Annotated in this window: 184 protein-coding genes, 1 tRNA gene, 1 rRNA gene, 1 pseudogene, 1 CRISPR repeat array and 3 other annotated features; of the genes and pseudogenes, 30 read left to right on the top strand and 157 right to left on the bottom strand. The window is 32.5% G+C overall.

The features are described from left to right. The 42 genes from BLV68_RS07505 to spoVG all read right to left on the bottom strand — a co-directional run. Positions 1–355, bottom strand: a 16S ribosomal RNA gene (locus tag BLV68_RS07505); the annotation flags it as partial. Positions 356–537: 182 nt separating this feature from the next. Next, on the bottom strand, positions 538–1,149 hold the full coding sequence (locus BLV68_RS07500; protein WP_093752435.1) for a uracil-DNA glycosylase: 612 nt from the start codon (positions 1,147–1,149) through the stop codon (positions 538–540). Between the two features lie 23 nt (positions 1,150–1,172). Beyond that, positions 1,173–1,724, bottom strand: coding sequence for a uracil-DNA glycosylase (locus BLV68_RS07495; RefSeq protein ID WP_093752433.1), 552 nt, complete (start codon positions 1,722–1,724; stop codon positions 1,173–1,175). A gap of 147 nt (positions 1,725–1,871) precedes the next feature. Continuing rightward, positions 1,872–3,353 carry a lysine--tRNA ligase gene (lysS, locus tag BLV68_RS07490; RefSeq protein WP_093752431.1) on the bottom strand — a complete coding sequence of 494 codons (1,482 nt, stop codon included), beginning with the start codon at positions 3,351–3,353 and terminating at the stop codon, positions 1,872–1,874. A gap of 17 nt (positions 3,354–3,370) precedes the next feature. Then, positions 3,371–3,847 carry a transcription elongation factor GreA gene (gene greA / locus BLV68_RS07485; protein ID WP_093752429.1) on the bottom strand — a complete coding sequence of 159 codons (477 nt, stop codon included), beginning with the start codon at positions 3,845–3,847 and terminating at the stop codon, positions 3,371–3,373. Positions 3,848–3,972: 125 nt separating this feature from the next. Beyond that, entirely contained in the window at positions 3,973–4,719 is a 747-nt protein-coding gene (locus BLV68_RS07480; RefSeq protein WP_093752427.1) for a hypothetical protein, read from the bottom strand. Between the two features lie 256 nt (positions 4,720–4,975). After that, positions 4,976–5,959: a tRNA dihydrouridine synthase DusB gene (gene dusB / locus BLV68_RS07475; protein ID WP_093752425.1), complete on the bottom strand. Its 984-nt coding sequence runs from the start codon at positions 5,957–5,959 to the stop codon at positions 4,976–4,978. Positions 5,960–6,005: 46 nt separating this feature from the next. Next, the gene (locus tag BLV68_RS07470; protein WP_093752423.1) at positions 6,006–6,779 is read right to left on the bottom strand and encodes a type III pantothenate kinase; all 774 of its coding nucleotides are present in this window, start codon (positions 6,777–6,779) and stop codon (positions 6,006–6,008) included. Positions 6,780–6,794: 15 nt separating this feature from the next. Next, positions 6,795–7,550: an ECF transporter S component gene (locus BLV68_RS07465; protein WP_093752421.1), complete on the bottom strand. Its 756-nt coding sequence runs from the start codon at positions 7,548–7,550 to the stop codon at positions 6,795–6,797. A gap of 186 nt (positions 7,551–7,736) precedes the next feature. Further along, entirely contained in the window at positions 7,737–8,846 is a 1,110-nt protein-coding gene (locus BLV68_RS07460; RefSeq protein ID WP_093752419.1) for a sodium ion-translocating decarboxylase subunit beta, read from the bottom strand. A gap of 99 nt (positions 8,847–8,945) precedes the next feature. Further along, positions 8,946–9,356, bottom strand: coding sequence for a DUF2118 domain-containing protein (locus tag BLV68_RS07455; protein ID WP_093752417.1), 411 nt, complete (start codon positions 9,354–9,356; stop codon positions 8,946–8,948). A gap of 16 nt (positions 9,357–9,372) precedes the next feature. Next, on the bottom strand, positions 9,373–9,741 hold the full coding sequence (locus tag BLV68_RS07450) for an OadG family protein (protein WP_093752415.1): 369 nt from the start codon (positions 9,739–9,741) through the stop codon (positions 9,373–9,375). 15 nt (positions 9,742–9,756) lie between these two features. Continuing rightward, positions 9,757–11,301 carry an acyl-CoA carboxylase subunit beta gene (locus BLV68_RS07445; protein WP_093752413.1) on the bottom strand — a complete coding sequence of 515 codons (1,545 nt, stop codon included), beginning with the start codon at positions 11,299–11,301 and terminating at the stop codon, positions 9,757–9,759. Between the two features lie 13 nt (positions 11,302–11,314). Beyond that, positions 11,315–11,722, bottom strand: a complete 408-nt coding sequence (mce, locus tag BLV68_RS07440) for a methylmalonyl-CoA epimerase (protein ID WP_093752411.1) — start codon at positions 11,720–11,722, stop codon at positions 11,315–11,317. Position 11,723: 1 nt separating this feature from the next. After that, the gene (gene meaB, locus BLV68_RS07435; protein ID WP_093752409.1) at positions 11,724–12,668 is read right to left on the bottom strand and encodes a methylmalonyl Co-A mutase-associated GTPase MeaB; all 945 of its coding nucleotides are present in this window, start codon (positions 12,666–12,668) and stop codon (positions 11,724–11,726) included. A gap of 17 nt (positions 12,669–12,685) precedes the next feature. Further along, complete coding sequence (locus tag BLV68_RS07430) at positions 12,686–13,081, bottom strand: cobalamin B12-binding domain-containing protein (protein ID WP_093752407.1); 396 nt, start codon at positions 13,079–13,081, stop codon at positions 12,686–12,688. Positions 13,082–13,200: 119 nt separating this feature from the next. Then, complete coding sequence (locus tag BLV68_RS07425; protein WP_093752405.1) at positions 13,201–14,880, bottom strand: acyl-CoA mutase large subunit family protein; 1,680 nt, start codon at positions 14,878–14,880, stop codon at positions 13,201–13,203. Positions 14,881–15,180: 300 nt separating this feature from the next. Then, positions 15,181–15,528 (bottom strand): DUF3870 domain-containing protein, encoded by a 348-nt coding sequence (locus BLV68_RS07420; protein ID WP_159428646.1) that lies wholly within the window; start codon positions 15,526–15,528, stop codon positions 15,181–15,183. A 72-nt stretch (positions 15,529–15,600) separates the two neighbouring features. Further along, positions 15,601–16,446 (bottom strand): BKACE family enzyme, encoded by an 846-nt coding sequence (locus tag BLV68_RS07415; protein WP_093752401.1) that lies wholly within the window; start codon positions 16,444–16,446, stop codon positions 15,601–15,603. Positions 16,447–16,457: 11 nt separating this feature from the next. Beyond that, entirely contained in the window at positions 16,458–17,831 is a 1,374-nt protein-coding gene (locus tag BLV68_RS07410; protein WP_159428645.1) for an aspartate aminotransferase family protein, read from the bottom strand. A gap of 33 nt (positions 17,832–17,864) precedes the next feature. Then, a complete protein-coding gene (locus tag BLV68_RS07405) occupies positions 17,865–19,148 on the bottom strand; it encodes a dicarboxylate/amino acid:cation symporter (RefSeq protein WP_200773692.1) in 1,284 nt (427 codons plus the stop codon). Positions 19,149–19,502: 354 nt separating this feature from the next. After that, the gene (ftsH, locus tag BLV68_RS07400; protein ID WP_200773691.1) at positions 19,503–21,314 is read right to left on the bottom strand and encodes an ATP-dependent zinc metalloprotease FtsH; all 1,812 of its coding nucleotides are present in this window, start codon (positions 21,312–21,314) and stop codon (positions 19,503–19,505) included. A gap of 61 nt (positions 21,315–21,375) precedes the next feature. Further along, positions 21,376–21,936, bottom strand: coding sequence for a hypoxanthine phosphoribosyltransferase (hpt, locus tag BLV68_RS07395; protein WP_093752395.1), 561 nt, complete (start codon positions 21,934–21,936; stop codon positions 21,376–21,378). A 31-nt stretch (positions 21,937–21,967) separates the two neighbouring features. Further along, the gene (tilS, locus tag BLV68_RS07390; RefSeq protein ID WP_093752393.1) at positions 21,968–23,350 is read right to left on the bottom strand and encodes a tRNA lysidine(34) synthetase TilS; all 1,383 of its coding nucleotides are present in this window, start codon (positions 23,348–23,350) and stop codon (positions 21,968–21,970) included. A 33-nt stretch (positions 23,351–23,383) separates the two neighbouring features. Next, the gene (locus tag BLV68_RS07385; RefSeq protein ID WP_093752391.1) at positions 23,384–24,235 is read right to left on the bottom strand and encodes a protein kinase domain-containing protein; all 852 of its coding nucleotides are present in this window, start codon (positions 24,233–24,235) and stop codon (positions 23,384–23,386) included. 8 nt (positions 24,236–24,243) lie between these two features. Then, positions 24,244–24,933: a vWA domain-containing protein gene (locus BLV68_RS07380; protein ID WP_093752389.1), complete on the bottom strand. Its 690-nt coding sequence runs from the start codon at positions 24,931–24,933 to the stop codon at positions 24,244–24,246. A gap of 60 nt (positions 24,934–24,993) precedes the next feature. Then, the gene (spoIIE, locus tag BLV68_RS07375; protein WP_093752387.1) at positions 24,994–27,339 is read right to left on the bottom strand and encodes a stage II sporulation protein E; all 2,346 of its coding nucleotides are present in this window, start codon (positions 27,337–27,339) and stop codon (positions 24,994–24,996) included. Positions 27,340–27,538: 199 nt separating this feature from the next. Then, positions 27,539–27,955: a S1 RNA-binding domain-containing protein gene (locus BLV68_RS07370; protein ID WP_093752385.1), complete on the bottom strand. Its 417-nt coding sequence runs from the start codon at positions 27,953–27,955 to the stop codon at positions 27,539–27,541. 75 nt (positions 27,956–28,030) lie between these two features. After that, the gene (locus BLV68_RS07365) at positions 28,031–28,357 is read right to left on the bottom strand and encodes a septum formation initiator family protein (RefSeq protein WP_093752383.1); all 327 of its coding nucleotides are present in this window, start codon (positions 28,355–28,357) and stop codon (positions 28,031–28,033) included. A gap of 51 nt (positions 28,358–28,408) precedes the next feature. Next, positions 28,409–28,885, bottom strand: coding sequence for a spore cortex biosynthesis protein YabQ (yabQ, locus tag BLV68_RS07360; protein WP_093752381.1), 477 nt, complete (start codon positions 28,883–28,885; stop codon positions 28,409–28,411). Between the two features lie 12 nt (positions 28,886–28,897). Next, positions 28,898–29,179: a sporulation protein YabP gene (gene yabP, locus BLV68_RS07355; protein ID WP_093752379.1), complete on the bottom strand. Its 282-nt coding sequence runs from the start codon at positions 29,177–29,179 to the stop codon at positions 28,898–28,900. A gap of 67 nt (positions 29,180–29,246) precedes the next feature. Beyond that, the gene (locus BLV68_RS07350; RefSeq protein WP_093752377.1) at positions 29,247–29,489 is read right to left on the bottom strand and encodes an RNA-binding S4 domain-containing protein; all 243 of its coding nucleotides are present in this window, start codon (positions 29,487–29,489) and stop codon (positions 29,247–29,249) included. A gap of 48 nt (positions 29,490–29,537) precedes the next feature. Beyond that, on the bottom strand, positions 29,538–29,816 hold the full coding sequence (locus BLV68_RS07345; protein ID WP_093752375.1) for an HU family DNA-binding protein: 279 nt from the start codon (positions 29,814–29,816) through the stop codon (positions 29,538–29,540). Positions 29,817–29,917: 101 nt separating this feature from the next. Continuing rightward, positions 29,918–31,387, bottom strand: coding sequence for a bifunctional methyltransferase/pyrophosphohydrolase YabN (yabN, locus tag BLV68_RS07340; protein WP_093752373.1), 1,470 nt, complete (start codon positions 31,385–31,387; stop codon positions 29,918–29,920). A gap of 24 nt (positions 31,388–31,411) precedes the next feature. Beyond that, a complete protein-coding gene (locus tag BLV68_RS07335; RefSeq protein ID WP_093752371.1) occupies positions 31,412–33,022 on the bottom strand; it encodes a putative polysaccharide biosynthesis protein in 1,611 nt (536 codons plus the stop codon). 132 nt (positions 33,023–33,154) lie between these two features. Beyond that, on the bottom strand, positions 33,155–33,706 hold the full coding sequence (gene spoVT / locus BLV68_RS07330) for a stage V sporulation protein T (RefSeq protein ID WP_093752369.1): 552 nt from the start codon (positions 33,704–33,706) through the stop codon (positions 33,155–33,157). Positions 33,707–33,831: 125 nt separating this feature from the next. After that, positions 33,832–34,797, bottom strand: coding sequence for a SurA N-terminal domain-containing protein (locus BLV68_RS07325; protein ID WP_093752367.1), 966 nt, complete (start codon positions 34,795–34,797; stop codon positions 33,832–33,834). A gap of 31 nt (positions 34,798–34,828) precedes the next feature. Beyond that, positions 34,829–38,341: a transcription-repair coupling factor gene (gene mfd / locus BLV68_RS07320; RefSeq protein WP_234949855.1), complete on the bottom strand. Its 3,513-nt coding sequence runs from the start codon at positions 38,339–38,341 to the stop codon at positions 34,829–34,831. Between the two features lie 44 nt (positions 38,342–38,385). Next, on the bottom strand, positions 38,386–38,967 hold the full coding sequence (gene pth, locus BLV68_RS07315; protein WP_093752365.1) for an aminoacyl-tRNA hydrolase: 582 nt from the start codon (positions 38,965–38,967) through the stop codon (positions 38,386–38,388). A 16-nt stretch (positions 38,968–38,983) separates the two neighbouring features. Continuing rightward, positions 38,984–39,931 (bottom strand): ribose-phosphate pyrophosphokinase, encoded by a 948-nt coding sequence (locus BLV68_RS07310; RefSeq protein ID WP_093752363.1) that lies wholly within the window; start codon positions 39,929–39,931, stop codon positions 38,984–38,986. A 19-nt stretch (positions 39,932–39,950) separates the two neighbouring features. Then, positions 39,951–41,333 carry a bifunctional UDP-N-acetylglucosamine diphosphorylase/glucosamine-1-phosphate N-acetyltransferase GlmU gene (glmU, locus tag BLV68_RS07305; protein WP_093752361.1) on the bottom strand — a complete coding sequence of 461 codons (1,383 nt, stop codon included), beginning with the start codon at positions 41,331–41,333 and terminating at the stop codon, positions 39,951–39,953. A 141-nt stretch (positions 41,334–41,474) separates the two neighbouring features. Beyond that, positions 41,475–41,738 (bottom strand): septation regulator SpoVG, encoded by a 264-nt coding sequence (gene spoVG / locus BLV68_RS07300; protein WP_093752359.1) that lies wholly within the window; start codon positions 41,736–41,738, stop codon positions 41,475–41,477. Positions 41,739–42,055: 317 nt separating this feature from the next. On the opposite strand from spoVG, the gene murC reads away from it, so the two are divergent. Next, positions 42,056–43,456: a UDP-N-acetylmuramate--L-alanine ligase gene (gene murC, locus BLV68_RS07295; RefSeq protein WP_093752357.1), complete on the top strand. Its 1,401-nt coding sequence runs from the start codon at positions 42,056–42,058 to the stop codon at positions 43,454–43,456. Positions 43,457–43,481: 25 nt separating this feature from the next. Here the strand turns inward: murC and BLV68_RS07290 are convergent, their stop codons facing one another. The 11 genes from BLV68_RS07290 to BLV68_RS07240 all read right to left on the bottom strand — a co-directional run bounded on the left by BLV68_RS07290 (position 43,482) and on the right by BLV68_RS07240 (position 53,610). After that, positions 43,482–44,474, bottom strand: coding sequence for an LCP family protein (locus BLV68_RS07290; RefSeq protein WP_093752355.1), 993 nt, complete (start codon positions 44,472–44,474; stop codon positions 43,482–43,484). Positions 44,475–44,573: 99 nt separating this feature from the next. Beyond that, entirely contained in the window at positions 44,574–45,428 is an 855-nt protein-coding gene (locus tag BLV68_RS07285) for a 3-hydroxybutyryl-CoA dehydrogenase (protein ID WP_093752353.1), read from the bottom strand. Positions 45,429–45,445: 17 nt separating this feature from the next. Beyond that, complete coding sequence (locus BLV68_RS07280) at positions 45,446–46,225, bottom strand: short-chain-enoyl-CoA hydratase (protein ID WP_093752351.1); 780 nt, start codon at positions 46,223–46,225, stop codon at positions 45,446–45,448. 151 nt (positions 46,226–46,376) lie between these two features. Beyond that, positions 46,377–47,180 (bottom strand): Cof-type HAD-IIB family hydrolase, encoded by an 804-nt coding sequence (locus BLV68_RS07275; RefSeq protein ID WP_093752349.1) that lies wholly within the window; start codon positions 47,178–47,180, stop codon positions 46,377–46,379. Positions 47,181–47,253: 73 nt separating this feature from the next. After that, on the bottom strand, positions 47,254–48,216 hold the full coding sequence (locus tag BLV68_RS07270) for a phosphoglycerate dehydrogenase (protein WP_093752347.1): 963 nt from the start codon (positions 48,214–48,216) through the stop codon (positions 47,254–47,256). A gap of 42 nt (positions 48,217–48,258) precedes the next feature. After that, entirely contained in the window at positions 48,259–48,747 is a 489-nt protein-coding gene (locus BLV68_RS07265; protein ID WP_093752345.1) for a PTS system mannose/fructose/N-acetylgalactosamine-transporter subunit IIB, read from the bottom strand. An 18-nt stretch (positions 48,748–48,765) separates the two neighbouring features. After that, positions 48,766–49,167, bottom strand: a complete 402-nt coding sequence (locus BLV68_RS07260) for a PTS sugar transporter subunit IIA (RefSeq protein WP_093752343.1) — start codon at positions 49,165–49,167, stop codon at positions 48,766–48,768. Between the two features lie 174 nt (positions 49,168–49,341). Next, positions 49,342–50,220 (bottom strand): PTS system mannose/fructose/sorbose family transporter subunit IID, encoded by an 879-nt coding sequence (locus tag BLV68_RS07255; RefSeq protein WP_093752341.1) that lies wholly within the window; start codon positions 50,218–50,220, stop codon positions 49,342–49,344. A gap of 17 nt (positions 50,221–50,237) precedes the next feature. Then, positions 50,238–51,014, bottom strand: a complete 777-nt coding sequence (locus tag BLV68_RS07250) for a PTS mannose/fructose/sorbose/N-acetylgalactosamine transporter subunit IIC (protein ID WP_093752339.1) — start codon at positions 51,012–51,014, stop codon at positions 50,238–50,240. A gap of 177 nt (positions 51,015–51,191) precedes the next feature. Beyond that, positions 51,192–52,592, bottom strand: coding sequence for an NADP-dependent phosphogluconate dehydrogenase (gndA, locus tag BLV68_RS07245; RefSeq protein ID WP_093752337.1), 1,401 nt, complete (start codon positions 52,590–52,592; stop codon positions 51,192–51,194). A 28-nt stretch (positions 52,593–52,620) separates the two neighbouring features. Continuing rightward, positions 52,621–53,610, bottom strand: a complete 990-nt coding sequence (locus BLV68_RS07240) for a D-isomer specific 2-hydroxyacid dehydrogenase family protein (RefSeq protein WP_093752335.1) — start codon at positions 53,608–53,610, stop codon at positions 52,621–52,623. A 257-nt stretch (positions 53,611–53,867) separates the two neighbouring features. Between BLV68_RS07240 and BLV68_RS07235 the strand changes: the two genes are divergently transcribed. Further along, positions 53,868–54,722, top strand: coding sequence for a MurR/RpiR family transcriptional regulator (locus BLV68_RS07235; protein ID WP_093752333.1), 855 nt, complete (start codon positions 53,868–53,870; stop codon positions 54,720–54,722). Between the two features lie 125 nt (positions 54,723–54,847). After that, positions 54,848–55,477, top strand: coding sequence for a bifunctional 2-keto-4-hydroxyglutarate aldolase/2-keto-3-deoxy-6-phosphogluconate aldolase (locus BLV68_RS07230; protein WP_093752331.1), 630 nt, complete (start codon positions 54,848–54,850; stop codon positions 55,475–55,477). A gap of 58 nt (positions 55,478–55,535) precedes the next feature. Here the strand turns inward: BLV68_RS07230 and BLV68_RS07225 are convergent, their stop codons facing one another. Together BLV68_RS07225 and BLV68_RS07220 are read right to left on the bottom strand one after the other, a co-directional pair. Beyond that, the gene (locus tag BLV68_RS07225) at positions 55,536–56,843 is read right to left on the bottom strand and encodes a glucose-6-phosphate isomerase (protein ID WP_093752329.1); all 1,308 of its coding nucleotides are present in this window, start codon (positions 56,841–56,843) and stop codon (positions 55,536–55,538) included. A gap of 20 nt (positions 56,844–56,863) precedes the next feature. Continuing rightward, positions 56,864–57,988 (bottom strand): PP2C family protein-serine/threonine phosphatase, encoded by a 1,125-nt coding sequence (locus BLV68_RS07220; RefSeq protein WP_093752327.1) that lies wholly within the window; start codon positions 57,986–57,988, stop codon positions 56,864–56,866. Positions 57,989–58,200: 212 nt separating this feature from the next. On the opposite strand from BLV68_RS07220, the gene BLV68_RS07215 reads away from it, so the two are divergent. After that, positions 58,201–59,493 (top strand): methyl-accepting chemotaxis protein, encoded by a 1,293-nt coding sequence (locus tag BLV68_RS07215; RefSeq protein ID WP_093752325.1) that lies wholly within the window; start codon positions 58,201–58,203, stop codon positions 59,491–59,493. Positions 59,494–59,498: 5 nt separating this feature from the next. On the opposite strand, the gene BLV68_RS07210 is transcribed toward BLV68_RS07215, so the two are convergent. Together BLV68_RS07210 and BLV68_RS07205 are read right to left on the bottom strand one after the other, a co-directional pair. Next, positions 59,499–60,029 (bottom strand): cob(I)yrinic acid a,c-diamide adenosyltransferase, encoded by a 531-nt coding sequence (locus BLV68_RS07210; RefSeq protein ID WP_093752323.1) that lies wholly within the window; start codon positions 60,027–60,029, stop codon positions 59,499–59,501. Between the two features lie 56 nt (positions 60,030–60,085). Then, entirely contained in the window at positions 60,086–61,219 is a 1,134-nt protein-coding gene (locus BLV68_RS07205; RefSeq protein ID WP_093752321.1) for a THUMP domain-containing class I SAM-dependent RNA methyltransferase, read from the bottom strand. Between the two features lie 145 nt (positions 61,220–61,364). Between BLV68_RS07205 and BLV68_RS07200 the strand changes: the two genes are divergently transcribed. Then, positions 61,365–61,742: a class II SORL domain-containing protein gene (locus BLV68_RS07200; RefSeq protein WP_093752319.1), complete on the top strand. Its 378-nt coding sequence runs from the start codon at positions 61,365–61,367 to the stop codon at positions 61,740–61,742. 67 nt (positions 61,743–61,809) lie between these two features. Then, positions 61,810–62,009 (top strand) — a binding site (T-box leader). Positions 62,010–62,056: 47 nt separating this feature from the next. Then, positions 62,057–63,283, top strand: a complete 1,227-nt coding sequence (gene tyrS / locus BLV68_RS07195; RefSeq protein ID WP_093752317.1) for a tyrosine--tRNA ligase — start codon at positions 62,057–62,059, stop codon at positions 63,281–63,283. 67 nt (positions 63,284–63,350) lie between these two features. On the opposite strand, the gene BLV68_RS07190 is transcribed toward tyrS, so the two are convergent. Together BLV68_RS07190 and BLV68_RS07185 are read right to left on the bottom strand one after the other, a co-directional pair. Next, positions 63,351–63,926, bottom strand: a complete 576-nt coding sequence (locus BLV68_RS07190) for a hypothetical protein (protein ID WP_093752315.1) — start codon at positions 63,924–63,926, stop codon at positions 63,351–63,353. Between the two features lie 48 nt (positions 63,927–63,974). Then, a complete protein-coding gene (locus BLV68_RS07185; protein ID WP_093752313.1) occupies positions 63,975–65,207 on the bottom strand; it encodes a hypothetical protein in 1,233 nt (410 codons plus the stop codon). A gap of 378 nt (positions 65,208–65,585) precedes the next feature. Here BLV68_RS07185 and BLV68_RS07180 point away from each other — a divergent pair, with 378 nt between their 5' ends. Beyond that, positions 65,586–66,350: a CAP domain-containing protein gene (locus tag BLV68_RS07180; RefSeq protein ID WP_200773689.1), complete on the top strand. Its 765-nt coding sequence runs from the start codon at positions 65,586–65,588 to the stop codon at positions 66,348–66,350. A 48-nt stretch (positions 66,351–66,398) separates the two neighbouring features. Here BLV68_RS07180 and BLV68_RS07175 read toward each other — a convergent pair whose 3' ends face one another. From BLV68_RS07175 to BLV68_RS07150, 6 genes are all read right to left on the bottom strand, one after another. Then, positions 66,399–67,010, bottom strand: coding sequence for an NUDIX hydrolase (locus BLV68_RS07175; RefSeq protein ID WP_093752311.1), 612 nt, complete (start codon positions 67,008–67,010; stop codon positions 66,399–66,401). Between the two features lie 60 nt (positions 67,011–67,070). Continuing rightward, positions 67,071–67,274: a cold-shock protein gene (locus BLV68_RS07170; RefSeq protein WP_093752309.1), complete on the bottom strand. Its 204-nt coding sequence runs from the start codon at positions 67,272–67,274 to the stop codon at positions 67,071–67,073. A gap of 225 nt (positions 67,275–67,499) precedes the next feature. Next, a complete protein-coding gene (locus tag BLV68_RS07165) occupies positions 67,500–68,543 on the bottom strand; it encodes a CapA family protein (protein ID WP_093752307.1) in 1,044 nt (347 codons plus the stop codon). A gap of 58 nt (positions 68,544–68,601) precedes the next feature. Next, positions 68,602–69,894 (bottom strand): L-cysteine desulfidase family protein, encoded by a 1,293-nt coding sequence (locus BLV68_RS07160; RefSeq protein ID WP_093752305.1) that lies wholly within the window; start codon positions 69,892–69,894, stop codon positions 68,602–68,604. 229 nt (positions 69,895–70,123) lie between these two features. Then, a complete protein-coding gene (locus tag BLV68_RS07155) occupies positions 70,124–71,887 on the bottom strand; it encodes a sigma 54-interacting transcriptional regulator (RefSeq protein ID WP_093752303.1) in 1,764 nt (587 codons plus the stop codon). Positions 71,888–71,910: 23 nt separating this feature from the next. Then, positions 71,911–72,396 (bottom strand): LURP-one-related/scramblase family protein, encoded by a 486-nt coding sequence (locus BLV68_RS07150; RefSeq protein WP_093752301.1) that lies wholly within the window; start codon positions 72,394–72,396, stop codon positions 71,911–71,913. Between the two features lie 161 nt (positions 72,397–72,557). Here BLV68_RS07150 and BLV68_RS07145 point away from each other — a divergent pair, with 161 nt between their 5' ends. Next, positions 72,558–72,983 (top strand): deoxycytidylate deaminase, encoded by a 426-nt coding sequence (locus BLV68_RS07145; protein WP_093752299.1) that lies wholly within the window; start codon positions 72,558–72,560, stop codon positions 72,981–72,983. Positions 72,984–73,007: 24 nt separating this feature from the next. Here BLV68_RS07145 and BLV68_RS07140 read toward each other — a convergent pair whose 3' ends face one another. Both BLV68_RS07140 and BLV68_RS07135 read right to left on the bottom strand, forming a co-directional pair. Continuing rightward, positions 73,008–73,613 (bottom strand): ribonuclease H1 domain-containing protein, encoded by a 606-nt coding sequence (locus tag BLV68_RS07140; protein WP_093752297.1) that lies wholly within the window; start codon positions 73,611–73,613, stop codon positions 73,008–73,010. A 20-nt stretch (positions 73,614–73,633) separates the two neighbouring features. After that, a complete protein-coding gene (locus BLV68_RS07135; RefSeq protein ID WP_093752295.1) occupies positions 73,634–74,305 on the bottom strand; it encodes an NAD(P)H-dependent oxidoreductase in 672 nt (223 codons plus the stop codon). Between the two features lie 179 nt (positions 74,306–74,484). Here BLV68_RS07135 and rocF point away from each other — a divergent pair, with 179 nt between their 5' ends. Together rocF and BLV68_RS07125 are read left to right on the top strand one after the other, a co-directional pair. Beyond that, a complete protein-coding gene (rocF, locus tag BLV68_RS07130) occupies positions 74,485–75,381 on the top strand; it encodes an arginase (RefSeq protein WP_093752293.1) in 897 nt (298 codons plus the stop codon). A gap of 86 nt (positions 75,382–75,467) precedes the next feature. After that, positions 75,468–76,409, top strand: a complete 942-nt coding sequence (locus BLV68_RS07125; RefSeq protein ID WP_093752291.1) for a phosphoglycerate dehydrogenase — start codon at positions 75,468–75,470, stop codon at positions 76,407–76,409. Between the two features lie 67 nt (positions 76,410–76,476). On the opposite strand, the gene BLV68_RS07120 is transcribed toward BLV68_RS07125, so the two are convergent. Continuing rightward, entirely contained in the window at positions 76,477–76,656 is a 180-nt protein-coding gene (locus BLV68_RS07120; protein WP_093752289.1) for a hypothetical protein, read from the bottom strand. A 35-nt stretch (positions 76,657–76,691) separates the two neighbouring features. Then, complete coding sequence (locus tag BLV68_RS07115) at positions 76,692–77,192, bottom strand: hypothetical protein (protein ID WP_093752287.1); 501 nt, start codon at positions 77,190–77,192, stop codon at positions 76,692–76,694. Positions 77,193–77,331: 139 nt separating this feature from the next. Here BLV68_RS07115 and BLV68_RS07110 point away from each other — a divergent pair. After that, positions 77,332–77,407 (top strand) — tRNA-Ala (locus BLV68_RS07110). A 345-nt stretch (positions 77,408–77,752) separates the two neighbouring features. Here BLV68_RS07110 and BLV68_RS07105 read toward each other — a convergent pair. The 3 genes from BLV68_RS07105 to BLV68_RS07095 all read right to left on the bottom strand — a co-directional run bounded on the left by BLV68_RS07105 (position 77,753) and on the right by BLV68_RS07095 (position 85,566). After that, positions 77,753–78,268, bottom strand: a complete 516-nt coding sequence (locus tag BLV68_RS07105) for a tryptophan transporter (protein WP_093752285.1) — start codon at positions 78,266–78,268, stop codon at positions 77,753–77,755. 117 nt (positions 78,269–78,385) lie between these two features. Beyond that, positions 78,386–78,643, bottom strand: a binding site (T-box leader). Positions 78,644–79,000: 357 nt separating this feature from the next. Then, positions 79,001–83,155 carry a leucine-rich repeat protein gene (locus BLV68_RS07100; RefSeq protein ID WP_093752283.1) on the bottom strand — a complete coding sequence of 1,385 codons (4,155 nt, stop codon included), beginning with the start codon at positions 83,153–83,155 and terminating at the stop codon, positions 79,001–79,003. Positions 83,156–84,258: 1,103 nt separating this feature from the next. Beyond that, a complete protein-coding gene (locus BLV68_RS07095; RefSeq protein WP_093752281.1) occupies positions 84,259–85,566 on the bottom strand; it encodes a radical SAM protein in 1,308 nt (435 codons plus the stop codon). 186 nt (positions 85,567–85,752) lie between these two features. On the opposite strand from BLV68_RS07095, the gene BLV68_RS07090 reads away from it, so the two are divergent. Continuing rightward, entirely contained in the window at positions 85,753–86,283 is a 531-nt protein-coding gene (locus BLV68_RS07090; protein ID WP_093752279.1) for a hypothetical protein, read from the top strand. 98 nt (positions 86,284–86,381) lie between these two features. Here BLV68_RS07090 and BLV68_RS07085 read toward each other — a convergent pair whose 3' ends face one another. The 5 genes from BLV68_RS07085 to BLV68_RS07065 form a co-directional block, all read right to left on the bottom strand. Beyond that, positions 86,382–86,762, bottom strand: a complete 381-nt coding sequence (locus BLV68_RS07085) for a CBS domain-containing protein (protein ID WP_093752277.1) — start codon at positions 86,760–86,762, stop codon at positions 86,382–86,384. Positions 86,763–88,717: 1,955 nt separating this feature from the next. Then, a complete protein-coding gene (locus BLV68_RS07080) occupies positions 88,718–89,083 on the bottom strand; it encodes a hypothetical protein (RefSeq protein ID WP_093752275.1) in 366 nt (121 codons plus the stop codon). A 32-nt stretch (positions 89,084–89,115) separates the two neighbouring features. After that, a complete protein-coding gene (locus BLV68_RS07075; RefSeq protein ID WP_093752273.1) occupies positions 89,116–91,737 on the bottom strand; it encodes a hypothetical protein in 2,622 nt (873 codons plus the stop codon). Positions 91,738–92,009: 272 nt separating this feature from the next. Then, the gene (locus tag BLV68_RS07070) at positions 92,010–93,071 is read right to left on the bottom strand and encodes a copper amine oxidase N-terminal domain-containing protein (RefSeq protein WP_093752272.1); all 1,062 of its coding nucleotides are present in this window, start codon (positions 93,069–93,071) and stop codon (positions 92,010–92,012) included. Positions 93,072–93,221: 150 nt separating this feature from the next. Continuing rightward, positions 93,222–93,566: a hypothetical protein gene (locus BLV68_RS07065; RefSeq protein ID WP_093752270.1), complete on the bottom strand. Its 345-nt coding sequence runs from the start codon at positions 93,564–93,566 to the stop codon at positions 93,222–93,224. Positions 93,567–93,736: 170 nt separating this feature from the next. Here BLV68_RS07065 and BLV68_RS07060 point away from each other — a divergent pair, with 170 nt between their 5' ends. Both BLV68_RS07060 and BLV68_RS07055 read left to right on the top strand, forming a co-directional pair. Continuing rightward, positions 93,737–94,018: a hypothetical protein gene (locus BLV68_RS07060; protein ID WP_093752268.1), complete on the top strand. Its 282-nt coding sequence runs from the start codon at positions 93,737–93,739 to the stop codon at positions 94,016–94,018. A 454-nt stretch (positions 94,019–94,472) separates the two neighbouring features. Further along, complete coding sequence (locus BLV68_RS07055) at positions 94,473–94,826, top strand: hypothetical protein (protein ID WP_093752266.1); 354 nt, start codon at positions 94,473–94,475, stop codon at positions 94,824–94,826. A gap of 75 nt (positions 94,827–94,901) precedes the next feature. On the opposite strand, the gene BLV68_RS07050 is transcribed toward BLV68_RS07055, so the two are convergent. The 32 genes from BLV68_RS07050 to rlmD all read right to left on the bottom strand — a co-directional run bounded on the left by BLV68_RS07050 (position 94,902) and on the right by rlmD (position 120,059). Continuing rightward, positions 94,902–95,420, bottom strand: a complete 519-nt coding sequence (locus BLV68_RS07050; RefSeq protein ID WP_093752264.1) for a hypothetical protein — start codon at positions 95,418–95,420, stop codon at positions 94,902–94,904. A 736-nt stretch (positions 95,421–96,156) separates the two neighbouring features. Continuing rightward, entirely contained in the window at positions 96,157–96,969 is an 813-nt protein-coding gene (locus tag BLV68_RS07045) for a 4Fe-4S binding protein (RefSeq protein ID WP_093752262.1), read from the bottom strand. Positions 96,970–97,094: 125 nt separating this feature from the next. After that, positions 97,095–97,547, bottom strand: a complete 453-nt coding sequence (locus BLV68_RS07040) for a GNAT family N-acetyltransferase (RefSeq protein WP_143035254.1) — start codon at positions 97,545–97,547, stop codon at positions 97,095–97,097. After that, a complete protein-coding gene (locus BLV68_RS16105; protein ID WP_268807620.1) occupies positions 97,505–97,636 on the bottom strand; it encodes a hypothetical protein in 132 nt (43 codons plus the stop codon). Before BLV68_RS16105 ends, BLV68_RS07040 begins: the two co-directional genes overlap by 43 nt. A 282-nt stretch (positions 97,637–97,918) precedes the next feature. Then, on the bottom strand, positions 97,919–98,596 hold the full coding sequence (locus tag BLV68_RS07035; protein ID WP_093752258.1) for a CPBP family intramembrane glutamic endopeptidase: 678 nt from the start codon (positions 98,594–98,596) through the stop codon (positions 97,919–97,921). Between the two features lie 189 nt (positions 98,597–98,785). After that, positions 98,786–99,289 carry a GNAT family N-acetyltransferase gene (locus tag BLV68_RS07030; protein ID WP_159428644.1) on the bottom strand — a complete coding sequence of 168 codons (504 nt, stop codon included), beginning with the start codon at positions 99,287–99,289 and terminating at the stop codon, positions 98,786–98,788. Between the two features lie 286 nt (positions 99,290–99,575). Continuing rightward, positions 99,576–100,043, bottom strand: coding sequence for a YdeI/OmpD-associated family protein (locus BLV68_RS07025; RefSeq protein ID WP_143035253.1), 468 nt, complete (start codon positions 100,041–100,043; stop codon positions 99,576–99,578). Next, entirely contained in the window at positions 100,024–100,380 is a 357-nt protein-coding gene (locus tag BLV68_RS07020) for a DUF3795 domain-containing protein (protein ID WP_093752252.1), read from the bottom strand. The genes BLV68_RS07025 and BLV68_RS07020 overlap by 20 nt, the downstream gene beginning before the upstream one ends. Positions 100,381–100,768: 388 nt before the next feature. After that, positions 100,769–101,710, bottom strand: a complete 942-nt coding sequence (locus BLV68_RS07015) for a GNAT family N-acetyltransferase (protein WP_093752250.1) — start codon at positions 101,708–101,710, stop codon at positions 100,769–100,771. A gap of 30 nt (positions 101,711–101,740) precedes the next feature. Then, positions 101,741–101,884, bottom strand: coding sequence for a hypothetical protein (locus BLV68_RS15440; protein ID WP_159428643.1), 144 nt, complete (start codon positions 101,882–101,884; stop codon positions 101,741–101,743). 299 nt (positions 101,885–102,183) lie between these two features. After that, positions 102,184–104,052, bottom strand: coding sequence for an FtsX-like permease family protein (locus BLV68_RS07010; protein ID WP_093752248.1), 1,869 nt, complete (start codon positions 104,050–104,052; stop codon positions 102,184–102,186). Next, positions 104,039–104,803, bottom strand: coding sequence for an ABC transporter ATP-binding protein (locus tag BLV68_RS07005; protein ID WP_093752246.1), 765 nt, complete (start codon positions 104,801–104,803; stop codon positions 104,039–104,041). Before BLV68_RS07005 ends, BLV68_RS07010 begins: the two co-directional genes overlap by 14 nt. 124 nt (positions 104,804–104,927) lie before the next feature. Beyond that, complete coding sequence (locus BLV68_RS07000) at positions 104,928–105,959, bottom strand: sensor histidine kinase (protein WP_093752244.1); 1,032 nt, start codon at positions 105,957–105,959, stop codon at positions 104,928–104,930. Then, positions 105,956–106,630, bottom strand: a complete 675-nt coding sequence (locus BLV68_RS06995; protein ID WP_093752242.1) for a response regulator transcription factor — start codon at positions 106,628–106,630, stop codon at positions 105,956–105,958. Before BLV68_RS06995 ends, BLV68_RS07000 begins: the two co-directional genes overlap by 4 nt. Before the next feature lie 341 nt (positions 106,631–106,971). Continuing rightward, positions 106,972–107,628, bottom strand: coding sequence for a M48 family metallopeptidase (locus BLV68_RS06990; protein WP_093752240.1), 657 nt, complete (start codon positions 107,626–107,628; stop codon positions 106,972–106,974). 307 nt (positions 107,629–107,935) lie between these two features. Then, entirely contained in the window at positions 107,936–108,418 is a 483-nt protein-coding gene (locus BLV68_RS06985) for an NUDIX hydrolase (protein WP_093752238.1), read from the bottom strand. Between the two features lie 141 nt (positions 108,419–108,559). Continuing rightward, a complete protein-coding gene (locus BLV68_RS06980; RefSeq protein WP_093752236.1) occupies positions 108,560–109,306 on the bottom strand; it encodes a hypothetical protein in 747 nt (248 codons plus the stop codon). Positions 109,307–109,488: 182 nt separating this feature from the next. After that, entirely contained in the window at positions 109,489–110,256 is a 768-nt protein-coding gene (locus tag BLV68_RS06975) for a nucleotidyltransferase domain-containing protein (protein WP_093752234.1), read from the bottom strand. Between the two features lie 54 nt (positions 110,257–110,310). After that, a complete protein-coding gene (locus BLV68_RS06970) occupies positions 110,311–110,829 on the bottom strand; it encodes a hypothetical protein (RefSeq protein WP_093752232.1) in 519 nt (172 codons plus the stop codon). A gap of 73 nt (positions 110,830–110,902) precedes the next feature. Then, positions 110,903–111,703, bottom strand: coding sequence for a hypothetical protein (locus tag BLV68_RS06965; RefSeq protein ID WP_093752230.1), 801 nt, complete (start codon positions 111,701–111,703; stop codon positions 110,903–110,905). Then, positions 111,704–112,156 carry a hypothetical protein gene (locus BLV68_RS06960; RefSeq protein WP_093752228.1) on the bottom strand — a complete coding sequence of 151 codons (453 nt, stop codon included), beginning with the start codon at positions 112,154–112,156 and terminating at the stop codon, positions 111,704–111,706. A 48-nt stretch (positions 112,157–112,204) separates the two neighbouring features. Continuing rightward, entirely contained in the window at positions 112,205–112,594 is a 390-nt protein-coding gene (locus BLV68_RS06955; RefSeq protein WP_268807622.1) for a class I SAM-dependent methyltransferase, read from the bottom strand. A gap of 11 nt (positions 112,595–112,605) precedes the next feature. Next, positions 112,606–112,728 (bottom strand): hypothetical protein, encoded by a 123-nt coding sequence (locus BLV68_RS16100; RefSeq protein WP_268807619.1) that lies wholly within the window; start codon positions 112,726–112,728, stop codon positions 112,606–112,608. Positions 112,729–113,226: 498 nt separating this feature from the next. Beyond that, positions 113,227–113,637: a DUF3795 domain-containing protein gene (locus BLV68_RS06950; RefSeq protein ID WP_093752226.1), complete on the bottom strand. Its 411-nt coding sequence runs from the start codon at positions 113,635–113,637 to the stop codon at positions 113,227–113,229. A gap of 8 nt (positions 113,638–113,645) precedes the next feature. Beyond that, positions 113,646–113,993, bottom strand: coding sequence for a DUF3788 domain-containing protein (locus BLV68_RS06945; RefSeq protein ID WP_093752224.1), 348 nt, complete (start codon positions 113,991–113,993; stop codon positions 113,646–113,648). 91 nt (positions 113,994–114,084) lie between these two features. After that, the gene (locus tag BLV68_RS06940; RefSeq protein WP_234949853.1) at positions 114,085–114,372 is read right to left on the bottom strand and encodes a DUF3795 domain-containing protein; all 288 of its coding nucleotides are present in this window, start codon (positions 114,370–114,372) and stop codon (positions 114,085–114,087) included. A gap of 219 nt (positions 114,373–114,591) precedes the next feature. Continuing rightward, complete coding sequence (locus BLV68_RS06935) at positions 114,592–115,479, bottom strand: GNAT family N-acetyltransferase (protein ID WP_093752220.1); 888 nt, start codon at positions 115,477–115,479, stop codon at positions 114,592–114,594. 414 nt (positions 115,480–115,893) lie between these two features. Next, entirely contained in the window at positions 115,894–116,160 is a 267-nt protein-coding gene (locus tag BLV68_RS06930) for a hypothetical protein (protein WP_093752218.1), read from the bottom strand. Positions 116,161–116,701: 541 nt separating this feature from the next. Further along, positions 116,702–117,055 (bottom strand): SH3 domain-containing protein, encoded by a 354-nt coding sequence (locus BLV68_RS06925; protein ID WP_093752215.1) that lies wholly within the window; start codon positions 117,053–117,055, stop codon positions 116,702–116,704. A 120-nt stretch (positions 117,056–117,175) separates the two neighbouring features. Beyond that, positions 117,176–117,829, bottom strand: coding sequence for a class I SAM-dependent methyltransferase (locus tag BLV68_RS06920; protein WP_093752213.1), 654 nt, complete (start codon positions 117,827–117,829; stop codon positions 117,176–117,178). Between the two features lie 19 nt (positions 117,830–117,848). Next, a complete protein-coding gene (locus tag BLV68_RS15960) occupies positions 117,849–118,229 on the bottom strand; it encodes a GNAT family N-acetyltransferase (RefSeq protein WP_268807621.1) in 381 nt (126 codons plus the stop codon). Between the two features lie 456 nt (positions 118,230–118,685). Further along, positions 118,686–120,059: a 23S rRNA (uracil(1939)-C(5))-methyltransferase RlmD gene (gene rlmD / locus BLV68_RS06910; protein ID WP_093752209.1), complete on the bottom strand. Its 1,374-nt coding sequence runs from the start codon at positions 120,057–120,059 to the stop codon at positions 118,686–118,688. Between the two features lie 188 nt (positions 120,060–120,247). Beyond that, positions 120,248–120,464: a binding site (T-box leader), on the top strand. Positions 120,465–120,503: 39 nt separating this feature from the next. Between rlmD and BLV68_RS06905 the strand changes: the two genes are divergently transcribed. Continuing rightward, a complete protein-coding gene (locus tag BLV68_RS06905; protein ID WP_093752207.1) occupies positions 120,504–121,544 on the top strand; it encodes an ornithine cyclodeaminase, nickel-pincer nucleotide-dependent in 1,041 nt (346 codons plus the stop codon). Positions 121,545–121,797: 253 nt separating this feature from the next. Then, positions 121,798–122,629: a CRISPR direct-repeat array (repeat unit 30 nt; unit sequence GTTTCAATCCCTTATAGGTAATCTATAATC). A 293-nt stretch (positions 122,630–122,922) separates the two neighbouring features. On the opposite strand, the gene cas2 is transcribed toward BLV68_RS06905, so the two are convergent. Genes cas2 through BLV68_RS06865 form a run of 8 tightly spaced genes read right to left on the bottom strand, consistent with a single transcriptional unit; the run spans position 122,923 to position 131,656 of the window. Beyond that, positions 122,923–123,186 (bottom strand): CRISPR-associated endonuclease Cas2, encoded by a 264-nt coding sequence (gene cas2 / locus BLV68_RS06900; RefSeq protein WP_093752445.1) that lies wholly within the window; start codon positions 123,184–123,186, stop codon positions 122,923–122,925. A 10-nt stretch (positions 123,187–123,196) separates the two neighbouring features. Further along, the gene (gene cas1b / locus BLV68_RS06895; protein ID WP_093752205.1) at positions 123,197–124,189 is read right to left on the bottom strand and encodes a type I-B CRISPR-associated endonuclease Cas1b; all 993 of its coding nucleotides are present in this window, start codon (positions 124,187–124,189) and stop codon (positions 123,197–123,199) included. Between the two features lie 11 nt (positions 124,190–124,200). Beyond that, complete coding sequence (gene cas4 / locus BLV68_RS06890; protein ID WP_093752203.1) at positions 124,201–124,701, bottom strand: CRISPR-associated protein Cas4; 501 nt, start codon at positions 124,699–124,701, stop codon at positions 124,201–124,203. A gap of 34 nt (positions 124,702–124,735) precedes the next feature. Next, entirely contained in the window at positions 124,736–125,476 is a 741-nt protein-coding gene (cas6, locus tag BLV68_RS06885) for a CRISPR-associated endoribonuclease Cas6 (RefSeq protein ID WP_093752201.1), read from the bottom strand. Positions 125,477–125,492: 16 nt separating this feature from the next. Continuing rightward, positions 125,493–127,994, bottom strand: a complete 2,502-nt coding sequence (locus tag BLV68_RS06880) for a CRISPR-associated helicase/endonuclease Cas3 (protein ID WP_093752199.1) — start codon at positions 127,992–127,994, stop codon at positions 125,493–125,495. After that, positions 127,972–128,781 (bottom strand): type I-B CRISPR-associated protein Cas5b, encoded by an 810-nt coding sequence (gene cas5b, locus BLV68_RS06875; RefSeq protein ID WP_159428642.1) that lies wholly within the window; start codon positions 128,779–128,781, stop codon positions 127,972–127,974. Before cas5b ends, BLV68_RS06880 begins: the two co-directional genes overlap by 23 nt. Before the next feature lie 12 nt (positions 128,782–128,793). Then, positions 128,794–129,735, bottom strand: a complete 942-nt coding sequence (gene cas7b, locus BLV68_RS06870; RefSeq protein WP_200773688.1) for a type I-B CRISPR-associated protein Cas7/Csh2 — start codon at positions 129,733–129,735, stop codon at positions 128,794–128,796. After that, positions 129,725–131,656 (bottom strand): TIGR02556 family CRISPR-associated protein, encoded by a 1,932-nt coding sequence (locus BLV68_RS06865; RefSeq protein ID WP_093752195.1) that lies wholly within the window; start codon positions 131,654–131,656, stop codon positions 129,725–129,727. Before BLV68_RS06865 ends, cas7b begins: the two co-directional genes overlap by 11 nt. Before the next feature lie 440 nt (positions 131,657–132,096). On the opposite strand from BLV68_RS06865, the gene BLV68_RS06860 reads away from it, so the two are divergent. Next, positions 132,097–133,332, top strand: coding sequence for an aminopeptidase (locus tag BLV68_RS06860; protein ID WP_093752193.1), 1,236 nt, complete (start codon positions 132,097–132,099; stop codon positions 133,330–133,332). Between the two features lie 29 nt (positions 133,333–133,361). Here the strand turns inward: BLV68_RS06860 and BLV68_RS06855 are convergent, their stop codons facing one another. The 4 genes from BLV68_RS06855 to BLV68_RS06840 form a co-directional block, all read right to left on the bottom strand. Next, positions 133,362–133,850: an ECF transporter S component gene (locus BLV68_RS06855; RefSeq protein ID WP_093752191.1), complete on the bottom strand. Its 489-nt coding sequence runs from the start codon at positions 133,848–133,850 to the stop codon at positions 133,362–133,364. Between the two features lie 171 nt (positions 133,851–134,021). After that, the gene (locus BLV68_RS06850; RefSeq protein ID WP_093752189.1) at positions 134,022–134,435 is read right to left on the bottom strand and encodes a bacteriohemerythrin; all 414 of its coding nucleotides are present in this window, start codon (positions 134,433–134,435) and stop codon (positions 134,022–134,024) included. A gap of 102 nt (positions 134,436–134,537) precedes the next feature. Further along, entirely contained in the window at positions 134,538–134,864 is a 327-nt protein-coding gene (locus tag BLV68_RS06845; protein WP_093752187.1) for a P-II family nitrogen regulator, read from the bottom strand. A 12-nt stretch (positions 134,865–134,876) separates the two neighbouring features. Next, on the bottom strand, positions 134,877–135,578 hold the full coding sequence (locus tag BLV68_RS06840) for a DUF1538 domain-containing protein (protein WP_093752185.1): 702 nt from the start codon (positions 135,576–135,578) through the stop codon (positions 134,877–134,879). A gap of 181 nt (positions 135,579–135,759) precedes the next feature. Here BLV68_RS06840 and BLV68_RS06835 point away from each other — a divergent pair, with 181 nt between their 5' ends. After that, positions 135,760–136,431, top strand: a complete 672-nt coding sequence (locus tag BLV68_RS06835; RefSeq protein ID WP_093752183.1) for a hydrolase — start codon at positions 135,760–135,762, stop codon at positions 136,429–136,431. 24 nt (positions 136,432–136,455) lie between these two features. Here the strand turns inward: BLV68_RS06835 and BLV68_RS06830 are convergent, their stop codons facing one another. The 4 genes from BLV68_RS06830 to BLV68_RS06815 form a co-directional block, all read right to left on the bottom strand. Further along, positions 136,456–137,841 (bottom strand): alanine/glycine:cation symporter family protein, encoded by a 1,386-nt coding sequence (locus tag BLV68_RS06830; protein ID WP_093752181.1) that lies wholly within the window; start codon positions 137,839–137,841, stop codon positions 136,456–136,458. Between the two features lie 86 nt (positions 137,842–137,927). Continuing rightward, positions 137,928–138,770 carry a response regulator gene (locus BLV68_RS06825; protein WP_093752179.1) on the bottom strand — a complete coding sequence of 281 codons (843 nt, stop codon included), beginning with the start codon at positions 138,768–138,770 and terminating at the stop codon, positions 137,928–137,930. Beyond that, on the bottom strand, positions 138,767–140,032 hold the full coding sequence (locus BLV68_RS06820) for an ATP-binding protein (RefSeq protein WP_093752177.1): 1,266 nt from the start codon (positions 140,030–140,032) through the stop codon (positions 138,767–138,769). The genes BLV68_RS06825 and BLV68_RS06820 overlap by 4 nt, the downstream gene beginning before the upstream one ends. A 35-nt stretch (positions 140,033–140,067) precedes the next feature. Next, positions 140,068–140,961 (bottom strand): DMT family transporter, encoded by an 894-nt coding sequence (locus tag BLV68_RS06815; RefSeq protein WP_093752175.1) that lies wholly within the window; start codon positions 140,959–140,961, stop codon positions 140,068–140,070. A 130-nt stretch (positions 140,962–141,091) separates the two neighbouring features. Here BLV68_RS06815 and BLV68_RS06810 point away from each other — a divergent pair, with 130 nt between their 5' ends. Both BLV68_RS06810 and BLV68_RS06805 read left to right on the top strand, forming a co-directional pair. Continuing rightward, a complete protein-coding gene (locus BLV68_RS06810) occupies positions 141,092–142,411 on the top strand; it encodes an aminotransferase class V-fold PLP-dependent enzyme (RefSeq protein WP_093752173.1) in 1,320 nt (439 codons plus the stop codon). 17 nt (positions 142,412–142,428) lie between these two features. Further along, entirely contained in the window at positions 142,429–142,905 is a 477-nt protein-coding gene (locus tag BLV68_RS06805) for a DsrE/DsrF/DrsH-like family protein (protein WP_093752171.1), read from the top strand. Positions 142,906–143,011: 106 nt separating this feature from the next. On the opposite strand, the gene BLV68_RS06800 is transcribed toward BLV68_RS06805, so the two are convergent. From BLV68_RS06800 to BLV68_RS06780, 5 genes are read right to left on the bottom strand one after another with little or no spacing between them, the layout of a single operon-like run. Then, positions 143,012–143,209 (bottom strand): hypothetical protein, encoded by a 198-nt coding sequence (locus tag BLV68_RS06800; RefSeq protein WP_093752169.1) that lies wholly within the window; start codon positions 143,207–143,209, stop codon positions 143,012–143,014. A gap of 55 nt (positions 143,210–143,264) precedes the next feature. Then, entirely contained in the window at positions 143,265–145,046 is a 1,782-nt protein-coding gene (locus BLV68_RS06795; protein ID WP_093752167.1) for an ATP-binding cassette domain-containing protein, read from the bottom strand. Between the two features lie 29 nt (positions 145,047–145,075). Further along, complete coding sequence (locus BLV68_RS06790) at positions 145,076–145,804, bottom strand: TraX family protein (protein WP_093752165.1); 729 nt, start codon at positions 145,802–145,804, stop codon at positions 145,076–145,078. Beyond that, complete coding sequence (locus BLV68_RS06785) at positions 145,804–146,820, bottom strand: hypothetical protein (RefSeq protein WP_093752163.1); 1,017 nt, start codon at positions 146,818–146,820, stop codon at positions 145,804–145,806. The genes BLV68_RS06790 and BLV68_RS06785 overlap by 1 nt, the downstream gene beginning before the upstream one ends. 24 nt (positions 146,821–146,844) lie before the next feature. Next, positions 146,845–148,332, bottom strand: coding sequence for a radical SAM protein (locus tag BLV68_RS06780; RefSeq protein ID WP_093752161.1), 1,488 nt, complete (start codon positions 148,330–148,332; stop codon positions 146,845–146,847). Positions 148,333–148,814: 482 nt separating this feature from the next. On the opposite strand from BLV68_RS06780, the pseudogene BLV68_RS16280 reads away from it, so the two are divergent. Then, positions 148,815–148,892, top strand: a pseudogene (locus BLV68_RS16280) (hypothetical protein); the annotation flags it as partial. Positions 148,893–149,064: 172 nt separating this feature from the next. Here BLV68_RS16280 and BLV68_RS06775 read toward each other — a convergent pair. Genes BLV68_RS06775 through BLV68_RS06760 form a run of 4 tightly spaced genes read right to left on the bottom strand, consistent with a single transcriptional unit; the run spans position 149,065 to position 151,605 of the window. Beyond that, on the bottom strand, positions 149,065–149,724 hold the full coding sequence (locus tag BLV68_RS06775) for an ABC-2 transporter permease (RefSeq protein ID WP_093752159.1): 660 nt from the start codon (positions 149,722–149,724) through the stop codon (positions 149,065–149,067). 12 nt (positions 149,725–149,736) lie between these two features. After that, entirely contained in the window at positions 149,737–150,369 is a 633-nt protein-coding gene (locus BLV68_RS06770; RefSeq protein ID WP_093752157.1) for an ABC-2 transporter permease, read from the bottom strand. Between the two features lie 4 nt (positions 150,370–150,373). Then, a complete protein-coding gene (gene pmtA / locus BLV68_RS06765) occupies positions 150,374–151,228 on the bottom strand; it encodes a phenol-soluble modulin export ABC transporter ATP-binding protein PmtA (protein WP_093752155.1) in 855 nt (284 codons plus the stop codon). Positions 151,229–151,230: 2 nt separating this feature from the next. Continuing rightward, complete coding sequence (locus BLV68_RS06760) at positions 151,231–151,605, bottom strand: GntR family transcriptional regulator (protein WP_093752153.1); 375 nt, start codon at positions 151,603–151,605, stop codon at positions 151,231–151,233. A 230-nt stretch (positions 151,606–151,835) separates the two neighbouring features. On the opposite strand from BLV68_RS06760, the gene BLV68_RS06755 reads away from it, so the two are divergent. Next, positions 151,836–152,390 carry a biotin transporter BioY gene (locus BLV68_RS06755; RefSeq protein ID WP_093752151.1) on the top strand — a complete coding sequence of 185 codons (555 nt, stop codon included), beginning with the start codon at positions 151,836–151,838 and terminating at the stop codon, positions 152,388–152,390. Positions 152,391–152,414: 24 nt separating this feature from the next. On the opposite strand, the gene BLV68_RS06750 is transcribed toward BLV68_RS06755, so the two are convergent. Further along, positions 152,415–153,398, bottom strand: coding sequence for a biotin--[acetyl-CoA-carboxylase] ligase (locus BLV68_RS06750; RefSeq protein ID WP_093752149.1), 984 nt, complete (start codon positions 153,396–153,398; stop codon positions 152,415–152,417). 133 nt (positions 153,399–153,531) lie between these two features. Between BLV68_RS06750 and BLV68_RS06745 the strand changes: the two genes are divergently transcribed. Further along, a complete protein-coding gene (locus BLV68_RS06745) occupies positions 153,532–155,322 on the top strand; it encodes a DUF2207 domain-containing protein (RefSeq protein WP_159428641.1) in 1,791 nt (596 codons plus the stop codon). Here the strand turns inward: BLV68_RS06745 and fni are convergent. The 10 genes from fni to BLV68_RS06695 all read right to left on the bottom strand — a co-directional run bounded on the left by fni (position 155,319) and on the right by BLV68_RS06695 (position 167,916). Next, on the bottom strand, positions 155,319–156,350 hold the full coding sequence (gene fni / locus BLV68_RS06740) for a type 2 isopentenyl-diphosphate Delta-isomerase (RefSeq protein WP_200773687.1): 1,032 nt from the start codon (positions 156,348–156,350) through the stop codon (positions 155,319–155,321). The genes BLV68_RS06745 and fni overlap by 4 nt on opposite strands. Positions 156,351–156,377: 27 nt before the next feature. Further along, entirely contained in the window at positions 156,378–157,349 is a 972-nt protein-coding gene (locus tag BLV68_RS06735) for an LCP family protein (RefSeq protein WP_093752145.1), read from the bottom strand. Positions 157,350–157,422: 73 nt separating this feature from the next. Next, the gene (locus BLV68_RS06730) at positions 157,423–158,031 is read right to left on the bottom strand and encodes a DNA-3-methyladenine glycosylase (RefSeq protein WP_093752143.1); all 609 of its coding nucleotides are present in this window, start codon (positions 158,029–158,031) and stop codon (positions 157,423–157,425) included. A 94-nt stretch (positions 158,032–158,125) separates the two neighbouring features. Continuing rightward, positions 158,126–158,701 carry a DJ-1 family glyoxalase III gene (locus tag BLV68_RS06725; RefSeq protein ID WP_093752141.1) on the bottom strand — a complete coding sequence of 192 codons (576 nt, stop codon included), beginning with the start codon at positions 158,699–158,701 and terminating at the stop codon, positions 158,126–158,128. A gap of 126 nt (positions 158,702–158,827) precedes the next feature. Then, entirely contained in the window at positions 158,828–159,832 is a 1,005-nt protein-coding gene (locus tag BLV68_RS06720) for a hypothetical protein (protein ID WP_093752139.1), read from the bottom strand. A gap of 100 nt (positions 159,833–159,932) precedes the next feature. After that, the gene (locus BLV68_RS06715) at positions 159,933–164,189 is read right to left on the bottom strand and encodes a 2-hydroxyacyl-CoA dehydratase (RefSeq protein ID WP_200773694.1); all 4,257 of its coding nucleotides are present in this window, start codon (positions 164,187–164,189) and stop codon (positions 159,933–159,935) included. A 178-nt stretch (positions 164,190–164,367) separates the two neighbouring features. Then, entirely contained in the window at positions 164,368–165,315 is a 948-nt protein-coding gene (locus BLV68_RS06710; RefSeq protein WP_093752135.1) for an SPFH domain-containing protein, read from the bottom strand. A 32-nt stretch (positions 165,316–165,347) separates the two neighbouring features. Continuing rightward, positions 165,348–166,151, bottom strand: coding sequence for a TPM domain-containing protein (locus tag BLV68_RS06705; RefSeq protein ID WP_093752133.1), 804 nt, complete (start codon positions 166,149–166,151; stop codon positions 165,348–165,350). Continuing rightward, a complete protein-coding gene (locus BLV68_RS06700; RefSeq protein WP_093752131.1) occupies positions 166,151–167,176 on the bottom strand; it encodes a TFIIB-type zinc ribbon-containing protein in 1,026 nt (341 codons plus the stop codon). Before BLV68_RS06700 ends, BLV68_RS06705 begins: the two co-directional genes overlap by 1 nt. A gap of 62 nt (positions 167,177–167,238) precedes the next feature. Continuing rightward, positions 167,239–167,916, bottom strand: a complete 678-nt coding sequence (locus BLV68_RS06695; RefSeq protein ID WP_093752129.1) for a PspA/IM30 family protein — start codon at positions 167,914–167,916, stop codon at positions 167,239–167,241. A gap of 285 nt (positions 167,917–168,201) precedes the next feature. On the opposite strand from BLV68_RS06695, the gene BLV68_RS06690 reads away from it, so the two are divergent. From BLV68_RS06690 to BLV68_RS06675, 4 genes are all read left to right on the top strand, one after another. Then, a complete protein-coding gene (locus BLV68_RS06690) occupies positions 168,202–169,083 on the top strand; it encodes a CPBP family intramembrane glutamic endopeptidase (protein ID WP_093752127.1) in 882 nt (293 codons plus the stop codon). 96 nt (positions 169,084–169,179) lie between these two features. Then, positions 169,180–170,664, top strand: a complete 1,485-nt coding sequence (locus BLV68_RS06685; protein ID WP_093752125.1) for an FAD-binding oxidoreductase — start codon at positions 169,180–169,182, stop codon at positions 170,662–170,664. A 167-nt stretch (positions 170,665–170,831) separates the two neighbouring features. Beyond that, positions 170,832–171,272, top strand: coding sequence for a MerR family transcriptional regulator (locus BLV68_RS06680; protein WP_093752123.1), 441 nt, complete (start codon positions 170,832–170,834; stop codon positions 171,270–171,272). Then, the gene (locus BLV68_RS06675; RefSeq protein WP_093752121.1) at positions 171,262–171,615 is read left to right on the top strand and encodes a DUF4260 domain-containing protein; all 354 of its coding nucleotides are present in this window, start codon (positions 171,262–171,264) and stop codon (positions 171,613–171,615) included. The genes BLV68_RS06680 and BLV68_RS06675 overlap by 11 nt, the downstream gene beginning before the upstream one ends. 131 nt (positions 171,616–171,746) lie before the next feature. Here BLV68_RS06675 and BLV68_RS06670 read toward each other — a convergent pair whose 3' ends face one another. The 10 genes from BLV68_RS06670 to BLV68_RS06625 form a co-directional block, all read right to left on the bottom strand. Beyond that, the gene (locus BLV68_RS06670) at positions 171,747–172,046 is read right to left on the bottom strand and encodes a hypothetical protein (protein ID WP_093752119.1); all 300 of its coding nucleotides are present in this window, start codon (positions 172,044–172,046) and stop codon (positions 171,747–171,749) included. A 77-nt stretch (positions 172,047–172,123) separates the two neighbouring features. Further along, complete coding sequence (locus BLV68_RS06665) at positions 172,124–172,471, bottom strand: PadR family transcriptional regulator (RefSeq protein WP_093752117.1); 348 nt, start codon at positions 172,469–172,471, stop codon at positions 172,124–172,126. A gap of 198 nt (positions 172,472–172,669) precedes the next feature. After that, on the bottom strand, positions 172,670–173,404 hold the full coding sequence (locus tag BLV68_RS06660) for a LysM peptidoglycan-binding domain-containing protein (protein WP_093752115.1): 735 nt from the start codon (positions 173,402–173,404) through the stop codon (positions 172,670–172,672). A 103-nt stretch (positions 173,405–173,507) separates the two neighbouring features. After that, positions 173,508–174,227 (bottom strand): LysM peptidoglycan-binding domain-containing protein, encoded by a 720-nt coding sequence (locus tag BLV68_RS06655; RefSeq protein WP_093752113.1) that lies wholly within the window; start codon positions 174,225–174,227, stop codon positions 173,508–173,510. A 69-nt stretch (positions 174,228–174,296) separates the two neighbouring features. Next, positions 174,297–175,211, bottom strand: a complete 915-nt coding sequence (locus BLV68_RS06650; protein ID WP_200773686.1) for a TIGR01212 family radical SAM protein — start codon at positions 175,209–175,211, stop codon at positions 174,297–174,299. Between the two features lie 15 nt (positions 175,212–175,226). After that, entirely contained in the window at positions 175,227–175,910 is a 684-nt protein-coding gene (locus tag BLV68_RS06645; protein ID WP_234949851.1) for a Crp/Fnr family transcriptional regulator, read from the bottom strand. Between the two features lie 124 nt (positions 175,911–176,034). After that, the gene (locus BLV68_RS06640) at positions 176,035–177,249 is read right to left on the bottom strand and encodes a DUF438 domain-containing protein (protein ID WP_093752109.1); all 1,215 of its coding nucleotides are present in this window, start codon (positions 177,247–177,249) and stop codon (positions 176,035–176,037) included. A 14-nt stretch (positions 177,250–177,263) separates the two neighbouring features. Beyond that, on the bottom strand, positions 177,264–177,821 hold the full coding sequence (locus tag BLV68_RS06635) for a hemerythrin domain-containing protein (protein WP_093752107.1): 558 nt from the start codon (positions 177,819–177,821) through the stop codon (positions 177,264–177,266). A gap of 175 nt (positions 177,822–177,996) precedes the next feature. After that, positions 177,997–180,234 (bottom strand): EAL domain-containing protein, encoded by a 2,238-nt coding sequence (locus BLV68_RS06630; protein WP_093752105.1) that lies wholly within the window; start codon positions 180,232–180,234, stop codon positions 177,997–177,999. Positions 180,235–180,433: 199 nt separating this feature from the next. Next, complete coding sequence (locus tag BLV68_RS06625; protein ID WP_093752103.1) at positions 180,434–182,023, bottom strand: DEAD/DEAH box helicase; 1,590 nt, start codon at positions 182,021–182,023, stop codon at positions 180,434–180,436. Positions 182,024–182,189: 166 nt separating this feature from the next. On the opposite strand from BLV68_RS06625, the gene BLV68_RS06620 reads away from it, so the two are divergent. The 4 genes from BLV68_RS06620 (at position 182,190) to BLV68_RS06605 (ending at position 185,692) form a co-directional block, all read left to right on the top strand. Continuing rightward, a complete protein-coding gene (locus BLV68_RS06620; protein ID WP_200773685.1) occupies positions 182,190–183,971 on the top strand; it encodes a M3 family oligoendopeptidase in 1,782 nt (593 codons plus the stop codon). 8 nt (positions 183,972–183,979) lie between these two features. Next, complete coding sequence (locus BLV68_RS06615) at positions 183,980–184,279, top strand: DUF1294 domain-containing protein (protein ID WP_093752101.1); 300 nt, start codon at positions 183,980–183,982, stop codon at positions 184,277–184,279. 92 nt (positions 184,280–184,371) lie between these two features. Further along, positions 184,372–185,274 carry a peptidoglycan DD-metalloendopeptidase family protein gene (locus BLV68_RS06610; protein WP_093752099.1) on the top strand — a complete coding sequence of 301 codons (903 nt, stop codon included), beginning with the start codon at positions 184,372–184,374 and terminating at the stop codon, positions 185,272–185,274. 19 nt (positions 185,275–185,293) lie between these two features. Next, the gene (locus BLV68_RS06605; protein WP_093752097.1) at positions 185,294–185,692 is read left to right on the top strand and encodes a bactofilin family protein; all 399 of its coding nucleotides are present in this window, start codon (positions 185,294–185,296) and stop codon (positions 185,690–185,692) included. A gap of 20 nt (positions 185,693–185,712) precedes the next feature. On the opposite strand, the gene BLV68_RS06600 is transcribed toward BLV68_RS06605, so the two are convergent. Both BLV68_RS06600 and BLV68_RS16275 read right to left on the bottom strand, forming a co-directional pair. After that, positions 185,713–187,095 carry an L-cystine transporter gene (locus BLV68_RS06600; RefSeq protein WP_093752095.1) on the bottom strand — a complete coding sequence of 461 codons (1,383 nt, stop codon included), beginning with the start codon at positions 187,093–187,095 and terminating at the stop codon, positions 185,713–185,715. Positions 187,096–187,259: 164 nt separating this feature from the next. Then, entirely contained in the window at positions 187,260–187,430 is a 171-nt protein-coding gene (locus BLV68_RS16275) for an IS3 family transposase (RefSeq protein ID WP_407702352.1), read from the bottom strand.

Here is a 187,430-nt window from a genome sequence, read left to right as displayed (position 1 = left end):
CTGGACCGTGTCTCAGTTCCAGTGTGGCCGTTCACCCTCTCAGGCCGGCTACCCATCGTCGCCTTGGTAAGCCGTTACCTCACCAACTAGCTAATGGGACGCGAGGCCATCTCCTACCGCTATATCGCTTTAACCTAAAGATCATGCGATCCTTAAGTGTCATAGGGTATTAATCCCAGTTTCCCGAGGCTATCCCCTTGTAGGAGGTAGGTTCCTCACGCGTTACTCACCCGTCCGCCGCTAGGTGATTTATGTCTTCATCCCGAAGGAATCCGTCATAAATCCCTCGCTCGACTTGCATGTGTTAGGCACGCCGCCAGCGTTCGTCCTGAGCCAGGATCAAACTCTCATTTAAAAGTTTCCTTGACTCTCTTTTACTCAAAGTACTCACGCTATTAAATTTAAAAGGTTCACATAGTCAGCTTTTATACTATAACAGAACTTTTATATTCTGTCAATAATTATTTATTTGCTAATAATCACCAATTAGCAATCTAAATTTTATTCTAGTAAAACTACAGCCGACAAGTATATATATTATACCCTTTTTAAAATAAAGTCAACCCTTTTTTGTAATTTTTTTAGTTCTTTTTTAAGTTTAATTAAATCTTCCATATATATATCTTTTAAATCTCTATTATATATTATGGCAGCCGGGTGATATAACGGAAATATCTTGTAATTTCTATTATTTATTTCCTTCTCCATTAACTTCCCGTGGACTTCTCCTATTTTTATATCATTCTTAAATATTAACCTTAAAGGTGTGTTGCCTAGGGTTACAATTATTTTAGGCATTATTATGCTTATTTCTTCGTATATATAATCTCTAAAGTCGTCTATCTCCTTAACTGTTGGTGTTCTATTGGATATTCTATTAGTCCTTGCGTTTATTTTAGTAGGTCTATACTTAACTGAATTAGTTATATATACATCTTCCCTTTTAATATTTAATACATCTAAAAATTCTTGAAAGTGTTTGCCAGCTTGCCCTACAAAAGGCTTTCCTATTTCTATCTCCTTCCCTCCCGGTGCTTCTCCAAGAAGCATTATGGTACTATTTAAATTCCCATCTCCTATAATTATCTTTTCATTAGGATAATTTTTCTTAATCTTTTCGTTTAAAACCTTTATTCTATCTTTCTTCATTTCCTCTCCTCTCCAACTGGAACTTATACTTCATTATACTTTTCTCTAATCTTTTTAAAATCCTCCCAGGCCTCTTTCTTTTTGTTTTCATCCCTAAGCAAGGCAGCAGGATGATAGGTAGCAATAATATGATATTTCCCCCTATTAATCCAAATACCTCTCTCCTTTGTTATCTTAAAATTTTCATCTATAATGTTTCTTGCTGCTACTGCACCTAAACAGACTATGATAGTAGGGTCTATTATTTTAACCTGCCATCTTAAAAATTCTATACAAATATCGCTTTCGCTTTCCAAAGGGTTTCTATTGTTTGGAGGCCTGCATTTTACTATATTGGCTATGTAAACCTCTTCTCTCTTTAAATCTATAGCTTCAATCATCCTATCAAGAAGCTGACCTGCTCTTCCCACAAAGGGCCTTCCCATCCTATCCTCATTAAAACCTGGACCTTCTCCTACGAACATCAACTTAGCTCTTGGATTTCCTTCTCCGAAAACCACATTTGTCCTGCTTTTAGATAAAGGGCATCTATAACAGCTTTTAACTATTCTTTGGAGTTCATCTAAGGTATACATAAGTATTCCCCCTATATGATTTATCCATACAGAATTTCAATATTTAAAATATATGTAAACTTCTTTCAAATCCAATTCTATCAAAATATTGTAAAAAAGTCTCAAAAAATATTAATGAGTCAAAGGTAGCCTTTGACTCATTAATTGCTATTCTTGGTCTATGGGTTTCATAGTTGGGAATAATATTACATCCCTAATAGTTGGTTGATTTGTCAGTAAAATAACCAATCTATCAACACCTATCCCTAATCCTCCAGTTGGTGGAAGCCCTACCTCTAAGGCATTTACAAAATCCAAATCCATCATATGGGCTTCTTGGTCTCCAGCTTCCCTCTGTCTTAATTGTTCCAAAAATCTTTCTTTCTGGTCTATGGGATCATTTAGCTCGCTAAAAGCATTTGCTATTTCCCATGTATTTATAAAGGCTTCAAATCTATTGGTTAGTCTCGGATCTTCAGGATTTCTCTTTGCTAGTGGAGATATTTCTACAGGGTGATGGGTTACAAAAGTGGGCTGAATTAAATATTGTTCACAGAATTCTTCGAAAAATTCGCTAATTATATGGCCTCTCTTCATATTGGGTTCAACTTCTAGTCCTTTTGCTTTTGCTATTTCTATTGCTTCTTCGTCTGTGTTAATTTCATTAAAATCAACCCCTACATATTCCTTTATAGCATCTATCATGGTAAGTCTTCTCCAAGGTGGAGTGAAGTCTATTTCCTTACCTTGATAATTGATTTTCATTGTGCCTAATGCCTTTTCTGCCACATAGGATATTAGCTCTTCAGTAAGCTTCATCATGTCTTCATAATCAGCATAAGCTTGATATAATTCTATGCTTGTATATTCTGGATTATGTTTATAACTCATACCCTCATTTCTAAACATTCTGCCCATCTCATATACCTTTTCAAATCCCCCAACTATAAGTCTTTTTAAATATAGCTCATTGGCAATTCTTAAATACATATCTATATCTAATGTATTATGATGAGTAATGAAAGGTCTGGCATTTGCTCCACCAGCAATAGTATTTAAAATAGGCGTTTCTACCTCAAGGAAGTCTCTCTCATCCAAATATTCTCTTATAGCTTTAATTATCTTTGACCTTAAAACAAAAGTTTCCTTTACTTCAGGATTTACTATTAAGTCTACATACCTTTGCCTATATCTTAAATCTTGGTCTTTTAAACCATGGAATTTCTCAGGTAAAATCTGTAAGGATTTAGTTAATAAAGTTAACTCTCTAGCTCTTATAGAGATCTCACCTGTTTTAGTCTTGAAAACCTCACCTTTAACGCCAATAATATCTCCTAAATCCAAAAGATTCAATTTATTATAGGCCTCTTCTCCTAATACATCCATTTTAGCAAAAATCTGAATCCTACCTTTGCTATCCTGTAAATCCATAAAACAAACCTTTCCATGGCCTCTTCGGGACATAATTCTACCTGCAACTGAAACCGTTTCCTCTTCTAGCTGATCAAAATTGTCTTTAATGGTTTTGCTATGATGGGTATAATCGTATTTCTCTATAAGAAAAGGATTTTCTCCCATCTCTACTAGTTGTTTTAATTTTTCCCTTCTAATTTTGAGCATATCATTAATGTTTTCTTCTGTTCCTGGCATGTAAAATTAACCTCCTCCTATCTGGTAATGCTTATAATTTGATACTTTATGAATCCATCAGGTACACGCACATCTACAATATCATCTTTTTTCTTCCCCAATAATGCCTTTCCAACAGGGGATTCATTCGATATCTTTCCTTCATAAGGATCTGCTTCTGCCGAACCTACTATAGTATATTCCATTTCTTCATCGTATTCTAAATCCTTAACTAAAACTTTTGAACCTACGGTTACTATATCTGTGGAAATATCCTCATCATCTATTAGTTTAGCATTTCTAAGTATCATTTCCAACTTAGCTATTCTTTCTTCCAACTGAGCCTGTTCATTCTTTACCTGGTCATATTCTGAATTTTCGCTTATATCTCCAAAAGCCAAAGCATGCTTGATCTTATCTGCAATTTCTCTTCTTTTCACAGTTTTTAATTCTTCTAATTCATTTTCAAGTTTTTTTAATCCTTCATATGTTAAAAATATATCCCTTTCAGCCATATAACTCTCTCCTTTTATTAACTATTATTAAATATTTTGGCCTACATGCCCTTTGAAACGGATTCAAAATTATTTTCCATATATATGGAGACTATTATAGTCAAGGAAAAGATTATTGTCAAGAGCTAGAACTTCCTCTTTTTCCTAATTCCATAGTCTATAAAACTATCAATGCTATATATTTTATCTCCAATGGATAACCCAACAAACTCCTGAAAGTTCAAAGAATTAAAATTAAATTGCTCATAAACATGAGAAGGTATTGGTGAATTTATAAACCTATTTCCCATTATGTTTAAATGATCTGCCTTAAACATGAAGTTGTCTATACAAAATATTGAATTTTTGCTAACCAATTGCTTTTTTATGCCCTTCTCAATGCTGAAATCAAATATTATAACACTTTTTCTTAACTTATCTACATTTAAATCATAATTATCTTTAAGGTTAATAATTATAGGATAGTTTGTCAATATCTTATTTATTTTTTTAGAATAAAAAATGGATAAACCAGTCTTTTCCAATATATAGCTAGACATATCATCTATGACATCATCATAGTCACCAGCTATAGTTATAAATCCGACAATCTTATATAATGATTCTATAATTTCTTTTGTTAAATTCTCCTCATCTCCTATTATAAGGACTTCCATCTGTTTTAAGTCCTCTTCTAATCCCTCATACATCCTTTTTAATACCGCAGGTAAAAATAATATGAGTACCTTAAATCCATTTATAACCTTTAAATGGGTGTTTTTTTCAATGAACTGGAGATCCTTTAAACTAAACAAGCTTAAATCTTCAAATATTATATTATTAGTATTATAGTCTTTTAATTTATCTATGGCTTTAATTACTTCTTCTAACAATTTATCTCCTTCCATAAAGGAACTATTAAGAATAATTCCACAGACCTTTCCAATAGCTTCGCCATTGTTATCCTTTATATATTCTAATACCTTTGCCTTTTTATGGGGAATAAATTTTTGGGGAATTAGCTTTATTAAACCTCTATTAATATAGTCATAATAAGCTTTCTCCCCTAATACATATATAAATTGTATAAAGACACCTCCTCTATATGATATTGTAATGTATTATATGAGTACTAGAGGAGAAGTATAACTAGTTGTTGGCAATGCCATCCAGCTCCCATAAGTAGTTTAACAATGTTTCTTCTAGTTTTTCTTTGTCTGTTATTGCATTTATCTCATTTTTAACTCTATTAGAGTTTTTTAGACCTTTCAAATACCATGCTATATGTTTTCTCATCTCTCTTACTCCAATTCCTTCACCTTTCATATTGCATATTACTGTCAAATGCTTAATTGCCATATGAATAATATCCTCATATGAAGGTTTATTATCTTCTTTCCCTTCTAATAATAGATTTATCCTCTTAAAAATCCAAGGATTCCCTAAAGCACCTCTGCCAACAGCGACTCCATCACATCCGGTATATTTCATCATGTTGATTGCATCTTCTGGTTCAAATATATCTCCATTACCAATAACGGGAATACTTAAACTTTCCTTCATTCTCTTTATAAAACTCCAATCGGCATCCCCAGAATAAAACATATCCCTAGTTCTAGCATGGATAATTATAGCAGATATGCCTTCTTCTTCAGCTATTTTGCCAATTTCAATTCCATTTATATTGTCTTTATCCCAACCCATCCTTATCTTCAAAGTTACGGGTTTGTTGGAAACTTTAACTACCTCCCTTAATATTTCCCTCACTAATAATGGATTTTTAAGTAGTCTTGCCCCATCTCCATTTTTTACTGTTTTGGGAGCAGGACAACCCATGTTGATATCCAGTATATCTATATCTTCCCTCATGTTAATATGTTTTTCAACCACTTCTCTCATTATATTGGGATCAGAACCAAAAATTTGTACAGCAATAGGCCTTTCCTTTGGCTCTACATCTGCCAATATTGCTGTTTTCCTATCTCCATAGTATAATCCTTTACTGCTTACCATTTCAGAGATTACTAAACCTGCCCCCATTTCTTTACATATTACCCTAAAGACCTTATCGGTAACTCCTGCCATTGGTGCTAAAATTAAATTGTTTTTCAGTTCTATATTCCCTATTTTCATCTTATCACCTTTAAGAACATGAGTATTAGAAAAAGTAGCCTAAAGGCTACTTGTTCCTTTCATATATTATACGAAGCCCTTCCAGTGTCAGCAGCTTATCAATCTTGTTTATATATCTACTTTCACTGGCAATTAAAGAGGAAAATCCTCCTGTACCTACTATGGTTCTAACCTCTCCTTCATCTTTTAGTTCTTCAATCATTCCCTCTATAATATAATCTACTAATCCAATATAGCCATAGACCAAACCCGATTGGATGCTATTTACTGTATTCTTCGCGATTACCGTCTTAGGTTTAATTAATTCGACCTTTGGTAGTTTAGCAGTTCGTAAAAATAAAGCTTCGCTAGATATTTTAATCCCTGGAGCTATTGCTCCACCTAAATATTCGCCATCCTTAGAAATTGCACAAAAGGTTATTGCTGTCCCAAAATCCACTATTATCAATGGTCCTCCATACTTTTCATAACCTGCTACCGCGTTTACAATTCTATCTGCCCCAACTTCTTTTGGATTATCATATTTTATATTCATTCCCGTTTTAACTCCAGGTCCTACAATGATAGGCTCACAATTGAAGTACTTTATACTCATAGCAGACAAAGTATGCATTAATGTAGGGACAACTGAAGAAATAATTACATCTTTTACATCCTTAAGACAAAGACCATGATATTTAAATATTTGCTCAAATAATAGCCCATATTCATCAGAGGTCTTATCTTTATAGGTGGCAATTCTCCAGTCGTATAACAACTTTTTACCCTTATACACTCCAAGTACTATATTTGTATTGCCCACATCTATAACTAATAACATGTTTCCACATCCAATCTATCTCCTTCTATTTAGTGCAGCTACAACATTGGTAACTACTATTACAGCAATAATCGTCTCTGGTATTCCATTAGCAATTCCTATGCCTAAAATGACTTTCCTAGCCATTTCAGAACTTTGGCCCAGCTTTTCAACAAATTGTTCGCCATAGAGATAGTATATAGCTGAAAGAACTCCTACTGTATTGGTTAAGGTACCTAAAGCCGCTGATAGTATTATATCAATAGCCTTATCCTTTAGATTTTTATGGGTATAAATAGCTATTATTACCGTTAATATTATAAGCAGCATATTAATTACAATTGACCATATGCTTGTAAATTCTTTAATACTAACATATAAACCATAGCTTAAGTATAATAAAAGCATTATCCAGATGATATCTAATAACCATAAAGATTTTCTCTTACCTATATCCTTTGATAATTTATAAACGTAATAGGATACTATTCCAATTAAAACTCTGGGCAGAACTGATACTACTGGATTTAAAAATACAAAGGATACGGGTGTTGGGTTGGTAATAGCTTTAAAAATGCTAAAAAACCCAAATATAAGGCCTATTAGCCCACCGACTAAAGGTCCTTCCATTATAGCCCCAATAATTACAGGTATATGCATTATTGTGGCACTTGTAGGTCCTACAGGAATAAACCCTAGACCAGGTATAGCTCCTAACACTATAGATACACTTGCTAATAGGCCTACAACCATCATCTTTCTGATGGTCAATTCTTTAACTGCCTTTTTCATATTCATCCCTCCGATCCAGTTCCCTTTGGATACCAGTCGTATTTTTATATTACCCTTATTTTGTCTGGCTCCCTTAGATGCCAGCAAGGTACACATTAATTATAATTTTAATAATTTATAATTTCAACCTTTTTTGTAATTATACCCTGTAAATATTTGTTTAAAAACAAGCTAGTCGATTTATACTTAACCTCCAAAGAAATTCAACAATAATCCTGCTGCAATTGCTGAACCTATTACTCCTGCTACATTTGGTCCCATAGCATGCATTAGTAAAAAGTTCCTTGGATTGGCTTCTTGACCTACTTTTTGGGATACTCTTGCTGCCATTGGTACTGCTGATACCCCCGCTGAACCTATTAATGGATTTACCTTTCCTCCAGTGGCTTTACACATTATCTTTCCAAATAGTATTCCTCCTGCTGTTCCTATACTAAAGGCTACTAACCCCAGAATTATTATCTTTATAGTTTCCCATTGCAAGAATATATCCGCATTGGCTGTGGCTCCTACTGTTAGCCCTAAGAATATGGTTACTATGTTCATTAGTTCATTTTGAACTGTTTTGGATAACCTTTCTACTACTCCACATTCCCTAAATAGGTTTCCTAGCATTAGCATCCCTACTAAGGGGCCTGCCGAAGGTAGTAGTAGGGTTACAAGTACGGTTATCATTATTGGGAATATTATCTTTTCTTTTTGGGACACAGGTCTAAGCTGTTCCATTACTATTTTTCTTTCTTCTTCTGTGGTTAAGGCCTTCATTATTGGCGGTTGAATTATTGGTACTAAGGCCATGTAGGAATATGCTGCTACTGCTATCGGCCCCAGTAAGTGAGGAGCTAATCTACTTGTTAGGTATAATGCTGTTGGTCCGTCTGCTCCTCCTATTATCCCAATGCTGGCTGCTTCTGGCCCTGTAAAACCCAGTAGTATTGCTCCTATAAAGGTCATGAATATTCCAATTTGAGCTGCTGCTCCTAGAAGGATACTTTTAGGGTTAGCTATTAATGGTCCAAAGTCGGTCATGGCTCCTACTCCTAAAAATATTAATGGTGGATATATGCCTAGTTTTACTCCTTGGTATAGGTAGTACAACAGTCCTCCTAATTCTTTGGTTTGGGGTCCTAGTTTTCCTGTGGTAGGATTTTCTACTATTTCTACTACAGGTTCTGCCATCATACCTGCTAAGGGAAGGTTCGCTAGTAGCATTCCAAAGGCTATCGGTACTAAAAGTAGTGGTTCGAACTCTTTTTTTATTGCTAAATATAGTAATATAAAGGATATTAATATCATTATTCCATGTTTTATGGTGAGGCTGGCAAATCCTGTGCTATGTAAAAAAATCCCCCAATATGTCTATAAGCATATATTAACCCTTCCTTTCGATTATGTTTATTTTATTATTATTAGCTTGTCTCCAGTGTTTACTGATGCTCCTTGGGTAGTAACAACTTTTATTACTTTCCCATTTCTCGGTGCTAGAATTTCGTTTTCCATCTTCATGGCTTCAAGGATTGCTAGTATTTGTCCTTCTTCTACCATATCTCCTTCTTTTACATTTATGCTAAGTATGGTTCCTGGCATTGGGGCTTCGACTACTTCTTCCCCTTCTTGTACTGTTATTTCTTTTTCTACTTTTAGTTCTTCAGATTTTAGTGGTGCTGTTGGTTGTACTGCTGGTTCTGAGGTTGGTTTTAATATCGGTTGAATATTTTTTTGTGGTGTTGAGCTGGCGTCTTCTTTTATTTCTTCTACTTCAACTTCGTATTGGTTCCCGTTTACTTTTATTAAGAATTTTCTCATTTTATTACCTCCTATTTTATAATCTATTGGTTATTTGTTCTTTTCTTCCTGCTTCTGACCATGCAGGACTTAAAGTATTGATCCTTCTTATGGTTTTAATCCTTATTTGAGGAATTGCTACTCCTAAGCTTGATGCTATTGCTGCTGCTATTACAGCTACTAGTTCTTTATCGTCTGCTTCTTTTGGTGGTGTTCCTTCAACTTCTTTTATTTGCACAATTTCTTTATTTTCTAAGCCTTGCTCTTTTTCCTTCTCTTCTTTCCCATTTAATACTATTTTCAATATGTTTATTATATAGGCTATGGCTAGTAAAGCTATGAATACCACTACCATGCTGAATAGGGTTATCATTAAGCTATCTTTTAAGCTTACTATATCTCCCAACTTTTATCACCTCTTTTATACTGGTATATTACCGTGCTTCTTTTTAGGATTAGTTTCTCTTTTACTTTCTAGCATGTCAAAGGCTGAGATTAGTCTAGGCCTTGTTGTGCTTGGTACTATTACATCGTCTACGAATCCCCTTTCTGCAGCTATGTAGGGGTTAGCTACTGTGTCTCTATATTCTTTTATCTTTTGTTGTCTAGTTTCTATTGGGTTTTCGGATTCTGCTATGTCGTGTTTGAATATTATATTTGCTGCTCCCTCTGGTCCCATCACTGCTATTTCTGCTGTTGGCCATGCTAGTACTTGATCTGCTCCTAAATCTTTACTACACATGGCTAGATAGGCTCCTCCATAGGCTTTTCTTATTATTAGGGTTACTTTAGGTACTGTGGCTTCGCTATAAGCATATAGCATTTTGGCACCGTGCCTTATTATTCCCCCGTATTCTTGGTCTGTGCCTGGTAAAAAGCCTGGTACATCTACTAGGTTTAACAAGGGGATATTGAAGGCATCACAGGTTCTTATGAATCGAGCTGCTTTGTCTGATGCATTTATATCTAAGCATCCTGCTAATATTCTTGGTTGATTTGCTACAACTCCTATAGTTTTCCCATTTAGCCTTATATATCCCGTTATTATGTTTTGGGCATAGTAGGGTTGGATTTCGAAGAATTGATTGTCGTCTGCTATCAGCTCGATTACCTCCTTCATCTCATAGGGTTTATTTGGGTTTAAGGGTACTATTTCGTCTAATCTTTCTTCTATTCTGTTTATATCGTCTTTTGTTTCATAGATTGGTGAAGTTTCCAGATTGTTTGATGGAAGATAGCTTAGTAGAATTCTTATTCTTTTTATTGCTTGTTCTTCTGTTTCGTCCATGAAATGAGCTACTCCTGAAATTCTATTGTGGGTATTGGCTCCTCCCAGTTCTTCTTGGGTTACATCTTCTCCTGTTACCGTCTTTATTACTTGAGGACCTGTTATAAACATTCTGCTTATTCCATCTACCATGAATATGAAATCGGTTAAAGCTGGGGAATATACTGCTCCTCCAGCACACGGTCCTAGTATTACGCTGATTTGGGGTATTACTCCTGAGGCCATGGTATTTCTATAGAATATCTTTCCATAGCCTGACAAGGCGTCTACTCCTTCTTGAATTCTAGCTCCCCCTGAGTCATTGAATCCTATTATAGGTGCCCCCATCTTTAGAGCCATCTCTTGTATTTTGCATATTTTATTTGCATGCATTTCTCCCAACGATCCACCTAGTACAGTAAAATCCTGAGCATAAACGAATACCAGCCTTCCATCTACAGTCCCATATCCTGTCACTACTCCATCAGATGGTGCTTCAGTCTCTTCCATTCCAAAGTTTGTGCATCTATGTTTTACAAAGGCATCTATTTCTATGAAGCTTCCTTCATCTAATAGCAGATTGATTCTTTCTCTTGCAGTTAACTTGCCGCTTTCATGTTGTTTTTGAATTCTTTTTTCTCCTCCACCAAGTTCTATTTTCTTCTTGGTTTCAAGGAGTTGTTGAATTTTTTCCTTCATTTTTGCCCTCCTTTTAGTTTTCTTCTCTTTCACATAGTTCTATTAATACTCCAAAAGTAGACTTTGGATGTAAAAAGGCAATTTTAGCTCCACCAGCACCATACCTTGGTTTTTCATCTATTAATCTAATTCCTTTTTCCTTTAATTCCCCTATGGCTTTATCAATATCATCTACTCTATAAGCAATGTGCTGAATACCTTCTCCTCTTTTTTCTATAAATTTAGCTATAGGCCCATCTTCTTCAGTAGATTCCAATAGTTCTATTTCAGTATCTCCAATAGGCAGAAAGGCTACCTTTACCTTTTGCTCTTCAACTACCTCAGTGCCTACACTTTTAATTCCCAATACCTCTTCGTAAAATTTTAGTGTTTCATCTAAATTCTTTACTGCTATACCTATATGATCTATCTTTTTCACCATATTACCCCTCCCATTCTTTAATAAGACCTAATACCTTATCCCTAGCTGAATAAGGGTCAAGACTTTTTAGTAGGACCTCTTCAGATAAATTATCTAATAAGTTCTCCTCTAAGGCTTTATCCATTATTAAATTCATTAACTCTTCTTCAACTAATTTCACTATCTCTAGCTTAGTATTTCTTTTCCTTCTCCTGAAAAGTTCCCCAGTTTTTTCTAGATAACCCCGATGCTCCATTATTTTATCTAACAATTTATCTATATTTTCATTCTTGCTAGCAGATACCTTCACTACAGGAGGTCTATAATCCCTACTTTCGTTAAGATCTAAATTCATCTCTATCTCCAATTGGGTTTTGTCAGCCCCATCTAAATCTGCCTTATTTATAGCAAATATATCCGCTATCTCCATTATCCCAGCTTTAATAGCCTGTATATCGTCTCCTAAGTTAGGCACCATTACCATTAATACAGTATCTGCAGTTTTTACTATATCTACTTCAGATTGACCTACTCCAACAGTTTCAATGAATATATAGTCTACTCCATATATATCTAAAACCTTCGCTGCACCCCAAGTAGCCTTAGACATTCCTCCTAAGGAACCTCTAGTACCCATACTCCTAATGAAGACTCCCTTATCTAAAGCTAAATCACTCATACGTATTCTATCCCCCAGGATTGCACCACCAGTAAAAGGGCTAGTTGGGTCGATGGCAATTATCCCAATTTTTTTTCCCCTTTTCCTAAGTTCTTTCGTTAGCTTGTCAGTAAGGGTTGATTTGCCGCTTCCAGGAGGGCCAGTAATCCCAATTACATACGCCCTTCCAGTAAATTTATATAATCTTTTTAAGATTTCTATAGCTTCTTGCTCATTGTTTTCCAACATAGTAATGAGTCTAGCGCAAGCTCTTTTATCTCCCTTTAATAGCCTTTCTCCTATATTCAATCAACGCACCACCTGTATCATCTTTTTAGATTATTCTTAATGTATTCTATAACGTCTTTGGTAGATGTCCCTGGTGTAAATATAGCATCTATGCCTGCTTCTATTAATGCGGGTATATCATCATCAGGTATTACTCCTCCGCCAATTATTAGAACATCATCTACTCCTTCTTCCCTCAATAAATTTACTACCTTTGGGAAAAGATGATTATGAGCTCCAGATAATATACTCATAGCTACTACGTCTACGTCTTCTTGTACTGCAGCTTGCACTATCTGCTCAGGGGTTTGTCTTAATCCTGTATATATTACCTCCATTCCTGCATCCCTTAAAGCTCTAGCTATTACCTTAGCTCCTCTATCGTGTCCATCCAGTCCAGGCTTTGCCACCAAAACCCTTATAGCTTTCTCCATTTAATTCAACCTCCCACTTTTTTCAATTGACAAATGACAGTTGGCAATTAGGGCGACCTTCGGTCGCTAGGCCAAGGAGGTCTAACCCCATGTCCTAAAAGCTAGACCCAAACACTTGTCTAAAGTATTATCGATTGTTCATATTCTCCGAATACTTCCCTTAGTACTCCACAAATTTCACCTAATGTGGCATAGGCTTTTACTGCTTCTAGTATATAGGGCATTAGGTTTTTATCAGTGTTGGCTGCATCTTTTAATTCATTTAATTTGTTTTCTACCTGTTGATTATTCCTTTCTTCCCTCAAAGCCCTCAATTTTTCTCTTTGCAATCTTTCAACCTCTGGATCCACCTTTAATATGTCTTTGTGATGTTCTTCTTCTATCTGGAATTTATTAACTCCTACAACTATTCGCTCTCCCGATTCTACCTCCATTTGGTATTTATAAGCTGCATTTTGAATTTCCTTTTGAATATATCCTTTTTCTATAGCCTTTGGTGCTCCACCTAATTCATCTATCTTCTTAATGTAGTTCATAGCTTCTTCTTCTATTCTATCAGTTAAACTTTCTATATAATAAGAACCTGCTAGAGGGTCTATGGTTTCAGTTACTCCCGATTCATATGCAACTATTTGTTGAGTTCTTAAAGCAATTCTAACTGACTCCTCTGTAGGCAAAGCTAATGCTTCATCCCTTGAGTTAGTGTGTAATGATTGAGTCCCTCCCAATACTGCTGCTAAAGTTTGAATAGTTACCCTTATTATATTATTATCCGGCTGTTGAGCAGTTAGGGTAGAACCAGCTGTCTGAGTATGGAATTTTAACATCATAGATTTTTCATTTTGGGCATTAAATCTTTCCTTCATGATCCTTGCCCATAGCCTTCTGGCAGCTCTATATTTAGCCACTTCTTCTAATAAGTCATTATGAGCATTAAAGAAGAAAGATAACCTTGGTGCAAAATCATCCACATCTAGTCCAGCTTTTATAGCTGCTTCTACGTAAGCAACCCCATTAGCCAATGTAAAAGCTACCTCTTGAACTGCAGTGGAACCTGCTTCCCTTATGTGGTATCCGCTAATGCTTATGGTATTCCATTTAGGCACCTCCTTTGAACAATACTCAAATATGTTGGTTATTAGCCTCATTGAAGGTTCGGGAGGGAATATATAAGTTCCTCTTGCTATGTATTCTTTCAATATGTCGTTTTGAATAGTCCCTCTCAACTTATCCTTGGGTACTCCTTGTTTTTCTGCAACAGCAATGTACATGGCAAGTAAAACGATGGCTGGTGCATTAATGGTCATGGAAGTGCTTACCTTATCTAAAGGAATTCCTTCGAATAGCGTTTCCATGTCCTTTAATGAGTCTATAGCTACTCCTACCTTTCCTACCTCTCCTTCAGATAACGCATGATCTGAATCATATCCAATTTGAGTTGGTAAATCAAAGGCAACTGATAAACCAGTTTGTCCTTGTTCTAGCAAATATTTATATCTTTTGTTGGACTCTTCTGCAGTAGCAAATCCTGCATATTGTCTCATAGTCCAGAACCTACCTCTGTACATAGTAGGTTGAACTCCCCTTGTAAATGGGTATTGTCCAGGAAAGCCCAATTTCTCCTTGTAATCTAAGTCTTTAATATTTACAGGTGTATATAGTCTATCCACTTCAATATTAGAGCCAGTTGTAAACTGTTCTTTCCTTTCTGGAAATTTTTCAATAACCTTCTTAACCTTATTCTCCGTCCATTCCTCTTTTGCCTTATTAATTTTATCTATCTTTTTCTCATCAAACATATTCCGACCTCCTTATGGGAAAACCTTTTATTCCACAAAACACCATTATTCATTATCTATTATATTAATAATCTTATAGATTTTGCAACATAAATTTCATTTTTGTTAAAAATGAAATAAAAATTGCAAAACCTATAAGAATTTTTGGCTATATTGACAAAATATTTGCTTTAATTTAATTTATAAACATCTTTTACATCATGTTAAAAAAAGAGTACTAATGGTGAGCACGTCATTAGTACTGGATTTTATTTGATATGCAATTTGGGTCTACCTCATTGCCTCAAATAAAACAGTATTTTATTTAATATTCTCTTCCTTCCATTTTAAATATCTTCTATAAACTCCCTTAATAGCAACAATTACTGCTTTCTGTGAATAACCAAAAAATCTAGATTCTATTTTTTCTATTATTCCATCTATTCCATCTCTATCTATATTATAACCTATTATCAGATAAGCTAAAAAATCCTTAACTAAATCAGAAATTAATGTTACCATCATATCCTCTATTATTCCCGTCTTAGTATTGATTAAAAATCCTACTCCCACTACTTTATGTACATATGTGGCTGCTGTATCTGATGGCAGCTTGGCATAGGAAACAAAATATACGGTATCCTCTCCAAAATCTCGAACTTTACGCACTACTCCACCCCCCCTTATAATATTCTACAGTGCCTATAAAAATCCTCCCAATATTCTAAAAAAGGCTGCACCTTATAATGCAGCCCTCTTCATTTTAAGGTCTAATATAGCCCTAGCTTCATCTGGAGTGGCTATTTCTCTACCAAGTTCTTTAGAAATTCTTACTACTCTTTCTACTAACAGAACATTAGTGGCTAAAATCCCCTTATCATATAGAATCGTATCCTCAATACCAGTTCTAGCATGCCCTCCTAATAATATGGACATGGTTAGCATTGATACGTGGCTAGGACCTATTCCAGAAACGGTAAAAGTTGAACCTTCTGGTAAAGACTCTATCATATGCAATAGATTTTTAGGAGTACCAGATACAGACCCTCTCACATTCATTACAAGGTTAAAATGTAAAGGAGGTTTTAATATCCCCTTCTTAACTAGGTATTTGGCATTATCAATCATACCTAGGTCAAAGGCTTCTATTTCCGGTTTAATATTGTTTACATACATTTTACTAGCCAATTCTTCAATTAATTCGAAGGAATTTGCATTTACTTGGCTGGGAAAATTGGAAGAACCTGTAGACAAACTGGCCATCTCAGCATTTAAGTCCAACATCTGTCCTCGCCACTCAGCAGTATTGCCTCCACCCCTAGCACCAGTAGAAAGTTGGGTTATAATATCACAATTCCTTTTCTCCAACTCGTCTAAAACTTCCTTATATATCTCTCTATCACAAGTAGGTTTCCCTTCCTTATCTCTTACATGGATATGAGCTATTGATGCCCCTATTTCTCTACATTTTATTATATCATCCACTATTTCCTCCACAGTAATTGGAGTATTGGGGTTCATCTCCTTCGTGGGAACATTGCCTGTAAGGGCAACGGTAATTATGAGCTTTTTCTTTCTATAATCCATAAGAAACCTCCTTAATATACTTTTTGTCCCAATACCTCTTCAGTAGTCTTCTTAATGGCTTTTTCCAATTTATCGAATAACAAATCTACTTCCTCTTTAGTTATATTAATTGGAGGTGCAAGCAATATATGGTCTCCTCTCACCCCATCAACAGACCCCCCACCAGGATATACTACTAACCCTTCTTCCAATCCATTAACAGTTATCTTTCCTTTAACATTTTCAGAAACTTGGAAAGGTTCCTTCGTTTCCTGATCCTTAACAAATTCTATTCCTATCATAAGGCCTTTACCTCTAATATCTCCAACTACTGGGTAATTATATAAGTCCTCAAGCCTTCCCACTAGATAATCCCCTTGTATTGCGCAGTTTTCAATATAATTTTCCCTTTCAATAATCTCCATTACCTTGTCTGCAATTCCACAGGATAATGGGTTCCCAGCATAAGTATGACCGTGTATGAAATGCCCTGAGCCTTCTACCATGATGGTATTAAATATTTCATCATTACATACTGCAGCCCCTATGGGAGTATAACCACTACTTAATCCCTTTGCAACGACAAGTATGTCTGGTTTTGCTTCAAAATGTTCTGAAGCCATTCTTTTGCCCGTTCTTCCTGAGCCAGACATAACCTCATCCATGATAAATATTACATCGTATTTATCGCAGATTTCCCTGACCCTTTGGAAGTAAATCTTGTCAGGATGAACACCTGGTGCTGCTGAACCCACCACTGGCTCCGATATGAATGCTGCTATATTTTCTGGACCATGTCTTAATATCTCCTTTTCCAACTCTTCTGCAGCTAATAAACTGGTCTCCTCTAGAGTTTTTGCGCCCCAAGGATTCCTATAGTGATAGAATTGATTGATCTTAGGAAAATTAGCTAAAAACGGATCATATATTTTCCTTCTTCCAATACTACCAGTCATCGACAGTGAACCCATGGTAGCACCATGGTAGGAATTCCACTTGGAAATGACCTTCCATTTACTGGTCTTATGTCCATCCCTCTCTACAAAATATTGTCTCGCCATTTTGATAGCGGTTTCTGTAGCTTCCGACCCTCCTGATACAAAATATACATGGTTTAATCCTTCAGGACACCAATTAACAATTCTCTCGGCACATTTTTCTATGGAATCTACCGTCCAACGAGATAAATGGGTGAAGGCAATCCGCTCTATATGTTGTTTTGCAAATTCTGCCACCTCTTTGTTGCCATGGCCTATATTGGCTACCGCAGAGCCGGAACAACCATCAATGTAACGTTTCCCATCCTCTCCAATGAGATATATGCCTTCTCCCCTTTCAATCCTTGGATAAATCCAATTTTGATTACGATAGAAGACATAGTTCTTAGGCGCTTTGTTTAAACTCATCATAACTCCCCCTTTTTAAACTATCCCACTAACTTATTTAGCTTCACTAGTTGCAAACATGCCTCCATATTCTAATAGCTCTCTATCCAAATCCCCTTCCATTGAAGATACAGCAACTGCTACTACTAAATCCCCCATAGAATTGGTAGAAGTATGGATCTGATCTACTATCCTATAAACTCCGGCAATTAAGGCTATTCCATCTAAGGGTATTCCTAGATTTGTAAGCAGGGCTATGGATATTATGAGTCCTGTCTGTGGTGCAGCGGCACATCCAATTGAAAGCATAGTGGCTGTCAGCACCAACATAATCTGCTGGGATATTGAAATGTCAATTCCATATAGTTGGGCTGCAAATAATACAATTACTCCAAAATAAATTCCGGTACCATTCATATTAGCTGTTGCTCCTAAAGGCAATACGAAACTTGCAGTATCCTTTGGAATCCCCATTTCATTTACACCATTTTTCATGGCTACCGGCAAAGCTGCAGCACTACTACAGGTACTAAAGGCAATTGCCCAGGATTCAAAGGCCTTTTTGAAGAATTTGATGGGGTTTACCCTTCCTATGAAATATATAATAAGCGAATAAAAAACTGCTATAGTAAATATATTAGCCCCATAATCCACCAATATGAATTTAAATACAGGTCCAAAAATCCCTACTCCAAAGGCAGTAACAGCCTTAGCCATAAGCCCAAATACCCCTATTGGCGTAAATTGGATAACGATATCCACCACTCTGTACATCATATCTGACAATCTATCCACCAAATCAACTATTGGTTTCCCTCTTTCTCCCATAAGTAATAGGGCAGCTCCAACGAATATAGCAAAGGATATGATATGGAGCATTTCACCTTCTACTAAAGACTCGAATATGTTTGCTGGGAATAGACCCAAGATGGTCTCAAATACCGTTGGCAGTTCTTGAATCTCTATTGCATCAGCGCTCAATTCAGCAATATTTAGCCCAGCTCCCGGCTTAAATATATTGGCCATTACTACTCCCGTACCTATTGATAAAAAGCCTGTTAATAAGAAGAATATCAAGGTCTTGATTCCTACAGACCTTAGCTTTTTAATCTCATTTAGATTTGCCACACCAGATGTAATGGAAAATAACACTAGTGGAACTACTACCATCCGAATTAACCTTAAGAATAAATCCCCCAATAACCCAAGCCAAGGTACAACAGTTTCTACAAAGGGCGTGTCCTTGCCTATTGCTGATAAAATTGCACCTACGATGATTCCCAAAAATAAGCCTATAAATATCTTATAAGACAATTTAAGCTTCCTTGCTTTCCTCACGCTAATACCCCCTATAACCTAACTAATGTTTATAATATTAAACCCTCTACCCTCCTTTCTTTTGAGGTAACAAAAAACCCAGTATTAATGACACTAAAAATCATTAATACTGGGTTTTATTTGCTAAACAACTTGGGATTAGCCTCGTTGTCACAAATAAAGCAGTACTAAAATCCTTTAAATTTTAAATTTGTTGGTATTATACCATATTTAGAAAAAATTATCAAGAGTTAATTTTCAAAATATTTAATTTATTTCTTCTTTTACTTATACTATATATATTATGTACTAACACTAGAAACACTCACTTATTCAAAAAACACAGAATAAAAAGGTAGCTAAAGTTTAGCTACCTTATGCTCCTTGAAATACCTCTTCAAATTCTTTACTATCAAGAGTTTCCTTTTCAAGTAAAGCTTCTGCTACTCTATGGAGTTTATTTATATTTGCTTTTAACAACTCTTCAGCTTTATTATATGCTTTATCTATTAGGCTTCTCATCTCTCTATCTATGGCCGCAGCCACTTCCTCGCTATAATTTCTTGTCCTTCCAAAGTCTCTTCCTACAAATACTTCTTCATCATCAGTTCCATAAGTCATTGGTCCTAAGTTGCTGCTCATACCATAATGGGTTACCATCTTCCTTGCTAATTTAGTTGCTCTTTCAATATCGTTTTGAGCCCCAGTACTTATATCTCCTAATACTAAAGCTTCTGCTACTCTACCACCTAATAGACTCACCAACTCATCTTCCATTTGGCTTTTAGTCATAAAGTATCTATCTTCTTCTGGTAAATAGGCTGTAAATCCGCCAGCCATACCTCTTGGAATTATGGTTACCATGTGAACTGGATCCGCATTTGGCAACAACCTCGATGTAACGGCATGCCCTGCTTCATGATAAGCTGTAAGCCTTTTTTCCTCTTCACTAATTACCTTGCTCTTCTTTTCTGGTCCGGCTACTACCTTAATAGAAGCTTCGTTTATAATTTCCATAGGGATTTTCTTTAGATTTCTTCTTGCTGTTAATAAGGCCGCTTCATTAGTTAAGTTCTCCAAATCAGCTGGAGAAAATCCTGGAGTCCTTTTAGCTACAACTTTCAAGTCCACATCATCATCTAAAGGTTTATTTCTAGTATGAATTTTCAATATTTCTTCTCTAGCTTTTACATCTGGTAAACCTACATAAATTCTCCTATCAAATCTACCAGGTCTGAGGATTGCAGGGTCTAATATATCTGGCCTATTAGTTGCAGCCATAACTATTATTCCTTCGTTAGTACCAAACCCATCCATTTCTACAAGCAATTGATTTAAGGTTTGTTCCCTTTCGTCATGGCCCCCTCCTAATCCTGCACCTCTTCTCCTTCCAACTGCATCAATCTCATCTATGAAAACAATGCAAGGGGCATTTTTTTTGGCTTGTTCAAATAAATCCCTTACTCTGCTAGCTCCAACTCCTACAAACATTTCAACAAAGTCAGAACCAGAGATGCTAAAGAAGGGTACTCCTGCCTCTCCTGCTACCGCTTTACTTAAATAGGTTTTCCCAGTTCCAGGTGGCCCTACTAATAAAACCCCTTTAGGGATTCTGGCACCTATTTCAATGTACTTTCTTGGATTTTTCAGAAAATCTACTATCTCTTGAAGTTCTTCTTTTTCCTCTTCCAAACCTGCTACATCATTAAAGGTCACCTTATTAGCATCATCATCCTTATGCAATCTAGCTCTGCTTTTCCCAAAGGACATTACCCTGTTGCCTCCGCCTTGGGATTGTTGCATAAATACAAACCAAAAGGCTAGTACGATTAATACCATAAAAATGGTAGGCAATGCAGCGATAAACCATGGCTCAGATGGTTCTGCCTCTGCTGATAAGCTTATTTGATTTGAATCGACTTTTTCCTTCAAATAATCTGTATAAAACGTATTTTTCATTTGCTCCGGTAATAATACAGAAAATTGGGTTCCATCTATAAATCTACCTTTTACGGTATCTCCAATTATTTTTATATTATCTACTTCATTATTTTCCAATCTTATTATTAACTCGGTTACATCAATTTCCTTAATTTGCTCCACATCTTTTCCAATCATACTAACTACAAAAATTATTATGATCAGTAGAAGCAAATAGAGACTTGTTCCTCTAAAAAAATTTCTCAATCCAAGTCCTCCCTTCTAACTTATGTCAAAATTACATTCCTTGATTATAACATATTTTCTTCTAAAAAACAACATTGTCAGTTTTGCTCGAATAAACTCCCTCTTTTAGCGCTGCTACATAAGGTAGATTCCTATATTGCTCAGCATAATCAAGACCATAACCTACTACAAATTCATCTGGGATTTTAAAACCTATATAATCTACTGGAACTTCAGTTTTTCTTCGTTCGGGTTTGTCTAAAAGGGTTACTATTTTTACACTTTTTGCCCTTCTCTTTTTCAAATTATCAGTTAAATACGATAGTGTAAGACCTGTATCTATGATATCTTCTACAATTAAAATGTCTTTATCCTCTACGCTGCAGTCCAAATCCTTAACTATCCTTACTATTCCAGTAGAAGTAGAGGACTTACCATAACTAGATACCGCCATAAAATCCATTAAAACTGGCATATCAATATTTTTAGCTAGTTCAGCCATAAAAATAACAGCACCTTTTAATATGCCAACCAGCATTAGATTTTTTCCCTTATAATCTTCTGTAATCATTCTTCCTAATTCTTTTATCCTAGCTGTAATCTGGTCTTCAGTCAGTAATATTTCCTTGATAATATTTTTCATTTTCTTCCTCCTTAAAAATAATCTTTTTAAATCAATGAAATATCTCTATCATTAAAATCCTTTTAGTATCAGCCGTTATTTTGAATATATTGCTAGTTCTATAACCTACTATCCACAGTATATTATTATCATCGGTTATTATGGGTATCCTATCCCTGCTTTCCTTTGGAATCTTCTCATCAATAAAAAAGTCCTTTACCTTTTTGCTCCCTAACATTCCATAAGGTACAAATCGATCCCCATCCCTTTTATTCCTAATATACAAATTTCCTTCTATTTTATCATAATCAAAGTATTTTTTGAACCTTTCATTTACATTTATTTTTACATTTTCCTTAGAAAATACTTTTGTAACCACCTTAATATCAAGTTGATCTATATAGGTAACTCCATCAAAGGGCAGTTCAACTTCAAAATCTTGCAACCGATGTCCTTTCCCCTTTTCTATAATATAATCATCATAGCTCGTCTTAGCAATAATATTGTAAAGTAAATGGATTTCCTTTCCTGTCTTCCCTTCCAAAAATAGATTTAATACATCTAAAATATGCCTATTGGTAAACCCTTGGAGACTTCCATTTACCTCATAAATACAATTCCTAATAATCCTTAACTGCATGCTTATATCTTCTTTAACGAATAAACGCCCATCCAATACTATACTTTCATTTCCCCTTTTCTTAACTACCCTCTTGTAGGCTACATCAGAATGTTTTTCTAAAAAATTACTATCTACTGTAAATAAATCGGAAGCCCTCCAAAGAGTATCTACAATATTTGGGTTAAAATGCTTTTCAATATATGGAATTAGCTCTAATCTTATCCTATTTCTATTATATACAGGCTCTAAATTGGTCTTGTCCAATCTAGCCTCAATATTTCTATCTTTTAGATACTTTTCTATTTCAACTCTATCTATACCCAAAATAGGCCTTATTATATCCCCATTTTTATATTCCATTCCCTTTAATCCATCAATACCAGTACCTCTAAAGAATCTCATCAATAGAGTCTCCGCTTGATCATTCTTATTATGGGCAACTGCAATTTTTCCTCCACCTATTTGTTTTAATATTTCACGAAAAAAACCATAGCGTAAAGTTCTTCCCGCTTCTTCAGAAGACATTCCCTTTTTCCTCGCATATTCATCCATGTTTACTCTCTTAGAATAAAAGGGTAAATTTAAGTTCTTAGCTAGATTTTCTACAAATTTCTCATCCTCTAAAGCTTCTTTTCCTCTTACACCGTGGTTTAAGTGGGCTATAAAAATGTTAAATTCAATTTCCCTGCTTATCTCCAATAAAATGTATAAGAGGGCCATAGAATCGGGCCCACCAGAAACCCCAACTACAATATTGTCCTTAGGTTCGATAAGATTGAATTTCCTTATAACTTCCAAAACTTTAGCCTTCACAAATATCACCTATATATATTATACATGATGATGTCACCAACTTAAAATAGATTTTACCCCAAAAATAGTAACAAAAACAAAACTGACTATACTAGCTATGAGCAGATAGTCAATTTTATCCAAGCCATTATCCTTTACCTCTATAAGTGAGTTTAATGAGCTTAAATACTCATTAAACTCCACATATTTCCCCTTTAGCCCATCTATTAATAACCGTTTTTCTCTTCTATTTAAAGGAAATTTCTGTACCTTATCTATAACTTCCTCTAAATTCAAAACCAAAGGATTGAATTCTTTTCCTCCTATTAAAGAAACCATAACCATGGTTATGCTAAAAAAAATACTCTTTTTAATATCGCCATTTTCCATCCCCCAAGAGCCAATATTATAAGTTGGAGTATATTCTTTGGTGGGCATATCCCTCCGAGTTAAACTGCCAAAGTCAACAAAATACAGTTTTCCTTTCCCGTCAATTATTATATTATCCAACTTAATATCTGTATATTTATATCCTAATCTATAGATTACATACATAATATCTGTTAAAACCTTCCCAATTTTAAATGCCCTTTTAGGTTCCAGTTTACTCCTGCTCACAATTTCTTTTAGATTATTGCCTTCTATATAATCCATCACTATAAAATGGTAGGCTTTCTCCTGAAGAACAAAATCATCAAAATCATAAACTTTAGGCACAAAGGAAAATACGCTTAGTCCAATCATTGAATTATATTCATTAGTTATAGATAATAGGTCTTTAGATATTTTAACAGCTTTAATATGCCCCTTATCATCTAAAACCTTAAATACTTTACCAAAACTGCCCTTCCCTATTAATTCTATAACCTTATATCTGTTTTTATTCCATTTCCCTACTATTACCATTAAACCACCTAAACTATGTATTCATTGATGACAGAGTCTTCTTCTTTATTAAACATCTTTATGGCACCCTCAAGAGCATAGCCCGTAGGGGTAGTCCCTCCAGTGTGGATTTTCACCATATTCTCTTTCAATTCATCTATATTCTGGGTGAAATCGGACAATAGCTGATAGTATCCATCTTCCCCCGGATATACGATTAATCCTATCTGATTTTCTCCTTTTCTTTCTTGAAGGAATAGCAACAATTCTAATACGCTTTTTCTGGCTATATCCATTTTATTCTTCATACTCCCACTAGCATCCAATAGTATTAAACACTTTAAAGAAATTTCATTGCTTATCTTATCTATCATATCTATGATTTTATTCCTTTCAGCAGGGTTTATATCATATATATCGGTGTTTGAAATAGATTTCAATTCCTTTTTTACGACTTCTTCAATGGTTGTATAAACAGAAGTCATAGTAACCCTGCTTAGTGCTAATGAAAGGTTTTCTAAAGTAGTTAATTCACATATTCCTCCACCCTTTTCAGCAATGTCCTCTAGTTCCCTAATAGAACTTTTATCCTTTTGGCTGTCAATAATCCCTATAGTATTTACTCTAATTCCTTTGTTTAAGGCCAATTCAGCAATGCTGGATGGCTCTGGTCCCACATTAGATTGGCCATCAGATACTACTATTATTTGATTTAACATAGGTTTACCTCCTCAATTGTTTTATATGGATTATTGACACTTTTATAAAATATATACCATTTATTCTACCGTCTTCCAAAACTTGGTCACCAATAAGGTCATATCGTCTTTAATTTTACCACCACTGGCTTCTTCTGCAGCTCTTATTATTTCTTCCGTAATCTTCTTTGGATTTAAACTGTTAATTCCAGCAATTACATCCCTCATCCATATTTCCACATCATCAACAACCTCATTAGCTTCTAATACCCCATCAGACATCATAATGATAACATCGCCATCATCTAAATAGCCTTCATATACATTAAAATCGATGTCTTTTAGAATCCCTACTGGCAATGATTTGCTGTTTATTATATCTACTCTATTCTTTCTTCTAATAAAGGTTGCAGGTGCCCCAGTCTTTATTATCTGCAGTTTACCAGTATATAAATCTATTAAGGAAATATCAAAGGTAGTAAATACTTCATCATTAGATTTCAACATTAATATGGAATTTATAGTCTTTAAGGCCAGTTCCTTATCAAATTTTGCTTCTAAAAACTTCTCTAATAGATTGATGGCTATTCTGCTTTCATTATTGGCTTTTCTCCCTGCCCCCATTCCATCGCTTAGGGCTACAAAATAGCTGTTTTTATTTTCTCCAAAGGTATAATTATCTCCGGAAATATTATTATTCTCATTAGTTCTTGAAGCCACCTCTGTAATGGCACTATATCTATTACTCTTTATCAATTTCAATCTTTGCCTATCCTTTTTATTTTGACCTATGCTATACTCCCCTTTTAAGGGAATCCCTAAAGAGTTTGAAACAATCCTTCTTATATTTTCCAAACTATTTTCCTTTTTATAGGCCTTGTCCACTTCTATATAGACTTCTATATCCTTATTCTCTAATTCTGCTACTACCACTTCCTTAACGTTTACTCCATTATCTTTTAAGCAGGTAAATATAGTATCCTCCATGTCCTCTTTAAATATTGGATTAATATAAATTTCTTTAGCCATATCCTCCATTATGTCTGCAACACCTTTCAACTGTTCTGAAACTAATAACCTGTTTTCCATTATTTTATCTTTCCATATTCTGTTTAGTTTATAATTGTTGAAATATGTGCTTATCTTATCTATTACCTCTCCTCTACTTATACAATAATCCTTAATCAACTGGGGCAAATTTTCCTCTTTTAAAGGCACTCTATCTTCCAGCAAAATTGCTATTTTAAACATGGAATTATAGGTAGTGTAAAAACCCTCTTCCCAACAAAATTTTCTCATACCACAACTTGAGCAAATTGAATTAGCCACTTGGTCTATAATCTCGTAAATTTCATTTACATTATATCCTCCTAAATTCACTGAATCCTGGAAGGTTTGCCCTAATTCTCTAAATACTTGGGAAATTTCATTTAACCTTCTTGCTGCCATTTCATCTTTTTTACTGGAATAGGTTTTTTCCTTAGCTCTTTTACCAATTAATCTCATTTCATTACCCAAATAGCCATCCAAAAAATTAAAGGATATAATGAATAGAACAACTCCTCCAACTAATTCTTTTATGTTTAGAAAACTTATTCCAAACCCATTTATATAAAAGGATATTATTCCATTGCCAAGTAGAAATCCAAGTACGGAACCTATCTTCCCCAAATCCTTAAATACTCCTGCTAATAAACCAGAAAGTCCATATATAGCAAGCAAAAATGGCATCTCTGGCTGGGATATATGGGAAACCATACCCAAAACTATTCCTACAGTTCCCCCAATCAAAGCCCCTTCTCGATATCCAGAAAAAAGTATAAATAATATACTGACAATATTCTTAATTGAAATACCAAAAACAATAATATTATGAAGCCCAGAAAGTACTAAAGCTACCATAATAAAAGTAGATATAATCCTTTCATTATTATAAATCCTACTGCTTTTATCATAAGACAAACTATACAGAAAAACATAGGTCAAAGTAAATATGGCTATTCCCTCAAAGACAATAATAAATAGGTCATAGAAAAATAATCTATCAAATATCAATTGGTAGAATAGCTTGACCAACACAGATAAACTACTAGCTAAAAATGATGACTTAAGTATTGAAAGCCCTCGAATCGATTTAAAGCGGTTAAATGATATCCATATAATCAACATTCCAACTATATAATCCATTCCTTGGAAACCATGATAAGTAAGTATCCCCAATATAGAAGATAGTAAAATGCCGATATTACTCTTTCCAATTAAAGTATTAGCTGCTATGAATGCTAAACCAAAAGGAGTAAGCTTGTCTATTATATTTGCTCTACTAATAAAAAAAGCTAATACAAAATATAAAACCCAATCCCAACTAAATGCACTGATCCTGCATCGTTTTTTCCCTTTACTTAAAACATATTCCTGCTTTAACATTCTATTCCCCCTATCCCTTTATCTTATAAATACATGTTACCAAGAAAGGGGAAAATATTTTGTCAATACTTCTTGCAGGACATAAGAAATTTTTGACATAATCAATTTATATTTCTGTTATTTCCTAATATTTCTTAGTTAACAGGCGGATACCATAGGTAAAGGAACAAAAAATATAAAAAACCGGATAAATCCGGTTTTATAAGTCCATACTTCTGCTTCTATGCCTATGACCAATGCCTCTTCTACCTTCTCTCATTTTTAGCTGGTCTTGCTTTTCGCTACTATCCTTTAAAAACTTGGATAATTTATCTTCAAATGACATATATTTTTGCTTTTCATCTGTCCTATTCCAATCGATTTCAATTGGTTTAGTAGTCTTTGGTTTTGCTTGTCTAATAGAAAGGCTTATCTTACCATCCTCTGATATGGATAAGATTTTCACTTTAACTTTTTGGTCTCTTTTTAAGTAGTTGGCTACCTTTTCAACATAGTCATCAGATATTTCTGAAATGTGGACTAACCCACTTTTCCCTTTGGGTAATTGGACAAATGCTCCAAAGTTTGTAATACCTGTGACTGTGCCCTCAACTACTTCTCCAACAGTTATGGGCATAAATAAACAATTCCTCCTTATAATAATTATTCTTTTATATAGTATATATTAGAAAAGGATTGTTGTCAATGAATTCTACTTTCTAAAAAATTTTAATATGCCTTTTTCCTTGTTCTTATCAATATACATTATTTCCCCAGGCTTTATCATCTTTAAATCTTCTCTAGCGGTTTTTTCTATAAATGATAAGGAGTCCTTGTTTTCGATTTCCTCTTTTAATTCTTCTATTTCTCCTTCTAACTGGGATATAGCTTCTTCCTCCATGACTTTCTTATTTTTTAATTCCTTAAGCATCAAGCTTTGGCTAATTAATGTTTTGCTGAGCCAAAAAATGAACAATATAGCTATAATATGTAACAATTTAAGCTTTGGCTTTTTCTTTCTTTTCCTCCTTCGTTCCATATTAATCACCTCTATCTAATATATACATTCTATACGTTTGTTAAAATTCCTCTATTTTTTACTGGATAAAATCCTTTTATATTTTTTTATATCATTAAAAGCTTCTCTAGGTACTCTCTTTATTCTATTAATCCTATTCTTTTTAAGGGCTAGTATGCCCCTTACCTTCACAATAGGGAATTTTATAATCCTTAATACATTCCTTATCAATATTATAAACCCTTTAAATAGTTTTAGCCATAAAGGAAATAGTATTTTACTCAACAATTTCAAATAAATAATTCCACCAATTATGAAACCGATGAAAATATATCCTCTTAAGCTGCTCCAACTGCTCTTATTGAGTATATAAAAGAATATAAAAGATAAAAAAACCCAAAACAACAAGTCCTCTAATACGGTAACTATTTTATTAGGATTACAATAGTATCTAATAGCCCTATAAATGTCAAAAGCTAATCCAAATATCAACCCTCCGTATACAGAAGTCAAAAATATATAAAGTTGAACTTTAATAGTACTCTCCATATGATACCCTACCTATTTGAAAATTTTCCCTACTATTTTACCCCTTTGAGATATACCTTTGTCCATATAGTTTATACCATTAATAATTCCTTCTATTCTTATATTTCCATCGTCTAAATTCAATTTACCCACGTTAAGCCCTTCTCCCTTAATTACCATACCTCCTTTTATTGTCTTTAGAATTATTGTATTATCATTAAAGCTTTCAACCTGCTCTACTCCCGTTATGGTGACTCTATTTCTGTCTTCTATTAGAATATTTTGATTCTTAATGTTCCCCCTTATTTCGTTCACTCCTATTCCCTCCTAGTCCTTTCTTATTAATATTTATGAACAAAAAAAGGCTTTTAGAACAAAGCCTTTAATCTATAGTCCTATATAATTTTTCCGCCTCATCTTTCTTTACATTATCCTTTACCTCTAAAACTTCTATTTTCATAGCCCCGGTCCCAAAATTTATTTCCACTATATCTCCGATTTTAACCTGATCACCAGGCTTAGCCATTTTGCCATTTAATAATACCCTTCCTCCCTCACAAGCTTCCTTGGCTACAGTTCGTCTTTTTATGATTCTAGCATTTTTTAAGAATTTGTCGATTCTCAAGCCTTTCCCTCCTTACCATAAAAAAATCAGGTCCAAGACCTGATTTTTTTACTTATTGACCGCTTCTTTTAGTCCTTTTCCAGCCTTAAATACTGGTGCCTTTGAAGCTGGTATTTTAATAACCTCTTCTGGATTTCTTGGATTTCTTCCTTCTCTAGCTTTCCTGTCTCTTACTTCAAAAGTACCAAATCCAACTAATTGCACCTTATCTCCTTTTGCTAATGCTTCTTCTACAACAGCCATAAAAGCATTCAATGCAGTTTCCGCATCTTTTTTAGTTAGATTCCCTTTTTCTGCCATGCTGGCAATTAATTCAGCTTTATTCATTATAAATTCCTCCTCTTTTCCTAATGTTTACTCATTTAACTTAAGTTATTCTATATAGTTTCTAAAAATCCTTCTTATTGTGCAATATTTTTGATAAGTTACTAAAATTTATGTAGCTTAGCTTTATCCCAAAGTCTATCCATTTCTTCTAGAGTCATTTCTTCTAGCTTTTTACCCATTTTTCTACTTTCATTCTCCATAATCTCAAACCGACGAATAAATTTGTTGACAGTTTTGTTTAACGCAATTTCAGGATTAACATTCAAGAATCTACAAACGTTGACAACAGCAAACAACAAATCTCCCAATTCTTCCTCTATTTCCTCGACATCACCACCTTCAATATTATTAATCAGTTCCATAACCTCTAGATACTCTTCCTTCACCTTGCTCAAAGCACCATCTACACTATCCCAATCAAATCCCATTTGTCCTGCCCGCTCTTGAACCTTATAACTTTTCATCAAGGCTGGAAGATGAGGTATATCTTTTAGTGTGTCAGTAAATGTAGATATGCCCTTCTGCCTATATTTTAACTTATTCCAATTATATACTACTTCATCAGAATTTTCTACTTTTTTTTCACCAAAAACGTGAGGATGTCTATATATTAGTTTATCGTTTAATTTAGTTGTAATATGATATAGGTTAAATCTTCCTTCCTCTGAAGCAATTTGGCAGTGGAATACTATTTGAAAAAGTAAATCCCCTAACTCTTCAATTAGCCCCTCTTCATCCTTTCTATCTATTGCATCTACGACTTCGTAGGCCTCTTCTATAATAGATTGTCTTATGGTTTCGTGAGTCTGTTTTCTATCCCAAGGGCAACCTTTCTCGCTTCTTAGCCTCTTCATTGTACCTATAATATCGGCAACATCATACAATTTTTTAATTATTTTATCCACTTTCGGGATATATATACTCGTTAAAGAGTCTATGTCATCTATCCTATCTAATTCATAGATTGGGATTTTATAAAGTTTTTCTTCTCCCTTCACTCCTGCTCTATTTACAACGTATATTTCATACTCATCCCCATATACCTCTGAAAGCACAAGCTTTACATTAGAAGCGACTCTCCTATTATACACTTGAGTTATAATATAATCAATATTTATATCTATATTATTTATATCAAAATCAGCTCCATCTACTATTTTAAGTCCATTAACCGGATCCTTTTTCACCAATTCAAGGATCGGCTCTATAAAACTCACACCAGTTAAAAGCTCTATATCTATATCTTTATCTTCACTTTTAAAAAGTAGCTCCACCGTCTTCTCAGCTACCATAGGATTCCCAGGAACTATATAATTTATCGACTTATAATTCCTAGCTTTTGTAATTAAGTCGTCAACTATATATTCATATACACGGGTGAAATCCTCTTTTATATCGTATACATAATCATAGGATTCATAAGGGATGTTATTTTCCTTAAAATACCTAATAGCAGGGTGTTTTGCTGTCCTCAAAAAATTTCTATCCCCGCTATTTATTCTATTTATTACACCTATAGTTAGGTAATCTATATCACCAGGCCCTAATCCTAGAATATGAATTTTCCCCATATCCTTTTCTCCTTTGCAATAAATTTATCTTTTAATCAATTTAAGTTTCAATAATAAATTACCTATTCTATCCCCTTTAGGTAATAGATTAAAATCTTCATATGTCAACGAACCGGTTACAAGTAATAATACCCCATAGGATATAACCCCTAAAAATATAGCAATTACCGTTGATAATCTATCCCCTATTATACCCAATAAAGCTAGATAACTTACTCTTGCAACAAGGGCCATTCCCAAGGAAGAGACCAATGGTTTTATAAACAGTTCTTTAATATTCAGCTTCAACCTAGTATATTTTTTTACACTGATTAAATCCAACCCAGCAGCAATAAAATAAGCTGTTACAGTACTTATAGCTGCACCCTTTATATTTATGCCCTCGATACCAGTTAATACAAAAGTAAGGACTACTTTCCCAACTGCTCCTATTAATAAGTTTTTCACAGATATCAAAGGCTTCCCTAGCCCCTGTAAAATTGCTGTAAGGGATTGAACTAAGGTCAAAAATATGACACTAAAAGATAATATGGAAAGTATTTCTCCCGTACTAGCTATGCTTTCTGGAGTATTTTTAAAATACAATAGATTTATAATTGGTCTAGATAAAACGAATAAGCCAAAAGCACAAGGCAGTCCTATTAATAGCGTTACCCTAATTCCCGAAATACTAATACCCCTTATTTCATCAAATCTCTTTTTCACATTTGCCTCGGATATGGCTGGTACAAGACTAATTGCCAAAGCAGTAGAAAATACCTGAGGTAGATTTATTAGAGTTTGGGCTAAACCCGTTAACTGACCATATAATTCATTGGCCTCTCCTGCACTAAATCCTATGCTTTGAAGCCTTTTAAATACTAATAGGGTGTCTATGGTATTCATTATGGGAACAATGGCTGACCCTATAGTTATTGGAATTGCAATAGATAATATATCCCTTATTATCTTCCCAGCAGACTCTTCTTCAAGAATTAATCCAGTTTCTATTTCCTTTCGAATTTCACTTTTCTTAGATAGATATATAAATATGATAACTACAGCTCCTGCCATAGCTCCCATAGAACCACCAAAAGAAGCTCCCCCTGCAGCTATATGGGTTCCCCGATCAAGTAATATATAAGTCAAAACCAAACCGGCAGTTACTCTAAAAAACTGCTCCACAATTTGAGATAAAGCTGTTGGAGTCATAACTTGTCTCCCCTGGAAAAAGCCTCTAAAAGCTGCCATAATAGGTACAAAAAACAAGGCAGGAACCAAAGCTATTAAAGAATAATAAGCCTTTTCATTTCCCAAAGTCTTTACAATGGATTTGGCATTTATAAAAACGAATAGGGATGTCACTAAGCCTGCTAAAAACAATCCAGATAAAGCAACTTTAAAAACCTTATGAGCACCCTTATAGTCCCCCAAAGCTCGTTTTTCTGAAACCAGCTTGGCAATAGCTACTGGAAACCCAGCTGTAGATAGTGTTAATAGTAATACATATAAAGGATAGGCAGTTTGATAATAACCCATTCCTTCCGTCTTGATTATATTGCTAAGGGGTATCCTGTAAAAAGCCCCTAGTATTTTTACTATAACTCCAGCAATTCCAAGAATAGCTGCTCCTTTCAAAAAGTTATTCTTACTCATTATTTCTTCCCCCTACTACCATTTAATACAAACTAAACTTATTATACCAAAAATATATTTAATATAATATAACATTATAACTACAAAGAGCAATAGATAATAAATAATTTAGCCTACCAAAAGGTAGGCTTCTTAACTTTCCATCTGTCTTGATAAAAATCCAGCTGCTGTTTCTATTAATTTTACTTCCGTTTCTCCCATTACCGCATCAGGTTCTTTTGATGCTAAAATTACAGTCCCTATAGGGTCCCCTTGTGCTATTATGGGTGCTATTGCCTGAGCAGTATACTCAGTGAAGCTTTCGTCATCATAAAATAGCCTAATGACTTTATCACTGACATTAGCTAAATGGGTAGTTCTGGACTCCATAATCCTTTCTAATTCTGGACTAATTCTTTTATCTAAAAATTCCTTTTTAGAACCACCAGCAACAGCAATTATATGATCTCTATCTGAAATAATAGCGATGTACTTAGTGGATTCATGTAGGGATTCACAGTATTCATTAGCAAATTCATTTAATTCTCCAATAGGTGAATATTTTTTTAATATTACTTCCCCATCTCTATCTGTAAATATCTCCAAAGGATCTCCCTCTCTAATTCTTAATGTCCTTCGAATTTCCTTAGGTATAACGACTCTACCTAAATCGTCAATTCGCCTTACTATACCTGTTGCTTTCATTTTTTCCCTCCTCAAATAAATTTGTTGTGTATTTATTATTTTACTAATAGGAATTTTTTATACATTTATGGTAATCTTAACTTAAAGTGTTTACATTAAAAATAGCCTTCACCGCATGGTAAAGGCTATTCCTTTTTAGCACTTTTATCCATATAAATCTTGATATCAGCTTTTCCCTTTAAATCTAAAATCTTTTCATTGTGTTTTTTATTCTTAAGTTCTTCCACTACTTCCTCTTTTAAATCCTCATAACTATCAATTCTATCCTCTAATAATATAATATGATAACCAAGCTCCGTCTTAATTAGCTCGCTAATCTCACCTATCTCTAAATTAGAAGCTGCTTCCCCTAAAGGCTCATATGCCTTTAAAATGGTATCTTTAGTGAAATAACCTAAATCTCCCCCTTGTATTGCCGATTCGGAATCTACTGATTCCATTATCACTAGGGTATGGAAATCCTCCCCATTTTTTAGTTTCTCTAAAATCCTATTGCCTTCCTCTTCTGTCTTTACTAAAATATGGCTAATCCTAAATTTTACAAATGAATCCTTATTTTCATTAAAATAATTTTTTATTTCCTCTTCTTCTAACTCCACCTCATTGAAAAAAAACTCCTTATGCTTTTCAAAGGTTAACACCCTTTTTACATCTCTCATAATAGCTTCTTCGGAAATTTCGTTATCCTCCAAGAATCTTCTAAATTGTTCTTCCCCGCCAAATTCAGTTATATAATGATTTTTTAGAGCTCCTTCTACTTCTTCATCAGTAACCTGTATATTGTTTTTCTCCAATTCCTCATTTATTACTTTATCAAGAATCAAAGTCCCTAGTAGATCTTCTTTAAGCACATCTTCATATGTCTTGTTTTCTCCTACTTCTTGAGATAATATTTCCTTACCATATCGCATTTGGCGCATCTTTTTTGCCAATTCAAAATCTTTATCAAATTCTTCTTGAGTGATTACTTCTCCATTTACTTCAGCTATTATACCCTCTTTTTTGCTCCTACTAGTACAACCTATAACAACCCAGGATATTAATCCAATTATTACTGCTAAAAATAAAAGTCTTTTATTTAGTCTTGACACTCATAACTCCTCCCCAATGAATATACTTATATTATACAGCACTTGTCGAATTATAGAAACCTGTAATTTTTTCAATTAATTCCTTTAAATCCGATAACAAATCCTTGGTACTTCTGAATCTGAAGGAAGGATTATTGGATAAATCAAAACTAATTCTTTGCCCATATTCCTTAGATAGGTAGTGAATTAAATTAGGTGAAATATGGTCTACTGAATCGAATTCTAAAATTATCGTATTTCCAATTTGATTAATATTCTTTATATGGCATGAGCTTGCATGATTCTTTATATAAGAAATATCCATTAAATTTTTAACTTCTTGAGGTACATCTCCAAATCTATCAATAAGCTCATCTAATACTTCTAAATAATCTTTTGTATCTCTAATAGCAGCTATTTTTTTGTACACTTCGATTTTCTGTTCTTCATCTTCAATATATCTATCAGATATATACCCGTCTATGGTTAAATCTATAGTAGTGTTTATACCTTCTTCCACAATTTCTCCCTTAAGCCTTTTGATGGTTTGATTCAAAAATTTTACATATAGATCATATCCTATAGCTTCGATATGTCCATGTTGTTCTACTCCTAAAAGATTTCCAGCCCCTCTTATTTCCAAATCCCTCATGGCTATTTTAAAACCAGCACCAAATTCAGTAAAATCCTTTATAGCTCTCAATCTCTTCTCAGCCACTTCAGTCAATACTTTATCTTTTTGATAGGTTAAATATGCATAAGCAACTTTATTAGTTCTTCCAACCCTCCCCCTAAGCTGATACAATTGGGACAATCCCATTTTATCTGCATCATATATGATAATAGTATTTACATTTGGAATATCCAAACCCGTCTCAATAATGGTCGTACAAACTAGTACATCATATTCGTGAGCTATAAAATCCATCATTACTTTTTCTAATTCTCTTTCGCTCATTTGTCCATGGCCTATTGCAATTCTAGCCTCTGGTACCAGTTTTTTTAATTGCACTGCCATTTTATCTATATTTTCAACCCTATTATATACAAAATACACTTGACCCTTCCGTCCCATTTCCTTTAATATGGCTTCACGAATCATCTGCTCATTAAATTCTAAAACATAGGTTTGAATAGGATATCTTTCCTCTGGTGGTTCATCTATTATGCTCATATCCCTAATACCTATTAAAGACATGTGTAGAGTCCTGGGAATGGGAGTAGCTGTTAAAGTCAGTACATCTATGCTCTCCTTCAATTTCTTTAAAGTTTCCTTATGCTTTACTCCAAAACGCTGCTCTTCATCTATTATCAAAAGCCCTAAATCTTTAAATACCACATCTTTGGATAATAACCTATGAGTGCCTACTACTATGTCCACAGTCCCCTTCCTCAACCCTTCAATTATGGCTTTCTGTTCTTTGGCCGTTTTAAACCTGCTTAACATGGCTACATTAACTGGAAAGTCCTTAAACCTTTCTATTATGGTATTATAATGCTGTTGGGCTAATATGGTAGTAGGTACTAAAAAAGCTACCTGTTTTTCATCCATAATGGACTTAAAGGCAGCCCTTAGGGCTACTTCCGTCTTGCCATAGCCTACATCCCCACACAGGAGCCTATCCATAGGCTTATCCTTTTCCATATCCTTTTTTATCTCTTCTATGCTCTTAATTTGAGCCTCTGTTTCCTCAAAGGGAAAAGAATCCTCAAATTGATTTTGCCATATGGTATCCTTTGAAAAGGAAAATCCCTTCTGACTTTCTCGTTTTGCATATAACTCCAGTAAGTCTTTAGCCATATCCTCTACGGCTTTTTTAGCCTTTTTTTTAGTTCTTACCCAATCCTGACTGCTCAGTTTATTAACCTTTGGTTTTACCGAATCTGCACCTATGTATTTTTGTATAAGATCCATCTGGTCTATGGGTACATATAGCTTGTCATTTCCCTTATATCTTATAGTAAGATAATCCTTAATAACCCCTTGAATATTTAACTGTTCAATACCTTCATATACTCCTATTCCATGGTTTTCATGGACTACATAGTCTCCCAACTTTAAATCTGAAAAGTCGATGGTATCCTTTTTAGACTTTATCTTTCTCTTCCTCGTTTCCTTAGAAGAACCAAATATTTCCTTGTCTGAAATAAAGGCTAACTTTATATCCACATATTCAAATCCTTCATTGATACTGCCGTCAGTTATAAAAATCTGACCCGACTCAATATTTCTATCATGATCCTCAACAAAGCTGCATATAAGACCTAGATCCATTAAAGTGGATTGTAATCTTTTTCCCCTTTCCTCAGTCCCAGAAAAAATTATAACCTTATAACCCTTATGCTTATAATCTTCTAGCTCCTCTTTTAAATATTCCATATCATTGTGATAAGGTTGCATAGATTTAGTTGTAAATTTTACTATGGACTCCAGCTTAAACTGAGACTCATATCTTAACAAAGGAGAATTAGCTATAATAATCTTTTCCTTTATATCTGCTACTATGTTCTTATATTTGTAGTTAATATTCTCATGTTCAGGCAGTACTTCACCAACTTCTAAACAGTCAGAATATTTAAACAGGAATTGTTCCCTTATGTTTTTTACCCTTTCTTCTATTCTAGCTGGTTCATCTATAAAGACAATACTATCCTCATTAAAATAATGCAATAGGCTAGATAAATATCCTTCTGGAATAAAGGGAATAACCATATCCATATTGGATACGTATATTTTCTCCTTAACCTCTTCAATATAAGGCAAAAATTTATCCTCTATATTTTCTTTAATTTTAGAGTTCTGTCCCAATTTAGCTGTAGCCTTTTTTACTGCTCTTTCAATAGCTTTTACTACCTGATCCCTAAAACTATCCAATAATAATACTTCCCTTACTGGGGGGATATATACGGATTCCACCATTTCTAAAGACCTTTGGGTTTCTACGTTAAAAGTCCTTATAGAGTCTATCTCATCATCAAACAACTCAATTCGATAGGGATTGTCATTGTTAGGAGGGAAAAAATCCACTATTCCACCTCTAACACTAAACTGGCCTATCCCTTCAACCATATTCTCTCTATGATAACCGCTATCTATAAGTTTTGAAATTAGCTGATCTAATTCAAGCCTAGTATCATAATCTATTTTTATGGAATTACCTTTAAACAAGGCCGGACTCATTAATCTATTCAATACTCCTTCAATGTGGGCTACAACAATTATTGGTTCTCCTTCAGCTAAGCGGGAAAGTATCTTAATCCTATTATTAATCCTCTCAGAGCTAATTGCATCTACTTTGTAAAACACCACATCCCTATTGGGATACAGCTCTACCTTTCCCTTAAAAAAGGTTTTAATGTCCTCGTATATTCTTTCAGCTCTCCTTTCATCATAGGTTAGGATTAAAATCTGCCTATTTAAATGTTGATTTAAGGCATAACAAAAATGCCCTATGTTAGCATCTATTATTCCATAGGTGGATATAGATTTCCTTTCCTCTATGTCCCTTATTAACTTCTCATAGGAACTTAAATCTTCAAATGGGTCGATAAACATATTTGGCATATTATCAGCACTCCTTATTTTAGGCATGTTCTTAAGCCCAGAAATTAATTCCTGGGCTTGTTTTCTCTTCTATTAAATTCATTCATTGCTTTATCTATATCATATTGAAGAATGGTTTCTACTGCTAAAGCAGCTTTCTCTATGGCTTGGTCTATATCCACTCTTTCATCTTTTGTAAATTGGCTTAATACAAAATCCGCCAGATCTTGTCCTTCCTTTTTATTACCTATTCCAATCTTTATTCTTGGGAAATTTTCTGTTTGGAGATGATATATTATGGATTTCAATCCATTGTGAGAACCAGCACTACCCTTTTTCTTTATCCTTATAGTACCAAATTCTATATCGATATCATCCACTACAACTATTATATTTTCTGTTGGCAATTTATAGAAATTATATAAATCCAATACTGCCATTCCACTATTATTCATATAAGTATGAGGTTTCATAAGGAGTACCTTTTTACCAGCAATTATCCCTTCTCCGCATACCGATTTAAACTTTATTTTATTAATCTTGATATTGTTTCTACTAGCTAATAAATCTATAGCATTAAAGCCTACATTATGCCTAGTATTGGCATAAGCTTTGCCAGGATTCCCTAAACCGATTATTGCAAACAATCTATCACCTCTTGAACTAATCAAACAATATGCTCACAGATTCATTTTCATGTATTCTTCTTATGGCTTCAGCAAATATTGGCGCTATGCTCACTACTTCTATCTTTTCAATTTTCTTATCCTCAGTCAAAGGTATAGTATTGGTAACAACGAATTTTTCAATAACTGAATTTTCTATTCTCTCAATAGCTGGACCAGATAGTACAGGATGAGTAGCACATGCATATACCTTTTCAGCTCCAAAATCTTTCAATACCTGCGCAGCTTTAGTTATTGTGCCACCAGTATCTATTATATCATCAACTAAAATAGCATTTTTGCCTTTAATATCTCCAATCACGTTCATCACTTCGGAAACATTAGCTTTTGGACGCCTCTTTTCAATAATGGCTATAGGTAAGTCTAATAAATTGGCAAAAGTTCTTGCCCTAGCCACACCACCTATATCTGGAGAAACGATTACAGTATCATCATGAATAAGGTCCTTGAAATATTTAGCTAAAATTGGAACTCCAGATAAGTGATCAACTGGCAAATCGAAATAACCTTGAATCTGACCTGCATGTAAATCCATACTTACAACCCTATCGATACCTGCTATTGTCAACAAATCTGCTACTAATTTAGCTGTAATAGGTTCCCTTGCTTTAGTTTTTCTATCCTGTCTAGCATAGCCATAATAAGGTATTACTGCATTAATTCTGCCTGCTGAAGCTCTTTTGAAAGCATCTATCAATATTAATACTTCCATTAAATTATCGTTCACTGGAGAACAAGTAGGTTGAATAATATATATATCATGCCCTCTAACGGTTTCATCAACATTTACGAATATTTCACCATCACTAAACTTTCCTACTTCACATTTCCCTAAAGGTATATTTAATTCCCTACAAATGCTTTCTGCCAACCCCTTATTAGCATTTCCTGAAAAAACTTTAATTTTTCCCCTCTGTAATTCCATTGATAATTCCTCCCATTAGTTATTCTCTCTTTAAACCTTTTCTTTCCACCCATCCATCTTTGTTTATCTGCCTTGCCCTTGCAATGGAAAGGCAACCTTCTCCAACTTCTTCAGTAATAGTAGAGCCTGCTGCAACATAACCCCATTTTCTCACAATTACAGGAGCTACTAAATTAGTATTACTTCCAATAAATGCATTGTCTTCAACTAAAGACCTAAATTTAGAACGGCCATTATAATTAACAAACACCACACCACAACCAATGTTTACATTTTTACCGACATCTGCATCTCCTATATAGGCCAAATGCCCTGCTTTAGAATTATCTCCAATGGTAGAATTCTTTACTTCTACAAAATTCCCAATTTTTATCTTATTTCCTAAATGGCTATTTGGCCTCAAATGAGCATAGGGTCCAATCTTACATTCATCGCCTACGGTACTTTCAGTAATTGTAGATGAATATATTTGCACGCCATTGCCAATCTTACTATCCTCAATTCTACAATTTTCACCTATAATGCAATCTTCTCCTATTATAGACTTCCCAGTAATTACGGTTCCCGGATATATTATACTATCGTTTCCAATAATAACATCGGGTTCTATATAGGTATTTTGTGGGTTTATTATGGTTACTCCCTTTTCCATATGTTCTTTATTAATTCTTTCTCTCATAATCCTCTCACTGAAGGATAATTGCACTCTTGAATTAATGCCATGGATTTCGTTAGAATCCTCTATTGCATAGGCACCAACTCTGCTCCCCTCTTCCTTTAAAATTGTTATCACATCGGTAATATAATATTCACCTTGAGCATTATCATTTGTAATATTGTTTAAGGCTCTTTTAAGCTTTTCTCCTTTAAAACAATATATACCCGAATTGATCTCTTTAATTTTTAACTCTTCTTCCGTTGCATCTTTATGCTCTACAATTTTTAATATTTGACCTTTTGAGTCCCTAACAATTCTACCATAACCAGTTGGATCTTCCAAGTGAGCAGTTAAAACTGTGCCATCGTAACCATTATTTTCATGGTAATCAATAAGCTTCTTAATAGTTTCTCCTGTTATAAGAGGGGTATCACCATAAAGAATAACCACATTGCTATGATCTTCAATATAATCAATAGCCTGCATAACTGCATAACCAGTGCCATAAGGATATTCTTCTCCAATAGGCTGGGTCTTAAAAACCACATCCCACTCATTAAACTCCTCCTTGACCTTATCTCCCATATGGCCTACTATTACATAGTTCTTCTCTATATTAGCATTTTTACTAGCCCTTAATACATATTCCAACATGGGTTTCCCACATATCTTATGTAACACCTTAGGAATTTTCGATTTCATCCTTGTACCTTCTCCTGCTGCTAATATAATTGATATATTCATGCTAACACCTCTTTTAATATTTACTTTCCAAATATATTTTAACCTATTTAATATATAATTCCATACTAAATATTTGATTTTATTAAATATAATGACTCAATGGATATTTATTAAAAGTAAAAAAGGGTCATATGACCCTTTTTACTCAGCTATCAACACCTTTTCATATTCTTCAAAAATTGCACTTTGAATTTTTTGCCTAGTTTCCGCATTGATAGGATGAGCTATATCTCTAAATTCACCATCAGGCATCTTCCTGCTTGGCATAGCTACAAATAACCCATTTTGCCCTTCAATTATTTTAATATCATGCACAACAAACTCTTCGTCAAAAGTTACTGATACAATTGCTTTCATCTTTCCTTCCTCTGTAATTTTTCTAATTCTTACGTCAGTTACCTTCACAGTAATGTTCACCACCTTCCATAGAAGTCAAAATATATTCGAATATTCTTTATATTCTCTATTTTTTTCAAAAATCCTTCTTATTCAAGAAAATTTTTCAGTTCTCAGTCCTTATTTGTATCCATGAAAGTTTATCCATGAAGATTTGCATTGACATTTTTTGTATGATTCTTTCATATTGCCTTTTTCTCTTTATAATAATATGATATAATCAAGCAGTGACAAAAAACTATTATTAGAATAAAATAATATTAATACGTAACTTGGTAATAATATTGTAGAAGACTATTCATTCAATTAACACAGGAGGTAAGTTTATGTTTGAATTTTGCATAGAGGACCATAAATATTCTCACATCCATTTTATAGGAATTGGTGGGATTAGCATGAGTGGTCTAGCAGAAATACTGTTGGCTGAAGGCTATAAAGTATCTGGTTCAGATATGAATAAAGGTTATATATTAGAAAGGTTAAAGAACTTAGGTGCTAATATATACATAGGTCATAATAAAAGTCACGTAGAAAAAGCAGATTTAGTGGTTTATACTGATGCAATTTCTAAGGATAACGAGGAACTGGAGGAATCCCTAAAAAATAATATACCTATGGTTGATAGGGCTACCTTTCTTGGGGCTCTAATGAAAAACTATGAAAACTCAATTGCTGTATCTGGAACCCATGGAAAAACCACCACTACTGGTATGATAGCAACTATTTTAAACCGTTCTCTTTTAAAGCCCACAATTTTACTAGGTGGTCAATTAAACGAAATAGGCGGCAATGTAAAATTAGGATCAAAAAAATACCTTGTAACGGAAGCTTGCGAATACAAAGGCAATATTACAAAGTATTTTCCTACTATAGCCATTATACTGAATATGGAAGAAGAACACTTAGATTATTTTGAAAACATAGATCATATAGTAAATACATTTGTTCAATATGGACAGAATATTCAACCTCATGGCCATTTAATAATAAATGCCGATGACCCTAATGCTCATAAGGTTATAGAAAATACTAAAGCAAAAGTAATTACCTTTGGATTAAATAATAAAGCTGATTTGACCGCTGAAAATATCTCCTTTTCATCAGAAGGCTATCCTAGATTCATGCTTAACATAGGCAGTGAGTCTTTATATCCAGTGGAATTAAGTATAATGGGAGTTCATAATGTATATAATGCCTTAGCCAGCATAGCTACTGGTTATGTTTTGGGATTACCTATTGATACCATAATCAATTCAATAAATGACTATAAGGGGACTAATAGACGCTTAGAGTTAAAAGGAATTATAAACGGCATCAAGATAATAGACGATTACGCTCATCACCCAACTGAAATTAAAGCTTCTTTAAAAGCTTTAAGAAATTCAACAAAAAATAAAATTTGGTGCATATTCCAACCTCACACCTATTCAAGAACTAAATTATTACTAGAAAACTTTGCCCAGTCCTTCTCCGAAGCTGACAAGGTAATAATACCCGATATATACGCAGCTAGGGAACAGGATAATGGCCTCATCCATTCTACCCATTTAGTAGATGCCCTATTAAAAAATGGAATAGATGCTAAATACATTTCTTCCTTTGAGGATATTGAAAATTACATCATTAATAATGCGGAAAAAGGAGATGTGGTCGTCACCATGGGTGCAGGAAATATATATTCCATTGGCGACTCCCTCCTTGAACACAATAAAAAAGAAGCCATATAGCTCCCAATTTTTAGGGAGCTATATTTTAAGGATTTTGTGAGGATTCCTTATTTACATTGTAAATATCCTCCAATCTCCTCTTCACTTCCTCAGGTTCGAAAATAAAATATGACAGTATCCTCCCTTGAATTCTTTTTAACTCTGCTTTTCCTGGCAAAGTCGAAAACGTTATATCCTCTGGTTTAATTCCTAAAGCCTTCCTTGAATAAGAGAGAGCCTCCCAAAGTCTAATATCCGTTTCAACGTATTCTAATGCATTCTTTACCACTAAAGGCAATCTATAGGATAAAACCTTATCTGCCAAAGATTTAAGAAACTGTTGCTGAGCCTTAATTCTCCCTAAATCCCCATCTATATAACCGCTTTTATTGTCATTCCCTTTCCTATACCTTAAAAAACCCAAAGCTTTCTTTCCATCCAAAATCTGCTTTCCTTCTTTTATATCAATACTTAAAGGCGGATTAGCAGTTGGATCCTCATATTTCATGTGGAAAGGTACCACCACTTCAACCCCGCCAATAGAATCGATGATATTCTCCACTCCTTCATAATCTAATATAATATAATGATGGATCGGTACCCCTTCTAATATGTGAGATACTGCCTTTTTAACTCCATCGATTCCATGTTCCCCAAAAATTGCATTAATCTTTCTATCTTCCCCTCTGTCGTGCCCCTTTCTATGTATATAGGTATCCCTAGGAATAGAGATAGCATCCAGCTTCTTAGTATTTAAATCAAAAGTTGCAAAGATTATGGTATCAGTCCTAATGTCTTCCATCCCCAATAGAATCACATTCAATCTGCTATCATCTTTAAAGGCTTCAGAAAGTGATGCATAAGTTTTTACCTGAATATCCTTTTCTTCTTGAGCTTTTTCTTCTTTTGCATATTCTCCAGCCCCTATGCTAATTATAAATTTTTGTCCACTGGATTTGATATAGGAATAAGAGCCTAATAAAATTGCAAATATGAAAAAAAAGAAGGACACAATAAAGACTTTCCAAAAAGTTTTCACCCATTATCCACCTTTCAAAAATAGTCTTTTTTTATATTGTGTCCAATCTTTCTAATTCTATATCAAAAGTTAACTAAACATTAACGTTCAGTTCTATATTTATTTAGAGTAATCGAAAAATCCCTTGTTAGTCTTTCTACCTAATAGTCCACCTCTAACCATTTTTCTTAGAAGTGGGTGAGGCCTGTATTTAGGATCGCCAAACTCAGTATATAATACTTCCATAATCGCTAGACAAACATCTAAACCTATTAAATCTGCTAAGGCTAAAGGTCCCATCGGATGATTGGCACCTAGTTTCATAGCTTCATCTATATCCTCAGCCGAAGCTACTCCATCTGCTAATATGCCAACAGCTTCATTTATCATTGGAATGAGTATCCTATTTACTATAAATCCTGGAGCCTCTTCAACTTCCACTGGAACTTTCCCTAATAGCTTGGACAATTCCACAATTTTATCCTTAACCTCATCCGAAGTACCAATACCCTTAATAATCTCAACTAACTTCATTACAGGTACAGGATTAAAGAAATGCATCCCTATTACCCTATCTGATCTATTGGTGCTACTTGCTATTTCAGTTATGGACAAAGAAGATGTATTTGTAGCCAATATAGTACCCTCTTTACATATTTCATCTAATTTTTTAAAGATTTCCTTCTTCAAATCCATATCTTCTGCAATAGCTTCAATTACTAGATCACAATCTTTCAAATCCTCAAAATTTGTGGTTACTTCAATTCTTCCTAATATATTATTTTTCTCTTCTTCTGTTATCTTTTCCTTTTTAACTAATCTGTCTAAACTTTTAGATACTGAGTTTAAACTCCCTCTTGGATCCGATGAGTCAATACTTCTAACCCACATTATCACATCGTATTCATTTTGGGCAAAGATCTGGACTATACCTGAAGCCATGGTCCCTCTACCCAATACAGCAATTTTTTTCATTTAAACCCCTCCAAATCCTATTTTAATTTATAATTTGGTTTTCTCTTTTCTAAAAAGGCTCTCATACCCTCTTTTTGGTCCTCTGTAGAGAAACACAAACCAAATAGGTTTTTCTCAATATCCATGCCAGTTTCCATATCCGTATCTAAGGATTTGTTTATAGCACTTTTGGCAAATCTTACTGCAATCTGCCCCTTAGATGCAATTTTTTCTGCCATTTTTATAGCTTCATTCATTAGTTGGTCTTCTTCGACCACTTTGTTAACCAAGCCTATTCTATAGGCTTCTTCTGCATCAATCATATCAGCAGTAAAAATCAATTCCTTAGCCCTTCCCAATCCTACTAAGCGAGATAATCTTTGAGTCCCCCCAAATCCAGGACAAATACCAAGACCAACTTCTGGTTGACCAAACTTAGCTTTAGTTGATGATATCCTTATATCACAACATAAAGCTAATTCACAACCTCCACCTAATGCATAACCATTTATCGCTGCAATAACTACCTTCTCCATTAGCTCAATCTTTCTAAAAAGCTCTGACCCTTTACTTGCAAATTCCCTAGCCTCAAGCATGTTCAAATCATTCATTTCTGAAATATCTGCTCCTGCAACAAAAGCTCTGCCTTCCCCTGTGATTATTAATATATGTACCTCATCATCGTCTATTACCATATCTATAACATTGTCCAAATCATCTAAAACTTGAGAATTTAACGCATTCAACGCATCAGGCCTATTAATGGTTAATATCCCTATATTATTTTCTTTTTTTAGCGAAACATATTTAAAATTCAAACCACATCACCCCCCGTTAATTCTTGAGAACTTAACCATATTCTATCAAAATTCACATGATAAAACAATAATAAATTGTTTAATTTTTAACAATTTATTGTGTTAAATGATAATTCTGTTTTATTTATAAAAATAAAATGGTATCAATTGGTTAAATTTGCTTAATTATATGATAAACTCCCTCTTCATTATTAGTATATCCAGATACATTATTCCATTTCCTTAAAAGACCCAAATCAGAATTTTTCATTGCTATTCCTATTCCTGCATATTGTAGCATTTCTAAATCATTCAAACTATTTCCTATAGCTAATATAGCATCCCTTCCAATGCCTAAATAGTCTGCAACTATTTTAAGACCTTTTGCCTTGGATACTCCTTTTGGAATAACGTCTATTGAATTTGATACAGATGTGGTAATAGTAACATCTATGTCATTAAGCTTTTCATCAATTACTCCATGTATATCATACTCATAATAAACAATTACCATATTCACATCTTCATATATATTTTCACTTAGTTTCCCAACTACCTTATAATTTATGTTGTTACTTGAAGAAAAAGCTAGAGATTTAGCATCAGGTTCTTTTATATACAAAACATCATCTATATAAACCTTTACATATAGATCCCTTTCTTCTCCATATTTAATAACCTTTATAGCTTCTGTCAAAGGTATTTTTCTACCAAAGACCTCACCCTTTGGTGGAATAACTACCTTCCCTCCATTATAAGCTATAATGGGCATCTCTACCCCCAGCTTTTTCCTAATAAATTCAGCAGCTCTAAAGGTTCTACCTGTAACTAAAGCAACATAAATTTTCCTACTAATTAAATCTTCGATGGTTTTCTTAGTCCTTACTGATATCTCTAGATTATCATCTAACAATGTACCATCAATATCTAAAGCAACTAACTTAATATTCTTAAAATCATTATTTTTAGTACTCATTTAAAATTCTCCTTTCCTAGCTACGAACATAATTATATTATAAAAAGGGCTGTCAAGTTTCCAACTTAACAGCCTATGTATTCGGTTCTACTAGATATTTAGGTTCCATACCCTCTAATATACTTACCAACCCTTCAACAGCCATAATGCTCATCCTATTGGTTGCATCTATAGTTGATGCACCACAATGAGGAGAAAGGAGTATATTATCCAATTTAAGTAGTTTATTATTTATTGGTGGTTCTGTCTCAAATACATCTAAACCTGCCCCTGCTATTTTTTTATCCTTTAGTGCCCAGTATAATGCCTCTTCATTTATAATTCCACCCCTTGAAGTATTAATCAAAATTGCAGTATCTTTCATAATATCTAGCTCTTTTTTGTCTATAAAATGATACATTTCATCTGTTAAAGGAACATGAATAGAAATAAAATCTGCCCTCTCTAAAAGTGTATTCTTATCTACATATTTCATCCCTATTTTATTTGCAAAATCCCAATCAGGATATATATCATAAGCTAATATTTCCATGTCAAAACCCGTTGCTCTTTTAGCAACACCTTTACCAATAGCTCCTGTTCCTATAATTCCTATGACTTTCCCATATACTTCAGATCCTATTACCTTTTCCCAACGATTTGTTCTAACTATTTCATCAAGTCTTTTTACATTTCTACTTAAGCTAAGCATTAAGGAAAAAGCAAGATCTGCTACGGACTCATTATTAGCACCTGGAGTATACGTTATCTTAATTCCTAGCTTCTCAGCCGCAACCAAATCAATATTATCAAGTCCTACTCCATACTTAGAAACAACTTTAAGTTTTTTCCCTGTTTTAAGTACTTTCTCTGATATCGGATCTAAACCTACTATAATCCCATCTATATCGGGAACAATATTAAGTAATTCTTCTTCTGTATATTGTCTTCCTGATTGATTTCTAATTACTTCATAATTATGTTTTTTTAGTATTTCAAAAGGTACATTACTGGTTTTACCAAAGGATCTTGGAGTTACTAATATTTTTTTACCCATTTTATTATTGTCACTTCCTATCCATAGACTGTATAAAAAAGCTTAATAAGATTTAATAGCATCTTTCAAACTAACCGCCTTAGTATCTGGTACAACTTGAAAGAATACCTCTATACCTTTATTTGCAATTTCTTTTAATACTTCTAGTTCATCAGGTTTTACAGCCACATTAGGTATAACAAATTTGGAATCTTTACCCTTAGCTATTCCTCCAAGATTTAACCTCTCTATAGGGAGTCCTTTTTCAATAGCTTCTTTAACAGCTGCAATTGTCTTAAATAAAAGTATTACTCTGTAATCTTCATAATTTTCCTTATTCCAATAGTCTACCGCTTCATCAATGCTTAAAACCTTAATAGTCATTCCTGTATTTGAAGTTGACATCATATAAATATCCTTCATAAATGGGTCTGCTGCTGTTGCATCATCTACAACAAATAGAGCATTAGTATTCATTCCTTTTGACCATTTAGTCATTACTTGCCCATGAATAAGTCTATCATCTACTCTAGCCAATAAGATTTTTCCCATAAATAATCACTATCCTTTCTAACTAAATTCAAATTTATTAATACCTTCCATACTAGAGTTTATGATTTTCTCTAATAGTTCATCTAATTCAACAAAATCTCTAGACTGAAAAACTTCTATTAGCATAGGCATATTAACGCCCGTTATTAACTTAACACTATTATGTTTTTTCAATACATACAGTGCTATATTTGATGGGCTCCCTCCTAAAATATCTACAAATATTATAGTCTCTTTATCCTCTTTCTCATTTTCAAGAATAATTTTTTCAACTTCATTACGCAAATCATCTACCTTATCTCCTAGTTGAAGACCTAAGGCCTTTGCATCTTCTTGTTCACCCATAATCATTTCAACACTTTTTAATAACTCAATTCCAAACTTACCATGAGTAATAACTAAAACAGCTTTCCTATTCATATATTCACCGTCTTCCTACTATATTATATAATTGTATATCAAAGTACATTAGTAAAGGCTTGGCTGTCTCCCTTCCCCCAATAAAAGATTTGATTCATATAAAATAAACCTCAAAGGAAGAGAGACAATCCAATAATAAGTTTTACCTTATAGACCCACATTTTAGTAATTGTTCTATAGAATACCTATGGCTGCAAGCACACCCAAAATTAAAGATAATCCTACAAGGGCTTGAGTAATCCTTAATCCCTTCTTACTAAAGTAGAAATACACTCCCAGTACAGTAGCCAATGGTAACAAACCAGGAAGTACTGAATCAAGAATATCTTGAAGAACGAACTCCTTACCTGAAATTGACCATTGTAATGAACTGCTAACTTTAACATAAGAAGCTGCTAGTATGCCCATCATAAAGAGACCTAATACAGATAATCCATCAATAATCTTTCTTATATTTTTACCACCAATAATTTCCGATGCAGCAGAACGCCCCAATCTATAACCTAATTTAGTAAAGTAGAACCCATACATATATGTTAATATCACAAATGCAACCCAAGGGAATAATGCACCTAATGCACTACCTCCCTGTGCCCATGGCAATGCAATAGCTATTAAAATATATTGAACCGTACCAGAATCAATAGCATCTCCGATACCCGCCAATGGCCCCATAAGACCTACCTTAGTACTATTTATAACATCTGCGCTAACTGCTTCCTCTTCTTTTCCTTCAGCTAATGCTCTAGCCCTAGCTTCTTCTAAAGAAGCGGTTATTCCTAGAATAGTTCCTCCACCCCATACGGCTTGTGTATTATAAAATTGTGTATGTCGTAAATATGCTTCTTGCAAATCATCCTTATCTTTATATAACTTTCTTAAAATAGGGGTTATTCCCCAAAGAAAAGAAGGAGCTATCATCCTATCGTATGTATGTGGAATTTCGTTAGCATACCACCATCTGAGCCAGCTCCTATGTAAATCTTTATTGGTAATCTTTTCAGGAGCTTTGGTTAAATCAATACTTGTTTTTGCATTATTTTCATTACCCATTTAAACCTTACCTCCCTCTAATTTGATTCTGCACTTTCACTAATAACTAAAATATAGAGATACGCTATTATGGCTCCTACGATTGCAAATGTTACAGTATTGATTCCAAGAGGCTTTAACATTACTGCTGTAAAATACGCTAAAAGGAAGAATACAAGATATTTTGTTTTTCCTATTACTTGTAATATAAGTGCAATACCTAGAGCTGCAAGGCCTCCCCCAACCGCATCTAATATATGAAATATTCTGCCTCCTGAAAGCGAAGCTGTAAAGTCTGCAATTACAGGCGCCCCATAATATAGTCCTATATACATTGCAGGTACAAATAATGCGAAACTTACAATTGTAGGTAGAATTATAATAGAAAGAGTTAATCCTTTATCGTTCAATTCAGCTGCATACTTGTCAGTTAATCGTACAATAAATGTATTAAGGAAAAATCTAAATTGATAAAGATAACTGCCTAATAGCCCTACTGGTACTGCTACTGCAATAGCCTCTGTAGGTTGCAATCCTGCTAGTATAGCAACAGGCACTGCTATTGCAGTAGCTACTGCTGGTTCACTTGGCATAGATCCACCAGGAGCAATCATTCCCATGTAAATCAATTGTATTGAAGCTGTAATTGTCATAGCTGTAGAAACATCTCCCATTACTATACCAACAACTAAACCAGTCATTAACGGACTAAACCTAAGATTTAATGTTGAATAACCTAGAGCACGTGACTCAACAAGGGCAACCCAAATAGCAATTATTAATGCTTGCATTGAGCTAAGACTAGCTTGTCCCATTTTACTTCCTCCTTATTATAATTTTACTAATTAATATGTTTGTGTGATTGTGGTTCTCCAAATTTTACCTCCTTCCTATTTATATTACATTTACATAATAATAAATAATAATGATAATGTTTTCATAACCCTTAAAAAATATTAAGATTCACACAAACATATTATAGTCCAATTATTCTACTCCCAAATAGTATGAAAAACCCCATCCTTATCAATTCTCATATAAGTGTGAGCTCCAAAAAAGTCTCTTTGAGCTTGAATAAGGTTTGCAGGAAGGTTTTCTTCAACCATACTAAAAAAGTAATCTAAAGCAGTATTGTGAACAAGGGCAGGTATGTAAAAATCCTTTGCAATATTCGTTATATTTTTAACAGAATCTAATTTATCCATAAGAAATTTTAAAGTTTTTTCATTATTTAGTAAATTTGCATTTTGCTTGTCTTCATCAATTATTTCTCTCAGGAAATCGAGCATCTTTGCTCTTATAATGCATCCACCCTTCCAAATTTTAAGAACTTCAGATATATTGATATCAAAATCGTTTATTTTAGATATTTCCGCCATAATCCATAGTCCTTGGGAAAATAGTATTAAATTTGAAAACAACAATGAATTTTCCAAATCTTTTATAATTTTTTCCTTATCATATTTGGTTTCAACATGTTTTTTAATAATTTTCCTTGAGAGGTTTGTCCTATCTTCTTTGAAATATGAAAGAATACGTCCTTCTACAGCTGCACTTAAAGATGGAGCTGGAATCCCACTATCAAGAGCAGTTTGAACAGTCCATTTGCCAGTCCCTTTCTGTCCAGCTTTATCCAATATAATTTCCACTGTAGGTTTACCAGTTTCCTCATCCATATGTCTCATAATCTTATAGGATATTTCCATAAGAAATGAATTGAGTTCTCCTCCGTTCCATTTTTCAAATACATCCCCTATTTCTTTTGCAGAAAGTTTTAATACTTTTCTTAATATATCATAAACTTCTGCTATTCCCTGCATCATTCCATATTCAATACCATTATGTAGCATTTTTACAAAGTGACCTGCAGAACCATTCCCTATATAAGTACAACACGAACCAGCTTCAGTCTGTGCTGCAATTTTCAATAGTATATCTTCAACTAAATCATAAGCTTCTCTTGACCCTCCTGGCATTAACGAAGGACCATTAAGAGCCCCAGACTCTCCACCAGAGATTCCCATTCCCAGATAAAGTATTCCTGTCTCTTTTAATTCATTAATTCTTCTCGTAGTATCGGGATAATATGTATTTCCTCCATCCATAATAAGGTCTCCTTTATCCAAATGAGGAAGAAGTTTTTTAATCATATTATCTACTGGTTCTCCAGCTTTAACCATTAAAAGAATTTTTCTTGGCTTACTCAATGAGCCAATGAAAGATTCTATATCATAATATGCATGAATATCTTTACCTTTTGCTTCATTATTTACAAAATTCTTTGTTTTTTGAGAAGTCTTATTATAAACGGATACACTATAGCCTTTATTTGCAATATTTAAAGCAATATTTTTCCCCATTACCCCTAGTCCAATTAAACCAATATCTGTCATAAAGTATTCCTCCTACTTTCATAATTAATTATTTTAATAGTTCTTTATTAACAACATTATCAGGATTTTCTCCTTTTACAACTTTCTCAACATCGCTTACAACCTTATCCCCCATCCCGCTTAAGCATTCATATGTATAAGCTGATATATGGGGAGTTATTATTACATTTTTATATGCAAGTAATGGATGATGTTGATCTATTGGTTCTCCTTCGACTACATCTATTCCTAAACCTGCTACTATACCCTCATCTAATGCTTTGATTAAACTTTTTTCATCTATAAGTTCCCCTCTGGCAGTGTTTACTATAAATACTCCCTTTTTCATTAGGGAAAACTCTTTATCCGAAAGTATATGATAGCTATTTTCATCTACAAAAGCATTTAATGAAATTATATCCGAGTTTTTAAGAAGTTCTTCTAAAGAAACAGGCTCTGCTCCTCTTTTTATAATTTCTTCTGAACTAAGGTAAGGATCATACGCAATAAGCTTAGTATTAAATCCATATTTTAATATTTCTCCTACTCTACTTCCAATATTCCCAAAACCTATAATTCCAACAGTTTTTCCTTTTATTTCATAGCCAATCAACTTAGCCCTTTCTTCCCATTTGCCTTCCTTTACCTTTCTCCAAGCAAGTCCTACCTGTCTTATTACAGATGTTAATAAAGCTATTGCATTTTCTGCCACAGCCTCTCTCTCTACAATAGCATCCACTATTGTTACAAAGGTGCCCTTTTCGGTAGCAGCCTCTATATCAATATTGTTATATCCGATTCCATGACGTGCAATTAAAAGTGTTTTATCCTTTTTTTCAAAAAACTCTCTATCATATTGTGCAGTTACACTTGCTATAATAATAGAATATCCCATCAACTTTTCAGCTAACTCTTTTCCTCTTATATCTTTGGAAAACTCAAACCTGTCTACTTCTCCCAACTTCTTTAATCTATCCATATGGCTTGGAAAATATTTCCCAAAACTACTAGAGTTTACAATAGCAATTTTTATAGTCATTTTATCTCTTCCTTTCATTTTAAATATTAAAACTTACTCGAATCATTGCTTCTACTTACCAGCATGCAAATGGATGTAAATTTTTTTTATATTTATGTGTTTTTATGAAAAAAAATTCTTTCTTAGATTATATCCCGTTCGGAAATATTTTTCAAGTCCTATTTAAAAAATTTTTCCTTTATATCTTAAGTTTTACATTTTGACTTTTTGATATAAATATCCTATTATAAAAATATCAAAGTAGGAAAGGTGATACTATGACATCTACACCACGTGTATTTATTCAAATAAAATCGCAATATAGTAACTTTAATGAAACCGAAAAAAAAATAGCAGATTTTTTTTTAGAAAATCCTCAAGAACTTATATATTCTACAATAAGCCAAGTAGCTGATAAGCTCAAACTTGCAGATTCAACTATATTTCGATTCTGTAAAAAAATAAATTTCAAAGGATTTCATGACCTTAAAATATCTTTAGCTACTGATTTGTCTGGAAATATAAATAATTGCTCCAATAATCAAATTCATGATTCTGACGATGAACCTACTATCATAAATAAAGTATTTAACTCTAATATATCGGTATTAAAAGATACATTAGCTTCCATTGATTCAACATCTATAGAAAAAGCTGTTAATCTGCTACTAGGAGCGGAACAAATCGTGTTCTACGGAAATGGTGGGTCAGGCATTGTTGCGATGGATGCTCATCACAAATTCTTACGAATTGGCTTAAAAGCTACATCCTATACGGATTACCATATGCAGCTTATGTCCGTTGCCCAGCTTACAGAAAAGGATGTTATAGTGGTGATCTCTCATTCAGGTTCTAATTTATGTATAATGAATGTGTTGGATATAGCAAAAGAAAATGGTACTAAATCCATTGGAATAACTTCTTTTTCCAAATCCCCTATTAATGAAAAAGTAGACATTCCTCTTAATATTATTTCACACGAGACAGAATATAGATTTGAAGCATTTGCTTCTAGAATTGCTCACCTTAGCATAATAGATGTTTTGTATATTTCTACAACCTTAAAGAGGAAAGAGCTATCTGATAATGCTCTTAAAAAAATGAGAGATGCAATTTCTTATACAAAGATATAATTTCCATACCATATATTTTTATATACGTAAGAATGTCATTTGATCTCATTTATATATTCAAAATATCATTAGATAAAATTATATGATATTTTGTTTTTTATTTCACAAAGATTAGGAGGAGTAAAATGAGAAAGTATCAAATTCTAACTAAAATTGAAGAAGTCGGGGTTGTAGCTGTTGTTAGAGCTAAAAATGGCAAAGAAGCTAGAAAAATTGCATTAGCTTGTATGAATGGTGGTATTAGCACCATTGAAATTGCATTTACAGTCCCTCAAGCCCACAAAGTTATTGAAGTATTAACTGAAGAATTTGGAGACAAGTTATTGGTTGGAGCTGGTACAGTTCTTGACAGTCAAACTGCAAGAATAGCAATATTAGCTGGCGCAAAATATATAGTTAGCCCTAGCTTCGATGCTGAAACAGTAAAACTTTGTAATAGGTATCAAATACCTTATATGGCAGGCTGCATGACTATTACTGAAATGGTTAAGGCGATGGAAGCAGGAACTGATGTAATTAAAGTTTTCCCCGGAAGTGTATTTGGTCCTTCCTTTATATCAGCAATTAAAGGCCCTCTTCCCCAGGCAACATTAATGCCAACTGGCGGAATTAATTTAGATAATGTAGACCAATGGATCAAAAATGGTTGTATGGCTGTGGGGATAGGGGGAAACCTTACAAAAGGCTCCAGTGAAGATATAACCAGAGCAGCTAGAGAATTCGTAGCTAGGGTAAAAAAAGCGAGAAATGAGTAGTAAATCTTCTCATTTTGATTAAAGTAAAAAAAGACGGAGAAAAATCTCAGTCTTTTTTTTAATATCCAGGTTTACCTAATAATTTAAACATATTCCTTTTATATTCCTCTACTCCTGGTTGATCGAAGGGATTAACCCCTAGCATATAACCACTTATAGCACAGGCCTTTTCAAAGAAATATATTAACTTGCCAAAATAATATTCGTTTAATTGAGGCAGCTTTATTACAATATTAGGTACTCTACCACTAGTGTGGGCTGCCACTGTGCCTTCAAAGGCCTTTTTATTAACAAAATCTATGGTTTTATTCTCTAAATAATTAAGCTTATCTAAATTATTATCGTCTGCTTTAATGGTTATATCCTTTTTTGGTTTTTCTATATGAATTGTGGTTTCGAATAAATTTCTCTTTCCATCCTGTATCAATTGACCTAATGAATGTAAATCGGTGGTGAAATTTGCAGATGCGGGAAATATCCCTTTATTATCTTTTCCCTCACTTTCCCCAAAAAGCTGCTTCCACCATTCAGCAAAATATTGTAGATTAGGTTCATAACTTATTAATATTTCTATATCCTTCCCTTTATTATAGAGAATATTCCTAATTGCAGCATACTGATAGCAGATATTATCGTCTAAATCTTCATTAAAATATTCATCCACTCCATCCGAAGCTCCAAGCAATAGTTCATCTATGTTTATGCCTGATACGGCTATAGGAAGCAAGCCTACAGCAGTAAGTACAGAATACCTACCACCTATATCATCAGGAATAACAAAAGAGGCATAGCCTTCCATTTCTGCCAACTCTCTTAAAGCACCTCTATCCTTATCGGTCGTTACATAAATCCTTTCTCTTGCCCCTCTTTTGCCATATTTTTTTTCCATATACTCCTTAAAAACCCTAAAGGCTATGGCAGGTTCAGTAGTTGTACCAGATTTGGATATTACATTAATACTTATATCCTTATCCTCCAATAGGTCTATTAAATCCCATATATAGTTGCTGCTTATGTTGTTTCCGGCATAGTATATTGCCGGCCCTTTTCGTTTTTCTTCTGAAAGTTCATTATAAAAATTATGGTTTAAGGCTTCTATTAAGGCCCTAGCACCTAAGTAAGAACCTCCTATACCTATTACTACAAAGGCTTGGGATTCTTTTTTTATTTTTTCAGCATAATATTTAATCCTATTTAATTCAGCTTCATCATAGCTATTGGGTAGGTCTAGCCAGCCGGTAAATTCCTTACCAGCTCCCAAGCTTTCATGCAGCAGCCTATGGGCAGTTTGAATGAAAGCCTTCATATTTTCCATCTCATCTTTTTTAACCATACTCAAGGATAAATCTAACAAAATATTCGACATAGCTTATCCCTCCAACTCTTTTATTCTAAAACTTCCATTAATACCATGGCAAAATCATCTTCCTGTTCTCCCCATCTGAACTCCTCTACCCTTTCTACTACTCTATTCAATACGTTTTCTTCATTACTCCTTATAATATCCACTATTCTATCTACTCCAAATTCCTCACCTTCGAAGTTTTTAACTTCTGTAATGCCATCGGTGTAGAAGAGTACCTTATCCCCTTTGCTTAATATGGTTTCATTTTCTTCATAGTATATTTTATCAAATATTAAAGAAATTGGAAATCCCTTTGTCGTCAACAGTTCAATATTATTGGAATTATACCTAATGGGTATACAATTGTGCCCAGCATTTGCATAGATGAAACGATTATTTCTAGTATTAAATACTGCATAAAATATGGTAAAATATTTATCCACCTCTAATCCTAAGGTACTAAAGTCTTTGTGCAATTCAGTTAAAGCAAGTGCAGGGCTTAAAACATAGTCTTTGATAGCCCTCATAGTTTGTCTTACAAACATGGTCATCATAGATGCAGTAATTCCATTCCCCACCACATCGCATATATACATGCCTATATTATCATCATCAATATGATAGATATCAAACATATCGCCGCTTAACATCTCTGAAGGTTTATATAAATGATCTATTCTTAATTTATCATATACTCCTTTTCTTGGTAGTATCCTTTTCTGAAGCCTTTTGGCAAATCTTAAATCCTTAACCATCTTCTTATTTTTCTCTATCAGCTCTAATTCTAATTTTCTCTCCCTAGTCACATCCCTTAGAACCTCTACTGCTGCTATTACATTGCCATCACAATCAAAAACAGGAGAACTTTTTACCGAAAAATACTTCCCATTTATGATTTCTTCCTTCTGTACTGTTTCCTTTGTAATTATGCTTTTTTTAGATATACAAAAACTACATGGTTCATCTCTCCCAATGGATTGATAACACTTTTTACCCACTAAATCGTTGCCTAAGGCTTTCTTCATTGCCTTATTCACGTATATAATAGTACCATTTATATCTACGACCCTAACTAAATCAGCCATACTCTCCAATACCTGATAATTTAAAACATTATATTCTTTTAATTTCTCAACTAAAGAGTTTTGTTCTCCTCCAATTAGCATATTACCACCCTTAACAATAGGTCCTTTGTTTAATAATAACATATAATTTTTTCAAATACAAAGATTTTCATATAATCTTTAAAGTCAAATTTTTTCGATATTTATAGGAATATTTTGATGTATTTACCCATTTTATTTCATTAGCACTATTAACAGAAATTTAATTATGTAGTATTATATACTTATAGTTAAAATTAGAAAGGAGAATTGATGTGAAGCCAAAAAAAATTAAGCAAAAAAATCTCAACAAATTAAGGCTAAGATTCATATCCTTAGTTTTTATAGTTGCTTTTATGAGCGTTCTGCTTACATATTTCATCCTTCAATCAGTCCAATTAGGCTCAATTCAAAACACTCAACTATTCATAGTAATTACAGCTCTAGTAAATACATTAATAATTGGCACAGTTACCGGTATTTTATTTAATAAAATAATCAATAAAAATTTAAAAACAATTTCTTCTATCATAGAATCCATTTCTAAAGGTGAGTATACTGAAATAAAAGATTTAGATTTTATCGCCCAGTTTTCAGATATAGGTGGCTATATCGACAGGATTATATCTAATACCACAAAAATTGCTGCAGGTGTAAGAGCCAATGCCAATATCTTAGCAGACAATACTAAAAATCTATCTTCAATTATCGAAGACACTACAGTTTCCATTGAAAACATAGCCTCCAGCATCAATGAGATAGCTAAGGGCTCAGAAAACACATCAACGAATATAACTGAATTAAGTGAAGCCATTTCCAACTTAAATAATCTGTCCCAAGATACTGAAAATTACACGCACCAAGCAGGAGAGCTAGCCCTTTCTATGGCCCAATCTGCTAAAAAAGGTTATGAAGATGTAGATAAAATCATCCAAATGGTAAATTTAATTGAAAGCACTACTAAGGAAACTGCAAAGATTATAGAAGAGTTAAACAAGCAAATTCAAAATATTGACAATATAGTCGTTATTATTAATGAAATAGCAGAGCAGACTAATCTTCTTGCATTAAATGCTGCTATTGAAGCAGCAAGAGCTGGAGAAGCAGGTAGAGGTTTTGCAGTAGTTGCAGATGAGATTAGAAAGCTGGCAGATGAAACCCATACATATTCTGGTGAAATTTCTTCAATTACTTCTAATATTTCCAACAGTAGTAAAAATGCCGTATCCAGCATCGATGAGGTAAGTGAAGTTGTAAAAGAAAGTGTCAACATAGCAGACATGACTAAAAAGTCTTTCGACGATTTATCTATGAAAATTGACCATGTCAACATATTGATTACGGAAATTACTGATGTTGCAAAAGAAGTGAATAAAAATAGTGAATATATATTGGAAAGAGCTTCTGAAATATCTGCAATTTCAGAGGAAACCACTGCAGCTTCACAAACTAGTGCTGCTGCCGTTGAAAACAATCTTGCATCAATGGAAGAAATTACAGCAGCCATCCAAAGCTTATCTGCAATCGTAGATGAATTAAATCAAATGTTTAATCATATAAGGGCTTAAGATTCTTAAGCCCTATATTCTACTTTAACCTCTTCATTCTCTAGGAATCTAGCCAAAGCATATATTAAGTCTGAAAGCCTATTAATGTATTTGATAATTAAAGAGTCCAATTCCGTTTCTTTGCTTAAGGTGATTATCCTCCTTTCTGCCCTTCTGCAAATAGTCCTACAAACGTGGAGGTAGCCTGACTTTTTACCTGAACCAGGAATTATAAATCCAGTAGGATTTCCCAGTTTCCTCATATATTCATCAATATGTTTCTCTAAATATTCAATATCTTCTTCCACAATGCGGTATTTTATATTCTTCTCATCCTCCGTTGCCAAAATGCTTGCCAATGTAAATAATTTGTTTTGCACCGTCTGAATTATATTAAATATTTTCTCGTCATCCACATAATTTTTAGCTAAACCTAAAAAGGATACTAACTCATCAACTGTTCCATAGCTTTCAACCCTAATATCATCCTTTGAAACTCTTTTATTATCAAATAAAGAAGTAGTTCCCTTATCCCCTGTCTTTGTATAAATACTCATAAATACACCTGCCTTTCTTTTATATTGATTATACCCTCATTAATATATATTTCTATTTATTTTAGAGGTCTTGGACCATAATACTGATAATAATCTACTTTAATCCTTCCATTATAAAGTTTTCTTCTTTTATCTGCTTTTTTTCCGTATAGCCTTTCAAAATCCTCATTGGAGGTTAAAATGTAAATGGAATAGGTATCCAATGTTTTAAATATACTTCCCATATCCTTGTACAGCCTTTTTACTTCCTCTTTCTCCCCTATCCTTTCACCATAAGGAGGATTGCAGATAATTACTCCATATTCATCTTTATAATTATACTTTCTAAAGTCCCTATGAATAAATCTAATTTCCTCATCTAATTCTATATAAGCTGCATTAGCCTTTGCTACTTCAATAGCCTTATTATCTATATCTAGCCCAATTATTTCTAATTTTAAATCCCTTTTCATTAAGTCCCATGCTTCTCTTCTTGCCTCTTGCCAATAAGCCTTTTTTACCCTTGGCCAATCCTCTGAAGCAAAATTTCTATATAAGCCAGGAGCCATCTTCTTGCCAATCATGGCAGCTTCGATGGGAATAGTTCCAGAACCACAAAAAGGGTCTAATAAAAGCCTATTTTCATTCCAATAGCTTAGCTGGACTAAAGCTGCTGCTAAAGTCTCCTTAAGGGGAGCTTCCACTCCATGAACCCTATAACCTCTTTTATGTAATCCTGAACCAGAAGTATCAACAGTTAAAGTTGCTATGTCCTTTAGCAAGGATACTTCTATGGTAAATTTAGGACCAGTCTCTTCAAACCATTCCCTCTTATATTTATTTTTCAGTTTTTCTACAACGGCCTTTTTTACAATAGCTTGACAATCTGAAATACTGAATAATTTAGATTTAACCGATTTCCCTTCTACGGTAAATTCGCCATCTTCCGTAATCCATTCCTCCCAAGGAAGAGCTTTCGTCTTTTCAAATAACTCCTCAAAGGTTAAAGCTTCGAATTCCCCCATCTTCAATAATACCCTATCAGCAGACCTCAACCATAGGTTAACAATAGGAATATCCTTTTCGCTAGCTTTAAAAGTGATTTTACCATTTTCAACCTTCAAGTCCTTATAGCCTAAGTTTTGTAATTCCCTTTTTACCACGGCTTCTAATCCAAATGTAGTTGTAGCAATTAATTCTATTTCACCCATCATATACTCCCTTTCTATTACAAAGTTAATTATATTATCCCTAAAAAGTAAAAAAAACTACCAAAAATGTGTATTCTCTATTTTCTTGGGTATCAATCTATATGACTATTATACGATAAAAAGTAATCAATAGGGGGTTGAAAATGTGAAAAAAATAGGCGATCTATATCAAAGTGGTGATTGGAAAGGGGAAAAACACGTACCCGTTATCCATGCTCCTGAAAAGGTAAAAAAGGGTGAGGTAATAGAAGTTAATCTCAATATAGGTGAAGAGATACCACATCCAAATACTCAAGAACATTACATAGCTTGGATTAAGCTGTACTTCCATCCAGAAGGAAGCAATTTCCCTGTGGAAATTGGTAGCTATACTTTCAACAGCCATGGAGAATACGATATCTACACCGAGCCATATGTAACGGCCAGATTTAAGGTTGAAAAATCTGGTACCTTATATGCTACAAGCTATTGTAATATCCATGGTTTATGGGAAAACAGCCTAGAGTTAGTAGTAGAGGACTAATAGTCCTCTATTTATTTTTTAACCCTTGACAAGGTTTGAATAATATATTAATATACATGTAAAATAAATATAGACTATGAGGGACAGAAGTAGCCCATTATGGTTAAACACAGAGAATAGATCATTGGTGAGAGATCTATAACCTAATAATGGTGTGAATTACGGGTCCGGAGTTTCAATGGGAAACCATTGCGTCCATCACACGTTACGTGATTAGAGGCTTTATGCGAATAAAGGTGGTACCACGGGTATTTTCTCGTCCTTTCAGGAGAAAATACCCTTTTTTATTAGAAATATTGTTAGGAGGTATTTAAATGGCTAATGTTTTCGATATACTACAGGAAAGAGGCTATATCGAACAGGTAACCTATGAAGATGAGCTAAGAGAACTATTAGGCAAGGAATCAGTAACCTTCTATATAGGCTTTGATGCCACTGCTGACAGCTTAACCCTAGGCCATTTTCTTCAAATAATGGTTATGATGCATATGCAAAGGGCAGGCCATAGGCCAATCGCCTTAATAGGTGGAGGCACTACCATGGTAGGAGACCCTTCAGGAAGAACGGATATGAGAAAACTACTCACCAAGGAGGAGATAGATTATAACGCTTCAAGATTTAAGGAGCAATTTTCAAGGTTCTTAGACTTTAGCGACGGCAAAGCCTTAATGGTAAATAATGCAGACTGGCTGTTAGATTTAAACTTCCTAGATTTTATGAGGGAAGTGGGAGTCCACTTTTCTGTAAATAGAATGCTTACATTCGACTGTTACAAAAACAGAATGGAACGTGGATTAACCTTCTTTGAATTCAGTTATATGCTAATGCAGTCCTATGATTTCTTGAAACTCTATAGAGATTATGGCTGCAAACTGCAAGTAGGAGGCAGTGACCAATGGTCCAATATACTGGGAGGATATGAACTAGTTAGAAAACTTGAAGGGGATAAGGTCTATGCCATGACCTTCAAACTGCTTCAAACTGCTTCGGGAACCAAGATGGGCAAAACTGCTGAAGGCACCATATGGTTAGATCCTGAAAAAACACCTCCATATGAACTATATCAATATCTAAGAAATACTGACGATAGGGACGTAGAAACATTCCTTAAGCTGTTGACCTTCCTACCTTTAGACGAAATTGAAAAGCTAGCATCCCTAGAGGGAGCCGAAATAAATAAGGCTAAGGAAGTGTTGGCCTTTGAAGTTACCAAGATGATTCACGGAGAAGAAGAAGCTATTAAGGCTGAAAAGGCATCAAAGGCCTTATTTGCAGGAGCAAAAGAAGAAGGTTCTATACCCTTTACCGAATTGGATAAGTCCATATTCGAAGAAGGAATAGGGATTCTAAACCTACTAAAGGATGTAGGCCTAACCAAATCCAATAGCGAAGGTAGAAGGCTTGTAGAACAAGGCGGAATAACCATAGATGACAAGAAGGTTAAGGATGTTGGCAAGATCATTACCCTAGAGGACTTTCAGGATGGAAAGATGCTAATCCGCAAGGGTAAAAAGGTATACCATCAAGTGAGAATAAAATAATATAAATTAAAAAGGGGCTTGTTGATAACAGTTAATTATATCAACAAGCCCCAAATATATTCTCCTACTATTTGGAATTTTGAAGGGATTTTGGATAGTTCTCAAAATCCGGTATTAAGTCCAACTCATCTATTAGTCCGCTTTCAACCATATCATCATAAGTATACATTTTATAAAGATAATGACCATCCTTGTCTGTATAAATATAATTTTCTTCTACCCATGCAACCCATTTTTCAAGGTCACTTTTTATCATATCTAAAGTTCTATAATCTACCTCATTAATTAAACTTACTGCATCTACAAATGAATTGTAATAATTATCTATCAAAGACCTAATTCTCCATATATTATCATCTTTTGATTTTTGACTCTTGTTATACGCATTTTCGTAGCTGTTTAAAGTCTGTCCAAAATTTCTTGCAGTCTCTAATAAGCTTCCAATATAAAGTTCATCAGTATTAAAATAATCATAATCGCAATATTTTCTTATATCTGAAACAATATGGGTCAGCACTGCATAATGTTCGTGTAACTGGTTAGATATATATTCCTCGGTCTTTAATTTATGGTTGTAAACAACTATAAAAAACATAACAAATATTATAAAGATTAAAATTATAAATGTTATTTTTATCCTCATGATAATATACAACTCCAGTAAATTTTAAGTTTAATCAAAGCTTTGTTTTTACTCATATCCACCTCTTAATGTATAACTGTCACTATCTACTATTGTATGATAATTAATTAAAAATATATCGAAATCAATATCAGCAGTGATGTAGTGTCGTCTACTATATGGAGCTAACTCATCAATAGAATAAAATGTTTGATGACTATCTTTAACACGTAAGATTGGTGTTCTATTATTTATGCTAATGAATTTATATTGCTCTGAAGAAGATGATGGTACAATAAAAGAGCCTGATGAGTTAGAAGAACTCCCACTAAGAACTATGTTAAATGGTCCATATCCATAACCCCATTCAATTCTAAACCTTGGATTTGGATATCTTGAATACGTATCCCATTCCACTCTTCTAAAAACATCATCATTCCTTGCATCTAATTTTATAGAGATAACCGAATTAGTAACACCCAACATCTCTACATCATCTACAATTTTCCCATTATAAAGTACCCTCTGATCTTCAATAAAAATTAACGCATATCCCGTAGTTTTATTACGAAATAAATCATCCGTATATAATTCTAGTATTATATCTATTTCATAAGTATAATCAAAATCTTCATAATACAGCCTTCGAGTTGTATAAACTGAATTATCATATACATTCAATTGAACAGTATCACTACTCATACTTTCAACAATTGGTTCATATACTTTTACCCACCAGTGTTCTATCAATACTTGTTCATCACCATAATCATCGAAAACCAATTGAGACACTTCTTCAATAAACTTTTTAGGCAACTCAAATTCATAGGTATAATAAGCCTCATTACTTTCTAAATAAAGTAAAAATACATTTTCACTTACATCATTGTTACCTAATTGCAATTTGTAATTATTAGGTACTTCCAAAAATATACCATTATGAATTATATCAAAATTTCCACTAATATCTTTAGAATCAATTACTAGTTTTTCATCATGAATTCGTGACTGATATATTGTTCCAAATAAATTGATTTCTTTATTATCAATTTTCCCTACTAAATTTAGTTTTGTCCCATATAAAGAAAGTTTATCTATTACTATTTCTGAATTTTTATATTCTGTATTATTATCAGCTATCTTGTTTAAAGATTTCGCACCTAAAAATTTTACTTCTCCATCAATCAACTTAACTTCTTGGCTATCATCAACTGTTGTAAAATTGGATACTGTAGCAAAGCTTGGATATACATTAATTAAAATAACTATCAATGTTAATACAAGAATCAATCGTTTTTTCATAACATAACCCCCTTAGTTTTAATATAACACCTCACATTTTTTCTCATATTCCCACTATTTTTATAAGCTTTACATAAGACCATTCCTTTCTGAATTCTGACTTAAATAAAATACAATAAATTTATCAAGTAAGAATATTTACCTTTGTTATTATTATAATATTTGTATAAAGCATTGTCAATTTATTTAGAGTATCTGTTTCACTACAACTTGCTACATATTTATACATCATTTCTTCATTAAGCCATCCCTTAACATTAGTTCCAATATTATGTTGGCTTGCCAACAAGTGATGGTTTATTTAACATAAATTTAATGTTATACTTTTTAACTAAAGAAAGGGGGGCAGTTGAATCTAAATTTTAAGGAGGATTTAAGATGAAAAAGAAAGGTAAAAAGATATTACTATCATTAGCAGCAACTATGCTTTTATCAACATCAGTAGGACAAGCTGCAAGCTACAATAACAGAAGCAATACTTATAACAGAAATAACGACAGAACCAATAGTAGAGTTCATGTAATTTCCTATGACAAAAACTACTACAACTACCTATATAACTGGGGTAATCTAATAATTAGATGGGACCCTGTAGGATGGGAAAAAAATAAACCATCTGAGCCTACTACCCCTGTAGAGGAAACAGAAACACCAAACTCTAACATTGGCAATGAAAAAGAAAATCAAAATCAAAAAGAAAACAATAATCAAAAACCTAGCACAAGGCCAAGCAACCCAACTCCAGAAACTGAAGTAGATTCAAATACTGCAATAGAAAAAGAAGTGGTTAGACTTGTTAATATAGAAAGAGAAAAATCCGGACTAGCTCCCTTAGCCTACAGTGAAGAATTATCTAGGGTAGCCAGGATAAAATCTCAAGATATGGCAGATAAAAACTATTTCAGCCATACATCTCCTACATATGGAGATCCATTCAACATGATGAGGAGCTTTGGCATTAAATATAGAACGGCAGGAGAAAATATTGCCAAAGGTTATTCTAGTGCCAAATCGGTAGTAAATGGCTGGATGAATTCATCAGGCCATAGAGCTAATATACTTAATCCTAGCTTTGGTAAAATTGGGGTAGGTTATGTAAAGGTAAATGGTACAACCTATTGGACTCAATTGTTTACCGATTAATTAAATATAAAAATTATAGGTTCTCTTTAAACTTAGCTTAAAGAGAACCTATTTTATTAGGTCTATAAAATGCTTAGTAAGCTTTGCCGTATATCCCCATATTATATAGTCATTGTAATTGTAGAAGTAGACTGAATACTTTCCAAACTTCCACTTATATTTTTCCCCATTGGGGATGAGATTATATGGAAAATCCTTGCTAATTACTGGATGGAGGTCTAGGTAATATAATTTTGGCTCATTTTTTATAAAGAAATCCACTGGAACTGTGAATATATGGTCTACTTCATCCTTATTTGGTCTGATCTTATCCACAGAAATGTTATTAATTGTGCCTAAAAAGGGATAGATGGCAATATTGGAAGTGGTAACGATGTAATCTAGCTCTCCTATTATATCTATATTTTCCTTTTCAATATTGAGTTCTTCAATTGTTTCCCTTATAGCAGCTTCCTTAAAGGTTTCTCCCCTTTCCACTTCACCTCCTGGAAAAGAAATCTCACCAGGTTGCCTCTTTAAATTTTTAGCCCTTAATTCATAAACTATTTGCCACTGATTCCCTTTTTTAACCAAAGGAATGAGCACCGCAAAATTCTGTCTAACCTCTAAGGGTTGGGCCACCCTTCCCTCTACTTTGCTTATAATATCTCCTATGTCCATAAAACTAACAACCTTTCTATCCTATAATAAAACCCTAAAGCATTTGCTTTAGGGTTTTATTTACTTAATTGGTGTTACATCTTCAGCTTGTGGACCTTTTTGTCCTTGGACTATTCTAAAGGATACGGTTTCTCCTTCTTCTAAAGTCTTAAAGCCCTGTTTATTAATTTGTGAATAATGCACGAATACGTCGTTGCCTTCCTCAGTTTTAATAAAGCCAAAGCCCTTTTCTGAATTAAACCACTTTACTGTACCATTTACCATTATTTAATACCTCCAAATATTTATTTCCTTTAATTCACAAGGTATAAAGAAATAAAGATTTGGAGACAAAAAATCTATATAAATCTTATTTCCTTAACCTATTCTCACACATGAAAACCAATGCCGTCTATTGCTGTTGAATTAAAGCTATACTTTATTATATACTTTATTCTCATAAATAGCAACAAATATTTACTAATAAATTAAAATAAATAATCCATAGACTTATTTTTCACTCTTTATTCTTATAGTTCCATCGCTAGTTATATTGGTTTTAAAAGGTTTAGATAGATCCTTTATGTATCCTATAACCCTGCTCTTCTCATTGTCTTCTAAGGGAATAGGCCTACCATCCATTATAGAACAGGGTATTATTTCTACTCTGTCTATCTTTTTTCCCTTCATAACAACCTGGCCTATCATAGTAGTTTTAGTTAATTCATCCTTTGAACCGAATACAAAATTCCCAAGGCTGTAGAAAATAGGTTTGTCTTTATATATCTCTATCCCCTGTAAAACGTGGGGATGATGCCCCATTACAATATCGACACCTCTATCTATCGCCTCCTTAGCAACTGCTATCTCTTCTTTCCTAGGATAAGTACTCCTTTCCTTACCCCAGTGGATGGAAAGAATTAATATATCTACTTCTTTTTTCAGCCCTTCAATCCTATTCATCATATCCTTGGTAAAACCATCGTAAGCACCTACTAACCCAGGCCTTTTATCAGTAGCATACCAATTCACATGGGGAATAACCCTAGAAAATGCTATTACTCCAAATTTGAGTCCATTTGCTTCAACTATAGTACCCTTTAAGGCCTCCTTTTTATTTCTTCCAGCCCCTACATATTGTATTCCGCTTTCTTCTAGGTACATCAAAGTATCTAAAAGACCTTCATATCCATAATCTAAAATATGGTTATTAGCTAAAGTAGCAATATTAATACCAGCTTTTTTCATGGCATCAAGATTCTTTGGAGAAGATTTAAAATTGAATTCTTTATCAGGCCATATTGTTTCCTTATCCGTAATGCTAGTTTCTAAATTGACTATTGACAGATGGCTATTCTTAAAATAATGCTGCACCCTTCCCCAAGGGTAGAAATACCCATATTTTTCAACAGCTTTTTTAACTGTTCCATCCATCATTACATCCCCTACTAAGGAAATGGTAGTAATCTCTCCTTCATCCATCCCATAAGCCATGGAAAATGGTTTTAAAATGATTAATATCCAAATAACCACCGCAATTATAATCTTTTTCATCTAAGTCCTCCTGTTTTAAACTTAATATATACCATTATACATGAAATAAACTCATCTGTCAGTTTGTAGATGAGTTTAATATATGGATTATTGTAGAATCCATTTTACAAAATCCTTCCTTGCATAAAAGCTCTAAGTTCTTAATAGTTTCTTCTATGGTATCCCCAATAATCCCAATATTTGGCCTAACAATTACATCTTCTATAGCTAAAAAAGCTGATAGGATTGCTTCTTCTACTGATGTAGAAAGCTTCAATGCACAAGTATCTTTGGCACCATCACATATTATACCAGTCAAATTTGCTAATACGTTGTTACATGCTCCACCTATTTGTCTTTGATTGCCTCCTAACATCCAGGCAATAGCACCACTTGCACCTACACCAGCCCCAATAGCACATCCGCACATAGCAGATAATTTGCCAGTATATAGTTTCACATACTTGTTAAGCATTAGAGCTAAAAAGATAGCCCTTATCAGCCTTTCATCCTCAATATTATTTTCTTCAGCAACAACAGTTATAGGCAAAAATACCCCTATTCCTTGATTACCACTGCCAGAGCTAGTCATTATTGGACAACTACCTCCCCCCATCCTCATATCAGCAGCTAAAGCAGTTAAAATTCTAGCCTTAGTGGGAGCATCCAAATGTATTTTTCCCTTCTTTTCTAACTCAATCAAGCCTCTTCCTACATTAAGGCTATTTTCAGCCTCCAATCCCCTTTTAGCAGCTTCTTTATTCATATTTATTCCTTCAACTATAAAGAGTAAAGAATCTAAAGGTACCCCTTCAGTAACTTGTATCATATCCTCAAAGGATAAATTTTTTATAAATCCCGGATCACTTCCCGCTTCCTTTTCTAAAAGTTTCTTATATATGGTTTCACCATTAACTTTAATACTGTATATATGGTTGTGGGCATCTTTTAACACTACCTCTACCGTCCTATTTTCTCCTTTGCCTAATACTTCCACGTATACTTCAGGAGTGTTTTCAATATAGTTCACAGTTACCCTTCCCTCTTTTAACATTCGATGGGCTTTTCTAATGTGATCCTCTTTAACATCCTTCAAAACCATTAATCCATCCTCTGGATTACCAGCTATAACCCCTAAAGCCCCTGCTAAATCTAATCCCCATTCTTTCGTATATGGAATAATCACCGATTTGCCATTCTTAAATATATTCTTGCTCACTTTTATTTCAAGCCTGTCTATTTCCTCATTAAAATGTCTATTGACTACAGAAGCCGCGTAAGCTACAGCTACAGGCTCAGTACATCCTAAGGCAGGTACAGTCTCTTCATTAATTATATTCAATAATCTATACATAATATCTTTATTAACCATCTTACCACCTCTCCTTCATTTGCATTTGATATTATGCAATTTTTATACCAAAAAACAAAAAAGAAGGAAAAGCTGATATTTACTCAGTTTATCCTTCTTTATTAGTTGACATTTTCTATAGTTTTTTCTCATTATTGCAAATTACATACCTTATATATATTGGGAATATCCAATGAAAGGGATATAAATAAGGCAGGATGATTTTTCGCATTTATGCAAATTTTTCTCATTATTGCAAATTGTACTTATTTAACTTCCTATACAAAGTAGATAGATTGATACCTAAAATAGAGCTTATTTTTTTCTTATCTTCAGTAGTGTTCCCATATTCCTCTAAATAGGATCTTAACAATTCCTTTTCGTAATTATCTAAAATATCTTTTAATTTATTATCCTTTTTCACCATCAGTAAAGGGCTGTTAAAGTGCTCCTTAATGGAATTGGGTAGGCTTTCAAAACTTATTTTCTTATTCTTTTCCACGTTTATCAAATATTCAACTACATTTTCCAGCTCCCTCACATTGCCTGGCCAATTATACCTATAAAAAGCCTCCTTTACTTCCTGTGATAATATTTTTATTTCCTTACCCAACCTGTTACAACACTTTTTTAATAAATACCTACTTAATTTATCAATATCCTCTATCCTCTCCCTCAAAGGAGGAATATAAATGGGTATTACGTTTAATCTATAATATAGATCTTCTCTAAATTCTCCCTTTTCAATCATCCCTTCCAAATTTCTATTAGTAGCAGTTATTAGTCTGAAATCTACAGAAATCAGCTCTTTTCCTCCTAAACGCATAAAGGTTCCTTCCTGTAAAACTCTTAAAATCTTAGGTTGCAAATGTAGGGGTAGATCGCCTATTTCGTCTAAGAACAAGGTGCCTCCTTTAGCTAACTCCAACTTGCCCATTTGTCCTTGGCTGCTTGCACCTGTAAAGGCTCCTCCTTCATAGCCAAATAACTCACTTTCCAATAGATTATCTGGAATAGAAGCACAGTTTATGGCTACAAAGGGAAAATTTTTCCTATCACTGGCATTATGGATCGCTCTTGCAAACAATTCCTTTCCCGTACCACTTTCCCCTCTCAATAGTACGGTTGATCTACCCTTGGCCACCTCTTTTGCCAAATTCTTAGCCTTGATTATATTAGGACTATTCCCAATTATATGGTCAAAAGTTATATTGCTACTACCTTCTATTAATCTGTAAGCACTTCTTACCATATTGGTAGTTTTATGGATTTCAATAATGCTGCTTACCCTTTTATTCTTTACCTTTACTGGAATTATTTTAATTATGAAACTCTTTTTCTTATTCTTAACCGTTACTCTAGTTTCCATGGAAGCGGGAGCTTCCAAACTTCCATTTAGATCAGGCAAAATATTAGTAACATGTTTATTGATCAGGTCATAAGATTTAATCTGTAAATAATCTTCTGCTTTTGAATTGATAAATTTTATTTTCCCCATAGTATCGGTGCATATTATCCCATTGTCTAGTCCATCTATTATCTCCTTTATTTCTTGGCTCTGTATAGTTAATCTATTTATGGTATTAATATAATTTAAATTTCCTGCTAACAAATCTCCCAACTTGCTTAAAAAAACAACCAAGGAATCATAATTTTCTTGAATTCTCTTTTTCTGTTCTAAATCAAAAGCTATAAGTCCAATAACTCCTAATAGTTCCCCTTGACTTTTAATTGGATATCCAATAGCAGCCAGTTCAGCACAATCCCCTTTCAAACTACAGCTAAAACATTTTTCACTAATATTAGGACTATCTATGAACTGGGGTTCTCCTATTTTGGCCACCATTTCAAAGGAGCAATTTTTAGGCAATGGCTTTCCAATAAGGTCCTTGTACATGCCAGTAGCTGCAACCCTGTTTAAATTCTTGTCAACAATGGTTACATCTACATTCAGCACCGTCAGTATGGCCTCTGCTACTTCTTGAACGGAACTCTGTATATTAAACAGCTCCATCTATATCACTTCCCTTAAGACTCTTATCTATTATTATCTCCATCATGGAATACCTGATCTAATACTATGACTAAAGCCAATATAAGGGGTTGGTCTTCATCGTCTAGTATTTCCACCGAATAGGTATCTGAAAAGGATATCCACTTCTTATTTATCCAGGCAATAGGACTGCCATTTTTAAGAATATTGAAACTATAATGGAATATATCTCCATCAATGGTAAAGCTGCCATAGGAACTTTCTATATGGAATTTTGGTTTGAAAAAAGTAAGTTGTTGTTTAACCTTGGCTACAAGACTACCCTCTTTATAAATAAAATATTCTGGTAATAATCTGAAAACCTGCTGTTCAATATAGATAAGCTCTATTCCATTTAAGTCGTAGATATACAGCTTGTTTCCTAAAGAAAAAATCTTACCAACTACTTCATATTGAGGGTTACCATTTTCATCTTCAATATTGAATTTATCTGCTATAGAAAAAATTCTCTCTCTAATTATATACCTCATAATCCTCTCCTTGCTTTCATATATAATTTTATGCAAATATTGAAAATATAGATATTTACATTATATTATATATGTATGAATATATCTATACATAGTTATTAAAATGAACTTATAGGTACACAGAACAATATATTATAAATTTGGAAGGAGAGTAATAGCTTATGAATGATAGAAAGCCTTGGAATGAATATTTTATGGAGATTGCTGAAATGGTAGCAACACGCTCTACCTGTGATAGAGCAGAGGTTGGATGTTTAATCGTTAATGATGATAATCGGATTGTATCGACCGGATATAATGGATCTATTTCTGGTAATCCCCATTGTAATGATGTAGGACATACTATGAGGGATGACCATTGTATAGCCACCATACATGCAGAAATGAATGCACTTATCTATTGTGCAAAGGAAGGAATATCTGTTAAGGACTGTAGAGTCTATGTAACCCATTTCCCCTGCCTAAATTGCACAAAGGCATTAATACAAGCTGGAATTAAAAAAATCTATTATAAACATAGCTATAGAATGGACGATTATGCCATAGAGCTATTAAACAAAAATAACATTCCTTTCGAAAAAATATAATACTAATGGTGATTACCATTAGTATTATATGTCTAAAGCCTTCTTGGCCAGCATGTCTGCCTCCTCATTATATTGATTCCCAGAATGGGCCTTTATTTTTATAAATACTACCTTTAATCTATCCTTTATGGAATCATAATACTTTTTATACTCTTTAGTACCATATTTATTAGCCTTCCATTCCCCAGTAGCCCATTTTTCTATTCCCATATAATCATAATGTAGATAAAGGGTATCCTTTCCCCTTTTTATGGCCTCTTCCATGGAATATTTAGCCCCCGCTATTTCACCAGCCACATTCCTCATATCTACTAAATTTAAATCCCTTTCCTTTTTGGAACAGGTTTCTTTCCCCTCAACTGTAAATATAACGGCCCCAAAGCTATAGGTTTTAGTCTCCTCATTAAAACTTCCATCAATATAGGCAACCATCTCATTGGTTCCTAGCTCTTTTATGTCCTTATCTTCTAACCTTTCATCATTATCTTCAATAAAATTTATTGCTTCCTCATAAGTAGAAAACTTTTTATATACTGCATTGGAAAAGCCTTTTACCTGAGCTTCACACTCAGCCCAAGTTTTATATATACCCTTATTTCTACCTACCCTTACCGCATAATATTTAGCCATAATACACCTCTTAAATCATACTAATATATCCATTCTACCACTTCTTCCATAGGTTTTCTAGTCTTAGGTCTTTTTGGGTCTTCCTTCCTGTATCCAAATGCCAGCATGCATGCAACTCCAAACTGTTCGCTATTAATTACCCCTTCACTTTCCAATATTTCCTCCAGCTTTTCCCTATTAAACCCTTCAATAGGACATGTATCTATGCCAATTTGAGCTGCTGCTGTCATCATGTTTCCTAGGGGAATATAGGTTTGCATAACAGCCCAGTCAAATATATATCTATTGTTTTGAAGAAGTTTGAAGTCATTTTCTTGAAAGCTCTTATACCTTTCAAGCCTTAATTTCGCCATATCATCAGGGAATTTGTGCACATCTTTTACCATATATCTTATGTAATCTGAACTATATATCATATCCTTCTTCTTTCGAGCTAATATTATAACTAAATAGCTTAGTGTTGACATTTGTCGCTGTACACCCCAAGCTACTGGCAAGATTTTCTCCTTTAATTCTTCACTTTCTACAACCAAAAATTTCCACGGCTCAAAACCAAAGGAACTTGGGGACAACCTTCCAACTTCTAATATGAATTCCAAATCCTCTTTTGGCACTTTTTTGTTCTCATCAAACTCCTTACAAGCAAATCTAAACCGATGAGCCTTTAAAATCTCTTCCTTTCTATTATCCATATTATCCCTCCTAAAATTTATCTATATATCTTTATACCCTATTGTTCCATTTTATTGCCATATTATTTACCCTCTTCTATTCAAATGGCAAAAGTAACTGTTGTTTCGAAATATTTACATGATATAATTAAACTGTACCAGATTCTATTAATATTTGGTAAGACAAAGGAGGTCATATGATGGATATTAGTTTAATTGGAGTGCCTATCATGTATGGTTGTGATCGACAAGGTGCTCAGTATGGACCTGACAAATTGAGACAGAAGGGTATAATAGAAACAATAAAAAAACATGAAAATAATATCTACGATCTTGGTAATCTTTACATTCCTTATATCCCAGAAATGGACAAGTTGACTTTTCATGATACAATCAAGTATTTAAAACCCATAGTTTATATAAATACAAATCTTGCTCATTGTGTTTATAGTGCTTTAACTTCTAATAGCTTCCCTTTAGTAATTGGCGGAGACCATTCCTTAGGTTTAGGTAGTATCTCAGGTTCTAGCAAATTCCATAAAGAATTAGGAGTAATATGGATAGATGCTCACGGAGACATTAATACCCATGAAACATCTCCATCTAAAAACGCCCATGGCATGCCATTAGGTGCTGCTTTAGGAAAAGGTGACTCCTCTTTAGTTAACCTCTATTTTTATGGAACTAAAGTAAAACCTGAAAATACATTCATTATTGGCGCCAGAGACTTGGACGAAGGTGAAATTAAACTAGCTAAAGAACTAGAACTAAATCTATATACTATGGATACCATAAAAAAATCTGGCTTAAAATCCATCATTGAAGATGTAATAGATAAGATAAAAAATTCCAATATCGACGGAATCCATTTAAGCTTCGATATAGATGTATTGGATAAAAGCTTAGTTCCTGGCACAGGAACGCCCGTCAAAAATGGATTTAACATAGAAGAAGCTAAGATGATACTCAAGAGTCTATTAGATACTAAGATGATAAAGTCAATGGATTTAGTAGAGTTAAATCCTTTACTAGATGAAAACGATACCACGTCAAATCTTTGTATCGAACTAGTAGATTTTATATTTGAACATATTTAGTTATCATGTTTGAATCCATATTCGTTTAATCTGATTTTAGCCTTCCTCATTGGGTATAATAAACAAAAGAAGAAGGAGGGATTATTTTGAAAGCACTTATTACTTTTAAATATACCGATGAAGAGTTTAAGACCTTAAAAGAATTAGGCTACGAAATTATTTTTCAGGATGAAAAGGACCTAACTTTTTCCGATGATATAAAAGATGCTGAAGTTTTGGTTTGTTTTGATCCCTTTAAAAAATTAGATATTGATATGCTACCAAAATTAAAATGGATTCAGCTATTAAGTGCTGGTATAAACCAAGTCCCAGTTGATAAGGTTTTAAAAAGAAATATTATCCTTACCAACAACCGAGGAGGGTATAGCATCCCCATAGCTGAATGGATAGTTCTTAAAACCCTTGAAATGTACAAAAATAGCTGGGAATTTTACAAAAAACAAGAAAATAAAGAGTGGAAAGTGGATACTTCCCTGTTTGAAATTTATGGAGAAACCATAGGCTTTGTAGGTACTGGTTCCATCGCTCAAGAAGCAGCAAAAAGATTTGAAGGTTTTGGAGTTAATATAGTCGGAGTAAATGCTACTGGCAAAAAAGCAGAATATTTTCATGAATGTTACAGTACTAACAGATTAAATGAAGTAGTAAGCAAGTGGGATGTTTTAGTAGTAGCAGCTCCTTATACTGATAAAACTCACCATTTGATAAACGAAGAGGTATTTAAGAATATAAAGGATGGAACCTATTTAATAAACATTGCCCGCGGCAGCATAATAGACGAAAAAGCACTTATTGAAAACCTAAAGTCAGGAAAAATTAGAAAGGCAGCTTTAGACGTATTTGAAGCAGAACCTCTACCAAAAGATAGTCCTCTATGGGATATGGACAATGTAATAATTTCTCCCCATAATTCTTGGGCATCCGAGATGAATGCAAAAAGAAGATATGAAATTGCATATAAGAATATGAAAAAATATATAAATAGCGAAAAGCTAATCAATGTAATAGATATTAAAAAAGGCTATTAATTAAAAACAAATATTCAATAACAAAAATAAAACTCTCAGAAATGAGAGTTTTATTTCTGTTTGATACCTATTCCCACTTAGGTTCATTAAAGTTGCTAGGGTCTTTAATCCTCTTAGCTTCTTCTTCTGATACAATGTAGCCTACTATACCCTTATTATCGTATTCTTTTACTAGTTTTATGGCATCCTTCTTAGACATAGGTTCAGAAAAATTATCATTAGTTATAACAATATATTTTTCATCCAAGACTATTCTCCCTTTCATATTAATGTCTAATTAGTTTACCCTTCGAAGTCCTTTTTTATTAACCTTCCCTTTTCATTTAATGTTACCTGTGTAATTTTAACTAGTTTAGGTTCATCGTCAATTTTAGCACACTCAAGGATTTGATATACTTTAGAAGTGTCTTCATTCTCTTTAAATACCTCTCTAAGTAGTTTGAAGATCGAATAAGGATGATCTGGATCCTTAATACTTATAAAGGAAATATTACCCACAGCCATAGCTTCCTTTATCAATTTTTCAAAATCAATATTTGAAATTCCTGGAATCAAAAAATAGTCTATATCTTCATTTTTCAAATCATCGAATCCCTTAACTTGTAAGGTTCTATACTTGGCTTTAGCAATAGCCATTAATGTAGCCATTAGTGGAAGTATTCCCCATCCCTTATGACCTGAAACTATTATAGATTCTTTTCCATCAATAGCATCCTCTAAATATTTAGATTGAGATTCTGTCATAAAATCTTGATCTACTAACTTTTTTAACATTGGGTTCATCTATTATCACTCCTCCATAATTTAAATCTCCCTTTTATTATGATACCCCGCTTCTCTATAAATAGTAATATTATTTTAATTAAGTTCTACTTGACCAAAAGACAAAAAAGTAGTATCATTTTATATGATTGAAAGATGTGGGGATATAGTTCAGTTGGGAGAACGCTTGACTGGCAGTCAAGAGGTCAGGGGTTCAAGTCCCCTTATCTCCACCATAAAAAACCTTGTAATTTCAATGATTACAAGGTTTTGTTGTTTTTTGTAGAAATCAAATAATTTTCATTTTGACTACTATTTAGCTATCAAGAACCATTATAAAATTTAAAAATGTCTATTTTACAAAGAATAAAAATCATAATATTATCAATGTAAAGAATGGGGTAATAGCCTACATATAAAAAATTGAAACTCCACTATCATTGGGTCAGAATCTACCCAGATATAAGTTAAAAAACAGCATGGTCAATCAACCATGCTGTTTTTTATTAATATTTGCTAATCCACATCTACATTAACTTTATTCCATAAAAGATGCAAAAATGTCCGTTCCTTTTGCATCACTAACAGGAAGTAATTCCCGATAATTTTATAGCCCTTCTTACCAATCCGTAGATAAACACTATCCCTATCCCATTTATTAAAGTAGTAGGAAGCACTACAGCTCTCATCAACACATTCATGGGAACAGGCAAACCTACCATAAGCCTAGCTGACCCTAAAAAGACCGTTCCGCTTATAAAAGTTCCTATACCTCCAATTACCCCCACCACAATGGAGTTGTTTTTAAACTGATAAAAAAACTTAATTATAACAAACAGGATTAAGCATGCAACCATTTTATCAATTATATTGGGTAGTTGACCTCCCGGAAAGCTAGTTGTCATTGCAGAAAGTAATCCTGCTAATAATCCCGTAAATATAACATTTTCAAATTTGGGATTCAATAAAAGGGAAACTATCATAAAAATAAGAAGAAAATCAAATTTCATACCACCTAATATGCCTGGTGTAATTTGATGCAAAATAAAACCGATGGCTAATAGTAATGTTGTAAGAATATTTTTTCTTAACTTCATTATAAACATCTCCTTTTCATTTTTTATTCTTTTATTTTTCCAGTCATCAGCTTCTCTTCACAACATACCATTTCACCACCTTTTCATTTTTATAATAAAAAAAGCCTTCCGTCCCAAAAAAAGGACGAAAGACTGCTTCCGCGGTGCCACCTTAATTAGATTATCCATTGGATAATCTCTCTCAACAGATACCTAGCTTAAAGCTATATATCCTATTCCTGTAACGGGAAATCCCCGGTATTGGCTACTCTATTTACCATTTCACCAAACTTCTCCTAGACCCATTCACTAAAGCTATGGTATCGGACTTTCACCAACTCCGACTCGCTATAAAACCATATGACTTTAGCTACTATTTCTATTCATAGAATTTCAGATTAATTTTTAAAATTATATAATATTGATATAAAAAAGTCAAGAATTAGTATGGCTATTATTTGGACTTATAGCACAATCAATATGATATCTCCTGTTGTGAAAAGCTTCCTTACTTTAAATCATCATAAGCCTTATATAATTCTTCAAGCTACTTACTGGTTCTCCTAACATTTTTGTCCTAAATCCAGTAACTATTTTTTGATAATAAGCTTAATTTAGTCCGATAAATTATGCAAAATTAGAATAAAAATATAACTTAAGCAAAAGGAAGATAGATATAAAAAGATAATCATAAAACATTTCTCTTAAACAGTAGAGGAGAGCTTTCCTCTCCCCTTCCTCTATCACTATTGTCTATTTTAATAAACTAAGAATTCTATCTATTATAACAGCAGCTTGGGCTCTAGTTGCTTCTTCTTTTGGTCTTATTGTAGAATCTTCAAATCCATTAATTAGGCCTAAGCCTACAGCCTTTTCCATATACTCAACTGCCCAATCAGAAATTGTTGAACTATCTTTGAACCCATTTAAGTTTCCTTTAGTATTCAAATACTCTGGGTATTTAATATTTATTACTTCTATTAACAACTTGATCATTTGTTCCCGAGTTATATTTCCATTTGGATTGAAGTTACCAGTACCGTCACCTGATACAATTTTTAGATTTGCTAAATTCATTACTGCTTCATAATACCAATGACTTTCTTTGACATCATCAAATTTAGAGTGACCGGTAGTTGTCTCTATATTAAATGCTCTAACCAAAATAGCTGCAAATTGTGCTCTTGTAAGTTTGTCCTTAGGTCTAAATTCATTGTTCCCAAATCCTACAACAATTCCTTTTTCAGCCAAATTTTCTATTGCTTTTTTAGCCCAAGGTACATCATCTAAATCTACAAAGGTTATTTCTTCTGTTGATATCTCTTCTTTAAGCTCCTCTGATTTCTTTGGTTGCTCTGTTTTTTTAGTTTCTTCTGATTGTACTGGTTTTTGTGGTTTTTTTGGCATTTCTGGTGCTACTGGTCTTTCAGTCTCTGTAGGAAATTCTGGCTCTTTAGGTTCCTTTGGTTGTTCCAACTCTTCTTTTACTACTACTTTAATGCTTATCTCCGGCTTTTCTCCTGCCATGCCTTCTGGTAAGTCATAAGAACCTATAAACTTATATTCTCCAGCTTTATTGCCATCATAGTCCTTGCTTGTCCAAATTACATTTACTTCTACTTTTTCTCCATCATTTAAGTACAGAGTTATTTTTTTTGGTAAATTTACATTATCTATTTTTGTCCCGTAATCCACCTCTATTGCTCCTAATTCTTCTACTGATTCTACAGCCAATGTTATAATTTTAAAGTAGTCTGAAACATCAAACCATTTGTTTTTTTCACTTAATGTGTAAATATAAACCTTATTATCCTTACCGTTTCCCATGTTATTGATAAATGCATCAGGAGCAATCTTTCTTACTTTCTTTAGTATGGTTACGTTAATTAATTCATTATTCGCAAATGAATAATTATCTATCGCTATATCTTCTGTATCTTTGGAAAACAATATACATATCAAACCATTATCAGAAAACGCATTATTTCCTATCTTTTTCAAAGTTCTAGGAAATTCTATATACCTTATTCTATTATTTTTAAATGCATAAGTGTCTATTTCCTTTACACCTTCTGGAATAAATACTTTTTCTATTTGATTATCCTGAAAAGCGCCTTCTTCTATTATTAACCCATCTAAACCTTCGGGAATTACTACTGTAGTCAATTGCCTATTTTTAAATGCTCTTTTCCCTATGCAAGTTATTTTTTCTCCTCTTTCGTTTACTTCAGGTAAAACTAGAACTTTATTTTCAGTTAATTTTTCTAATCCTTTTTCTGAAAAACCAGTTATAGTTGTGTCTTCATATGTAAAATCCTCTATTTCCCATTCACTATCAACTGGAATTGCGTATTTATCCTTTACAATTATCTTTCCAACTACTTCTAGCTTGGTTTCTGGATTAGATTGGCTTATCCCTTCTGGAAGCTTAAAAGTTCCAATTGCTTCATATTCTCCTGCAATATTCCCATTATATTCTTCAAGTATCCAAGTCAAATTTACTTTATGTGCTTGATTTTTGGAGTCTATTATATAAGTCCTGTATGGTAATTTTCTTATGGCCATTTCTTTAGGCGTTCCATAATCTACAACTATTGGTGTTACCTGGTCTATTGCTTTAATTCTTACTTCTTCTACTACTTCTTTTATCCTACACCGAAAAACAACTTGTGTTTCTTTATTCTCTAAATTAATTGTTACTGGATTGTTGCTTACTAATTCATACTTATTATCATCATATTCAGGAATTATCTCTACATCTTTATCTCCTATACGATAATACTCTCCAGTTAGCAGATTCTTCCATATTTGTTCCTCTTTCAGAACTTCATCATTAAACACATATTTAACAATGATCTTTGCAGGATTAATTACATGATAATTAGAATCCAGTAAGTTATTTTTGTTTTCATAATTAGGAGTATATAGGTGAACTACGCCATCATATCCTTCATTTTGATAAAAGGCTTTTTCATGAAGTGCCCTTATACTACTTGGTAGATTAACATCCTTCAACTTGTTGTTTGAAAACGCATATTTGTCTATTACTTCAACGCCTTCTTCAATAATTACTGAATCTAAATAATCATCATGCCAAGTATTCCAAAATGCATTTTCACCTATAATCTTAACGTTACCTGGAATAGTTACAGAAGTTATCTTATTTCTAGCAAAAGCCCTTTTCCCTAATTCAGTTACATTTTCGGGAATCGTTATAGATGTAAAATTGTTGTTATTGAATCCAGACAAATACTTCAAAGTACTTGGAAATTTTACCTCAGTCAATTGATTGTCACTAAAAGCTAAATCATCTATCCTCGTTACACCTTCTGGAATTGATACAGTAGTTAAATTGTTATAACTAAAAGCTGTTGGTATAGTTGTTAAACTATTAGAAAGCTTCAAGTTTGCTATCTCATTAAGAGTAAATGCTCCACTTCCTATTTCTATTACGCTATCTGGTATAACTAAAGATTGTAATTTATTCCCATTAAATGCAGATTCTCTTATAGTGGTTACGCTATCCGGAATATCAATTTCTGTCAAACAATTATAACGAAAGGCTTCTTTTCCTATTATTTCAACTGTATCCGGAATTTTTACAGAGTTTATACCAACTTTAGGGTCTTTCATAGTGCTATATTCCCCTAAAAATGCCCTGTCTCCTATCTCTGTTATTGGCTCTCCCAGTTTATTTACTGCAAGTAGAACTATATGTTTATTAGTCTTAAACTTTTCTTTTCCATTTTCAGAAAATCCGGTTATAGTTGTTCCTTCATATGTAAAATCTTCTATGCCCCATTCTTCATCTTGTACTTCTCCAGATTTTACTATTATTTTCACTATTACTTTTAACTCTATTGGTGGGTCTGGTTGAACCACTCCTTCTGGAAGTTCAAATATTCCTTCTGCAGTATATTCACCTACAGCATTTCCATCATAGTCTGATATTAACCAAGTTACATCCACCTTATATTTTTGATTATTTGAATCTATTATAATAGCCTTGTCAGGTAGTTTGGCTTTTGCTTCATATTCACTTGTACCAAGGCTTACTTCTATGTCTTCTAAGGGTTCAATCTTTTTTATGCTTGATTTTACACCTGATTCATCTTCTAGTGCATCTATAGCATCATTTATCTTTTTAACTACCTCTTTTACTTCATCTAGAGTTGCTAAAGGCTTTTGGTTTACTTCCTCTCCTTCTGTGATAGCTTCTTTTAATGCCTGTACACTTTCTCCAGTCTTTCCTTTTGTATCTATATTTTTTGATCCTTCAAGAGTTTCTACTAATAGAGTATAGGTTAAGTTAATATTGTCATTTCCTTTAAAAGAATCACTAAACATATATTCTGTACTTTTTGGGATAATAACTGATGTTAGTTGATTATTGGCAAATGCAATTTTTGCTATATGCGTAACTCCTTCTGGTATTGTTACAGAAGTTAGTTGATTATCATAAAAAGCTCCTGTTGGAATATTCTTTAGAGTTTCAGGTAGTATTACAGATATTAATTGATTTTTAGCAAAAGCCATGTTTCCCATTTCAGTCAAATTTCCTGGAAGTTCAATTGAAGTTAAATTATTCTGTGCAAATGCTTGCATACCTATAGTCTTTACAGTATTTGGTATTATTATAGAAGTAAGCCCTTTATTTCTAAATGCATTATTCCCAATAGCAGTAACAGCTTCTCCACCAATTGTCTCAGGAATAACTACATCTGTTTCAGTCCCATTATATCCAGTAATTTCACCATTTAAAAACTCAAATTCAGGCTCTGGATCAGTTTGAGCTTCTTCAGCAATTACTGATGCTGGAAATAAAATAGAAAAAAACATAATAAATACAAGAAGATATGCAATAAAACGTTTTATATTCTCCCTAAATATTGCATTAAATTGCTCCATTTAAACCCCTTCCTTTGTCAATCTTTTAACATTCCTTTTTTTATTGATAAGCTATTTTTACTATGTTTTCATATAAAATAAAACACCTCCATTTACAAGAACCTAAATTTGCTTCAAACTGGTATAATAATAGCATAGCCTAGATGAAATTTAAAATTAATATTTCTAATAAATGATTTTATATCATAATATTCATTTATAATAAATACATCTAGGAACTAAAAATGGACACGAGAACAATTCATTAACTTCTCTCATGCTCATTTCCTTTTATATTCAAATGCCTTAAAACAATCCTTATACTTTACTTGATAAGCTTATATTCGTTATTACATTTAAGCCTTCCGAATTTAGGACTTTTTCACCTGCTACCCTAAATAAAATAGAACATATCGTTAAAATTTTTCTTGTTGATAAAAAGTTGTCGGCTTCTATTTAACTTTGATAATATGAAATATTATACTAAAATTTATTAATGCATCCATCACAAGGAAACCATTCATCTTTAATAAATAACAATTAGACATATATCTATTTGATCATAAAAATTTCGACTATTATTTGGCCACTAAGTTTTAAAATATCTCCATCATAAAGCCCTTGTAACTCCAATGGTTACAAGGGCTTTTCTATTTCACCAAACTTCTCCTAGACCTATTCACTAAAGCTATGGTATCAGACTTTCACCAACTCCAGCTCGATAAAACCATATGACTTTAGTTACTACTTTAATTCACAGAATTTTTGATTAATTTTTAAGACTATTTTCTATATCCAGGAGCATATTTCGTGATCTCCTAGACAGAATGGTAAAGACAAAAAAAGAAAGGATGAATACTATCACAAAAATACCCAGCCAATGATATCCTTAACCTGCCCTGTAAAAAACTCATTTGGGCATATAAAATCGCTAGTACATATATAAATATTATGGTACCTACGTATATCCAAATAACCTTGTAGTTATAGTATATATTGGCAGCAAATATATATGCAAAGCTAAAATCAATCGAGAATAAACCAAAACTACCGGCTGTCTCCAAGGGGTAGAAAACCACAGGCCAACACAAGTGCGTCAATAGATACAGCTTGCCTTGCCTCTTCTATGGGCATTGGATTACCCCTTGCCCCCATAAGCACCCTCCACATGTTGGGAATGTATTCCCAAAACAGTCTTCTTTGTTCTCTTTATTAAGCTCACAACTAGCACAGGCATGACATGGCGAAAATTCATAGTCATCTACCTTGTTTCTGAAGCTTTTATACTCTTCAGAATTCCAAATATCTATAAGCTTGCTTTCGTTTACATTACCCAACGTATAAGCTGTAACATTTCTTTTAAAATATGGGGTGCTAATATACGAATAGGTGCTGTTAAAATGAAGTAGAGCCATACATGGAGAAACCATACCATCCCATCTGATAAATGTACACCTTTCCTTAATAAATTTACACTTGGAAGTTTCTGTTCCAATCTGATTGGTAATTATTGAAACATTATAATTATAGCTTAATAATCTAAATAAGGGTTCCTTAGTATATTGATTAAGGTCGATTAAGGGTAGGCTGATGGCCAAAGGTGGTAAACTTCTAGAATCATATGATGATGCTACAAAATTGCACAGCATTTGGTCTGCCATATCTCTACTGTAAGGCAAAACATTGCTTATAGAAATCATGTTGGCACCAACTTTATGAGCTAGCTTGTGCAAATTTCCCAAACTATTAACATTTTCTTTCATAACAACAAAGGCAATTCCAACTTTAATTTTATGGCGACTTTTTTCATTTATTGATTTTATTAATTGAAGATTTTCAGTCACACTTTTATAACTTGCACCTTTTCTGATATTTTCAAAAATGCCTTCATCAACCCCGTCAATTGACACCCACAAGGTATCCAGTTTGTTTGCAAATAATCCCTTAACCATATCTTCATCCAACAATGTTCCATTTGTAGTCATTTCAACATTGATGCCAAGTGATTTGATTCGACCAATCATGTATAAGATTTTCTTATGATAAGTTGGCTCCCCAAAGCCTCCAAACATTACGGCTTCTAAATCTTGAAAATCCTTAAGCTGTTCAACAAGATTATCAAAAGTATCCAGGCTCATTTCCCCAATTGGTTCCTTCCAAGTATTTCTTACACAAGTTTGGCATGTTAGGTTGCATAGTGTTGTAGGTTCAATATATACTTTGGAAAGGCTATGGATATTAGGAAATAGCTCAATCCTATCCTTATGAACAACTACTTTTAATTCTGCCCTATCTTTTAAACCCAACCTTCTTTTCAACTCATCTGGAACAATGATGTTTCCATTTGCATCAGATGTTAGTTTGTATTCTTTACTTTCTCCTTCCTTATTAACCTGATAACTCTTTTCAGGATAATAATAAAATCCACCCATGTTCGGCTCCCTCCTTAATGATGGAACAAACATTGAATAAATACCATGGCTGTTCCTCCTATGATTACAATATAATATGTCCTAAAGAGTATTGCAACATAAATTAACTAAATAGGGTAGTATCGTATAATTTACATTTTATTATTTTCCTTTTACTACCGATATATATAATAAGGGGTGGTAAATATGAAAATCCAAAAAGTTCGTCCAAGCCTGCCAGTTGCAAAGCTAGAAAAAGTGGTGCCCGAAAAGAAAAAAAGAAAAAAAGAGTTGCCAGCAGCTATTTATGAAAAAACATCTGATAGGAATAAGGACCATATATATGATAAGATAACTGTAGACAGGCTTAAGAAGGAATCCGAAAGAACATATGCCTCCATAAGGAGGATTGTAGAGAACCTATTAACTCGCCAAGGAAAAGCCTTTCACTTATTGGAAAAAGGAGACGTAGTAATTATTGATAATATGGCTCGCTTAGAAGCTCAAGAATTAATTGGACCAGATGGAATCTTGGGCGTTGAGGCTGTCAGCCAAAGAATTGTAGACTTTGCCATAGCCATATCAGGAGGGGACAAATCAAAGCTGGACACCCTTAAAAAGGCCATAGACGATGGGTTTAAGGCAGCAGAAAAGATACTAGGGGAGCTCCCAGAAATCTCAAAGGAAACCTATAATAGAATTATGGAAAAATTAGATGCTTGGGAAAGCGGAAAATAATCAAAGGCATATTTGCCATAGTTGCAAATATGCCTTCTTTCCTGTTAAAATAAGGCCTAGATTAATATAAATTAATAGTTATAAAAGAAATTAATATATTATTGGGAAATCCCAATGAAATGGTCTACAAAATCTTCAATAGACACTATGCCAACAACCTTATCCCCTTCCATTACAGGCAAGGCAATAACATCCCTTTCTCTAAGCCTTTTAGCCACAAGCTTAATATCTTCATGTGCATAGGCTTTAACGACCTCCTTTGTCATGACCCACTCTACAGGGCAGGACTTGTAATGGCCAGGATCAATCAAAAACCTATATATATCTGCCCTAACCACTATGCCTACTAAATTTCCATCTTTGTCTAGTACAGGCATCCCATTGATATTTTCCCTATACATAATCTCTAAGGCCTTACCCACTGTTTCATCTGGAAACACTGCTATTACTGGTGACTTCATAATTTCTCTGATTTCCATAGAACATCCCCCTTATTTTTTCCTACCTATCTTATACCCATCAGCACTTCTAACATCTAATATTTTTGAGTTTTTGTCCAAAATTAAGGGGGCAGTCCGGTACTTAACAAAACTTATCCTAGAAAATTAAAAGACCAGAAGTTTTCTTATGTGTTAAATATCTTTTGGAATGATAAATTGTAGTAAAGCTATAAAGTGACTAATTGAAGAAAGCTTACAAGTTTTGAAATAAATAAAATATAGAAAATACCTTAAGAATTAATTATTCATATGCAAAGGATTATGTATATCACTAGAAAAATACGCAATTAACAATTTTATGAGAAATAAAAGCAACACCACTTAATATAGAGGTGGTGAACTATTGTCTGTAAATCAAAATATGTCTATTCGTTTTTAATCATAGTCCTTATACTAAAAAAGGCCATTATTGTCATTAAAATAATTGCTGCTAACGCAGTCCAAAATACAAGCATCTTTTGTATCGCTCCTTTATGGTTTCTATTAGAAAACTTTATGTTTATTTTTCTTAAAATTATGATATAATAAGAGTAAGAAGAGGTTGTGAAGCTTTTTCTAAATAGGGTTGTTAAGAAAATGATAGGTTAGTTAGGGGAATACCTATCATTTTTTTGTTCTCTACTCAAAACTTTAATCCAGTACAAAAACTTATCTTAATAAAAAAAGTTAAGGCTAAAAATTGACCTCAGAGTATATTTTTTAAGAATCTCTCTCCAGAGCTAATATCTTATTTCACCTCAATTATACCATGTTTTTTGATATATGTAATGTATCTTATGTACATTATGTATTTTTATGCATAAAGTTATTTTGTCAACTTCATAAAAAATATAAAAAATCACAATTTATTGCGGCATTTATATTGAATATTTGGTATTTGAATGATTATAATATATGTGTATGAGAAAAAATTTAAATATAAAAGCCGAGATGTGCTAGTTCTTGACTTTGAGTGTTTGTTTAGGTATTGAGAAAGGTCATTGATTGTTATATGCATCAATGGCTTTTTCTTTTAGAATACGGAGCGGGAATCCTCGGTTATTCAATTGCGGAGTAGTTTACTACACAAAGGATTACAAGGAGGAATAAAGTGAAAACGCTAGAGCAAATAAGAAAAGATAATAATAAATACGATTTGCTTTTTACTGGAATGGAAAAAACCACAAAAATATCCTCTGAGCTCAGAAAAATGAAATAGATGTTATAATACATTTGTTAAACCTATATGTAGAAGAGTGCAGACTAGATATTTAAACAAAATAAGATAAGCAAGTAGTTTTGTAAAGTGTCAAAATGTTAAGGTTTATGAAACTGAATTTTAGCTCTTTTTGATTTTTCCTTAAAAATTATCAAAAAAATATTAGATGGTTTTAAAACTCCTAATTCATTAAAATAAATGCCATGGAACAACTCTAGAGCTTCCTTTTATATTGTACTGTAATATTATGCTATAAGTTACAAAAAACAAAAAAGGAGCTGAATTAAAGATGCTTGTATTTTGGACTGCATTAATAGCAATTTTGTTGATAATGATAATAGCTTTCTTTAGCATAAAAATTGTAATAAAAAACTAAAATTCTTTTTCTTCTTTGGCTGTATTTTTATAGCCATAAGCCCTTTAGGGCTTTGATATACAAATTAGCTTAACAATATATTAGCTATTATTGGGTCAGCATTTTTTTGTAGGTAGCTTTAGTATCAGTCATTAATTTGCATAAAGTTGATTAATTAACTTTATGCCTTTATAAAAAACCTTAATCCTTATCCCTTAACCCTAATCCCTGTCATATTGGGTATCTGCCATAAGCATCTCCACTATAATAGTTTCCTCGATAAGGATTTGGCAATGGAGCTATATTTCTATTTGTTCTATATCGTGTTTTTATCTGAAGCTCAAATCCATATCCTGCTTTTATCTTTCCTTGACCACCATTTTAAACGCTTACCCAACCATTTTTACCTTTTCCATCTCTTTTATCAATATCTGTAGTATATTTACTTCTAAATAGAACATCTTGTATCTCAAATGTTTCGTAATAATCATGTATCTCAGACCATTCTTTCCTGTATGTTACCTCACAATATTCATAAGGAACATCTCTCCAATCTACACATACTGTATAAGTGTAATCTTCTCTATCTATACAACGGCCATCTTCATCTCTCTCAACACAACGAGTTCCAGTTCTAGTCTCCTCTTTAAAACATCTCTTATATGTTGATGACCTTACTACTCCTCTTTGCTCATACCACTCCCATTTTTCTTGCCAATCATTTCTTTTTCTTACGTTGCTAGTCATACATTCCTGACATTTTTCATATGCTACCCCTCTTATAGAGTGGTTGCTTTATTATCAGCATATGGATTTGAAACTCCTGGCTTAAACTCTAATATTGTTCTATCAGGGTTAACTTCTACTGAAAATACATTGTCCCCTGGTCTTAGAATTCTATTTGGAATGGTAACAGACATCTTTCTTGATTGTCCTGGAGAAATAGAAACTGAACTTCTCCATACTACTTGATTGCCATGTTTTATTTCTACTATAGGACTGCTAGGTAAATTTCCACCATGTTCATCACTAGATTCATTAATCACCGTAAAGTTCAATGTTACATTTTGTTTTACTTGTGACTCATTTTTTCCAAAATGTATACTTTGAGGATATGCTCTTAAGTCTCTTATGGCATAGTTTTTAACCATCATAAAGTCAGCACATATGGTATCATTTGCAGGGTTTGAGTTGTATCCTAATTGAGCGTGAATCGGGTCAATTGTTGCACAAGCTCTAATCATACCAGTTTCTGTAGTAAATGATTTACTCATAGGCATTTTTATTGCTGCACCAGGATTTAGTACTTGATTGGTTTGTACTGTCTGGTCAAGCAATAATCTTTTGTTTGCATCCATAACTTTTATATTTATTTTCACTTTTGGATTCTTTGCAGCGTCTAATCCTACAGCTTCATCTCCTAGGAAATGTTTTACATTGAATTGGACAGTATGGCTCTTATTAGCTTCAAAAAATTTAACTCTTTGCCCACCTCTGTATAATTCAACTGGTGCAGCCATACCTATATCTACTCCACTGGCTTTAAATGTTACACATATCTTATCGTTTCTAGAATCATCGTTATACCCTAACTCTCTATGAATTGGGTCAATTGTAGCACATGCTGTTATCTTATCACTTTCAGTAGTAAATGGTTTTGTGATTGGCATATCTATTACTTCCTTTGGATGCAACAGCTTTGGAGTTTGTATCCTTTCCCTATGAATAACTTTTCCTTCTTTGTCTTTTACTTCTACATGTATAATGACTTTTGGATTCTTAACTGGGTCTGTTCCAACTATTCTTTCCCCAAGTACATGTTCTACAGGGAATATCAATCTTAAAGGTTCTCCCTTTCTATAGGTACGCATAGCTTCATTGTTATTATTAATGAGCCTTACATTTTTATGCATCCCTATATCAGTAGGCTCTAATCGTCCAAATATAGCAGCCCAGTTATTTGTATTTATAGTATCCTTTTCTTTTTGAGCAAAAGTATTTGGGATAACTCCAGCTATTTTAACATATTTTTTCGCTGTATCTGGCACTTTATATTCCCACTCAAATGTTGCACATTCTAAGTTTTTAAGTTCAGTATAAGGTTTATCAATACTTAACTCTTTATGACTTTGGTCAAATACTCCATCTATAAACACATGGTCGTCATAAGAGTAATGTACATCAAGGTCGTTTGGTATTATTCCTGTTTTTAACTCTCTTTGTTCTGGTGTCATTAGCTCTGACTTAGATATGTCAAATGCTCCTTCTTCAAAGGATATAAATTGGTATTTTGCTCTTACTATATAAGTTTTATCTCTAGACAATATTGACGCAAGTCTAGGATTAGTATTAGTTCTGATTAATTTTTGTTTTGCTATATTAAATGGGTCTAAATTGTCTACCTCTCTTTTAAAACTTTCAATTGCTTGACCTGTTTCAGGGTCTATCAGTTCTAGTTCTCTCATAATCATGTCTGCTTGTATATCTTTTTCTATATAAAAGTTAAATTCAAATGGATATTCGAAAGTTAGGTTTAGTGCTCCTCCGTTTCTAAAAACTCCACTACCTGCTCCTATTCTAATTTGAGAGGAATCATAATCTCCTTTTGTGGTTTTGATTTTGTATCCAGGCTTTAAAGTTCCATCTGGATTAATTATTGATGGATGTAGATACCCATTCTCTGGCGTTTGTCCCCAGTTCCAATATGCTGCCCATTCGCCAGACCTCGTTCCATTTTTGTTATAAATACTATAACCATTATTACCAAAGCCTTGCTTTACAAATGGCATCTTAAAACCTACATTTAATCCAAAATCTGAATAATATATCAATTCACCAGATTCATCCGTTTGATAATTAAATCTAAGAGGAACTGTAATCTTTGCTTGGTTAGTTGTATGCTCTATTTTGTGTTTACTAGTATCATTAATATCATAAATATAATCTCCTGTTTTATTATTTCCATAAGATTTCACCTGCACTATCACTTTTTTACCTTCTTTTAAGGCTTGTTTTACTTCTTCGGGATAATCCACATAAAATGGAATACCACCTTGTTTTTTCTGAACTAGTTCATCCAGTTTTCCAATATTTCCACCAGGAATTTCACTATCCTTAATTTGGAATCTAAATGTGCCTTTTTCATGGTCATAACTTCCCCAATAACCTCCACTATAATGCCAAACTCCAATACTTAAATATTGTCTTTTAGATTCAACTAATTCGTACTTTGCTGCATCTATTTCCTCATCAAAGGTTAATGTAAGATTAGGATTATTTGTGGCTGGAATAGTTGCAGCAAATGATTTTATTTGACCTATCGGCAATGTTGGTATAAGAATAGATAGGACTAATATTATTGCTAATACTCTTTTGCCTATATCTTTATAGCGTTCCTTCAACTTTCTCCCTCCTTGTTTTAATATAAATTTTAAGACAAAAGAACAGGTTAAAAGATTAAGTGAACAACAAAAACTTACCTTTCGCACCACCAAACCTTATTGCCTGTCTTTCTCTATTTTTTGCTTTTTCATTCCTATTTCTTCATATATGATACACACTAGAAATTTAAAATATAACGAAATCACAAGGCTAAGGGATGTAGTATATATATTTAACAAAAACAAAAAAGCCAAGGCCTAATTCTTAAGCCTTGACTCCTTTTACCCCTGCCCTATATATCAAATATTGAGCTTGCATCAAATGGAACCATATGTCCATTTCCCCATTTATCTTGCTCATAGTTAAAAGCAGTTCCTTTTATTGGGTCATAATTGATTTTATAACTTATAGAAGAACTTCTTCCTCCATAAACTTTTTCATTATAGCCATCTTTAACTATAGCTATTTGGAACATAATTAAGTCAGAATTTTCCACTGCATCATTTCTTATTTGTCTAACAAAACTTTGACCTATTGGTATTTTGTTTTCCTCTGGGTTAATAAATGGGTTTGGACTTAGGAAAACTCCAACTACTCCTGAACCTGATTTAGTAAAAACACTAAAACCCATTCCAACTGTATATCCTTCTGGTACATCTACTTTATCATATTTGAAGTAGTATTTTCCATTTTCTTTGTAGAACTTACTATTTGCAATTACTTTAGCTAAGAATTCTTTTGTTTTTTCTTCGCTCATTCTTCCGCTACCGTCATTTAATACATCCTTCTTAGGGTCAAAAGTTATTCCACTATAAGTTCCACCTTCTTTTGGTTCTTCTACATCTTTTCCTGTTATAATATCGATATAATGATTGCCATCTTTCCATTCGTACTCTACTTTACCACCCATTGCTTCTGTTATAAATCTAAGTGGCACATAAGTCCTGGCTCCTATTAATTCTGCTTTTGTTTCAACTGGTTTTCCAGTTTTCTCATCTCTGTCAATAGGAACAGATTTTCCGTTTACAATTGCAGTACTCTTTCCTATTTCAAGCTCAATTCTATTGGTGTTATTGTTTATCCATACTTTTCTTATACCTTGATGCCAAGTATCTTTACTCCAATCTACATTGTATCCCATATTTTCAGATATAATACGGATTGGCACCATTGTGCGTTGAGTTTTTGTTAAATATGGATAACCTAAGTCCTTTGTAAAGTTAACAGGTTTTCCATCTATGGTTATATTTATGTTGTAGGACTTATGATTTTCAGCACAACCTATAAGACCTAAACTAGACAGTCCTACAAGGATTATGGTTAATAGGATTAAGTGTTTTATATGTTTGTGCATATTTAACCTCCTTTGTAAAACTTTCTATTTTTGAATATTGTACCATAAGTAATGTTTTTATTCTATATACTTTAAATCTATTCGCTTATTTCATATATTTGTTCTCCTTTACCCATATTCCAAAATCCTATCTTTTCCTGCCTTAATATCCTATCTTCTAATCTTCCTGTTTCTGAATATCTCATCAATTATTTTATGCATAAATCTTTCTACTTCACTCCTGTTAAATTCCTTATCATAAATTCTTTCGCCCAGATATTTCTCAGACAAACTATTTAAAAATACAATGCCTTCTATGCACTCTTCATATTTTTCTTCTATTTCCTCTGGTACTTTTTCATCCTCTAATGAATATATGCTTAATTCTATGTTCTTACTTACTACTAGACTAATATATTCTGAAAAGTTTAGCAATGTATTGTATACTTTAATTTTATTTTCATCCTTTATCTCATCAATAGATGCTAATTTATCAAGTTTCTCTATTATTAACATTTTATTTCCCACCTTTTTCCTATTTGCTTTAACTGTAAAAAGTACTCTTATTTTTTCCTGTTCTAACTATATGTAGCAAAAAAGTCCTGCAACGACTATTCTTCTCAAATCCTCTATTTACCTAATTCCCATTTTACCCAGTAAAGAAAGTTTTGCAAGGATAATCGAACATGGGTGAAGATACAGCTATAATTGATAATTTAAATATCAATCAAGAAACTGAAGATAATGCTACGGAAACGATATTTGTTACAAGAATCAAAGGTGATTACTATCTAGATGGTGAAGATGTCCCTGCATACATGAAGTATACATACTATCGTCCTTCAGATGGTGCTGTTTTTAGAGGAATACTACAGATATACTATATCAGAGCAGAAGTAATTGATGATGTTGTATGGTGGCACGGATTCTATGATGGCACATTAACTTTTCAATTCTATACCTACTAACATAAAAACCAGTAGACTTTACTGGTTTTTATGTTTGCAAGATTTTCTTGGTTTTCTCCAAAATTGCTCTGAATCTGATAATATATGTTTTTCTTCAAATAAAATAGCTTAAAACATAAAATAAGGCGTACTTTGATTTTATCTAGAATAAATAAATATATAATATTATTATAACAGGTATTAATACGCATCCAAATATCGCATTGCCAATGATTCTTTGATTATTTGTTATCTTTTTTATGATTAATATATGATTAATATAGAATAAAATTAATAAAATAAAAAACCATATAATCAATATTTTTCTCCCCTTTTTCTTTAATCATATAATATGTAAAATAAAAAGTGCAGGGCATATATATGAAAATTTGTCATGGCCTTATTCTTTTCAATATATTAGAATATTTATATCTACAATGGAATAGTTAATATGAAAATTAAGTAGGAGGTAAAAATGAGTGAAGAAGCTGTAATTTTTATCTTCAGAAAAATATTAATCCCATTTTCTATTTTGTTCTCTTTTTATAGAGTATATAAAAATAAAAAAGTCACTTTAAGAACAATGTTTTCATATGTTTTATATTTATATCTAGTATTTTCAAAAACATACCCTTCAAGCCATAGAATTCACTATGATATTATTGACAAGCTTTTAATACTTGTTCTATATCCTATAGGCTTTTTAAAATTATCATTATCATTTTTCAAAGTTAAAACTGAGGATATTGATAAAGAGAAAAATAAATATATAGCAATATTAATATTTTTTGTTATAGTTGAATTTCTATTTATATTTAATATATTTTAATATTTTTTACTCTTGCCAGAAAAGAGCATTCTTTTTTTGATTTGGATACACATTAGGTCTTGTTGTTTGTTTTAATTACAAATCTAATATTATTTGTTCTTCATCCGAATATTCAACGACCTCCCATTTGCCTAGCTTTAACAAAGCTTCGCATATTTCCTCATTATAAGGATATGCTGTAGCATAATGCTCATGTGAAAGAGTCCCTAAGAACATTTTATTATCAATAAAAAAGCATAAGTCTTCTGGTAAGTCTCCAAGACTATATCTCCCATTAATCAGTATATGTAAAAGCAAATTATTAAATTTACTTTTAATAATATCTTTTGCTTTTTCATCTGCTCTGAAGATATGGACTGTTCTTGCATTTTCTTCTGTAAGGTAATAGTGACGATGCCAATGGTTTACCCTTTTTGATTTGATGTAAAATGGTTCAAGCTTTTTTAGAAAATCAGTATGATTTTTAGAGTTTCTAAATTCTTCTATTGGGCTAGCTGTTAATGAAAAATATGTAGATACCTTAAAACATAAATCCAATAGCTCAAAAAATTTTTCACCTCTGATGTTTTCTTCTAATTCTAGCATTTTATCCATAATAGCCTCCCCTTTTTATTAAAAGAATAACATAATATATGTAAAAAAATAGGGCATAAAAAATAAAATATACCTGATATATATTTATGCCCCTTTACATTTAATCCTTTACCCTTAAAAAATAAGCTTTTCTAATTTCTTACATAGCTTAAAATTTATTTTTTATTTTTTACCTATATCCTGTCCTAACTATGTTCCTTTATAATAAACTTTTGCTTTTTCATCCCCCTCAAACCCGCATAACTTCGTTCCAAATTTAATAAAGTCTTGCTTTTCTCTCTTGATTTTTCCCAGTTTATTCCACAAGTTTGAAGCAAAACTATATTAAAATTTGAATAAAGATTTGATAGAAGCAGGGTTAAGGAGTAGGGGAAAGGGATAAGGTTTGTTGGAAAAAAGAAGGATAAAATGATTGAATTATTGGAGAGTTTTCCTCATAATTTCAACCTTTTATCCTTGTTTTATTTCTTAATTTTTACTTTTTATTATTGTCCTTCCTTTCCTTTTTCCTTAATCCTTAAGCAGTGCGCAAGAGATTATTTAAAAGAGCAAGAGTTTATTATATTAGGACAATATAGGCGGATATTTCTCTTTTTTGCTCCTTTTCATGTATCTCTTTTATATCCATGTATTCATCTCCTTATAAAATGGTATGTCATTGTTTAAAAAACTTGTTTTGCATGATAGGAAAGCTTTTATCCAATCCTGCTTTGTATAATCAGTTTAATACAATACACTAAGGTATCCTAGACTCACAAGGTACTTCTACCTGGCATTTTCCACAACCATATCTAGGTTTGTACTTTTCACTTGTTATGTCTAAAAATACAGAGCATATATGATGATTTTTACCATTTTCTATGGTTATTGCATTTACTGGACATTTCTTTACACATTTACCGCACATTGAACAGTACTCATATATATTTTTGTATTCTCTCTTGTCAGGTGATAAATATAATTCTGTTATAATACTACCAAATCTTCCAGCTACACCTTTTGGTGTTATAAGTCCTTTAGAAAGTCCGAAGGTTCCAAGTCCACACACGAATGCAACATGCCTTTCAGACCAATTGCTTGTAAATTTTGTTTTGTGTTGAGTACTATGGTTATTAGACCAGAATCTTTCATCTAAAGCAGGTACAAGACTACAATATCCTGCATTTGTTAATACAGATTTTAAATTCATACACAATTTATTTACAAAAGCCTGACCTTCAATACGTCCATGAAGCCATTCTTCAGAAGGCCATGACTTCTCCATTCTATTTCCCATTTTAACTGCTTCGCTAAATGGTAAAAAGAATGATATAACAGTCCTGGATTGTGGTAACCATTCTTTTGGAACCATAAAGTGTTCCCCTATTGCTGATGGCTGTTTCAATAATGTAAAGTACTCATCATCTGCGGAACCAAATGCAAAAATTGGAGTTCCAAAAATTTTCATTCCTACAACATTTTCTGAAATAGCAATTTCCTTTGATATGTAATTATCTTCTGAATTCTCAACAAAGTCCTCTGCAATTTTTATTAAATATTGCTTATCCACCTATTTTATCCCCCCTATGTTATGAATTTACACATATTTGTCTTAATAATTTACATGCTATTCTTGATACTATATAGGCATTACTTCCCAACTAGTGGCTAGTTTATTTACGCAACAAATGAAATTTATCTATTATAGAATTCCTCTCTGTTTAATTCATAATAAACAGCAGTTCTCCATTTTCCAGTTTGATCTTTCCATGCATTTTCTTTAACTCCAGTCTTACGAGCTCCAATCTTATTTTCATAAACATATTGGGCTCTTTTGTTTTCAAGGATTGTATCCCAAGCAATTTTATCTATTGAACATTTTGAATTAATGGTTTCATCTGCAAAAAGGAACTCAAACAGCATCATGATGATTTTAGGCCCATACCCCTTATTCTGATAGTTAAAGTCGCATATTTTCCAACCAGGGTACGCTGTATCACCTTCGATACTATAGCTCAATTCTCCTATAGGCTTTCCATCAACCTCTATTATGCAGAGCTGGCCTAATTCCCCTCCCCAACTTTTGATATTTTCAATAGTATCTTCTAGAGATTCTCCCAATCCATTAGGGAAACCTGCATGTTCCATAATTTTACCATCATTCCACACTTATTCAATTGAATGGCATCATCAACAGTAGCACTTCTAATCGCAATATTATCCTTTTGTATTCTCATACTTACCTCCAATGAAATTATTTAGAGGGTTTATAGAGCGTGCACCCTCTTTACACATTTAGCTGTTGCTTTCATCATGCCAACCACTTCCTTTCTGAATTATTTATTTAAAAATGCCTAAAATTTCTTCTTAAATATTTTAGGCTTAAATATCATCCTACCTATGATTTTACAATAAAACCCTTCATTCAAGTTAAGACTTCTATCTTTTATAGAATTGCATTTAATAATTATCATGGCAAATGAGCACAACTATCGCATTTAGATCTATATCTATAGATTCTATGTACTATGAAAATTTTGAACCGAAATATTAGCAAAATATGAAATAGCATTATATAAAGAATGAGCTAAAATGCAATTAAACAATGATCCAGTACTAATATATAACAATCCTAATATTATGCCACAGATTATAGCTGATATCGTTTGAAGGAAGTTAAAATGAAGTATAGCAAATAAGAGAGTTGATATGAAAAGCGAAAGAGCTATATCATATTTATTTAATAAAGAATTTAATATTATGCCTCTTATTAAAATCTCTTCAACTACTGGAGCAAGCAAGCATACACGTATAAAACTTACCACTGGATATTGCTGTAGCTGATGAATGGCCTTACTATATTCAGCAGCGCTTCTAGTAAATATACTATCAAAAAAAGGATCTAAAAATTTATCAAGTAAAAAATAAAATAAAACTGAACAGGCAAAGGCTAATAATATCCCCTTTAATGTTATATTACTAAAATAATTGACTTTTAACTTATACCTTCTTATTAATGCAAGTAAAAACATTGTATTAATAACAATCAATGTTAAAAGGTTAATCCAAGAAGAAATATCATCTCTTAATGTTCTCCACACCATCCTATCTAATACAGTAGGAATGATCCCACATACTATAAGATATATAACTATCATAGAAACTGATGTTCTAATGCTAATTGTAGTTAAATTCATGCTTTCACCCTTTCATAAAATACCGATTTTTCTCATACTGTTTTTCTATTTCAAAATTGCAGCTTTGCAATTGGTTTCCCTTTCTAGCTCAAAATCAAGCTTGAATCACCTAATTCAAGCCTATCCTTCTATAAAAGCTCTCCATTTTCATCATAAAAGGAATCACAATTTTTCAATTTGGATTACCTACTATATTTGTCTTTTATATCGTAGTTCAACAGGTTTATTAGAAAAATGGCTATATTTTTTAGTGCCATCAAATCCAAAACCACATTTTTCATAAAACCTTCTTGCCCTTACGTTTGCCTCATAAACCCATAATGAAACCTGCTTACATCCTTCATCTTTTAATATTTTTATAACTGAATCCATTAATTGGGTAGCTAATCCTTTTCCCCAATATTCTTTCAGAAGATACATTGAATAAATAGAGCCACAATCTTCTAATTGCTCATCATTACCTTTATTAGCAAATACTAAACCGCAAGGTACGCCATCATGAATTCCAATCAAAACAATTTCTCCATCCTCTATAAACTTCTCAAATTGCTTTTGCCTTCTATCTTTATCTAAAAATCTAATTATTTCATCTTCTGGTATAATTTTACTATAAGCTGACCTCCAACTTTCAACAATAATATTTGCTAGTGCTTTAGCATCATCTTTTACAGCTCTTCTAACCTCATATGCCAATAAAATCACCTCTCAAAGCATAATGCTATCCCTTTCTTGCTTAAAAGTTTTTTTCCATGACTCTAATTTCTCAGTTTCCTTTAGAATGAATTGTGCTAATCATTAACTTTTTTAATAAACAGTTTTATATATTCTAATTTTTATGTTGAAATCTTTCCCTCCCTTTGCATGATTTTCCTATACTCTTTAGCCAAAAGCCAGACTTGAATTAGGGAATTATTCAAGCCTAAACCTCAATGGAAATTCATTTAATAAATGGTAAATCTAAAAATAGGATATTTATTCTTTACTCCTTTTCAGTTAACTTCTGTATTAATTTTTCTAGTCTTCTTATCCTAGTTTCTTCTTTCTTTGCTTCTTCAATCTTATTTATCTCTTCCCTTTTAATATAATATGGCAGCTCATTAAACTTTGAATTTGCTATTGGATTGCTTCTAATGGCTTCCAAAACATAGTCAGGTATATTCAAGATTCTCTCTTCTTTATCTGGTCTTAAGATTACATGAATGCTATCTCCTATTTCTTTTTTACATGCTGATTTCATAGCCTTATTATAAACCATATAGTGTCCATTCCTACTAGGTAACAATGTACCTAAAAAAGGATGACCATCAATTACAGCATGTACATTAAATCTACTTTTAGTTCCATACTCTTCTTCTACAGAGAATGGAACATAAAATACTGTCCACTGCATTTTGCCTTCAAGTTTTTGTAGAATTGCATTGAATTCCTTATTCATAGCAGCTCTCACTCACTTCTCTTATTTGATCTAATATTTCCTTATTCTGAGGAGAATTTTTAAATGGAATATCTAGCTTTGAACATGGATATTCCTCACAATATCCACAATTGTCTATACCCTTCTTAATTCCACATATCCGTATTTCACATTCGTTACAAAACTTAAAAGTAATTTTAGAATCTGCATGACAGCCAGTACAATTTATGTCTTCCGGACTAAGCTTATAGTTAGGACTCGAATATTCTTGAGAGAGCTTTATTTTTTGCTCTAAATCATTATTTTCTGTAGCTATAAATACTGGACAATCGTTACAAATCAACCCACAATATGAAACTATCCTATTCATTATATTTTCCTCCTTTCATCCTATAGAAAGTAAACTAGTATTTATTTTCTCATTTCGTTACATTATTAATATGTACTTAATGAATACTCTATTTACCTCCTTACCTCCATTAAGCCTTCTTGGCCGGTTTATAGGATGTGTACCCTACAATCTGCATCATTATCATTATTTGTAGTGTCAATGACAATATAGGCACTTTTTTCTAATTCTTCTAGTACTTTATTACATCCTATTATTGTATAATAATAGGATTAACTAACATTCCTTTTCTCTGTTAACATAGATATTCTACATTCTTATATAAAAAACCTTCTTTACCTTTGTAAAACTCTGAAAAAAGTCAGGCTTAAATTGTAAATTTCTAAGCCTGACCATCTACATACTCATATTAACCTTCTATGAACTTTATGAACTCTTCATGAAATTTATAATATTTCTCTTTGTTTAATTTTAGTGTTAAACCATCATATAATTTACCTCTTACAGTTCTGAAATTGATTTCTCTATTACATTCTTCAAATTCAATTTTGTCCATTAGCCCAAGTACTCTTATATTACCAGACCATGTCTGTGTATAAATATCCTTAATTCCTTTACTAAATAAATATTGGATAAATAAATCCCAAGCTGCTGTTGCATATCCTTTTCTTCTTGATGATAGGTCAGGAATGTTTATCCCAATTGTGCAATGACCATCATCTTGAGTATATTTAAAGTTATCATCAATACGATAAGCATTGCACCATCCAATATGCTTCCTTGACGCATCATTGATGCATATCTGAAAGCCCCATCTCATTCTGTCTACATCTTTCTCTTGTGAAAGCTGTTTTAACATTCTTTGTCTATATTCGTCTGGATTAAATTCTTCTTTTTCCCAGGGTGCATCCCACAATTGCCATTCCCTTTCTACCGTTTCCCAGTATATCCTATCTTCTATATCAGATTCTATAAAATCCCTAAGTATTACCTTCTTATTGCTTATTTCTAAATGATACTTATTAATTTTACAAATGTAAACATCCTCTCCATATTCGTCAATATAAGCTTTTTCAAATCCTAAGGACTGCCAAAATCTCTGATTGTCTTCATTGGATAAGTTTAAGGCAAAGTATTTCCCACCTTCTTTAATGACCTGGTCTTTTAAAAGATAAAAAAACTGTCTACCAAGGTTTTGATTTCTATATTTAGCATCTATACAATAATCAACGATAAGACATTTCCCATCCTCTGATAGATAGGTTACATAAGTACAAAATCCAACATATTCATTGTTTTTCATAAAGAAAATAATCTTTAATGGATCCTTATCTCGACTAAAAGCATTCATTATATGTTCCTTATATTCCTCTGAAAAAAACTATTTTACATCCTCTTCATTTAATGGTTTTCCCAGTGTGCAATTTGGGATTATATCTTTCCTCATATATTCATCTCTTTTTTCCCAAAATAAATCAATTTCTTTCTTAGATTTAACCTTATGTAACTTGAGCTCTAAATTCATACACTTCCTCCTAAAATTTATTGGAGGACTATTTTAGGTGTTTCCTCCTGCCACCTTTAAGTTTATAAGTTGTTTTATTAATCATATATACCACTTCCTTTCTGTACTTTTTATTTGAAAATATCTAAAGGGTTATCAATTTCTAATTTTTTATAACCTTTAATATCCTTTCTTTATATCCAAAAAATGTAGTACCTGTCTTACTATTATATATTCTATACTTTATAGAAAATCCCTTCTTTTATTTGCGCAATTTTCTTAATGTTCATTGTAAAAAAAACAGGCTTGAATTACCTAGTTCAAGCCTGACCTCCTACTACATTAACATATTTTCTTCTTGTAAATATATAGAATATGCCATATACAATTATAAACACCATTATGCTTATGACTGTTGGTATTGTTAAGCTATACTTCATAAGGTCGCTTAATACTGAAATGGCAACTATGCTATGGATTATCCCTACTATTAGTGGCAATAGGAAAAACATTCCTACCTGTTTTGAAACGGATTCATTAATTTCAAAATCTGTTGTTCCTATTTTCTTAAGTATTTCATACTTGCCTTTATCTCTGAAGGATTCGCTTAATATCTTAAAGTAGATTATGCTACCTGTGGCAAATACAAACACCAGAAATAGAAAAGCTCCAAGGAAATATACTATTCCTACTAAATCATAAAATGTAACACCAGCCATAAAGTAGGTATACAAGCCTGATTCCTCAGGTAATATTTCAGCTAACTTAAAGGTTAAATCCTTTGTGTTCTCAGGATTATCCAGTATGATTCCATTAAACTGTTTCTCTTCAAATTTTAACTTCAATACTGCATACTCTTCATCATTGACAATAACACAAGGAAAAGGCACTCCACTGCCAAATAAAGGAACCTTGGTTCGAGCTTTTATTTTATAGGCCTTATCCCCTACTTTTATATCTTTTTTTTCTAAGATATTCATAAATACCCCAGGTCTCTCTATATATGCTACTTCTTCCTCTAACAGTCCAATTTTAGATATTATTCTATCTCTGTCTTTAACATTAAGGTCTGTTAGTATCCTTTGAAAAGTAGATAATTTTACTACTACAATCTTTGAATCAGGAACAAATAGGAAGTTGGCTTTCTCCCTTAATTCAACGTTGTGATGTGAGTTCTCTATTATTTCATCTACCCTATCTATTTCTTCCTTGTTGCTAGAAATATAGGTAACAGTATATGGAACCTCTATTTTATGATTTTCGTCTACATAATATCTAAGAGAGCTTACTGTACCAAAGGAGGTTATACAGGTAGTTATCAACACAGCTACAGCTGCAAAGGTTCTATAGTTGTCCTTAATTCTAAAGGCTATGTTTGAAAAGCTTATAATATTTGTACCTTTATATAGAAATTTTTTTCTTTTTATGAAGTACCTAATAACCATAGATAAAAAAGAACCAAATAGCCAATAGGTGCCTATAATTACCAGAATTACTGTCCATAAGAGAGCATTGCCAAAGCCAAGTTTACCATAATTTACTGCAATATAGTATGCAACACCTATGATGATTAATGAGGCAAAACCTTTTAAATAATTGACTTTTGGAAGCTCTTCTGCCTTCTTCAATGTATTCATCAAATCAATCAAATTTGTTCTGATAATGTTTATATATCCCTTTAGGAAGGCTATGAACAGAATAACTGAATATACAATTATTGTCTCTATAAGAGCTTTTTTCGATATGAAGAAGTCAATTCTCATTTTTAGAAGGGCTGCCTTTGCAAGCAACATAAGAAACAACTTGCTGAACAAGGTTCCAAGTAACAGACCAATAACCAAGGACATTATCCCTAATAGTAATCCTTCCGATGCAAATATAAAGGCAATTTTATAGTTGTCAATTCCCATGAAGGCATATACACCTATTTCCTTTTTCCTTTGATTTAGAAAGAAGTTGCTAGAGTACATAATGAAGAATACTAGGAACAGTATCATAAGCAAGGATGCAGTCACTGATGAACTCTGTACATATATAGTTAAATCCTTTGTCTCTTGGAATTGAGGGTTGTATCTCATAGATACAAAATTATAATAAGTGGCTACTGAAAAAATCATTGCCATTAGATACATACCATAGGTCTTTATATTCCTTCTAAAACTCATAATGGTTAGTTTAAAGGAGCTCACCTACGCCACCTCCCATGGAACCAGCAAAGTCAATAATCCTCCTGAAAAACTCTTTTCTGCTAGAATCCTTATCCAGTCTTCCATGGATTTTTCCATCCTTTAAATATAGAATTCTCTTGCAATAACTGGCTGCAAAGGCATCGTGGGTAACCATTATAATAGTTGTATTTAATTCCTCGTTCATCCTCAAAAGGCAATGTAACAGGTCTTGTGAAGACTTGGAGTCCAATGCTCCAGTAGGTTCATCAGCAAAAACTATAGATGGCGATGTAATAATGGCTCTAGCTGCTGCTACTCTTTGCTTTTGTCCTCCTGACAATTGATAAGGATATTTCTTCAATTGATCCTTTAACCCAAAAAAGCTGCTTAACTTTTCCACCTTCTCTTTTATTTCATTTATACCCACCTTTGAAAGGGCTAAGGGTAATGCTATGTTATCTTGAATGGACATGTTATCTAAAAGATTAAAGTCTTGAAATAGAAATCCAATATTATTTCGTCTGAATATCGAAAGTTCCCTATTTTTCATAGTTAAAATGTCCTTACCTTTATAATATATATTTCCTGAAGTAGGCCTATCAATTGTAGATAGAACATTTAATAAGGTAGTCTTACCTGCTCCCGATGGACCCATTATTCCTAGGAATTCTCCCTTGTATACCTTTAGGTCAATACCATCTATAGCTGCAAAGACAATTCCCTTTGAGCCATATTCCTTCCTTAAGTTCCTTGTTTCAATTACTATTTCCATACTATCCCCTCCAACTTCATTAGAAAATTCTCTCCTGTAAAAGAGAGAATTTATTCTTTATCTATATTTTAGTCCTTATAAAGGTTTTATTCTATCACTTAAGGTGACAATGGAACTGCTAATATTACATTTTTGTCACTCTTAAATAATCTGATAGCTTGTAAAAAATTATTTTGAATTCAGTGTATTTTGACACTTGAGAGGATACTTCAATACTAAAGTTCAATTGGTCTGCAATCTTTTTACAAATATAAAGTCCCATGCCTGTAGACTTGCTTGTCTTTCTACCATTTTCTCCTGTAAATCCTCTGTCAAAAATCCTGCCTATATCCTTTTCAGGTATACCCATTCCATTGTCCCATATAGTAAGTATTACGCTTTCATCAGTTTCCTCTCCATGTATTTCAACTTTTCCATGGCTATCTACGTATTTACAGGCATTATTGATTATCTGCTCTATTACATAATAAGCCCACTTTCTATCAGTAAATATATTGAAATCCAGATTATCTATTCCTAGTTCTATTTTTTTAGATATAAATAAATTCATATTGTTTTTTATTACATTTTTAACTAGACTGCTTAAATTTACTTCTTCCACTATAAAATCCTGACTATAATTTGAGGCCCTGCTCATATGGAGTACCTGATTCACAAGGAAATTTATCCTTTCTGTTTCCTGCCTTAATTCCTTGGATAAATCATACAACTCTTCTTCCTCTAACTTATCAACCATAAGCTCACAGACTGATAGAGGTATTTTAACTTCGTGAACCCATTTTGTAATATAATCATTTATTTCTTCTAGATTCTCTTTTAGTTCCTCTGTCTCCCTTAGCTTTTCCCTATTCTTTAAGCCAATAATCTCCCTTATTAGTATTTGTTCCAATCTATTTCCGTTTGGGGCAAAGCTATCTATATCTTCTCCAAGTTCTATAGCCCTTTTTAATTCCCCATATGTACTTCGCCACTTTGCATAACCTATGGCTAAAAACACTAGGGAAATAAAGAAAAATATCAAATTCAAATAGAAAATATCTAACAATGATTTGTTTAAATCAACGCTGCTTATCAATATTAAGTTCATTATGAGAATCAGTAGGAAAAAATAGAGAATAGGCTTGTATGAGTCCTTCAAATATTTAAATATGCTCATGGTATCATATATCCTTGAGATTTTTTTGTTACTATAAAATCCTTTAAGCCTATATTCTCTAATTTATTCCTAAGCCTGTTCACATTTACTGTTAAAGTATTTTCACTAATGAAGTATTCGCTTTCCCAAAGGACTCTCATAATCTTATCTCTAGACACAATCTTTCCTTTGTTTCTCATAAGCAGCTGAAGTATTTTAAATTCATTTTTAGTAAGTTCTATATTTTCTCCATTATAGGTAAGGGTTCCATCATTAATATTTAGAATGGCTCCTTCACATTCAATTATCTGCCCGTCACCTTGTCCATAGGAGTAGGTTCTTCTAATAAGTGCCTGCATCTTTGCCAATAGTATATCCATGGAAAATGGCTTAGTCACATAATCATCTCCACCCATGTTAACTGCCATTACTATATCCATATTGCTATCCCTTGAAGACAGAAATATAATTGGAACCTTTGATATTTCCCTAATCTTTCTACACCAGTAAAATCCATCATAGTATGGTAAGTTTATATCCATAATAACTAAATGGGGATTGTGTTTTGCAAATTCCTGTAATATATCTTCAAAATCCTCAACAGCTACTCCGTTAAAGCTCCACTTGGAAATGCCTTCTTTTATATTATTGCAAAGGGTTTTATCATCTTCTACTATAAGTATCTTGTACATAGTATCACCTCAGATTATTAACTATCTAAAACTCTTTATAATTTTATTTATACCTATCATACATTTTATCTCAGCAAGTTGATATTCTCAAATTTAATATATTCTTTCCTTAAATATCCTATTTCTTAAATAGCAGATTACTAACACTTTTAATAAAAAGCCAGGTTAAGTTTTAGAATAATTCAACCTGACTTCCTTCAATAATTAAACATTTAGGAATTTACTTACCTCATTTTCTATTTCTTCAAATTGCATTTTTGCAATATATTCAATATTATATTGAGTATTTAACCTTCTAATAAATTCAGCACCTAAATAATATCCTGCATCACTTCTTATTCCTAGTACTTTAAACCAGCCCCCAAAAAATCCTGTGTTCCTTTTTCTTCATCAAATAATGCCTTTAAATATAGATTTTTCAACTGTCTTTCATTAGCTCTACATATATCAAACCACTCTTTACCTCTTGTATCAACTTCCTTATCCAGCAACTTGTATTGGAAAAACTGAGCAAATCCTTCTTCATATAAATACCAGATACCTTCATTAAAGATATTACTATCAATACTGCTGGGTAATTTATCTTCTCCTCTTATATGAAAGTGAATTACATGACACAGTTCATGGGCTACAAGTGATTCTAACTTTTCTATTGTATGCCAATTAAGTCTTGCAATCTTGTCTATTCCAAAAAGTATTGCTCTTTTATTATCGTAAGTATCTACCCATCCTGCACTATTACATAATCCACAATATAGAACTATAGTTACTTCTAGATTAAAATTAAATACTTTGCACATTCTTATATTTAAGCTATCTACGACTTGTAGAATACCTTCATGGGCAAGGACCATTTTACTAAAATCTTCTTTAGTTCTATTAAAGACCATTTCCTTTGCAATTTGTTTCCAGTCATAACCATTTAAGCTATAGTCTTCTTTGCACTTTATTTCTAGTTCTGGATATTTTGATATATAGCATTTTTCCCATAAATCCATTTTTTTTCTATAGTTAAATCTAATTTATCCTCAAAACATGACTTAAAATCCTTAAATGTATCTATAATATGTAACATAACATTAGTCTCCCTTTATAGTGTTATAATCTTTATTAAGCAAAGTTATAAAAGTTTCTTAATATTACAATATACAGACAGAAATATAAACCATGTGCCAATTTACTTAATGTCAATGAATTTGAGATAAAGAGTCCTACATATGAAAGCTTTGTTTTGATATAAAATTTTAGTATAGGTTTTTATGCTATATTATTTTTTAGTTTCTCAAGCCTTAACAATCTATTTTGTTATACAAATCTTGAATACAACACTTTAAATTCAGGCTTCGTAATATAGGAACAATACTTAATTTGACCATTAAAATTAAGTACATTTTGCAATCTAAAAAAACTTGCGGGAGCTTTAATATATTCCAATACTTTATCTTTAGAAATCCAAATTACCTCACTGGTTTCATTAGAAGCCTTTAGCTCTCCACTAACATAATCACAAATAAAATCAAACATAACCTTTGTTGGAACTGGTGTAACACCATCATAGTATAGATATTGTCCTACATTAGAGTATATACCTACCAAGGATTTTACTGATGCTATAACACCACTTTCCTCATATATTTCTCGCAAAAGTCCTTCTTCTATATTTTCACCAATTTCAATTTGTCCTCCAGGACAATCCCAGCCTCTATTATAAGTTTTAACGATAAGAATATTTCCTTTCTTGTCAAAAACATAGCCTCCAGCAGCAACAATATGTGTTGGCCAAGTCATACACAAGACCTCCTAATCAATCATTTAAAAGCATTTTTGAAACCCAAGGAATAAAAACTTGATGAAATTTGAATCCACATATTGAACCAATTATATTCAGCAAAATATCATCAACATCAAATTCCCTCGGTTAATTCTTCTCTACCAATTTTCTGCAATGAATATTATCTCATTTTTTTCTTTACTAATAGCAACAAGGCTTAACATGCCATGATTCCATTTAACTGGTCCATCTGATCTACTGTCAATAAGATAAATTGTAAAATCCTCTGGCAATTCTTCATAGCCTATGCCACTAAATATACCTGATAATATACCATTTTCTTCTGCTTCACTAGCATCTGCTTTTCCTATCCACTTCGCAACTTGTGAAAAATGATGGATATAGTTATTTATAGACTCTGAATCGGTTTCAAATTTTAGATTAAAATTTTCACCACCCATTCCAAAGGCAGGATTATATCTAAATACAATATTTCTTGCATTATCAGGAATTTCTTCTGGGAAGTGAGATATTAGCAGGTTTTCAGGATAACCCCTATGTTTCATAACTCTTTCATACTTTGCTATATCTGTAGTTTCAGTTGTTGCAGCATCTATGGATATAAATATAAAAGCAATAAACATTGCAATAGATAGGACTATAATGAGAAAGATTGTTATTATAATTGAATTTACAGCTTTTAGTTGTCCAATTCCAGTAAAATAAGTAACTACCCCAAAGCATATAAAAGGTATAGCAAATACTAATCCTACTAAATAATAGGGTTCAATTGCTGTTATGGTAACATATAAATAGACTCCAATAAATAATAGAAAGGAGATTATTGTCATTATAGCTGGAAATATTGCATTTCTTAATGAAAAAGAGCCCTTGTTTATATCCATAACATTCCTCCACAATAATATTTCTCACATATCAATTAAGATAAAACAATCATTCCCAACGTATATATTGAAATGACTGATCCATTTTGATTTTTGAACTAAATATTCCTATATTTTCTCATAAACTATAAGTTACATGATTATTAATATTAGGGATGTTGAGCTTTATAGTCACTTCTAAATCACTTTAATCCTTTAATCTTATTGGACATGTAATTAAAAAATGTCCTGTTTATTTTGCTTGATATTTCCTCTGGTAGCTTTTCAATTACTTCATCTGCTATTTCAACTAATTGCACAACCCCTTTAGGCAAAAAAGATGGTCCTAACAGGTCCATGGCTGATAATATTTTTTCATGCAAGTCACTGTCTAAACTTTTATAAAGCCTTTTAAACCCTAGCTTTGCATTGTTTTTGTCATATAAGTATCTCAAAATAATGGCTAGATCTCCACTTAAGTGACTAGCCAATCTTGAAGCCCATATTAAATCATTTCTACAATATGCTGCCTCAAATTCCAGTAAAGTAAAGGTAAATCCGTCAAATATATTTATAAAATCATCTTCACTTATAGTCAGGTTTTCAGCTTTATAATCTGAAAGCAATTTATTTGGATCATAAATTATTTTTATTTCATCAGTTTTTTGTAATGTTTCCAGTGTAACTGTGTAAAAATCAAAATGTAGCCCATTGTCAAAGACCGCTACTATTTGTGGCCCGACGAAATTTACTTCAGACCAATAGATTAAGGGTCTATATTGCTTTAAATAATTTAATTGTCTCTTTAAAAAGTCTTCCAACTCATCATCTTTTACAATACAATAAAAATCCACATCAGAATAATCATCTAAATCATTTCTGGCCATTGACCCTTTAAGAAATATTGCTCTAACACCACTGTCATTTTTTATTGCTTCACTAATTACACCAACTGCCTCTATTTGTCTCATTTTTTATCCTCCAATACTAATCATAATCACATCCTCTGCTTATAAATTAGATACCTATTCTAGATTCTTAGAAAATATAATTTCAAATCCATCCTCATTAATCTGTGAAAGTTCAAAACCAATAACCTTCCCTTCAAAAGGAGTAAACTTACTTTCAAGAAATGATTTCATTTCCTCTAATTTGGATTCAGCTTCTCCATAAATAGTACTATGGGGTATCCATAATTTATTTTCTTTTTTTGTCCATACATCACAATGAGAATCAAATTTTTCATGATATCTATTATAAAAGTCAGTAATTATACAACTAGGATTAACAATACATGCAATGCAGTTCCCACCAAGAACTTCAATGGCATTATACTGTACATTGAAAGCATGAATTCCCTTTATAAATTTCTCCGAATACTCTATTATCTCTTCCGGTTCAATTGCCACATAGTGAGCTAATGTTATATGTGGATATATGGATTTTCTAGGGACTCCATAACTAATAGATAATGCATCTCTATAAGCCTGAATTCTGTCTTTAGTTCCCTCATCTAAAGAAAAAATGGCACAAATTCTTTTCATTTTATCACCTTCATTCCATAACTAAATCTCTTTGTTCTGTGCAAAAACTACAGTCCACTATAATATTACCACGTTATGAAGTAAATTTTATTTTATCTTTAAGCCTTGTTTTACTTCCATCAATATAAACATTTTGATATAACCACTTACCCCAAGCATTATAGTCCTTTGAATACTTTTGGCTCAAATAGTCTATCAGTTTTTCAGCTAATTTAGCTCCAACAACATAATTATGTATATAAACTGGATCTATACTTCTAAAGGAATCATATGTCCATATACCTGAATCATTTACTTCCAAACCTAATTTATTATAATGCCTTACATATAGTTCTTCTGCTTTATTTAGGTCCTGCCATAAATCAAATTCCAAAAGTGCACTTATTGCGCATCTAGTATATTCCAATATCATCAATTCATATATTTTTTCTATATTATAGCTATCAAATAATATAACAGGTGCTATATATTCAAAAGCTACAGCCATTGCTTCATCTATGCTGGCTAGTAGGATTCTAAATAATCCTTCCTCTCTATTTAAACTGTATAATATAGCATGTCCCAATTCATGGAATAAAGTTCTTAAACCATCTAAAGATTCTATTGGCTCTACAACTATTCTAATGTCATTAGGCGAAAGTTCCGCTGCAAAACCTGAAAAACCTTCCTGCCTATATTCTATTTTTATCTTATCTTTCACCTCTATAAATCCAAGCTTATCTAATAATTCTTCTATTAGAACATTTAGATTATAGCTACTGTCTATCTTACTAATTTTATCTAAATCCTCAAACCAATTTTCAAGAGTAATATTATATTTCTTTATTATTTTTCTTGCTTTGTTAAGATTCTCATCCAAAAAATCATTTAACAATTATAATAGCTTTTCCTTATCTATTCCTTCAGTAGTTAATACTAGTTCAGGATATGAATCATATCCAAACTTAATAGCTAGTGCATTTCTCATATCCATTAACTGAAGAACATCCTTTTTCATTCTCCTTGCCATTTCTAGCTTATATTTGTAATTGTCTTTTCTAATCTCATGGGGTATATTTTCATCATAGTTATCTAAATTATCTATGCGATTTCTCAACTGGAAAACTTCAAAATCCTTATCTACAAGTTCTCTTGCTATCAATAAATTTGCAAATTCACTTTTAGGACCAGTAACTTTTATTTTATTTGAATACAAACATACCAATTTGCATATTTCACTATCTAGTACAGATAAATCATAATTACCTTCCTCAAAATAATTGCACCATCGTTGCTTCTTTAATTCCCAATGTTTTTCTAAATATAATTTCTCAAAATCTTTTAACATAGGCTATTCTCCTTCAATTGTTATTTTTGCCCAATATATAGGAAGTGTTCACTGGTTCCCATGAGATTTTTGTCTTGGCCTAATCTTTGGATATAGATCTTTTAAATAATCCTGTATAGGTGCATAGTTGGATATAAAAGAAGCAAATATAATACCATTTGGCTTTAGTAGCCTTAAAGCTCCCTCAATAGCAGCTTTTCTGTCTTTTTCATCTATTAACTGATATAGTGGTCCCATCAATAAAATAACATCATACTTTTCAGGTTCATATTCCTCTAGTTCCAGTGCATTTCCATGTACATAATCTTCTAATAAAATACCCCTTTCTGCTGATTTTTCCTTTGCAACCTCAATATTACGCCTTGATAAATCAAGTAATGTTACCTTATGCCCCTTTTCTGCCAAGTAAATAGAATACCTGCCTGGTACTCCTCCTATATCAAATATTTCTAGGTTTTTCCCTGTATATACTCATCAAGATACCGTTTTGTAATGTCAAATTCAATTTTGTGGCGTTCAAGCCTCTCCCATTCATCATATTCTTCATCATACCAAAGCTCAACTTTATCCATATTTTTTACTCCCCTATTGTAAATAGCTAAATCTATATATTTATCACTATATGTGCTATTGAATTCTTAAATCGTAAGACAATTGTTCAATGAATTCCTTAACAAGTTTTTTCAAATGTCTGCTTCTCTTTAGATCTTTCAATCATACAATCCCATACTATAGATAGTGCTCCAGTTTCATCAAGTAAGTCTGCTTCCATCAAGATAATCTACTCTACAGGAGTATCCTTAATGATAAGCAATTCCTTCTTGGAATGATTTCTTACAAGAAAAGCGACCTGGTCAGTAGATTCGGAATTCATTTCTAACTGGATTTAATGATTTTGAAAATATAGTAATAGGCTTGCCAGCCATTGCAAGGATCTCTAATGCAACGCTAAATTCAAAATAGTGCTATCAGGCTTATCGCCATCAAACCTCCTATTTATGATTTCTTTCCGATGTCGATAAGCCTGTGCTATAAGAAGTGACAATACTTTTTCTTCTAAAGATATTGCATTATTTCTCTTTTGACATGCTTAACCCTAGTCTTGTTAGATTATCATAAGCTAATAGATAATTATTGTATTCGTCTATACAAAAGTTAGGTCCAAGCTTTTCTTTTGCTTCTTGAAACGAAAGTCCTTTTCTTTCATTAAAAGTTGCACAAGGAAAATCGTTGCATTCCCCACAATGGTCAATGCATTTATTAATTACACACTCACGAACTGGACAATTCATATCTATACGCTTTGCATTGTTTTTAGAGCATCTACATCCATCACAGAATATTTTCTCTGTTGGTATATCAAGATCATAATATTTATTCCATATATCACTTAATTTTTCTCTCTCATCATTTATTTTTATATTAGAAGCAAAAGCTTTACATAAATCACACCTATATCCACACATTGTTACTTTCTTCATAATTAATCTCACTCCTTTTTGGGTTTCTTCTTGATTACTATCAATCTTTTTATATCTTCAATTAAGTCCATATCAGAAACATTAATCCATAACCATTTTCCATCATGATACTGACGAGTATTATCATAGATTTCAACTATATGAGATGAAAATTTCTCTAAGTTTGATTCAAATTTCTCCCTTTCTGCTCTCCCAAATATAACAAGGGCTGTAAATGTCTCCTCTTTTGCATAAAGAGCACATAAGGTTCTACCACTTCTACGATACTTTAATTCCCATGTCCCATACTTTCCACCATTATCCCATACAGGTTCAAAATCATAATGTGATTCTATGAACTCAACAAGTTCATACATGCTTCCAATGCTGTCTTCCCTAACAGGGATTCTAATTGTTCCTTATTAGTAATTATTTCTGGCATCTAAACCTCCTTATTACTCTAACTGACTAAATTTTACTCTGTACTAATCCTTTTAGCAAAACAACCCTCTCTTCTACTATTCTCCTATGTTCTTCATCGGTCCATTTAGGGTTTTTATTTTGCCAAAACTTTTGGCATGGGATCTCTGTACATTCACCGCAGTGAGTTAGTCCTTTTTCAATGACACTACATTCATAAAAGTCACAGATAGCTAGTCCTACTTCATCCAGCCAACATGCTTTTCCTTCTATAGCATAACATCCTTGGCAGTGTAATCCGTAAATCCTACAATCACTACAAATACATCCGCACACTCCGACATTTTTCTTTATTAAACATTCCCCTCCTTTTCTTTATATAACAAATATCCTTCCAATACCTCATCATATACCTGACCTATATACTTGTTGCCATTAGCAGTCTTCTTGCAATATTAATCTTACATGCTATTTTCCATATTCTATGCTTTTTTCCTTGATGGAGCTTTGATTCCATGGAAGAATGCTGTGCAAAGGTGTCTTAACTATAAGTGCTTATTTTGTGAAATAACTTCTTGTTACACCTTTATTCACGAATCCATTTCTGATATAGAACCTTTGAGCTGTTTCATTATTTATGGCAGTATCTGTATGCAAGTATCTATATCCTTTTCCTTTACAAAAATCAATTATATGGTTTAGGAATTCTGTTCCCAGGCCTTTCCCTTTTACCTTCTTATCAATGCCAATCCAAACCAAATAAATAGTATTCCTCTCCTTATTTCCTGTTAGTTTATCTATGTATCTTATTTCTGCACTTCCTAATGCTATATTGTTTTCATCATATAGTACAAACTTCTGCCTATTATCATCTATATCTGATACCTTAACACGGCTGTTATCTAGTTGTTGGATTTTCTTTTTACTCATATCACATACATAATAAATATTTTCATGTTCAATTCTAAATCCATTTTCACATAACAGCTCTCCAACATAACTATAATTTTCATGTAATTTACCATGGTTTCCATTACAGCTCATGCCCATTGCATGATAAAATGCATATATATCTTCAACATTATTCTCTTTAAAAAATTCCAGCGATAAGTCAAGTAATGCTTGACCAATATCATTTCTTGATTTATCAAAATATAAGTTGCGTATAACTCCTATATTAACATTTTCTGTTATCTTCCCTACTTCAGTAAAATGAAATGTAGGTATTCCATATTGTATAACCCCTCCAACATTATCATCTTCTTTTGAAATGAAAACTTTATTATATTTAAAAATAGTCATTCCTTCAAAGGTATCGTCAAATAACGATTCTACAAATGATTCATATGTTGTATTATAAAAATAAGGTATGCTTTCTCCAATTTTATTCCAATAATGAAATAGTATTTCTGCATTATTTCTGTTAACTTCAATAATCTGCATTATATCCCCCCTAAATTCTGTTTCAATTTTAAATAAACTCTAATAAGCTCATAAAAAGCCACTGGTTTTTCTACACATCTCCCCTTATCCATTTAATAATTAGTTTATGGCATTTACTAGTACTACAATAAATAATTTATCTTAAATGCCACTATTTTATAATACTTCCACCCCACTCAACTAATGTAAATCCTCTTCTCATAAAATACACCACCTTAACTTATTTAAAAACTCCTTGTAACTTTATTTACATTACTATTCTACAAAAACTCTAAAACTCCTTTGAAAATTTAACATTGGTTTTACTGTTGAATAAAGGTATGGGGATACTCTCTCCCAACTAATACTTTATCATTAGCAAACCCATATTTGTTCAACTTAATTATGTCTATAGCAAATAGCATAGAATAGTAATTACTTACCCCCCTTGTTTTTCCATCCATAATAATAATTAGTAAAACATGATTTTTTACCATCTCCTCCATCTACAACTAAAAATCTACCCTCTTTAAAAGGAAAAACCAATGTAAGGCAATTCTTTTTCTTAATTTTCCTTATAATAACCCCAATATCAATTATCATAAAAACTACAGTCAAAATAACTGTTTCCAATGGGCTAGTCAAATCACTTAATTTACCAAAGGCCATGTCGTCAGTAGATACAATTCTATATATAATCAATAGGATGCCAATAATTATTGAAAAATCATATACATATCTAATATAAAAATTTGCATATTCCCAACTAGTGTATTTGCTACCAGTAAAATATATTCAATTATTGTATCCTATCTTCTAACAAAAATTTGCTAATGACCTCCAGTGGCAATATTATCTGTAAATATAGGTTTAGCAAAAAAATAACTGTTTACTGGTCCTCATACTATCACCCCACAATTTTTTTGAAAATAGATCATTTGCAAATATAGTAAAAACATAACAAATTCCAAATAAAAAAGTAAAAGCCTTTATGTTATTCTAATATATCTAATAATTTGTTTAGGTATATTATAGATATAAAGGCTTTCAATTCCATCAAACAATAGTAATCATTTTATTAATGACTTTATATGACTTATGTCATGGGAATCACAATATTCCTTTTTTTTGGGCTTCTTTTATTAATTTCTAGCATTTGCTCCCTTTTTTTCAGCACTCATTTTAAATATCTTAAAGTCTTATATAGCTTTATAAATATCTGCAATCTTCCAACTGACTATGCTTATTTCTCTAAAGCTTTTAGATTCAACTTTGGAATCCAGCCTTCTCTACCTTCTTTATCTCTGCACCATACCCATCCATTTAATTCTTTAATTCCCTTTAATGTTTCCCCTGCTTTTATGGTTAACTCTTTAGCAGTATAATTTTCTTTTATAATCCCATACTTACCAGATAAAATTATTAATTGTTCAGGTACCCACCCCTCTTGTGACTTGTCCAGCTTATAACAATACCTCCAATTGTCCCAACCTTCTTTCCCCTCATATTTTTTTCCAACTAATACTCTCTCATCTTTCTCTAAAGTAATTGGATTTGGATAATTACTTTTATGTTCTCTGATTACTACATAATTCATGATTCTCCCTCCTTTGGACGATTTAGTTAATATTTCATTATTTGTAATATCTCTTTTAGATTTTTAATTCTATTCTTATCTTCCTCTACCACATTGAACATAAGTTTTCCTCACTTTTATCTAATAAGCCAAAACATCAAATACTCTACTTATAATCTCATTTTCCGAATCAATGACAATATGATATTGGTTTTTTTGAATTTTCATTTCTGAAAAATCTTTTAATAGCTTATTTAACTCTTCAATATCAGTATAATGATGAGGTACATCCTCTTCTCCTTCTCTTGAACCTACGAAAGTATTTGGTTCTATCTCTTGTCCTACTCCATAGGAATCATCCTCTATTGACAAAATATCAAATAAAAAGTATCCTCCCTGTTTCAAAACCCTCTGAATTTCAGAAATGCTGTTTTGTATCTGTTTCAGACACTGATGATGGAGTACAGATGTACAAATAACTGCATCAAAGCAACTATCTTCAAATGGGAGATGGTTCATATCTGCTCTCATTACAGTAATATTATTTATATATTTCTTTTCTATATATTCCTTTAGCCATTCTAATGCTTGTACATTAGTATCAATTGAAGTTACACTAAAATCATTTTCTGCAAGATAAATGCTATGTTTCCCATAGCTACATCCAATATCTAGCACTTTTCTACATCCTTTTTTATTAAATAATTGAACTGCCTCAAGAAAAAAAGGCGTAAAGCTAATGTTCAATTTATTATATATGTTTTCAACCTGTAATTGGATAATATTCCAATCCATTTATAACACCTCTTTTTTATCATTTAATATATTGAACCATTATCAAGCAGGGATTTTCTTTTCCCCATAACTCTGGAAAACACTCTAATGGTCTAAATCCCATAGAGAAATAGAATTTTCTTGTTCTTGCATAATAAATGTCAGGATGGGATTCATCAAGAGTCTTTACCTGCAAAAATTCATACCCCTTTTCTTTAGCCCAACTTAAAGCACTATTAAATAAAGCTCTACCAACTCCCTGTCTATGGTAATCGGGTAATATCCCCATCACATATATTTCAGCAGTATATTGATTGTTTTCCTTTAATGAAATGAAACCTAAGGGCCTTGATTTATCCATAGCTGCAAAAAAAGGTAGATTAGTACTTCTATTAATATACTCTTCTGTATTTTCAGGTATTCCGAACCAATCAGGCAGTGCTTTTAATATATATGTTCCTTTATAATAAACTTTTGCTTTTTCACCCCCCTCAAACCCGCATAACTTGGTTCCAAATTTAATAAAGTCTTGCTTTTCTCTCTTGATTTTCCCAGTTTATTCCACAAGTTTGAAGCAAAACTATATTAAAATTTGAATAAAGATTTGATAGAAGCAGGGTTAAGGAGTAGGGGAAAGGGATAAGGTTTGTTGGAAAAAAGAAGGATAAAATGATTGAATTATTGGAGAGTTTTCCTCATAATTTCAACCTTTTATCCTTGTTTTATTTCTTAATTTTTACTTTTTATTATTGTCCTTCCTTTCCTTTTTCCTTAATCCTACCTCCTATATTTCTGGAGAAAATAGGGGAGAATTTTGGGAGGAAGCAAATGTTTATTTTAATGGAAACAAGAGATTATTTAAAAGAGCAAGAGTTTATTATATTAGGACACAACATTTCTCTATCAAACACACTACCTCTGTATGAGGAGTTCTAGGGAACATATCCATTAATTTCATTTTTTCTACCTTATATCCCCTATTTATAAATGTTTTTAAGTCTCTAGCTAAAGTTACTGGATTACAAGATACATATATGAATCTTTCAGGATTAAAATCGATTATCTTATTAATAGCTTTGGGATGGATGCCATCTCTTGGAGGATCGATTATTATCAAATCTGGTCTTTCCCTTATTTTATCCACCTCTTTTAATACATCCCCTGCAATGAACTCAACATTTTTAAGATCATTTAACTTGGTGTTTTCTTCTGCCATTTCTACTGCTTCTTCTACTATTTCAATTCCTATAACCTTTTTACAAATGGGAGCAAGTATTTGGGCAATGGTGCCTGTTCCTGAATATAGGTCAAAAACAATATTATTCTTCTCATCTCCAACAAAATCCCTTACTATGGAATATAGTTTTTCGGCACCAAAGGTATTAGTTTGGAAAAATGAAAAGGGAGATATTTTAAATTTTAGACCAAGTATTTCTTCTACAATATATTCCTTACCATAAACAAAATCGATCTTATCAGCTTTTACTATATCGGCTAAACCATCGTTAATAGTATAGAATATGCTTGCAATCTTTCCCTCTAAACCATGAAGATTTAATAATTCCTTAGTAAAATCCTCTAAATCCACTTCTCCTTGGCTCGTAGTTATTAAATTAATCAATATTTCTCCTGTGGATAAGGCTTTTCTAATGACTAAATGTCTTAATACTCCCTTATGGGTCTTTTTATTATAAAAAGCTGTGTTTAATTGCCTAAAATATTCCATAACCCTTCCTCTTATTATAGCAAAATCTTTATCTGCAATATTACATCCATCAGTATCTATAATTTCATAGAATCTTCCTTTTCTATGAAGACCTAATACCAAAGGGCCCCCTTTTACTTCATCTCCAAATGTATATTCCATTTTATTTCTATAGCCTTCTACTCTAGGGCTTTTTTCAATCCCCAAAAAATTTGAAACTTCGATTCCCTCTCTTTTAAACAAATCTAATACCAGTTCCTTCTTTAAATTCAGCTCATCTTCATATAATAAAGTTTGATAAGTACAACCTCCACAATCCTCATCATAAGAACAGGATAAATTCTTTTCTAAGGGGGATCGTTCTAATACTTCTAATAATTTTCCTTCAATATAGTCTTTTCTTCTTCTATTTAAAAGAACCTTAACCTTTTGTCCTTTGATACCTCCTTTAAATATGACTGTTTCACCTTCATGTTCACCTATCGATTTATTCGGAAACATATTGTCTACTATTTCAATTTCAACAATTTTCTTCTTCCTTGCCATGTATATCAACTCCTTCCCAATTATTATACCAATATTTAGATAAAAATAAGACTGAAATATAATCTAAACTGACTCAAAAATTAAAAAGGTCTAATTTAGTTTTACAATTAAGGCATTTTTTAAACAATAATTTAAAAAACATACTTGACAACCAATATGTTATTGCATATAATAAGCCTTAAATATATATTTAGGCTATGAAGAGGGTCAGTAGATTGAAAGATTCTTAAAGGGAGGAAGACCCATCGACTGAAAGGTCTTCTAAGATTATTTCATTCGAACCCACCCTCTAAGCTGCAAGCGATTAAGTTTGTCCGTTGGCCAACGTTACAGGCTTTGAGAGGATTAAGTAGTATTTCTATTTAATCAATTTGGGTGGTACCGCGAATTACCTTCGTCCCATAGGGATGAAGGTTTTTTTATATTTAGAAAGGGGTTTTAAAATTGACTATAAATAAAATTGATATAAATGAAAATGTGGTGCTAAAAAAGGCTACTATGGATAAACATGTACCAGACGACTTTTATTCTACAACTAATCATACTACTTTTATCTATCATAATAACCAATGGATAAAGGTTAAGAACCAGAGAATGGATGCATTGATAGTAGTTGATGAACATGGTGCAGTATGCAAAAAATTAAGAGATATAAAAAGAGGCGATATGGTAGTATGTGGTGATACTGGTGTAAAAGTAATTAACGAAAATGATGATGAACAAACGGAGAATTCCTTTAGCTTTATGAGCAATTATGTTTCATCCGAAAGAAGAAATGACATGCTTATAAAAAATTTAGCATACGATTTGTTCTATAAAAATAGGAAACTGACCATAGTGGCAGGACCTGTTGTAGTTCATACTGGTGGTGATTACTATCTTTCAGAATTAATCCACAAAAACTATGTTGCCAGTTTGTTGACAGGAAATGCCCTTGCAGTCCACGATATAGAAAAAAACCTTTATGGCACTTCCTTGGGAGTATGTGCTAAAACTGGAAAGGTAACGCATAATGGATATAGAAACCATATGCGCGCTATAAACCATATTATGAAATATGGTTCTATCAAAAAAGCTGTTGAAGCTAAGGCCTTACATTCAGGAATTATGTATGAATGCATTAAAAATAATATTCCCTTCGTATTAGCAGGTAGCTTAAGGGATGATGGACCTCTACCAGATACAATAACAGATATAATAAAAGCACAAGACGCCTATAATGAACATTTACAAAGAGCAGAAATAGTTTTGGTACTTGGTACTATGTTGCATGGAATTGCCAGCGGCAATATGTTGCCTGCTAGAACTAAAATGATCTGTGTAGATATTAACTCTGCTGTAGTTACAAAACTAAGTGACAGAGGAAGTAGCCAAGCTATAGGAATAGTAACAGATGTAGGGTTATTCTTAAATCTGTTGGTAACTGAAATAGAAAAATTAAAAAACAACTTGAAAAACAATTTAGGGACTAGAATAGCCACTTAATTGGACAATAATTAAGAGGGGAACCTCCCCTCTTATCATTTTTTAATCATTTGTCCCTTGCAAAATAGATTTTGATCAAACCGCTCCCACCTTTATTCATTCTTACTTATATATACTCAAAACCTATTCTGCATATGAAGAATTTTAAATTTCTTTGTATTCGATTTATGGATAGGTACTAAACTTTGTATAGGTATTATTATAGACAATATGATATTTAGAAAAGACTATAAATAAAAAAATAGCTACTCGTCTATTAATTCCTTATAGGTAATCTATAATCCTTTACCGTCATTAATAAGTGTTTCTGCCTCATTAATGTTTCAATTCCTTATAGGTAATCTATAATCACAAATGCTATGTCAATAGAAATAGTAGATAATGACGAGTTTCAATCCCTTATAGGTAATCTATAATCTTCTAGCCTTTTTGTTCCCGGATTCGCCTGGATTCTGTTTCAATCCCTTATAGGTAATCTATAATCGAATATACTTCGCTTACCTCGTTGTTTTTAGTGCTAGTTTCAATCCCTTATAGGTAATCTATAATCGAAACCTTCCTAATTGATGAAACAGTTTTAGTTTCTTGTTTCAATCCCTTATAGGTAATCTATAATCGTATTAGATATACCTACATGGTTAGGGAATATTTTAGAGTTTCAATCCCTTATAGGTAATCTATAATCCGAGCCTAAACCATTTGCTATGGGATGGACTGTTACGTTTCAATCCCTTATAGGTAATCTATAATCCTGTCACTTGAAGAAGGAATTTTACCTGTTTGGAATAGTTTCAATCCCTTATAGGTAATCTATAATCTCATTTTCAGTTGTTTTCACTACTATGGTTTTCTGAGTTTCAATCCCTTATAGGTAATCTATAATCTTTTCTCTTTTTTCTCCAAGCCCAGTTTGTGTAAAAGGTTTCAATCCCTTATAGGTAATCTATAATCTTACATTTTCATTTTTATATTGATTTACTACTGCTATGTTTCAATCCCTTATAGGTAATCTATAATCAATCAAGGAAAAAAAATCTTTCCTTAGATTCCTTGAGATTTCAATCCCTTATAGGTAATCTATAATCCCATTAAAATGGCTATATATAGCCATTTCTTTTTTGAAACTTCGTATAATGAAATGTTAAAAAATTACAAACGCCTAAAATCAGCGATTTTATATCATTAGCTCTGTCGTCGATCTCCAGGGTTTTTTGCACTACTGGAGGTCGACGACATTATCTGGTTATATATATTGTTACATAAAATAACTTATTTTTCAATTATTTCTCATAATGTTGCAGCAAAATTATGAGAATTATCCAATATAATTATAAAGTGACTCAATCTTAATAACAAGTATATCTAATTTTAAAATGTATTATAATATATTCTCTTCTCCACCTTTCTTAATTCCAAATGTTTCAATAGCTGAGTACTTAGTACTTCTGAATTTATATATAACCACAGAATCTTTATCCGTATCTATTACATTAAGTAGCTCTATTTTAAGCTTCATTAAATTTGCCTCAGTAATATCTCCTTCAAATACTGAGTTTTGAACCCAATATAAATATTTTCTACATGTTTTTAAAGCTTTTGCCACACGTTTCTGCCCAACATCATATACCAATATTACAAACATAATGCATCCCTCACCATTTAGAAACAAAAGGTAAATATTCCTCTTCTCCTATTAAGTGTTTTTCCAGCTTGTACAACTCCATTCTAATCAACCTTCTGTAAGATACATGTCTACCTAACTTTCTATGCATTATTGTGGTAGTTAATCTTTTATCAAACTCTTCTACAAATCGTTTCTTAGCATTTTCTTTAAGCATAATTCCATCTAAATCTTTTTCAAAGTCGTCTTTTTGTATGATTTTTTTATTCAATAATGTAAATATAATCCTATCCACTATAATAGGTTTAAAAATTTCCGCTATATCTAGATTTAAAGTAAATCTTCTAAAATTTGTTGTATGTAAAAAGCCAATACGTGGATCAAGATGGGTTTTGTAAATTTCGGATAATACTAAAGTATATAACATTGAATTACCAAAACTAATCAATGCATTTAAATGATTTTTTGGAGGTCTTTTTGTTCTTTGAACAAACCTAAAATCCTTATTATCAATTACTATATCAAAGGCTTCGTAGTATGTTTCACGTATATTCCCTTCAATCGCCATTATCTCATTAGTTGTTTTACATTCTTTTAACCTATCAATTAGAATATTAATTCTATCATTTATTTGGTCCAGTTCTTTGCCTCTTGCCATATAATACTTTATTATACTCAATATATTCTTACTCGCACCCTCTACAATTCTCAATGCAATGTCTAATCTCTTCCTCTCATCCAAATAATGTTCAGCTTGTTTAAGTATCATATATCCAGAATTCAAATGTTCTCTCGGGTAAAAAGAACCAGTGTAATATCCATAGTAATTAAAGAAATGTAATATAATTTCCTTCTGAGACATGTAATCTAAAAAAGCCTTATTTAAATCTACTTGCCCGAATATAAAAATCTCACTAATATCTTCAATGGGTAATATTTTCCTTCCTAATTCACTCTCAAAAGCCACTGTATTATCTTTTCTCCTTAAAGAACCATCAGTAAAAATATATATGTTCTTTTTCATTTTATCCTCCTTTAAGCCCAACAAAACTCATTGTACCCGCAGTTTGTACAATAGGTATTTTTATAAATAGGTTCTGGTTTATCACTATTAATAATTCTTTTTATGGCCTCCGATACAGCATCTAGTTCTCTTTTTAATGAATCTGTTAATATTATTTCTTCTCTCCTTCTCTCTTTAGGAAACATCAAGTAGCCAGACGCAATAATCCCTCTCTTCTCAAGTTCATACAAGTAATAAGCTAGCTGCATTCTTGCACTTTCTTTAAATTTAGAACTCTTTTTTACTTCTCCTATTACTACTTGTCCATCCTTTCTCTTAATAATGTCTATCTTAATATTTTCCAAAGATATTTCCTTCTTTTCTCTTCTGTATGTGCTTTCTTGGAGAAATCTTCCAATATCTATAAATGGATTCTCTTGATCTGCTTCTATTCCATGTGCCAGCAGCCATACTTCCCGCTTGCATATATAGTAGTACCAAATCATTGTACCAGTAACCCTTATTTCTTCCATTCATTTCACCACCATACAAGTACACATATGTTTGTTAATCTAATAACTTTATAAAACCAAATCCTTGAGAGTTCTTATTGCCTAATCCCGAAGATAAAGCAAGCTCAATCAAACTTTGATCCCCTTGCAAAATAAATTTTCCCGAATATCCTTTTATTAATGTTCCTTTATAGGTTAGAACATGTAGCCTACTATTACCTATTGGTTTAATAGTAAATTCCTTATTAACTGGTTCTTTTTCATAATATGCCATATATTTTTTTATTATATTTTCTGAAATAAGCCTAGTAAACTCCTTATCGTTTGGAGCATAATAACAAGTATATTTTCTCCCTTCTGGTCTATATAAGGTGCTATAAACTGTTACTGGTGATAAGGCAAGTACCATTACTTTATCACCTTTCACCGATTCTTTTTTTATCTCTAAGTTTTTCACCATAAGCCTTTCGCTACTTAAAATGACGTAGTCATCTAACAACAGAGAATTGCTTAATTGTGCCAAAAATTCAATCATCGGAGATGATATATATAAATCAATTTGGTCATTAAATTCAATTTCTTTTGTTTCCTTTAATATTTTATAATTTCCAATAAGAGGAGAAAAACAAAACATCTTAAATTGTCTCTTTCCTAGTTCAAAACCTTTTTCATGTAAAAAGTCTGCCATTTTTTCTTTTAATAATTTATAAATCATACTTTGAACATAGTAATTATATTGCAATGGAAGTCTAATTTTTTGTCCATTTATTGATGAAAATGTTATTTTTAAATACATGTATATTCCTCCATGACTATATTAACCAAGTATCTGTATCTTCAATTTTCCTAATAAAACCTGTACTATCTTTTAAATAATAATATTCCAAAGATTGCTCTGGCTTAATAATCTTTCCTTGTGGATTGGGATTTAAACTAATAGCTCTCATAATTGGTACCGAAATAACATAAGATAAGAAATTTCTCCTAATTTTATTAAAAGCTTCCTTTCTCTTGATAAAATCTTTTTCTTGGACAACCTTTTCAATGTAAATATTCCAATAATCTGTTGCTGTCATACCCTGCTGATCTTCTATATCAAGTTCTATAAATACTTCACACATATCAGGTCTTTGCTTAACTAAGCGAAAATCTGATATATACATTTGATTATTTTCTTTATTTTCACTATGAAACAACATTTTTTTAAAGGCATCTAATAATTTCTTAGATATATCTTTGTTAATGGATTTATATTTTTCTTCAAAATAATTCTCAATCCAATTGTAATAGTCCTTTTCTTCCATAGTACCTGTAACCATTTCCTTTGCAATATTAGTATGTATGTTTCCATATACTAGTGTACAATCACTTATTTTTCCTCTAATTATGGGAGTTATGTGTACAGTTGCTGCTTCTTTTTCACCTTTTCTATTACCCCTTCCTGCAGCTTGTACAATACTGTCTATAGGGGCCAGATCTCTAACAATTTCATCAAAATCTAAATCTACTCCTGCTTCTACTACTTGGGTAGTGACTAAAATAACTGGCTCCTTCTTTTTTAGCAGCTTATCTACTCTATTAATACGTTCTAACCTCTCAAAAGGGGTAATATTAGTTGATAAGTAGAATTTTTCAACACCATCAAAAGTTTCATCTTCTAATATTTTATTGTATATTTTTATGGAAGCATCTATGGTATTAAATAGCAGCATATATGACTTTCTTTCATCATAAATAGACCTAAACCAGCTCATCCATTCATCCATAGAAAAATAGATACCATTTTCATTATTAGGATAATGCCTTACAATTTCTGTGCGATTTAATTTCGTGTAGTATTCTTTAATTTTTTCCTCTGGCATCCATTCTTGTGCCTGATTCTTTGTGAAAATTAACGGTTTAGTAGCAGTTAATAATATAATATAACAGCCAAAATATTCACTAATTCTAGTAAAAACTTCTTCTACTAAAAGCCAATACTCGCCTGGAACATTTTGCACTTCATCAAGGATTATAATACTGCCTACAATTTGGCGGTATTTCTTTAAGTACTGATTTTTAAATCCTATAATTGTATGCAATAGCTGATAAAAAGTTGTCACAATAATTTCCGACTCCCAACTCTCTGTTAAAAGTACAGACTCGTCAATAGGTTTATCTATTCCTCCGTCCTTATATTTAATTTCTGATAAATGGTGATGTTTTAGCAAATAAGCACTTTGAGACATTTTAAAGTCATCTAACTGCATAAGTACGTCCTCATATACTTGATAATTTTGATCTATTATACTTGTATAAGGTAAACTGTATATAATTCTTGGAGTATAATTTTTGTATCTTTTTATTTTTTTTCGCATTTTTAAAGCAACTGATAAGGATGTTAAGGTCTTGCCTGAACCAGTAGGAGAAGTTATGGTATATATTCTTTGGTTTATATCAAAATCATCTATTTTTTCATTGGCTATTTTAAAGAAATCCTTTCTTATATAATCAAGTAAAGTTACTAATTCATCTGTAAAATTGGTATTTACATATTTTTCTACAATATCTTCTGATATCTCTTTTCTTTCAATAAAATTTATATTTGCTGCACTACGCTTGTCTGCATCTACTAATATCGAAAATAGCAACTGTAAAAAAAGGCAACATTTTAATCTAACATTACTTTCTTCATTAATAAATTCATCTTTCAGTCTACTTAAGCTTGTTATTATATCTTCAACATTATTACAAAAGTCTTTTATATCTACTTCATAACCTAATACTTCGGTATAATATGCATTAATTTCATCTTTAATATTTAATATGTTTTTTGACTGCACTTCAACCATTTTTATTTTATCTAACCAATCAGTAGTACTAAAGGTAACTTTTAAAAATTCATCAAAAATATCTTCACTTATTACAACATCCAGTGAACCTAATTCATCGTGATGGAAGAACACTGCAAGATGACCAAGAAGAGAACTATATTTGGCCCAGTCAGAGATTATAGAAGTATTATTTAAAATATTTGCTTTTTCTTTTTCTAATATATAATAGGTCCAAATAGATGAGATATACGAGTGGTAATGATATGGAGGCTGTCTTTTATCTTCTAACAAATACTCCTGAAAATATGATGTATATTTCCCAAAATCATGGCAATACCCAACAATCCTACTAGTATTTTTAAGCCAAAAATCGTCACTTTTATTTGGAAGGGGAGGACAAATGCCACCCCCTTCCGCTACTTCTCTCAAATGCTGTTTAAGTTCCTTCTGGTAAATTATATTGCCAAAATCATCTTTTTTAACATGAGAATAAGTAGTCATCTGATGATACCTCCTGAAGCCATACTATGTTTTTTGTTTGATCTTTTATTTGGATGCTTAATACTGGCACATTAAAAGCTGCATAGATTCCGTTTCCCTCTTGTTCGTATAAATAGGATTTAGACAATGTTAGATATCTCCCACTATCAAACTCAACTGGCATTATCTCTTTTACATACCTTAACCCCGAATCCAACCTTAACTCTAAAGAATTCTTCTTTATACTGTCAATGCTGCATACAGTATCAACTTTGGTTTTTTCCCCACAAGGTATAATTGCTACATCATCTCCATTTACTTCACCAACAAACTTTAGTTTACCCAAACATTCAGATACTCCAAGATAAGGCGGATATACAAATTTTTCATTAATCAATCTATTTTTTATTTCCTTATATTTAGCCTTATCTTTATGAGTAAGATATAGCCTATATTTTAACTTGCTATACTTTTCCTTATTAGAATATTTGCTAACAACTATTTCAAATGGAACTTGGGTAGAACCCTTAACCTTATTTACATCACTTGGGGATATAACATAGATGTAATTTACTGTTTGAATTAGTTTTCGAACTGGCGTTAATATCTCTACTGCATTATAGAAATTTTTGCTAGAAAACATGTCATAATAACTATCCCTTTCTAATCCTAAAATCCCAGCAATTAATCCAGCAATTGCTGTTGGTGGAGGAAAGGCATATGAAAGGGAAGATGAGTTAGTATAGTATTTCCTAAAATGTGCAAATGTTCCTTCTAAATCGCATATGAGTATACTTGATTTGCTCAAAATCAGCACCTCCTACAGAGGCAACTTCTTTAGCTTAGAAGATAATTTGTCCCCCATAATATTTTCTAAAGTTCCACTTCCTAAACCTGTCTTTATCTGTAATTGATCATGATGCCAATAACTTATGCTATTTATCCTATCTATATGTCTTTCCAATACTGTTTTCAATTGTTCTAAATCTAGTATGTATTCAGTAATATTGCGCACATTTACATTTTTAATTCTTGGTATATAATCCCTTAGATCTCCTATTAGAAATTCATTTGAATTGTATTCTATCCTTAGGTATAATCTTGGATATTGTCCAATCTTACTTCTTGTTGCCATAAGAGGAATTGCTTTAATTAAGGCCTCTTCCAATACATTTAAATCATTCTCATTCATTTTTGTATGTTTAGCCCTATTGCCGCTAATTACTCCAGAGAAAGCTATCAAAGAATAGTATAATCTATAATCTTTCCCCATGGTCGTAGCCTTATCTGCTTCTGAACTAAATCTTGATGTAATAGTATTAGACTCAACTAAGATAGCAGGATTTAAAGAGTATCCCCAAGAAAATTGAACAGGTCCTGTAAAGGTTATTGAGCTTCCTTTACTATCAGCACTTTTTATTGGCATAGTAGCACCAAACAGTCTCACGTCAATAAGTTGATTGAGTAACCACCCAATTTGATCATCCGTTAATTTATTTAAGTTCACATTGCCATTAAATTTTTCAAAAATACCCTCTATTCTTTGGGTAGCTGTAACTACCCTCCCCTCTGGTTGAGCAACAAATACCTCAAAACCTCTATCCACAAGATAATCTCTTATATATCTTTTTAAACGAACATCACTTACAAGATTTGTAGATGTTTCATAATCCATACGAGGCTTATTTTCATCATCTGCGTCCCCATTTGGGTTGGTAAGTTTAGCGTCATAAATGAATAAAAGATCACTATTATTCAACATCAAATTCCTCCCCCTTATCCTCTTTTTTATCTATTGGTCTACTTCCAATAGCATATCCTGATAGTATATAAAAAACATTTTCCTGATTGCTTAATTTCCAGTTCTTAATATTTTTATCAAGTAATATTTTGTGATCACTATAAATATTTTGTATAAAATATTTGCTACTTCCATCTGTTATTAGCTTATATTGCTTTAACTTTTCAAATATTTCATTGCTTAATTTTTGTATTTTACTCAAGCTCATCCCTTGATAATTAATTTTTTCTAAAATAGGTTTTGAGGTAAGTTTATTTCTTTCCTGCGTCCTTCCAACTTCATATATTAATTTACCAAGCAGCACAAGAGAGGTTTGCTGTTCATTATAGCTCAGCTCCTTTATAAATTTTTTTAAATTTTCACTTACAATTAAATTATTCGTTTCCATACCCTCACCTCCTGGAATTACAGATAATTTTCCTAAATAGTGTACTAGAAGCATCCCTTTTAAAATCCCATATATCATTGCAGTATCTTTATTTGTTGGTTTAGAAAGCTGGTAAGAATCGGTTTTTTCATAGTAATAGGCTTTGGCTAGTTGATTTAGTTTTTCTATTACAACATTCTTATCTATCTTTTTCCTAGTTAATATAGCATCATATAAAGTTAATATCCTTTTATGTTCTGTAACAAATCTTTCATCCTGATGAATAGGGAATAGATGAAATATTTGTTCAAATGTTATCAGCCATCTATCATTACTATTTGGCCAGTTAAACCATCTTCTACCAAACTCATTTTGTTCAAATATCGCTAAATTGATCTCATATATTCTACCAGGAGTTACATCTTTTATAAGTTGAAGCACTCTAAATTCTTGCTGTTGCTTCATATAAAATAGAAAATGGAATATAAATTGATTGGCATAATCTTCTTTTCTCAATCTGATTATTGCTTCCCTTTCAATATTCGTGGCATCTTCAAAGTGTATAATAGTATTTGCATTTCTAAGCGCATTATCAAAGCTTTTTACTTCAACACTTAAATTATCACTAAACAAAAGTTCTGGAATTAGAAGAAATCTTAGTTTTCCGATGGAAGCCCTTAACTTTCTAATAGTATAAATCTCACCCAAAATTAATTCCTTGTGGCATTGTTGGCATAATCTTAAATTTTTATCAAAATTCCTTAAATCACTAGCAAAGTTTTTCTTTTGAGTTATATAGTAGGTTAATTTAAGTTTACCTGTGTCAGAAGAAACTTTAGTTTTTGATCCACAAACAGAGCACGTTCCCTCTTTGGCCTTTTCAAAATGGGCTTCTTTAAGCTGCCAAGCCAGCTTTTTATATTCTTCTTTTTGCTGAATAATTTCTCCATTAATTGTTAAAGCCCACAATTTTAAGTTCGTTAACTTAACTTCATATTCTTTCGATATATAACCTAATAGTGCTTTTGCCACAGCTGATACTGTTTTTTTAATGTCCCTCTTTGAATCATCATAATATTTTTTCATCTCATTAAGATTTAAAAATTTTTCCACATTCAGAACACGCCTATAGCGTTCTTTAGTTTTGTCTTGTTCTCCATAATCAAAGTAAAATATATCTAAAGCTTGTCTTAAAAGGTTTTTTACATCTCCTTCTTCTATTATCCTTAATAAAGACGGTATAGACTGCGAAATAATGTAGTCTGGTTTATTTCCTGTTAACATCCATTGAGGTGAAGCTGGCCCATCAGCAGTTCCAATATAATAATAATCTCTCATTGTGTTTTCCTGTATTGGCTTAATATCAATATTAATGGAATTATTATCTATGTCTAAATTCAATATTATAATTCTATCTTCTTCCTCGTAGTTTATTGTTTCAACTAGTATATTCGATTGTTCTTCAATGTTTAACTTGGCCAGTGGCTCTCCGATTTTCTTTATTGCCTCTATCATAATCTCACCTCCTCTTTATTATTAGTTTAGTAATTCTTCTATACATGTTATATATAGAGAATTTTCTAGAATACTTATCAATGATTTTTCTTGATTTTCCCGATTTTTTATTTATTATTAATTTATACCAGATATTATTTGAAAAGTTAGGATACCTATAAGGACTTAAAACTTACTTTTATTAGTTCACTAGAAATTTAGAATTTAGATTACCTATAAGAAATCATCCTGAGAGCATTTGAAACCCTGGACATATTATTAACCTCCAAATTTGTATAATTTGCTATTAATATGATATTTCTACATTTAATAACAATCTCCTTCTTTTTCCCAAAATTTATAATCCATGTTAAATTAATTTGTTTTTTTTATTTACTTTAACTTCCACTTAATATAAACTATATTTATGTACATAATATTTAAAGCGGTGAGGTGATATTTTGAATAGTTTTAATGAAAAGCTAGATAAATACGCAAGGCTTTGTGTAGAGGTAGGCATTAATGTTCAAAAAGGTCAACCTTTAGTCATTAACGCTCCAGTGGAAGGAGTTGAATTTGTAAGGCTGGTAGCAAAGCGTGCTTACGAGCTTGGGGCAAAACAGGTCCATGTTAATTGGAATGATGGAGTATTGACCAGATTAAAATATGAAAACGCTCCCATGGAAGTATTTGAAAAATTCCCTAAATGGTATGCTGACGGTTTAGAAGAATTTGCTGAAGATGGAGCAGGATTTCTCTCCATCTATTCTGAAGACCCAGAACTGCTTAAGGGAGTAGACCCTAAAAAGATCGCTGCCCATAACAAATCCTCATCAATGGCATTAAAAGAATATAGAAAGTACATTATGAATGATATTAATGCTTGGTGTGTGGTATCTATTCCAACTAAAGACTGGGCAAAAAGGGTTTTCCCTAATGTTTCAGAGGAAGAAGCTATGGAAAAGCTCTGGGATGCAATATTTAAAGCTACAAGAATGGATTTAGATGATCCTGTTAAAGCTTGGCAAGAACATCTTGATAATCTTGAAAAGAGGGTTAAATATTTAAATGAAATGAAATTCAAAAAACTATATTATAAATCCTCTAATGGTACTGACTTAGAAGTAGAACTGCCCGAAGGCCATATATGGGGCGGCGGCGGTGGGAAAAATTCCAAAGGAGTTTACTTTGTTGCCAATATGCCTACAGAAGAAGTATTTACCATGCCATTAAAAACTGGAGTTAACGGAGTAGTTTATAGCACAAAACCATTAAATTATGGTGGCAATCTAATCGACAATTTCAAGTTGACCTTCAAGGATGGAAAAGTAATAGAGTTTGAAGCGGAAAAAGGCTATGAAGTATTAAAGGATCTATTGGATTTAGACGAAGGAGCTAAACATTTGGGAGAAGTAGCCTTAGTCCCTTACAATTCTCCAATATCTCAAGCAAATATTATATTTTTGAATACTCTATTTGATGAAAATGCTTCCTGCCATTTTGCTTTAGGTAAAGCTTATCCAACCAATATCGAGGGTGGAGAAAATATGACTGAAGAAGAATTGGAAAAAGCAGGGGTAAACGATTCATTAACACATGTAGATTTTATGGTAGGTTCAAAGGATTTATCCATCATAGGTGAAACTAGTGATGGTAAAAAAATTCAGATATTTGAAAATGGAAACTGGGCTATTTAAATATAATAGGAGGGAAATCCCTCCTATTTTCAATTAAAAGCATTCGTCCTTTTTAGAGCTGTATATAGTACCACTGAGGTTATAGCACCCAATAACCCCTGCATGATATTCCCTGGGAGAGTTGCTATAGCTCCTTTACCGTATAAGAATATTTCCGGTACAAAATATCCAAATGCCATAAATATCCCAGCCACTGACGTAGCAATTATAGGTTTTCTCTTTCCTATCTCCCTTTCCAATAGGCCACCTGCTATATAACCTTCCAATCCCTTTACTATTAACGTAATAAGGGCATAATGAGAATATCCTAGAAGTAAATCTGCTAATGCTGAACCAAGTCCACCTACAATAAAACCTCCTTTTTTCCCTAAGACGAAAGCTGCTAAAAATACAACCATATCCCCTAAATTTAAATATCCATTAGTTCCAATGGTAGGAATGTGTATAACCATGGTCATCACTACAGTTAACGCCATAAGCACGGAATATCTTATCAATAATTTTAGATTATCCTTCATTATAATCCCCCTTAGCCTCTATATTTTGTATGGATACAGTTTTGCAGATTGTTCTTGATTGTATCTACTTATATAATAACACCTTGGTTACACTTATGCAATAGATTAAAAATATCCAGGCAGGATAAAATATTAAACTTACCTGCCTGGATACTTTTTCTCTATTTAATATTAATATATTCCTTTATCATTCATAAATTCCTTATATTCCATATCAGTTTTTAATATGTGATTTTCGATCCAATTTGCAATAAATATAATTAAATCCATTCCTATTGTCCTCTGCTTTTCATCTATGTCCTTTTCATCTATAGATTTAACCTTCTGTATGAACGAGTCGTGTTGCCTTTTATGGTTTTGTAATTTAGGATAACCATTTTCCTCCATCATTTTCTCTTCAAAATCAAAGTGGTATTTAGCATAATCCATTAATCTATGTAAAATTTCAACTACTTCATCGTATCTGTCTACCCCATCCTTAATTGATATGATTTCATAAAGGGAATTGCCTATTTTAAATAATTCTTGGTGCTGCCTATCTATTGCTTCAATATTTACGCTAAACTCATCCTTCCATTTAAACATATGGTCACCTCCTATAAATCTAATAAGTACTAATAAATAAATTTTATCACACTTTTACCAAAAAATTAATATAAAATAAAAAACCTAGCTTAGCTAGGTTTTTTAATCTTCAAATTCCTTTCTATGTCTTAATCCAACTAATTCTTCTACATCCAGTGTAAATACTATACCTGTTCCAGGTTTCTTTAACTCTCCGGCTTCTACTATAGCAGTAAATATCGGTTTATATACTTGTTTACTAGCCAATATGATAATAATTTCTTTAGACGACTCTATATGAATGTTCAAAAACCTTTTTGCTTCAGTCTCCCCAGTACCTCTTCCATACAGAATGGTAGCACCTTTAGCGCCTGCTTTCTTCGCCTTATCTACTATCCTTTCCGCTCTACCTCTCTCTACAATAGCAACAATACATTTGACGTCATCCACAAATATCCCTCCCTATATCCTAGTCAATATACCTAGCGTTAATACGGATATTATCGCACCCAAAGATGTTAGCCCAACTATTCCAAAACCAGATAGGAGTGGATCTGCGCCTTTAATAACTTTAGCTAATCCGATTGCTAGGGCCATGTTTAATGGGATGTTCACCGGTCCTGTAGTAGCACTAGCAGAGTCCATTGCAATAGATACATATTGCTCTGGAGCAAAGAAAGAAAGCAGTATAACTAGTAGAAGTAAAGGAATAGCTACCTTTAAGTAAGGTATTCCATTTAAAATCCTAAGCAATCCTATTGCCATACCAGAGCCAAACCCAATTGCAACAGCATGTATTAATATTTTGTTTGGAATAGCACCTATAGATATTTCTTCAACTTCTAAAGCCAATGCTTTCAAAGCAGGCTCTACTAAAGTTCCAAAACATCCTATAACGAATCCAATAATAATTATTAGCCATTTTCTTTCTAAAACTACTAAGTTGCTACCTACAGAATCCCCTATTGGGAATAAGCTCATAGAAACACCTTGTAAGAAAAAATGTAATCCTAAGACACTTAGTATAAACCCTATAACAAATTCTTTTACGTTTTCTATTGGCTTTCTTATCACCACCAATTGAATGAAAACCAAGAAAGCTGTTAAGGGGAAAATACTTCTAAAAGTTTCCCAAAACGCATTTAATGCTTCAAATCCTTTCATGTTTTTTCCTCCTATGTTATATGATAACAACAACATTATACTATAATTCTAGGTTTTTTCAAACCTCTTAAGGCCATACTTATATTATCAGCAATTCTGGGACAAATAATAGTTTGACTCTCTAATTTTTAGGGTAACTATAGTTGAAGCCTATTTTGGCGATTTTTTAAGGAGGTGTGCTATGGAAAAATATGTTCCAGAAATAAAATCTCAATTAAGGTCCAGAATAATAGAAGTACCCCAAGCCATATATAAGGCTACTGGCATAAAGATATTAGGTACTCGAATCAAATCCTTATTATTCTCCACAGATGTAGCAATTATTAAAAATACTAATGCAAATTCCATTATTGCTGTTTATCCTTTTACTCCACAGCTCTCCATTACTCAAGCTATATTAGAAGTAGCACCTGTCCCCGTATTCGTTGGAGTAGGAGGAGGCTTAACTACAGGTAAAAGGTCTGTTGACATAGCTTTGCATGCAGAACTATTGGGAGCATATGGAGTAGTAGTAAATGCACCTACAGCTCCTGAGGTCATTAGTAAGATGTATAACAGAATTGACATTCCAATTATTGCTACTGTAGTTACTGAAAATGACGATTATAAAGCTAAATTAGATGCGGGCGCCCGAATTCTAAATGTTTCTGGTGGAGCTAATACACCTAATATAGTAAGGAAAATCCGTGAAGAATACGGAAAGGAATTGCCCATAATCGCCACTGGAGGCCCTACGGAAGAAAGCATACTTAAAACAATAGATGCGGGAGCTAATTCCATTACTTATACTCCACCATGTTCTGCAGATATATTTGCAGAAGTTATGCAAAGGTATAGAGAAGCCCACAAATAATAAAGCCCAAAATACAGGGCTTTATTATTTGTCCAGTAGAGTTTTTGATTTAACCTTAACTTTTTCCTCTACATATTTAGTTTCAAAGAATTCCTTTATTAGCTTCAAAACAATTCCGCTTAACCCAGCTAATCCTATTAAGTTTGGTATTGCCATCAAACCATTTAACGTATCAGCTAAGTGCCATAAAGCTTCTAATCCTCCTATTGCTCCTATAACTACAAAAGGTATATAAACAATTCTGTAGATCATTATGGATTTAGGTCCCACCAGATATTCTAAACATCTCTCTCCATAATATTCCCAACCGAGTATTGTTGAAAAAGCAAACAATGTTAAGCCTATAGTAACTATATATCTGCCACCAGGAATGGATGCATCAAAAGCTGAAGCTGTAAGCTCTGGACCAGACATTCCTGTAGTCCATAATCCAGTCATAACGATTGGAAGGGCAGTTATTGTACACATAACTATAGTATCTACAAAAACTTCGAATATTCCCCATAACCCTTGACGTACTGGATGATCTGTTGTTGCTGCAGCGTGGGCTATTGGAGCACTACCAAGACCAGCCTCATTAGTAAACACTCCCCTAGCAACTCCATATCTTATAGCTCTAGCAACAGTGGCACCTGTAAACCCACCTACTGCAGCCGTTCCTGTAAAGGCATTCTTAAATATTACTTTAAAAGCCGTGGGAACACTAGAAATATTCGCAAATATTATAAACAACCCACCTATTATATAAATTGCAGCCATAAAGGGAACTAACTTTTCAGTAAAAGCTCCTATTCTCTTAATTCCTCCAATAATAACTAGTCCCGTTAAAACTGCCAATGCAATTCCTGTAATCCATGGGTTTACATTAAAGGATGTATTTAAAGCAATTGCTACCGAATTAGATTGAACCATATTGCCAATACCAAAAGCCGCTAAAGAACCAAATAATGCAAAAAGAACTGCAAGCCACTTCCAGCCTAGTCCCTCTTCGATATATAACATTGGGCCGCCTATAAAACGTCCATCTTCTGTTTTCCTCCTATATTTTACAGCTAATACTACCTCTGCAAACTTGGTTGTCATTCCAAATAGGGCAGCTAACCACATCCAGAACACAGCTCCAGGCCCTCCTGAAGCAATGGCTGTGGCAACACCAGCAATATTGCCGGTACCTACTGTTGCTGCCAAAGCTGTAGATACTGCCTGAAATGCGGTTACTTCGCCTTCCCCTTTATCTTCTTTGGAAAACATTTTCAACAAGGTGCTTCTAAGCACATATCCTAGTTTTGTAATTGAAAAAAATTTAGTCCTAATAGTAAAATAAATTCCCACACCTACTAACAAAAATAACATAGGTGGACCCCAAACAAAATCATTAACCACGGTATTAATTCTCATAAAAAAATCCATATTTATACCCCCTATTTTTTATTAGAAGTATATAATATGGACTTCAAAAAACTACAAAAAACTTAAAAAAGATTATCAGAATTTTTTTAATTGTCTAAAAATTCACAAAGTGATGTTAGGCCTATTATAAACTTTTTAGTATTCGTAGAACCTCCCTTATCGGATTTTCCCCTTATATACTCCATTTCCTTTCGTACCTGTTCAAAATTAAACAGGCTATTAGAATATTTAACAAAAATATCATTCATATAGTCTTCAAGACCTAGATTGGCAATATTGGTCATAGCTATACTAATAGCTCTTCTTATCCTTTGTTCCATAGATTTAGGGTTATCTGTAAAATGGCTGCAAAGCTCCCTGATAGTTATGTTATTCAAATTCACTTTCTTTTTTATTACATATTTAGCAATCTTGGCTATTTCTTCGCTGCCTTTTTCCCCAATAATTCCTAAATCTATTAAAACATTATTAATACATTGTTCATAATCTCCTTCAATTTTTGCCGATTCCACTTTTGGCTTATTGTTAAAAATCTGCTGCATCTTTAAAAAGGTTCTATTTATTTCAATTCTTTCTATTACCTTTCTAATTATCATTTCTACTTCTATTGCATTTATCGGCTTATAAATATAATATTCTACCCCATATCGATAAGCCTGTTCCACCATGTTTTTCAAAGACACCCGAGAAATCATTATGAATTCCATATCAGGATATTCCTTTTTCAATTGTTTTACTACGCTTAACCCGTCTATTCCAGGCATCAGTAAGTCTATTAATACAATGTCTGGAATAGTTGCTCTTATTTTAGTTATCCCCTTTCTCCCATCTCTTTCCTCACCAACTATTAAACCCAAATCCTTATCATAGATAATTTTTTTTAATATTCTTATGACATTTATATCATCATCAAGTATAAAAAATTTCATTCCCTAATACCCTCCAATTCTTTCTCTGGAATAAATATCTTAAAAGTACTTCCCTTGCCAATCTCAGACTCTACCTGAATTTGTCCCTTAAAATGAACTTTAAGCAAGTTTTCAATTATTGTAAGCCCTAACCCCCTATTAACCTGTCCTGTACTATAATCAATTTTAGTAGAATAGCCTGGTAAAAATATATGAGGCAAATCTTCCCCGCTAATTCCGCAACCATCATCTTTAACTATAAACTGGTGATGACTGTTCTTTACTAAATGACATACGTTAATATTCCCTTTATCCTCAATAGCGTCTATAGCATTGGTTATAATATTTCTTAAAATTGACATCAAATAATAGTGTTTTTCAGTATAAAAATCTCTCTCCATTTCATATCGAATCTTTATCTCCTTATTCTGCTTTATTATGTCTCTTTCAAGACTCTCCTTTAAAATATCCAAAAGCTCAGAATAGTACATCCCCGTATTATCCAACCTACTTTCCATTATATCTTCTATTCCCATTACGACTAACTCATATTCCTTTTTTATTTCATGAATATCTTTTGCTATTTCTAGGGCTACATTACTCCAATCTTCTCTGTTCTTATCTTCTCTTATATTAGAAAACAACTCATAGGCGTTAGCCATTACTTTTTCTATATGAATCATATTCTTTTCCATCCAGTAAATTTCAGTTTTCAACCGAGAAGTTAGTTTTATTAAATTTTTATATCTCCTATCGTGTTCCTCTTTCACTAAAATTAATTTGTAGTATTTATAACCCAATATCATTAGCCATAAAAGACCAGCTCTTATAATCCCCACTAAGAATAAGATTCTTATTATTTGGAAATCAAAAGTAAAAATATTTTTACCAACTCTTATATAAATTTCCACAATATTTGATAAAGTATCAGATAAGGCTGCAATTATAAACATTTTATTATGGGTAATAAGGTAAGAACTTTTTTTAAATAAATAGAAGGATAGTCCATATACTATATAGAAAATGTTTTCCGGAATGGAATATATAAAAGTTTCTATGAATTGTCCATAAAAAATGTTATAAAATATGCTTCTAAATAATACTAAGGAAAAACCCGATAAAATTCCAAATTTTATCGGATTATACTCCTCATACATGTATAGAATTAATGGAAATATCACTGCTGCAAAGGAAAATTTGAAATTCTTAACATAAAAATCCATGTATAAAAGAGATGATAAACCTACTATAAAGGCAGATAATATAATTCTTCGTTTTTTCATAGGACCACCTAAACCCTACCTATACCTCTAGAACTTTAACCTTTCTCGGTTCCCCTTTTAAGAAACTTCCATTTTGTTTCCGTAGTTAAAATGGATATTAGAATAGCCATACAACCTATAGCAAATTTAATTGTAAAAGGTTCCTTTAAAAATATTAAAGACATAATGCCACCAAATACAGCTTCCATACTCAATATTATGGCAGTATGAGTTGAAGAAGTATATTTCTGAGCCACATTTTGAACTGAAAATGCTATTAAAGTACTAAATACCGCCAAGTATAATATTGATATTAGGGCTTCCTCGGCTATTTCTACTGGTTTAGGCTCAAATGATAAGGCAAATATTATAGATAATATACCTGCAACTAAAATCTGTATTATAGATAGAATAATGGGATCATGCTTCTTTGCATAATAGCCTATGGTTGCAATATGAAAAGCATATAATATAGCACAAATAAACGTTAAAAATTCTCCGTAACCAAATCTTAAATTATAAATATCCCCTTCCAAGCTTAGTATCCCAATACCTGTAAAGCAGAGGAACACCGCTATAGTTTCATATATATCGGGTTTCTTTTTGCTAATTGCCCAATATATAAAAGGCACCATCACCACATTGCTGCCCGTTATGAAAGCTTGCTTTCCAGCAGTGGTATAGTTAAGACCTACTGTTTGGGTGGCAAATCCGCCAAATAAAAAGATACCAATTAAAAAGCCTGCTTTCCAATCTTCAAGTTTCGCTTTCTTAAATTTATTGAAAAAAACTAATGCCATTAATATAAAAGATATCATAAATCTAAAAACCAAAAGGTAAAAGGGCGTAATGTGGCTTAATGTATTCTTTGTAACTACAAATCCACTTCCCCATATAATAGCTACAATTAATAATGAAATGTCTGCATAAATGCTAGATTTATTCTTCATAAACTGCCTCCTGTAAATAAACTTCATGATTATATTGTACCATATAATTGGAACCAATTTTAATACTAACTGGAACCTTTTTATCTAAAAAAATATATAATGTATTACTACTGAAAACATAGGTGATTTTATGTATAAAAATTTAGTCCATGGTGTTAACACGTTGGTTCCTGTTATTAATGGCAATAAGGTTCCTTATATAAACTTTGATAATGCTGCCACTACTCCTCCTTTTTCCTCTGTGATACATGAAATTAACCGTTTTTCCCCCTATTATTCTTCTGTTCACAGGGGGACAGGATATAAATCTATCATATCTTCCCAACTCTATGATAGAGCTAGATATATGGTATTGGATTTTGTAAAAGCAGATAAAAATTTCTATACAGCAATATTCGTTAAAAATACTACAGAAGCTATCAACAAGCTTTCTTACAGGCTAATAGATGAAATTAAGGATGGAATAGTTCTTTCAACCTATATGGAGCATCATTCTAACGACCTGCCTTGGAGACATAGATATAAGGTAGACTATGTAGAAGTTGATGAAAGGGGAAGATTAGATTTAGATCATTTAGAGTCCCTTTTAAAAAAATATAGGGGTAGGGTAAAATTAGTAACGGTCACCGGTGCTTCAAATGTAACAGGCTATATCAATCCAATACATAAAATAGCTGAAATAGCCCATAGGTATAACAGCAAAATACTAGTAGATGGTGCCCAGTTGGTACCTCACCACCCAGTAGATATGAAACCCGTAGAGGATCCAGCCCATATAGATTTTATAGCCTTCTCCGCCCACAAGATGTATGCCCCCTTTGGAATAGGAGTATTAATAGCTCCTAAATACATCTTTCAATCGGGAATTCCTGATCAAGTTGGTGGAGGCACTGTAGATTTAGTAACCCCAAAAGAAGTAACATGGACTTCTCCCCCTGAAAAGGAAGAGGCAGGCACCCCTAACCTGTTTGGAGTAGTGGCTTTGATTGAAAGCATTAAAACCTTAAAAAAATTGGATATGAATAGGATCTCTAATTATGAAAGGAAATTGACCAAATACACATTAGAAAGGCTAAAGACAGTCCCCAATATAGTAATCTATGATGATGGAAATGTAAAAAACAAGGTTTCTATTATATCCTTTAATGTAAAAGGACTATACCACGGAAAGGTAGCAGCCATCCTTTCTTTGGAAGGGGGCATTGGTGTAAGAAATGGATGTTTTTGTGCTCAGCCCTACATTCAAAAACTGCTAAAGGTTACAGAAAAAGATATAGAAAAGTATAAAAGGGACCCAAATCTATATAGAGCTGGTACCGTAAGGATTAGTTATGGTCTATATAATGATTTTCAAGAGGTAAATGTATTGATAGAATTATTAAGACAAATTGGAAACAATACAGATTATTATGATTATAGGTATAGAAACCCACCTTTCTACTCAAAATAGTGGAAAGGAGGATTTTTATGACCAAAAAGATGAACATACTCATGTTTAGTGGCGAATACGATAAGGCTTTAGCTGCTTTAATTCTAGCTAACTCTGCTAAGGAAATAGATATGGATGTAACCATATTCTTTGCTTTCTGGGGACTTCTTTTAGTGAGGGATCCAAATAGCATGACGGGAGAGGATAAAACTGCTTACGAAAAGATGTTTGCTAACATGACGCCAAAGCATATAGAAGAGTTGCCCCTTTCTAAAATGAATTTTGCAGGAATAGGTAAAAAGATGCTCCTTGGAATGATGGAAGAATCCGATTCCCCTAAGTTGAAGGACTTTTTAATGGGTGCCATTAATAAAGGGGTAAATTTAAAAGCTTGTAAGCTTTCTTGTGAGATTATGGGCTTTAAAGAGGAGGAACTGCTTAAAGAAGTGAAAATTGTAACTGCTGAAGAATACTTAGTAGATGCAATGGATTCTAATATTCAGTTGTTTATTTAAATTATTTTGATAAAAATTCCATTCCAACTATTAACATAGAGCCTACTGAATATGAATGGAGTGGGATCATAATAAATCCCACTCCCAACTATCGCAAAAAGTCTTTTTAACCTGTTCTCGTTTCTGTTTTAGCACAATTCTTATTAGCATTTTTATTAGTTTCACCTATACAGGAAGCTTTGCAACGAATAATTGGATCCCACCAACCTCTTACATCGGTATGATTATCCAATTCTCTGTTACATATACATCCTGCATTAGGTTCAATATTACCCCTATTTGAAAAATCATCAATAACTCTCACTTTTTTCCCCCCTTTAAATTAAATTATAATAAACATATAAATGAGCTAGCATCATTTATATATTATTGCCATTGTTTTGCAAGCTGTACAATTTATAATATATTCCCTTTTTATCAAATAATTCTTTATGTGTACCAACTTCAGATATAGTACCTTCGTTTAATACAATAATTTTGTCTGCTTTCTCAACCAACTCTTTAAATCTATGAACAACAATTATGCAAATTTTATTTTCAAAAGACTTACTAAGCAAATCCAATAAATGTTTTTCTGATATCTTATCAAGAGATGAATTAGGTTCATCTAAAATATACACATCAGCATCTCTTATTATAGCTCTTCCAAGTCCTATTTTTTGCCATTGCCCTATTGAAATTTGTCTTCCATTGTTAAACTGGTACCCCAATTCTACATCAATATTTTTTTTTAAAGATTCTAATTGTAATTGATCTAATAAAGATAAAATTTTTGAATCATTATTCCTTTCTTTTAAATTTCCAAATGATATATTATCCCTAATACTAGATTCATATTTTATGAAATCTTGAAATAGAGCACCTATTTTTTTACGATAGCTTTTTATATTGATTTGCTTTAAATTTATACCATTAACATATATTTCTCCTTCATAATCGTGATATATTCCCATAATTATTTTCACTAAAGTTGTTTTTCCTGATCCATTTAGCCCTAGTAAAGCAATCTTTTCATTTTCATGTATTGTTAGATTAATATCCCTTAAAGCATATTCACAATTCTTTTTATATCTATATGACACATTAACTAATTCTAACTGTTTTATAGTATCTATAATAACTCCATTTTCCATAAGTGGTTCATTTTCTAATTCAAAATAGCTTTTTAATTGTTCTATTATTAAGCTGTTTTTATGTAAAGCTGCAATGGATTGAAACATAGATAACATATTTTGCTTAATATTAGTTATAGCACCAGAATAAAGTACAAAATCACCAACAAGAATATTTCTTATATAAGCTTCTTTCAATAAAACTAATAAGACAAAAAAGTCAACAATAATTTCAATGAAACCTATAATGGAATAAACTATGGTTTTTTTCTTTTCCAAACTTAACTCTTCATCATTTTTCATCTTTAAATTTCTTGAATATTCGCCAATGAAAAAATTGAACAAATTATATAACTTGATTTCCTTAAAAGCATCACCATTAGTAATAATCCAAGAAAAATAAAAAGCTTTTCTCTCCTTTTCTGTATTTTTTTTAATTAAGTCATATTCTAATATATTGAACCTTTTGCTAAAAAAATACTTTACAATAGGAAATATAGATATTATTAATAATATTTTACAATTATAACTAAAAATTATTGTTATATATGATATTAAAGTTATTGAAGAAGAAATTATTTGAAAGACTATTTTTATATATCCTAATATTCCAGATTCGGAATCATATTGCATTCGATTAATTAGGTCATATGTATCACTGTTTTCAAATGTTTTAGCTTCTAATAATGATGACTTTGCTAAAATACTGGTTTGCAAATATAATCTATATTCCATTTCGAAACTATGTATTTTTAAATTGAAAAAGTTAAAACAAATCTCTTGAAATAATTCTATTAATGTTATCGCTATGAGTAATTGTAATACATTATTAAAAGATAACTTTCCTATTTGAACAATATTAATAAGCTTCTGCATAATTAACATAGATATTACTGGAATTACGCCTTTGAAAGTTGAATTTACCATAAGAAAAATTACATATTTATAATCAAAACTATATAATTGCAAGACTGACCAAATAAAATTTTTAAATATATTTGCTTTCTTATTTAGATCATTTTTACTCATTTTGACCTCTCATTAATTTGAAAATGAAATCATTTCACTAAACATCTACTCAATTTAACCAAATATAAGGCAATAAAATGTAATGGATAGAATAAATAATAGCCATATTTATAAATATATTTTTGTTTTAAGGAAAACTTTTTCTTATTGGTTATATTATCATTATACATTGCCAGCAAACATACTATTATCAATCCTATTATAAAATTAGAATATCTAGTTATATAGACCAAGTAAAATATAATAAGCTTTATAATAGAATTATCTCTGAAGAAAAAGAAGTTAAATGCTAAAATTATAGAGTAAAAACCATAATCTACAGATAATATATTTGCTAAGATAATTATTGAGATAAATGAAAAACCAATCAAGAATAATATGTTTTTTACTCTATCAAATAGATATATTGCAACAAGAGTTAATGCAAGTGTTGCCATTATATTTCCAACATAAAATTCTTCTTGAGGCATCATAGGAAATATTAGTCTATAGGGCAACTCAGAAATAAGCATAAATATTATTAAGCGAAAAAAATATCTGTATACATTTCTAGTGTGCATATATCCCTCAACTAGTAAAAAAGTAATTATAGGCATTGTTATTGTTCCAATTGCTTCTGGTAGATTAAAATAGTTTTTTATCAAACCACTATACATAGCATGTTGAATAACCATACAAGTAATTGCTATTGTTTTAAGTTCATTAGAACTTAATAATTTAAGCCCACTAGGAATTGCTATTTCTTTTTTAGTTCCCATCAGAACTTATTCACCCCACTTTTATAGAGTTCACTTGTTATACATAAAAACTTTAGTGTGTTATTTTCATCAAAAATAACATGGACTTCAGAATCTGAACTTACAAGAATTGCTAATCTTTCATTAATTTTATTCATAGCTTTATCATCTAAATCATACGAAAGGATGTCATTTAATCTAGGATGTACGAATATCTTATTGTAATCATAATCTAAAACCTGCTTATCAATAATTTTGCTTTCTTCATCGATTCTAAAATTATGGATTTCACCAGAAATATTAATAAATAAGTAATTATCTTCAAGCAATACTCCTTTAAATTTGCCTTTAAGTTGCCTATACTTTGTTATGCTTTCTAAATATTTTTTATATGGATCATAAAGTTTTCCCCATTCTGCTTCTACGACTCCATTAAAAATATCTTCTTCTTCAATAAAATTTTGCTCGGTTTTAAAATTAGGATCAACAAAAAAAAATTCATATATAATTCTAAATTGAAGAACGAAAGAGAAAATCAAGAAAAAAATGATTAATAATATTCCTTTTTTTAAAAATCTATCTCTTTCGTTATTTAAATAATAATCGGTAATTAAATATCCTAGATATAACCCTATAAAGTGTAAAAATACCATATCTATCCCAAGTTGACTGATATGTAATAATGATTTTATAAGTTCATATAATAATGATATTATTAGCAACATAATAATAGATTTTTTCTTAGATATTTTTTGTATATTTAACATACATCCTATTGGGATAAATATAAACATATTAAATATTATAAGATATATTATAAATTTTGCATTTACTCCGTAAAAAAAAGCATTAGAATATATGTTAGATATATTAAATTTAAAACTATTATATTTAATAATATTTGGAATATCTTTTATTCGATTTCCCCTTACGATATCAAATTGAAAAAAATATATAAGAATTATCAATATAAGAAGAATTAAAGTTAATAAATTTAAATATTTATTTATAATTAATGTCTTATTATTTGAATTCATTTTCGCCTCCTTATTTTTAATTTACTATACTATTATTTCATCTACTACTTCCTTCAATTCAGATTTTTTATTTTCTAGTAGATTATAATAATTTTCAAACTTCATTTTAATTTCTCTTCTAGTTTCTTCACACAAACCTTCTTCTTCATCAATTCCATTTTCCCCCATATTTCTTGAATAACAAATACTACATAACTCTTGTGCCCAACATTTACTACACTTATCCTCATAATACTCAATATATTCTTTAAAGTAATATTTCAAAATATTTTCTATATTAATCCCATCTTTATAATTTCCAATAGATGGACACTTTCCAACACGCTCGCAAGGTTTAAATTCCCCATCTACTGTCACATAAAGTCTTCTTTGCCCGGGAATGCAATTACCATGTAAAAATTTTTCTTTAAATATATCTCCACTTGAAACTCTTCTATGTGATATTGCTTGTATTGTAGGTAAAAGTAAATTAATATCACTTCTTTTAATAAAGTGTTCGTTACTTTTAATAACATTATTTGTTACCCAGTTTGATATGCTCACTGATTCAAAACTAACCATTTCTTCTTCATTCACTTCTTTATTTTCATTGTAATCAAAAACCATATCTCCCTCATCAATATATCCTAAATTAAACTTAACATCGTCAGGTAAATTTAATTCTTTTTCAAAAAAATTTTTTATTAATGAGATTTTTTCTTCACTACATGGAGGTGTAATAACACAATTTATAGATATATTTTTATTTCCATTATTTTTTTCATAAAAATTATCCATTAGCAGATTAAAATTTTCTATCACCTTTTCAAAGGACCCCTTACCATTTTTAAATCTTCGGAATCTATCATGTATATCCTTAGGTCCATCTATACTACACATAATATTAATGCTAATACCATCACTATATAATGTATTGAAATAATTTATCATATCTATGGTTAATAAAGTCAAATTTGTTGTAAATGAAACACCTAGATTTATTTCTTTATAATTATTCCTAACATACTCTATGCATTTTTTCATTAAATCAAAATTTGCTAATGGTTCTCCTCCATAAAATGTTAAAAAGAATTTATCTCTTTTATAGTCCTTTAAAACAATATCTAATGTTTTCTTTGCAATTTCAAAAGGCATACTCCTATTACCAAAATCCCTATATTTTGGATGATGTTTGTTATATATACAGTACCCACATCTTAAATTACATTCTTCAGTTAACTCTATAATGATTTGTGTACATTGTCCTTTTATACTAGCCTCCAATTCCTCAATCGTTGGAATGTAAAAAGGTATTCTTTCAGGACATCTAAATAAGTTTTCTTTTTCAATAAATTCTTTAAACTCTTTATTTTCTTCACAAGCTTTTTCCAGCGAAATTTCATTCTTAAGAATTCTATCAATTAATTTTATTTCTTTTGAATCACAACCTATTACTTTTCCAGTTCCTGAATCATAAAAATAATTACTTCCTAATGTAGTTTGAAATATCATACCATATCTTTGATTTTTCATAAGACACCTCTTTTCATTTAATATTATTTTTAATTTATTATAGAATGTTAGAGTTTTAACATATGCCTGTATAATATATTAATAATATATCTAAACTTTTTCAATAATTTTTATCCGTCATTTGTTGACATTGTACTTCATGATTCTGATATAATACTTCCAAAGTAGACAGTCTAATTAATTAAAAAAAGTAAGATATATAGCAGAATATAAAACAGTAGATTTCTTCAAAGAAAAAGGTTATCCAGTAACCCAAATATGTGAAGTTCTAAATATTTCAAGAAGTGCATCAGCTAATGCTCCTAATGAAAAGTGGCTTACAGATGTAACTGAATTTTCAATTCCAGAAGATAGAAGAAAGTTTTATTTAAGTCCAATTATAAAACTTTACGATAACAGCATTATTAAAAACAGTAATCAGCTTGTATCTAAAATGTTTGATAGAGTAATTATAAACTGAAATGTTTTAAGGAAAAAAGTTTAAAACACTATTAGAATTAAAGGAAGAGATAGTTAAATACATTAAGTTTTACAATGTAAAAAGATTTCAAAAAAACTAGGATGCATGGCTCCTTTAGAATATAGGAACCATACATCCAAATCTGCATAAATTTTAATTAAATGGATTGTCTACTTGACAAGGGTCAGTTCAGTATGTCCTCTCTTTTGTTTTTGATTTTTTAATTAGATCTTTATAAAGATAATTTTACTGGCTTTTTGGTAATCTCTTCATCAAAATTCCCTTTTTAGATATATCCCTTTAGATATTTGTAAGGATATATAGAACATTATTAAGGAAATCAATAATAGATAGATATTAAGTCTGTTTATATCTATCGTTAATATCTTCTCTAAATGCCCCATTTCTGCCATCTTTTTTATGGATTTACTTATTATGCTTGGTCCTATTACCATTAACATCCATAATATGGTATTGAAAAGCCTTATTCCATCCCCAAGCTTAAAATAAAGGGGATAGTAGATGGAATAGAATATCAAGGATATGTTGAATACAAATATAATATTCCATATACTTGCGCCTCCACTATTTCCAAAATATAAGACTAAAGCAATTTTGCTAAATAGATATACGATTCCCGTTCCAAAAACTATAAACAATATGAGAGTTAAATACTTAGCCCTAACTATATTCACCCTATCTATGGGAAAGCTGTTTAGAATGATTTCACTCTTATTTTTATCATCATATCCATTAGTATAAATAACCAGTATGAAAATTAGTGATACCATTGCTAATATATACAATAGATTGGCTATCATTTGATTAGGCATATTAATCCCCATACCGGCTATAAATAAGGCATATAATACTCCAACAATTTTTTGCAGCCAACCCGATAGCTTCAAATCCTTTTTTACTAAATTGAGCATCCTTTCACTCCTTTACAGGTCCTTTTTCTGATAAAGTACCATAGATAATATTAAGGAAACTACATAGGCTATTATGCATAAGTATACAGGACTATTTCCCTCTAATATTCCTACCATTTTTACTAAAGATTTTTCTCCTACATATCCTAGATTCATTAAACCTACAATGAAAACCACGGATACTAGCATATTGACTATCCTAGCAATCCTTGGCTCAAAGAATATATAGGCAGGAAAAACTGTGGATATGATCAACATTACTATTGGGATAGCTTTAAAAATCATTTCTATATTGAAATAGTCAACAGTCGCTAATCCGATAGTATTGATTATCCACAAATACCCTCCAACAAACACAATGCTTATAATAAAATAGGCAAATATGGATATATATTTATAAACGACTATCCTTTTCCCCGTTATGGGAAGGGAATTCAAAATATATTTTCCTTTACCATCAACATCATGGTAGAAAGATGATAAAGACATGAAATAGGTAAAGAATATTATTATTGTAAAATACAGTATTTTAGGATCATAGGATTCTACCGTAAATACTAAAAAGGGTATATAGAATATCATAAACAATATTTCTCGTTTATTTGAAAATAAAAGAATTAAATCCTTTTTTAAAATGGCTAACATTCAATTACCCCCTCACACTGTAGACCATAATATCTTCCAAACTAGCCTTTTCAATTAAAACACGGTCCCCAAAAGTTTTCTTGAAAACATTGAAATCATCTGTTAATCCCTCAAATCCAAATTTAGTTTCCCTTAATCCTATGAACTTTTTTCTTATCTCCTCATTTAAAATATCTGGGTCCCCCTTAACTATTGCATAGCTTTCTAGTACTTCATCTTTGGATTTTGAAAATACTATTTTCCCATTATTGATAAAGGTTATATAGTCAGCTATCTTTTCTAAATCGGTGGTTATGTGTGTTGAAAAGAATATGCTCTTATTTTCGTCCTGAATAATATCATATAGAATATCTAGAATCTCCCTTCTAAATACAGGATCCAATCCCGATGTAGGTTCATCCATTATGATCAAATCTGCATGATGGGATAAGGCAATAGCTAATGAAAATTTCATCTTCATCCCCTTGGACAAGGTCTTTATCTTCGATTTTGGGTTTAAACCGAATTGATGCATATAGTAGCTAAACTGGTTATCATCCCATTTGGAATAGAAGGATGCTACTATATTTTTCATCTGATTTATGGTTAAGTCCTCATAATAATAATTCTGATCGTAAACAAAGCCTATCCTATCCTTTACTTCCTTCTCATATTTAATATGATCCTTTCCAAATATCTTAATTTCCCCTTCATCCTTTTTTATAAGGTTCATTATGAGTTTAATAGTAGTACTTTTCCCTGCACCATTAGGACCTATAAAACCCATAATATATCCTGGTTCTAAATTGAAACTTATATTATCCAATGTAAAATTTTTAAATTTCTTTCTCAGTTCCTTTACCTCTAAAATATGCTTCATGTCTATACCTCCTGAAACAAAATTTTTAACATTTCTTCTACTTCCTCATATTTTAAACCTAGCTGTTTACTCTCCTTTACTACCTCCATTAGCTTTTCCTCTACTATTTTTAGCTTTTTCTCCCTCATAAGCTCCTTGTTTTGTCCTGCCACATAAGAGCCCTTCCCCTGTACCGTCTCTATAAATCCTTCCCTTTCTAATTCATCATAAGCCCTTTTAGTGGTAATAACAGATATCTGAAGCTCCTTGGCCAATCCCCTAATGGAAGGAAGTAAATCCCCTTCCTTTAATTGCCCTTTTAAAATCATTCCCTTTATCTGTTTTGATATCTGTTCGTAGATGGGTTCATCTGATGAATTAGATACTATAATTTTCATAGCCATCCTCCTAATAAAAGTAAATAGTGTTAAATGTGTATATGCTGTTTATATTATCTATTAACAGTATATACACGCTATTTCTCTTTGTCAAGTAAAAAAATAATAGAATAAATATTTTTGGATATTGTTAACCATATAATATTTTTAGGTTGACATTTAATCAATTTAATTTTACAATTTAATTGTCAACCTTTTTATCAATAATAGTTTACATATGGAGGGATTAGATGAAGCTAACTACAAGAGAAATAGTTATAACTTCCTTATTCACTGCATTAACTGCTGTTGGAGCTTTTTTAAGTATACCTGTAGGAGAAGTTCCCATTACATTACAGAGTATGTTCGTTTTGCTTTCTGGCCTATTGCTTGGTCCTAAACTAGGTAGCCTTTCCCAGTTAATCTATGTCCTTTTGGGTCTATCTGGGGTAAAAATATTTGCTGGATTTTCTGGAGGACCTCAAACAGTATTAAGCCCCAGTTTTGGATTTTTAATTGGATTTATATTTGCAGCATATGTAGTAGGTAAGATTTCTCATAGTGGAGAACGCTTAAATTTAAAGCGAATATTTTTGGCAAGTTTAGCAGGAACCTTTACTATATATATATTTGGAGTTCCCTATATGTACCTAATTCTCAATATGGTAATAGGAAAATCAATTACCTTTTCCACAGCTTTAAAAACTGGCTGCCTAATATTTCTGCCAGGGGATACGTTAAAAACCATCTTATCCTCGTCAACAGCAGTCCGAATACTCAGAAGGGTAAATTTAGCAAAAGAATAGCCCATTAGAAAACACTCTAATGGGCTAAATATACCCTTTTAATCCTCGAATTGAAACCTCTCCGGAGAAAACTTTTTCCACCCTACCATCTTTAAATTCAACCACCAATTGGCCTTCATCATCTATACTTAATGCCTTGCCTATTAGTTCCTTATCGCCTGTTATTACTCTAATTTCCCTTCCAATTAATATAGATTTTTCTCTGGATATACGAATGGTTTTAGAGATATCCCCCCTTTCCTTAAAGGGAATATAAAGGTTTTCCAGATGATTTAATATATTTCCTATTAGCCTTTTCCTATCTATTTTTTTTCCAGTAACCAGCTTCAAGGATGTGGCTTTATCCTTCAACTCCCTATTAAAATCCTCTTTATCTAAATTTACATTAATGCCTATTCCCATGATCACGTAGTTTATCATATTCAACTCGCAACTCATCTCTGTAAGAATTCCACATACCTTCTTGTCTTCGATTAAAATATCATTAGGCCATTTAATGTAAGAGTTAATTCCCATTGCCTCTAATCCCCTATTGATCGCTGCTGCTCCTATTAAGGTCAATTTTGCTACCTCAGAAGGAATCATATCAGGCTTTAATATTATGCTCATCCATATACCCTTCCCCTTGGGCGAAACCCAATTCCTACCTAACCTGCCCCTTCCTTTAGTCTGCTCTTCAGCTATTATAATAGTGCCTTCCTTTTCCTTTAAGGCCATCTCCTTTGCCTTATTATTAGTAGAGGAAAGGCTATCAAAATAATAAACATTCCTTCCTATAAAGTCGGTAGTTAAATATTCCTCTATTTCCTCTAAGGTTAGTATATCGGGACAGGATAATAATCTATATCCCTTTTTATGCACCGATTCAATATCATATCCTTCCTCCCTCAGAGCTTTAATATGCTTCCATACTGCCGTACGGCTTATGCCCAGTTCATTGCTTATGCTTTCGCCAGAAACAAACAAATCACTCTTCCTTTTTAAAGCAGATAAAATACTTTTTTTCATATGTTCACATCCTTAAATAAATAATCAATATCTTTTACACCTATATTATATAATTAATTTTCACCGATATAAATATAGGGTATAATATGATTACAGTTTTAATATATAAATACTGCTATACCATTTTGAAGGGGTGATTATAATAAGGAAATATTTAAAAATTAGCACTGCTTTTTTAATTGTATTATTCATATTAATAGGTTTCCCCATATATGGAAAAGCTGAAGAATCACTCGTTATAACCAGATGGCTAGTCGACTCAGAAATAGTGGAAAATGGAGATTTAAAAATCGTTGAAGACATCACATTTAAATTTAATGATAAGTTTAATGGTGTATTTAGAGAAATAATACTAACAGGGACCGATGGATTAGAAGGTCTTCAAGTAGCAGAAATGATTAAAGGAGAAGAAGTACTTTATACTCATGTGAATGAGGCTAGAAATGGAGATAGCAATGTATTTACGACCCTCCAAAAGGACAAGGGAATAAACATTAAAATATTCTCCCCATCAAAGGATGAAGAAAAAACCTTTAGATTATACTATACCATCAAGGATGTGGCCATTAAATATAATGATACCGGAGAATTATATTACAAATTCTTAGGAAATGAAAATAGCACACCTATAGATTTCTTTGCTGTAAATATTAAATTACCTCAACCAAAAAATGATAAAGTGCATATATTTGCCCATGGCCCATCTAATGGAACTATCAACTTTCAACAAGATAATTTGATTAGATTACAAATTGAAAATGTATCTAATAAAACCTTTATAGAGGCCAGAATATTATTCCCAACTAACTTTATCCCAAATTCAACTAATATAATCCCTAAGGATGCATATGATGAAATAATAGAAGAAGAGCTAGCCAATATGAAAGAAATGGAAGAAAAGCAGATCAGAAAAGAAGCAAATAGAAAAGTATTTAATAACATATCTGCTTTGATAGCAGCATTAGGAATGGCCTTTATAACCTTCACATTCTATAGATTGAGAAGGAATATAGATTACCGTGAACTCTCTGATAGCAGCTTATATCCAGATGATTGTACCCCTGCAGTAGCTGCCTATTTAAACTACAGTATGTTGAATACCAATTCCATAATGGCTACAATATTCGACCTAGCTAGAAAAGGATATATCTCCATTGATGAAAAAGGAGAATATAAGAAAAATATTAAGAACTTCAAATTAACAAGACATGATAAATCCACCGATCCCCTATTGGACCACGAGAAGTACTTCATCCATTGGTTATTTGAAAAAATAGGGAATGGAGATATTGTAACTACTAAGGATATAGAAAATTATGGAAAGAAAAATAGAATAGATTTTAGTAAATCTTATAACACCTGGTATAAGAAAGTAAAGGAAGATGCTAATAAAATGGGCTATTTCGATGATAGGGGTAAAAAACCTGGTATATTTTTAATAATATTCTTTATTTTAGCCTTCATCTTTGCAATCCTATCGGTGGTTTTCAATGCATATTACGGGATAATTCTGATATTTGTTTCCATGTTCGCATTAATATATGGAGTAATCCTTTTCTTCAGAAAATCCGATTATGGATATATACAGTACAAAAAATGGCGATATTTTATAAGGGATATGAAAAGGGTCAAAGACAGCCTTAACATTAAAGACCTTTCTTTACCCTTGGATACCTCATTAATATATGCCTTAGCTTTAGGAGTTAACTTCAATTCTCTAAAGAATTTTAAAAATTTGATTCCAGAAAGCAATATCCCCGGTCATTGGGCATATTGGTATTATTATACTGGATCTAAGGGGCAAAACTCCTTCCAAAGTAGTTTGAATAATTCCTTCTCAACCGTTACCTCATCAGGAAGTGGCGGTGGATTTTCTGGTGGTGGAGGTGCTGGTGCTGGCGGTGGCGGAGCAGGAGGTTTTTAATGCATAAGCAAATCTTTAAGCTCTCCTTTTACACTATAGGGGAGCTTTTTTAATTCTTCAACATTTTTACTTCCCGTTAACAGCATCAATGCCTTTAATTTATAGGTTAAACCTTCCATATACTTATTAGCCCCTTCGTAACCCCCACCTATTAACTCCCTTAAAATCATGCCACTTATGCCCACAAGACTTGCTCCTAGCACTAATGATTTCAATATGTCCAAGCTAGTTCTAATTCCACCACTGGCTATTAGCGTTAAATCCTCTCCTATTCTCCTACATTTGAGTAGGCTTAATGCAGTTGGAATTCCCCAGGAATAGATATCTGTAAAATCTAATTCATTATACCTTCTGTCCTCAATTTCTATAAAATTGGTGCCGCCTTTCCCCGATACATCAATATACCTTATTCCTATATCATATAATCTTTTGGCTACTTCCATGGATATACCAAAGCCAACTTCTTTAACTATAACTGGCTTTTCTATATTAGAAGCTATTTTTTCAATATTATTTAATATGCCTCTAAAGTTCCTATCCCCTTCCTTCATTACCAATTCTTGCGCAGGATTTAAATGAATTTGAAGCCCATCTGCTTCAATTAAGTCCATGACAAACTTTACATCCTCTAAAGTAGCATAGCCATTTAAATTTGCAATTACTACCCCTTCACTTCCGATAGTTTTTCTAACTATTTTAAAGGAATCATAGCTGTCCTCATCCCTTAAGGCTATGGTTTGAGAACCAACAGCCATGGGGATTTTGTATTCCTTTGCAATTTTTGACAGGCTTTTGTTTATTTCCCGGGAAAACTCAGTTCCTCCAGTCATAGCATTTATCATTATAGGATAATCGATATTCTTGTCTAAAAAGCGCGTCTTAGTATCTATTTCACCTAAGTCCAATTCTGGTAGGGAATTATGTTCTATAAATACATCCTCAAAAAGGGTGGAGCTTTTAAAAGTAGATTTTAGAAAATAATCTATATGCTCCTTTTTCCTATCCTTTCTCAATTCATCCGCTTGCATAGCAACCTCCTTCAATAAATAACAGGATTAATCCAATAAAAAATCTCCAAATAACTCCTCTACTAACTTTCTAGTGTCCTCCTCATCGGGAATAAAGAAGGATTGGCCTTCTATATATTTACCTACTCCCGGTATTACATTGGTATTGATATTTTCCAAATCTATTTTATTAGCGGTCCCTACTCCTTTTAATATTACATTTATAGGTATATTGGTATCCACATAGTCGTAATAGGTTTTTATCATTTTAGGCAATTTAATAATATTTCTAGGCTTTAAAGTTTGCTTTATAAATTCCTTCATGAATAATTTTTGGTTTTCAACTCTTCCTAAATCCCCTTTATCCTTTGGTCTGTACCTTAAAAACCTTATTGCATCTTCTCCATCTAAGGTCTGTAATCCAGGCTGAAAATCTATTAACAATGGTGGTTTATCCATTGGATCGTAATAGTACATCCTTTCAGGTATGTCTATTTCCACTCCTCCAATAGCATTTACTATTTCCTTTACCGCTAAATAGTCCACCGTTACATAGTATTCCAAATTTATATTCAAAAAATCCTTTACGGTTTCAAGAGCAAGGTAAGGTCCTCCATGGGAATGAGCATGGTTAATCTTTTCCATGGATTTTCTCCCTCTTATATTAACTCTGCTATCCCTAGGAATGGATAACATGGTAATATCCCCAGTGTTAAAATTATATTTACAGAGGATCATGGTATCCGTTCGTTTCCCCGTTGGTTTATGCCTATTTTCTCCTTCTATCTTCTTTTTCTTTACACTGGCTACACCACCAGTACCATCTTGATCATCTATTCCCATCAGTAGGAATAATATTTCACCTTTATCCTCTATTTTTTTCTCAGTTTCTAAATCTTCCTCATCCTCTCCTTGATAAGCTGTGGAATCCATATTAAGTACGTGATGTCCAATTGTAGCAAATATAGCAGAAAAAACTATCAAGGATATTAAAAAAGCTGTCCAAAATTTTTTCTTCATCTCTTACCCCCCAATATTTACAGCCTCCATCTAAATATACTAGATATAGGGGCCTTTTTCAATTAAAATAAGTTTACAATTTGGATACATAAGAATTTCCTTGGATGTAGAACCTGTAGGGGAAGTCCTTAGCTTCTTCAGCATAATCAATGCCTATCCTTGTAGTCTCTACTATATTAAATTCACTATTATCTCCTTCTTCCAGATATAATCTATCACCGCATAGATCTATCATATTTAAAGCCTTATCTATATTTAAAGCTCTGGTAAGCTTGCCTGGACCATTAGTTAAATTCTTTTTTTGATATTTAGTTAAATTATCATAGCTTATTCCAAATCTATTCTTAGCCATTAAATCTAATCCTTCAATAGGCTCAATTGCCCTAATTAAAACTGCCTCTGGAACCCCTTCCTTTTCCGTAACAATATTGAAACAATAATACAGCCCATATATTAGATAAACATAAGCAGTACCCGGCAACCCATACATGGCTTCCACTCTTTTAGTTTTTCTTCCTCCATAGGCATGTGCTGCTTTGTCCCTAATACCCAAATAAGCTTCCGTCTCCACTATTATTCCTTTTAATTTTTCACCATTTATATTATGTACCAGCACCTTTCCTAATAGTTCCTTTGCCACTGTTAAGGTGTTTCTACTATAAAATTCTCTATTTAACTTCATGCTTAGCCTCCTTCAAGTTCATCTTAATCTATATTATAATACATTTAAAAAAAGAAAAATAGGCGAAAACCGCCTATCTTATCAAAGTTAAAATCTATTTACAAATCTGTTCTTCCACCATATTAAGTAAAATATCCTTCTTAAGCTCCTCTTTCTTATCTGCACCTACTAAGTTTTCCACTATGCTCAAAGCAAAGTAAACTGCTACCGCTGGACCTCTAGCTGTTATAATATTCCCATCCTGCACCACTAGATCTTCTAGGTATTGGCTTCCCTTCAGATCCTCTTCAAATCCGGGATAAGAAGTAACCTTTTTATCTTTTATTATTCCCGCTCTTTCAAGAACTATAGGAGCTGCACAAATGGCCGCTACTATTTTTCCCTCTTCATTAAACTCTTGTACTAATTCTATTACCCTTTCATCATCCCTTAGATTAGTAGCACCTGGCAAACCTCCCGGTAGAACCACTCCGTCATAATCCTTTGAGCTGTCTATTTCTGCTAAAGTCTTATCCGCTTCCACAGCTATCCTGTGAGCTCCCATAACCTTTTTTTCCCCATGAATAGAACAGGTATCCACTACTATGTCCATTCGTCTTAAATAATCTACCGTGGTGAGAGCTTCCACCTCTTCAAAACCTTCTGCTAACAACAGTAGTATCTTCTTCATTTAAAACCCTCCTTACATAATCCTCATATATATTATACTCCACTTAACAAGCCTTTAGAAAGATTTTAAAAAAAGGTCTAGTTCTTTTAGAAGGTTTTGGGGGTAGAACTAGACCAATGGTGGGTTTTAATTTTGTTCTTCCAAAGTAGCAATAGCCAAACTATGAAGTTCAGTTACCTTAGATAGTACATTTTCATCTATTAAATTGTCATTTTCCTTTATAATATCTAAGTATTTTGAAACTATTCCAGATGTTATGGTTCCCTCCATATTTTTTACCTTTTCATAACTTGCTAATACATGTTCTTTAATTGTTTTAGTTTCATAATCATATATTAATGTATTAGGTGAACCTTCAAAGTAGAATTTCAAATATACTCCATATAATCTTAGTATTTCTTCATGCTTTACACTATCTGGATATTTCAACAAATAATTCTCAGTTCTTATAAGCCTTTCAGCCAACTCATCAAATGAAATAGTTATTCCTCCATCTAATATAACGGGCATATTTGACTCCATCGATTTTAAATCTATATATTCCTTTATATCCTCCGATAGATAAGCTTCATATACCTTTAATCCTTCATAATCAATAATTGGGTAATATGCTCCCTCCATATTGATGAGCTTATATTTTCCCTGTATTATTTTTTCAACCAACTGCTTTAAACTCTCGTTCTTAATATCTTTTATTTTATCCACACTAAAGAATAGATAATCTTCACTGGCATATTCCTTATCTGCTAATTCCGAATCAAAAACATCAGACAGGGTAATTAGTTCCATCTGATACTCTTCCATAAATAATTCCTCTGTATACCTCTCTATATAGTTTCCTTGGATTTCTTCTAGTTTCAATACCATTTCAATGGCATAATCCACTTTTACCTTATCAATAATATCATCTATTAGTTTCACCAATAAGAAAGGCTCAATATCACCTTTTATCGCATTATTAAAGTCTTTCATTATCTTTTCTTCATCATTTTCTACAACTTTTTCTGTTTTATTTGACTCCATATCCTCCACCAATTGATTACTTATTTCATTTATATCCTCCCCATTGCAGCCTGTAATCATGGTTATTAATAGGATAGAACTAATTAGTATTAAAATAACTTTTTTCATACTCTATTACCTCTTTCGCTATTTTGTTATCCTTATTCTGTCCTAAACTATATTGTTATATTTTCAATTATAATAATACCATCTGCCTCCTAAAAAGTCGTTACAAATGAGTTACAATGTCATCTATCTCCTTTTTGGATTCCACATTATCATGAGCCGTGGATAACATGAGTTTAATCCTATTCAATTGGTTTACTTCGCTGGCACCTGGATCATAATCTATGGCCACTATATTAGATTGAGGATATAGTTCCCTAATAGCCTTTATTACTCCCTTTCCAGTAATATGGTTTGGTAGACACCCAAATGGCTGAGTACAAACTATGTTTTCTGCTCCCATTTGAATAAGCTCTAGCATTTCAGCAGTAAGAAGCCATCCTTCTCCATATTGATTACCTATAGAAACCAACCTCTCAGCTTCCCTAACCAATTCCTCCACAGTTGAAGGTTCATCAAACCTATTTGAATTCCTTAAAGCTTCTCTAATAGGTCTTCTATAACGTTCAATATATTTTATTACCATATCTCCGCCTATTTTAGACAATAGCCCTTTTGATAGGTATTTATATTTAAATGTAGTATTATAGCTGGAATAGATTAGAAAATCCGTTAAATCCGGAACAACTACCTCTGCTCCTTCAGATTCCAATAAATCTACTAAATTGTTATTAGCCATTGGATGATATTTTACCAATATTTCCCCTACTATTCCCACCTTAGGCTTTATTAGATTTTCATCTATCTCCAATTCATCAAAATCCTTAACCATCTGATTAATATTCTTTACGTATTCCTCTTTATCTCCTATTTTTACAGCTTCTGAACATTTTTCTATCCAATGTTTGGCTAATATATTGGCGGAACCTTTAATCTTTTCATAGGGCCTTACTTTATATAATAGTCTCATTATTAGGTCCCCATATAATATAGCCATTATGCCCTTTCTTAACATTCCCAAGGAGTAGGTAAAGCCTGGATTAGTTTCAATACCTTGGGCTGAAATTGCTATTACTGGCACATGACCAAATCCTGCATCCTTTAATGCCTTCCTTATAAAGCCAACATAATTAGAAGCCCTGCAAACTCCTCCCGTTTGAGTCATTAAAAGGGATACATTGTTTGAATCGTATTTCCCAGATTTTAAAGCAGCTATGAACTGGCCTACAGTTATTATTGAAGGATAACAAGCATCATTATTCACATATTTTAATCCTTCATCTACAGCTTTTGGATCTGCCGTAGGTAAAAACTCAATATTATATCCACAAGAATTTAAAGCTTCCTGTAATATTCCAAAATGGATGGGCGCCATCTGGGGAGCTAATATAGTGTGAGTCTTTCTCATTTCTTTAGTAAAAGGTAGCTTCTCAATGGGCTTATATTTTTTATCTACAGTAGAAACAATCTTGCCCCTTTCCTCTAAGGCTGCATACAAGGATCTAATTCGGATTTTAGCAGCCCCAAGGTTGCTAACCTCGTCTATTTTCAATACAGTATATATTTTGCCATTTCCTTGTAAAATTTCTTCTACCTGATCTGTTGTAACTGCATCTAGTCCACATCCAAAGGAATTCAATTGAATAAGCTCTAAATTATCCTGGGTTGATACGAAGGAGGCTGCCCTGTATAGCCTTGAATGGTAAACCCATTGATCTAATACCCTCAAAGGTCTTTCCACCTGAGCTAAATGGGCTATAGAATCTTCTGTTAACACCGCCATTCCTAAAGAGGTAATCAGTTCTGGAATACCATGATTAATTTCCGGATCTATGTGATAAGGCCTTCCAGCCAATACTATCCCCTTTATCCCTTTTTTCCTAATCAGCTCTATGGTTTCTTCTCCCTTTTTCTCTATATCCTTTTTATAGGCTAGCATTTCATTCCAAGCCTTATCTACTGCCCTATTAATCTCCCGAGAAGGAATATCGAACATACTTAGCTCCTCTTTCAACCTCTTCTTTAATCCCGACTTGCTATCAAAGGACAGGAATGGATTTAAAAATAGAACATCCCCTTTCATTATTTCATCTACATTATGTTTAATAACTTCGGAATAGCCTATAACTACTGGACAGTTTAAATGATTATCTACTCCCCTATCCTCTTTTTGTTCATAGAATATAGCCGGGTAGAAAATAAAATCTATATCCTTCTCAATTAAATTCATTATATGGCCATGGGTGATTTTTGCAGGATAACAAGCAGTTTCACTTGGAATAGAAGCTATACCCTTTTCATAAACTCCTCTATTGGATTCGGTAGATAAAACTACTCTAAACCCTAGATCGGTAAAAAAAGTATGCCAAAATGGATAATTTTCATACATATTGAGAACCCTTGGAATTCCTACTATACCCCGTTTAGCTTCTTCCTTTGATAGAGATTTATAGCCAAAAGTTCTCTTGTACTTATATTCAAATAGATTTGGTATTTCTTCATCGCTCTTTATAATTCCTAAACCTTTTTCACATCTATTACCAGTAATATATCTACTGCCATCGGAAAAGATATTTATAGTTAATGAACAGTTATTCCCACATCTTCCACAATTAGCAGTCTTAGTCCTATAGCTAAATCCATTTAATTGGTCCTTTAATAAAATGGTAGACTCTTTTCCTTCTTCATACCTTTCTTTAGCAATCAAAGCAGCTCCTAGAGCTCCCATTAAACCTGGTATATCTGGTCTTATTACCTTCCTATTTGAAATAAGTTCAAAAGCGCGTACAATTGCATCTCCGTAAAAGGTTCCCCCTTGAACTACTATATGCTCTCCTAACTCCTCAGGATCTCTTATCTTAATTACTTTCTGGATTGCATTCTTGATTACAGAGTAGGAAAGACCTGCTGCAATGTCCCCTACAGTGGCCCCTTCCTTCTGGGCCTGCTTCACTTTTGAATTCATAAATACGGTACAACGAGACCCTAAATCTACGGGATTTTTAGCTAATAATCCTTCATTTAAAAAATCCTCAACAGACATATTTAATGAATGAGCAAAGGTTTCTAAGAAGGAACCACAACCTGAAGAACAAGCCTCATTTAATAGTATGCTATCGATCACACCATCCTTTATCCTCAAACATTTCATATCCTGCCCGCCAATATCCAAAATGAAATCTACTTTTGGTTCAAAGAAAAGAGCTGCTTTATAATGGGCCATGGTTTCTACTTCGCCTATATCTATCCCTAAAGCGGCTTTTATGAAATCCTCCCCATAGCCTGTTACAGCAGAGTAGGTAATTCTCTCTCCCTCAGGGAGTTTATCATATATCTCATTAAGAATCTTCGCCGTTAAATCTAAGGGTTTTCCCTTATTATTGCCATAGTAAGAGTAGAGAATATTATTGTCTTCATCTATTAAGATAGCCTTAGTGGTGGTAGAACCAGCATCTATTCCAAGGAAGCATTTTCCCCTATGCTCACTAATATCCATATACTTCATCTTATGAGTAATATGCTCTTTCTTAAATTCTTCTAATTCCTCTCCATCTAAAAAAAGGGGTCGTAATTTCTTTATTTCCGATTCTATAACCACTTTATCATCTAATACTCTATCCTTAAGTTCTTCAAAGCTAATGGGCTTTTCCTCTTCTGAAGCTATAGCTGCCCCTATAGCTACAAATAGCTGAGAATTTTCAGGAAAAATTACCTCGTCTTCCCTTAATTCCAATGTTTCAATATATCTCTTTCTCAATTCAGATAGGAAATGCAAAGGTCCTCCCAAAAAAGCTACTCTCCCTTTAATAGGTCTACCACAAGCTAAATTAGATATAGTCTGATTGACTACCGATTGGAATATGGAAGCTGCTATATCTTCTTTAGAAACTCCTTGATTGATCAAAGCTTGAACGTCTGTCTTTGCAAACACTCCACATCTAGATGCAATGGAATATATAGTATTGTAGTTTTTAGCTAATCCATTTAAACCTTCTGCATCCGTTTCGATTAAGGATGCCATTTGATCTATAAAGGCACCAGTCCCACCCGCACAAATACTATTCATTCTCTGTTCCACATTACCATCTAAGTAAGTTATCTTTGCATCTTCCCCGCCTAATTCAATGGCCACATCCGTTTCCGGTATAAACTTTTTAATGCCTGTTGTAGATGCAACTACCTCTTGTATAAAGGGAATATTCAACCATTTATGGACAGAAAGCCCACCAGAACCCGTTACCATAATGGTTATTGCTTCATTTTTAAATCTCTTATAGGCATCAAATATGACATCTTTTACGCTATTTTTCACATCGGAATAATGCCTTTTATAAACGCTATATACTATATCATAGGACGAATTCAAAGCTACCAATTTAACGGTAGTAGAGCCTACATCTAAGCCTAAACGAAACTTTATCATGTCAGCGCAGTTAAACTGCTTTACCCCCTTGTTCTTTTTAATGGATAGTAACTATCATATTTACATAATATTAAGATTAAGTGAATTATAGCATAGTTAATTATATAAAACAAATTTCGTTAATAAATTGATTTTCTTTGAAATTGATTCTCATTATATATATTATATCACATACTTACACCAATTTCTTACCACAATTGGAACAGAAATTCCCCTCACCAGTTTTTTGACCACAGTTAGGACAAAAATTGGGTTTTTCTTTAACTTGTTCCTTCTCGCCTTTATTCATATTTTCCATCAACTCTTTGGCTACATTCATTCCTATCATCATTCCTGCCATGTCAGAAGCAGCTCCACCGCCTTTTACCTTCCCAGAAGATATACCTTCTACCATAGATATCTGCTGATATCTATTTATATCCCCTACCATATTATGTGAAGCAGTTTTGTTTATCATCTCTTGAATCTCTTCAGGATAACTAAAGCTAATTATATTAAATCCTGTTATAGTTAATCCATCGTCTAAAACTTCCATATCCAAATCTTCCTTGATACCTTTTCCTATATCGAAGGCATTGGCTTGAAGGTTGAACATATCCTTGCCTTCTTTAGTTATCCATTTCATCAATAGTTGATCAAGAATGGCTGTAATTCTTAACTTAACATCTTCCACCAGATAACTATTCCTTACACCAGCAATTTTATCAATTAAAGCAATATAGTCATTTACTTTAAAAGTAAAAGTTCCATTGGCACGAATAGGTAAACCACCTGGTAAGCCTAGGGTAGGTATATTGATTGCATTTTTAGTACCCCATTTAACAATAAATTCTTTGGTATTTACGAATAATACTTCTGCCCTCATTCCAGTATTAAATCCAAATTTAAAACCCTTTAAAGTAGATAAAAAAGGTATGATCTGAGATTCAATATCGTATTCTCCCTCATCCTTAAATATACCTTCAATTTTACCATTAAATAAAAATATGGCATCCTGCCCTGGACGAATTATTAATTTACTTCCCTTTTTAATCTCTCTATTGGTCCATTTCCAAAATATCATGTCATCCCTAAATTCTTCCCATTCTACTACATTGGCAAATTGTTTCCTAAAAAAAACCATATCTTATCATCCTTTCTTTTATCAATACTATATTAGAACTTACCCCTGCTACCGCTGTGGGAGTGCCCTCCTTTAGTGACTCCACCACCGCTTCTTATACCACCACTACCTCCACCGCTGTTAGACTTATTATTTGATGGTTTCCTCCGTTTTGTCACTGTAGTCCTTAAATGGACATCCCTTCTGTCAATAACTCTGGTATTGACACTATCTTGATAAGTAGCTGCATTTACAGTAATTCTCCCTCCTGAATTTAAAGCCATAATGCCTACCGCTATTCCTGCTATGCCAAGTGATGCTGCTATCTGAAACCACAGATTAAATAGTATATTATTAGGATTCACCCCCGGTCTTATCCCCATGTACTTATATGAGGTTTTGATAAATGTATGGAAAGCATTAAAATAATCTCCTCTCGATAAATCAGATGTAATTTTATCTCTAATCAAGTCCAATCTATAATCATCCAGATACTTTTCTCCCTTATAAAAACCTGCTAAATAGACCTCCCTATTCTTCATATCGACTGTCAATATGGCAGCATTACCATGGGGTTTGTCGTATCCCAGAGCTTCTTCATCATAGAAATCCTGCATATATTCTACAATATCCTTCCCTTTTGGATCTGAGTAGGTCAATATTATAAAGTCAGTTTCCCTTTTAGCACTATACTTCTCAGATATGCTCTCAAGCTCTTCTATTTCTTCTCCATTCAAAAGCCCCGCAAAATCATAAATTCTTCGTTTGGTATGGAAAGCACCTGCCTGGGAACTCACAGTTATTGTGAAAATAAGCGCTACAAATAAAATCAACTTTAAATATATTTTACTTCTCATCATAGTCCTCCTCCCATAATTAATGCAATCATCTTTAAAATTATAAAGACGCTACCTGCAATACCGCCAAACCAAGAAGCCACTTTAGCATAGCTAATGGGAGGTTTCCCAACGACCTTCCCTGTCTGACCGTTCATGGCGAAGATGTATTCTTTATTATTATAATCATAGTAGACCATCCAAACGGGAAGAAGAGTATAATAAGCATTCCTTTTACGGGTATCTATATCCTTCCTCGTATAATTCACCGTTGAATAACCGACTATAGTAGAGCTTATAAAGGATTCCACATATCCTTTTATTTTAGATTTAGCCCTAGGAAGCAATTCATCATCATCGTAACTATATTTTTCCGCAATATATCCAGCCAGATAAGGGGTATTGAATTCCTTTAACTGGTCATAATTATAGGGCTCTAATTTGTCCATCAATTCATCTGTCATCTTTTCCGATGCATCTACAGGAACCTTTTTATAATCTATATTTATATCTCTATATACATCATAATAACTGGTCTCAGTATAGATATAATCTCCTCTAGTATAGGTTCTTACCTTTGTACATAGGGCTTGTACTTGAGCTCTACAATTCAGGTCATATAGCCAAAAGGGTACATACATTCCAGTTATCCCTTTAATCCTTTCAGCTGTCATAAAGCCTTTAGGAGTAAGTAAACCATTTCTACACCAAGCTCTAAATGCATTCATGGCCTTTTCTTTACTAATGGTAAAAGGAATTACTTTAGACGGTGCTAAAACCCCTGAGAGTCTATCTAGAAGGACAACCCCCGTTCCACAAAAACTACAGGTTGTTGCGGAAGTATCTTTATCGGTAATAAGAGCTGCACCACAATTTTTACAATGGTATTCTTTAGCTTCACCTTCTGAAAAACTAGTTCTAATATATTCAGTGGGAAATTCTTCGATTCTATCCTTTCTTTCACAACTATCACAGCTCAATGTTCCAGATTCGCTATCAAAGGCCATATCTGAGCCACAATTAGGACATTTATAATGTATAACCATATTACCACCTCATACGATATACTCTGCCAACATGAAAGCCGTAGCTTAAGCTACAGCTTTTACTATTGCTTATTCAATCTTTTTTTAAGTTCAGCCAGCTCATCTTCCACATCTATTTCAGTATTGTCATATTTAGCTATTAAGTCCTTTATATCGTCTTTTGGTCCTGAATTCAATTCAGCCATAGCATTGGCTTCATCTAAAGCCCTATTTACCTTTTCCTCCATTCTTTCAAAGGCAGATATTGACCTACTAGCAGAGGTGACGGAGGAACCTATTTTATTAATCCTTTCCTGAGCCTTAGCTACCGCCATCTTGCCCTTCAAAATTGCCTTCCTTGATTCTAATTCTTCAATATCTTTAACCAGTTTATCATGCATTTCTCGCATTCTCGTAACATTATCTTGGCTTAATTTGTATGCTTCTTGTAGTTCTAATTCCTTCTTTGCTAAAGAAGCCTTTCTTTCTAAAAACTTTCTGGCATCATTCTCGTTATTAGCTTCCAGTGCTTTTATTGCGTATTTTTCCATCTTGTCCATTTCAGCTCTACACTCTTCTAATTCCCTTTTAGCCCTTTGTTCTTCTGCCATTATAGAAGCTGTTTCAGCCTTTACACTGCCTAAATCCTTATTAAGATTTCTTAAAATCTGGTCTATCATCTTCTCTGGATCTTCAGCTTTATCTAATAATGCATTGATATTACTTGCCATAATATCTTTAAATCTAGTTAAAATACTCATAAGTTCTCCCTCCTTTTTATAATATTTTATATTATTACACGATGATATACTAGTTACTTTTTCAATGTAAAGATATAAAATAAATACACAAGTAGTAGAAAAGTACCCTTTTTAGAATGTTTTAATATAAATTTCACTCTTATTACATTGGTAATATGAGGTTTTACGACCTAATTAATTAGATAAAATATACTTTCTTTTTTAAACTAATTCCTTAAAGCCTAAGGGTTGGAGAATAAATAAACTTCATGTATAATAATATTATAATGCTTAAAGGAGATAATCATGGGAAGCAAAATTTTAGCAAAAGAATCTTCAATTTACAAAGTAAATCTATTTTATATGTGCGTAGTCATATGGTCTATTATATTCCAATTTTTACCCATACCTATGAAGGCGTATCAATATATAACCTTCTTAATACCCATTAGCATCTACCTATTTATCCACAAGAATCAGGGAGATAGAATTTTAAAGCCTAAAATCTTAAATGTAAAAAGTACCATAATAATATTTATTATCTGGGTTTTTTCTTTACCAATTATGGTGACAATGGCGGATCTATATACTAGCTTTTTTGGAAATAAGTTGGCTAATATAATAATAGAAAACCACTATGAAGGCTTTATTGAAAACCTTATTTTCACTGCTATAACTCCAGCCATATTAGAAGAAATACTGATGAGGGGAATTATATTAGATGGCTATAGAAACAAAAGCTTTTTTGTTGCTGCATTAATAAACGGAATAATGTTTGGAATGCTCCATTTAAACTTTTTTCAGTTCTTCTACACCTTTATAGCAGGGTTTATAGCAAGCTATTTAGTGTTTGCTACAAACTCCTTATATGCAGCAATGATTTTTCATTTTATTAATAACGGGTTTCCTACAATATTAAATTATATATATCCTTCGGAACCTGACACAGCTTATGCAGTTAGTCCAAGTTTATTAAACAGTTTAATACAAGTAATGCTTTCAGTTATAGCCTTATCTCTATTCATACATCTATTAGCAAAGATAAATGGAATTAATTTAATTAGGCATAAACAAAAATCTAACGAAAAAATTTTTAACTGGCCTTTAATAACAAGCATAATTTTATTTATTTCATTTAGCATATTTCTGGTAATTTTATTATCTATTAAGGAAAAAGCTCCTATATAGGAGTTTTTTCTTTTTACCCTTTACAAAGGCGAGAACTATAGTTATAGTAACCTTATACCCCTATATAGTATATGATTGGTCTTAGGAGGGATCTATATGGAAAATTATTATATTAAAACCAACAGAACCTTTACTACCATAAGAAGAAACGCTTGGATATTTACCGTCTTAGTAGCCATTGGTGGTTTGTGGGTACCAAAATTAGGCTTATTGGTCATATTGATAATGTTAAGCTTAACTACTACTTCCTTTTTTAAAGGAAGGCACTGGTGTGGTAACTTTTGTCCCCACGGGTCCTTATTCGACAGAATAACCCTGCCTATAAGCTTCAACAGAAAGATACCAAATTTCTTAAAATCCAAGTATATGACTATTGGTTTCTTCATATTCTTTATGTTCAATTTCACGAGAAAACTCATGAATGCATTTACACTATGGGGAAACTACAACTTTTTAGACAGACTAGGCCTTGTATTCGTTACAACTTACTTAATGGTTCTAATAACTGGGGGACTCTTTGCAGTATTAATAAACCCAAGGACTTGGTGCCAATTCTGTCCTATGGGTAGCATTCAGAAAGTAGTCCATAAACTAGGCAGAATGGTTGGAATTACCGAAAAAACGGAAATGAAAGTAACTATCGAAAATGTAAATAAATGCCATAAATGTGGTAAATGTTCAAGGGTATGCCCCTTCCAGTTGACACCTTATCTAGAATTTGGAGAAGATAACCAGTTTCACAATATAAACTGTATTAAATGCGCTACATGTGTTGAAAACTGTCCCGCCAATATTTTGTCACTAAAAACCAAAGAGGAAGCAATTGAATTGAAGAAAAATAGCAATTCCATAGGTTATGAAAACAAACAAAAGATTAAGGCAAAGATTACAGACATTAAGAACTTAAAAGATAATATAAGGGAATATACCTTCTCTTTCATATATCCTGAAAAAGTAGATTATAAGCCAGGTCAGTTTATTTTAGTCAAAATTCAAGATGAACCTAAGGCTTTTAGAGCTTATTCCATTTCTTCCTCTAATGAAAATAGCACTAAGCTAAGCATCATAATCAAGAAAGTTGAAAAAGGATATGGAACTAATATAATATTTAATAATTTCAAAGTTGGAGATGTAGTGGAATTAGAAGGCCCTATGGGAAATGAATTAGTAGTAGATGGCACTATCGAAAAGATATTATTCATTGGAAACGGGATAGGAATTACTCCTTTTATAGGCTTGACTAAGGAAGTATTGGCCAATAAACCAAATGTAAAAGAGGTAAAGTTATTAGATGGTCAAAGATATGAAGATGAATTCTTATATAGAGATTATTTCGAATCTCTAGTCAAAGAAGACAAGCGGTTCCATTACTTGCCGATAGTATCTCGAGATAAAAACAGCTCTATTAAGAAAGGCTATGTAACTCACCTGTTAAAAGATATGGATTTAGAAGGATATAAAGTGTATATGTGCGGGTCTAAGAATATGATTATCGATAGTTATAGGATACTCCTTGATAAAGGGGTTAAAAAAGAAGATATATTCTACGAAAGCGAAGAAAGGATTGCAATTCTAAATTAATTATTCTTTATTTCTTATTCTGTCAAGGATAAACTTTAAAATCGTAATTAATCAGGCTTTGATTAATTACGATTTTTTATCCCCTTTAATATTACAACTTCATCGAATATTATACTTGACATTGGAGTTTACTCCAATGTTAAAATCTTATTAGGAGGTATTGGAATATGTTAATTAAAGAATTTGCAGATAAGTATAAGCTTACTGCCGACACCATCAGGTTTTATGAAAAAATAGGGCTTATTCAGCCAAAACGGCTGCATAATAGCTACCGTTTCTATGATGAAGAATGTGAAAAAACAGTTCAACTTATTATAGTGCTAAAACAACTAGAATTTTCACTAGAAGAAATTAGGTTTCTATTATCCCTGCAAAAAAAACCCATATCATCTGAATGTAATGAAATAGCAGTTAATATGTTTCAAAATAAAATTAATCAAATTGAAAATAAGATTGCTTTTTTAAAAATAGCCAGCAAACAATTAGATCAAGTTAAACAGCTTATGGAAAATAACCGATATCAGCAGAACTATGATAAGATTCAAAGGTTAGTAGAAGTTATGTATAAGCAATTACTGAAAGGAGGAGTAAAAAAAGATGACACCTAAAATTTGGATACGTATTGAAGGCGCATTAGGTTTTTTATTAAGCCTAATAATCTATCTTCATCTAGATTTTAATATGCTTGTTTTTTTTATATGTTTATTTTTACCTGACCTACTCATGTTAGGATATTTAGTCGATAATAATGTAGGAGCATTCTTCTACAATCTGGGGCATGTTTTTGTATTTCCTTTAATTTTATTGTTATTAGCAGCTATTACAAAAGGACAAATATTCATAATGGCAGGATTGATATGGTCTGCCCATATCTTTCTTGATAGAATGATAGGCTATGGTTTGAAATATGTCGAAGGATTCAAAATTACACATCTACAAAAATTGGATTAAGTTTAATTTCTTAGAAAGCTCATGACCTATACATTAATAAACTTCTGCAGCAAGTAGAGAACTCTACTTACTGTAGAAGTTTTAACTCCTTTCAATCACCTTTATTCTATCTGAACCTCAAATTAGTTCCCTCATTTAGTACCTATTGACTTAATCATTCTTGAGAGAACAACCAATCTTAAAATACTCACTATAGCTAAAATAAAGCTTAAAATAATAGGTGTCAATCTATAATTTGATAAAGGTGTAAAGCCAACTAAAATAAATTCAAAGAAAGGCTCTAACCCCACCATACCCCATATTGCCATTATAATAGCAAATATGAGTAAATAGATACTGGGCTTTCTCCTTTTCTTCAAATTTTTCATTTTATCTTCAGCATCAGAAAAAGTTTCAAAAACTTTCCCATCATCTATTTTTTCAGATATCAATATTTCTCAATTTATCATTCCCGTAGAAGTTGCTATCATACCATCTCTATCTGCATAGGATCTAAAAAAATTTCAATTTAGTCACCATTTAATGCATTTACCCCCTTAATAATCTTTTTTCCCGCATCATACATTTGCTTCATGCGTGCCAATTCCATTTCAACAATTTTTTTGCTAGTATCAGTAATCACATATTCTTTCTTTTTTGACTCCTTATCTATCCTAACTAGCTTAATCCAACCTTTTTTATTAAGATTATTTATTGCTCCATATAATGTTCCTGACCCAAAAATGATTCTCCCTTCTGTCATTTTTTTAACCATCTTCATAACATTATATCCATGATTTGGCTTATACAATGCAAGTAAAAGAAGAAGGGCAGTTTCGGTCAGCGGTATTTTATCTCGTATATCCCTTTGTTTCATTGCCATTCCTCTTTCTTTGAATTATATATATTGTAACCTTTTGGTGAATATATTATATCGTCCTACGTAGTACGTATCAAGTAGTATAAATAAAAATAAGGTGCTTAGGAATTCTATTTTTCAGAAAGAATGTAACTCCTAAGCACTTTTAACTTAATTTATATTTATGAGGTTAAATTTTGTTTCTTCGAATGTCTTTTAGAAACAGAATACGACACATTTTCTAGGAATACATATTATCTGCCCAATCCTCAGGTTATTTGGATCGATTCCAGGATTTGCTTGAAGTATTTCTTGTACTGGTACGTTAAACCGTTGTCCAATTAGAAATAGAGTATCCCCTGGTCTTATGGTATAGTAGAATCCATTTGGACATGGAGGTAAAGATGGCTCTGGCATTTTCATCGGTATACATATTGTCATACCTATCTGTAAGTTGTTTGGATCGATTCCAGGATTTGCAAGTAATATTTCTTGAACGGACACATTGAATCTTTGGCTAAGGGAAAATATGGTATCACCTGGTCTTATAGTGTAATAGAACCCATTTGGACATGGAGGTATTGGAGATACTTTATGTGGAATACAAATTACCTGCCCAATTTGAAGATTATTTGGATCAACTCCTGGATTAGCTCTCATCAAATCTTCCACGCTTACACCAAATTGTTGGCTCAGCTTATAGAATGTATCTCCTTGCCTTATAGTATAATAAAATCCGTCATGGCATGGTGGCATAGGCTTTTCACTTGGTATGCATATTACTTGACCTATTTGGAGATTTTTGGGATCGATTCCTGGATTAATTCTCATAATTGCCTCTACAGTGGTATTATACCTTTGGGCTAATAGATATAGAGTATCTCCAGATTTGATGGTATATGGGAAACTGCCCCTAGGACATTTTCCTTCTATATCATGTCTTTCGTTCATACTAACCCACCCTTCTATTATATAATTATTTGCACTATATACTATGCAGATGTAGCGGTGAGTGTTAATAATTAAATCTAAAAAAGGAGCCTAGGCTCCTCTTTTAGAATGTTGGTATACATATTACTTGACCTATTCTTAAATTGTTTGGATCGATTCCCGGATTAGCCCTAATGATTGCATCAACACTTACATTAAATCGTTGACCAATAGCAAATAGGGTGTCTCCTGCCCTTATGGAATAAAGGAATCCATTCGGACATGGTGGTCCAGGGGTTACAGCTCTTGGAATACAAATAGTTTGACCTATTTGAAGATTATTTGGATTAATTCCAGGATTAGCTCCAATTATGGCTTCAACGCTTACATTAAATCTCTGGCTAAGAGCAAATATAGTATCCCCTGCCCTAATAGTATAGTAGAATCCATTTATACAAGGTGGCAAAGGTGGAGTTCCTCCAGGTATACATATTCTTTGACCTATTTGCAGTCTATTTGGATCCACTCCCGGATTAGCCCTTATTATAGCGTCTACACTTACTCCATATTGTTGGCTCAGTCTGAAGTAGGTATCCCCTGCCCTTATTACATGGAAAAACCCATTAGGACAAGTTCCTGGGGGTGGAGGTGTTGTTGCCCCTGGTATACATATGCTTTGACCTATTTGGAGTCTATTTGGATCAATGCCTGGATTAATCCTCATAATGGCATCTACTGTAGTATTAAATCTATTAGCCAATTGAAATAGAGTATCTCCCGGTCTTATAATATAGGCAAAGCTGCCTGGGGGACAAGCTTGCATGGCTCCATATCTATTTTCCATATCTATCACCTTTCCTCATATTATTGTGCAATATATAATATGCTAGAAAGGTGAAGTCTGTGAAAGCTATTAATATTTTAATCCTTGATATGAATTCCTCCTTTTTAACTCCTTATCTATACCTGAAAGAACCCTTAATTTATCCAAAGACCATCTAGGCTCAAATAGTAATTCCTTTTTACCATCGCCCGTTACTCTATGGACTACCATTTCTTTAGGAAGCAGTTCGAGGCTATCTGCTACCAAGGATATATATTCATCTCTGCCTAGTATTGGAAAAGGGTTTTTTAAATAGTATTCATACAAATCCGTTCCCTTCTGGATATACAATAGATGAAATTTAACTCCCCAGGTATTAGTATTAGCTACATATTTGACAGATTCTAATATCTCATCCTTAGATTCCCCAGGTAATCCAAGTATTAAATGGGTAACCACCCTTATATTTTTATTTTTTAACTTTTCTATGGCTATATCATAGGTCTCTAAGGAATAGCCTCGTCTGATAAATTTTGCAGTCCTCTCATGGATAGTTTGAAGCCCTAGTTCTATCCATATATAGGTCTTTTCATTTAGTTCAGTTAAAAGATCTAGTACATCTTCCGATAAACAATCAGGCCTGGTAGCTATGGCTAATCCTACTATTTCCTCTTGTGAAAGAGCGGAATAATACTTTTTTCTTAGATCTTCATAAGCAGAATAGGTATTGGTGAAACTCTGGAAATAGGCAATATATTTCCCCGTCTTCCATTTGTTAGACAAAAGTTTTTTCTGTTCCCTAATCTGTTCCTCAATGCTTAAGGTTCTGGACCCTGCAAATTCTCCAGAACCTTCCTCTCCGCAAAAAACACAACCTCTATGGCCAATAGTCCCATCCCTATTAGGACAAGTAAACCCTCCATCTAACGATAGTTTCATAACCTTTTGCCCAAATTCTTTCCTTAATTCATAGTTTAATGTATGGTACCTTTTATCTCCCCACATATAATCATCCTTCATTTATATTAACGTTCTCAATCCAATTTCATCCACTATTATTATCCGCCTATGCCCAATTTGTTTAATCCAACCCATATCCTGAAAATAGGATAATTTCCTGCTTAAGGTTTCTTGGCTCATCCCCATATGAGAGGCAAGGTCCTTTTTACTCATATTGAGAACTACTTCTCCTTTATCATCGGCCAATTCCAATAATGTTTCGACAATTCTAGTTTCCACATCGTGACTACCCAAATATTCTATAAGTTTTTCTGCCTTGTCCAATCTATGGCTTAACTCCTCCAACACTTTAAAAGCTATAGTTGGATATTTGGCCATTATACCCTTTAATTTTTCTCCATCTATCACACATATACTTGTATCCTCCAAGGTCTCCGCATTATCCGTTTGAGGTTTGCACACAAAAAGGGATAGCTCTCCCATAAACTCTCCTGGTCCTAATATTCTAATAACCTGTTCTTTTCCTGCTGGAGAAAGTCTAGATATTTTAACCTGTCCCTTATGGATAACGAATAGCTTTTCCCCTTTATCTCCAGCCATATAAATCATTTCGCCTTTTTTATAACTTCTAGGTACTGTAATTTTGGCTACTTCCATCATTTCATCATAGGTTAAAGTACTAAATATAGGCACCATTTCAATACAGCTTTTCCTTCTACCACTTTTTTCACAACTACAACTCATTATAACACCCCATTCTATATAAACTACATGATATGTATATGATACCCTAAAAAGCGAATGAAAAACTAGTATATAAATCCACATCAATGTTGAATTATAAAAAGGATTAAGGCATATAAATACCTTAATCCTCTGATAGTAATCTCTTTTCTCCTTCTATTGCCTTGATAGGAGCTATATTCTGTGTGAATTCTAATGTACCTAAATATTCTCCATCCTTATTTCTCACTGCAAAATATCTTATCATAACATATTTATCTCCCATCTTAATCCAGAAATCCTCATGGTCTTTTTTACCTGATTTAAAATCCTTTACTATCTTTTCAACTACATGAACACTTGCTGGGGGATGGCAGTTTTGAACAGACCTACCTATAACCGATTTAGTACGTGCAAATATCCTTTCCTTCCCTTGGGAATAATATTTTACAATATCATTCTTATCTACAAAAGTTATATCCCCAGGGATGGTATTTAATATCTGACTTATTTCCTCTGGTGTTAAAAAACCTGTCTCAAATTTTATATTTCCCTTTTCTGAAATCTCTCCTCCTTCTGTAAGAGAAATCCTTACCCGTTTAAGCTCCCAATCCTTTTCTGGTTCTATTATTGCATAGCCAATTTCATCACTTTCCCTATATACGGTAACCCATTCATCCTCAGTTAAAGTTTCCAATGCCATTGGGAATAAAATCTTTTCTTCTTTATAGATCATTTCCTTTATTTCATGTGCCATTTCTTCAATTTTTTGGATTACCTCTTCCTTATTACCTCTATAATCCATTAACATAAGCTTTGCTTCCTTTATTAAAGCCCTAATCTCGTCATCTACTCCCCACATTACTTGGGGTGGAGTGGTGATGCCATATTTTTCTAGGTAGGGGAATATTAAATTCTCCTTCCTGCTATAATGCTTATCCACATCCCATAGAAGATTTAAATCGCTAATAAGGTCATTTATATTATCATTAGAGTCATCCATCCTAAACTTCTCTATATTTTTCCTTAATGTATTATCTATATATTCTTCTATTGCTCTATTTTCCTCCCTCATAATATAAATAGGATGCCCTGGCACTTCCTCAGGATGGTGGATTTCTTCAATGGAACCTTTAAAGACTTCTGCATGAACATTACATAGTCGCTGTATTTCTTCTATAGGCAATCCTTCCTTTACTAATTGAGCCTCCATTGCTGCTATTTCAGAAGGAGGAACTCCTTCTATTACCTTAGAAAATTTTTCTTTCACTTCATCGACAGTTTTACCTGCATGGAGTTCCCTAATTACTTCCTTCATCAGTTTTTGTCTGTACTCCCTATTGTTTATTAATTCGCTCATTTAATCACCCCTTTTTATTTTTTTACCTTTTCTTCCAAGTAGACTAGCAAACTTAAATACTTACGTTGAACCCCCGTATCTTCTAAAGCTAAATCAACATGATCACATTCTTCGTCCACCTTTTTCTTAACATCTTCCGTTAAGATACTATTAGCAAATTTAAATATAGCACTATTCTCCTTTTCAATATGCCGTTCCAATAAATCCGTATAGGATATAGCATTTGCAATTATATCTAATCTCGATTCATCATCCCCTTCTTCATATTTTTCTAAGGCCTTCTCTAGATTGGAAACATACAGTCTAGCCATATCATGTTCTATGAGCATTCCTGTAATAGGACCATTATTGATTAACTTGGGCATCTTTTCTGCCATTGCTTTAAATAGAATATCTTCCTCCTTAGAGTGATGATAGCTATCTGTATAATTCCTGATAAAATCGATTATCTTATAAAAATCCCCATAATCTATTTCCTCGTCAAGCAACACCTTATAACAATATTTCCTAATAACCTTTAACATCCTTCTAACATGTTCATGTTCTTCTATGATAATGTCAATTGATTTCATTCCATCAACTCTTTCTTTAATTTCATAAGCTAACTTCCCTTTAACTATTATTACCTTATTTTAAGCTACTATTTCTTTTTTATACCTCAGCTTCATTGTATTAGATATTGTTTAGTAATGCTTTGACCTAGATCAAAAATTAAAAAGGCAGATAGTTTTTATCTGGCCTATACTTCTATAACATCTTTTCCAATTCTTCTGGTGGGATTGGACGGCTAAAATAATATCCCTGACCTGTATCTGATCCCAACTCCCTTAATATATTTAATTGCTCCTCCGATTCAATTCCTTCTGCAGTAACCCTTATGTTAAATTGTTTGGCAAGTAGTATTATGGTTTTGGAAATTTCTCTATACTTTTCATTATTTTCTAAGCTCCAAACAAAGCTTTTATCTATCTTCAATTCGTCTATATTCATTTCACTTAAGTATCCTAAATTAGAATAGCCTGTACCAAAATCGTCCATTATAACAGATACCCCTAATTTCTTTAATCTATTTAACACATCTATCGTATAATTTATATCTGATATGGCAGTAGTTTCGGTTATTTCCACGCCTAAATACCAAGGCTCTAATTTAGTTTCTTCTAATATATTGGATACCATATCTAAGAAATTATAGTGCTGAAATTGTCTTGCTGAAATATTTACGCAAACCCGCCTTGGTTTATAACCCTTATCAATCCATTCTTTATTCTGTCTACAGGCTTCACGCAAAGTCCATTCACCTATGGCATATATAAGTCCCGTTTCTTCAGCTAAAGGAATAAATTCATCTGGAAAAACTAAGCCTCTTTTTGGATTCTGCCACCTAATGAGTCCTTCCATGCCAATTATTTCCCGAGTTTTTATATCGAATTTGGGTTGATAATACAATATGAATTCATCATTGTTTATAGCTTGTCTTAGCTGATTTAATGTTATGAGGTTATCGTATTCTCTTTTTCCAATTTCTGCATTATATATATAATAACTATTGCCTCCCATTTCCTTGGCCTTATATAAAGCAATTTCTGAATTTTTTATAAGGGAATTACTATCTTCTCCTCCTTCTGGATATATGGCAATTCCAATGCTAGTAGTTAAGTACAATTCATAACCCTTATAAGATATGTGTTCTTTAAAACTTTTGATGATTCTACTTACTACCTCATCTATTTGAGATGTATTTTTTATATTTTTCAATAAAATTAGATATTCATCTCCACCGCTTCGGGCTATTAAATCTTCTTTACGGATCAGCTTCTGCAATCTAGTGCCTAATAATCTCAATAATTCATCTCCTATATTATGCCCTAGATTATCGTTTATATGTTTAAATCTATCTAAGTCCAAATAGAGTACAGCTAATTTTTCTTCTTTATTCAATTGGCTAATAGTTTCATTTAATTCATCTATAAAATAGTACTTATTGGGAAGATCAGTGATAGGATCATAATAGGCTAGTTTATATATTCTTTCTTGTTGAACTAATAGTTCTTTGTTGGCAAGTTCTATCTCACTAGTTCTTATAGACACTTCATGTTTCAATTTTTTATTCCAAACGAAGAGCAATAGGACTACTAAACCACTAACGCAGCCCCCAATGGCTACATATTTAACGATTTTTCTAAATATTAGATAACCATCGGATAGCTGATTACCAAACCACTTTCTATATATTTTATCATAGGTTTCATCTTCTTTTATTTTATTTAATCCTTCTTCTAACAATCTATAGGCTAACCTATTTGAAGGCATTGTGGCAGGACCATAAGCAGTTTCCCCTAAAGGCTCCCCTACAATTTTTACTTCATTAGTTTTCTTAATGGAATTAAGATAATAAATAGCTGTTATTCTATTACCTATAAAAGCATCAGCATGACCATCCAATAAAGCCTCAATAGCCTCCGTTTGACTACTTCGGGATATAGGAATGATACCAGGTATCTCTTTTATTGTCTCCTCTTGAACATCCTTTTCCTGATAGGCTACCCTTAGCCCATATAAATCTTCAATTCCATTTACTCCTTTTGTTTCTCTAAGCACAAAAATGGCATGGGAATTAATAATTGTAGATTGGGTAAAAGCATATTTATTAGTTCTTTCCTTTGTCTTAGACATGCCTTGGATAGCGTCTACTTCCCCATTTTCTAAAGCTTCTATAGCATCAGCCCAGGTCATAGGTATTAATTCAATATTAATATTCATGGCCTTTTCTATGGCTTTCATTATATCCACATTAAATCCTTCAAATTGACCTTTTTCATTTACATATTCATAAGGCCTAAGATTATAATCTCCAGCGACCTTCAATGTAATTTTCTCTTCATCATCTGTTGGTTTATCTATTGATTTAAAACTGCCAATGATCAGAACGGATAAAATAAGGAACAGTATTAAAATCCCCACTCCCAAAACTTTCTTTTTCATAAAAATCAATCCTTCACTCTAATTAACATTTAAACCACAATATATAATACTATATAATTGTCAATTTCTCTATTTATTGACATCTTTTTATAAAATAGGCCTAAAATATCGTTTTATAGTTTATATTTTATTATATACCCATTTTTTATAACATTAAAAAAAACGACTAAAAAACTAAATGTTTCTTAATCGCTACTAGTTAGTCTCTAATATTTGCCAACTCTACTTTTACTTTAATTCCTTTTATTCGCTTATTATTCAGCCCTTTTATTACTTTGCCAATATAATCTTCTGGAATGTCTACAAAAGTAAATTTATCATACATATCTATTTCTCCAACGGATTTTTTGGGTATTCCCGTTTCATTTAACAAAGCCCCTAATATATGCCTTGGACTTACTCCTTTTTTACGGCCTACATTTATATAGATCCTTGCTAAATCTGTAACAGATTTTTTACTATAATCAACTGCATCCAGTTCTCTATGCTCCCCTAATTTATTTCCTTTAAAATAAAGTTTTAATAGAGCTGCAGCTATATCAAAGGAAGTATAATCTTGTTCTAAAATTTCATTTACCATCCTTTCATACTTATCCAATTGTCCTTTGTCTACTTCTTCTTTAATCTTTTCTAGTAACAGGTGAATCTGTCTTTCCTCCACATCTTTTAGTGTTGGTAAATCCCTTCTGGCTATCTTAGTCTTAGTGTACCTTTCAATAACCTTAATTCTGTGCTTATCTTTGCCAACTACAAAACTGAAAGCTATTCCCTTCCTACCTGCTCTTGCAGTTCTTCCAATTCTGTGGACATAGTATTCTTCATCCTGTGGTATATCATAATTAAAGACTATATCCACATCATCTATATCCAATCCTCGAGCTGCTACATCTGTAGCCACTAAAACATCTATATTCCCTGTTCTAAATTTTTGCATAACCTTATCTCTTTGGGCTTGCTTTAAATCACCATGAAGACCATCAACAAAATAACCTCTACCCTGCAATTCTATAGTAAGCTCATCTACTTTCTTCTTGGTATTACAAAAGACTATGGAAAGCCTTGGATTATATATGTCTATAAGCCTAGACAGTATTTCGGTCTTCATATGCTCCTTTAATTCAAAGAAATATTGCTCTACCCTTGGTACAGTTAATTCTTTAGGCACTACTCTAATTATTTCAGGATTATTTTGATACCTTGTAGCAAAGTCCACTATTTCCTTAGGCATAGTAGCTGAGAAGAAAATAGTTTGTCTTTCTTCTGGTACTTGATTTATAATAAGCTCGATATCATCTCTAAATCCCATATCAAACATTTCATCTGCTTCATCTAGTATAAGCATCTTAATGTTTCCTAACTTTAAGGTCTTCCTTCTGATATGGTCTATTATTCTACCTGGAGTTCCCACTACTATTTGAATTCCCTTTTTTAAAGCCTTTATCTGCCTTTCAATAGGCTGCCCTCCATAAATAGGTAAAACAAAAATATTCTTCTTATATTTGGCTAATCTCCTTATTTCTTCTGCCACCTGTATCGACAATTCCCTAGTAGGACATAGTACCAAGGATTGTAAACATCTATCTTCCTCATCGGTTTTTTCAATAATGGGTATACCAAAAGCTGCTGTTTTTCCAGTTCCCGTTTGAGCTTGCCCAATAATATCCACGCCTTCTAGTATTTTAGGTATAGCTTTCGATTGGATAGGAGACATCTCCTCAAAGCCCATATCGTAAACTGCCTTTAATATCTCCTCTGAAAGATTAATATCTTCAAATCCTAGTTTATTCATATAATTGTAACATCCTTCCTCTTTTATCTAACTTGTTAAGTATATACTTAATATGGCCTTTTTGCAATGAAAATATTATTTAAATAAAATATTAGCACCGATTCCATGTCAACATCTACATTATTAGATATAATATAAGATGAAATACATTTTGGGAGGGAACTTTATGAATATGAGATGGAGTTTAAACGAGTTATACACCTCTTTCGATTCAGAAGAATATCAAGGAGACTTACAAAAATTTGATGAAGGATTGGGTAGTTTCATCCAATGGGCTGATAAAAACCTTAAATCCCCTGATAACCCTCAAGAAAAAATCACCGAGTACTTAAATAGGTTGATAGAACTATCCACATTAGTTTCGAAATTAATGGCATACCCCTGCCTTATTTCCAGCGTTGAAGCTAATAATGAATTGGCTTTAAAATATCTAGATAAATTACAAGTACAATATTCTAAATTTACCCAACCTTCCGTCCAATTTCAAAAGTTTATAAGCACCCTGGATAATTTAGATGAGATAATAAATTCATCCCCCTTCCTAAGGGAACATGAATTTTATCTAAATGAAACTAAGAAAAAAGCTCAATATTTACTCAGCGAAAAGGAAGAAGTACTTATCTCAAAGATGAAAAATACTGGATCTAACGCTTGGTCAAATCTTCAAGGTGTTTTAAGCTCTACACTACTAGTGGACATAGAAATCGACGGTAAACCTAAGCAGTTGCCCTTGCCTGTAGTTAGAAATATGGCTTTTGATAAGGACCCAAATATACGACAAAAAGCCTATGAAGCTGAATTGAAATCCTATGATAAAATTGCCAAATCTTCTGCTGCAGCTTTAAACGGAATTAAGGGAGAAGTCTTAACTATTTCAGAAATGAGAGGGTTTAAATCTCCTTTAGAAGAAACTTTGTTTAAATCAAGAATGGATGAAGAAACCCTAGATGCTATAATAAGAGCTATAGAAGAATATTTGCCCATATTCCATAAATATTATAGAAAAAAAGGAGAACTATTAGGCCATAGGAATGGATTGCCTTTCTACGATATATTTGCCCCTATAGGGAATGCGATAAAATCCTATACCTATGAAGAGGCAAGAAAATTTATCGTTGTTAATTTTAGAACCTTTAGCGATAGGTTAGCTGATTTTGCTGATAATGCCTTTGAAAATAGATGGATAGATGCAGAACCAAGGGATGGTAAAAGAGGTGGGGCCTTCTGTTTTAACCTATATCCAATTAAAGAGAGTAGAATACTTGCCAACTTTAATGGTAGCTTAAGCAATGTAATTACTTTGGCTCATGAGTTAGGACATGGATATCATGGATTATGCATACAGGAAGAAAGTATTTTAAACAGCAGTTACCCTATGCCCTTAGCAGAAACTGCTTCCATATTCTGTGAAACCATCGTAATGAATGCAGTCCTAAATGAAGCAAGCCCTGAAGAACAATTAAGCATATTAGAATCTTCCCTGCAAGATGCGGGACAAGTAATTGTAGATATATACAGTAGATTCCTCTTTGAAAAGGAATTGTTCGAAAGAAGAAAGGAGCATTCCCTATCCGTTAATGAATTAAAGGAAATAATGATTGAATCCCAGAAAAAAGCTTATGGTAATGGATTAGATGAAAACTATCTTCACCCCTATATGTGGATAAATAAACCTCATTATTACTATGGAGAGCGTAATTTCTATAATTTCCCCTATGCCTTTGGATTATTGTTCTCTAAAGGACTATATGTAGAATATTTGAATGATAAGAAAAATTTCGTAAAAAGGTATGATGACTTCCTTAGGGCTACTGGTAAGAACAATATAGTAGATGTGGCCAAATTGATGGGAATAGATGTTCATTCACCAGATTTCTTCAAAGATTCCTTAAAGTTAATTGAAAAGGATATCGACAAGTTTATTGATTTAATCGAAAATAGAAAGTAGGTATTTCTATGAAGATATTATCTAATTTTAATAATAAGGAAGTTGCCCTTTTAACATATATATTTATAATAAATCTTATAGCTTTTGTTGTAATGGGATTAGACAAAATTAGAGCAAGGAAAGATGGCTGGAGAATTAGAGAAATTACAATAATGATTCTAGCATTGTTAGGAGGAGCAACCGGTGTATTATCAGGTATGGTTATATTTAAGCATAAAATTAATAAAAATAGGTTTTCTGTCGGCATACCATTGATTTTGTTATTAAATAAGTTATTAAATCTAATAATGTTTAATTATTTAAGATAAAAAAGTTTTTTAAATAGAGGATTTTTTAAATTTATGTAGAATAATAATTATTGGCACAATCAAACAATCATAGAAAGAGGTTGGAGCTTGATATGGGGAAGAAGAATTCTAGAATTTCTATTATGATCATCCCCCATACTGAAAAAGTGAGAAGGTTAACGGTTCCCAGTTGGGTGCCTAAAGTTTTTTTTATTGCTATAATAACCACTATAATAAACGTATCTTTAGCCTTTAACAAAATTTACACATCCCATATGAGTTTAGAAGAAGAATACAAGGAAAAAATATCCATCATCAATAAGCTTGAAGAAGAAAATAAAAATAAGGAAGTAGAATTATCAAAGCTTAAATCACAGAATAAGAAATTATATGAAAAAACTAATGAAGTAGAAGAAAAATTAGCTGAAATAGAAAAATTACAGAGAGAAGTAGAAAAATTAGTAGGCATAAAAAGTCCTTCCCGAGGAGGGGGATTGGATGATAATCTATCTAGGGAAATAACGGAACCAGTAGCGGAACTACAGGTTTTAAAAGAAGTACTAGAAGATAAGGAAAAGGAATTGATAGCTTTTATTGATGATGTAGAAAAACAACTTCAGTATCTGGAAACAGTTCCTAGCCTATGGCCTGCTAAAGGCAAATTGACTTCTAAATTTGGTAATAGGAAAAACCCCTTTGGAAGAGGGATTCAATTCCATTATGGAATTGATATTGCCAATTCAACAGGTACTGATATTCGAGCTGCAGGTAGTGGAAAAATAATATTCTCAGGATATAAAACTGGTTATGGTTACACTATAATCATAGACCATGGTAATGGATATAAAACCTATTATGGACATAATAGCAAACTATTGGTAAATAAAGGCGATAAGGTGGAAAAAGGACAGGTTATAGCAAAGATGGGCAGTACAGGAAGAAGCACTGGACCTCACCTCCATTTTGAGATACATAAAAGTGATAAACCCATCGATCCGTTAACCGTTCTTAAATAAGGAATAAGGGGGAGATGCCATGTTTAGTAAAAAAGTTGAAAAAAATATGGATATCGATTCTCTATTTGGTGAAAATATTAAATTCACTGGTAAAGTTGAAGGTAAAGGCAATTTAAGAATTGACGGAATTATAGAAGGGGATATTGAATACGAAGGAGATGTAATTATCGGTGAAACGGGTAGAGTAAAAGGAAATATCCGTTGTGATAATACGTCATTATCAGGAACCGTAGAAGGAAATATTGTGGTTAAAGGAAAATTGACCATACACCCTACAGGAAAGCTGATAGGCGATGTAGAAATCTCTACTCTAATAATCCATGAAAATGCCTTCTTTGAAGGTCATTGTAAGATGAATAAAGGTAAAACTAAAAAGGATATTAAGGAAGTTAAGGAAACACATAAAGAGCTGGGATAATTCCCAGCCCTTTTAACAAGCTAAACTTCCTCTATTTTCCTGCTATTATATATTTCTGTATCCAATTCTCCCATGAATTTACTTGAAAGTACTCCCGCCAACATGGAACCGCTAACGTTTAATAGGGTTCTACCCATGTCTATTAATGGCTCAATGGCTATTAACAATCCGACCAACCCTACTGGAAGTCCCATAGCTGATAATACAGTTAAGGCTGCGAAGGTAGCTCCTCCTCCCACTCCTGCTATTCCAAAAGAGGCTAATGCAGTTATAATAATAAGTTTAATCAAGAAAGCAGGCGCCATTGGATTTATACCCACTGTAGGTGCAATCATTACCGCCAACATGGCAGGATATATGCCTGCACATCCATTCTGTCCTATACTAGTTCCTAATGAACCTGCTAAATTTGCATGCCCATCGGCTACCCCAAGATTTCTTACTTGATTATTTATAGTCAAAGGCAGTGTCCCAGCCGATGATCTGGAGGAGAAGGCAAACATTAATACAGGTGCAGATTTCCTAACGTAGGATATGGGGTTCAATCCAAATACCATCAGTATGGCCATGTGAATCACAAACATAATAGCTAAGGCTACATAGGAAGCAATCACAAATTGAATTAGTCTGGCTATTTCTGAAAAATCGCTATTTGATACAAATCTAGTCATTAAGGCTAAAACTCCATAAGGGGTAAGTCTTAATACCATTGTAACCATTCTCATAACTATGGCATGTAATATATTTATTAAATTAACAAAGCTTTCTGCAGCTTCCGGTTTACTTTTCCTGATGCCTATAGCTGCTAAAGCTACTACAGCAGCAAAAAACACAACGGATAGAGTTGCAGAACTGCCTTGGCCAGTCATAGCATAGAAAGGATTAATAGGTATAATCTCTATTAGCTGCTGTTGAATCGGTTTCGACTGGAAATCCTCTAATCTTTGCTCTAATCCTAGGCCTGCTTGTTGTTCCTTTTCTCCTGCCACAAGCCCTTCTGAGGTTAAATTAAATGCCTTAGCCACTCCTGCTCCTACAAAGGCAGATATAGCTGTAGTAATTATTAGAATTGCAATAATTTGAGCGGCCATCTTCCCTAGGTTTTTTGAATCCTGACTAATTATGGCATTAACAATGGATATGAATATTAAAGGTATTACAATCATTCTTAATAGTCTAATATAACCTGTACCTATTACATCGAACCAAGTATTAGAACTGTTTACAATTTGGGACCCTGCTCCATATATCAACTGAAGAGCTGCTCCAAAAGCTATTCCACATATTAGAGCTAACATTACTCTAACCGTAAAAGAAACCCTTTTTCTCCTTAAATATAGCAGGATATAAATTAAGACTGCCATTATGGTGATATTTATAATTATATAAAAAGTTCCATTCATCTCAAAACCTCCTTAATTCTTTACAATCATACCTTGTATAGGTATATTAAATGTACCCTATTTTTATTCCTAGTAACACTTTTTATTGTATGATTTGTGATGTAAATAAAAAAAGAGACCTTATTTGAACGAACTGACCCTTGTCAAGTAAACAAGCAATTTAATTAAAATTTATACACATTAGGATGCATGTTTCGATATTCTAAAGGAGCCACGCATCCTAATCCTTTTTGAAATCTTTTTTCATTGTAAAATTTTATATATTGAATTATTTTTTCCCTTAATTTTTCAAGTGTTTTAAACTTCTTACTGTAAAACATTTTAGTCTTTAATAT

It is taken from the genome of Tepidimicrobium xylanilyticum (assembly GCF_900106765.1).
GTDB classification, from domain to species: domain Bacteria; phylum Bacillota; class Clostridia; order Tissierellales; family Tepidimicrobiaceae; genus Tepidimicrobium; species Tepidimicrobium xylanilyticum.
The sequence above is the reverse complement of the archived record's forward strand: the minus strand, read 5'-3'. Positions and strand labels throughout refer to the sequence as shown.

What these genes read in the sequence shown, in the direction of transcription:
- BLV68_RS06820 (WP_093752177.1), bottom strand. Translation starts at nt 140,032, where the DNA reads ATGAAAAAACGAAGAATTATATTATCTGCCTTTATAGTAGGTTTATCA.
- BLV68_RS07020 (WP_093752252.1), bottom strand. Translation starts at nt 100,380, where the DNA reads ATGAATAGGATAGTTTCATATTGTGGGTTGATTTGTAACGATTGTCCA.
- BLV68_RS06805 (WP_093752171.1), top strand. Translation starts at nt 142,429, where the DNA reads ATGACCAAAAAGATGAACATACTCATGTTTAGTGGCGAATACGATAAG.
- BLV68_RS06880 (WP_093752199.1), bottom strand. Translation starts at nt 127,994, where the DNA reads ATGACTACTTATTCTCATGTTAAAAAAGATGATTTTGGCAATATAATT.
- BLV68_RS06685 (WP_093752125.1), top strand. Translation starts at nt 169,180, where the DNA reads ATGGAAAATTATTATATTAAAACCAACAGAACCTTTACTACCATAAGA.
- BLV68_RS06600 (WP_093752095.1), bottom strand. Translation starts at nt 187,095, where the DNA reads ATGAATGGAACTTTTTATATAATTATAAATATCACCATAATGGCAGTC.
- BLV68_RS07220 (WP_093752327.1), bottom strand. Translation starts at nt 57,988, where the DNA reads ATGCTAATTGGAGGAGAACAAAACTCTTTAGTTGAGAAATTAAAAGAA.
- BLV68_RS06755 (WP_093752151.1), top strand. Translation starts at nt 151,836, where the DNA reads ATGAAGCTAACTACAAGAGAAATAGTTATAACTTCCTTATTCACTGCA.
- BLV68_RS06720 (WP_093752139.1), bottom strand. Translation starts at nt 159,832, where the DNA reads ATGAAAAAAGTTATTTTAATACTAATTAGTTCTATCCTATTAATAACC.
- BLV68_RS07225 (WP_093752329.1), bottom strand. Translation starts at nt 56,843, where the DNA reads ATGTCGAATATTTTGTTAGATTTATCCTTGAGTATGGTTAAAAAAGAT.
- BLV68_RS07175 (WP_093752311.1), bottom strand. Translation starts at nt 67,010, where the DNA reads ATGGACATAGGAGATATTATAAGCAAAGTAGAGGGAAGGGTGGCCCAA.
- BLV68_RS07135 (WP_093752295.1), bottom strand. Translation starts at nt 74,305, where the DNA reads ATGGATAATAGAAAGGAAGAGATTTTAAAGGCTCATCGGTTTAGATTT.
- BLV68_RS06625 (WP_093752103.1), bottom strand. Translation starts at nt 182,023, where the DNA reads ATGAATAAACTAGGATTTGAAGATATTAATCTTTCAGAGGAGATATTA.
- BLV68_RS07415 (WP_093752401.1), bottom strand. Translation starts at nt 16,446, where the DNA reads ATGGATTATAGAAAGAAAAAGCTCATAATTACCGTTGCCCTTACAGGC.
- BLV68_RS06725 (WP_093752141.1), bottom strand. Translation starts at nt 158,701, where the DNA reads ATGAAGAAGATACTACTGTTGTTAGCAGAAGGTTTTGAAGAGGTGGAA.
- dusB (WP_093752425.1), bottom strand. Translation starts at nt 5,959, where the DNA reads ATGAAAATAGGGAATATAGAACTGAAAAACAATTTAATTTTAGCACCA.
- pmtA (WP_093752155.1), bottom strand. Translation starts at nt 151,228, where the DNA reads ATGAAGCATATTTTAGAGGTAAAGGAACTGAGAAAGAAATTTAAAAAT.
- BLV68_RS07465 (WP_093752421.1), bottom strand. Translation starts at nt 7,550, where the DNA reads ATGAAAAAGGCAGTTAAAGAATTGACCATCAGAAAGATGATGGTTGTA.
- BLV68_RS07140 (WP_093752297.1), bottom strand. Translation starts at nt 73,613, where the DNA reads ATGGCTAAATATTATGCGGTAAGGGTAGGTAGAAATAAGGGTATATAT.
- cas2 (WP_093752445.1), bottom strand. Translation starts at nt 123,186, where the DNA reads ATGTTTGTAATATTGGTATATGATGTTGGGCAGAAACGTGTGGCAAAA.
- BLV68_RS06780 (WP_093752161.1), bottom strand. Translation starts at nt 148,332, where the DNA reads ATGAAAAATCAAAGATATGGTATGATATTTCAAACTACATTAGGAAGT.
- BLV68_RS07090 (WP_093752279.1), top strand. Translation starts at nt 85,753, where the DNA reads ATGAAAATCCAAAAAGTTCGTCCAAGCCTGCCAGTTGCAAAGCTAGAA.
- BLV68_RS06635 (WP_093752107.1), bottom strand. Translation starts at nt 177,821, where the DNA reads ATGAAATCAATTGACATTATCATAGAAGAACATGAACATGTTAGAAGG.
- BLV68_RS07380 (WP_093752389.1), bottom strand. Translation starts at nt 24,933, where the DNA reads ATGTTAAATCAAATAATAGTAGTATCTGATGGCCAATCTAATGTGGGA.
- BLV68_RS07410 (WP_159428645.1), bottom strand. Translation starts at nt 17,831, where the DNA reads ATGAGTTTAAACAAAGCGCCTAAGAACTATGTCTTCTATCGTAATCAA.
- BLV68_RS06985 (WP_093752238.1), bottom strand. Translation starts at nt 108,418, where the DNA reads ATGACTTGGCCAACACATATTGTTGCTGCTGGAGGCTATGTTTTTGAC.
- BLV68_RS07180 (WP_200773689.1), top strand. Translation starts at nt 65,586, where the DNA reads ATGAAAAAGAAAGGTAAAAAGATATTACTATCATTAGCAGCAACTATG.
- BLV68_RS07070 (WP_093752272.1), bottom strand. Translation starts at nt 93,071, where the DNA reads ATGCACAAACATATAAAACACTTAATCCTATTAACCATAATCCTTGTA.
- BLV68_RS07100 (WP_093752283.1), bottom strand. Translation starts at nt 83,155, where the DNA reads ATGGAGCAATTTAATGCAATATTTAGGGAGAATATAAAACGTTTTATT.
- gndA (WP_093752337.1), bottom strand. Translation starts at nt 52,592, where the DNA reads ATGACAGATATTGGTTTAATTGGACTAGGGGTAATGGGGAAAAATATT.
- BLV68_RS06705 (WP_093752133.1), bottom strand. Translation starts at nt 166,151, where the DNA reads ATGAGAAGTAAAATATATTTAAAGTTGATTTTATTTGTAGCGCTTATT.
- BLV68_RS07250 (WP_093752339.1), bottom strand. Translation starts at nt 51,014, where the DNA reads ATGGGACAAGCTAGTCTTAGCTCAATGCAAGCATTAATAATTGCTATT.
- BLV68_RS06620 (WP_200773685.1), top strand. Translation starts at nt 182,190, where the DNA reads ATGAATATGAGATGGAGTTTAAACGAGTTATACACCTCTTTCGATTCA.
- BLV68_RS06680 (WP_093752123.1), top strand. Translation starts at nt 170,832, where the DNA reads ATGTTAATTAAAGAATTTGCAGATAAGTATAAGCTTACTGCCGACACC.
- BLV68_RS07460 (WP_093752419.1), bottom strand. Translation starts at nt 8,846, where the DNA reads ATGATATTAATATCCTTTATATTACTATATTTAGCAATAAAAAAAGAG.
- BLV68_RS07265 (WP_093752345.1), bottom strand. Translation starts at nt 48,747, where the DNA reads ATGGGAAAAATCTTATTGGCTAGAGTAGATGATAGACTTATTCATGGG.
- BLV68_RS06785 (WP_093752163.1), bottom strand. Translation starts at nt 146,820, where the DNA reads ATGAATTCAAATAATAAGACATTAATTATAAATAAATATTTAAATTTA.
- BLV68_RS07255 (WP_093752341.1), bottom strand. Translation starts at nt 50,220, where the DNA reads ATGGGTAATGAAAATAATGCAAAAACAAGTATTGATTTAACCAAAGCT.
- yabQ (WP_093752381.1), bottom strand. Translation starts at nt 28,885, where the DNA reads ATGGAGAGTACTATTAAAGTTCAACTTTATATATTTTTGACTTCTGTA.
- BLV68_RS06615 (WP_093752101.1), top strand. Translation starts at nt 183,980, where the DNA reads ATGAAGATATTATCTAATTTTAATAATAAGGAAGTTGCCCTTTTAACA.
- BLV68_RS06835 (WP_093752183.1), top strand. Translation starts at nt 135,760, where the DNA reads ATGGAAAAATATGTTCCAGAAATAAAATCTCAATTAAGGTCCAGAATA.
- BLV68_RS06660 (WP_093752115.1), bottom strand. Translation starts at nt 173,404, where the DNA reads ATGAACGAAAGACATGATATAGAAGGAAAATGTCCTAGGGGCAGTTTC.
- BLV68_RS06630 (WP_093752105.1), bottom strand. Translation starts at nt 180,234, where the DNA reads ATGAAAAAGAAAGTTTTGGGAGTGGGGATTTTAATACTGTTCCTTATT.
- BLV68_RS07035 (WP_093752258.1), bottom strand. Translation starts at nt 98,596, where the DNA reads ATGAATTTAACTACAATTAGCATTAGAACATCAGTTTCTATGATAGTT.
- BLV68_RS06645 (WP_234949851.1), bottom strand. Translation starts at nt 175,910, where the DNA reads ATGAGTTGTAGTTGTGAAAAAAGTGGTAGAAGGAAAAGCTGTATTGAA.
- BLV68_RS06990 (WP_093752240.1), bottom strand. Translation starts at nt 107,628, where the DNA reads ATGGATTTATGGGAAAAATGCTATATATCAAAATATCCAGAACTAGAA.
- BLV68_RS06790 (WP_093752165.1), bottom strand. Translation starts at nt 145,804, where the DNA reads ATGGGAACTAAAAAAGAAATAGCAATTCCTAGTGGGCTTAAATTATTA.
- BLV68_RS06750 (WP_093752149.1), bottom strand. Translation starts at nt 153,398, where the DNA reads ATGAAAAAAAGTATTTTATCTGCTTTAAAAAGGAAGAGTGATTTGTTT.
- lysS (WP_093752431.1), bottom strand. Translation starts at nt 3,353, where the DNA reads ATGCCAGGAACAGAAGAAAACATTAATGATATGCTCAAAATTAGAAGG.
- BLV68_RS06675 (WP_093752121.1), top strand. Translation starts at nt 171,262, where the DNA reads ATGACACCTAAAATTTGGATACGTATTGAAGGCGCATTAGGTTTTTTA.
- BLV68_RS06975 (WP_093752234.1), bottom strand. Translation starts at nt 110,256, where the DNA reads ATGAGACAAATAGAGGCAGTTGGTGTAATTAGTGAAGCAATAAAAAAT.
- BLV68_RS07470 (WP_093752423.1), bottom strand. Translation starts at nt 6,779, where the DNA reads ATGTTATTAGTTATAGATGTGGGCAATACAAATATAGTACTTGGAGTG.
- spoIIE (WP_093752387.1), bottom strand. Translation starts at nt 27,339, where the DNA reads ATGTTAAAGCAGGAATATGTTTTAAGTAAAGGGAAAAAACGATGCAGG.
- BLV68_RS07150 (WP_093752301.1), bottom strand. Translation starts at nt 72,396, where the DNA reads ATGAGGTATATAATTAGAGAGAGAATTTTTTCTATAGCAGATAAATTC.
- mfd (WP_234949855.1), bottom strand. Translation starts at nt 38,341, where the DNA reads ATGCCAAATATGTTTATCGACCCATTTGAAGATTTAAGTTCCTATGAG.
- BLV68_RS07310 (WP_093752363.1), bottom strand. Translation starts at nt 39,931, where the DNA reads ATGGAATTACAGAGGGGAAAAATTAAAGTTTTTTCAGGAAATGCTAAT.
- BLV68_RS07015 (WP_093752250.1), bottom strand. Translation starts at nt 101,710, where the DNA reads ATGAATGCTTTTAGTCGAGATAAGGATCCATTAAAGATTATTTTCTTT.
- BLV68_RS07285 (WP_093752353.1), bottom strand. Translation starts at nt 45,428, where the DNA reads ATGAAAAAAATTGCTGTATTGGGTAGAGGGACCATGGCTTCAGGTATA.
- BLV68_RS07115 (WP_093752287.1), bottom strand. Translation starts at nt 77,192, where the DNA reads ATGAACCCAATGTTAAAAAAGTTAGTAGATCAAGATTTTATGACAGAA.
- BLV68_RS06945 (WP_093752224.1), bottom strand. Translation starts at nt 113,993, where the DNA reads ATGTATGAACTTGTTGAGTTCATAGAATCACATTATGATTTTGAACCT.
- BLV68_RS06980 (WP_093752236.1), bottom strand. Translation starts at nt 109,306, where the DNA reads ATGGATATAAACAAGGGCTCTTTTTCATTAAGAAATGCAATATTTCCA.
- BLV68_RS07190 (WP_093752315.1), bottom strand. Translation starts at nt 63,926, where the DNA reads ATGAGGATAAAAATAACATTTATAATTTTAATCTTTATAATATTTGTT.
- hpt (WP_093752395.1), bottom strand. Translation starts at nt 21,936, where the DNA reads ATGAAAAATATTATCAAGGAAATATTACTGACTGAAGACCAGATTACA.
- yabN (WP_093752373.1), bottom strand. Translation starts at nt 31,387, where the DNA reads ATGGGGAAAATTCATATTCTAGGATTAGGGCCTGGTGATATAGATTAC.
- BLV68_RS06935 (WP_093752220.1), bottom strand. Translation starts at nt 115,479, where the DNA reads ATGCAGATTATTGAAGTTAACAGAAATAATGCAGAAATACTATTTCAT.
- BLV68_RS06920 (WP_093752213.1), bottom strand. Translation starts at nt 117,829, where the DNA reads ATGGATTGGAATATTATCCAATTACAGGTTGAAAACATATATAATAAA.
- BLV68_RS06825 (WP_093752179.1), bottom strand. Translation starts at nt 138,770, where the DNA reads ATGAAATTTTTTATACTTGATGATGATATAAATGTCATAAGAATATTA.
- BLV68_RS07050 (WP_093752264.1), bottom strand. Translation starts at nt 95,420, where the DNA reads ATGGATAAAATGCTAGAATTAGAAGAAAACATCAGAGGTGAAAAATTT.
- BLV68_RS07160 (WP_093752305.1), bottom strand. Translation starts at nt 69,894, where the DNA reads ATGGTTAATAAAGATATTATGTATAGATTATTGAATATAATTAATGAA.
- BLV68_RS07060 (WP_093752268.1), top strand. Translation starts at nt 93,737, where the DNA reads ATGGGTGAAGATACAGCTATAATTGATAATTTAAATATCAATCAAGAA.
- BLV68_RS06640 (WP_093752109.1), bottom strand. Translation starts at nt 177,249, where the DNA reads ATGAGCGAATTAATAAACAATAGGGAGTACAGACAAAAACTGATGAAG.
- BLV68_RS06850 (WP_093752189.1), bottom strand. Translation starts at nt 134,435, where the DNA reads ATGTTTAAATGGAAGGATGAGTTTAGCGTAAATATTGAAGCAATAGAT.
- BLV68_RS07385 (WP_093752391.1), bottom strand. Translation starts at nt 24,235, where the DNA reads ATGGTAATAGTAGGGAAATGGAATAAAAACAGATATAAGGTTATAGAA.
- BLV68_RS07425 (WP_093752405.1), bottom strand. Translation starts at nt 14,880, where the DNA reads ATGTTTGATGAGAAAAAGATAGATAAAATTAATAAGGCAAAAGAGGAA.
- BLV68_RS07260 (WP_093752343.1), bottom strand. Translation starts at nt 49,167, where the DNA reads ATGAATAGGAAAGCTGTTTTAGTTATTACTCATGGTAAGTTTGGAATT.
- BLV68_RS06810 (WP_093752173.1), top strand. Translation starts at nt 141,092, where the DNA reads ATGTATAAAAATTTAGTCCATGGTGTTAACACGTTGGTTCCTGTTATT.
- cas1b (WP_093752205.1), bottom strand. Translation starts at nt 124,189, where the DNA reads ATGAAAAAGAACATATATATTTTTACTGATGGTTCTTTAAGGAGAAAA.
- BLV68_RS07005 (WP_093752246.1), bottom strand. Translation starts at nt 104,803, where the DNA reads ATGGAAATAGTAATTGAAACAAGGAACTTAAGGAAGGAATATGGCTCA.
- BLV68_RS07080 (WP_093752275.1), bottom strand. Translation starts at nt 89,083, where the DNA reads ATGACTAGCAACGTAAGAAAAAGAAATGATTGGCAAGAAAAATGGGAG.
- BLV68_RS07105 (WP_093752285.1), bottom strand. Translation starts at nt 78,268, where the DNA reads ATGAAGTTAAGAAAAAATATTCTTACAACATTACTATTAGCCATCGGT.
- BLV68_RS07430 (WP_093752407.1), bottom strand. Translation starts at nt 13,081, where the DNA reads ATGGAGAAAGCTATAAGGGTTTTGGTGGCAAAGCCTGGACTGGATGGA.
- BLV68_RS06655 (WP_093752113.1), bottom strand. Translation starts at nt 174,227, where the DNA reads ATGGAAAATAGATATGGAGCCATGCAAGCTTGTCCCCCAGGCAGCTTT.
- BLV68_RS06700 (WP_093752131.1), bottom strand. Translation starts at nt 167,176, where the DNA reads ATGGTTATACATTATAAATGTCCTAATTGTGGCTCAGATATGGCCTTT.
- BLV68_RS07000 (WP_093752244.1), bottom strand. Translation starts at nt 105,959, where the DNA reads ATGAGCATATTTAAATATTTGAAGGACTCATACAAGCCTATTCTCTAT.
- BLV68_RS07210 (WP_093752323.1), bottom strand. Translation starts at nt 60,029, where the DNA reads ATGAGTATTTATACAAAGACAGGGGATAAGGGAACTACTTCTTTATTT.
- BLV68_RS07275 (WP_093752349.1), bottom strand. Translation starts at nt 47,180, where the DNA reads ATGAGTACTAAAAATAATGATTTTAAGAATATTAAGTTAGTTGCTTTA.
- BLV68_RS06710 (WP_093752135.1), bottom strand. Translation starts at nt 165,315, where the DNA reads ATGGTTTTTTTTAGGAAACAATTTGCCAATGTAGTAGAATGGGAAGAA.
- cas6 (WP_093752201.1), bottom strand. Translation starts at nt 125,476, where the DNA reads ATGTATTTAAAAATAACATTTTCATCAATAAATGGACAAAAAATTAGA.
- BLV68_RS06695 (WP_093752129.1), bottom strand. Translation starts at nt 167,916, where the DNA reads ATGAGTATTTTAACTAGATTTAAAGATATTATGGCAAGTAATATCAAT.
- BLV68_RS07205 (WP_093752321.1), bottom strand. Translation starts at nt 61,219, where the DNA reads ATGGGTGAAATAGAATTAATTGCTACAACTACATTTGGATTAGAAGCC.
- BLV68_RS06815 (WP_093752175.1), bottom strand. Translation starts at nt 140,961, where the DNA reads ATGAAGAATAAATCTAGCATTTATGCAGACATTTCATTATTAATTGTA.
- BLV68_RS06775 (WP_093752159.1), bottom strand. Translation starts at nt 149,724, where the DNA reads ATGCTCAATTTAGTAAAAAAGGATTTGAAGCTATCGGGTTGGCTGCAA.
- BLV68_RS07370 (WP_093752385.1), bottom strand. Translation starts at nt 27,955, where the DNA reads ATGCCCATAACTGTTGGAGAAGTAGTTGAGGGCACAGTCACAGGTATT.
- tyrS (WP_093752317.1), top strand. Translation starts at nt 62,057, where the DNA reads ATGGCTAATGTTTTCGATATACTACAGGAAAGAGGCTATATCGAACAG.
- BLV68_RS15440 (WP_159428643.1), bottom strand. Translation starts at nt 101,884, where the DNA reads ATGAATTTAGAGCTCAAGTTACATAAGGTTAAATCTAAGAAAGAAATT.
- BLV68_RS16105 (WP_268807620.1), bottom strand. Translation starts at nt 97,636, where the DNA reads ATGAGAATACAAAAGGATAATATTGCGATTAGAAGTGCTACTGTTGAT.
- BLV68_RS06610 (WP_093752099.1), top strand. Translation starts at nt 184,372, where the DNA reads ATGGGGAAGAAGAATTCTAGAATTTCTATTATGATCATCCCCCATACT.
- BLV68_RS07085 (WP_093752277.1), bottom strand. Translation starts at nt 86,762, where the DNA reads ATGGAAATCAGAGAAATTATGAAGTCACCAGTAATAGCAGTGTTTCCA.
- BLV68_RS06665 (WP_093752117.1), bottom strand. Translation starts at nt 172,471, where the DNA reads ATGAAACAAAGGGATATACGAGATAAAATACCGCTGACCGAAACTGCC.
- murC (WP_093752357.1), top strand. Translation starts at nt 42,056, where the DNA reads ATGTTTGAATTTTGCATAGAGGACCATAAATATTCTCACATCCATTTT.
- BLV68_RS07145 (WP_093752299.1), top strand. Translation starts at nt 72,558, where the DNA reads ATGAATGATAGAAAGCCTTGGAATGAATATTTTATGGAGATTGCTGAA.
- BLV68_RS07095 (WP_093752281.1), bottom strand. Translation starts at nt 85,566, where the DNA reads ATGGGTGGATTTTATTATTATCCTGAAAAGAGTTATCAGGTTAATAAG.
- BLV68_RS07270 (WP_093752347.1), bottom strand. Translation starts at nt 48,216, where the DNA reads ATGGGTAAAAAAATATTAGTAACTCCAAGATCCTTTGGTAAAACCAGT.
- BLV68_RS06795 (WP_093752167.1), bottom strand. Translation starts at nt 145,046, where the DNA reads ATGAGTAAAAATGATCTAAATAAGAAAGCAAATATATTTAAAAATTTT.
- spoVT (WP_093752369.1), bottom strand. Translation starts at nt 33,706, where the DNA reads ATGAAAGCAACAGGTATAGTAAGGCGAATTGACGATTTAGGTAGAGTC.
- greA (WP_093752429.1), bottom strand. Translation starts at nt 3,847, where the DNA reads ATGGCTGAAAGGGATATATTTTTAACATATGAAGGATTAAAAAAACTT.
- rlmD (WP_093752209.1), bottom strand. Translation starts at nt 120,059, where the DNA reads ATGGCAAGGAAGAAGAAAATTGTTGAAATTGAAATAGTAGACAATATG.
- BLV68_RS07185 (WP_093752313.1), bottom strand. Translation starts at nt 65,207, where the DNA reads ATGAAAAAACGATTGATTCTTGTATTAACATTGATAGTTATTTTAATT.
- BLV68_RS06690 (WP_093752127.1), top strand. Translation starts at nt 168,202, where the DNA reads ATGGGAAGCAAAATTTTAGCAAAAGAATCTTCAATTTACAAAGTAAAT.
- BLV68_RS06855 (WP_093752191.1), bottom strand. Translation starts at nt 133,850, where the DNA reads ATGAAGGATAATCTAAAATTATTGATAAGATATTCCGTGCTTATGGCG.
- BLV68_RS07365 (WP_093752383.1), bottom strand. Translation starts at nt 28,357, where the DNA reads ATGGAACGAAGGAGGAAAAGAAAGAAAAAGCCAAAGCTTAAATTGTTA.
- BLV68_RS07240 (WP_093752335.1), bottom strand. Translation starts at nt 53,610, where the DNA reads ATGACTATAAAAATTGCTATTGTAAACTCTAGTAGTTTTGGGAAATAT.
- BLV68_RS06830 (WP_093752181.1), bottom strand. Translation starts at nt 137,841, where the DNA reads ATGGATTTTTTTATGAGAATTAATACCGTGGTTAATGATTTTGTTTGG.
- BLV68_RS06760 (WP_093752153.1), bottom strand. Translation starts at nt 151,605, where the DNA reads ATGAAAATTATAGTATCTAATTCATCAGATGAACCCATCTACGAACAG.
- BLV68_RS06950 (WP_093752226.1), bottom strand. Translation starts at nt 113,637, where the DNA reads ATGAAGAAAGTAACAATGTGTGGATATAGGTGTGATTTATGTAAAGCT.
- BLV68_RS07230 (WP_093752331.1), top strand. Translation starts at nt 54,848, where the DNA reads ATGAGAAAGTATCAAATTCTAACTAAAATTGAAGAAGTCGGGGTTGTA.
- BLV68_RS06650 (WP_200773686.1), bottom strand. Translation starts at nt 175,211, where the DNA reads ATGTGGGGAGATAAAAGGTACCATACATTAAACTATGAATTAAGGAAA.
- BLV68_RS07170 (WP_093752309.1), bottom strand. Translation starts at nt 67,274, where the DNA reads ATGGTAAATGGTACAGTAAAGTGGTTTAATTCAGAAAAGGGCTTTGGC.
- BLV68_RS06960 (WP_093752228.1), bottom strand. Translation starts at nt 112,156, where the DNA reads ATGTTAAAAGATTTTGAGAAATTATATTTAGAAAAACATTGGGAATTA.
- glmU (WP_093752361.1), bottom strand. Translation starts at nt 41,333, where the DNA reads ATGAATATATCAATTATATTAGCAGCAGGAGAAGGTACAAGGATGAAA.
- cas7b (WP_200773688.1), bottom strand. Translation starts at nt 129,735, where the DNA reads ATGTTGAATAATAGTGATCTTTTATTCATTTATGACGCTAAACTTACC.
- BLV68_RS07335 (WP_093752371.1), bottom strand. Translation starts at nt 33,022, where the DNA reads ATGAGTAAGAATAACTTTTTGAAAGGAGCAGCTATTCTTGGAATTGCT.
- BLV68_RS07500 (WP_093752435.1), bottom strand. Translation starts at nt 1,149, where the DNA reads ATGAAGAAAGATAGAATAAAGGTTTTAAACGAAAAGATTAAGAAAAAT.
- BLV68_RS06770 (WP_093752157.1), bottom strand. Translation starts at nt 150,369, where the DNA reads ATGTTAGCCATTTTAAAAAAGGATTTAATTCTTTTATTTTCAAATAAA.
- BLV68_RS06970 (WP_093752232.1), bottom strand. Translation starts at nt 110,829, where the DNA reads ATGAAAAGAATTTGTGCCATTTTTTCTTTAGATGAGGGAACTAAAGAC.
- BLV68_RS07065 (WP_093752270.1), bottom strand. Translation starts at nt 93,566, where the DNA reads ATGTTAATAATAGAGAAACTTGATAAATTAGCATCTATTGATGAGATA.
- rocF (WP_093752293.1), top strand. Translation starts at nt 74,485, where the DNA reads ATGGATATTAGTTTAATTGGAGTGCCTATCATGTATGGTTGTGATCGA.
- BLV68_RS07455 (WP_093752417.1), bottom strand. Translation starts at nt 9,356, where the DNA reads ATGAGAAAATTCTTAATAAAAGTAAACGGGAACCAATACGAAGTTGAA.
- BLV68_RS06730 (WP_093752143.1), bottom strand. Translation starts at nt 158,031, where the DNA reads ATGAAGTTAAATAGAGAATTTTATAGTAGAAACACCTTAACAGTGGCA.
- BLV68_RS16100 (WP_268807619.1), bottom strand. Translation starts at nt 112,728, where the DNA reads ATGGATAAAGTTGAGCTTTGGTATGATGAAGAATATGATGAATGGGAG.
- fni (WP_200773687.1), bottom strand. Translation starts at nt 156,350, where the DNA reads ATGCAAGCGGATGAATTGAGAAAGGATAGGAAAAAGGAGCATATAGAT.
- BLV68_RS06925 (WP_093752215.1), bottom strand. Translation starts at nt 117,055, where the DNA reads ATGAATTATGTAGTAATCAGAGAACATAAAAGTAATTATCCAAATCCA.
- BLV68_RS06840 (WP_093752185.1), bottom strand. Translation starts at nt 135,578, where the DNA reads ATGAAAGGATTTGAAGCATTAAATGCGTTTTGGGAAACTTTTAGAAGT.
- BLV68_RS06735 (WP_093752145.1), bottom strand. Translation starts at nt 157,349, where the DNA reads ATGAAGAAAAAATTTTGGACAGCTTTTTTAATATCCTTGATAGTTTTT.
- BLV68_RS07345 (WP_093752375.1), bottom strand. Translation starts at nt 29,816, where the DNA reads ATGAATAAAGCTGAATTAATTGCCAGCATGGCAGAAAAAGGGAATCTA.
- mce (WP_093752411.1), bottom strand. Translation starts at nt 11,722, where the DNA reads ATGGTGAAAAAGATAGATCATATAGGTATAGCAGTAAAGAATTTAGAT.
- BLV68_RS07055 (WP_093752266.1), top strand. Translation starts at nt 94,473, where the DNA reads ATGAGTGAAGAAGCTGTAATTTTTATCTTCAGAAAAATATTAATCCCA.
- BLV68_RS07445 (WP_093752413.1), bottom strand. Translation starts at nt 11,301, where the DNA reads ATGAAGGAAAAAATTCAACAACTCCTTGAAACCAAGAAGAAAATAGAA.
- BLV68_RS06995 (WP_093752242.1), bottom strand. Translation starts at nt 106,630, where the DNA reads ATGTACAAGATACTTATAGTAGAAGATGATAAAACCCTTTGCAATAAT.
- BLV68_RS06865 (WP_093752195.1), bottom strand. Translation starts at nt 131,656, where the DNA reads ATGATAGAGGCAATAAAGAAAATCGGAGAGCCACTGGCCAAGTTAAAC.
- BLV68_RS07155 (WP_093752303.1), bottom strand. Translation starts at nt 71,887, where the DNA reads ATGGAGCTGTTTAATATACAGAGTTCCGTTCAAGAAGTAGCAGAGGCC.
- BLV68_RS07495 (WP_093752433.1), bottom strand. Translation starts at nt 1,724, where the DNA reads ATGTATACCTTAGATGAACTCCAAAGAATAGTTAAAAGCTGTTATAGA.
- BLV68_RS06605 (WP_093752097.1), top strand. Translation starts at nt 185,294, where the DNA reads ATGTTTAGTAAAAAAGTTGAAAAAAATATGGATATCGATTCTCTATTT.
- BLV68_RS07040 (WP_143035254.1), bottom strand. Translation starts at nt 97,547, where the DNA reads ATGGAACATGCAGGTTTCCCTAATGGATTGGGAGAATCTCTAGAAGAT.
- BLV68_RS07235 (WP_093752333.1), top strand. Translation starts at nt 53,868, where the DNA reads ATGACATCTACACCACGTGTATTTATTCAAATAAAATCGCAATATAGT.
- cas4 (WP_093752203.1), bottom strand. Translation starts at nt 124,701, where the DNA reads ATGGAAGAAATAAGGGTTACTGGTACAATGATTTGGTACTACTATATA.
- BLV68_RS07165 (WP_093752307.1), bottom strand. Translation starts at nt 68,543, where the DNA reads ATGAAAAAGATTATAATTGCGGTGGTTATTTGGATATTAATCATTTTA.